203 protein-coding genes, 1 other RNA gene, 1 riboswitch and 3 other annotated features are annotated in these 179,374 nt (G+C 40.0%); of the genes, 154 read left to right on the plus strand and 50 right to left on the minus strand.

The window, feature by feature from the left end; genetic code table 11:
* Nucleotides 1–164: 164 nt before the first annotated feature.
* From ACIFOD_RS14025 to ACIFOD_RS14065, 9 genes are all read left to right on the plus strand, one after another.
* A complete protein-coding gene (locus ACIFOD_RS14025; RefSeq protein WP_148969429.1) occupies nt 165–503 on the plus strand; it encodes a CotD family spore coat protein in 339 nt (112 codons plus the stop codon).
* 258 nt (nt 504–761) lie between these two features.
* Nucleotides 762–1,319, plus strand: coding sequence for a DUF1273 domain-containing protein (locus ACIFOD_RS14030; protein ID WP_430315154.1), 558 nt, complete (start codon nt 762–764; stop codon nt 1,317–1,319).
* A 114-nt stretch (nt 1,320–1,433) separates the two neighbouring features.
* Nucleotides 1,434–1,742, plus strand: a complete 309-nt coding sequence (gene gpsB / locus ACIFOD_RS14035; protein WP_113970666.1) for a cell division regulator GpsB — start codon at nt 1,434–1,436, stop codon at nt 1,740–1,742.
* A gap of 60 nt (nt 1,743–1,802) precedes the next feature.
* An RNA gene (rnpB, locus tag ACIFOD_RS14040) (RNase P RNA component class B) lies at nt 1,803–2,187 on the plus strand.
* 152 nt (nt 2,188–2,339) lie between these two features.
* Complete coding sequence (locus tag ACIFOD_RS14045) at nt 2,340–3,479, plus strand: THUMP domain-containing class I SAM-dependent RNA methyltransferase (RefSeq protein ID WP_430315155.1); 1,140 nt, start codon at nt 2,340–2,342, stop codon at nt 3,477–3,479.
* A 96-nt stretch (nt 3,480–3,575) separates the two neighbouring features.
* A complete protein-coding gene (locus tag ACIFOD_RS14050) occupies nt 3,576–3,749 on the plus strand; it encodes a hypothetical protein (RefSeq protein WP_430315156.1) in 174 nt (57 codons plus the stop codon).
* An 835-nt stretch (nt 3,750–4,584) separates the two neighbouring features.
* A complete protein-coding gene (locus ACIFOD_RS14055) occupies nt 4,585–6,510 on the plus strand; it encodes an ATP-dependent DNA helicase (RefSeq protein WP_430315157.1) in 1,926 nt (641 codons plus the stop codon).
* A gap of 175 nt (nt 6,511–6,685) precedes the next feature.
* A complete protein-coding gene (locus tag ACIFOD_RS14060) occupies nt 6,686–8,200 on the plus strand; it encodes a carboxypeptidase M32 (protein ID WP_430315158.1) in 1,515 nt (504 codons plus the stop codon).
* 22 nt (nt 8,201–8,222) lie between these two features.
* Nucleotides 8,223–8,690, plus strand: a complete 468-nt coding sequence (locus ACIFOD_RS14065) for a GyrI-like domain-containing protein (protein WP_397553568.1) — start codon at nt 8,223–8,225, stop codon at nt 8,688–8,690.
* A gap of 32 nt (nt 8,691–8,722) precedes the next feature.
* On the opposite strand, the gene ACIFOD_RS14070 is transcribed toward ACIFOD_RS14065, so the two are convergent.
* Nucleotides 8,723–10,369 (minus strand): b(o/a)3-type cytochrome-c oxidase subunit 1, encoded by a 1,647-nt coding sequence (locus tag ACIFOD_RS14070; protein ID WP_430315159.1) that lies wholly within the window; start codon nt 10,367–10,369, stop codon nt 8,723–8,725.
* Between the two features lies 1 nt (nt 10,370).
* Nucleotides 10,371–10,847 (minus strand): cytochrome c oxidase subunit II, encoded by a 477-nt coding sequence (locus ACIFOD_RS14075; protein WP_397553570.1) that lies wholly within the window; start codon nt 10,845–10,847, stop codon nt 10,371–10,373.
* Nucleotides 10,848–11,227: 380 nt separating this feature from the next.
* Between ACIFOD_RS14075 and ACIFOD_RS14080 the strand changes: the two genes are divergently transcribed.
* Both ACIFOD_RS14080 and ACIFOD_RS14085 read left to right on the plus strand, forming a co-directional pair.
* Entirely contained in the window at nt 11,228–11,362 is a 135-nt protein-coding gene (locus ACIFOD_RS14080; RefSeq protein WP_397553571.1) for a hypothetical protein, read from the plus strand.
* A gap of 67 nt (nt 11,363–11,429) precedes the next feature.
* Nucleotides 11,430–12,200, plus strand: coding sequence for an SDR family NAD(P)-dependent oxidoreductase (locus tag ACIFOD_RS14085; protein WP_430315160.1), 771 nt, complete (start codon nt 11,430–11,432; stop codon nt 12,198–12,200).
* Between the two features lie 54 nt (nt 12,201–12,254).
* Here ACIFOD_RS14085 and ACIFOD_RS14090 read toward each other — a convergent pair whose 3' ends face one another.
* The gene (locus ACIFOD_RS14090) at nt 12,255–12,704 is read right to left on the minus strand and encodes a chemotaxis protein CheX (RefSeq protein ID WP_397553573.1); all 450 of its coding nucleotides are present in this window, start codon (nt 12,702–12,704) and stop codon (nt 12,255–12,257) included.
* Between the two features lie 199 nt (nt 12,705–12,903).
* Between ACIFOD_RS14090 and ACIFOD_RS14095 the strand changes: the two genes are divergently transcribed.
* Both ACIFOD_RS14095 and ACIFOD_RS14100 read left to right on the plus strand, forming a co-directional pair.
* Nucleotides 12,904–13,974, plus strand: a complete 1,071-nt coding sequence (locus ACIFOD_RS14095; protein ID WP_430315161.1) for a type III polyketide synthase — start codon at nt 12,904–12,906, stop codon at nt 13,972–13,974.
* The gene (locus ACIFOD_RS14100) at nt 13,974–14,540 is read left to right on the plus strand and encodes an isoprenylcysteine carboxyl methyltransferase family protein (protein WP_397553575.1); all 567 of its coding nucleotides are present in this window, start codon (nt 13,974–13,976) and stop codon (nt 14,538–14,540) included. The genes ACIFOD_RS14095 and ACIFOD_RS14100 overlap by 1 nt, the downstream gene beginning before the upstream one ends.
* 138 nt (nt 14,541–14,678) lie before the next feature.
* Here ACIFOD_RS14100 and ACIFOD_RS14105 read toward each other — a convergent pair whose 3' ends face one another.
* A complete protein-coding gene (locus tag ACIFOD_RS14105; protein ID WP_430315162.1) occupies nt 14,679–14,915 on the minus strand; it encodes a hypothetical protein in 237 nt (78 codons plus the stop codon).
* Between the two features lie 71 nt (nt 14,916–14,986).
* On the opposite strand from ACIFOD_RS14105, the gene ACIFOD_RS14110 reads away from it, so the two are divergent.
* The 3 genes from ACIFOD_RS14110 (at nt 14,987) to ACIFOD_RS14120 (ending at nt 20,648) form a co-directional block, all read left to right on the plus strand.
* Complete coding sequence (locus ACIFOD_RS14110; RefSeq protein ID WP_430315163.1) at nt 14,987–18,604, plus strand: dynamin family protein; 3,618 nt, start codon at nt 14,987–14,989, stop codon at nt 18,602–18,604.
* A 199-nt stretch (nt 18,605–18,803) separates the two neighbouring features.
* Nucleotides 18,804–19,634, plus strand: coding sequence for a sulfurtransferase (locus ACIFOD_RS14115; RefSeq protein WP_430315164.1), 831 nt, complete (start codon nt 18,804–18,806; stop codon nt 19,632–19,634).
* Between the two features lie 114 nt (nt 19,635–19,748).
* Nucleotides 19,749–20,648: a 5'-3' exonuclease gene (locus ACIFOD_RS14120; protein ID WP_430315165.1), complete on the plus strand. Its 900-nt coding sequence runs from the start codon at nt 19,749–19,751 to the stop codon at nt 20,646–20,648.
* A gap of 60 nt (nt 20,649–20,708) precedes the next feature.
* Here ACIFOD_RS14120 and sspL read toward each other — a convergent pair whose 3' ends face one another.
* Nucleotides 20,709–20,846 (minus strand): small, acid-soluble spore protein L, encoded by a 138-nt coding sequence (gene sspL, locus ACIFOD_RS14125; RefSeq protein WP_430315166.1) that lies wholly within the window; start codon nt 20,844–20,846, stop codon nt 20,709–20,711.
* Between the two features lie 107 nt (nt 20,847–20,953).
* Here sspL and ACIFOD_RS14130 point away from each other — a divergent pair, with 107 nt between their 5' ends.
* Nucleotides 20,954–21,442 (plus strand): divergent PAP2 family protein, encoded by a 489-nt coding sequence (locus ACIFOD_RS14130; protein WP_430315167.1) that lies wholly within the window; start codon nt 20,954–20,956, stop codon nt 21,440–21,442.
* A gap of 34 nt (nt 21,443–21,476) precedes the next feature.
* Nucleotides 21,477–21,743 (plus strand): DUF6123 family protein, encoded by a 267-nt coding sequence (locus tag ACIFOD_RS14135; RefSeq protein WP_113970776.1) that lies wholly within the window; start codon nt 21,477–21,479, stop codon nt 21,741–21,743.
* Nucleotides 21,744–21,823: 80 nt separating this feature from the next.
* Here ACIFOD_RS14135 and ACIFOD_RS14140 read toward each other — a convergent pair whose 3' ends face one another.
* The 3 genes from ACIFOD_RS14140 to ACIFOD_RS14150 all read right to left on the minus strand — a co-directional run bounded on the left by ACIFOD_RS14140 (nt 21,824) and on the right by ACIFOD_RS14150 (nt 23,251).
* A complete protein-coding gene (locus ACIFOD_RS14140) occupies nt 21,824–22,003 on the minus strand; it encodes a hypothetical protein (RefSeq protein ID WP_430315168.1) in 180 nt (59 codons plus the stop codon).
* Between the two features lie 46 nt (nt 22,004–22,049).
* A complete protein-coding gene (locus tag ACIFOD_RS14145) occupies nt 22,050–22,436 on the minus strand; it encodes a reverse transcriptase-like protein (RefSeq protein WP_430315169.1) in 387 nt (128 codons plus the stop codon).
* Nucleotides 22,437–22,573: 137 nt separating this feature from the next.
* Nucleotides 22,574–23,251: a queuosine precursor transporter gene (locus ACIFOD_RS14150; RefSeq protein ID WP_397553938.1), complete on the minus strand. Its 678-nt coding sequence runs from the start codon at nt 23,249–23,251 to the stop codon at nt 22,574–22,576.
* Nucleotides 23,252–23,351: 100 nt separating this feature from the next.
* On the opposite strand from ACIFOD_RS14150, the gene ACIFOD_RS14155 reads away from it, so the two are divergent.
* Complete coding sequence (locus tag ACIFOD_RS14155) at nt 23,352–24,008, plus strand: reverse transcriptase-like protein (RefSeq protein WP_430315170.1); 657 nt, start codon at nt 23,352–23,354, stop codon at nt 24,006–24,008.
* A gap of 72 nt (nt 24,009–24,080) precedes the next feature.
* The gene (locus ACIFOD_RS14160; RefSeq protein ID WP_430315171.1) at nt 24,081–24,257 is read left to right on the plus strand and encodes a zinc-finger domain-containing protein; all 177 of its coding nucleotides are present in this window, start codon (nt 24,081–24,083) and stop codon (nt 24,255–24,257) included.
* Between the two features lie 72 nt (nt 24,258–24,329).
* Here the strand turns inward: ACIFOD_RS14160 and cspD (ACIFOD_RS14165) are convergent, their stop codons facing one another.
* The gene (cspD, locus tag ACIFOD_RS14165; protein WP_113970771.1) at nt 24,330–24,530 is read right to left on the minus strand and encodes a cold-shock protein CspD; all 201 of its coding nucleotides are present in this window, start codon (nt 24,528–24,530) and stop codon (nt 24,330–24,332) included.
* A gap of 382 nt (nt 24,531–24,912) precedes the next feature.
* Between cspD (ACIFOD_RS14165) and ACIFOD_RS14170 the strand changes: the two genes are divergently transcribed.
* From ACIFOD_RS14170 to mntR, 5 genes are all read left to right on the plus strand, one after another.
* Entirely contained in the window at nt 24,913–25,848 is a 936-nt protein-coding gene (locus ACIFOD_RS14170) for a metal ABC transporter solute-binding protein, Zn/Mn family (RefSeq protein WP_397553941.1), read from the plus strand.
* A gap of 18 nt (nt 25,849–25,866) precedes the next feature.
* Entirely contained in the window at nt 25,867–26,613 is a 747-nt protein-coding gene (locus ACIFOD_RS14175) for a metal ABC transporter ATP-binding protein (protein WP_430315172.1), read from the plus strand.
* Nucleotides 26,614–26,628: 15 nt separating this feature from the next.
* Nucleotides 26,629–27,927: a metal ABC transporter permease gene (locus tag ACIFOD_RS14180; protein WP_430315173.1), complete on the plus strand. Its 1,299-nt coding sequence runs from the start codon at nt 26,629–26,631 to the stop codon at nt 27,925–27,927.
* Nucleotides 27,917–28,792, plus strand: coding sequence for a metal ABC transporter permease (locus ACIFOD_RS14185; protein ID WP_397553944.1), 876 nt, complete (start codon nt 27,917–27,919; stop codon nt 28,790–28,792). Before ACIFOD_RS14180 ends, ACIFOD_RS14185 begins: the two co-directional genes overlap by 11 nt.
* A gap of 79 nt (nt 28,793–28,871) precedes the next feature.
* Entirely contained in the window at nt 28,872–29,288 is a 417-nt protein-coding gene (gene mntR / locus ACIFOD_RS14190) for a transcriptional regulator MntR (RefSeq protein ID WP_113970769.1), read from the plus strand.
* A 118-nt stretch (nt 29,289–29,406) separates the two neighbouring features.
* Here the strand turns inward: mntR and ACIFOD_RS14195 are convergent, their stop codons facing one another.
* Nucleotides 29,407–29,625 (minus strand): DUF3892 domain-containing protein, encoded by a 219-nt coding sequence (locus ACIFOD_RS14195; RefSeq protein WP_113970768.1) that lies wholly within the window; start codon nt 29,623–29,625, stop codon nt 29,407–29,409.
* 204 nt (nt 29,626–29,829) lie between these two features.
* On the opposite strand from ACIFOD_RS14195, the gene ACIFOD_RS14200 reads away from it, so the two are divergent.
* The 13 genes from ACIFOD_RS14200 to ACIFOD_RS14260 all read left to right on the plus strand — a co-directional run bounded on the left by ACIFOD_RS14200 (nt 29,830) and on the right by ACIFOD_RS14260 (nt 42,353).
* On the plus strand, nt 29,830–30,504 hold the full coding sequence (locus ACIFOD_RS14200) for a class I SAM-dependent methyltransferase (protein WP_430315174.1): 675 nt from the start codon (nt 29,830–29,832) through the stop codon (nt 30,502–30,504).
* A gap of 248 nt (nt 30,505–30,752) precedes the next feature.
* The gene (locus ACIFOD_RS14205) at nt 30,753–32,444 is read left to right on the plus strand and encodes a formate--tetrahydrofolate ligase (protein WP_430315175.1); all 1,692 of its coding nucleotides are present in this window, start codon (nt 30,753–30,755) and stop codon (nt 32,442–32,444) included.
* 28 nt (nt 32,445–32,472) lie between these two features.
* Entirely contained in the window at nt 32,473–32,970 is a 498-nt protein-coding gene (locus ACIFOD_RS14210; protein ID WP_430315176.1) for a hypothetical protein, read from the plus strand.
* Between the two features lie 44 nt (nt 32,971–33,014).
* The gene (locus ACIFOD_RS14215) at nt 33,015–33,878 is read left to right on the plus strand and encodes a DegV family protein (RefSeq protein WP_397553948.1); all 864 of its coding nucleotides are present in this window, start codon (nt 33,015–33,017) and stop codon (nt 33,876–33,878) included.
* 91 nt (nt 33,879–33,969) lie between these two features.
* A complete protein-coding gene (locus ACIFOD_RS14220) occupies nt 33,970–34,614 on the plus strand; it encodes an HD domain-containing protein (protein WP_430315177.1) in 645 nt (214 codons plus the stop codon).
* A complete protein-coding gene (locus tag ACIFOD_RS14225) occupies nt 34,611–36,497 on the plus strand; it encodes an ABC-F family ATP-binding cassette domain-containing protein (protein WP_430315178.1) in 1,887 nt (628 codons plus the stop codon). Before ACIFOD_RS14220 ends, ACIFOD_RS14225 begins: the two co-directional genes overlap by 4 nt.
* 78 nt (nt 36,498–36,575) lie before the next feature.
* Nucleotides 36,576–37,703, plus strand: coding sequence for a conserved virulence factor C family protein (locus ACIFOD_RS14230; protein ID WP_430315179.1), 1,128 nt, complete (start codon nt 36,576–36,578; stop codon nt 37,701–37,703).
* A gap of 23 nt (nt 37,704–37,726) precedes the next feature.
* Nucleotides 37,727–38,161 (plus strand): BrxA/BrxB family bacilliredoxin, encoded by a 435-nt coding sequence (locus ACIFOD_RS14235; RefSeq protein ID WP_397553952.1) that lies wholly within the window; start codon nt 37,727–37,729, stop codon nt 38,159–38,161.
* Nucleotides 38,162–38,268: 107 nt separating this feature from the next.
* Complete coding sequence (locus ACIFOD_RS14240; RefSeq protein ID WP_430315180.1) at nt 38,269–39,045, plus strand: class I SAM-dependent methyltransferase; 777 nt, start codon at nt 38,269–38,271, stop codon at nt 39,043–39,045.
* Between the two features lie 288 nt (nt 39,046–39,333).
* Nucleotides 39,334–39,924 (plus strand): YpjP family protein, encoded by a 591-nt coding sequence (locus ACIFOD_RS14245; protein WP_430315181.1) that lies wholly within the window; start codon nt 39,334–39,336, stop codon nt 39,922–39,924.
* Nucleotides 39,925–40,364: 440 nt separating this feature from the next.
* Complete coding sequence (locus ACIFOD_RS14250; protein WP_430315182.1) at nt 40,365–41,054, plus strand: anthrax toxin lethal factor-related metalloendopeptidase; 690 nt, start codon at nt 40,365–40,367, stop codon at nt 41,052–41,054.
* Between the two features lie 22 nt (nt 41,055–41,076).
* Nucleotides 41,077–41,871, plus strand: coding sequence for a thymidylate synthase (locus tag ACIFOD_RS14255; RefSeq protein WP_113970757.1), 795 nt, complete (start codon nt 41,077–41,079; stop codon nt 41,869–41,871).
* Entirely contained in the window at nt 41,868–42,353 is a 486-nt protein-coding gene (locus ACIFOD_RS14260; protein WP_428974540.1) for a dihydrofolate reductase, read from the plus strand. The genes ACIFOD_RS14255 and ACIFOD_RS14260 overlap by 4 nt, the downstream gene beginning before the upstream one ends.
* A 72-nt stretch (nt 42,354–42,425) precedes the next feature.
* Here ACIFOD_RS14260 and trhA read toward each other — a convergent pair whose 3' ends face one another.
* Nucleotides 42,426–43,064 carry a PAQR family membrane homeostasis protein TrhA gene (gene trhA, locus ACIFOD_RS14265; RefSeq protein WP_149156850.1) on the minus strand — a complete coding sequence of 213 codons (639 nt, stop codon included), beginning with the start codon at nt 43,062–43,064 and terminating at the stop codon, nt 42,426–42,428.
* Nucleotides 43,065–43,257: 193 nt separating this feature from the next.
* On the opposite strand from trhA, the gene ACIFOD_RS14270 reads away from it, so the two are divergent.
* From ACIFOD_RS14270 to ACIFOD_RS14280, 3 genes are all read left to right on the plus strand, one after another.
* The gene (locus ACIFOD_RS14270; protein WP_430315183.1) at nt 43,258–43,911 is read left to right on the plus strand and encodes an SOS response-associated peptidase; all 654 of its coding nucleotides are present in this window, start codon (nt 43,258–43,260) and stop codon (nt 43,909–43,911) included.
* 85 nt (nt 43,912–43,996) lie between these two features.
* On the plus strand, nt 43,997–44,269 hold the full coding sequence (locus tag ACIFOD_RS14275; RefSeq protein WP_397553957.1) for a DUF2535 family protein: 273 nt from the start codon (nt 43,997–43,999) through the stop codon (nt 44,267–44,269).
* 211 nt (nt 44,270–44,480) lie between these two features.
* The gene (locus ACIFOD_RS14280) at nt 44,481–45,323 is read left to right on the plus strand and encodes a DegV family protein (protein WP_430315184.1); all 843 of its coding nucleotides are present in this window, start codon (nt 44,481–44,483) and stop codon (nt 45,321–45,323) included.
* Between the two features lie 81 nt (nt 45,324–45,404).
* On the opposite strand, the gene ACIFOD_RS14285 is transcribed toward ACIFOD_RS14280, so the two are convergent.
* Complete coding sequence (locus ACIFOD_RS14285; protein WP_397553959.1) at nt 45,405–45,890, minus strand: PCYCGC motif-containing (lipo)protein; 486 nt, start codon at nt 45,888–45,890, stop codon at nt 45,405–45,407.
* Between the two features lie 220 nt (nt 45,891–46,110).
* Between ACIFOD_RS14285 and ACIFOD_RS14290 the strand changes: the two genes are divergently transcribed.
* From ACIFOD_RS14290 to ACIFOD_RS14300, 3 genes are all read left to right on the plus strand, one after another.
* Nucleotides 46,111–47,088, plus strand: coding sequence for a nucleoside hydrolase (locus ACIFOD_RS14290; RefSeq protein WP_397553960.1), 978 nt, complete (start codon nt 46,111–46,113; stop codon nt 47,086–47,088).
* Nucleotides 47,089–47,196: 108 nt separating this feature from the next.
* Complete coding sequence (locus tag ACIFOD_RS14295; RefSeq protein ID WP_430315185.1) at nt 47,197–48,027, plus strand: SGNH/GDSL hydrolase family protein; 831 nt, start codon at nt 47,197–47,199, stop codon at nt 48,025–48,027.
* Entirely contained in the window at nt 48,024–48,611 is a 588-nt protein-coding gene (locus tag ACIFOD_RS14300) for a YpmS family protein (protein WP_397553962.1), read from the plus strand. The genes ACIFOD_RS14295 and ACIFOD_RS14300 overlap by 4 nt, the downstream gene beginning before the upstream one ends.
* Before the next feature lie 81 nt (nt 48,612–48,692).
* Here the strand turns inward: ACIFOD_RS14300 and ACIFOD_RS14305 are convergent, their stop codons facing one another.
* Entirely contained in the window at nt 48,693–49,433 is a 741-nt protein-coding gene (locus ACIFOD_RS14305; protein ID WP_430315186.1) for a DUF4397 domain-containing protein, read from the minus strand.
* A 327-nt stretch (nt 49,434–49,760) separates the two neighbouring features.
* Here ACIFOD_RS14305 and rsgA point away from each other — a divergent pair, with 327 nt between their 5' ends.
* The 4 genes from rsgA (at nt 49,761) to ACIFOD_RS14325 (ending at nt 52,516) form a co-directional block, all read left to right on the plus strand.
* The gene (gene rsgA, locus ACIFOD_RS14310) at nt 49,761–50,789 is read left to right on the plus strand and encodes a ribosome small subunit-dependent GTPase A (protein WP_430315187.1); all 1,029 of its coding nucleotides are present in this window, start codon (nt 49,761–49,763) and stop codon (nt 50,787–50,789) included.
* A 156-nt stretch (nt 50,790–50,945) separates the two neighbouring features.
* Nucleotides 50,946–51,488, plus strand: coding sequence for a peptide-methionine (S)-S-oxide reductase MsrA (gene msrA, locus ACIFOD_RS14315; RefSeq protein ID WP_397553965.1), 543 nt, complete (start codon nt 50,946–50,948; stop codon nt 51,486–51,488).
* Nucleotides 51,485–51,907, plus strand: a complete 423-nt coding sequence (gene msrB / locus ACIFOD_RS14320; RefSeq protein ID WP_428974531.1) for a peptide-methionine (R)-S-oxide reductase MsrB — start codon at nt 51,485–51,487, stop codon at nt 51,905–51,907. Before msrA ends, msrB begins: the two co-directional genes overlap by 4 nt.
* A gap of 108 nt (nt 51,908–52,015) precedes the next feature.
* Nucleotides 52,016–52,516, plus strand: a complete 501-nt coding sequence (locus tag ACIFOD_RS14325; RefSeq protein ID WP_113970793.1) for a PTS sugar transporter subunit IIA — start codon at nt 52,016–52,018, stop codon at nt 52,514–52,516.
* A gap of 100 nt (nt 52,517–52,616) precedes the next feature.
* Here the strand turns inward: ACIFOD_RS14325 and ACIFOD_RS14330 are convergent, their stop codons facing one another.
* Nucleotides 52,617–53,198 (minus strand): DUF502 domain-containing protein, encoded by a 582-nt coding sequence (locus tag ACIFOD_RS14330; protein ID WP_430315188.1) that lies wholly within the window; start codon nt 53,196–53,198, stop codon nt 52,617–52,619.
* A 164-nt stretch (nt 53,199–53,362) separates the two neighbouring features.
* Between ACIFOD_RS14330 and ACIFOD_RS14335 the strand changes: the two genes are divergently transcribed.
* Nucleotides 53,363–53,503: a YjcZ family sporulation protein gene (locus ACIFOD_RS14335; RefSeq protein WP_113970745.1), complete on the plus strand. Its 141-nt coding sequence runs from the start codon at nt 53,363–53,365 to the stop codon at nt 53,501–53,503.
* 64 nt (nt 53,504–53,567) lie between these two features.
* On the opposite strand, the gene ACIFOD_RS14340 is transcribed toward ACIFOD_RS14335, so the two are convergent.
* Complete coding sequence (locus tag ACIFOD_RS14340) at nt 53,568–55,361, minus strand: methyl-accepting chemotaxis protein (RefSeq protein WP_430315189.1); 1,794 nt, start codon at nt 55,359–55,361, stop codon at nt 53,568–53,570.
* An 879-nt stretch (nt 55,362–56,240) separates the two neighbouring features.
* Here ACIFOD_RS14340 and ACIFOD_RS14345 point away from each other — a divergent pair.
* The 9 genes from ACIFOD_RS14345 (at nt 56,241) to ACIFOD_RS14385 (ending at nt 64,140) form a co-directional block, all read left to right on the plus strand.
* Nucleotides 56,241–57,548, plus strand: a complete 1,308-nt coding sequence (locus ACIFOD_RS14345; protein WP_397553970.1) for an aspartate aminotransferase family protein — start codon at nt 56,241–56,243, stop codon at nt 57,546–57,548.
* Nucleotides 57,549–57,550: 2 nt separating this feature from the next.
* Nucleotides 57,551–58,249 (plus strand): CoA transferase subunit A, encoded by a 699-nt coding sequence (locus tag ACIFOD_RS14350; RefSeq protein WP_430315190.1) that lies wholly within the window; start codon nt 57,551–57,553, stop codon nt 58,247–58,249.
* On the plus strand, nt 58,228–58,890 hold the full coding sequence (locus ACIFOD_RS14355) for a 3-oxoacid CoA-transferase subunit B (protein WP_430315191.1): 663 nt from the start codon (nt 58,228–58,230) through the stop codon (nt 58,888–58,890). The genes ACIFOD_RS14350 and ACIFOD_RS14355 overlap by 22 nt, the downstream gene beginning before the upstream one ends.
* Before the next feature lie 11 nt (nt 58,891–58,901).
* Nucleotides 58,902–60,167 (plus strand): peptidase, encoded by a 1,266-nt coding sequence (locus tag ACIFOD_RS14360; protein ID WP_397553973.1) that lies wholly within the window; start codon nt 58,902–58,904, stop codon nt 60,165–60,167.
* 201 nt (nt 60,168–60,368) lie between these two features.
* On the plus strand, nt 60,369–61,202 hold the full coding sequence (gene ablB / locus ACIFOD_RS14365; protein WP_397553974.1) for a putative beta-lysine N-acetyltransferase: 834 nt from the start codon (nt 60,369–60,371) through the stop codon (nt 61,200–61,202).
* Nucleotides 61,203–61,293: 91 nt separating this feature from the next.
* On the plus strand, nt 61,294–62,721 hold the full coding sequence (gene ablA, locus ACIFOD_RS14370) for a lysine 2,3-aminomutase (RefSeq protein WP_397553975.1): 1,428 nt from the start codon (nt 61,294–61,296) through the stop codon (nt 62,719–62,721).
* Entirely contained in the window at nt 62,714–63,004 is a 291-nt protein-coding gene (locus ACIFOD_RS14375) for a YokU family protein (RefSeq protein ID WP_397553976.1), read from the plus strand. The genes ablA and ACIFOD_RS14375 overlap by 8 nt, the downstream gene beginning before the upstream one ends.
* A 106-nt stretch (nt 63,005–63,110) precedes the next feature.
* Nucleotides 63,111–63,335, plus strand: a complete 225-nt coding sequence (locus ACIFOD_RS14380; protein ID WP_113970954.1) for a YozE family protein — start codon at nt 63,111–63,113, stop codon at nt 63,333–63,335.
* Nucleotides 63,336–63,480: 145 nt separating this feature from the next.
* Nucleotides 63,481–64,140 carry a hypothetical protein gene (locus tag ACIFOD_RS14385; RefSeq protein WP_113970955.1) on the plus strand — a complete coding sequence of 220 codons (660 nt, stop codon included), beginning with the start codon at nt 63,481–63,483 and terminating at the stop codon, nt 64,138–64,140.
* Here the strand turns inward: ACIFOD_RS14385 and ACIFOD_RS14390 are convergent.
* The gene (locus ACIFOD_RS14390; protein ID WP_397553977.1) at nt 64,124–64,294 is read right to left on the minus strand and encodes a hypothetical protein; all 171 of its coding nucleotides are present in this window, start codon (nt 64,292–64,294) and stop codon (nt 64,124–64,126) included. The two genes, ACIFOD_RS14385 and ACIFOD_RS14390, sit on opposite strands and share 17 nt — an antisense overlap.
* Before the next feature lie 123 nt (nt 64,295–64,417).
* On the opposite strand from ACIFOD_RS14390, the gene ACIFOD_RS14395 reads away from it, so the two are divergent.
* Complete coding sequence (locus ACIFOD_RS14395; RefSeq protein WP_148969368.1) at nt 64,418–64,594, plus strand: YozD family protein; 177 nt, start codon at nt 64,418–64,420, stop codon at nt 64,592–64,594.
* Nucleotides 64,595–64,721: 127 nt separating this feature from the next.
* Here ACIFOD_RS14395 and ACIFOD_RS14400 read toward each other — a convergent pair whose 3' ends face one another.
* Nucleotides 64,722–65,813: a DUF2515 family protein gene (locus ACIFOD_RS14400; protein ID WP_430315192.1), complete on the minus strand. Its 1,092-nt coding sequence runs from the start codon at nt 65,811–65,813 to the stop codon at nt 64,722–64,724.
* 105 nt (nt 65,814–65,918) lie between these two features.
* On the opposite strand from ACIFOD_RS14400, the gene ACIFOD_RS14405 reads away from it, so the two are divergent.
* The 4 genes from ACIFOD_RS14405 to ACIFOD_RS14420 all read left to right on the plus strand — a co-directional run bounded on the left by ACIFOD_RS14405 (nt 65,919) and on the right by ACIFOD_RS14420 (nt 68,113).
* Nucleotides 65,919–66,083 carry a hypothetical protein gene (locus tag ACIFOD_RS14405; RefSeq protein ID WP_397553979.1) on the plus strand — a complete coding sequence of 55 codons (165 nt, stop codon included), beginning with the start codon at nt 65,919–65,921 and terminating at the stop codon, nt 66,081–66,083.
* Between the two features lie 21 nt (nt 66,084–66,104).
* Nucleotides 66,105–66,908: a serine/threonine protein kinase gene (locus ACIFOD_RS14410; protein ID WP_430315193.1), complete on the plus strand. Its 804-nt coding sequence runs from the start codon at nt 66,105–66,107 to the stop codon at nt 66,906–66,908.
* Between the two features lie 17 nt (nt 66,909–66,925).
* Complete coding sequence (locus tag ACIFOD_RS14415; protein WP_430315194.1) at nt 66,926–67,699, plus strand: sporulation protein; 774 nt, start codon at nt 66,926–66,928, stop codon at nt 67,697–67,699.
* 93 nt (nt 67,700–67,792) lie between these two features.
* On the plus strand, nt 67,793–68,113 hold the full coding sequence (locus ACIFOD_RS14420; RefSeq protein WP_113970960.1) for a YodL domain-containing protein: 321 nt from the start codon (nt 67,793–67,795) through the stop codon (nt 68,111–68,113).
* A 75-nt stretch (nt 68,114–68,188) separates the two neighbouring features.
* Here the strand turns inward: ACIFOD_RS14420 and ACIFOD_RS14425 are convergent, their stop codons facing one another.
* A complete protein-coding gene (locus ACIFOD_RS14425; RefSeq protein ID WP_181778227.1) occupies nt 68,189–68,332 on the minus strand; it encodes a hypothetical protein in 144 nt (47 codons plus the stop codon).
* 17 nt (nt 68,333–68,349) lie between these two features.
* Nucleotides 68,350–68,472 (minus strand): hypothetical protein, encoded by a 123-nt coding sequence (locus tag ACIFOD_RS14430; protein WP_258549720.1) that lies wholly within the window; start codon nt 68,470–68,472, stop codon nt 68,350–68,352.
* Between the two features lie 130 nt (nt 68,473–68,602).
* On the opposite strand from ACIFOD_RS14430, the gene deoD reads away from it, so the two are divergent.
* From deoD to ACIFOD_RS14455, 5 genes are all read left to right on the plus strand, one after another.
* Nucleotides 68,603–69,307, plus strand: coding sequence for a purine-nucleoside phosphorylase (deoD, locus tag ACIFOD_RS14435; protein ID WP_113970961.1), 705 nt, complete (start codon nt 68,603–68,605; stop codon nt 69,305–69,307).
* Nucleotides 69,308–69,455: 148 nt separating this feature from the next.
* Nucleotides 69,456–70,313 carry a D-alanyl-D-alanine carboxypeptidase family protein gene (locus ACIFOD_RS14440; RefSeq protein ID WP_430315195.1) on the plus strand — a complete coding sequence of 286 codons (858 nt, stop codon included), beginning with the start codon at nt 69,456–69,458 and terminating at the stop codon, nt 70,311–70,313.
* 176 nt (nt 70,314–70,489) lie between these two features.
* Nucleotides 70,490–71,074, plus strand: a complete 585-nt coding sequence (locus ACIFOD_RS14445) for a YitT family protein (protein ID WP_430315196.1) — start codon at nt 70,490–70,492, stop codon at nt 71,072–71,074.
* 119 nt (nt 71,075–71,193) lie between these two features.
* Nucleotides 71,194–72,654 carry a S41 family peptidase gene (locus tag ACIFOD_RS14450; RefSeq protein WP_430315197.1) on the plus strand — a complete coding sequence of 487 codons (1,461 nt, stop codon included), beginning with the start codon at nt 71,194–71,196 and terminating at the stop codon, nt 72,652–72,654.
* Nucleotides 72,655–72,770: 116 nt separating this feature from the next.
* Nucleotides 72,771–73,706, plus strand: a complete 936-nt coding sequence (locus ACIFOD_RS14455) for an LCP family protein (RefSeq protein ID WP_430315198.1) — start codon at nt 72,771–72,773, stop codon at nt 73,704–73,706.
* 1 nt (nt 73,707) lies between these two features.
* Here ACIFOD_RS14455 and ACIFOD_RS14460 read toward each other — a convergent pair whose 3' ends face one another.
* Entirely contained in the window at nt 73,708–74,433 is a 726-nt protein-coding gene (locus ACIFOD_RS14460) for a helix-turn-helix domain-containing protein (protein ID WP_397553986.1), read from the minus strand.
* A 929-nt stretch (nt 74,434–75,362) separates the two neighbouring features.
* Between ACIFOD_RS14460 and ACIFOD_RS14465 the strand changes: the two genes are divergently transcribed.
* The 5 genes from ACIFOD_RS14465 (at nt 75,363) to ACIFOD_RS14485 (ending at nt 79,224) form a co-directional block, all read left to right on the plus strand.
* Complete coding sequence (locus ACIFOD_RS14465) at nt 75,363–76,283, plus strand: CobW family GTP-binding protein (protein WP_430315199.1); 921 nt, start codon at nt 75,363–75,365, stop codon at nt 76,281–76,283.
* 23 nt (nt 76,284–76,306) lie between these two features.
* Entirely contained in the window at nt 76,307–76,600 is a 294-nt protein-coding gene (locus tag ACIFOD_RS14470; RefSeq protein ID WP_430315200.1) for a hypothetical protein, read from the plus strand.
* A 39-nt stretch (nt 76,601–76,639) separates the two neighbouring features.
* Nucleotides 76,640–76,975 (plus strand): DUF2085 domain-containing protein, encoded by a 336-nt coding sequence (locus tag ACIFOD_RS14475; RefSeq protein ID WP_430315295.1) that lies wholly within the window; start codon nt 76,640–76,642, stop codon nt 76,973–76,975.
* A gap of 47 nt (nt 76,976–77,022) precedes the next feature.
* Nucleotides 77,023–77,490: a MarR family winged helix-turn-helix transcriptional regulator gene (locus ACIFOD_RS14480; RefSeq protein ID WP_430315201.1), complete on the plus strand. Its 468-nt coding sequence runs from the start codon at nt 77,023–77,025 to the stop codon at nt 77,488–77,490.
* A gap of 114 nt (nt 77,491–77,604) precedes the next feature.
* Nucleotides 77,605–79,224, plus strand: coding sequence for an MDR family MFS transporter (locus ACIFOD_RS14485; RefSeq protein ID WP_430315202.1), 1,620 nt, complete (start codon nt 77,605–77,607; stop codon nt 79,222–79,224).
* 89 nt (nt 79,225–79,313) lie between these two features.
* On the opposite strand, the gene ACIFOD_RS14490 is transcribed toward ACIFOD_RS14485, so the two are convergent.
* A complete protein-coding gene (locus ACIFOD_RS14490; RefSeq protein ID WP_397553992.1) occupies nt 79,314–79,559 on the minus strand; it encodes a DNA alkylation repair protein in 246 nt (81 codons plus the stop codon).
* Nucleotides 79,560–79,630: 71 nt separating this feature from the next.
* Between ACIFOD_RS14490 and ACIFOD_RS14495 the strand changes: the two genes are divergently transcribed.
* The 4 genes from ACIFOD_RS14495 (at nt 79,631) to ACIFOD_RS14510 (ending at nt 82,588) form a co-directional block, all read left to right on the plus strand.
* Nucleotides 79,631–79,912, plus strand: coding sequence for a hypothetical protein (locus ACIFOD_RS14495; protein WP_430315203.1), 282 nt, complete (start codon nt 79,631–79,633; stop codon nt 79,910–79,912).
* Between the two features lie 164 nt (nt 79,913–80,076).
* Nucleotides 80,077–80,436, plus strand: a complete 360-nt coding sequence (locus tag ACIFOD_RS14500; RefSeq protein ID WP_397553994.1) for a hypothetical protein — start codon at nt 80,077–80,079, stop codon at nt 80,434–80,436.
* Nucleotides 80,437–80,756: 320 nt separating this feature from the next.
* Nucleotides 80,757–81,563 carry a CAP domain-containing protein gene (locus ACIFOD_RS14505; protein WP_430315204.1) on the plus strand — a complete coding sequence of 269 codons (807 nt, stop codon included), beginning with the start codon at nt 80,757–80,759 and terminating at the stop codon, nt 81,561–81,563.
* A gap of 251 nt (nt 81,564–81,814) precedes the next feature.
* On the plus strand, nt 81,815–82,588 hold the full coding sequence (locus tag ACIFOD_RS14510; protein ID WP_430315205.1) for an SDR family oxidoreductase: 774 nt from the start codon (nt 81,815–81,817) through the stop codon (nt 82,586–82,588).
* A gap of 61 nt (nt 82,589–82,649) precedes the next feature.
* Here the strand turns inward: ACIFOD_RS14510 and ACIFOD_RS14515 are convergent, their stop codons facing one another.
* Nucleotides 82,650–84,017, minus strand: coding sequence for an MATE family efflux transporter (locus ACIFOD_RS14515; protein WP_430315206.1), 1,368 nt, complete (start codon nt 84,015–84,017; stop codon nt 82,650–82,652).
* Between the two features lie 158 nt (nt 84,018–84,175).
* Between ACIFOD_RS14515 and ACIFOD_RS14520 the strand changes: the two genes are divergently transcribed.
* The 6 genes from ACIFOD_RS14520 to ACIFOD_RS14545 all read left to right on the plus strand — a co-directional run bounded on the left by ACIFOD_RS14520 (nt 84,176) and on the right by ACIFOD_RS14545 (nt 89,697).
* Nucleotides 84,176–84,943 (plus strand): carotenoid biosynthesis protein, encoded by a 768-nt coding sequence (locus tag ACIFOD_RS14520; RefSeq protein WP_430315207.1) that lies wholly within the window; start codon nt 84,176–84,178, stop codon nt 84,941–84,943.
* Nucleotides 84,940–85,659 carry a lysophospholipid acyltransferase family protein gene (locus ACIFOD_RS14525; protein ID WP_430315208.1) on the plus strand — a complete coding sequence of 240 codons (720 nt, stop codon included), beginning with the start codon at nt 84,940–84,942 and terminating at the stop codon, nt 85,657–85,659. The genes ACIFOD_RS14520 and ACIFOD_RS14525 overlap by 4 nt, the downstream gene beginning before the upstream one ends.
* A 7-nt stretch (nt 85,660–85,666) precedes the next feature.
* Nucleotides 85,667–86,761, plus strand: a complete 1,095-nt coding sequence (locus ACIFOD_RS14530; protein ID WP_430315209.1) for a glycosyltransferase — start codon at nt 85,667–85,669, stop codon at nt 86,759–86,761.
* Nucleotides 86,758–88,233 carry a phytoene desaturase family protein gene (locus tag ACIFOD_RS14535; RefSeq protein WP_430315210.1) on the plus strand — a complete coding sequence of 492 codons (1,476 nt, stop codon included), beginning with the start codon at nt 86,758–86,760 and terminating at the stop codon, nt 88,231–88,233. Before ACIFOD_RS14530 ends, ACIFOD_RS14535 begins: the two co-directional genes overlap by 4 nt.
* A 183-nt stretch (nt 88,234–88,416) precedes the next feature.
* The gene (locus ACIFOD_RS14540; protein ID WP_430315211.1) at nt 88,417–89,487 is read left to right on the plus strand and encodes an undecaprenyldiphospho-muramoylpentapeptide beta-N-acetylglucosaminyltransferase; all 1,071 of its coding nucleotides are present in this window, start codon (nt 88,417–88,419) and stop codon (nt 89,485–89,487) included.
* A gap of 60 nt (nt 89,488–89,547) precedes the next feature.
* The gene (locus tag ACIFOD_RS14545; protein ID WP_113970979.1) at nt 89,548–89,697 is read left to right on the plus strand and encodes a DUF2639 domain-containing protein; all 150 of its coding nucleotides are present in this window, start codon (nt 89,548–89,550) and stop codon (nt 89,695–89,697) included.
* A gap of 80 nt (nt 89,698–89,777) precedes the next feature.
* Here the strand turns inward: ACIFOD_RS14545 and ACIFOD_RS14550 are convergent, their stop codons facing one another.
* The 5 genes from ACIFOD_RS14550 to ACIFOD_RS14570 form a co-directional block, all read right to left on the minus strand.
* A complete protein-coding gene (locus ACIFOD_RS14550; RefSeq protein WP_430315212.1) occupies nt 89,778–90,293 on the minus strand; it encodes a hypothetical protein in 516 nt (171 codons plus the stop codon).
* Between the two features lie 145 nt (nt 90,294–90,438).
* The gene (locus ACIFOD_RS14555) at nt 90,439–90,996 is read right to left on the minus strand and encodes a GNAT family N-acetyltransferase (RefSeq protein ID WP_430315213.1); all 558 of its coding nucleotides are present in this window, start codon (nt 90,994–90,996) and stop codon (nt 90,439–90,441) included.
* Nucleotides 90,997–91,272: 276 nt separating this feature from the next.
* A complete protein-coding gene (locus ACIFOD_RS14560; RefSeq protein ID WP_430315214.1) occupies nt 91,273–92,403 on the minus strand; it encodes an amidohydrolase in 1,131 nt (376 codons plus the stop codon).
* Nucleotides 92,404–92,465: 62 nt separating this feature from the next.
* The gene (locus ACIFOD_RS14565; protein ID WP_430315215.1) at nt 92,466–93,065 is read right to left on the minus strand and encodes a DedA family protein; all 600 of its coding nucleotides are present in this window, start codon (nt 93,063–93,065) and stop codon (nt 92,466–92,468) included.
* 10 nt (nt 93,066–93,075) lie between these two features.
* Nucleotides 93,076–93,855: an undecaprenyl-diphosphate phosphatase gene (locus ACIFOD_RS14570; protein ID WP_324744179.1), complete on the minus strand. Its 780-nt coding sequence runs from the start codon at nt 93,853–93,855 to the stop codon at nt 93,076–93,078.
* Between the two features lie 240 nt (nt 93,856–94,095).
* Here ACIFOD_RS14570 and ACIFOD_RS14575 point away from each other — a divergent pair, with 240 nt between their 5' ends.
* The 15 genes from ACIFOD_RS14575 to ACIFOD_RS14645 all read left to right on the plus strand — a co-directional run bounded on the left by ACIFOD_RS14575 (nt 94,096) and on the right by ACIFOD_RS14645 (nt 108,656).
* Nucleotides 94,096–94,419: a DUF4870 domain-containing protein gene (locus tag ACIFOD_RS14575; protein ID WP_148969340.1), complete on the plus strand. Its 324-nt coding sequence runs from the start codon at nt 94,096–94,098 to the stop codon at nt 94,417–94,419.
* A 914-nt stretch (nt 94,420–95,333) separates the two neighbouring features.
* Nucleotides 95,334–96,326, plus strand: a complete 993-nt coding sequence (locus tag ACIFOD_RS14580) for a helix-turn-helix transcriptional regulator (RefSeq protein ID WP_430315216.1) — start codon at nt 95,334–95,336, stop codon at nt 96,324–96,326.
* Between the two features lie 126 nt (nt 96,327–96,452).
* Nucleotides 96,453–96,668, plus strand: a complete 216-nt coding sequence (locus tag ACIFOD_RS14585) for a PLD nuclease N-terminal domain-containing protein (protein WP_430315217.1) — start codon at nt 96,453–96,455, stop codon at nt 96,666–96,668.
* Complete coding sequence (locus ACIFOD_RS14590; RefSeq protein WP_430315218.1) at nt 96,665–97,567, plus strand: ATP-binding cassette domain-containing protein; 903 nt, start codon at nt 96,665–96,667, stop codon at nt 97,565–97,567. Before ACIFOD_RS14585 ends, ACIFOD_RS14590 begins: the two co-directional genes overlap by 4 nt.
* Nucleotides 97,564–98,340 carry an ABC transporter permease gene (locus ACIFOD_RS14595; RefSeq protein ID WP_430315219.1) on the plus strand — a complete coding sequence of 259 codons (777 nt, stop codon included), beginning with the start codon at nt 97,564–97,566 and terminating at the stop codon, nt 98,338–98,340. Before ACIFOD_RS14590 ends, ACIFOD_RS14595 begins: the two co-directional genes overlap by 4 nt.
* A gap of 97 nt (nt 98,341–98,437) precedes the next feature.
* The gene (locus ACIFOD_RS14600) at nt 98,438–99,316 is read left to right on the plus strand and encodes a GNAT family N-acetyltransferase (protein ID WP_430315220.1); all 879 of its coding nucleotides are present in this window, start codon (nt 98,438–98,440) and stop codon (nt 99,314–99,316) included.
* A 156-nt stretch (nt 99,317–99,472) separates the two neighbouring features.
* The gene (locus ACIFOD_RS14605) at nt 99,473–100,345 is read left to right on the plus strand and encodes a patatin-like phospholipase family protein (protein ID WP_430315296.1); all 873 of its coding nucleotides are present in this window, start codon (nt 99,473–99,475) and stop codon (nt 100,343–100,345) included.
* 140 nt (nt 100,346–100,485) lie between these two features.
* A complete protein-coding gene (locus ACIFOD_RS14610) occupies nt 100,486–101,181 on the plus strand; it encodes a hypothetical protein (RefSeq protein WP_430315221.1) in 696 nt (231 codons plus the stop codon).
* Between the two features lie 56 nt (nt 101,182–101,237).
* Entirely contained in the window at nt 101,238–101,558 is a 321-nt protein-coding gene (locus ACIFOD_RS14615) for a four-helix bundle copper-binding protein (RefSeq protein WP_430315222.1), read from the plus strand.
* A 198-nt stretch (nt 101,559–101,756) separates the two neighbouring features.
* Nucleotides 101,757–101,900, plus strand: a riboswitch (FMN riboswitch).
* Nucleotides 101,901–102,092: 192 nt separating this feature from the next.
* On the plus strand, nt 102,093–103,160 hold the full coding sequence (ribD, locus tag ACIFOD_RS14620) for a bifunctional diaminohydroxyphosphoribosylaminopyrimidine deaminase/5-amino-6-(5-phosphoribosylamino)uracil reductase RibD (RefSeq protein ID WP_430315297.1): 1,068 nt from the start codon (nt 102,093–102,095) through the stop codon (nt 103,158–103,160).
* 30 nt (nt 103,161–103,190) lie between these two features.
* Nucleotides 103,191–103,847 (plus strand): riboflavin synthase, encoded by a 657-nt coding sequence (gene ribE, locus ACIFOD_RS14625; protein ID WP_430315223.1) that lies wholly within the window; start codon nt 103,191–103,193, stop codon nt 103,845–103,847.
* 17 nt (nt 103,848–103,864) lie between these two features.
* Complete coding sequence (locus tag ACIFOD_RS14630; RefSeq protein WP_430315224.1) at nt 103,865–105,058, plus strand: bifunctional 3,4-dihydroxy-2-butanone-4-phosphate synthase/GTP cyclohydrolase II; 1,194 nt, start codon at nt 103,865–103,867, stop codon at nt 105,056–105,058.
* A 12-nt stretch (nt 105,059–105,070) separates the two neighbouring features.
* Nucleotides 105,071–105,541 (plus strand): 6,7-dimethyl-8-ribityllumazine synthase, encoded by a 471-nt coding sequence (ribH, locus tag ACIFOD_RS14635; RefSeq protein WP_397554017.1) that lies wholly within the window; start codon nt 105,071–105,073, stop codon nt 105,539–105,541.
* A 374-nt stretch (nt 105,542–105,915) separates the two neighbouring features.
* A complete protein-coding gene (locus ACIFOD_RS14640) occupies nt 105,916–107,205 on the plus strand; it encodes an NCS2 family permease (RefSeq protein WP_430315225.1) in 1,290 nt (429 codons plus the stop codon).
* Nucleotides 107,206–107,408: 203 nt separating this feature from the next.
* Entirely contained in the window at nt 107,409–108,656 is a 1,248-nt protein-coding gene (locus tag ACIFOD_RS14645) for an EAL and HDOD domain-containing protein (RefSeq protein WP_430315226.1), read from the plus strand.
* Here ACIFOD_RS14645 and ACIFOD_RS14650 read toward each other — a convergent pair whose 3' ends face one another.
* A complete protein-coding gene (locus tag ACIFOD_RS14650) occupies nt 108,657–108,953 on the minus strand; it encodes a hypothetical protein (protein WP_430315227.1) in 297 nt (98 codons plus the stop codon).
* A gap of 184 nt (nt 108,954–109,137) precedes the next feature.
* Here ACIFOD_RS14650 and dapF point away from each other — a divergent pair, with 184 nt between their 5' ends.
* Nucleotides 109,138–110,133, plus strand: coding sequence for a diaminopimelate epimerase (gene dapF, locus ACIFOD_RS14655; RefSeq protein WP_430315228.1), 996 nt, complete (start codon nt 109,138–109,140; stop codon nt 110,131–110,133).
* Between the two features lie 51 nt (nt 110,134–110,184).
* Here the strand turns inward: dapF and ACIFOD_RS14660 are convergent, their stop codons facing one another.
* Nucleotides 110,185–112,047, minus strand: a complete 1,863-nt coding sequence (locus tag ACIFOD_RS14660) for a DNA ligase D (RefSeq protein ID WP_430315229.1) — start codon at nt 112,045–112,047, stop codon at nt 110,185–110,187.
* Between the two features lie 137 nt (nt 112,048–112,184).
* Here ACIFOD_RS14660 and ACIFOD_RS14665 point away from each other — a divergent pair, with 137 nt between their 5' ends.
* Nucleotides 112,185–113,015 (plus strand): Ku protein, encoded by an 831-nt coding sequence (locus tag ACIFOD_RS14665; RefSeq protein WP_430315230.1) that lies wholly within the window; start codon nt 112,185–112,187, stop codon nt 113,013–113,015.
* A 33-nt stretch (nt 113,016–113,048) separates the two neighbouring features.
* Nucleotides 113,049–113,717: a phosphatase PAP2 family protein gene (locus tag ACIFOD_RS14670; RefSeq protein ID WP_430315231.1), complete on the plus strand. Its 669-nt coding sequence runs from the start codon at nt 113,049–113,051 to the stop codon at nt 113,715–113,717.
* Between the two features lie 50 nt (nt 113,718–113,767).
* On the opposite strand, the gene ACIFOD_RS14675 is transcribed toward ACIFOD_RS14670, so the two are convergent.
* Nucleotides 113,768–115,318 carry a hypothetical protein gene (locus tag ACIFOD_RS14675; RefSeq protein WP_430315232.1) on the minus strand — a complete coding sequence of 517 codons (1,551 nt, stop codon included), beginning with the start codon at nt 115,316–115,318 and terminating at the stop codon, nt 113,768–113,770.
* A 340-nt stretch (nt 115,319–115,658) separates the two neighbouring features.
* On the opposite strand from ACIFOD_RS14675, the gene ACIFOD_RS14680 reads away from it, so the two are divergent.
* The 14 genes from ACIFOD_RS14680 to ACIFOD_RS14745 all read left to right on the plus strand — a co-directional run bounded on the left by ACIFOD_RS14680 (nt 115,659) and on the right by ACIFOD_RS14745 (nt 128,793).
* A complete protein-coding gene (locus tag ACIFOD_RS14680) occupies nt 115,659–115,934 on the plus strand; it encodes a YhdT family protein (protein WP_430315233.1) in 276 nt (91 codons plus the stop codon).
* Entirely contained in the window at nt 115,927–117,369 is a 1,443-nt protein-coding gene (gene panF, locus ACIFOD_RS14685; RefSeq protein ID WP_430315234.1) for a sodium/pantothenate symporter, read from the plus strand. Before ACIFOD_RS14680 ends, panF begins: the two co-directional genes overlap by 8 nt.
* Nucleotides 117,370–117,442: 73 nt before the next feature.
* A complete protein-coding gene (locus ACIFOD_RS14690) occupies nt 117,443–118,939 on the plus strand; it encodes an FAD-dependent oxidoreductase (protein WP_430315235.1) in 1,497 nt (498 codons plus the stop codon).
* A gap of 48 nt (nt 118,940–118,987) precedes the next feature.
* Nucleotides 118,988–119,845, plus strand: a complete 858-nt coding sequence (locus ACIFOD_RS14695) for a GNAT family N-acetyltransferase (protein ID WP_430315236.1) — start codon at nt 118,988–118,990, stop codon at nt 119,843–119,845.
* A gap of 91 nt (nt 119,846–119,936) precedes the next feature.
* Nucleotides 119,937–120,183, plus strand: a binding site (T-box leader).
* Nucleotides 120,184–120,228: 45 nt separating this feature from the next.
* Nucleotides 120,229–120,478 (plus strand) — a binding site (T-box leader).
* Nucleotides 120,479–120,551: 73 nt separating this feature from the next.
* Nucleotides 120,552–121,949: an anthranilate synthase component I gene (gene trpE / locus ACIFOD_RS14700; protein ID WP_430315237.1), complete on the plus strand. Its 1,398-nt coding sequence runs from the start codon at nt 120,552–120,554 to the stop codon at nt 121,947–121,949.
* On the plus strand, nt 121,946–122,557 hold the full coding sequence (locus ACIFOD_RS14705) for an anthranilate synthase component II (RefSeq protein ID WP_430315238.1): 612 nt from the start codon (nt 121,946–121,948) through the stop codon (nt 122,555–122,557). The genes trpE and ACIFOD_RS14705 overlap by 4 nt, the downstream gene beginning before the upstream one ends.
* Complete coding sequence (gene trpD, locus ACIFOD_RS14710) at nt 122,529–123,554, plus strand: anthranilate phosphoribosyltransferase (RefSeq protein ID WP_430315239.1); 1,026 nt, start codon at nt 122,529–122,531, stop codon at nt 123,552–123,554. The genes ACIFOD_RS14705 and trpD overlap by 29 nt, the downstream gene beginning before the upstream one ends.
* Complete coding sequence (gene trpC / locus ACIFOD_RS14715; protein ID WP_430315240.1) at nt 123,555–124,343, plus strand: indole-3-glycerol phosphate synthase TrpC; 789 nt, start codon at nt 123,555–123,557, stop codon at nt 124,341–124,343.
* A complete protein-coding gene (locus tag ACIFOD_RS14720; protein WP_430315241.1) occupies nt 124,340–124,945 on the plus strand; it encodes a phosphoribosylanthranilate isomerase in 606 nt (201 codons plus the stop codon). The genes trpC and ACIFOD_RS14720 overlap by 4 nt, the downstream gene beginning before the upstream one ends.
* Before the next feature lie 33 nt (nt 124,946–124,978).
* Nucleotides 124,979–126,181, plus strand: a complete 1,203-nt coding sequence (gene trpB / locus ACIFOD_RS14725; protein ID WP_430315242.1) for a tryptophan synthase subunit beta — start codon at nt 124,979–124,981, stop codon at nt 126,179–126,181.
* Nucleotides 126,174–126,965 (plus strand): tryptophan synthase subunit alpha, encoded by a 792-nt coding sequence (trpA, locus tag ACIFOD_RS14730; RefSeq protein WP_430315243.1) that lies wholly within the window; start codon nt 126,174–126,176, stop codon nt 126,963–126,965. The genes trpB and trpA overlap by 8 nt, the downstream gene beginning before the upstream one ends.
* 150 nt (nt 126,966–127,115) lie before the next feature.
* Entirely contained in the window at nt 127,116–127,277 is a 162-nt protein-coding gene (locus ACIFOD_RS14735; protein ID WP_397554036.1) for a hypothetical protein, read from the plus strand.
* A 133-nt stretch (nt 127,278–127,410) separates the two neighbouring features.
* Complete coding sequence (locus tag ACIFOD_RS14740) at nt 127,411–128,415, plus strand: S66 family peptidase (RefSeq protein ID WP_430315244.1); 1,005 nt, start codon at nt 127,411–127,413, stop codon at nt 128,413–128,415.
* A 12-nt stretch (nt 128,416–128,427) separates the two neighbouring features.
* Complete coding sequence (locus ACIFOD_RS14745; RefSeq protein WP_430315245.1) at nt 128,428–128,793, plus strand: VOC family protein; 366 nt, start codon at nt 128,428–128,430, stop codon at nt 128,791–128,793.
* Nucleotides 128,794–128,877: 84 nt separating this feature from the next.
* On the opposite strand, the gene ACIFOD_RS14750 is transcribed toward ACIFOD_RS14745, so the two are convergent.
* Nucleotides 128,878–129,474: a class I SAM-dependent methyltransferase gene (locus tag ACIFOD_RS14750; RefSeq protein WP_430315246.1), complete on the minus strand. Its 597-nt coding sequence runs from the start codon at nt 129,472–129,474 to the stop codon at nt 128,878–128,880.
* A 136-nt stretch (nt 129,475–129,610) separates the two neighbouring features.
* Nucleotides 129,611–129,875 (plus strand) — a binding site (T-box leader).
* 58 nt (nt 129,876–129,933) lie between these two features.
* On the opposite strand from ACIFOD_RS14750, the gene metG reads away from it, so the two are divergent.
* Both metG and ACIFOD_RS14760 read left to right on the plus strand, forming a co-directional pair.
* Nucleotides 129,934–131,568 (plus strand): methionine--tRNA ligase, encoded by a 1,635-nt coding sequence (gene metG / locus ACIFOD_RS14755; RefSeq protein ID WP_430315247.1) that lies wholly within the window; start codon nt 129,934–129,936, stop codon nt 131,566–131,568.
* An 18-nt stretch (nt 131,569–131,586) separates the two neighbouring features.
* Nucleotides 131,587–132,075, plus strand: coding sequence for a metallophosphoesterase family protein (locus ACIFOD_RS14760; protein ID WP_430315248.1), 489 nt, complete (start codon nt 131,587–131,589; stop codon nt 132,073–132,075).
* 53 nt (nt 132,076–132,128) lie between these two features.
* Here the strand turns inward: ACIFOD_RS14760 and ACIFOD_RS14765 are convergent, their stop codons facing one another.
* On the minus strand, nt 132,129–132,953 hold the full coding sequence (locus tag ACIFOD_RS14765) for a GNAT family N-acetyltransferase (RefSeq protein WP_430315249.1): 825 nt from the start codon (nt 132,951–132,953) through the stop codon (nt 132,129–132,131).
* Nucleotides 132,954–133,070: 117 nt separating this feature from the next.
* A complete protein-coding gene (locus ACIFOD_RS14770) occupies nt 133,071–134,132 on the minus strand; it encodes a DUF3900 domain-containing protein (protein WP_430315250.1) in 1,062 nt (353 codons plus the stop codon).
* Between the two features lie 159 nt (nt 134,133–134,291).
* Between ACIFOD_RS14770 and ACIFOD_RS14775 the strand changes: the two genes are divergently transcribed.
* The 3 genes from ACIFOD_RS14775 (at nt 134,292) to ACIFOD_RS14785 (ending at nt 137,388) form a co-directional block, all read left to right on the plus strand.
* The gene (locus ACIFOD_RS14775; protein ID WP_430315251.1) at nt 134,292–135,272 is read left to right on the plus strand and encodes a cation diffusion facilitator family transporter; all 981 of its coding nucleotides are present in this window, start codon (nt 134,292–134,294) and stop codon (nt 135,270–135,272) included.
* Between the two features lie 193 nt (nt 135,273–135,465).
* Nucleotides 135,466–136,083, plus strand: coding sequence for an NUDIX hydrolase (locus tag ACIFOD_RS14780; protein ID WP_430315252.1), 618 nt, complete (start codon nt 135,466–135,468; stop codon nt 136,081–136,083).
* Between the two features lie 855 nt (nt 136,084–136,938).
* Nucleotides 136,939–137,388 (plus strand): hypothetical protein, encoded by a 450-nt coding sequence (locus tag ACIFOD_RS14785; protein WP_430315253.1) that lies wholly within the window; start codon nt 136,939–136,941, stop codon nt 137,386–137,388.
* Between the two features lie 33 nt (nt 137,389–137,421).
* On the opposite strand, the gene ACIFOD_RS14790 is transcribed toward ACIFOD_RS14785, so the two are convergent.
* Nucleotides 137,422–137,670, minus strand: coding sequence for a DUF2164 domain-containing protein (locus ACIFOD_RS14790; RefSeq protein WP_428974452.1), 249 nt, complete (start codon nt 137,668–137,670; stop codon nt 137,422–137,424).
* A 248-nt stretch (nt 137,671–137,918) separates the two neighbouring features.
* Here ACIFOD_RS14790 and mscL point away from each other — a divergent pair, with 248 nt between their 5' ends.
* From mscL to ACIFOD_RS14810, 4 genes are all read left to right on the plus strand, one after another.
* Nucleotides 137,919–138,302, plus strand: a complete 384-nt coding sequence (gene mscL, locus ACIFOD_RS14795; RefSeq protein ID WP_430315254.1) for a large conductance mechanosensitive channel protein MscL — start codon at nt 137,919–137,921, stop codon at nt 138,300–138,302.
* Nucleotides 138,303–138,383: 81 nt separating this feature from the next.
* Entirely contained in the window at nt 138,384–138,938 is a 555-nt protein-coding gene (locus ACIFOD_RS14800; protein WP_430315255.1) for a DinB family protein, read from the plus strand.
* A gap of 183 nt (nt 138,939–139,121) precedes the next feature.
* Nucleotides 139,122–139,319, plus strand: coding sequence for a cold-shock protein CspD (cspD, locus tag ACIFOD_RS14805; RefSeq protein WP_032088076.1), 198 nt, complete (start codon nt 139,122–139,124; stop codon nt 139,317–139,319).
* Nucleotides 139,320–139,483: 164 nt separating this feature from the next.
* Complete coding sequence (locus ACIFOD_RS14810; protein WP_430315256.1) at nt 139,484–139,699, plus strand: hypothetical protein; 216 nt, start codon at nt 139,484–139,486, stop codon at nt 139,697–139,699.
* Between the two features lie 236 nt (nt 139,700–139,935).
* On the opposite strand, the gene ACIFOD_RS14815 is transcribed toward ACIFOD_RS14810, so the two are convergent.
* On the minus strand, nt 139,936–140,073 hold the full coding sequence (locus ACIFOD_RS14815) for a hypothetical protein (protein ID WP_315633791.1): 138 nt from the start codon (nt 140,071–140,073) through the stop codon (nt 139,936–139,938).
* 256 nt (nt 140,074–140,329) lie between these two features.
* Here ACIFOD_RS14815 and ACIFOD_RS14820 point away from each other — a divergent pair, with 256 nt between their 5' ends.
* From ACIFOD_RS14820 to ACIFOD_RS14835, 4 genes are all read left to right on the plus strand, one after another.
* Nucleotides 140,330–141,817: a glycine betaine uptake BCCT transporter gene (locus tag ACIFOD_RS14820; RefSeq protein ID WP_430315257.1), complete on the plus strand. Its 1,488-nt coding sequence runs from the start codon at nt 140,330–140,332 to the stop codon at nt 141,815–141,817.
* Between the two features lie 195 nt (nt 141,818–142,012).
* Nucleotides 142,013–142,714 carry a Type 1 glutamine amidotransferase-like domain-containing protein gene (locus tag ACIFOD_RS14825; protein ID WP_430315258.1) on the plus strand — a complete coding sequence of 234 codons (702 nt, stop codon included), beginning with the start codon at nt 142,013–142,015 and terminating at the stop codon, nt 142,712–142,714.
* Between the two features lie 82 nt (nt 142,715–142,796).
* Nucleotides 142,797–143,066 (plus strand): hypothetical protein, encoded by a 270-nt coding sequence (locus ACIFOD_RS14830; RefSeq protein WP_148971082.1) that lies wholly within the window; start codon nt 142,797–142,799, stop codon nt 143,064–143,066.
* Between the two features lie 121 nt (nt 143,067–143,187).
* Nucleotides 143,188–143,625 carry a GNAT family N-acetyltransferase gene (locus ACIFOD_RS14835; protein ID WP_430315259.1) on the plus strand — a complete coding sequence of 146 codons (438 nt, stop codon included), beginning with the start codon at nt 143,188–143,190 and terminating at the stop codon, nt 143,623–143,625.
* A gap of 123 nt (nt 143,626–143,748) precedes the next feature.
* Here the strand turns inward: ACIFOD_RS14835 and ACIFOD_RS14840 are convergent, their stop codons facing one another.
* Entirely contained in the window at nt 143,749–144,840 is a 1,092-nt protein-coding gene (locus tag ACIFOD_RS14840; protein WP_113971003.1) for an AI-2E family transporter, read from the minus strand.
* A gap of 99 nt (nt 144,841–144,939) precedes the next feature.
* Here ACIFOD_RS14840 and ACIFOD_RS14845 point away from each other — a divergent pair, with 99 nt between their 5' ends.
* From ACIFOD_RS14845 to ACIFOD_RS14860, 4 genes are all read left to right on the plus strand, one after another.
* Nucleotides 144,940–145,728, plus strand: a complete 789-nt coding sequence (locus ACIFOD_RS14845) for a nucleotidyltransferase domain-containing protein (RefSeq protein ID WP_430315260.1) — start codon at nt 144,940–144,942, stop codon at nt 145,726–145,728.
* Nucleotides 145,729–145,803: 75 nt separating this feature from the next.
* Nucleotides 145,804–147,327 carry a spore germination protein gene (locus ACIFOD_RS14850; RefSeq protein ID WP_430315261.1) on the plus strand — a complete coding sequence of 508 codons (1,524 nt, stop codon included), beginning with the start codon at nt 145,804–145,806 and terminating at the stop codon, nt 147,325–147,327.
* On the plus strand, nt 147,311–148,414 hold the full coding sequence (locus tag ACIFOD_RS14855) for a GerAB/ArcD/ProY family transporter (protein WP_430315262.1): 1,104 nt from the start codon (nt 147,311–147,313) through the stop codon (nt 148,412–148,414). Before ACIFOD_RS14850 ends, ACIFOD_RS14855 begins: the two co-directional genes overlap by 17 nt.
* The gene (locus ACIFOD_RS14860) at nt 148,411–149,517 is read left to right on the plus strand and encodes a Ger(x)C family spore germination protein (protein ID WP_430315263.1); all 1,107 of its coding nucleotides are present in this window, start codon (nt 148,411–148,413) and stop codon (nt 149,515–149,517) included. Before ACIFOD_RS14855 ends, ACIFOD_RS14860 begins: the two co-directional genes overlap by 4 nt.
* Nucleotides 149,518–149,676: 159 nt before the next feature.
* Here the strand turns inward: ACIFOD_RS14860 and ACIFOD_RS14865 are convergent, their stop codons facing one another.
* Genes ACIFOD_RS14865 through ACIFOD_RS14875 form a run of 3 tightly spaced genes read right to left on the minus strand, consistent with a single transcriptional unit; the run spans nt 149,677 to nt 150,936 of the window.
* The gene (locus ACIFOD_RS14865) at nt 149,677–149,991 is read right to left on the minus strand and encodes a DMT family transporter (RefSeq protein ID WP_430315264.1); all 315 of its coding nucleotides are present in this window, start codon (nt 149,989–149,991) and stop codon (nt 149,677–149,679) included.
* Nucleotides 149,991–150,335 carry a DMT family transporter gene (locus tag ACIFOD_RS14870; protein WP_113970997.1) on the minus strand — a complete coding sequence of 115 codons (345 nt, stop codon included), beginning with the start codon at nt 150,333–150,335 and terminating at the stop codon, nt 149,991–149,993. The genes ACIFOD_RS14865 and ACIFOD_RS14870 overlap by 1 nt, the downstream gene beginning before the upstream one ends.
* A gap of 4 nt (nt 150,336–150,339) precedes the next feature.
* Nucleotides 150,340–150,936, minus strand: coding sequence for a TetR/AcrR family transcriptional regulator (locus ACIFOD_RS14875; protein WP_430315265.1), 597 nt, complete (start codon nt 150,934–150,936; stop codon nt 150,340–150,342).
* A gap of 176 nt (nt 150,937–151,112) precedes the next feature.
* Here ACIFOD_RS14875 and ACIFOD_RS14880 point away from each other — a divergent pair, with 176 nt between their 5' ends.
* From ACIFOD_RS14880 to ACIFOD_RS14890, 3 genes are all read left to right on the plus strand, one after another.
* Nucleotides 151,113–151,439: a hypothetical protein gene (locus tag ACIFOD_RS14880; protein WP_430315266.1), complete on the plus strand. Its 327-nt coding sequence runs from the start codon at nt 151,113–151,115 to the stop codon at nt 151,437–151,439.
* 73 nt (nt 151,440–151,512) lie between these two features.
* Nucleotides 151,513–151,878, plus strand: a complete 366-nt coding sequence (locus tag ACIFOD_RS14885; RefSeq protein WP_430315267.1) for an aminoacyl-tRNA hydrolase — start codon at nt 151,513–151,515, stop codon at nt 151,876–151,878.
* A gap of 22 nt (nt 151,879–151,900) precedes the next feature.
* Entirely contained in the window at nt 151,901–152,245 is a 345-nt protein-coding gene (locus ACIFOD_RS14890) for a VOC family protein (protein ID WP_430315268.1), read from the plus strand.
* Nucleotides 152,246–152,407: 162 nt separating this feature from the next.
* On the opposite strand, the gene ACIFOD_RS14895 is transcribed toward ACIFOD_RS14890, so the two are convergent.
* Both ACIFOD_RS14895 and ACIFOD_RS14900 read right to left on the minus strand, forming a co-directional pair.
* A complete protein-coding gene (locus ACIFOD_RS14895) occupies nt 152,408–152,599 on the minus strand; it encodes a hypothetical protein (protein WP_113970993.1) in 192 nt (63 codons plus the stop codon).
* A gap of 426 nt (nt 152,600–153,025) precedes the next feature.
* Nucleotides 153,026–153,223 carry a hypothetical protein gene (locus ACIFOD_RS14900; RefSeq protein ID WP_430315269.1) on the minus strand — a complete coding sequence of 66 codons (198 nt, stop codon included), beginning with the start codon at nt 153,221–153,223 and terminating at the stop codon, nt 153,026–153,028.
* Between the two features lie 138 nt (nt 153,224–153,361).
* Between ACIFOD_RS14900 and ACIFOD_RS14905 the strand changes: the two genes are divergently transcribed.
* Together ACIFOD_RS14905 and ACIFOD_RS14910 are read left to right on the plus strand one after the other, a co-directional pair.
* On the plus strand, nt 153,362–153,847 hold the full coding sequence (locus ACIFOD_RS14905; protein ID WP_430315270.1) for a hypothetical protein: 486 nt from the start codon (nt 153,362–153,364) through the stop codon (nt 153,845–153,847).
* Nucleotides 153,831–154,319, plus strand: coding sequence for a hypothetical protein (locus ACIFOD_RS14910; RefSeq protein ID WP_430315271.1), 489 nt, complete (start codon nt 153,831–153,833; stop codon nt 154,317–154,319). Before ACIFOD_RS14905 ends, ACIFOD_RS14910 begins: the two co-directional genes overlap by 17 nt.
* A gap of 340 nt (nt 154,320–154,659) precedes the next feature.
* Here the strand turns inward: ACIFOD_RS14910 and ACIFOD_RS14915 are convergent, their stop codons facing one another.
* Entirely contained in the window at nt 154,660–155,511 is an 852-nt protein-coding gene (locus tag ACIFOD_RS14915; RefSeq protein ID WP_430315272.1) for an STAS domain-containing protein, read from the minus strand.
* Between the two features lie 167 nt (nt 155,512–155,678).
* Here ACIFOD_RS14915 and ACIFOD_RS14920 point away from each other — a divergent pair, with 167 nt between their 5' ends.
* Nucleotides 155,679–156,254, plus strand: a complete 576-nt coding sequence (locus ACIFOD_RS14920) for a histidine phosphatase family protein (RefSeq protein WP_430315273.1) — start codon at nt 155,679–155,681, stop codon at nt 156,252–156,254.
* 93 nt (nt 156,255–156,347) lie between these two features.
* Nucleotides 156,348–156,737, plus strand: a complete 390-nt coding sequence (locus ACIFOD_RS14925; RefSeq protein WP_397554069.1) for a thiol-disulfide oxidoreductase DCC family protein — start codon at nt 156,348–156,350, stop codon at nt 156,735–156,737.
* A 38-nt stretch (nt 156,738–156,775) separates the two neighbouring features.
* Here the strand turns inward: ACIFOD_RS14925 and ACIFOD_RS14930 are convergent, their stop codons facing one another.
* The 3 genes from ACIFOD_RS14930 to ACIFOD_RS14940 form a co-directional block, all read right to left on the minus strand.
* A complete protein-coding gene (locus ACIFOD_RS14930) occupies nt 156,776–157,183 on the minus strand; it encodes a secondary thiamine-phosphate synthase enzyme YjbQ (protein WP_430315274.1) in 408 nt (135 codons plus the stop codon).
* A gap of 244 nt (nt 157,184–157,427) precedes the next feature.
* On the minus strand, nt 157,428–157,721 hold the full coding sequence (locus ACIFOD_RS14935) for a hypothetical protein (RefSeq protein ID WP_430315275.1): 294 nt from the start codon (nt 157,719–157,721) through the stop codon (nt 157,428–157,430).
* Nucleotides 157,722–157,787: 66 nt separating this feature from the next.
* Entirely contained in the window at nt 157,788–158,513 is a 726-nt protein-coding gene (locus ACIFOD_RS14940; protein ID WP_430315276.1) for a LamB/YcsF family protein, read from the minus strand.
* 385 nt (nt 158,514–158,898) lie between these two features.
* On the opposite strand from ACIFOD_RS14940, the gene ACIFOD_RS14945 reads away from it, so the two are divergent.
* Complete coding sequence (locus tag ACIFOD_RS14945; RefSeq protein WP_430315277.1) at nt 158,899–159,363, plus strand: NUDIX hydrolase; 465 nt, start codon at nt 158,899–158,901, stop codon at nt 159,361–159,363.
* Nucleotides 159,364–159,417: 54 nt separating this feature from the next.
* On the opposite strand, the gene ACIFOD_RS14950 is transcribed toward ACIFOD_RS14945, so the two are convergent.
* Both ACIFOD_RS14950 and ACIFOD_RS14955 read right to left on the minus strand, forming a co-directional pair.
* Complete coding sequence (locus tag ACIFOD_RS14950; protein ID WP_430315278.1) at nt 159,418–159,594, minus strand: hypothetical protein; 177 nt, start codon at nt 159,592–159,594, stop codon at nt 159,418–159,420.
* Nucleotides 159,595–159,775: 181 nt separating this feature from the next.
* Entirely contained in the window at nt 159,776–160,996 is a 1,221-nt protein-coding gene (locus ACIFOD_RS14955) for an MFS transporter (protein WP_430315279.1), read from the minus strand.
* A 356-nt stretch (nt 160,997–161,352) separates the two neighbouring features.
* Between ACIFOD_RS14955 and ACIFOD_RS14960 the strand changes: the two genes are divergently transcribed.
* Both ACIFOD_RS14960 and ACIFOD_RS14965 read left to right on the plus strand, forming a co-directional pair.
* Entirely contained in the window at nt 161,353–162,033 is a 681-nt protein-coding gene (locus ACIFOD_RS14960; RefSeq protein ID WP_428974425.1) for a response regulator transcription factor, read from the plus strand.
* A complete protein-coding gene (locus tag ACIFOD_RS14965; RefSeq protein WP_430315280.1) occupies nt 162,030–163,439 on the plus strand; it encodes a HAMP domain-containing sensor histidine kinase in 1,410 nt (469 codons plus the stop codon). The genes ACIFOD_RS14960 and ACIFOD_RS14965 overlap by 4 nt, the downstream gene beginning before the upstream one ends.
* A 24-nt stretch (nt 163,440–163,463) precedes the next feature.
* On the opposite strand, the gene ACIFOD_RS14970 is transcribed toward ACIFOD_RS14965, so the two are convergent.
* Entirely contained in the window at nt 163,464–163,976 is a 513-nt protein-coding gene (locus ACIFOD_RS14970; protein WP_397551192.1) for an Hsp20/alpha crystallin family protein, read from the minus strand.
* 570 nt (nt 163,977–164,546) lie between these two features.
* Here ACIFOD_RS14970 and ACIFOD_RS14975 point away from each other — a divergent pair.
* From ACIFOD_RS14975 to ACIFOD_RS14985, 3 genes are all read left to right on the plus strand, one after another.
* The gene (locus ACIFOD_RS14975; RefSeq protein ID WP_430315281.1) at nt 164,547–167,393 is read left to right on the plus strand and encodes a 2-oxoglutarate dehydrogenase E1 component; all 2,847 of its coding nucleotides are present in this window, start codon (nt 164,547–164,549) and stop codon (nt 167,391–167,393) included.
* A 19-nt stretch (nt 167,394–167,412) separates the two neighbouring features.
* The gene (gene odhB / locus ACIFOD_RS14980; RefSeq protein WP_397551194.1) at nt 167,413–168,648 is read left to right on the plus strand and encodes a 2-oxoglutarate dehydrogenase complex dihydrolipoyllysine-residue succinyltransferase; all 1,236 of its coding nucleotides are present in this window, start codon (nt 167,413–167,415) and stop codon (nt 168,646–168,648) included.
* Nucleotides 168,649–168,822: 174 nt separating this feature from the next.
* Nucleotides 168,823–168,951: a hypothetical protein gene (locus ACIFOD_RS14985; RefSeq protein ID WP_430315282.1), complete on the plus strand. Its 129-nt coding sequence runs from the start codon at nt 168,823–168,825 to the stop codon at nt 168,949–168,951.
* 111 nt (nt 168,952–169,062) lie between these two features.
* Here the strand turns inward: ACIFOD_RS14985 and sda are convergent, their stop codons facing one another.
* Complete coding sequence (sda, locus tag ACIFOD_RS14990; RefSeq protein WP_044336757.1) at nt 169,063–169,197, minus strand: sporulation histidine kinase inhibitor Sda; 135 nt, start codon at nt 169,195–169,197, stop codon at nt 169,063–169,065.
* Nucleotides 169,198–169,600: 403 nt separating this feature from the next.
* On the opposite strand from sda, the gene ACIFOD_RS14995 reads away from it, so the two are divergent.
* From ACIFOD_RS14995 to ACIFOD_RS15010, 4 genes are all read left to right on the plus strand, one after another.
* Nucleotides 169,601–171,238 carry an AMP-binding protein gene (locus tag ACIFOD_RS14995; RefSeq protein ID WP_430315298.1) on the plus strand — a complete coding sequence of 546 codons (1,638 nt, stop codon included), beginning with the start codon at nt 169,601–169,603 and terminating at the stop codon, nt 171,236–171,238.
* 190 nt (nt 171,239–171,428) lie between these two features.
* A complete protein-coding gene (locus ACIFOD_RS15000) occupies nt 171,429–172,307 on the plus strand; it encodes a gamma-glutamylcyclotransferase (RefSeq protein ID WP_430315283.1) in 879 nt (292 codons plus the stop codon).
* A gap of 30 nt (nt 172,308–172,337) precedes the next feature.
* Complete coding sequence (locus ACIFOD_RS15005; RefSeq protein ID WP_430315284.1) at nt 172,338–173,144, plus strand: GNAT family N-acetyltransferase; 807 nt, start codon at nt 172,338–172,340, stop codon at nt 173,142–173,144.
* A 41-nt stretch (nt 173,145–173,185) separates the two neighbouring features.
* Nucleotides 173,186–173,812, plus strand: a complete 627-nt coding sequence (locus ACIFOD_RS15010) for a DedA family protein (protein ID WP_430315285.1) — start codon at nt 173,186–173,188, stop codon at nt 173,810–173,812.
* Between the two features lie 38 nt (nt 173,813–173,850).
* Here ACIFOD_RS15010 and ACIFOD_RS15015 read toward each other — a convergent pair whose 3' ends face one another.
* Nucleotides 173,851–174,186, minus strand: a complete 336-nt coding sequence (locus tag ACIFOD_RS15015) for a hypothetical protein (protein WP_430315286.1) — start codon at nt 174,184–174,186, stop codon at nt 173,851–173,853.
* Nucleotides 174,187–174,343: 157 nt separating this feature from the next.
* On the opposite strand from ACIFOD_RS15015, the gene ACIFOD_RS15020 reads away from it, so the two are divergent.
* From ACIFOD_RS15020 to ACIFOD_RS15040, 5 genes are all read left to right on the plus strand, one after another.
* On the plus strand, nt 174,344–174,547 hold the full coding sequence (locus tag ACIFOD_RS15020) for a DUF6501 family protein (RefSeq protein ID WP_149156741.1): 204 nt from the start codon (nt 174,344–174,346) through the stop codon (nt 174,545–174,547).
* Between the two features lie 89 nt (nt 174,548–174,636).
* Nucleotides 174,637–175,542 carry a GNAT family N-acetyltransferase gene (locus ACIFOD_RS15025; RefSeq protein ID WP_430315287.1) on the plus strand — a complete coding sequence of 302 codons (906 nt, stop codon included), beginning with the start codon at nt 174,637–174,639 and terminating at the stop codon, nt 175,540–175,542.
* 169 nt (nt 175,543–175,711) lie between these two features.
* Nucleotides 175,712–176,593 carry an AAA family ATPase gene (locus ACIFOD_RS15030; protein WP_397551201.1) on the plus strand — a complete coding sequence of 294 codons (882 nt, stop codon included), beginning with the start codon at nt 175,712–175,714 and terminating at the stop codon, nt 176,591–176,593.
* A 10-nt stretch (nt 176,594–176,603) separates the two neighbouring features.
* The gene (locus ACIFOD_RS15035; RefSeq protein ID WP_430315288.1) at nt 176,604–178,523 is read left to right on the plus strand and encodes a vWA domain-containing protein; all 1,920 of its coding nucleotides are present in this window, start codon (nt 176,604–176,606) and stop codon (nt 178,521–178,523) included.
* A 164-nt stretch (nt 178,524–178,687) separates the two neighbouring features.
* Nucleotides 178,688–178,825, plus strand: a complete 138-nt coding sequence (locus ACIFOD_RS15040) for a hypothetical protein (RefSeq protein ID WP_430315289.1) — start codon at nt 178,688–178,690, stop codon at nt 178,823–178,825.
* The last annotated feature ends 549 nt before the right edge of the window (nt 178,826–179,374 follow it).

The raw sequence follows: 179,374 nt of genomic DNA on the forward strand, positions 1-179,374 counted from the left end.
GGTTTAACAGCTTTTGTTTTTACCAATTATCCGGAAAGTTTATATAGCTTTATGTAAGCCTGCAAAATGTTTTCCTAAAAATAGGTATTTGCATTAGTACATGTACCCTCTTCGTTTCATAGGCTATTAGTGTAACAACTAAGAGATGAAAGGAGAGCGTTTCTATGTATAAAAGACCAAGACCTAATCAAGTACTTCCTGCAGTCATGCACCCAACTAAATGTTGTGTGAATCAGTCATGCAACACTTATGAGGTGCCACACATCCACCCTACTCACACGACAAATGTAAATAATGTTATGTATCAACATAAACATTATTTCCCACAGACACAATCACAAGTAGACAGTGTTTCACACCAACATTTTAATTGTGGCGGTGGACCGGGTGGACCAGGAGGACCTCAAGGCCCTGGAGGCCCAGGAGGACCGGGGTTTGGCCCAGGATTCGGACCCGGACCGCGTCCAAGACCACCATTCGGACCATACGGTATGGGACGATGATTTTCTGAGTGAAGACTTCCGAGGGATGCCTCTAAGAGGTTAGTTTCAATTGCAGAGCGATACACTGTGTCGCTCTGCAAAAGTGACTAATGCCTATTAGAGTCATCTCTTCTTTATGATGGTAAATATTATATGATATATCGGGATATTGACCTCGTAATTCGTAAAATATGTTACAATAGAGTGTAAAGGATTGGGACACACTAAGCTTTAAAGAGAACTTGTCTGTCCTGAAAGTTTAATGAAGGAGTTTTGCATTTGAGTAATGTTGCGTGCATAACCGGATATAAATCCTTTGAACTGGGAGTTTTTAAGCAAGATGACAAAGCAATTCACTACATAAAGCAGGCTCTAAAGAAAGAATTAGTTTCCCTTTTGGATGAAGAATTAGAATGGGTACTCATTAGTGGGCAACTTGGGGTTGAGCTTTGGGGAGCAGAAGTGGTGTTTGAGCTTCAGGAAGATTACCCTGATCTTAAACTGGCTATATTAACTCCTTTTCTTTCTCAGGAAGAAAATTGGAACGATCCAAATAAAGAGTACTATGAACTCATTCTTTCTCAAGCTGATTTTGTCGAGTCAATCTCAAAAGAACCTTACAAGAGTCCACAGCAATTTCGAAACAAAAATCAGTTATTCTTGCAAAAAAGCCAAGCGTTAGTGATACTGTACGATGAAGAAAAAGAAGGCTCACCCAGGTACTTCTATCAAGAAGCGAAGAAGAAGAAAGAAACTGACCCTTCCTTTGAAATAAGGGCGATCACCTTCCATGATCTGCAATGGGTCGTAGAAGAAGAGCAGTGGAAGAATGAGTAGAGGATGTTTATTACTCATTAACACTTCGGGAATTGTATAGCCCGAAAACAATTATAATTGACAAACTGATGGTTATTTGAAAAAATGATAGTCATAAATATAGAGGTGAATATAATGATCTCAGATAAAGTGAAATTAACCGCCAAGGATATCCTGGAAAAAGAATTCAAAAGTGGTATGCGTGGATATAAACCAGAAGACGTGGATAAATTTTTAGATTTGATTATTAAAGATTATGAAACCTTCCATCAAGAAATAGAAGATCTGCAACAAGAGAACCTGCGATTGAAGAAACAAGTTGAGGGAGCAAGTAAACAACGCTCCGCTGCTCCGGCTCAACAAACAGGCACAACGAATTTCGATATTCTTAAACGCTTGTCTAATTTAGAGAAACATGTATTTGGAAACAAATTGTATGACTGATATTTCCAGTTGAATACTTGGAAGAACTACAGTATAATTAGTTATTGCTGATCCTTAATGGTGTTCGGGTAATCGCTGCAACGTTAAGTTGTAGAGGAAAGTCCATGCTCGCACGGTGCTGAGATGCACGTAGTGATCGTGCCTAGCCAATTCATAAGCTAGGGCATCTCAAGTTTTGAGTTGACGGCAGGGAAAACACCTAAGTCCTTTGGATATGGTGTGACTACCTTGAAAGTGCCACAGTGACGAAGTCCTGTTAGAAATGGCAGGAGTGGAACGAGGTAAACCCCACGAGCGAGAAACCCAAATTAGGTAGGGGAATCCTCTCAGAGGAAACGAACGAAGAGAGGGACAAAGGAGCTTCCTTTGTAGATAGATGATTACCACCCGAGTACGAGACGAAGAGTCGTTTGTAGTACAACGGAACAAAACATGGCTTACAGAACACTATTACGGGATAAGAGCAATAAGGATTAAATAATGCAAGTGACTGATACATGCAGGTAATACACTGCTCTTTTGTATCAGTCCTTTTTATATTTAAGGAAACAAGACTATACTATTGAAATAAAGATACTTAACGACGGGGTGACAATTATGAGTACATATACATTAATTGCAACGGCAGCGATGGGCTTAGAAGCAATTGTTGCAAAAGAAGTGAAAGAATTGGGATACGAATGTCGGGTGGATAACGGAAAAGTCATCTTCAAAGGGGATGAAACGGCTATTGCGCGAGCCAATATGTGGCTAAGAACCGCTGACAGGATTAAGATACTCGTTGGAGACTTTAAAGCGTACTCCTTTGATGAACTTTTTGAAAATACAAAGAAGCTGCCTTGGGAAAACTTCCTTCCAGTAGACGCAGAATTTCCCGTTCAGGGGAAATCCGTCAAATCAAAGCTATACAGTGTACCTGATTGCCAGGCGATTGTAAAAAAAGCAATCGTTGAACGTTTACGTACAGCATACAAACGTACATCGTGGCTTGACGAAACGGGTCCTTTGTTTAAAATCGAGGTGGCGATCCATAAAGACGTAGCAAGCATCACCCTGGATACCAGTGGACAAGGTCTTCATAAGAGGGGATATCGAATCGGACAAGGTGAGGCCCCTTTAAAGGAAACCCTGGCAGCGGCCCTGATCCAATTAACCACATGGAACCCTGACCGACCTTTTGTAGATCCATTTTGCGGGTCTGGAACCATTCCGATTGAAGCGGCTTTAATCGGGCAAAATATTGCTCCAGGATTCAATCGTGAGTTTTTGTCAGAAAACTGGCCACTGATGCCTACTGAGGTCTGGGAGAAAACACGTATGGAAGCAGAGGATTTGGCTAACTACGATCAGCCTCTTGAAATACTCGGTACGGACATCGATCACCGAATGATCGAAGTTTCCAAAGAGAATGCAATGGAAGCGGGACTTGGAGACTTGGTGAAATTTAAACAAATGCAAGTAAGAGACTTCACTTCAGAATTGGAATACGGCATCATCGTCGGAAATCCTCCTTATGGTGAACGTTTAGGAGAAAGAAAAGATGTGGAGAGAATGTACCAGGAAATGGGGAAAGCTTTCGAGAAGCTGGATACTTGGTCTGTTTACATGATGACTTCCCATGAAAACTTTGAACAAGTATACGGTAAACAAGCTACGAAAAAACGTAAATTGTTTAACGGATTTATTCGAACAGATTTCTATCAATACTTTGGCCCGCGTCCGCCGAGAAAAGGGTAATCATTTCAAGTTCACGAAAAAAAGAATAGAAGTTCAGAATATCCCTTTCACTTCCTGCGTATAATAGTTCTATCATTTTTAGAGGAGTGAAAGAGGATGGACCATTCCTACATCGATTACCACAAAATCTATCAGGCGTTGCAAAGCTCTATTTCTTCCCTTTCAGGAGAAGAAGGAGGAGCCATCCAAGCAGGCTTGGAAGAAGCAACGAAAAACCTTGATCAGGCTTTTCAATATGAATGGTTAAGGAAAAAGAGAATATACGACTGAGTGTATTCTGAAGGAGACTAGGGACATCCATACAAGTGGTAGATCTACCCCTGTATGGAGCGTCTCTTTTCTTTTGTTTAGGCTCTTTTCGTATAGTTTGTTGCTATTGAAGAGGAGAAAGTAATAGTTGATTTCCGCTCCAGGATGCTCGCTTTCCGCGGGGCTGGCGGTGAGCCTCCTCGGCTGCGCCTCCGGGGTCTCACCTGTCCAGCTACGGGGCTTAGGGGCTCGAGGTCATAAGCCAAGTCTGCCAAAAAGGCAAAGAGCGCCTTTCCGGCAGACTTGGCTTATGCTTGTCGCCCCTGAGCAAAGCCCCTCCGCTTTTCGGACTGTCCAGCTATTCCCGCAGGAGTCGAGCATCCTTCCGCTCCAATCAACTTTCTGAGCATGTATCCTCAATGGAATACAATAAAAACAAGAATTTTATCAAACAATCTCATTTAAGGTAAGTAGAAATTGATTTTCCTTTTAAGAAAGAGGAATTATTTTTTTCTAGTTACATTGTGTTCTTGCACACCTTGAAGCTCTGTCATGAAAATTCTGTTAAAGATGGTGAGGGGAACTGCGCAGACTCCTGCGGAAGTACGGGCGTGCCGAGACCCCGTTCGGCTAAGCTGAGGAGGCTTGGCCGAACGTCCGCGGAAAGCGGAGCAGTTCCCCTCACCATCAAGCATAAACCGGTTGACAGAGCCCTGGCAGATTCTATTCTTGAAAACAACAATTATTGCGAAAAGAGCCATTGTTAAAGCCTTCAATTAAATAAATTACGGTTATCCCTTTTCAATAAGAAAGAATTCTAGTAAATTAGAAATATTGTGTAACGCAGGAGGTCCTCATGAGAAGAAAATTACCATTTGAATTAACCAAGGAGCAATCATTTTATGAAGCATTATCCGACTGGGTCGGTGACGTGTTTTATGATCTATTGCCTGAAAAGGGATTTGATTTACGGGATGAACAGGTATTTATGGCCTTTCAGCTTAATCAAGCCTATAAAAATAAGCAGGTTATGTTTGCAGAAGCAGGTGTCGGTACTGGGAAAACCCTTGTTTACCTTTTGTATGCTTTATCGTATGCCAGATATACTGGCAAACCGGCAATCATTGCGTGTGCGGATGAAACGCTCATTGAGCAGATTGTGAAAAAGGAAGGGGACATCCAGAAGCTTGAGAAGGCACTCGATCTTGATATAGATGTTCGATTGGCAAAGTCCAGAGAACAATATCTCTGTATAAAAAAACTTGAAGAAAATATTCCCCAAAACGAGGGTTACCAGCATATGTGGGAGGAATTACCAGGTTTTGTACACGACAATTCTTCCATGAGAAGCTTTAGTCATTATGGGGATAGAAAAGAATATGCTCATCTATCTGATGAAGAATGGAATCAAGTTGGCTGGGATTCTCTTCAGGACTGTATGTCTTGTTCTTATCGCCATCGTTGCGGTCTTACACTTCATCGTGAACATTACCGGGGGGCAGAAGACTTAATCATCTGTTCCCATGACTTTTATATGGAACATATTTGGACGAAAGACTCCCGCAAACGGGAAGGGCAGCTGCCACTTCTGCCGGAAGCGAGCTCTGTTGTATTTGATGAAGGTCACTTATTGGAATTTGCTTCTCAAAAAGCGATGACTTACCGCATGAGAATGGAGACCCTTGAAGGATTACTGGAGAAGCTTTCAGCGTCTGATATGAGGGAAGAAACCTTGTATGTCATTGAAGATATTATGCTGGATAATGAAAAGTGGTTCGAGCTTCTGGAGAAAGAATCCAAAGGAGAGACTGGTTCTGAGAGACAATACATTTCCCGTTCTGAAGCTATATTACAGCAAGGAAGAGCCCTAACGGAGAAAATTGAAAATCTATTAAATGAGCTTGTCTTTGAATCTGAAATGTATGTCATGGATGATTATTTGCTAAAGGTAGTGGAAGAGTATCTTGAGCAGATTCAGTTTTCCTTGAAACTATTCATAGATGATGAAAAAGGAATCTATTGGTTGGAAACGTCAGAAGAAGAGCACACCTTTGTTGTGATGCCAAGATTGGTGGAAGAAATTTTGAGAGATCAAGTATTTTCTCAAAATATCCCATTTATCTTTTCTTCTGCCACTCTTTCCTATAATGGAGACTTCTCTTATGTTTCTCAATCGCTGGGGATTGAAAAATATGAAAAGTTCTCGGTAGAGTCTCCTTATGAATACGAAGATATGATGAAAGCTTTTCTTCCTTCATTAGAAGAAGGTAGGGATTCTAAAAATCAGTATGCCTTTGACATGTTGAAGAAAAATCAAGGGAAGTCGTTGATTCTCTTCTCCACTAAGGAAGAAATGAATGTTTTTAGACAATATCAAAAGCAACAGGGAAATCAGGACTGGAATGTGATTTATGAAGGGGACAGAGAAATTAGTGAAACGGTACAGCAGTTCCAGCAGGAAACCTTTACAGTTCTTTGCTCCTATCATTTATGGGAAGGATTGGACGTGCCTGGAGAGTCACTTTCTCAAGTCATTATCTACTCACTCCCATTCCCTCCTAAGGATCCTGTGTTTGATGCGAAACGAAATCATGCTGAAAACTCAGTGGAAGAAGTGGATATTCCCTACATGCTCCTTCGACTGAGACAGGGAATCGGGCGTTTGATTCGGACGAGCGAGGACAAAGGAAGTGTTCATGTGTTGGTGACTGGTCATGAATCAGCTTATATACAGTTGGTAGAATCCGTATTACCAGTTGGAATTGAAGTGTTGAATTCATAAAGTGTTGAAAGAGCCGCCTGAAATTGGGCGGTTTTTTTGTGGCTTTTAAATCTGAGACATCTCCACTTCGACTAATATGAAGTCTCTAAGCGCCTCTCTATCAATCATTCTAACCCAAGTTGCCAGAAAAATATGATAAAATAGATTGAATGTTAAAAAAGGGGGCTTTTTTAGAATGAAAGAATCAGTAATAGAAACAAAAGATCGTTTCCATGATTATGTGAAAAAAATGTCTGCGTACAACGAAGCGCTTGGTTTGATGTTCTGGGATTTACGGACAGGTGCTCCGAAAAATGGCGTTGAACAACGATCTGAAGTCATTGGAATGCTTTCATCTGAGCTTTTTGAAATGTCGACCTCCAATGAAATGGCTGCATACCTGGCAAAACTGTCTCCAGAAATGGACAAATTGGATATCATGACACAAAAACTATTAGAAGAGTGTCAAAAAGAGTATGATCGGAATAAAAAAATTCCCGCTTCTGAATATAGGGAATACGTGGTTTTACAATCAAAAGCTGAAGGTGTATGGGAAGAAGCTAAAGAAAAAGCGGATTTCACTATGTTTCAGCCCTATTTAGAAAAACTGGTGGCATTTACAAAACGCTTTATTGATTATTGGGGCTACGAAGATAACAAATATAATACGTTACTGGATATGTATGAGCCAGGTGTAACGGTTGAAGTGTTAGATAAGGTATTTGGCGATCTTCGAGATCAAATTGTCCCGCTTGTACATAAGATTTCCGAATCGGAACATAAGCCACATACAGATTTCCTCTTTGAACACTTTCCAAAGGATAAGCAAAAGGATTTCAGCTTAAAGATCCTTGAGCAAATGGGGTATGATTTTAACTCTGGCAGATTGGATGAGACGGTCCATCCATTTGCTATTGGTTTAAACCCTGGTGATGTAAGGGTAACAACTAAATATGACGAGAAGGATTGGAGAACAGCGGTGTTCGGGACAATCCATGAAGGTGGACATGCTCTGTATGAGCAGAACATTTCCAAGGATTTGATTGGTACGCCACTATGTACGGGAACGTCGATGGGGATTCATGAATCTCAATCTCTGTTCTATGAAAATTTTGTAGGAAGAGATCATTCTTTCTGGAAGAAGAATTTTTCATTACTGAAGGATTACTCTTCAGGACAGTTTGATTCCATTGAACAGGACGATTTCTACCGGGCAATCAATGAATCGAAGCCATCGTTAATCCGAATCGAAGCAGATGAATTAACGTACGCGTTACACATTATCATTCGGTATGAAATTGAAAAGGGATTATTTAATGATGAGATAGAGGTGAAGGATCTTCCTGAAATCTGGAATCAGAAATATGAAGAGTACTTGGGAATCCGCCCTTCTCATAACGGTGAAGGTGTCCTTCAAGATGTTCATTGGGCTGGTGGGAGCTTCGGTTACTTTCCGTCATATGCATTAGGATATATGTACGCTGCGCAGTTTAAGCGTGCCATGTTAAAAGATCTTCCTCATTATGAAGAGCTGTTGGAAGAGGGGAATCTTGCTCCCATCAGAGAATGGCTGACCACGAACGTCCATCAGTGGGGCAAGATGAAGAAACCGCTGGAAATCATCAGGGAAGTTACTGGAGAAGGGCTTAATGCCCAATATTTGGCCGAGTATTTAACGGAGAAGTATTCAAAGGTATATTCCTTGAATTAACGAATACATTGGAGGCAAAATCATGGAAATTAACGTTGCATCACTAGATGATAAATTGCTTGTTGGAATAGGCTGGACAGGCCCTTATGGAAGAGGGGCTGAGATCCCGAGACTCTTCACTAAGTTTCTACAGATGATTCCATCCATTCACCACATCAATGGAGATGAATGCATATACGCCCCTTTCCATGACAGAGCGACTGATTTTACGTATTATTGTACCGTAGAGGTTGATCGTGTGGAAAAGCTTCCACCGGGGTTAGTGGAACTGTCTCTCCCTGCCGGTGATTATGCTCACGCTCTTTATGAAGGGCTGTCAACGGAAGTGGAACAAGCCTACTTTTCGATCTTTAATTGGATTAAGGAAAACGGCTATGAAAAAGACTACTCCAGACTGAGTGTCGAGAAATTTTTATCTCAGGACAGGGAAATCAACGAAACGGATGACAAGCGGAAATTAGAGTTGTTTGTTCCAATTAAAGAGAAATAGAAAAGAGGCTGCCCGAGGCAGCCTCTTTTCGTTTACCATAAACGATATCCCTTAGACGCAGGCGGTGCGTTTTGAATCATGTCTATGAACGGAACGGTATAGGCAACAAGAATGAGAGCTGCTAAGATGGTTAACCAAATCCTCCAGTTTTCAAGAGCCATTGGGGTTTTCTCAGCTGCTTCGGCTTTTTCACCGACTGGGAACTCTTCGTCTCCTTTAGGTGCGAAGAATGCCAGATTGATAAAGATGTATAGAACCAGAATGATCCCGATAAAGAGGATCGTTCCCCCGATGGCTTGTGCGACTTGATATGGAATCCATTCAAGGGCTTGCGGTGCATCCCCATAAGTTGAAAAAGAGGATCTTCTTGGAGCGCCGAGTAAGCCGACAGCATGCATGGCACCTGACATGATGCCCATTCCTACAGACCACACTATGGCTTGCACGATCGCCAGTTTGTTCATTGCTTTCGTTAAGACGCGTCCTGTTAAATGAGGCACGAGCCAATAGGAGATACCGAAGAACGTCAATACAACAGAAGTGGCCAAGGTTAAGTGAAAGTGACCGGTAACCCAGATGGTATTATGAACAACCTGGTTCATCTGGTTCGAGGCATTGATTAACCCACCTGCCCCTGCCGGGATAAAGGCAACCATGCCGATAAACGGCACTGTAAAGCGTGCATCTCCCCATGGTAACTTCTTAAACCATCCAAACAAACCGGTAGCTCCTTTGGATCTGCCGTACATTTCAAAGGTAGCGAACAGAGAAAATGCAGTCATCAAGGAAGGTATGACAACCATAAAGGTTAGGACTACCTGTAAAAATTTCCAATACGCGTCAATTCCCGGCTCCACTAATTGGTGATGAAAACCTACAGGAATAGAGAATAGGAGAAACAATATAAAGGAAAGTCTGGCTAACGAATCTGAAAATATTTTTCCGCCGATGATTTTTGGAATAATGACATACCATGCCATATAGGCAGGCAGCAGCCAAAAATATACAAGGGGATGACCGAAATACCAGAATAATGTTCTGCTAACGAGTACATCTACCCGATCAACGAGACCAAGAGACCAAGGAAGGAGCTGGAATAAAACCGTTCCAGCCACACCAATTGTGGCGACAATCCATAAGACGGTATTGATGATGGCCATGAATGTTAACAGAGGGCTTGGTTGTCCAGGGTTTTCTTTTCGCCAGCTTACATATTTGATGATCATGCCGGCCCCGCCGAACCAGCTTCCAACAACGACGAAGGTCAACCCTAAGTAGAATATCCAGTGTGCCTGCAAAGGAGCATAGAAAGTATAAAGTACAGTTGCTTCATTTAATAGAATCATAATAGCGGCCATGATTGTGCCGATCAGCATGACCCAGAATCCTAACCAGCCAAACAAGCGGGATTTCCCGGAATAGGTGCCGGAAGTTCGCGAAATGGCAGCATGCTGGAACCCTAAGATGAAGAAAGTGGTCAATACCAATCCCAGTAATACACCGTGAACCGTTAACACTTGATAATAGCCGATCCCTGCAGGTAATGTGAACTTCCCTGACCTTACCAACACTTGTAATAATCCGGCTAATCCACCTAGGGCCAAGGCAATAAAGCCTACATAAATATGTGCCATCGCCAATGTAGCATCTTTTTTATCAATCCTTACAAATCGGTTCATTTTAGTCCACCACCTTAATCATAGATTTCATTGTGTGATGACCTACACCACAATATTCATTACAGACAACGAGAAATTCCCCTGTCTTATCAAGGGTTGTTGTATATTCACTAACAAACCCGGGTTCAAGCATCATATTGATATTTGTCCCTGCGACTTCAAATCCGTGGACAACGTCTTTTGTTGTGGCTATGATTTTCAGTGTAGATCCTTTAGGTACTTCAATTTCCCCGGGCGTGTAGAGAAACGCAGATGCAACAAACACTAGCTCGTAATCCCAAGCTTTTCCTTCCACTTTTTTTAATCCCGGTTCGTTAAAAGGCGAGGTTTTATCCACTTGTTCGGGATTGACGTATGCCTTCGCGCTTGGGGGTTGATGTCCTTGGTGAAAAGCACTGATGCCTAAAATAATTAAAAATAAAATAAGAGACCCTGTTCCTAACGTTAACCACCATTTTTCATAACGATGCATGTGCATGTAAACCACTCCTTCAAAATTAAAAACGATTTAAAAATAGTATGAATACCCCTAGCCATGTAAGCACTAAAAACCCGCCTAAAAACAGAACCGAAGTAAATGTACCTTTTAATGAAGTAGACTCTTCGACCTTAACCTCTGTTTTTTGATGCAATTCCGGTTTCGGCATATATCTCATTCCTTTCATCTATTGGATGATTGATTTTGTTATCACTATCATAACGGTGCAAACCGCTTTGAATCTGTGATAAATGTCACAGGTTACTTGAAATATTGTGAAATAAATGTGAAGTCAGGAAGAGATAGGTCTTTTAATTGGTTCACATGTGTCAAGAATGTGCATAAAGTGTATTATTGGGCAATTCATGGGGGGCTATCTGATGGAAAAATATTATTGTAAACAGTGCTGCCAGATCTATTCTGAGAAAACGGTTTGTCCTCAATGTGAGATCGTTGTCGAGGGGAAAATCAATATTCATGTTCAAAATGGACAAGGAAATAAGAAAAACGGTTAAAGTTTTCTCGATAAAGCGACTGTGTTAATATATAGAAGATTCAAATATTTGATAGGGTGGTGTGAGGATGTATTTACCTTCATTTTCATTAAATGATAAATTGGCTGCCGTCACCGGGGCAGGCCGTGGAATTGGACGGGCTCTCAGTATTGGTTTAGCGGAAGCAGGTGCGGATGTAGTCCTGCTATCTAGAACGCTGAATGATTTAGAAGATACGGCAAGTGAAATAGAAAAGCTCGGTAGAAGGGCGTATATCATCCCGACAGATGTAACATCTCGGGAGGAAATTCGAAAAGCGATTTCTTACATAGAAGATCAAAATCGTTCCATTGATATTTTGATTAATAACGCAGGAATGAATATCCGTTCTACTGCCCTTGAGGTTACGGATCAAGAATGGCAAACCATCATGGATACAAATCTAAAATCTGCTTTTATGATGAGTCAGGAAGCGGGTAAACATATGATGGAGAAGAATCAGGGGAAAATCATTAACATAGCGTCTGTCGCTGGTCATGTTGCCTTACGTACGGGGGTTGTGTACGCTTCAACGAAAGCAGCCATGATTCAAATGACGAAGGTTCTAGCCATGGAATGGGGAAAATACAATATCAATGTGAATAGTATAGGACCTTGGTATTTTAAAACACCATTAACGGCAGAATTATTGCAAAATGAAGAATATGTAAACGATATTCTTGCTGTTACACCTTTAAAAAGAATCGGTGAACTGGAAGAACTTGTGGGACCGGCTGTTTTCCTCTCCTCTGATGCTTCGAATTATGTTACCGGTCAAACCATTTTCGTAGATGGCGGAATGACGATTCAAGGTTTCTAATCACTAAAAGGCTAACCAATTAATTGAGGTTAGCCTTTTATCTATTTCAGGCAATTATTCAATCATAAGAATCACTAAGAAATCTCCTGCATTTTCAATGACTATGGGCAGCTTTAGGGCTTTTTCGAATCCGTACATTTTTGATTGACCAACAATGACCGTAGGGGGAGTGATGTCCAGGGTGTGACCAGCTTGGGCTAATAGAGTAGCGAGGTTGCCTGCAATCATATTTCCTAATTCACCTGCAAAAGATTCAAGCATTTCTCCTTCTAATGGCATGCCGAACATTGATGCCCCCAGGGATTGAAAGCTCTCTTCTTCACCATCTATAATCATTCTGCCCCTTACATCTCCGGTAATCCCAATGAGTACACCGATTTTATGCTGACTAAAGGGCTCCGTCAGTAACGAGGGCTGTAAAACGTCAATGTATAGGGGAATCACCCCTTTAATCGCTTCAATAGAACTATTTAGTATATCTGTGACACTTCTCGTTAAAATCATGTCGTTTCCTCCACTATTCTGTCGCTGTAATCATACCATAATACCTGGTTCAAAAGACGTATTATTTAGCATTATTTTCATTAAAATGAACTTTATGGATGAAAAAAACTCTGTTGGTAAGGGATTTGGGATCCCATACATGATTTATGAATGAATGGAAAAGCTATCCTTACATGGAAGTGTAAGGAGTGATTAATTTATGCCTAAAATTGTCTCAGTCGAAACCGAGGTTCCCCCTGTGAAAATTACGCAAAAAGAAGCGGCGGAATTTGCGAAACAGTTGTTTTCCAAAAGTTTTAAAGATATCGGACGTCTTCTCACCGTGTTTGAAAATGGAGAAATAGACAGTCGTTATTTCGTAAAAGATATCGACTGGTTCTCAAAGGAGCATACCTTTCAAGAAAAGAATGATGAATTCATTCATCATGCTGTTGAATTAGGCAGCAAAGTTGTTATGAAGAGCTTATCCCGACATCAACTTACATTAGAAGATATTGATGCAATCATTACGATATCAACCTCAGGGATAGCGACACCAAGTCTCGAAGCGAGAATTATGAATCATCTGCCATTCTCATCTCATGTAAAACGAATCCCGATTTGGGGATTGGGGTGTGCAGGTGGAGCGAGTGGATTGTCACGTGCCTATGAATACTGTTTAGCTTTTCCTAAAGCGAATGTTCTCGTCCTTTCCATTGAACTTTGTTCTCTGACCTTTCAGCATGGAGATCGGTCAAAGAGCAATCTGATTGGTACCTCATTATTTGCGGATGGAGTGGCTTGTGCCGTTGTATGTGGTGATGATAGTCCGGTGCTCAAAGACATTTCACATCCTCTGCCAACCATCTTTGCCACTCAGTCGACACTGCTCCGGGATTCCCTTGATGTGATGGGATGGGAAGTAAAGAGTAATGGCCTGTATGTGGTGTTTTCAAAGGATATTCCAACACTTGTAAAGAACTGGCTTCGTCCGAATGTGGAGGGATTCATCCACGATAATGATCTCAGGCTTGAAGACATTAAACATTTCGTAGCTCATCCCGGCGGCAGGAAAGTCATTGAAGCCTACCAGGAAGCTTTAGGGATGGATGAAAGTATGACATCTGAATCTATGAAGGTGTTGAAGGAATATGGAAACATGTCATCTGTAACCATCTTGTATGTCCTGAAGGAATTCATGAATAAAGGCTGTGAACGGGGAGATATAGGGTTAGGTACAGCCTTAGGCCCGGGATTCAGTTCAGAACTGCTTTTGATGAGGTGGGAATGATGCTTTATTTTATCCTGTTTTTTTCTGTACTCTTGATTCAGAGACTTGTGGAGTTGTACATCGCCAGATCAAATGAAAAGTGGATGAAGGAGCAGGGAGCGAAAGAATATGGACAGTCCCATTATAAAATGATGGTCGCTATCCATATAGCGTTTTTTGTTTCCCTATTAATAGAAGGAGGGATCTTTCATAGTGGGGTTAATACCTATTGGCCTCTTCTGTTGATTGGTTTTATCCTGACTCAGCTGGGAAGAATATGGGTGATTTCTTCCCTCGGGAAGTATTGGAATACAAAAATCATCGTGCTTCCGAGCGCTGAAGTGGTGGCGAGAGGTCCTTATAAATATTTGAAACATCCTAATTATTTTATCGTTACATTGGAATTCTTGATTGTGCCGTTGCTCTTTCATGCGTATTGGACACTTTTTATCTTTGCACTATTGAATCAATTCATTCTCTCTATCCGTATCCCATTGGAGGAAGATGCCCTCCGAATTGAAACCGATTACGAAAGGGTTCACCTCCATACAAAAGGCTGGATGCCCCTAATCAAAAAAGAAAAGTAATTTTCTTATTGAAAATGATTATCGTTTTTGATAAGATTCTAATTGAAGATGAAAATTATTCTCATTTATACATTAACAAAAGGGTGGGGACGAATATGGTACCGTTTCTGATCGTGTTTACTGTAATAGTGTATGGCTTCATGATGAAGTATGTTTTATCAAATGTGATGAAGGATTCAGCACAAGAAAAGAAAATATCTTCATACCAGAAAAACTCAAAAACTTTTGTTCATTCAAACCTGATTGCAACCGAATCAACTCGATAGATACATAGCCTTCTTCTTCGGAAGAGGGCTTTTTTGTTTTTTCACTCAATAAACCATCTGCATATACTGATACCGTTATCATTATTTCCTTTGCTTGATATGATTTCATAGAGAAATTCAGATAAATACGATAAAATAAAACCGTTATCATTTTTCTGAGTACAGAAAGGAACTAGTACAATGAGTCAGATAGAGCATAAAAGTACAAAATTACATGATACATTGCAAAAACTTACAGCCTACCACGATCGGTTCCTTCAAAACGGAGACGACGAGCGGGCAACAAAGGTAGAAAGATTAGCAGAGAAATTACACAACCATGAATTGATTTTAGCCTTTTGCGGCCATTTCTCTGCAGGGAAGTCAACGATGATCAATCACTTAATGGGAGAAGAAATTCTCCCGTCGAGTCCAATCCCTACCAGTGCAAATTTAGTAAAGGTGCACCATGCACCAACGGATTTCGCAAAAATTCATTATCATCATTCCCAACCCCTATACTTTCAGGCACCGTATGAGTTCTCCACCATTAAGGACTTCTGCAAAAACGGAGAGGAAGTATATTCTGTAGAAATAGGTCGAAGCAAAAGTGAGATGCCAGATGGTGTATCGATTTTAGATACCCCGGGTGTAGACAGTACGGATGATGCCCACAGGCTGTCAACGGAATCGGCCATTCATCTTGCTGACGCCGTCTTTTATGTGATGGATTATAACCATGTTCAATCTCAGGTGAATTTCGAGTTCACAAAGGAAATGATCCGTCATGGAGTCAAGCTGTATCTCATAGTAAATCAGATTGATAAGCACCAGGAAGAAGAATTGGCATTCAGCGACTTTATAAAAAGTGTAGAGAATTCGTTTGCATCTTGGGGTGTTGTACCCAATGGGATGTTTTTTACAAGTTTAAAAGCTCCTCATCATCCTCATAATGATCTTGAAAAATTAGAGTCATTGATTGAAGAACAGGTGAAGAAGAAAAGCGAACTGATAGAAGCTTCTGCAGAATCAGCCATCTCACAATTGCGGTCTGAGCATGAGAAGTGGTATGAAGAAGCCCTTGAGAAAATTGAAGAAAAAGGAAGGGATATCCTGACACCTGATGAATGGAATGACAAAGACTCCCTTCTGCAAACTGAAAGAAGAATGATTGATACTTTAGCAAAAAATAACGTAAAAGCGATAAAAGACCATTTTGAGGAAGAAAGAAGGGAAATCCTTAAAAATGCGTATTTAATGCCGTTTGAAACAAGAGAATTAGCGAAAGATTTTCTCGAAAGCAGGCAATCAGACTTTAAAGTAGGGTTTTTATTTTCGAAACAAAAAACAGAAGACGAAAAAGCGGTAAGAATCCGGAAGTTCAAAGAAGATATAAATACCCGGATCGAATCTCAATTAGAATGGCATTTGAAGACACTGGGGAAAAACATGGACAAAGAATACAGTCCTTCATCAGGTCAACCCATCAAGTGGGATCAATTATCTCTTGAAGTGGATGAACCATTCCTTATCGATCTGATCAAACCTGGTGCAGGAATTACGAGTGATTACGTTCTCCAATACTGTGATGATCTTTCTGAGGAATTAAAGAGGAAAGCCAGGAATATTACAAATGATTTGATTGAAGCAACTTTGAATGAAGTGGAAAGCGCGTCTGCAGTAGAGAATTCAGCTTTAGAAACTGAGCTAAATGAACTCCAAAAGAAAACAGGAATCATCTATCAATGGAACACATTACATGAAGAAAAGACTACCCAACTTCGAAAATTAATGAACATTGAGGTCGATCAGAGACAAGCAGATTCTGTTCTCCAACAGTGGATTGTGAATTGGAAGGCAAGGGCGGAAGATTATATTCCTGCAACTGACATGGAGTTGGATAAAAAAGAGATAACCACACGAACCAGGGAAAAAATTGAGTCGGAGCCACGGCAACAACAGCAAACTTCTATTGAAGAGGTTATCGAACGTTTAGAAACGATGACCAGTGTATTCAGGAGATACAAAGGGTTCAGAAAGACTGCAGATTTATTAGAAGGAAAGAAAGAGCGACTGTCCAATCAATCCTTTACAATCGCATTATTCGGTGCGTTTAGTGCGGGGAAATCATCATTTGCCAATGCATTATTAGGGAAGAAAATACTCCCGGTGAGTCCGAATCCGACAACGGCCTCCATCAATCGAATCAATCCGATATCAGAAGTCGGTGAGCATGAAACCGCTCATGTCCAAATCAAGACGTACGACCAGTTATTTCAAGATATTGAGCATTCTCTTTCCTATTTCAATCGCAGTGTTTCAACACTTGATGAAGCAATGGAGGTTGTCCCTGCTTTAACGAGTGAAGGCAGCGGTAAGGAGAATGTACACCTTTCATTCCTGCAGGCTTTTTCTAATGGCTATCCCGCCTTTAAAGATAGTCTTGGAATGACAAAGAAGGCCAATCTTGAAGAGTATAGAGGATTTGTAGCAGATGAAGCTCAAGCTTGTTTTGTGGAGTCCATCGATCTCTATTACGATTGTGATATTACAAGGCAGGGAATCACACTCGTCGATACACCAGGAGCAGATTCGATTAACGCACGTCATACGGGAGTGGCATTTGAATATATTAAAAATGCCGATGCGATACTATTTGTGACCTATTACAACCATGCATTTGCCAAGGCAGACCGTGAATTCCTCATTCAATTAGGCCGGGTGAAGGACACGTTTGAACTAGATAAAATGTTCTTTGTCGTCAATGCCATCGACCTTGCAAGCGACGAAGAAGAAAAAAATGAAGTGATCGACTATGTAGAGACGCAGCTGGTTCAATATGGAATCCGTTTTCCGAGGATCTTTGGGGTATCTTCTCTCCAAGCTCTTAGAGAAGCAGATTCTCAAAAATCAGGAATGGATCTATTTAAGAAGGAATTCCAAACATTTATACAGAATGAATTAGTGAGCATGAGTATCGAGTCCGCTCTCAGTGAGTGGGATAGAGGCCTGCAGCGATTTAATCAATACATTCATACGGCTTCAAGTGATAAAGCGTATAAGGAAGTACGTAAACAGGAGCTGAACGATGCGAAGGTTGAGGTTCGCTCACTTATCGATACGAAATCCGTCCACCCACTTGAAATCGAAATGCAGCAAGAATCGAAGGAACTTGTCTATTATGTGAAGCAAAGAGTATTTTTTCGGGTATCCGATTTTTATAAGGAAGCCTTTCATTCAGGATTATTTCTGCAATACTCCAACCAATCCCAAGCGATAAAGGAAGGATTAAAGGAATTTCTTGCAAGTGTCGGATTTGATCTGGCACAGGAAATGAGAGCCACTTCTCTTCGTATTCAGCAGTTCATTCAGAAACTACTGAGTGAGCATTGGTTGGTACTTGAAGAAATGATTCAACAGGTGGAGAAAGAACTGGTATTATCTCCTCAGGACTACAAAAACGAAAGCACCATTGAATTTGAGAACGCATTTAAACAAACAGAGCTGCGACTATTCGAAGAAGCCTTTTCTTCATATAAGAATCCAAAGCATTTCTTTGAACAAGGCGGAAAAAAGATTGTTCAGGAAAAATTGGAAGCATTACTTCATGAGCCTGCAGATAGCTATTTAGAACAGGAGCAGGAACGGCTGGAAGGTTGGGGTACTTCGTATTTAAGTAGAGAGTTTGACAAGCTTAAAGAAGAAATGTTGATTCAGGTGATGGAGCAGATCCATTCAAATATAGATGCATTAGAGAGTGTTCAGGACCTCAACAAGCTAAAGTATGATTTGGAGCAACTCGAACAGATTCAATCTTAAAGAAAAGAAGGAGGAAAGTCGTGGCGAATCCTTATCATTGCTGTGCTACATGTATTCATATTCAAGGAGTCAAGACCGAACAGAAGACCTCCTATTTCTGTTCCCGACTGGGCTATGAAACCAAAACCACTTATCAATTTTCTTGCTGGGAACCTAAGGAGGAAGTACTGACATTAATGAAGAAGAGGGGGATAATATCATGAAGACAATTATCGATACGGATTGGCTAAGTGAGCATGTTCATGATGAAAATCTAAGAATCATTGATTGTCGTTTTTCTCTGGGGAACCCGGCAGAGGGGCGGGAGCGGTACAAAGAGAGTCATATTCAGGGAGCCGTCTTTTTCGATTTGGAAAAGGATTTATCAGGATATGTGAAAAAGCATGGGGGGCGCCATCCCCTTCCGAATATGAAGAACTTTTTGCGCAAGGTGGAGGACGTCGGTATTGATAATGATACAACGGTCGTCATTTATGATGAAAAGGAAGGTGCATTCGCTGGCCGATGCTGGTGGTTGTTCCAATACATCGGACATGAGAAGGTATATATCTTAAATGGTGGGTTTGCAGCTTGGAAAAAGGCTGGAGGGAAAACAGAATCGACCGTTCCTGTGTTTCCTCTAAAAAGCTATCGTCCAAGCTTTAACGAAACGATCGCAGCTTCTCTGGATGAGGTGAGGAGCATTGCAAATGGGGATCGAGACATCCCATTAATCGATTCCCGTAGCAGAGAAAGATACTTAGGCCATGAAGAACCGATAGACCGCACTCCGGGTCATATTCCAGGGGCGATCAACCTTCCATGGACAGATGGTGTGACGGAAGGGTATTTTATTCAAGGAGAACAGCGGAATGATCGCTTCGCTCATCTTAATAAAGATGAGCCGGTAATTGTCTATTGCGGATCCGGTGTAACAGCGACACCGAATTTCATTGCACTTAAGGAAGCAGGATTCAATACTGTGAAACTTTATGTTGGAAGCTACAGTGATTGGGTGTCGTATGAGAATCACAAGGTGGAGAAGGAATAATGGCGAATAGCTAATTGGAAAAGGTTCATCACTTTTCCAATTAGCTATTTATTCGTATATGTTATACTTTATAAAGTGAACAAAAACGAGAATGAGCGATGAGGAGTGTATGAATTGAATAATAAAAATGAGCATTTATTACTTATAGATGGTATGGCGCTATTATTTCGATCTTTTTTTGCAACAGCCGTAACGGGTCAATTCATGATGAACTCAAAAGGACTTCCCACCAATGGAGTTCAGGGGTTTATGAAGCATTTACTGATGGCAGCGGACCATGTGAAGCCGACACATATCATAGTATGCTGGGATATGGGGAGTCAGACATTCCGTAATGAAGTATTCAATGACTATAAATCGAATCGAAATGCACCACCTGTTGAACTGATCCCTCAATTTGATCTTGCAAAAGAGGTGGCAGAAGGATTCAATCTTTCGAATGTGGGTGTAGTTGGTTACGAAGCAGATGATTGTATCGGGACACTTGCCAAAATTCATCAAACCGATCGCAAAGTATCCGTTCTGAGCGGTGACCAGGATCTCCTGCAGCTTTTGGACGACAATATTGATATTATGCTCCTGAAAAAAGGCTTTGGTAACTATCAAACCTATACGAAAGAGATTTTTGTGGAAGAGAGAGGAATTACTCCTCAGCAATTCATTGATGTGAAAGCATTAATGGGTGATACAAGTGATGGATATCCCGGGGTAAAAGGAATCGGAGAGAAAACGGCACTAAAGCTGATTCAACAATATAACGATATCTCAGGTATTCTCGATCATCTGCACGAGTTAACCCCATCTCAACGGAAGAAGATTGAAGCCGACTTGGACATGCTTCATGTTTCAAGAAAGTTAGCTGAGATTCACTGCGGTGTGCCTCTATCCGTTTCGGTAGAGGAAGCACGTTGGAATAACGTTGCCCATGAAACGCTATCCTTTGTGGATGACTTAGAGTTGAAGGTGCTAAGAAGATATTTAGTAGGTTCTAATGTAATGGTTGCCACAAGCTAGCCATTTATAGGAGTGTCAGGGATCCGTTTTGGCCCCTGACACTTTTTTATGTGGAAATGCTTACTTTGTATTCGATTTCTTAGCGGCATTTTCCAATTGGCCCTTTGGCTCCATGGCAAATTCTGCATCCTGGGATATCCCTTGTGGATTCACGCTTTTGGCATTTTTACCTTTGTTTTTGTTATTTCCTTTTGTCATACCTAAATTCCTCCTTTACTGTAATCACTATTATTTTGGCTATGTTCATAATAAATATCCTATGGGCAGAGAATTTTAGGACAAACTAAAGACAGGGAGGTGTAAGGGTGAATAAAGGGATTGTTACAGCACTTATTAGTATAGCTCTCGCACAGGGCCTGAAGATTCCACTGCACTTTTTAAAAAAGAAGGAATGGAAGCCTGATCTGCTTTTCCAAACGGGGGGAATGCCAAGTTCTCATAGTGCAGGAGTTGCTTCTTTAACGACATTTATAGCTTTAAAGAGGGGTGTCAGAACGATTGACTTTGCTCTTTCATTTATCTTTGGTCTAATCGTCATGTACGATGCACAAGGAATTCGAAGGCAAACAGGTGAGCTGACCCTTAAAGTGAATAGTTTAGATGAGCTCGTTCGCAAAGCTCATGATAAAGAAGCGGTAGAATTCGAAGAGAAAAAACCAAAGCGCCTGAAAGAAATGCTGGGGCATCAACCTCAAGAAGTAGTCGGAGGAGCATTACTCGGTTCGTTTATGGGCTACATTGCCTTCCTGTTTTCGAAAAAGGATAGGCAAAAGAAAAAATTTTCTGTAAGATAAGAGAAGACAAAGTGGCGATAAGGTGAGGAGAAACGTGAAAAAGACAACTGAAGAATTTCTCATAGATCTTGAAAACAAAGGCTTCAAATTTCAAGAAGACGCAATTGGCTTCATCTATTTTGGCAAAAAATACACAGATGCCCCGGATGAACTGGTCAATAGCGCCATTGAAATCACATTAAAAGCTCAAAAACAATTCGATAGCAGTTTTTACATGTCCATATTAGAAAGACTTCATTCCCAAAACATCGCATCCCGAAAAGAAGCGCTGAGATGGATGGAGAAACAGGGCTTGGCATAGAAAAGCGTAGGCGCCGAAGCTGGACATTAGAAAAGCGTAGGCGGCTTGGTCAGACCCGACAAGCATAAGACATGAGACCATCAGAAAGGGATTGCTTCCTTTTTGATGGTCTTTGTTTTGTTGGTGTGGGTCTGTGGATCTGTCGATTTTTGTAGAACGGTCGGTATATTGAAAATACGGTTGATAAAATGAAAGAACGGTTGATAAATTTGAATAACGGTCGATAAATCAAAGCAATTCCATTCGATTTCAAACTTCACACCATAAAAAATGGGAGAGCCACCAATCGGCCTCCTATTTCACACTTTAGTTCAGATGAATGGCTTTTCTGGCCAGCTCATCTGCCCCTTTATTTTCCTTACTGGGTATCCACTTTATGAAGAAAAGGTCCATTTGCTTCGTCATGTCCAATATATCATGGAGTAACTGCTTATATAGAGCATTCCGTACAAACTCTTTCTCAATCGCATGAACGACAGCTTGAGAATCACTCTTCAGCCACACGGTATCAGCATGTTTATCTAAACAGATCTCCAGAGCTTTCTTGCATGCCATGAATTCAGCTTCATGATTATCCATGACTCCTAAAGGAATAGAATATTTTTCCACTTCCCCGTTATGTTTAATCAATATTCCGGCTCCACTTGGCCCTGGGTTACCAGCACTTGCTCCATCAATATTCACTTCGATCATATGCGTTCACCTCAAAGTACATCTTTAGAATAATATTATAGTAGCACATTAAATAGAAGGTAGGGAGAAGGAATCCTTAATCCCTCCCTTCAATAAAATAGCCGGGGATAACCAGTGTCCCTGCCTACAACCAACGATCATACATCTTTAGGAAATCGTTTTGCCACATAACCAAATGGGGTATCAATAATGGATATGACCCATTTGAGGAGATAGGTAGTAATGAAAATTTCAAACCAGACATCCATCGGATATTCTCCCAGGAAAGCGATGCTTGTGAAGACAAGAGTATCCAAAAGCTGACTCACCATCGTACTTCCGTTATTACGAATCCAAAACTGTGAATCAGAAGGGAATTTCCTCTTTAAATACGTGAAGATATACACGTCCATTAATTGACTCACGAGGTAAGCGACTAAGCTTCCAAGAGCAATTCTAGGGATGATCCCAAAGATTGTAGTCAGAGATTCTTGGGCGAAATCTTCAGGATGTGGTTGAAATACTAACACGAGCTGCATAATAATAGTCATAACGATTAAAGTGAAGAACCCCATCCACACCGCTTTCTGGGCTTCTTTTTTTCCATATTTTTCGTTAAGGATGTCCGTTACTAAAAAAGCGGTCCCGTACATGGCATTCCCTAAAGTAGCGGTCAACCCGAAAATTTCAATCGTTTTAACGACCTGTAAGTTAGCAAGTATCGTGGATACCCCTATCCATACAAACAGTCCGGTTCGTCCAAACATTCGATACATAATCAGTAGTAAAGAGAATGTAATGAGAACGAAGACCAATCCAAACCATATATTAAACATATAAAGTCCTCCTAATGAAGATGTTAATGAAACAATAGTCCTCATTATACAAATAAAAGCAAAAATGAACAATCGTATGAAGGAAAAGGAGCGAATGATTATGGAAATGAAACTAAAATTTAAATATGTAAGTAAAACAGCGTCGAGTATATGGTTTGAATCCAACTACTTCCCAAGAAAAGAAACAATGATTCATATCGATGATCTGATGAAAACCGGAAAAGTCCATGATCTTGAAATCATAGATGAAATGGGGAATTCGTGGTCAAGAAAGGAATTTATCAAACTGAATCAGGAATTGGATAAGGAACCAGAAAACATCGTTGTGTATTTCGACGGAGGGTTTGATAAGGAATCACTCATTGCCGGTGCAGGGATTGTCATCTATTACGATAAAGGTGGAGAATCTTTTAGAATCAGAAAAAATGAACTTCTCGAGGAAATTGAAAATAATAATGAAGCAGAATACGCAGCTTTACATATTGCCCTCGGATTACTTGATGAAATCGGTGTGAAAAATGTGCCTTGTACGATTAATGGAGATTCCCAGGTGGTAATAAAACAGTTGGAAGGGGAATGGCCTTGTTATGAAGAGGGCTTGAATCGTTGGCTCGATCGTATTGAAGCACTGATCAAAAAGCTTCGATTGAAAATCCATTGGGCCGTGCTGAACAGAAAAGATAATAAGGAAGCAGATAAGTTGGCCAATCAAGCCTTACAAGGGACAAAAGTCCACAGCAATAAACGACTAGAATAATTTCGTTCCCAATTATATACTCTATAAATAACCATACACAGTATGCCTTCGAACAAGCTTAGGAGTGATCACATGAATCGAAAAAAAGTGGTGGATAAAGTGGATGAGCTCATAGACACCTACTGCAACGACTGCTTACTTAAAGCACACTTTCGCAAAGAGTATGGAAAAACCTATGCTCACCGCTTTTGTATAGAAAAATGCACCATAGGAGAACAAATTCGGAATTTCGGACAAAAATTGAATTGAAAAATAAAGGGCAGCGATTCTTAGGTGAACCTAAGAATCGCTGCCCTTTGGTATGCTATATTGTTCGAACGATTATAATTTAACTACGTTTGCTGCTTGAGGTCCACGATTTCCTTCAACAACGTCGAAAGAAACTTCTTGCCCTTCTTCTAATGCTTTGAACCCTTCGCCTTGAATCGCTGAGAAATGTACGAATACATCTTCTCCACCTTCAACTTCGATGAATCCAAACCCTTTTTCATTGTTGAACCATTTTACTTTACCATTTTGCATTTTCGAATCCTCCTAAATCGTTCAAGCACGTTTGTGCCTCTGGAAAATAGTTTTCACGAAATGATTGACTCTCATACGTTAGAAAGAGGCATGAAAATCGTTCACTTCAATGATGTCTTTACTATACAATATGAAGATTTTTGAGTCAACATTCCCACTTGTTTTTGCGGAAATGTTTAAACAATTTGGTTAATATGTATTGACAAATATTGAGTAAGGAAATAAAATTTGCACTAAGGAAACTTTTATTGCACTAAGGAAACTTTTGTAGTCTTATAAAAAAGAAATTACTTGTGTAAAAAAAAGTGAACATATATAAGTTTCATGAATAAGGTAGATGTAGTAGATATCAAAATCATATAAGTTGGAGAGGAGATCAAACATGAAAATAAGATTAATGGCTCTTGTCGGGATTATCCTTATTTTAGCGGCAGGACTTATCCTATCAGGCTGTGGAGCAACTACCACTGGTACTAAAAACGATAAAATAGTCGTTACGACAACAATAGGGCAAATAGGGGATGCGGTTAAAAATATTGGAGGAGAGCATGTAGAGGTTCAAAGTTTAATGGGACCTGGAGTGGATCCTCACCTTTACAAAGCTAAACAGTCGGATATTGGCAAACTTCAGGAAGCAGATATTATTTTCTACAGCGGTCTCCATTTAGAAGGGAAAATGCTTGAGATCTTCGAAAAAATGAACAAGGAAAAACCGACTTATGCAATCGCTGATAGTATACCTAAAGATAAGCTGCGTAAAGATCAGGCAGATAATACGGCAACAGACCCACATGTGTGGTTCGATATTGATTTATGGAAAATTGCATTGGAGCAAGTGCGGGACGGATTAATCGAGAAAGATCCTGAAAACAAAGAAGATTACATCCGAAATACTGAAAAGTACTTTGCGGAATTAGATGAACTGAAAGCATATGCTACGGAAGAAATGTCAAAGGTTCCAGAAGAACAAAGAGTTCTTGTAACAGCTCACGATGCATTTAATTACTTCGGAGCAAAATACGATCTTCAAGTTATGGGATTACAAGGTCTGAGTACAGATGCTGAATATGGATTAGCAGATGTACAGTCCCTTGTAAATACATTGGTAGACAGAAACATCAAAGCGGTGTTTGTAGAATCAAGTATCTCTGAAAAATCGATCAACGCGGTTATAGCAGGGGCACAAGATAAAGGCCATGAAATCGAAAAAGGCGGGGAGCTATTCTCAGATGCCATGGGGAAAGAAGGAACGGAAGAAGGAACGTACATCGGTATGTATAAGCATAACGTCGATACGATTGTAGAGGGACTAAAGTAAGTCTTAGGAGGCGATACCATGAATTCAGTAGATATTAAGGGTTTAACCGTTGCGTATCATAGAAAACCGGTTTTGATGGACGTAGAGTTTTCTGTTCCAAAAGGGAGATTAATCGGAATTGTCGGCCCTAACGGTGCAGGGAAATCCACATTAATTAAAGCCATTCTGGGTTTGATTCCCCGTTCGTCCGGTGATATCAAAATCTTCGGAAAAGCGTATTCCCCTAAAAGCAAATTAGTTGGGTACGTCCCTCAGCGAGGATCTGTAGATTGGGATTTCCCTACAAATGCATTGGATGTTGTATTAATGGGGAGATATGGTCATTTAGGATGGTTTAAGAGACCATCAAAGAAAGATGTACAATTTGCCATGGAGTGTCTCGATAAAGTAGGGATGACTCAATTTGCTTCAAGACAAATAAGTCAGCTATCAGGGGGTCAACAGCAAAGGGTTTTCCTTGCAAGGGCACTGGCTCAGGAAGCGGAAGTTTATTTCATGGATGAACCATTTGTTGGTGTGGACGCTGCAACGGAAAAAGCGATCATATCCTTATTGAACGAATTAAAGGAACAAGGCAAGACCGTGTTGGTTGTTCATCATGACCTGCAAACTGTTACAGAGTATTTTGATTGGACGCTGTTACTGAATAGAAAAACGATCGCTTATGGTCCAACGAAAGATGTGTTTAGCGTAGAGAATTTACAACTAACCTATGGAGGGAAATTATCTTTCCTGGAAAAGGATAAAATGTTACTTCATCCATAGAAAGAGGTGAATAAGATGAATCATTTATGGCAATCGATTTTAACGGACGGAAATACACAATGGGTATTATTGAGTACCTTATTACTGGGGATTGCGAGCGGAGTTTTAGGAAGCTTTGCTTTACTAAGGAAACAAAGCTTAATAGGGGATGCGGTCGCCCATGCAGCATTGCCGGGGATCTGTTTTGCATTTATGTTCATGGGTGAGAAAAATTTCTTTGTACTATTGATTGGTGCTGCCGCTACGGGGCTCCTTGCTGCATACACGATACAACTCATTACGAACACAACGAGAATAAAAGAAGACACGGCCATTTGTTTAGTATTGTCTGTATTCTTTGGTTTAGGCATTGTCCTTTTAACAAAAGTCGCTCAAATGCCTACTGGTAACCAAAGCGGTTTGGATGATTTCATCTTTGGGCAGGCAGCCTCCCTGGTGGGCAGAGATGTTCAGCTTATGGGTTTAACGGCAGCGGCATTAATAATTATTACGTCACTTTTATTCAAAGAATTTAAGGTGAGTACCTTTGATCCTCAATTCGCGAGGGGAATCGGGCTTCCTGTAGGATTTTTGAATTTTCTTTTTGTTTCCTTGTTAGTCATTACGGTTGTCATCGGTATTCAAGCAGTAGGTGTCATCCTGATGGCGGCTATGCTGATCACTCCTGCCATATCAGCAAGATACTGGACGGACTCATTGCGGACTATGGTCTTTATTTCAGGAATTGTCGGAGGCTTATCAGGAGTAGTGGGAACGCTGATCAGTACCCTTGGTAAAGGATTATCTACCGGCCCCTTCATTGTATTGACGGCCACAGTTATTTTTATCGTATCCATGCTGTTCTCTCCGAAGCGCGGATTAATCTCGGTTACATTGAAAAGATTGAAAAATGATGATCGACTGGCAATGCGCTTTATTTTGAAAAAGATGTATGAATCAGGTAAAGAAACGATACGTTTAGATCAATTATTTCAACAAAGCAATATTTCTAAATTAAGATTTAACCGGGTTTTGAAGCATCTAATGAAAAAAGGTTATCTGGGTCAAGAGGATGGAATATTGACGATTACTAAATCAGGGCTAATGAAAGCGGAGCAATTCAGCTTTGTTGATGAAATAATGGAACTGAAAGAAATGTACCCGAGTGAGTTGGGGTCACTCGACATTCATTGGATTGAAAAGGAAGAAAAAGAGACGTTATCTAAAGAGCAACTCACAAAGCTGCAAATGAAAATGTCCGATATATATATGCAATATCCTTTCTTAAACGTAAAAATGTCAAGTAGAAGAGGGGGGCAAGGGTATGAGTTATGAATTATGGATTCTTCTGACTGGTAGTTTAGTAGGTTTATCCTGTGGCATCGTAGGATGTTTCTTAATTCTGAGAAAGATGTCGATGTTAGCAGATGCAATCAGTCATACCGTGCTCCTCGGATTGGTTATGGCATTCATTGTCAGCCAAAGCATGAATGGATTTTATATGTTGATCGGTGCAGCAGTGGCTGGATTGTTGACTACCTTTATGGTTCAGTTATTGAATTCCAGCGGGATCCAGGAAGATGCTGCAATAGGTGTAGTGTTTACTTCCCTGTTTGCTGTAGGGGTCATCCTCATTTCATTGTTTGCTAAGAATGTTCATTTGGATGTGGAGCATGCCTTAATGGGCGAAATTGCATTCGTCCCTTGGAATACCTTGTCATTGCCGATACTTGGGGACATTCCTAAATCAGTTGTGATGCTGGGATCTGTATTGATATTGGATATCCTTATCATCTTCCTTCTGTTCAAAGAGTTTAAATTAACCTCTTTTGATCCAAGTATGGCAGCGGCAATCGGTATCCCGGTACTCGCGGTTCATTATATCTTAATGGGTCTGGTATCCGTTACGACTGTATCCGCATTTGATAGCGTTGGTGCGATTCTCGTGGTAGCGATGCTCATTGCCCCTGGTGCTACAGCATATTTACTTACGGACCGATATAAAGTGATGCTTCTATTAAGCGGGGTCATTGGCGTCTTTGACAGCATCATCGGATATTACGGGGCAAAGATGTTCGATGTGTCCATTTCCGGTGCAATGGCAGTGGCCGCAGGACTTGTGTTCTTCATCGTATGGATGTTATCACCGAAATACGGGTTGATATCCAGGTTCTTAAATCAGCGATTGACAGAGGAGTAATTTAAAGTGCTTGGGTTGTATTCATTCTGTAGTTATAGTAAACTTTTAATGATATTTATGGAAATTTGGAGGGTACAGAATGCCTACACCAAGTATGGAAGATTATATAGAACAGATTTATATGTTAATTGAGAACAAAGGTTATGCCAGAGTATCAGATATAGCAGAAGCTTTATCTGTTCACCCCTCCTCAGTTACCAAAATGGTGCAGAAGTTAGATAAGGACGATTATCTCATTTACGAGAAATATCGCGGGCTTGTTCTGACTCCAAAAGGAAACAAAGTAGGAAAGCGTTTAGTATATAGACATGAACTGTTAGAACAATTCCTTCGTGTAATTGGAGTGAAAGAAGAGCATATTTATGAAGACGTGGAAGGAATCGAACACCACCTAAGCTGGGATTCCATTGATCGTATTGGAGATCTCGTCCAATTTTTCGATGAAGAGAAGGACCGGGTAGAAGAACTTCGAACCATTCAAAATCGTAGTGAATAAAAAATCATGATTACTGGAACAAAGACAAGAGGACTTCATGCACATGGCATGAAAGTCCTTTTTGTTGTATTTACGTACTGTTTTATTCTCAGTGCACGTGTAAGGAAAAGGTTCCCGATCAAAAAATGGAAGGATAGTCATTGAAGCTTCCGTCATCAACGGACATACTTGATATTTCTGTTTCTCCCCATTCATTCTCATTCAAGGTCACTCCTTGAAGTAATCCCTCAGAAGCTTCCAATACAGCTTTTCGATAGGAGATTATACGGCCAGAAGAAGTTTGGAAACTGATAATGTCTCCATGGTAGTTCCGTTGAACTTTAGAAATCTCTTCCATACAACATCACCTTTCTTGTTCTGATTATAGAAATAGTATGGACAAAAAGGTTGGAAAACATAATCGACTTGGCAATCCGCCTTATAAGTTTACATAATATTATTATTTATTCAACGTTCTCCAAGTCTTCACTCTTGGAAAGAAGGATTTTTGCTGATGGAATGAGAATATAGAACTAAAGAGAAAAATTATTGAGGTGTACATATGAAGAATTCAGAATGGCATACAAGTGCGAAAACCCGCTGGGAAGACAATGCAGATCACTGGCACGAACGAAGTGTTGAAATGTGGACGAGTGGAAGCAGGAAAGCGATCATCCCATTCTTTACTAAATATATTGATAATGGGAACCGTGTAGCTGATTTAGGATGTGGTGACGGGTATGGTTCCTACTTGTTGTATAAGAAGGGGTATGCAGTCACAGGGATGGACTTCTCTGAGAAAATGGTTGAAATAGCAAAGAAGCAAGAGAAGGACCAACTATCATTTCTCCAGGGTGATTTGCGATCCCTTCCATTTCAAGATGAACAATTTCATGCCGTCATGGCGATAAATTCAGTTGAATGGACTGAAAATCCCTTACATACTCTAAACGAAATCGAACGGGTTGTGACTCCGAATGGGTACATATGTATTGGTTTATTAGGTCCCACTGCTCACCCCAGAGATAATGCCTTTCCACGTCTTCATGGAAAGGAAGTTATATGTAATACGATGATGCCCTGGGAATTAGAGAAACTGGCTAGTGAAAAAGGGTGGAAGAAGGTCGATGAAGACTGGGTCTACAAAAAGGGTGTGAAGCCGTCCTTAACAGAGAATCTCACAAATGAATTAAAACAGGCTTTAACCTTTATGACCCTGTTTATGTTCCAAAAATAAAAAAACATGATCGATTCTCTAATGTGAGGACCGATCATGTTTTTATTAGGAAAGACAATAATGATCGAGATATAAATTCAAAAGGGATAAGGTTGATTTATAGTGTAAAATAAAGAAATACTATAGTTACAGTGTACAAATTGTTTGAAAGTAAAGTTTAGGGAAATGCATGCTATTTTGTAAAAGATTAAATGAAATAAAAGTACATGCTGCTTAACTGTAAATATGAAACTAGAAGGTGAGTTCAAGTGACGACAACGAAGAAAAAAGTGAAATCAGATATTGAAATTGCTCAACAATCTACTATGCAACCGATCCTGGACATTGCGAAAAAAATCGGTCTCACAGAAAATGATTTAGAGCTTTATGGTAAATACAAAGGGAAATTATCCTATGAAGCGATACATAAACTCAAGGACCATGCCAATGGGAAATTAATCCTTGTAACCTCGATTAACCCGACTCCGGCAGGCGAGGGGAAATCAACGGTTACGGTTGGACTCGGGGATGCGTTAAATCAGTTAGATAAAAACACCATCATTGCCATGAGGGAACCATCACTTGGTCCAACGATGGGAATAAAAGGCGGAGCAACAGGAGGAGGGTATTCACAAGTCCTGCCCATGGAGGATATCAACCTTCATTTCACAGGTGATATCCACGCGATCTCGACTGCCAACAACGCTTTAGCCGCATTGGTAGATAATCATATCCATCAGGGAAATGAATTGAATATTGATCAAAGAAGGATTGTATGGAAACGGGCTCTGGACATGAATGACCGTGCCCTTAGACAAATCATCGTTGGTTTAGGTGGACCCCTACAAGGTGTTCCCCGTGAAGACGGATTTGATATTACAGTGGCGTCTGAGATTATGGCGGTTCTTTGTTTATCTCAAAATCTTGAGGAATTAAGAAGAAGGCTTGGAAGAATGGTTGTCGCATACAATTTTTCAAAACAACCGGTGACCGTCGAAGATTTAGGAGCTGAAGGTGCACTAACATTATTGTTAAAGGATGCCTTAAAACCTAATCTTGTTCAAACGATCGAACATTCTCCCGCCCTTATTCATGGCGGTCCATTCGCAAACATCGCCCATGGGTGTAATAGTGTCATGGCGACCAAAACAGCCCTTAAGCTGGCTGATTATGTTGTGACGGAATCTGGATTTGGTGCTGATTTAGGAGCCGAGAAGTTTCTGAATATCAAATCTCGAGCTGCAGACTTAGCCCCGGATGCCATCGTGCTTGTAGCCACCATCCGTGCTCTGAAAATGCATGGAGGTCAAGAAAAAAGTGATCTGCAAGCTGAAAACCTTCAGTCTCTGCAAAAAGGATTATCTAATCTGAAGAAGCACATGGAAACATTAGATCATTTCAACGTACCTTATGTGATTGCCGTTAATCGATTTGTGACGGATAGTGATGACGAAATCCAGACCCTTATCAAGTGGTGCGAAAATTTGGGAGTGCAAGTTTCACTAACCGATGTATGGGCTAAAGGTGGAGAGGGTGGAAGAGACTTAGCTGAAAAGGTGTTGCATGAGATCGAAGGGAACACGAAAGAATTTTCTCGCCTATATGAACTTTCTGATTCACTCCAATCTAAAATTGAAACGATTGCGAAAAAGGTTTACGGCGCGAAAGAAGTAGATTACACGGTGAAAGCACGGAAGCAGCTCCAGCAATTTGAAGATCAAGGATGGGGGATCCTGCCGGTTTGTATGGCTAAGACCCAATATTCCTTATCCGATGATCCATCTAAACTCGGGCGGCCTGAAGGTTTTACGATTACAATCCGAGAGCTTAAGCCGAAGATCGGAGCAGGATTTATTGTTGCATTAACAGGAGAAGTCATGACCATGCCTGGCCTGCCAAAAAATCCGGCAGCATTCGGAATGAATGTGGATGATGACGGCAGGGCTGTAGGGTTATTTTAGTCATTGAGGTTTGAAAGGAGAGGAGAAAATGTTTGATCCAACAGCCTTTGATAACTTAAAGGTAGTCTTTGAAGGAGCTGTCTATGATCTTGATTTGACAGGGGAAATCCAAATCCTTGACCGGAAGGATTTATTTGACTTTGCCCACTATGAACGTTGTTATCAAATTCACTATTCTTTACCTTACAAGAAATCCATTTCGATTGAATTTCATTTAAAAGCTGATATGGGTCATTTTCTGGCAGAGAGAAAGATGATGACAGAAAAGAATACGGCAGGAGCTGATATCCTCATCGTCTATAAGGGAGATGAGAAGTTGCACCATTGCCGGTCGTTTCTTGAAGAAACATGGAATAAGGATAAAAATTGGGAATGGAAAGAAGTTATATCTTCTCTTCAACCGACTGCTTACGAGGGGGTACTGACTTTTAATAGAGTCATTACAGAAGAAATGGTGGATGATGTTCTTCAAATGATTTCATTTTCGGTTGATACTTTACAACAGCTTGATCGAATAGACTTCTAGTACTAAAAAGAGTTCATCACTATATAGAAAAAGGGGATTTTACAATGAGAATAGCCTGGGTAACAGATAGCACAGCATTTGTACCAATTCATTCAAGTAGTAAAGAAAATCACATCTATATCGTTCCAATGAATATACTTTTTGGGGAACGGGAGTATCAAGACGGTGTAGACTTATCTCCGGAAGAATTGTTCTTGAAATTAAAGGTGGAAAAAGTAGAGGTGAAAACCTCACAACCTTCAATCGGGACGTTTAAAGCGTTGTATGAAGAATTATCCAAGGACTATGATTATATCTTTTCGATTCATGTTTCTTCTCATTTTAGCGGCACATATTCATCTGCCCATCAAGCTGCAGAGCTGTTAAAGGATACACTACCGAACATTATCTGTATAGATTCGAAGGTCATTTCCAATCCGTTGACAGAATTGATCCTGTTCGGTCAACGATTGTTGCATGAAGGGAAAGACCCACTTCAAATTAAAGTAGCCATTGAAGAAAGAATCGCTTCTTGTGAAACCTATGTAATGGTGGGCAGCTTAGAGCAACTACATAAAAGTGGACGAATGAGCGGGCTTTCGTTCTTCCTTGGAAGTGTTCTTAATGTAAAACCTATGCTTGCAATAGAGAATGGAAAACTTGAAGTGAAGGACAAGGTAAGAAGTATTAAAAAAGGATTGACGAGCATGAGCGATCGCTTAGATCAAGCTCTATCTGTGAAAAAAATAAAGAAAGTATCCGTATTACACGGGTTAAACCGGGAAGATGCCTTAGAATGGATTGAACAATTGAAAAAAACGTACCCGGAGATAGAATTCGGGGCCTATCCTTTGGGGGCTGTAATTGGAGTGCATGCCGGCGCTAATACGATCGGAATAAGCTGGTTTGGAGATAACGAAGAGAATTAGTAAAGAAAGGAGGGATGTGTAGAATCATACATCCACTCCTTTTTATTCTGATTAGAGGATTTTATTTGGTACAATAGAGGAGAAGATGACCATGGAGCGGAAAAAGCTGGACGGTATAATCGACTATTTAAAACGTGAGTACCTGGGTGAGTCTACAGGACATGATTGGTATCATTTAGATCGTGTACGAAAACAGGCACTTATCATTGCCAGGGAAGAAAATGTACCCCATACATATATCATCGAGCTGGCTGCATTGCTTCATGATGTACCGGATGATAAGTTCGTGGAAGAAAAAGAGGGGAAGAGAAGGCTGGATCACATCCTATCCACCATCTCACTTACGGAAACTGAAACGAAGTTACTAAAATCGATTATTTATTCCATATCTTATAAGGGTGGTCACGAAGCAGTGTTAACATCGTTAGAAGCGAAAATCGTGCGCGATGCCGATCGTCTTGACGCCATTGGTGCCATCGGGATCGCAAGAACGTTTGCATATGGAGGAAAGAAAGGTCGACCGCTGTATAACCCTGAATTTCAAGTAAGGACGGAGATGACCCTTGAGGAGTACAGAAATGGGGATAGTTCCAGTATCCATCATTTTCATGAAAAGTTATTGAAGCTGAAAGACTTAATGTGTACGGAAACGGGAAGAAAACTGGCAGAGCAACGTCATGCTTTCATGCTGCGGTTTTTAGAGCAATTTAATAAAGAATGGACTGGTCAAGAATGAGAATGTTAACAGCTGAGAATCTTTCTAAAACGTATGGAGAGAAAACTCTGTTTAAAGATATATCGTTTTCGATAACTGAGAAAGAAAGAGTCGGACTGATCGGGGTGAATGGAACGGGTAAATCAAGCCTGTTGAAACTCATTGCCGGAATGGAAGAATACGATACCGGAGAGCTTTCGAAGCCTGGCGATTATCATATTGCCTACCTTCAACAAGAGCCTGCTTTTGATAAGAATTTAACCGTAATACAACAAGTGTTTCGTGGTGAAGCAAAAATCATTCAGGCTATGCGGAATTATGAAATGGCCCTTATGGAAATGGAGAACAACTCAGAAAATCCTCGAATTCAAGAAGATTTATTTGAAGCTCAAAAGCAAATGGATATCCTTCACGCCTGGGACGCAAGTGCAAATGCGAAATCCATTTTAACAAAACTGGGAATTCACGACTTTTCCAAGAAAATGAGCGAGCTGTCAGGTGGGCAAAAAAAGAGAGTCGCGCTGGCAGGCGTCCTTATTGAAACACCGGACTTGTTAATCCTGGACGAACCGACCAACCATTTAGACTACCAATCCATTAAATGGTTGGAAGATTATTTGGGAAAGTATAATGGATCTGTGTTACTCGTAACCCATGACCGTTACTTCCTCGATAGGGTAACGAACAGAATCTTCGAATTGGATGGAGGAAACCTTCACTCCTACAAAGGAAATTATGCTTCATTCATTGAGGCGAAGGCTTCCAGGGAAGAAGTGGAACGCCAATTATCCGAAAAGCAGCAAAATCTTTATAGAAGAGAGCTTGCCTGGATGAGAAGGGGAGCAAAAGCCAGAACCACTAAACAAAAGGCTCGAATTCAACGATTCGATCATTTAGAGGATACGATGTCTTCAGGTCCCTCAGGCGGCCAGGTTGACATAGCAATAGGAGGAAACCGTCTGGGTAAACAAGTATTTGAGTTCAAGGATGCGTCAAAAATGTTTGAAGACACGCGAATTTTAGATGAGTTTTCTTTCCTCATTAAGCCTAAAGACCGAATCGGAATCGTAGGTAAAAACGGGAGCGGAAAATCAACATTTCTTAACCTCCTTGCCGGAACCGATGAGCTTACAAGTGGTGAATTACTCAAAGGCCAAACCGTAAAGGTCGCTTACTATACCCAGGGTCATGAAGAACTTGATGAGAATATGCGTATGATCGAATATATAAGAGAAGCAGGAGAATATATAACGACGGATAAAGGAGAGCAAATTTCTGTTACTTCCATGTTGGAAAGATTCCTATTTCCCATGAGTACGCATGGGACATTGATCCGAAAGCTTTCCGGTGGAGAAAAACGAAGACTCTTCTTGCTTAAGTTATTGATGTCAAAACCGAATGTCCTTTTGCTTGACGAGCCGACGAATGATTTAGACACTGAAACCCTCACCGTTCTGGAAGATTATATAAATGAATTTTCAGGTGTCGTCATAACCGTTTCCCATGACCGCTACTTTTTAGATAAAACAGCTGAGCAATTACTGGTCTTTAATGGAGGTGGACAAATCCACTTTTACTATGGGGAATATACTGAGTACCTGGAAAAGAACGAAGCTAAAAGTAAGAAGCAGGATCTGGTCAAGAAGCAAGAGTCTGCTCCCGTGAAAGAAGAGAAGGAAAAAAAGAAAAAGAGGCTTTCTTACATGGAAAAGAGGGAATGGGACGAAATTGAAGAAAAGATGGCCGACATCGAGAAGAGGATAGAAGAAGCAGATGCTGAGCTGCAAAAGGTCGGCAGTGATTTTGATAAAGCACAACTGTTAATGAACGAAAGTGAAAAACTCAACGAGCAATTGGAAGCCCTCATTGAGAGATGGACATACCTTTCCGAATTTGCTGAATAAGTCTCTTCATTTAAGGGATCATGGATACTGTGTTAGAATGAATGGTATAGGAACTGTTTATAGAAAGGGGAAATAAGCTTGAGGATAGTATCGATTGAACCTACTCCAAGTCCTAATACGATGAAAGTTCTTCTTGATCAAGAAATGAAAGCCGGGAAGAGCAATAATTATAAAAAAGATGAAGCGGATGGGGCTCCTCCCGTCATTAAAGATATCCTTGCCATTGACGGCATTAAAGGGGTCTATCATGTTGCCGACTTCTTAGCCGTTGAACGAAATGCGAAATTTGATTGGCAAGAGCTTTTGCCACAGGTTAGAAAAGCATTCGGTGAAGATACTCTGGACCAGGAAAGTGAATCTCCCATGGAAGAACATTTTGGTGAAGTGAATGTTAGCGTGCAGATGTTCAAGGGAATTCCGATGCAAGTAAAGGTGACAGACGGGGACCAAGAGAAGCGATTTTCCCTTCCTTCCCCATTCCTGGAAGCGATCGGTCAGGCTCAAAAAGATGGGGATAATGTCGTCCTTCTCAGAAAGTGGAAAGATTACGGTATCCGCTACGGTGACTTAGATGAGATTGGGAACAATGTGACGGAAGAACTAGTTGCAGCCTATCCTTCTGAGAGGCTGGAAGCACTTGTCGAAGAAGCACAGGAAACAACCGATTCCAAGGGACCTCTCATTTACAAGAAAAAGCAAAAGGTGAGTGTCGCGGACTTTGAAGCCCCGGACTGGCAAACAAGGTATCAGAAGCTGGATGCGATGGAGGATCCGACGTTAAATGATTTACCTCTCTTGGAGAAAGCCCTGGAGGACGAGAAAGTATCCATTCGCCGATTGGCTGTTGTCTATTTGGGAATGATTGAAGATGAAAAAGTCCTTCCTTTGCTGTACAAGGGTTTACGTGATAAGTCAGTCACAGTAAGGAGAACGGCGGGCGATTGCCTTTCGGACTTAGGTTTTGCAAAAGCCACTCCGGAAATGATTCAAGCCTTAAAGGATAAGAGTAAGCTTGTCAGATGGCGTGCTGCCATGTTCCTTTATGAAGTAGGGGATGAATCTGCATTGCCTGGCTTGCGGGAAGCGGAAAATGATCCTGAATTCGAAGTGAAGCTTCAAGTGAAAATGGCCATCGAACGAATAGAGGGTGGCGAAGAAGCAAAAGGATCTGTTTGGAAACAGATGACCGAAGCACGTCACCAATAAAAGTGGGAAAGGGTTGATGATAGATGTCAATGGCATACGAAGAGTATATGAGACAGTTAGTGACGCCGATGAGACAAGAACTTACACAAGCAGGCTTCAAAGAGTTGGATACAGAAGAAGAAGTAGTGAATTATATGGAACATGCAGATGGAACAACTCTGGTCGTTATTAACTCTGTATGTGGGTGTGCAGCGGGACTTGCAAGACCTGCAGCAACGCAATCCGTCATGAATAATGAAAAAACACCGGATCACCTCGTTACAGTCTTTGCTGGACAAGATAAAGAGGCTACAGCCAAAATGAGGGAGTACTTCGAAGGGTACGAACCTTCCTCCCCATCAATGGCTTTACTTAAAGGAAAAAAAGTCGTTCACTTCATCCCAAGGGAAGAAATTGAAGATCATGACATTTCATCGATTATTTCCAATTTATCCACAGCTTTTAACGAAAATTGCTAAAGACCAAAAAGAAACGGGTGACTCTGTCATCCGTTTCTTTTTATGGTAGGATAAATGTTAGAAAAAACGTACAAGCAAAATGGTACCATTAAAGGAGAATGTTCATCGTGTTTGTCACAACATGCGGGAGAGCGAACCAGGAAGTCATAGAAAAAGCATATAAAACAGCAGAGGTACTCGATATTCCCTATATCCCCAGAAAAAAGAGATCGATTTTACACCATATGAATCTGCACGAACAAGACTGTTTAGTGATTGGAAAAGAGAGATTAGAACTTCATACTAGGGAAGACAATAGCGAACCGTTCTTTTTCCACCCTAATTCCGCTTCCTTCCGAATCAAAAGAATCATTCGCGGAGAGACCGATCCACTCATAGAAGCTGCTGACCTTAAACAAGGCATGAGTTTCCTGGACTGTACGCTGGGTCTTGCTTCAGATAGTATTATCGCCAGCCATATCGTCGGCGAAAAGGGGAAAGTAGTCGGAATCGAAGCGAATAAGTATATCTCGCATATCCTTCATCACGGACTTCAGGACTGGGTATCTCCACTCCATGAACTGAATACCGCCATGAATCGAATAAGCGTCATCAACGGACATTTTCAGGAAGTATTAAAGAATATACCTGATGATGCATTTGATGTCGTTTACCTTGATCCCATGTTTGAAGAAGCCTTAACAGATTCTCATGGAATTAACCCGATCCGCCAATGGGCAAGCTATACAGGCTTAACAAAAGAAGGAATAGAAGAAGCAATAAGGGTGGCCAAAAAGCGGGTAGTATTAAAAGAACACTATCAATCCCCATTATTCGAAGAACTCGGATTTGACGTCATGAAAAGACCTTCAGCCAAATTTCACTTTGGAATCCTGCTTGTTTAAAAGTCCTCATAAATTAAACAAATAAAATAGACAGGCATCTTAAGCCTGTCTAATCATCTAAGTATTAATCAGTAAATCCTAGTACAACGAAATAACCTAATAGAAGTAAGTATCCGATATTGATCATAAGTCCTGTATCCATCTAGTTATCCTCCTTACAAAGTATCCTCTTTAATATACTACCACATAAATATTTTTATATCCTACAAAAAAATGAAACCTTTTTCACTTTTTATCCGTAAGAAATAGTATAATAATAGACGTAATACATAGGAAAGGACGTTATCTATGTCAATCTGGCTCAAAAAGTCGTTTTTTATCCTGCTATCCATTCTAACATTTGGACTTGTTTCCCCTTCACAAGCCTTTCTCAATGAACAAAATCACACTATGGCAAAAGGCAATGGAAAGCTTTCGTCGGTTGAATCTGTTCCAGAGGAAGTACTGGAAGAGGAGTCTTCCATTTCCCATGAGGATTTCATAGGGAATATGATGGTACAAGCAGAGAAAAACGCTTATGAAAAGTTCGGGACTAAGATCAAGCCTGTCATTGAAGACGAATTCAAGTCTTTGATCCTTCCTAAGATCGAAAAGGCGATAGCTGATACAGCTGTTCAATTTCCAGAAGAAGACTTAACGTCACTTACTATTTCAGAAGTGCCTCAATATGCAAAAACAGAAAAGATTTTTCATATTTATGACCAACGCTCTGGTGAAGATGTCATACGATTTCATGTAAGAAAAGATCATCCGCCGAAAGATGGATATTACTTCAACTTTCACTATCATACAGTGCATGATCAATTTCAAGCTCACCATGATTTAGGAAGCATATATTGGGATAAAAACACTCCACCACAATGGAGAAGTGTTTCGTAATCTCTATGATTATATAGAAATGAATGAAAGCAAGTACGTGGACAAGCGTGCTTGTTTTTTTTGGTTTCTAATAGGCAAGCCGCCTCCGCTTTAGTATCATCCAGCTCCGGCGGCTTGCCCCTCGAGGTCATAAGGCAAGCTTGCCCTAAAGGCAAAAACCGCCTTTTGTGCAAGCTTGCCTTATGCTTGTCGGGGCAGAACGAGCCGCCTCCGCTTTAGTGTCATCCAGCTCCGGCGGCTAGAGGCTCGAGGTCATAAGACAAAGATGCCATGAAGGCAAAAACCGCCTTCACAGCATCTTCGTCTTATGCTTGTCGCCTCTGACCAAGCCGCCTCCGCTTTAGTTATTGGAAACAATCTTTCCTAAAAACAACTCTATCATTATGTTAAAATAGTAATAACATCATGATACTTTCCTTAGAAGAAAGGAGGGACAATAATTGAAGCGTATATTCATCATCCTCACTATTTCGGTTACTCTGGTCATTCTGTGGACCAACTCAAAAGCCAACTACAGCGGAACCCTCTTAAAGCATTCTCCTCTTAAAGCACAATTGCAACTTCAATCCAGTAAACAGTTAGAAAATATGGTCCTGTTGCCACAAGCTGCTTATGATAAAACAGCTGCTATGGAAATGATTGAAAGATTAGATCATATTCCCACCTCACTCTTAGAGTCTACGAATTCACAGGAAATCAAAATAAGGCTGTTTGAAAAAAAATTAACCGATTTTTCTACGACAAGTCACTTGAAAGGAGTGACCCCAAGAGGGTACACTAATAAAAGTATTACATGGGATGACGTTCCTGGAATCGGTGGGTCGAAGCTTGTATTAGTGAAAATCGGTCATAGTGAGAAAGGAAAGGGTCATAATTCGTCAAATCTGGAATTACATGAACTCGCTCACAGTATTGATCGTTACGTCTTAACGGACCTTTATTACGAGCTGGAATTTTTGCCTCTTTGGAAGAGGGAAGCTCCACGGGTATTCCCGAATGAACCTTATTTTCTTCAATACAAAGAAGAATATTTTGCTGAAACATTTGCTATGTATTATTTAAACTCTGAAACTAGAAATCTTCTGAAGAAGAGAGCACCAGCAACATATCAATTCTTTAAAGAACTATAAACTTATAAAAGGTGTGGTCGTTGTGAAGCAATATCTAGACTTGTGCAAACATGTCCTTGAAAAAGGCACCAAGAAAGAAGATCGAACGGGTACAGGCACGATAAGTACGTTTGGTTATCAAATGCGTTTTGATCTAAAAGAAGGGTTTCCTCTACTTACAACGAAAAAGCTGCATGTGAAATCCATTGTCCATGAACTCCTTTGGTTTCTAAAAGGAGATACAAACGTTGAATATCTTCAAGAAAACGGTGTCCGGATTTGGAATGAATGGGCCGATGAAAATGGAGAGTTAGGCCCTGTATACGGTCACCAATGGAGATCATGGTCTGGGGCAAACGGGGAAACGATTGACCAAATAACGAACCTCATTGATACAATTAAAAACAATCCCGATTCCAGAAGAATGATTGTAAGTGCTTGGAATGTTGCGGATGTAGATCATATGGCTTTACCTCCTTGCCACTGCTTATTCCAGTTCTATGTAGCCGATGGCAAATTATCCTGTCAGCTGTACCAACGTTCCGCTGATGTATTCCTGGGTGTTCCTTTTAATATTGCATCATACGCTCTATTAACGATGATGGTAGCCCAGGTATGTGATCTGGAAGTAGGGGAGTTTGTCCATACTTTTGGTGACGTGCATATCTATCAGAATCACCTTGACCAAGTGAACTTACAGCTTTCCAGGGAGCCAAGATCATTACCAACATTATCTATCAATCCTGAAGTGAAGGATATTTTCGGATTTAAGTTTGAAGATTTCAACCTTGAAGAATATGATCCGCATCCACATATTAAAGGAGCTGTGAGTGTATGATCTCTTTTATATGGGCAATGGATCAGAATCGTTTGATCGGGAAAGACAATGGATTGCCATGGAGGCTTCCTGAAGACCTGAAATTTTTCAAGAAAACGACGGATGGACATGGAATCGTCATGGGAAGAAAAACGTTTGATTCCATCGGTAAGCCGTTACCTAAACGGGAAAATGTCATTCTTACAAGAAATACAAGCTTTCAACCGGAAGGCTGTCTTGTCCTGCATTCTGTGGAGGATATCCTGGAATGGGCGGATGGAAGAGACTCAGAAACCTTTATTATGGGCGGAAGAGAAGTGTACAAGCAGTTTATCCCTCATGTAGATAAGTTGTATGTAACAGAGATTCATCATGAATTTGAAGGCGACACGACCATGCCTTCCATCCCATGGGAGGATTTCACCTGTATCTCCTCCGTTAAAGGATTGAAGGATGAGAAAAACCCTTACGACTATGAATTTAAGGTTTATGTCCGTAAATAGATGAGAAGATAATAAAAGGGTACTGCCGGGATATTCCGTCAGTACCCTTTGTTTGGGGAAACATAATCTTACTTAAACGTAAAACAAAATACAGAAATACATAAAGCTGCTTCCTGCAAGGACGAAAAGATGCCAGATTGCGTGATTGTAAGGCAGTTTGTTCCACACATAGAAAATGGCTCCTATGGAATACATGATTCCACCTGCCAGCAATAGTCCGAATCCGGCACCGGTAAGACTTGCGTACAATGGTTTAATGGCAATGATCACGAGCCAGCCCATCACCAGGTAAAAGAGGGTGGAAACAACTTGAAAACGTTGAACAAAATAACATTTAAATACAATCCCTACAATGGCGAGTCCCCAGACAATTCCAAACAATGTCCAGCCGAGTGTGCCTCTCACACTGACTAGCATAAACGGTGTATACGTTCCCGCGATCAGGATATATATCGCCGAATGATCTAAAATGGCAAACAAATTCTTTACCTTCGAAGGCTTAAAGCTGTGTAGCAGGGTTGAAAATAAGTATAGAAGTATCATTGAAGCACCGAAGATAGAGAAGCTGACAACGTGCCAGGCAGAGCCTTCGTGAACGGCGAAAATGATTAACATCACTAAAGCGGGTATGCTCAAAATCAATCCGATTCCATGGGTAATGGCGTTCGCAACTTCTTCTTTCCAATTGGAAAAATCGAAATCATATGTCAAAAAAGTCTCATCCTTTCTATTATCCCCTCATTGAACGCTCAATGAGTCAATATTGTATATATTTATGATAATCCTCTTATCGTCATTGTGCAATCATTAACATAGTAAAGGGTTAAAGTGCGCCTTTTGGATTAGAAATTCTCCACATAATGATGTATATTCCTAAGTAAAGATAACAAATGAGGTGACAGCGGTGTGCGGTAGATTTTCCTTAACAACCCCTATAGAAGAATTAGTGAGACAATACTTAATTGATGAATTCCTTGAAGAGTGGCAGCCAAGATATAATATTGCTCCAACACAAAAAGTTTTGTCCCTTATTTCACATAAGGGCAAGCGCAGAGCGGGAGAGATAACGTGGGGCCTTGTTCCTCATTGGGCCAATGGGAAGAAGTGGAAACCTTTGATCAATGCCCGCAGTGAAACCTTATTGGAGAAACCGAGCTTCAATTCCCTTGTCCATTCGAAAAGAATCGTGATTTTTGCCGATGGATTTTATGAATGGAAGAAGGAGAAAGACCAAAAGGTACCTGTAAGATTTCAATTAAAAGAAGAAGAGCCATTTGTGTTTGCCGGATTGTGGGATCGCAATGGAGAGTTCACAACCTCCACGATCCTTACGACAGACGCCAATTCCATTGTACAACCAGTACATGAACGAATGCCTGTTATGCTCACGAGTCAGGAAGCGATTGAGAAATGGTTAAACACAGACGATTACTCTTTTGAAGAAGCTTCTTCCGTTTTAACGCCGCTTCAAAAAGACCAAATGAAAGGGTACCAGGTATCCGATATCGTCAATTCACCCAAACACGATTCCCCCGAATGTATTGTGCCTGTTTCATAACCGATTTAGAGAAAAAATATTCGTATTTTTGCACGATTAGACATTTTATGCGCTTTAATATGGGGTATAATAAGAGTATAAACGGGTGAAAAAGAGGATTGATACTTTGCTGACAAAAACCATTGAGTTCAAATCAAAGGATGGACGGAAGATCAAAATCTTAGAAGTTCCTGTCATGAAGGAAGATAGCCCGCTCTATCTAAGGGTAAACCTCAGGCTTCATCAATTCATTTCAAAGGTTGTCAAACAGAATGGGCCAAAGACCATGTACAGCTTTAGAGAACATTTAAAGAGAACGACAAAATGGTCAGAGTATGAAGAAATTTATCAATCAGAAGAGTTAAAGAATAATGCATAATTCTCTTGGGATCTGGTCTTTGAGCGTATCTTTACGTGGGACCAGTCCTTTTTATATGAATATTTCTACATGTATGAAACAATTATGGACGTTACACGTTCAAAATGTATATCAATTTAGACAATCGATTGTGGAAATCCTTCGTATCTATTTAATTCCTTGGCATTTAACGATATAATACTAATGATATGGGAGATAGGATGTGGCAAAATTGACCAAAATTAAGATTGTAACAGACTCAACAGTAGATTTATCAGATGATGTCGTAAAGGAACTGGATATTCATGTAGTTCCTCTATCCATTTCAATCGATGGAGAGACATACTTAGATAGAGTAGATCTTTCACCGCTTAGCTTTCTGGAAAAAATGAAAGCTTCTAAGGAATTACCAAAAAGTTCCCAGCCACCGGCAGGAACATTTGTTGAACTTTATGATGAATTAGGAAAAGATGGTTCGAAAGTTTTATCCATACATATGACAGGTGGAATGAGTGGTACAGTACGCTCAGCCGAGTCTGCTGCAGAAATGTCTTCTTCCGATGTGGCGGTTGTAGATTCACGCTTTATTTCTAAAGGACTGGCCTTTCAGGTAATGGAAGCTGCCAAGCTTGCCAAAGAAGGAAAACCATTGGAAGAAATTCTGAAAGCAGTTGAAACGATCCGTCAAAATACCAACTTGTTCGTCGTGGTAGATACACTTGAGAACCTTGCAAAAGGCGGCAGAATCGGAAAGGGACGTGCAATGATCGGTTCCTTACTAAATATTAAACCAATCGCTTCATTAGAAGGAGGCGAATACACTCCAGTTGCAAAGGTTCGAAGCCATTCACAGGTTGTAAAATACTTAACAACGCAATTTTTAGAAGATGTAAAAGGGAAGACAATTCGTGGTGTAGGGCTTGTTCATGCAGATGGTATGGAGCTCGCACAAAATCTTAAGGCTAAGATTATCGAGAAAACAGGTTACGACCAAATCGATATAGTTCCGACAACACCAATCATCAGTACGCACACTGGAATTGGTGCGATAGGATTTATGTATTACACGGATTGATCTAACCAAAGGCGAAAGGGAAATTTCCTTTCGCTTTTTTCTATTTTAAAAAACAGCAGAATCATCTGCTGTTTTTTAAAATTATGAAGGCATAGGCGTCGGGGTAGGCTTAGCGTAACCTTCATTATATTGTTCATCAATAAAGTTTCTAATTTGCTTGATGGATTCACCATTCTTGTACTTCACTATGGATTCCGCCGCAATCTCCAAACACACCTGACATCTGGTACCGTGATCATCCCATACCACTTTTTCCCCTTTTATTTCGTAAACAAAGCAATTAAGATTGCTCTCGTGCCCGGCAGAATCACCGCACCCGCAATAACAAGGGATATATTGTAACAGTTCAGGGTTTTTAGCAGCTGAAGAATAGATAAGCTTCATATTGTCGTCCTTATCATCGAGAAAAGAGGGAAGTGTATCAACGGAAGCCGTTTCCTCCCGAAGATCCCCATTGGCGGCTGTATGATCATGATGGGCTTCCTCCTCCTGATTGCTTGAACAACCCGCAAGAATACCTAATAAACTAAATACAACAGTGAAATATAATAAGAGATTTTTCTTCATACGTGCCCCTTTCCTATACGATTATATATGTATTGTACCACTTTTAAAAAAGCAGGTTCGTACCTTTTCTTGATGATTTTATGAATCTTATTGCGTCCTCATAACCATTGCCATCATATCATAGAAGTATAATAGGTAAGAAGTATGGTCTGACCTCTCCAATCGATATAAAAGATTCTTTCTTATTACATTGAAAACAAAAGAAAGGAAGTGACCGGACTTGGCTGATAAGAAAAAAGTATTGGTGATTTCAGACTTTGGGATCGATGATATTGTCGCAGTATTATATGCTTACTATAGTGATACGATTGAAATTGTAGGGATTGTTTCTGATTATGGAAATGTCTCTAAAGCGAGTGCATTGAAAAACGTCAAATATCTTCAAAGTATTACCGGAATCACCGATATACCTGTTATCGGGGGAGCGGTCTCTGCTTTAACGGGCATTCAACCAAAATTCTATCCAGATGTACACGGTATCGAAGGATTGGGACCGATAACCCTTGATGATATAGAACTCGACAACTCAGAAATAACCGAAAACTTTTATGAAATCAATGCGCTAATTGATAAGTATGCCGGTGAGTTATATATATACTCTGCTGGCCGATTGACTTCCTTGGCAACTGCCTTTGTGCTATACCCGGAAACAATGAAAAAGGTGAAAGAATTTTATGTGATGGGAGGTGCATTTCATGTACCGGGGAATGTGACCCCGACGGCAGAAGCAAATTTCTATGGCGATCCTTATGCTGCCAATATCTTGATTCAACTCGCCCCCAAACAAATTCATCTCATCCCCTTGGATGTTACCATGTATGCTCTTGTAACACCTGCTATGATTGATTCTCTCCATGAATTTTATGTAAATTCAAATGACAAAGTCGGGCAGATCATCAAACCGATGGTGGATTATTATTATGAGTTCTATAAGAAAACGTACCCAGATATTTCGGGAAGTCCCCTGCACGACTTATTGGCAATGTGGACTCTTGCGGATGGCGATAAGATGATGTTTGAAGAAGTTCCTATCCGGGTTGCCACCAATACAGGCTGGACTTTTGGTCAGAGCATAGGAGATTTCAGGCAATCAAAGGAAAAAGAAAATTGGAAGGTCCACAAGATCGCAAAGCAGTTCAACTATGGGCAGTTTATCACAGAGGTATTCCAGACATTGAAATCTGGTCCCAGCCGGTAGATTGACAAAGTCATATAAATTTACATGTTCTTAATGATTTGTTTACAAAGGTTTCATGACGAAACAAGCGTGATATAATAATATTAAAGTGCAAGCGAGGTGACGCATATGAAAAAAATACCGATTATCATGCTCGCTTTTGTTTTTTTTCTGTCAGGTTGTTCGTTAGAAGATGCTGCTGAGCATATTACAAGAGAAGTATCCATGTGGGATAAAGATAATCCGAACGAAACCTTCATACCGAAGAACTTAAAGGTTGTTTCAGTGGGTGATTCATTAACTCAAGGTGTGGGTGACAGTACGAAAAAGGGTGGATATGTCCCTTACTTAGAAAAACATCTGGAATCGTTGGATGGAGTAAAAGACGCCCAATTCCATAACTACGGGGTAAGAGGGAACCGTACCGACCAATTACTAAAAAGATTGAAAAAAGAAGATGTGAAAACATCGATCGAACAATCAGATTTAGTCATGATCACGATCGGCGGAAACGACGTAATGAAAATTTTTCGTGAAAATCTGTCACACTTGAAATTAGAAGTGTTTCAAGAAGAGAAACGAAAATACCAATTACGGTTACAAGAAATCATCGAGACGATCAGGAGCTATAACCCAAACGCAGGAATCGTTCTTGTAGGGTTATATAATCCATTCAATACATGGTTTTCTGATATTGAAGAAGTCAACCAGGTCATTCATGATTGGAATGATGCCAGCCGGGAGATTCTTTCAGATTATGATAAAACCTTATTCGTAAAGATAGACGACTTATTTATTGATGCCGGGGATAATTTATTATTTGAGGACTACTTTCACCCAAATGATGAAGGCTATAAGATGATTGCAGACCGCATGTTTACAAACCTGACAAAAGGGGAAACATTAGCTACATTGACAGATAGAACGAAACCTGTTGAGGAAGAGGAGCAGCCGTCATGAAGAACAAATGGAAGGTCGGTTTTTTTGTTCTTTTAGGAGTGGTATTAATTGGATTAGCCATCATTGTTTCAATGATTTTTATGCCGATTAAGGATGATCCGCTGCCTGAAAACAGCAAAAACACCAATCAAGAAGTAGGATTTAACGTACAAACAAATAAAAAGGACTTAAATCTGATTATTGAACATTATATTGAAGAAGAAGGAATGAAGGGACCTGTTGATTATGAGGTTCAGTTAAAAGACGACGTGGAATTAATGGGGTCTGTTCCGGTATTTACATCAAACTTAGATTTTAAGTTGGATTTTGAACCTAAAGCTCTGGAGAATGGAGACATTCTCCTGAAACAGAAATCCATATCCGTAGGACAATTGAATCTGCCGGTTTCATACGTATTGAAGGTAATGAGAGATTCATATAACTTTCCTGAATGGGTGAAGATACAACCTACCGATGAATTAATCTACGTTTCATTACAGGACATGAAATTGAAGAGTGATATTAAAGTAAGAGCGAAGGAATTTAACTTAAAGGAAGATAATATTTCTTTCCGTTTATTAGTACCAGTAGATCGTGCTCAATAGGAAAAAAGGTGGCCTCCTGATGGAAGCCACCTTTTTCGTATACGCGCGTAATGTAGATACTATCTTAGGACAGATTCGAGTTTACCCTTTTAATAGAATGGCTTCTAATTCAGGGGTTCCGTTGGCTAACCCGACAGCTACGATGGTGTAAGCTTGATTGGGGCTAAATTTAACATTCGGAACACTCAGGACCGTATTTTCACTTCCTGCCACTCTTGCCTCCAGGTTGACTGTCATTGGAGTTAACCCAAGATAGTCGGTAGCTTGCTTGAAGGATACATTCGGAAATATGACGTCTCCACCTTTTACTGCGATATCCACTGCAGGGGCGTCAGGGGAAAGATGAATGAATTTAACCTTTGTTTCTCCGCTAGGAACCGTCGGATCATCAATGAACGGAAGGAGTTGTAATTTATTTAGAGTACCTACAGCGGCGAGAGTATAAATTTTGCCTGGGTCAATTTTTACTTTTTTGCTTATAACTGTCGTCACACTTGTACCAGCAGGATAAACGTCAATATGATATTTCCCAGCAGGTAAAGTTAAATAATCACTGACATCCTTAAAGGCCACATCCCTTAAAACACGGTTTCCATTCACATAAACATCCACATTCGGTGCATCGGGTACAGCATGTAAAACGCGAACATAAGAAGGCTGGGTGGATGTAGTCAAATCAGCGCGCTGAGCTTGCATTGCAAGCCTCATGTATTTTAAATGTTTTTGATAGTAATGAATATGCATGGATGGATCTGTGTATTTATAATAACCGGATAATAAGTCATACATCGCTGCTTTATTCAAATAATCGTGTTGGCTCATCCGTATCTCTCCCTTTTGTTTATTAACACAATAGATTATGCGGAGGAGAAAAAATGGTGAAAGAACCTATTTTTTGAATAAATCAGAAATATTTCTTGCGTTATTGAAGAAAATAATGGATAATAAAAATACTAATTGAGAAAGTGGGTGATGACATATGAACGTATTATTGATTTGTTATACAAGTAAACTAAATATGCTTCATAATGGTTCTGCACGTCAACTCACTTTTAACGGGATAATCTGATTTTTTATTCTTTCAAACTTGAAAATCCGTTGACGTGTCGAATCACACAACGGATTTTTTTATTTTTGGGAGGAACTGAATTGGATAACAGAGAAAACGTATTTGAACTAATGGGACACCTTGAAGAAGAAGGATACACGTTAGGAAGAGTTGTGACTGAACAAAAGGGAGCCTTCATGGTCATGACTAAAACAGGAGATCGATTAAGTAAAATCTCCGGGAAACTCAGGTTCGAAACGGTAAAGCGTGAAGACCTTCCTGCAGTAGGGGATTGGATTCTCCTAAGCGAAGAAGGCGCAATCATAGAAAAGGTGTTGCCCCGAACGAGTAAGTTTTCAAGAAAGAAAGCAGGGGAAGAAGCAGAAGAGCAAATCATTGCTACGAATATAGACACCGTATTTATTCTATCTTCTTTAAATGATGACTTAAACAGTAAACGGATGGAGCGGTATGTACTTCTTTGCTGGGAAAGTGGGGCAAATCCCGTTGTCATTCTTACAAAATCCGATACATGTGAGGACATTGAGGAGAAAAAGAAAGAAGTTGAAAACGCATTGCTTGGGGTTAAAGTGTTAGCCATAAGCGCTGTAAATCATGAGGGAATTGAGGAACTGCATCCCTATCTGGATAAGGGCAAAACGGTTGCTCTTGTCGGTTCTTCTGGTGTTGGAAAATCGACCCTAGTCAATCTTCTTGTAGGAAATGACGTTCAGAAGACTAAAGAAATTAGGGAATCTGATGATAAAGGGCGCCATACCACAACACACAGAGAGTTATTCTTATTGGATAGTGGTGCATCCATCATTGATACGCCCGGTATGAGGGAGATTCAACTATGGCAGGGACAAGAAGGACTATCGACACAGTATAACGATATTGAAGAGCTGGCACTTCAATGCAGATTCGCTGATTGCCGTCATGAGGATGAACCTGGTTGTATGGTTAGAGCAGCAATACAAGAGGGAACTCTATCAGAGGAACGATTCGGGCATTATCAGAAATTGCAAAGAGAAATTGCCTACATGGAGAGAAAAGGGAATAAGCGACTGGAGTCGTTAGAACGAAAAAAATGGAAGAGTATCGGTAAGCAGAGAAAGCTTAAATATTAGATGTAAGATGGACCCTGGATGACTCCAGGGTCTATTTTTACATTGTTATCTGTAAGCCAATTCGACAAGCTTAATATTTTCCCTTTTAACGTGAATGCGTTAAAATCTCTTACAAAGGGAATAGTGAGAGAGAATGAAATGGAAAGGATGATGAGCATGTCGGAAGCTTCGCAGTATGAAAAAGCTACATTTGCCGGAGGATGCTTTTGGTGCATGGTGAAACCGTTTGATGAACAGCCGGGGATTGGCAGTGTGATTTCAGGTTACACGGGAGGAACCGTTCCGAATCCAACCTATAAAGAAGTATGCTCAGAAACGACTGGTCATTATGAGGCCGTTCAAATTGAATACGATCCATCAGTGTTTCCTTACGAGAAATTACTGGAAGTATACTGGCAACAAATTGACCCAACCGATCCAGGAGGGCAATTCTTTGACCGTGGACATTCGTATAAAACAGTTATTTTCTACCATAATGAAAAGCAAAAGGTGCTTGCCGAACAATCTAAAAAGAAACTTGGGCAGTCAGGCAAGTTTCAAAAGCCGATTGCTACTCAAATTCTGCCTGCGAAAGAATTTTATCCTGCAGAGGAGTATCATCAGGGTTATTACAAAAAGAACCCTGGTCATTATAATCGATACAGCCAAGGGTCTGGAAGAATGGCATTTATTGAAAATCATTGGGGGGAAGAGAAATGAGTAAAGAAGATTTAAAGAAAACGTTAACTCCTGAACAATATGATGTCACACAAAAGAATGGCACTGAACCTCCTTTTAGTAATGAGTATTGGAATACGTTTGAAGAGGGAATCTATGTAGATATCGTATCAGGTAAACCTCTCTTTAGCTCTAAAGATAAATATGATGCCGGCTGTGGTTGGCCAAGTTTTACAAAGCCGATCGACGAAGAGGAAGTCACTGAAAAGGAAGACCGCAGTCATTTTATGGTCAGAACGGAAGTAAGGAGTAAAGAAGCTGATTCTCACCTGGGTCACGTATTTAATGATGGTCCGGGACCAACGAAGCTTCGATACTGTATTAATTCAGCCGCTCTGCGATTTATCCCGGCAGAGAAGCTTGACGAAGAAGGATATGGGAAATATACAAAGTTATTTTAATATAATGAAGTGTTGTGAAACTCTTCACATATGTGCTAGAATAGATTTCTGATGTTTACATTGCGCTACATATGTGTATATAAAATATATATAGGAAGGTGAATGATCATGTTAAAAAAACTTTTCGGTAAAAAAGAAGAGGCACCTAAAACCGTTCATGCAGTTGCGCCTTTAACGGGTACATTAAAATCACTTGAAGAGGTTCCGGATCCAGTATTTTCTCAAAAGATGATGGGAGACGGGATTGCGATTGATCCTACAGTAGGTAAAGTCGTTTCACCTGTAGACGGCGAAATCATGCAGCTTTTCCCAACAAAGCATGCAGTTGGGATCAAAGCGAAAAACGGTGCTGAAATTCTTATCCACATCGGTCTCGAAACAGTATCAATGAACGGTGAAGGCTTTGAAGCACATGTTTCAGAAGGATCCAAAGTGAATATCGGTGATCCATTAATTACGTATGACTTAGACCTTGTGAAAGAAAAAGCAAAAAGTACCATCACACCAATCATCTTAACGAACGGTGATGACATGGCTGAACTAGTGAAAAAAGAATTGACGTCTGTGACAGCAGGACAAGATGAGGTATTGGAAATTTCATCTAAATAATATAGTAGGGAGGGACCGGCTTGATTGCCGGTCTCTTTTTTTAGGGTGTACATCGGGTTCGGAGCAAATCACCGCAATGTTACTCTAATCAGCTTATCAACTATTTCTCCTTCTTCGTCGTCATCCCACCAGACAATATAAACTTCATCGCTTCTTCAGATTTAATATCCAGTATTTCAATATCGCTTTTGGGAATCAAAAAGGTGACTCCTGCTACTTGAAACGTTTGAGGTACGTATACTGCTACGTGATCTTGCAGGTCATTATGCAAATCTGTAAGGTTTTCTGTCGTAATAAAGCCCAGGCATTTCATTGTTGTACCAGGCATTTTGACGAGTGCCACTTTGGAAAAGGACTTCTTTTCTCCTAAGAAAGAGTGAATGGTATCCTTGATGACCGAGTAAATCGTTTTGACAAAGGGGATTTTTTGTAAAAGGATGTCAACTATACGAATGATCGTACCCGTAAAAAACTTTGTAGATAGCCAACCGAGCATGGTCAATAGAACGATGGTTGCTAGAAGTCCAATACCGGGAATATAATTTTCATCAAGATAGGGTTTTAAAACATTACCTAATAAGCCATCGAGGAATAGAAACATCTTATATACTACATAAGCGACCAACCCAATCGGAACAATTGTTAGAACACCGTTAATAAACGATTTTATAAACCATTTCATCCTGTCATTTCTCCTGTCTTCTCTTAAAACCTATTCCTATTATATAGAAAGCCTACGGTACAGAAAAGGAGTAGCCCTAAATAAATTAGGCAAATACACAAACCATTTATAGGTGAATGACATACAGTGTAATGTAAATAAATATTTTTTGAGGAGTGATAGGTATGAACTATGGTTATGGTTGTGATCCATGTTATCAAGGTGGATATGCTTATCCAGTTGCCGGTGTCAATAATTTTGCGTTGATTGTTGTGTTATTCATCCTGTTAATTATTATTGGAGCCGTTTGCTACTGCGGGAAGTGATTCCAGATTTAGTTGTTAAATGAGAAATGAAAAAGAGCCGTCACTCGACGGCTCTTTTTCAGTCTTAAATTTTAAAACTTGAAATAAGTTCTTTCAATTTTTCCGCTTGTTGTGAAAGCTCTGAAGCGCTTGCTGTTACTTGTTCCATCGCAGCAGATCCTTCCTCAGATGCAGCAGCAGTGGTTTCTGTGTTAGAAGCAGTAGATTCAGCAATTTCATTGACCAGGGCAAATGAAGCGGCTACATCTTGACTGAGACTAAGGGTTTCCTGAATATGACCAACCATTTCATCCACTACCACCGTTGTTTTAGTGGTTTGGCTTAGAATATCTTCAAGGGAGGCGTTTGTTTCATTGGTGATTTCGACCCCTGCGATAACCTCTTTTACTCCATCCGAGTTTTGCTTAATAATGACATTCACTTCTTCTTGAATACTGTGTACGATTTCGGTTACACCTTTTGCCGCTTGTCGGGATTGTTCCGCCAGTTTTCTGACTTCATCTGCCACAACGGCAAATCCTCTACCATGCTCCCCGGCACGTGCCGCTTCAATGGCAGCATTCAAAGCAAGTAGATTGGTTTGTTCTGCAATGTCAGTAATGGTACCGATAATCGTCGTAATTTGTGATGAACGCTGTCCTAACGCTTCGACAGTTTCACTTGTATTGGACATGGTTTCTTCAATGTTCAACATTTTAGAAGAAGAGGCTTGAACAGTTTTGCCGCCTCGTTCAGCGACTACTCTCATATCACGAGCGGTTTCTTTAACTTGTTCTGCTTGATTGAATAAGAAACGGGCGGCTTCTTCCAAGCTATTCATTTTTTCTAATGAAGTAGACATCCGACTTGTTGTTTGATCGCTTCCAGCTGCAATTTCAGTAGATGTTTCTGCAATGGAAGTAATCGTCCTTGACGTTTCTTCGGCTGAAGCAAGAAGCTCCTGACTGCTAGCTGAAACGTTTTCTGCCATTTCCGAAACCTGCTTTACCAGGATGGCAATTCCGGCGATAAGCTGATTTGTATCAGATGCCAGGTCAGCTAGCTCATCCTTGGATTTCACATGAATTCGTTTTGTTAAATCTCCGCCTGCGTTGGCTATTTCTAAAATAGAGCGACTGATTTTCCTTGTATTCGTTTTAATTGTATGAGATAAAATGATTCCGAAGAAGATAGCCAATAAAACCGCAAATGCTGATAAGCCAATGGTAACGACTTTGGACAGGAAAACCTGTTGATTTAGAGAATCAATCCGATTATTCAGATCCTTTTGTTGGTCGACCACAATCATATCTACATATGAGCGGATTCCGTCCAGATACTTCTTCCCCGTACCCGATTCAACGAGGGTTGCTGCTTGCTCAAGACCCTTATCTTTCCTTGTCTCGATTACCCGATCAACGAATTGAATCCAGAATCCATACTGAGCCTCTATCTTATCTAATTTATCCAGCTGCTCCTGATCGTCCTGTAATAGAGTATTCAAGTCTTCGATGTGACTTTCTACCTGACCTTTACCATTTTGATAGGGTGCCAGAAATCCCGTTGCCCCTGTAATGACAAATCCTTGTTCTCCTATTTCAATCTCATTTAATACCTTTGATAAATCCTTCACCTTCGTATCAACCTGCATATCGTATGTAATCAACGTGTTGATTTCTTTTCCCAGCTTCAGCATATTGAAGTAAGAAGTAGAGGCAAGGACTAAAAGGACAATGGTCAATAAACCGAAAGACAGAACCACTTTTCCCCGGATTGTCCGGAAATATGAGAAGGCTCCCAAGGTCTTTTTCTGTTTTTCTTTCTTATTTTTCTTCGTTTTTGGTGCTTTTTTTAGATGTTTTTCTCTTTTCTTTTTCACCATTTCCCCCTCCTGAAGATAAGCAAAAAGTAGCATCATAGGATGAACTTACCATTATTTTATACATATCGACCTAATTTATCTAGTCACTTTGTAAACTTTTTGTCGAATTTTTAAGAATCTTAGTACATTTCACTCAATAAACCCTTATTGAAAGGCTCTTTTCGCAAAGATTGTTGTTTTCTAGCATAGAATCTGCCAGGGCTCTGTCAACCAGGTTTATGCTGGATGGTGAGGGGAACTGCTCCGCTTTCCGCGGACGTTCGGCCGAGCCTCCTCAGCTTCGCTTCCGGGGTCTCGGCACGTCCGTACTTCCGCAGGAGTCTGCGCAGTTCCCCTCACCATCTTTAACAGTATTTTCATGACAGAGCTTCAAGGTGTGCAAGAAAAATAATGTAAATAGAAAAAATAATTCTTCTTCCTTAAAAGGAAATTCAATCTTTACTTACCTTTAATAAGATTGTTTGCTAAAAAGCTTGTTTAAATTGTTTTCAATTTAGGATTCATGCTCAGAAAGTTGATTGGAGCGGAAGGAGGCTCGACTCCTGGGGGAATAGCTGGACAGGTGAGACCCCGGAGGCGCAGCCGAGGAGGCTCACCGCCAGCCCCGCGGAAAGCGAGCATCCTGGAGCGGAAATCAACTATTACTTTCTCCTCTACAATAGCAACAAACTTTACGAGAAGAGCCTAATGAAAAAAATTGTGATTTTTGATGAGGCTTTGAGCTTTAATAAAAATTCATTTGTATTATTCTTTTTTCTTAAAGAAAAGAAAGATTCTGTTTTTCATACATATGAATAATGGTAGGGAAATCTTTTTATGCAACCAGATGAGCGAATCGAAAGAGAGTACGAATCTGATTCTTTCAGGAGGGGGATTATGCCTCATTCGCATTTAATAAAGCCGTTGATTGGTGAACACTATCCGACAATTGATTACGGAAAAGGTGTGTATTTGTACGATACTGATGGCCGGGAGTATATAGATGCTTGTTCTGGAGCAGTTACGGCAAATGTAGGACATGGCATGGAAGAAATTCTTCAATCCATTGTGAATCAAGGGAATAAAGTGGCATTTGTGTATCGCTCTCAATTCAGTAATCAGCCTGCTGAGGATTTAGCTGCCTTTCTTCACGATAAGACAGGCTATCCATGGAGTTTCTTCGTGAATAGTGGTTCTGAGGCGGTTGAGACGGCCATCAAAATTGCCATTCAGCATTGGCAGGAACAAGGGAAACCGATGAAAAGAAAGATTTTATCCCGATGGCTGAGTTACCATGGTATCACTTTCGGTGCATTATCCGCATCAGGACATCCATCCAGAAGAGAACGATTCGACTCCTTTTTAGGTGACTGGCCGACCATTGAGCCGCCTTATTGTGCTCACTGTCCTTTTGGAAAAACGCATCCATCATGTGACCTTGCCTGCGCTTCTCAATTGGAAACGATGATCAGCAGAATAGGAGCCGATAATATTGCTGCATTTATGGCAGAACCGATCATCGGTGCGGCAGGTGGGGCGATTACTCCTCCAAAAGGTTACTATAAACGGATAAAATCAATCTGTGAGAAACATGATATTTTGTTTATTTCAGATGAAGTGATGACAGGCTGTGGTCGGACTGGAACCTTTTTAGCTTTAGAGCAGTGGCAAGTAAAAGCCGATATTGTAGCGATAGGGAAAGGGCTGAGTGCCGGGTATGCCCCTATTGCTGCAACGCTCATTTCCGATAACATTATGGAGCCGATATTGAATGGGTCGAGAGTCATTATGAGCGGGCATACCTATAGTGGAAATCCAATGTCTGCAACAGCAGCACTTGCTGTTCTAAAACTGATTGATTCAGAAAAGATGATTGAAGGTGTCGATCATAAAGGAACCTATTTGAAAAATCTTTTAAATAAATTAAAAACTGAATTTTCCTTTGTGCAAGATGTGAGAGGAAAAGGACTGATGCTGGGAATTGAGCTGAATTCCTTTGGAGCTCCATTTACTTCTTATATTGTTCAAGCCGGGGTAGAATGTGGGATTTTATTATATCCCGCAGCGGCAGGGATAGATGGGAGGAAGGGATCCGCCATTATGATTGCTCCTCCATTGAACAGTTCGAAAAGGGAGCTCGAGGAAATGGTTAAAAGACTCAGAAGAACCTTTCAACTAGTAGATGAGAATTGGAAGGAGACCTAAATATGTCCCGTCTTCATAATAAAAGAAGCAGCTATGAAAATGTAAAGCATTTTTTTAATGATGGAATGACCTTAATGTTTGGCGGATTTGGAGGGGTGGGTTCTCCTCCTACTATATGTAAGCACTTATTGGATTGGGGAACAAAGGATATCACGATTATTGGAAATGATACAGGATTTCCTCATATCGGAATCGGACAACTGGTTGCACAATACAGAGTCAAGAAGGTGATTGCCTCCCATATCGGGTCTAACCCGGTAGCAGGTCGATTAATGAGTGAAGGGAAGCTGGAAGTTGAATTCTCTCCTCAAGGGATATTGGCCGAAAGAATCCGGGCTGGTGGAGTGGGGTTGAAGGGTATCGTAACCGAAATAGGTGTGGATGATCCTTTTTTAAATAAAGGAAAAGAGATACTGGAGATAGATGGGGACCGTTACTTATATGAAACAGCCCTGGTTGCAGAAGTTGGGATAGTATATGCCCAAAAAGCCGACACATATGGGAACCTTATTTATGATAAAAGTGCTAGAAACACGAATCCACTTGTGGCTATGGCAGCAGATATCACGATTGTTGAGGCAGAAGAAATTGTGGATGTCGGCGAGTTGGATCCTGAGGAAATTGTCACGTCGGGTGTTTTTGTAGATCATATTGTGTTATCTAAAGGAGTCGACTGGAAATGGGCATGGGAAACGAATTGAAGGATAAGTTAGCTAAGCGTGCGGCTTTGGAAGTGAAAGAGCATATGATCGTAAATTTAGGGATCGGAATACCATCTCTCGTACCCAATCATCTCCCCCCGGGGTTTCCCGTTGTTTTTCAATCGGAGAATGGAATAATTGGAATCGGACCGGCGCCAGGGGAAGGTCAGGAGGACGAAAACTTGTGTAATGCGGGAGGATACCCTGTTTCAATAATGAATGGAGGCTGTTATACAGATAGCTCCATTGCATTTGCCATGATTCGCCGGGGCAAAGTCGATTTAACGATTCTGGGTTCCCTGCAAGTTAGTGAAAAAGGCGATCTTGCCAATTGGATCATACCAGGCAAAAAAGTACCGGGTATGGGAGGTGCGACCGAACTTGCCTCGAAGGCAAAGAGAGTCATCGTGCTCATGACCCATTTAGATAAAAAAGGTGGAAGCAAAATCGTTCGGGAATGCACGCTTCCATTAACGACGAGATCGTGTGTTTCAATGATCATAACAGACAGGGCCGTATTTACCATTGAGGATGGTCGATTGATATTAAAAGAACTATTTAATCCATACACACTTCAGGATATTGAAGAGACAACAGATGCTCAATATACCGTGAGTCCCGCTATCAAGTATATAGATTAGGAGGAACCGATTTGGAAACTCACCGTCTCATCAAGGAAATAATAGAAGAAAAAAAGAAAAGTACAATCAAACTCCTGCAAAGGTTGGTGCAGGAAGATAGTGTAAGGGGCAATGAATCTAAGGCGCAGGCGATTGTCATCGAGAAATGCAGGAAGCTTGGCTTGGAGTTGGACATTTGGGAAGTGAAAGAATCGGATGTGTTGGATCATCCTTTTTATCGTTGTGATCGTGAGAACTTCGAAGGCAACCCAAATGTAGTGGGTGTGTTAAAAGGAACAGGTGGAGGAAGGAGTCTCCTGTTAAATGGACACATCGATGTCGTACCGGAAGGGGACAGGGAGAATTGGACATATGACCCTTACGGTGGTGTGATTGAAGATGGAAAGCTTTACGGAAGAGGGTCAACCGATATGAAAGGGGGATCTGTTGCTTTACTCCTTGCATTGGAAATTGTGAAGGAGTTAAACATCCCACTGAAGGGTGATATCCTTTTTCAAAGTGTGATAGAGGAGGAAAGTGGCGGGACCGGGACGCTTGCCGCCTTAGTGAGGGGGTACAAAGCAGATGCTGCCATTATTCCTGAACCCACCAACATGAAAATCTTTCCGAAGCAACAGGGATCCATGTGGTTCCGCCTGAAAATAAAAGGGAAATCGGCACATGGGGGCACCAGGTATGAAGGGGTAAACGCCATTGATAAAGCCTATACCGTCATTCATACTCTTCAAGAATTGGAATCATCCAGAAACAAGAGGGTGGACGATCCTTTATATAGAAATATTCCCATACCATTACCCATTAATATTGGGAGAATTGAGAGCGGGAAGTGGCCATCCTCCGTTCCTGATCTTGCTATCATTGAGGGAAGGGTAGGGGTTGGCCCCTGGGAGTCATTACAACAAGTAGAAAAAGAGGTAGAAGATGCCCTCTCGAAGATGAATAAGGTCGATTCATGGTTTGATCATCATCCTGTAGAAATCGAATGGTTTGGTGGAAGGTGGCAGCCGGGTGACCTTTCCTGTGAACATGAATTAGTGGAAAAGCTTTGCTATCATGCCAATGAAGTATTGCAAACCACTCCAATCATTGAAGCTTCTCCCTGGGGAACGGATGGAGGAATCCTATCTAAGGGAGGGAATATTCCGGTCGTCGTATTTGGTCCTGGAACAACTGAAGTGGCTCATGACGCAAACGAATACATCGAATTGAATAAAATCTATCAGACTGCTGAAATACTTTCCTTATTTATTTTGGATTGGTGTAATAAAGAGTCATAATTTTCCTGTTTACGGGTATAGAGTAATAAATGATATTTACCCTTTCACATACCGTTGGTCAGCTTCAATGTTTATTAACTTCATATCATCCACAGAAGGAACAACTCTCATGATTTAAGCATAGGTTGTTCCTTTTTATAATGGTTTGTTTCATAACTTACCTTATCACTTCATATGTTGGTAAAAAAGGGGCTTATGAGAATGCAGACATACGAATATATTAAAAAACCGAAGATAGAAGCTGTCATTTATAAAGATGGCTATAACAGAAGGCTGCGGGTGGATGAGTTTAGAGGGAACCCGGTATTACTGTGGGAGTATGTGAAGAAAGAAACTCAGTCCAATCTTTATGAAAAGGTAATTGTGAAAGCAAGACGGGATCAATCTCTCTTTTTTTTCGAAAAAGGGTTCATCCTGGAGGGGGGAGTAAACGCTTACTTTAATGGGGATAAAGCATTTTTTATGAGTAAGTTTTTAACGGATGAAAGAAGAAATAGCTCGTACTGGAGGGATGAGGATGCCATTCTTCAATCCGTCCAGGAGCTCGGCAGACACGAAAACGGAGGTCCTAAACCGATTTCCGTCGCGACCCAAGACCATGCAGGGCAGCTGGCCGACCTTTATCAGGAAGTATTTAAGCTATATCCTGTACCATTACACAATCCCGACTATGTGAGAGAGTCAATGAAAAGTGGGACAATCTTTGTTTATATCGAGGAGGAAGGAAGAATCATCAGTGCTGCTTCTGCCGATGTATCTTCAACCTGTAAGAACGCTGAATTGACGGATTGTGCTACACGCTCCTCCTATCGTAAAGGCGGGTATATGAAGCATCTGATCCAAAAATTGGAATGTGAACTGCTTAACCGCGACATTTTCTGTGCCTATACGATTGCCAGGGCACTTTCATTTGGTATGAATGCGGTATTCCACCAGCTCGGATATCGATACGGTGGAAGACTGGCGAACAATTGCATCATCTTCGACAAAATGGAAGATATGAACATTTGGGAAAAAGACTTGAGTGTAATGTAAAAGGATGAAAACCGATTGGGATTCTATTTCATAGGCTAATGTATAGTTTTGTTCCTGGTGGAAAGATACTTTTGGAAAGTTGGTGGAGTAGATGAAAATGAATCTCTATAAACCGAAAAGGGATTGGAAAGATATTGAGCTTTGGAAAGACGTAACGGATGAACAATGGAATAATTGGTTATGGCAGCTGACAAACACCATCAGGACCCTTGATGACTTAAAGAAAGTGGTAAATCTGACACCGGATGAAGAGGAAGGTGTAAGGATTTCGACTAAAACGATCCCCCTTAATATTACTCCTTATTATGCATGGTTAATGAATGAGGATGACGCGCGCTGTCCTATCCGGATGCAATCCGTTCCGATCGGTCAGGAAATTCATAAAACGAAGTATGACCTGGAGGATCCTTTACATGAAGATGAAGATTCTCCTGTTCCCGGATTGACGCACAGATATCCTGACAGAGTGTTATTTCTCGTAACCAATCAATGCTCCATGTACTGCCGTTACTGTACGAGAAGAAGGTTTTCGGGACAAATTGGAATGGGCGTACCAAAGAAGCAACTTGATGCGGCCATTGAATATATACGGGAGACTCCCACTGTAAGAGACGTACTGCTATCGGGTGGGGATGGTCTACTGATTAATGACCAGATTCTTGAATACATCTTAAAGAACTTAAGAGATATTCCACATGTTGAGATCATCCGGATTGGAACGAGGGCGCCCGTCGTGTTTCCACAGCGGATTACCGAGAACCTGTGTAATATCTTGAAGAAATATCATCCAGTGTGGTTGAATACTCACTTTAATACATCGATCGAAATTACGGAAGAGTCCAAGAAAGCGTGTGAGATGCTCGTAAATGCAGGGGTTCCTGTAGGGAATCAAGCGGTTATTCTCGCCGGTATAAACGACAGTGTGCCTATTATGAAAAAGCTAATGCACGATCTTGTTAAGATCCGGGTACGTCCATACTATATTTATCAATGCGATTTATCAGAAGGAATCGGCCACTTCCGCGCACCTGTTTCCAAAGGACTGGAGATTATCGAAGGCTTAAGGGGGCATACATCCGGCTATGCCGTACCGACCTTTGTATTGGATGCCCCAGGTGGTGGAGGGAAAATTTCCCTGCAACCGAATTACCTTATTTCTCAAAGTGCTTCTAAAGTGGTCGTCCGTAATTTTGAAGGAGTCATCTCCACCTATCCGGAACCGGAAGAATACGTAGCAGGCAGGGCAGATGATTACTTTAAAGAAGTGTATCATGATGAAGAGATTAAAGAGCCTACCATTGGAATTGCCGGCTTGATGAATCAAACCCATTCTTCCCTCACCCCGAGTGGACTAAAGCGTTTGGAACGGCGAAAGGAATACCAGGAAAATCCGGATCACAATTCCCTTAAGGACTTTAGAGGAAAGAGAGATCAGCTTAAAGAAAAGAAGCATAAAGCGATGCTATCAAAAATGGAAAAAGATAAAAATGATGATAAGGAAAAAACCATCAATGGATAAAAATAATACAAAAGTGTGCGAATGGTGTGAAGAAGAGACAGCTCATGAGGGAAAATCGAACGTGTATTGGGAGCTCCCTGATGGTTCAAGAGCGATTCAAATCTCGAATGTCCCCAGTATGAGCTGCAGTCATTGTGGAATGGAGTATCAGGAAGAAGAGGTCATCAATGAAATAGAAGACCAGCTTATGTTAATCGATACCAAATTAATCGATAAAGTGATCACGTACACAGATTTAATGGAACTTCCCCGGTTACTAAAGAAGAATTACTTTCGGTATTAACCGTGAGTCATACAGGGGAAAAGCACTCAACTAGAGCAAAAACTTTACGAATTCACCTTCTTCGGCTATCCTTTTAGAAAAGAAACAACAAGGGTAGGTGGAACAGGTGAGAAAATCCTTTTATCATTATTTAATGAAATACAGGCAGCCTACTGCCAAGGATGAATTAACTCATTTCGCAAATTCGGCTTATGATGATCATAGCTTTCCTAAACAATCAAAGCAATACCATGAGATTAGTTCTTACCTTGAAATGAATGGTCATTATCTTGAAAGTATGTCCATTTTCGATATGGCATGGGACGCCTATTTATTAGAAGAAAAAGTGTAACTAAATAACCTTAAAGCCAATGAAGCCAATGGACCGACATTTGTTCTAAACAAATGTCGGTCCATTTTTAAAAAGGCTTTTCGTGTATACCGATATGCTTGTTGTTGCATATCATATAAAAAAGGCGATTAAGGGTGAGGGGAGAATGAAGAAACGAAAAGAGCCTAGATTCAGAGTTGGAGAAACGGTAGTCGTAACAATTTATGGTACTGTCGGGAAAATCACCGATATTAAGAAACTCGATGGAGAGTTTCTATATGAGGTAAACGAAAGTGAAGGGCTTTTCAAGGAGAAATCATTAGAATTGCTTGATTCTTATGATGGATACATTTTTGAACAGGAACAGATCGATATTGAATATAAATTTTTATTCGGAGATCTTGTTATTGTCAAGGGGTATGAAGAAGATCTCTTTAAGGTGGTAGGATTCAGGACGGAAATATGGCGTTATAAGGACGATGCCTGGGAAGATGTTATTTATGAGTTAATGAGAATTACAGATGGAGAGTGGTTGGAAGCAGACGAAGATGAAATCACCTTAGTTGCAGATGAAGAGCAAGCAGAGGCCTTTATTAAGAAATACGGATTCGTATTTCCGCAGAAAAAAGAAGGCAAAATAAAATCCCTTCGTTCACCTGCTCACCCAAAGCCAAGTTGGATTGATCAGCTTCTGGACCATTATAATGATTACAAAGCACTGTATCTTCTCTTTGAAGATACTAAATATAAGAATAAGATGGACTATGTGTTAGAACAATTGAAAACTCATACAAACTCACAATCTATTGTTAAAGAGAAGGAATAAGCCACATGATATACAAAAAAACGGGAACGCTTATGATTAAAAATGATAGCAATACAACGCGAAGAATCCACTGCATTCCTGAAACAATCATTCCCTCACCATTTTCTAAATCTTTTAACATCGTTTTCGTTTTTTGAGTAAATGTGTTTAGCATCGAATCGCTCCTTATCTTTGATGATAAAGTCTATGCTTGTCTTTTAAGTCTTATGAAAACTTTTTTCTCATAGCATAACTGGAAGCATTCTGTCATAAATTGAGAATCAAAGGGGGCGATCACATGCGGGAGATAGAAGTCTTTATCGACACCGAGGAAATTGCCGAGTTCTTCATGAAAGAACTCGTTCAAAGAGGATATGTACCGTCAGAAGATGAGCTGGAAGAAATAGCGGATATCACATTCGAGTATCTGATTGCCAAATGTATCATTGATGAAGAATGGGAAGAAGATGTATAGGATCTTTTCAACCATCGAAATGGAAGTCACATCGTAAGGAATGTCCTTTCACATAATGGGGATTAACTCTTAAGTGTCTGTCATGTTTTTCGGGTTCTAGAAAAACATGGAGGCACTTTATTTTGAGTTAATCCCTCTTTAGATTCACAAGAAATGAGGTCAGTTCTTTCCATTTTTTGGTCATAGAAAAACGATCAGGTATCTTCACCGTCATAAGAGGTGCCATCACTTCGATATTCTGGTCAGTAAACCAGTCAGACGAAGAGAGTGTGAAAGAAGGCATGTTATCCCAAACAGAACATAAAGTGGGACTATATAAACGGTTTTTTTTATTTTCCTTCGAATAAATGTGAGGCCAGTAATCCGATCTCGATCCGCTGTGGCAATGGTGAATCGCAAATGAGTATGCAGTAGGAAAGACAGAGTGATGAAATAAAATTCCGTATAACCTCTTGCCTAACAGAATTCTGCGCTTAACCTGCTCAAAGTGAGAGACAGAAAGCCCGGCTAGAGAGAAGGGGGATTGTTTTCCATATGGGAAGAGAATAGAAGTGAATTCTAAACGATCCTGCAACAGGAAAAGCCATTCATCCACTCCAATTGGTTTCTTCATACCTGTTAATATTCTCTTTTGAATCATATGCTGTTCATTCATGATGAGCCCTATGGTTAAAACTTGTTTATTACCCGTTGTAAGAAAGTCATTCCATATACTTTTCATGAACATGGAAACGTTGAATTTTTTTAGAAGATGAAAAGAAGGATGCCCCGTTCTTTTCCAATGTTCATATAGTAATAGTTGAGGATACGCATCTTGAAAAATGGCTGCGTTACACAACTCGAGAAATGAGAAAAACGCATTTTGCTCTTTTTTGGACAAGACGTGTGAAATCAGGTTATTTCGAATGTCGGTCATATGATAGCCAGCATTCCTGGATACCATATGAGCAAGAAACGACCAGTGGATTTCAGGGTGTTTATTGAAAAAATCAATGTAACTTGCAGTTCTTGTTACGTTATTGAGATTAGCATCCCTTACTTTCATGACAATCCGTTCATACAGTTCAAGATCCTGATGGAAATAAACAATCGGAGCAGGATCTTGGATTGCTTGATTATAAAGTTCACAAATAGATTCCTCTTTAAGAAGCGGCCTCGTATGGTCATTGTTCCCAGTCTTGATAAGGTTTAAAAACTTCTGAAACGGTGAATAAATCAAGGGACCACGCTCCCACAAGATATTTTTTTATGTTTGAAACTAATTTCAAAATGAAACGTATATAGTAATACAAGTGGAATAGAAACATTTTGGGGAGGTTTGCTTATGTTAAAGAAAATAATCAAAAGCCTGTTAGGTTCGAAACATCATCGATACAGCTCCAGTGATGCGTGGAGAAAGCATAAATCACCTAAACATAAACATTTTGGACATCAGCATTATAAGAAGCATAAGAGTAAAAGCTTTTTTTCCAGCTTTTATAGCAGCTAATGGAATGAGAGGAATTGGGATATGCCACTCACGCTTTTTCGAAGACTGATCGATGGCTTTGAACAGACGTGGAAACCTGGGGAAAACATCCATGGCTACCATATCATCCGATTAGTTGGAAAAGGAAGCTATGGTACAACTTACTCGGTCATCGACCACTCGAGTGGAAAAGAAGCCATATTAAAAAGAATTCGCCCTTACAAAAAGTTATTTTCTAATTACGTCCAATATGTTCAAAATGAAATGAATGCACTACAAACTTTATCTCATCCTCAGTTTCCATCCGTTTATACAGCAGGTGAGTATAGGAAGACTCCTTATTTCGTTATGGAAAAAATGGACGGTCAAACATTTGAGGAGTTAATTTTTCAGGAAGGAAAAAAATACTCAGAGGGAGAATCACTAAAGTTAGGTGTACAATTGGTTATCCTCGTTCAATGGATCCATGAAAATGGATTCGTTCACAGAGACTTAAGAATCCCTAATATTCTACTGGATCATGGAACGCTTCAAATAATAGACTTTGGCCTTGCTTGTGAAATGAATGCAACACCAGAGACTATCCCAGGGAAACAGAAGGATTATATGAGGGATAAATCGAAGCTGAGTGATTTCTACGCAATCGGGCATTTTCTGTTGTTTTTATTGTATTCTTCTTATGAACCGACGATGAAAAAGGAGAGAAGCTGGGAAGAAGAACTTGCCATTCATCATGATACCAGGATGGTGATCAGAAGACTTCTGCAGATTGATTCAGGGTTTAGGGACGCTGAAGAGATTCTGGAGGAATTATACCGAGTGATTGACACATTACAAGAACGATAATCGAGGAGGAAAATCATATGTCTTTTTTTAACAAAGTGTTTGCTTCAATAGGAATCGGAGCGGCTACAGTAGATACAAAATTAGAAAAATCAAGCTATCAAGCAGGGGAAACAGCAAAGGGTATAGTAGAAATTACAGGAGGAAGCGCAGATCAAAACATCGATTCTATCTATTTAACTCTCTTTACTACATATATTCGTGAATCAGATGACAAAAAGTATACTGATTATGCTCCCATTCAAAAAGTGCAAATATCCGAGCCGTTTACCATCGGTGAAAATGAAAAGAAAGAGTTTCCTTTTACCTTTACCTTACCATTTGAAACTCCAATCACGTATGGAAATACAAGGGTGTGGGTAGCCACTGGTTTGGATATTAAAAATGCAGTTGATCCTAAAGACAAAGATTATATTGAAATCGTTCCGAATGGATTGACGAATGCGGTGCTCAAATCTGTTCAGGAACTGGGCTTCAGGATTCGTAAGGTTGAATGTGAGCAGGCACCACGCCGCTACAGAGGTCGCTATCCATTCATACAGGAATTCGAATTCGTGCCGGTCGATGGTCCATATCAACGAAAATTAGATGAACTTGAAGTGATGTTCCTGAATCAATCTGAAGAACAAGTAGATCTGCTTCTGGAAGTGGATCGACGGGCAAGAGGGTTAGGTGGATTTTTAGCAGAAGCTCTTGAAATGGACGAATCCATGGTTAGACTAACCATTAGAACGTCAGATATCCCTCATCTTTCATCAAAACTGCAAGATGTGATTAATAAATTCACTCAATGAAGCAATTCGACAAAGATTCCTATGTTTCCTTGAAGGATTCGACAAGGTCTATGTGTAATAGTATGAGTACAACATAATGACGGAGGGGTACTCATGCCTTTACTTGAAAAAATCATTCGTCCTAAGCTTTTGAGATCGACCTATGACATGACCATTTTCCAAACTCCAAAGTATGGAGAGGATAAAGGCTATGAAGAGGTATATCGAATCTCGGTTGAAGCAAATAATCATGAAGAAGCCCTGTATAAAACGTTCAGAACATTTAACGTACCAGATTTGGTTCCTAAAGATTATCAGGGCAGATACATTGCTACACGTGATATTATCTTTATTGACGAGGGGCGGAGAGGTCATTATTATTACCGTCTTCAGCCTAATGGATGGAAAAGAGTGAACCGGATCTTGATTCATTAAATAGGGAACAACGAAAAGTAAAAGGAAAGAATCTTCCTCAAGGGAAGATTCTTTCCTTTATTTAATTGGAATTCCTTATATGTGATTACCCGGACCGTTTTTTCGGTTCTGAGCTGAATTTTCCTTCGCATGTGCATTGTGCTCTGCTTCCAGGGCTTCTTTTGGAATATGGTTATTTTTCTTAGGAGCATTGATTCTGTTTCTGTGTTTTTTACCCATAGCAATCTCCCTCCCCGTTATGATTTAAGTCTTTCAGTTCTTGAAGAGTTAGGTTGTGTCCCGGATCGGGTAGAAGGGTTTGTTTCATTTGCATGTTGTACTGCTTGCTTCAATTTCTTACTCATTTTTTCTTTTGCCATGTGAATCCCTCCTTCTGTCGTTAGTTTGACCCCATGCACTGCTTTCTATCCTTCCATTTTCAAGCGTTGCATAAGAAATAAAAAAGGATTACAATGGTGTTTCAACAGACTTGTTAGGAGGAAAAGTAAATTGAGTATACATATTAATGCAAAAGAAAATGAAATAGCAGAAACGGTTTTATTACCAGGAGACCCACTAAGAGCAAAGTACATTGCAGAAACATTTCTAGAAAACCCAACATGTTATAATGAGGTTCGTAATATGTTTGGGTACACAGGGACATATAAAGGAAAAAGAATTTCGGTTCAAGGAACAGGCATGGGCGTACCTTCCATTTCCATTTATATCAACGAATTGATGCAAAGCTATAACGTACAAAACCTGATCCGTGTCGGTACTTGTGGAGCTATCCAAAAGGATGTTAAAGTTCGTGACGTCATTCTGGCTATGACCTCATCAACTGATTCTCAAATGAATCGATTAACGTTTAACGGGATTGACTATGCTCCGACAGCTAACTTTGATCTGCTTAAACGTGCTTATGATGCCGGTGTGGAAAAAGGCCTTAACTTAAAGGTCGGAAATGTATTTACTGCCGACATGTTCTACAATGACAATGCAGAGCACGAAAAATGGGCTCAATACGGTATTCTGGCCATTGAAATGGAAACGTCAGCTCTATATACATTAGCTTCAAAATATGGACGCAATGCATTATCTGTACTTACAGTGAGTGACCATATCTTAACAGGTGAAGAAACGACAGCAGATGAGCGTCAAACAACATTCAATGAAATGATCGAAGTTGCATTGGAAGCTGCTATTCAAGAGTAGATTCAACTATTATTAAAAGAAACTGCTTACATTCCCACTTCCGGGTTTATAGGCAGTTTTTCATTTTGTGAAGTTTGTCCTGCTTACAGAAATCTGATTACATGATAAGATGAAGGATGGAACCATTTTAGAGAAACTAGGTGAAAGTATGAAAAAGATCATCTTCGTAACGACTGCTTCCTTGATTATGTTATCGGGATGTTCGCAAGTACAAGATTGGTCAGAGAATTTATTTGGCCAGAAACAACAAGAAACAAAAGAAGAGAAACCTAAGCAGCAATCCCCAGGAGAACAACCGGAGCAGGATGAACAACCGGAACAAGAACAACCTTCGACTTCAGAGGAAGAAGCGGTTCCGCCAGAACTACAATTAGAGTCTCACTACTTTAACGATGTGAAAGTAGTGGATGGAAAACAAGTGATTCAAAATCCATCCAACCTTTTAGCTCTTGTGAATAAGGAATATGCATTAGATGAATACAAACCAAATGATTTGGTTCGCCCAAATGTTCCGTTTGTATTTGGTAATCAAGAACTTGAAAAGGCATATCTTCGTCAAGAAGCGGCATTGCAGCTTGAGAAAATGTTCGCTGACGCCAAATCACAAGGGATTTTACTAACGGCTATTTCAGGTTATCGTTCATATGAATATCAAAAAATGCTGCTGGAAAGAGAAATTGCTCAATTCGGAGAAGAAAAAGCCGTAATGGCAGTGGCTCCTCCGGGACAAAGTGAGCATCAATCCGGTTTAGCCATGGATATTTCAAGTCAAAGTAATAACTTCCAGGTAAACATTGAATTTGCCGATACGAAGGAAGGGAAATGGCTTGCTGAAAACGCCTATAAATATGGGTTCATCCTTCGTTACCCTAAAGATAAGGTTTCCATTACACAATATCAATATGAGCCTTGGCATTATAGGTATGTTGGTAAGGATGCTGCCAAAGTCATTCATGAAAATGATTGGTCTTTAGAGGAATATTTCAATAATGTGAAAAAGATATAATGATTTTTCAAGGGTTAGGGGCTTTAGGCTTCTGACCCTTTTCTGTGTCACTTGTGATTCATATTGGAGTCTCTGATGAAATCTATTCCGCCCTGGGGTTGTTCTGTTTTCTCACGAGTTCACATACAACAATAATAGGGGCTGTCCCAGTTTGAGGTGAGCGGGTGAGACGCATGATGAGGACTTTTAGCATTATTATCATAGGAAGTGTGTTTGTAGGGATCGGTATCAATCTCTTTTTCGTGCCACATCATTTCCTGGATGGGGGTATGATTGGGATTGGCCTGATTGCCCATTATTGGTTTGGTTTTAAGCCGGGGCTCACGATTATCTTACTGAGTGTCCCGTTATATATTCTGGCTTTTTATGTGGACAGAAAACTTTTCTATAATAGTATTCACGGTCTCTGGTTATCCTCGTTAATGATAGACTTTTTTCATCAGTGGAAGAATATTCTCACTCTTCCCCCGCTTATGAGCGCCTTCTTAGGCGGGACATGTGTTGGGATTGGAATCGGCCTTATGTTAAAAGGAAACTCCGCCACGGGAGGATCTGATTTATTGGCTCAACTGATTGGAAAAAGTTTTCAAATGAATGTGGGGAAATTAATCTTTGCTTTTGATAGCATCGTGCTGGTGGTTGGCTGGCCGATCATCGGTACGGAGTCTTTCTTATATTCTTTATTTGCTGTCAGTACAGTAGGGTTTTTTACAACGATTTTGACACATCATAATCATGACAATGGATTTTCCTTTCGTTAATATTGAAAAGCTGATAGAATAAAGAAGCTATGAGATGGAAGATTGCTCATATAGCTGTTTCGTGATAGTGTAGTCGGTAAATTCACACAAGATACATAGCAACGAAAGTGGTGGAAGCTTTGGAACAAGATAAGACAGATCAGTCACAACAAGAAACCCATTCAAGTTTTATAAAAATGAAGAAGTTTAAATTTGTTATGCTCTTGTTTTTCCTTGTATTTGCAACTGCAGGAATTACAACATTTGCACTTGCCTTTGGAGACGAGAAGGCAGTAAATGTAGGGGTAACCGAACGTTCTGAATTTCAAAAACTTTATGAAGCGTATGATAAGTTAAATGAAAATTACTTTAAAGACCTTGATCAGGACACCTTAGTAAACGGTGCTATTAATGGGATGATTGATAGTGTGGGAGATCCTTATTCTGATTATATGAATGTAGAAGAAGCTGAAAAGTTCCAGGAAAGCATCTCTTCTTCTTTCGAAGGGATCGGTGCAGAAATTCAGGAGAAAGAAGGATATATATCCATCGTATCTCCCATAAAAGGTTCTCCGGCAGAGAAAGCCGGATTACAGCCGAACGATACAATCACGAAAGTGGATGACAAAAGTATTCAAGGAATGTCTGTCACCGATGCGGTTCTCCTCATTCGTGGTGAAAAAGGGACAAAGGTTACACTGACCATTCAACGACCAGGTCAGGATAAGCCAATGCAAGTAACCATTACAAGGGATGAAATTCCAATTGAAACGGTTTATGCAGAAATGAAAGAAAATGGTGTAGCTGAAATCCAAATTACGAGCTTTTCGGAGAATACGTATAAAGAATTAACGGAAGCTTTAAATGAAATGAACGATAAAGGCATGAAAAAACTTGTTCTTGATTTAAGACAAAATCCAGGTGGATTACTGGATCAAGCTGTGAAAATCTCTAACTTGTTTGTTCCTGAAGGTGAAGTTTTATTCCAAGTGGAAGACAGCAACGGTAAAGTGGAAAAGTACGTTTCTGAATCAGGGCAGAAGGTAGATGTGCCTACAGCTGTGCTAGTGGATGGTGGAAGCGCAAGTGCTGCCGAAATCTTAGCAGCAGCTGTAAGTGAGTCAAATGATATTCCCCTTGTTGGAACGAAAACCTTTGGTAAGGGAACAGTCCAAACAGCGGAAACCTTCCAAGATGGATCAAACATGAAGTTTACAACGGCTAAATGGTTGACGCCAGATGGCAATTGGATTCATGAAAAGGGGATCACCCCCGATATTGAAGTGAAGATGCCGGAATATGCACAACTTCCATACATCAATCCTGAAAAGGAACTGAAGGAATCAGACTTATCCGATCAGGTGAAAACAGCAGAGCAGATGCTCAATGCACTGGACTTGAATCCAGGAAACGTTGATGGATATTATGATGAAGATACGACAAAAGCGGTTAAGCAGTTCCAGGAAAAGAATGAACTAGAGGTAACTGGAACGTTAAATGCTGAGACGACGGTTAAGCTTATGTCCAATCTTCGAGAAAAACTAAAAGAAAACGATCCGCAAGTGAAAAAAGCGATCGAAGAGTTAACCAAAAATAATTAAGTGGAAGATCTCAGGTGAAAGCACCTGAGATCTTTTTTTTTTGGCTATTGGGTTCTTCTTACTCGTATAGAATATATGAGATGTACCAACAATGAGAGTATATATGAGGTGATCTTATGAAAAAAACAGCGTTACTGCTGACTTTATTATTTTCTGTATTCATTGCTGTAAGTTGTTCACCTTTCTGGGGTGGGAGAGAACAACCTGCACCAAAAGAAGAAGTTCAATCGCAAAAGCATTTCTTAGATGAAAAAGATGAATCGATTTTTCCTTTAGTGCTTCAAGATAAAAAATCTCCTGTTCATGTACTTCTAATCGGTTCAGATCAACGAAATGACGAACCTGCCCGTGCAGATGTTTTAATGGTTGCTCAATATACTCCGCAATCAACATCCATGAAGATCGTTTCCATCATGAGGGATACATTTGTAAACATCCCTGGATATGAAAAGAGCAAAATCAATCATGCGTATACGTGGGGTGGAGAAGAGCTCCTGGCTGAAACGATAAAAAGTAATTTCAACATAGAGGTTCACCATACCGTGAAAGTAGATTTTAATGATTTCATAAACGTAATGGATCTCGTTTTTCCAGAAGGGGTCGGGGTTACAGTGTCAGAACCGATGATCAAGTATTGGAAATGGTCAAAGGATCCCGGGAAACAAGTGTTAAAAGGAGAAGAAATCTTACAATTTGTAAGGTTTAGGGGAGACATAAATAGTGATTTTGGACGAGTGGAGAGACAGCAGGAAATCATTTCGTTAGCAGAAAAAAGTCTAATGGAGCAAATGCAGTCTGGAGAAGGAATTACAACCGTCGTTTCCATTATGAGAGAAGGCTTAAAAAACGTAGAAACCTCTACACCAATGAGTGAAGTGATTAAGTATGGAATGTCATTAATGCTAAATCCCGTAAACTCTGTGGACACACTTCGAGTACCGATAGAAGGAAGCTTTACGGATCTTTCTACAGTGAATGCAGGACAGGTTTTAGACATGGATGAACAGAAGAATCAAGAAGCCATCCGTGAGTTTCTGAAAACGGTTGAGTGATTTACCAAGAATGAAACTCGGAAGAATCCAGGTCCAGGAAAGTTTCTATCTTCTTCATCTTTCTTACAATCAAATCATGTAAATATTTCTTGTACTTCGGATCTTCCGCTTGATCATGTTCCACATGCAGAATTTTAAGGTGTTCCAGATGTTCTTTTAATGTACGCTCATCACTGTCCGATCCACCTGACTGGACTTTGCGGAGAATGACGTCCACCAATTTTTCGTGGCTGGCTTCGATTGTCTTCGTCCCTTGCCTGGCATAAATGGCCCCATACCTTAATTCACCTCTTGTCACAATAGAGGTGTAGGGAACGTATCGTGGATCATAATCAATGATGAGAACCTGGAATCGTTTTAAGTTCAACAAAGGGTGAATCCCTTTAGGGAAAATGAAGTCCTCGGTGCGATAACGTAAATATTTAGGGAGCAGATGCTGTAGTTTATTATCAACATCTGCTTTATCTAAAAATTCCTCATCTGACAACCCCTTTAAATCTAACGATCCATCATCAAATTGCATCACTCCTATAATGATGCATCCGCCTCCTGTATTGGAGATAGCCAGAATATGCTTCGCCATCTTTGTGAATTCAATCCAATCTGATTTGAAATCCACGTAATCCGTTTCACCCGTATTATGAAGCAACAGATCCTTCAATGTTTCATGAGAAGGATTCTTCAAAAAGTCCCTTAACTTAAGCGGAACGATCTTCTCATAGTACAATGACAACCCCACCTTTTATAGTACTCACAAGTGTATTGATTCTGCCGAAACGGAACGGTCAATAATGATAAATTAAAGAAACAAATAACATCCATAAACGATCATAGATGACCCAATTCCTCTTTAATTCATTCTATGCGTGTAAAGATAATAAAACGCTTTTTATAATCGCTCTTTTCCAAAAGTTTGTTTTTTAACATAAGGTCTGCTTTGACTCTGTCCATTAGTGAGTGCTTGCAGCTTGCGTTCGGCCGAGCCTCCTCAGCTTATGAGCTGCACCCCTATTATTGGACACACCATCTTTAAGAGAATTTTCGTGACAGATCTAAAAGGTGTCAAAATACAATCTAATTAGAAAGCATAGTTCTTTTTCTTCAATATGACATTAACCCCTACTCACCTAAAAAGAGGTATTCAATTGATCCGTCACAAAACCTTGACTAAAAAATGATTTTTAAGCAAGCGTTATGAGGTTGATATTGTACACAATTGTTTAGATAATTTTTTTTTGGAACAAACGCTTAAAATATCTATAATTGGAGCTTTTTTTGTTTGTTTATACTCCATTAGCCAGTCAGAATATAGAAGCACAGAGTGGATTGTAGCGGAAGGCATTTGACTCCTGCGGGAAATAGAGGAAAGGGCGAGACCCCACAGGGCTTAGCCCGAGGAGGCTCGACTTCCTCCCCGCGGAAAGCAAGTGCCTGGAGCGGAAAGGAACGGTCTGTGTTTTCACACTAACACTCATGATATATTCATTTTTTCTTGGAAGTTATGCAAATCCAGCATCCTGTAGTGGACATCCACTACTACTTTCATCTCTAAAATAGCTATAAACTTTGTGAAAAGAGATTTACGAGAATACCTTCATTGTGTTCATAAGCGCTTTCTAATAGAATATGTATAGGATCTATAGAGAGGAAGATTAAATGAAGAAAGATGTTTATATACTATCCGGATTCCTTGGAAGTGGAAAAACGACGTTATTAAAAGATTTGCTTCAAGCCTTAAAGGACCAGAATAAAAAACCGGCTGTATTAATGAATGAATTAGGAAGTGTATCCATCGATAGTGATGAAGTTGAAAAAGATACAGCTTTACGGGAGTTGCTAGACGGATGTATATGCTGCACCATATCGGAAAAGCTGGAGTCACAGCTTCAGGAGTTACTGCTTAATGAAAATTTCGATGTACTGGTCATTGAAACAACAGGAGCAGCCCATCCCGTTGAGGTTGTCGATTCCATCTTATCCCCACTGTTTGCAAATCAGTTCGAATTTAGAGGGATTGTTACTGTTGTGGATGGACTACAATGGCGAAATAGGGGTGAATTCAGTCCGGCTGTCATACATTTGATGAGAGAACAAATTCGCCATGCAGAGTATATTGTGGCGAATAAAATGGATTTGCTTTCAGAGATGGAGCAGGGAACATTCTCGTATGAGCTTCAGCAAATCAACCCAAATGCTAAAGTGTACTTAACGAACTATTCAAAGGTCTCAATGACAGATCTATTTTCTTTAAAAACGGATAACCGAAACGGTTCCTATGAGAAAGCATCGATCGGCGAGCATTTAACCTTACAGGCAATCGTGTATACATTCAATGGAACAGTAAATGGAGAAGCGTTTGAAGATTGGGTGAAAAATCAACCTGACAGCATTTATAGAATGAAGGGGTATGTTCCTTTACAGGGTCGGAAAAATCCAACCTTGTTTCAATATTCATATGGTATGCCTTTATTTATGCCTGGAGATATGAAATATCCTACCAATTTCGTCATAATTGGAGAAAAATTACATAAATCAGAAATAATACGATCATTGCAGGAGATAGATATAACAGAATAACCTAAGGGGTGGAGAAACAATTCATGGTGTTTCTATTGTTTAGTGTAGAACTGATCATATTTATCGGTGGAATCTACGGGGTGAGTATATATGAGACAACACTGCAGTTCGTTATCTTTACCGGCTTAATCGTACTTAGTGTCATCATGTTTATATCAACGATCGCGTATTATCAGCGAAAAAAACATAAAAGGGAAAGGACCAATGATTGTTGGGACTGTGCAATTTATTCACCTGACTGCCTTCCTTTACCACGGGGAAAGAAATTTGACTGTGATTCACCGAACTGTGATTGTACACCGGACTGCAGTCCATAGGGGGGGGATAGAGTGAAAGGAATCCTTACATTATCCTTCATGCCCTGTCATAGAATACGAGAACGTTCACTCGTCGTCAGAGGAAAACAATTTCCCTTATGTTTCCGCTGTATGGGTATTCTCGTGGGAATCCTAATCGGGATCCCGTTCATATGGTTGTATTTCCCTTTGGTAACATTCGTTCATTTGCTATATGTGGGGATGCTCATCATCCCTCTACTGGCAGATGGATACACCCAGAAGTGGAAGTGGAGAACGAGTACTAATTCGTTACGGTTGGTGACCGGTCTTCTATGTGGGATCGGATTATCGATCAGTATCATTTTATTCTCCAAGGTGGGAGTCAGAACCATCATGGTCATGACCGGTTCATAACCATTGACAGATCAGAAGAAAATGTTTAAACTATAATAGTTAACTTAGTGAACTATTTATTTAGTGTAAGAAGTGAGAAAGGTCGATTATTAGTGGGAAAAGAAATGTTCGAGTTAGAGGGTTTATTTAGATCCGTTTTTAGAATGATGAAATCAGATATTCGAACCATCTTTGGTGAGTTCATTTCCAATGGAGAATTTCGGGTACTTCAGCTCATAAGAGAGAATGGGGCATTGAAATCCTCTGAAATATCCAAACGTATGGAAGTATCGGCAAGTCACATTACTTCCATTACAGATACATTAGTAGAAAAAAGCTATATCACAAGAATGCGATCTCACGAAGATCGTAGGGTAGTAGAGTTAGCTTTGACCCCTCAGGGCGAAGAAATGCTTTCTCAATGTGAAGAAAAAAAGACTCAATACTTTCAGGAATTATTTGTGAAATTTGATAAAGAAGAGATAAATCACCTGATTGGACTTTTTGAAAAACTATTAGCATCAAATCGCAAGTAATAAGTGTAAGCATGAAAGAGCAAGGGTTGACCGGATTGGGTCATCCCTTCTATTATGCTGAATTACTTAAGTAAGTGAATTATTCTTATTATAAATATTAAGGGAGACTTAAAAATGGAACACTTAGAACATCGAAAAAAAGTAATGATCATGATAGCCATCATGTCAGCCATGTTATTCGCAGCATTGAATCAAACGATAGTGGGAACCGCTTTACCAAGGATCATTTCTGAAATCGGCGGGATTGACTACTATAGCTGGGTATTTACAATCTTTATGTTAACCAGTTCGGTAACAGCCATATTAGTAGGGAAATTATCGGATATGTATGGAAGAAAACCGTTCATCCTCCTTGGTATCGGTGTCTTTATGATCGGGTCATTCTTGAATGGACTTTCTTCTTCCATCCTTCAATTAATCATCTTCAGGGGGATTCAGGGCTTTGGAGCGGGGATGATCATGTCAACTGCGTTTACGGCTGTAGGAGACCTGTTTTCGCCTCGGGAAAGAGGGAAATGGCAAGGTTTGATGAGTAGTGTATTTGGTCTCGCTAGTGTGTTCGGCCCAACATTAGGAGGCTGGATCGTTGATAATGCAGACTGGCACTGGGTGTTCTGGGTATTCCTTCCAGTAGGTTTCGTCGCCTTTGGGATGATTTATAAAATGTTTCCTTCACAGAAACCAAATAGAGGATTGAAAGTGGACTACTTAGGTTCCATTATGCTCACTCTGACGATTATTCCTTTACTATTGGCCTTTACGTGGGGTGGGAATGATTATGAATGGGTTTCCTTTCCGATAATAGGGTTACTGTCAGCAACGGTGTTATTTTTTGTCTTATTTATCATTACGGAAAAGAAAGCAAGCAATCCCGTTCTTCCACTTCAATTGTTCAAGAATAAAATCTTCACGTTATCCAATATCATTGGATTTATCCTGGGTGCCGGGATGTTTGGAGCCATCATGTATATGCCGTTCTTTATTCAAGGGGTCATGGGGACATCTGCCACTAAGTCTGGCTTGGTGATGATGCCGATGACATTAAGTATGGTGATCGCAAGTACAGTTGGTGGACAGATCATCACTAAGACAGGCAGATATAAATTTCTAGCCCTAATCGGTTTGTTCGTAATGAGTGCAGGAATGATTCTATTATCCTTTATGGATACAAACACAACCAATACAACGGCTCTAATCAATATTATTATAGTAGGAACAGGTCTTGGGCTGAGCTTCCCTGTGTTCACTTTAACCGTTCAAAACGCTGTTCAGCATAAGTTCCTTGGTGTGGCTACCGCTGCGACTCAATTGTTCAGACAAATCGGCGGTACGATTGGTGTAGCCATCATGGGTACCGTGATGAATACTTCCATGTCCTCAGAGATGAAGGAGCAAATGTCAGAAGTGAAAGACTCACCACTACTTACGAATCCTGAAACATCAGGAGTGCTGAAGCAGCTTCAGGATCCTCAAAACATTATGAATGGGGAGAAATTAAAAGAATTACAATCAACATTACCTCAAGAATACCAAGGGATATACGCAACCATTCTCGAAGGAGTGAGAGAGTCGTTAAGTTTCGCTTTAACGAATGTCTTCTTTATTGGTGCTATCATTCTTCTTGTTGGTTTTGTATTAACGTTCTTTATGAATGAAATTCCTTTACGTATGTCGAATAAAGATGTAACTGAAGAAGAGAAAGAAACAAAGCTTAAAGAAGCTTCCAATCATTGATTGGATCCAGTTCTAAATAAGAAGAGGGGTAACCGGGTGGATCTGTACTCAAACACAGAGCCAACCAGTTACCCCTTTTTAAAAATGAATTACATCGTACTTTCTCCAAATTTCTTAAACGTCATCTCATCCTCTACCAAACCGCAAGCGGCACATTGTACTTTTAAATCCGGTCCATTGTATGCTAGATGAAAAGGCTCGATCTGCCCTTCTTCATAACTTTGAACAACTTCTCCAGAGGCAGGATCGAGTTTCACACTCTGAGATACTTGTTGTATAATATTAAACCGGGTTCGATTCGTCTTACAGCTGGGACAGCGATAGGGTGTAGTCATGTACATCACCTTTCCTTGTTTTTTTCTAGTATGCTTAATAAATAAACTTTTTATGTAAGGGTTGTGGGATCATGAGATTAGAATCATTCGAAGCATTATTAGAGGCCTACAGGCACATATGGAAAAACCGATTATTAATAAGTGAGGGTACTTCTTCAGAAGAGATCCTGAAGGAAACCATTAAACGTGAACTATTGGACGGAAATAGTCATCCAAGAGTGCGTAAATCAAAAGAAGAAAAATACCTATCAGCTACGAAGAGAATGATTGAATCGGACCTGACGAGTGAAGAGAAAGTTTCATTAATAAAGGTACATCTTGAAATGGTCTCACAATTGAACGGAGATACATAAAGACATTTAAACGTTTAGCATGTATAACCGAGGACAGACATTGCGTATCCATTCATGATGGTATCAGAAAATAAACAAATCATCTCATTCTGAGCATTTCACTTTCTTATATACCTGCATAGGTATATAATGATGATTAGATTATTAAAAAGGATGATGCCAGTATGCTAGTAATAAGCTTACTTCTATTTAGTGTACTTTCTTATATGATGTACTATCGATATTTTCCTGTTAGAACAAAACAATGGTCTTCTCTCGAGGTGACTTCACGGAATGTAGTGGTGGATGTTCGGGATTATCAAGATTCATCTAAAGAAGAGTGCGATAATATTGTAGCGATCCCATGCGGATATATAACAAGGCATTATCACGATATCCCTGAGGGTCCAATCGTGGTAATGGGGAGTAATCCTATTGAATGCAATGTAGGGGTTAGACAATTAAAACGTCTTGGCTTTCAAGTAGAAGGATATATTATCATTGAATCTGATAAAAAATGCAATGAATACCTATCTTTAGGATAAAAACGCATGTTGTGTGAAATGTTACTGTAACATCCGTTACAATGAAAGGACCTTATAAAAGCTGTCAATATTGATATACAGGTAATTATTAGTCTACAAGACTAAATAATACAACTATTGGAAATGTAAGTTAATCATTATGGAAATACATTTCTTCCTACTAGAATCAGTGATTACTATAGTACTATAGAGTAATTGTCTTTCAAAACAGAACAATTGATTCCTAGTTACCAAGTTCTCCCGTAAATGTAACAAAAACAGGGTGGTATGATGAATGTGCAGCAAAGAAAAACACATTCACTAAGGAGGAATTCATTTTTATGAACAAGAAAATGATGATTTCAACTGCAACAGCATTCACTTTATTAGCAGCACCATTCGCGGCAGGTAAAGCTGACGCTGCAGCACCGTGTCCAACAGATAAGGTTGCTCAACAAGTGAACGCATTTAAATATAGTGGTAATCAAGAAGATTTAAATAAATTTGTACAAGATACTCTAGCAAAATACCAAATCGATGGTAAGGATATTAATGTACAAGAGCTGTTAAAAGGACAAGCTCCTAAAGCTCAGGCAGCACCAGCGCCTGCTAAGGAAGCACCAAAGGCAGAAGCACCAGCTCCTAAAGAAGAAGCACCAAAAGCAGAGGCGCCAGCTCCAAAAGCAGAAGCACCAGCACCTGCACCAGCTCCTGCAGCAAACGAACAGCAACAGCAACCAGAACAACAGGCTAGTGAAGAAACAGGTCAATTAAGCCAATATGAGCAAAAAGTAGTGGAATTAACAAATCAAGAGCGTGCAAAACAAGGTCTTCCAGCACTTAAAGTAGATACTGAGCTAAGCAAAGTTGCACGTGAAAAGTCTCGTGATATGCAAGCGAATAACTACTTCTCTCACGATAGCCCGACGTACGGTTCACCATTCGACATGATGAAACAGTTCGGCATCCAATACAGCTCTGCCGGTGAAAACATCGCTATGGGTCAAGCTACTCCAGAAGAAGTAGTACAAGCATGGATGGACAGTGATGGTCACCGTAAAAATATCTTAAGCTCAAACTACACTCACATCGGTGTAGGACATGTAGAAAATGGTAACTACTGGACTCAACAGTTCATTGGTAAATAATATAACGCAACCATGAAAGCAGCCTCTCTTTTGGAGAGGTTGTTTTTTTGTGTGTTTTTCCACTTTGATGTTCACATTTGGCACAACAAAGCCTACAAAGAAGGTTTAAGATTAGGTTTTCACTCAACTAGGAAAGATATACAAAGAATAGTGCGTGTAAGTTCATGAACACATGAATTAAGACCTCACATTTGCAATTCAGCCTAATCATTCTTACTATTGAAGTATAACGAGTACGTGGAGTGAGCTTGATGAAAGAAAAAGTTGTGCTAATAACGGGAGGGTCGAAGGGGATCGGCCGGCGAACGGTAGAAGAATTCTCGAAACAAGGCTATACCGTTATCATTAACTACAGGAAAGACGATCAATTTGTTAAAGACCTTGTTTCCCACTTGAAGGAGAAATTTAACAATAAATTAATAACGGTCAAAGGTGATATTTCTGTACCGGAAGAATGTGAACGAATGGTAGCGGAAATATGGACTGAAGTCGATAGTATCGATATCTTAATTCATAATGCAGGTCCTTACGTAAAAGAGCGGAAGTCATTTGTGGATTATTCCCCGGAAGAATGGAATTACATAGTAAATGGAAATTTAAATAGCGTTTTTTATTTATCAAGGCTGATCATTCCTAAAATGCGTGAAAAGAACTGGGGAAGAATCATTACGTTTGGATATGATCGAGTTGAAACTGCACCAGGCTGGATCTATCGTTCCGCGTTTGCGGCAGCAAAAGCGGGACTCGCTTCCTTTACGAAAACGATATCAATAGAAGAAGCTCGTAATGGAATAACCGCCAATATGATCTGCCCTGGAGATATCGTAGGCAAATGGAAAGAAGAAAAGATCCATAAAGCAAAAGAATATCATGATCCGGGCACACCGGTCGGGCGACCAGGGACAGGGGAAGACCTTTCGAGGATCATTTCTTTTCTTTGTAAAGAAGAATCTGATTTCATTACCGGCTCCATCATTCCCGTTACAGGGGGCAAGGATGTGCTGGGAAAGGTATTTCGTCAGTGAATGAAAGAATAGACACGGCAGAAAATAGAATCTGCCGTGTCTATTGATTTCATTTATGGGTTTATTCACTTATCAGGCTATATTGTTTTCGATACTTTTTTTGTATGAATAACAGCCTGGCAGTCAATGTTATGGCTCCTGCCGTCAGTCCGGATGTCAGACCGAGCCAAAATCCATATGGACCGAAGTCAGTGTAGTTTGCCAGGACATAACCCAGCGGTAATCCAATGACCCAATAGGATATGAGTGCCATCATAAAGGTGATATTAACATCCTTGTATCCTCTGAGTGCCCCTTGTACCGGAGCCTGAATGGCATCTGATAGCTGAAAGAATACGGCATATAATAAGAAATGAGCCGTTAATTCCAATACATATGAATCATCTGAATAAAGGTACGAGATTTCTGAACGGAACACGAGCAAGATCACACCGTATATGACTGCCAATAGTAATGCAAAGCATACCCCCATCCAGCTGTAGATCTTTGCATCCCGAAGCCTTTTCGCTCCTACCTCAAACCCTACAACAATGGTTAATGCCATGGATATACTAAGAGGGATCATATAGAGAAAGGATGCAAAATTGATCGCTGCTTGATGAGCTGCGATAACAACGGTGTTATAGTTGCTCATTAACAAAGTAACGGCAGAGAAAATGCTTACTTCAAAGAAAATCGATAAACCGATGGGTACCCCGATTTGAAAGAGCTCTTTCCACTTAAGAAGGTTTGGCTTATGAAGGGTTTTAAAGATAAAGAAATGGTTAAAAGGACTTTTCGTATGCACGACCCAAAAGGCAATGAGAGTAATGACCCAATAGGTGATGGCTGATGCATAACCCGCACCTACTCCTCCTAATGCAGGGAAACCGAGTTTTCCGAAAATCAGTATATAATTAAATACTACATTGATCGGAAGGGAAAGCAATGTAATAAACATGGTGACCCTTGTCATTCCTAAAGCATCAATAAACGATCTCAGCACATTATAGATGAACAATGGAATCATTCCAAACGAAAGTCCAATAAGGTAATCCTTGGCCACAGTACGGACCTGTGTTTCAATATTCATTCCGTTCAGAATTGGGTTAAGAACGAATGCACCGACAATCATCACGAAAAGTGATAGAGCAATGGCAGCATAGACACCTTGAAGCACAGTGTGAGGAACATCTTTCTTATTTCCTCCTCCTATTAATTGAGCGACAATTGGGGTAACCGCGAGCAGGATGCCACTTAACCCTGTAAATACCGGAACCCAAAGGGAGGAACCTATGGCGACACCTGCCAGGTCGGTGGGAGAATACTTTCCTGACATGATGGTGTCAAAGAAATTCATCGCAAACATACCAAGCTGGGTGACCAGAATGGGAATGAGAATAAGGGAAAATTGTTTGATTTTATCTTTAATAGTGTGTGTTTCTCTCATAGAATGAGCTCCTTTACTAAACGCGTCCCTTGAACATATGATAAATTCACTATCATACTGTATCATATTTTCAAGTGATAGAGAGTCAAATATGCATTTTATGGGATCACTCTTATATAATGGGTGTTGAAAAGATTAAGTCGTCAGGGAGGCAGAGAATGATTAAACAATGGCAGGACTGGATTTGGATTGTGTTTTTAATATGGTACGGAGTGGGGATCATTCTCGTTTCTCTTGATTGGCTTCCACCGTCCCTTCAATGGGCAAATGCCGTTTTTTTATATTTGGCCGGTTTTTTGGCTATTCTTTATGCAATGAGGAAATTCGGAGGACAAAATGGGGCCATCATCGCGATGGTTATAATGCTGCTTACGGTTTTTGCAGAGTCTTTAGGTGTTCATTATGGTCTGATATTCGGTTCGTACCATTATGAAAAAGACTTTGGCATTCAACTGGTTGGCGTACCCATCACGATAGGCTTTGCCTGGGTCATGGTGATCTTCACGAGTATGGCACACTATGAATTTCTACTATACCAAAGAAGGACTGTAATGGGAGCGTTTATTTATAGCACGGTCACATCCCTTTTAGCGGTGACGATGGACTTGATTATTGATCCAGTAGCTTTTAAAGGCCGTGAGTACTGGATATGGGATGAGGGTGGGATGTATTATGATATTCCAACTCAAAATTTCTTAGGCTGGTTTTTTGTATCGTTCTTCATTCAATTTATCCTGTACTATTGGATAAAACACGAGGGTGTTTCTTCACATTGGAGCTTGCGGATGAGACGGTTGTATTTCCTCGTGATCTTTATGTTTATCGTGACAGCGATCGTAGAAGGCCTGTGGCTGGCTGTTTGGGTTACATTGGCACTTTACGGTGTGTCTCTCATACTTAGAAAACGATTGGAGAAGGTAGTATGATCGAACCGAAGAAAAGTCCGGGATTTCAACGCATCTTGGCCAGCTACCTTACTTATCAGCTGAAAAAACATTTCTATCGTGTATGGATCGATGATCAGAGGAAGGAAAGTACATCACCTTCCGGACACTTGATACTCGCGAATCACTCGAGCTGGTGGGACGGGTTGATGGTTTTTTACTTAAATCATTTTGTTGTAAAAGAAGACAGCTATGCGATGATGAGTCAGAAAGGAATGGAGGAATTCTCTTTTTTTCGCAAAATCGGGGCATTCTCTGTGAAGCCTGAGTCACCTAAAGACTTAGTCTCTTCTTTAAAGTTTGCTGAAAAATGCCTGCAACAGAAAAAAACTGTCTGGATCTTTCCCCAGGGGAAGGAAGAGCATCTTGAGAAGAGACCTCTTTCATTTATGAGTGGACCTGGCTTCTTAAGTGAACGTAATCCAGGGATAAAGCTTACGGTGGTCACGTTTTACTACACATTTCGTCATGATCAAAGACCTGAATTATTTATCCGGATCTGTGAAGAGAATGGTGATCATAGCCATCAATCAAGAAAAGAGCTTACAGACAGTTTAAGGACGATTATGGAAAAAAGGCTCGATTCCCTAAAAGTTGATATCATAAACGAAGACATTTCTAGCTTTCAATTATTACTCAAAGGATTCCCAACGAATAGTGAATGGTTGAGTTTCTGGAAAAGAAGGAAACGGAGGTGAATAGACATTGAGTCATTATATCCTCATCCCGCTCTTATTTGTTCTGGTCACATTCATCAATCTCCTCTTTTTGCCTAAGCTTTCCAGTAAATTATCTTCGAATGAACTTGTTTCAGTCCTGGTGCCAATGAGAAATGAAGAAAGGAATGTGAAAGGATTAATTGCAAATTTAAAGAAGATTACCTATTCACATGTAGAATTTATCATATTGGATGATGGATCGACGGATCGTACCGAAGAGCTCCTATCTCAACTGACGAAAGGGGATTCCCGTTTCAAGGTAGTCAATGGGAAGCCCCTTCCTAAAGGATGGGTAGGAAAGGTCCATGCATGCAAGGAGCTTAGCAGACATGCAGGGGGAACGTATTATTTATTCCTTGATGCAGATGTCAGGGTGTCCCCGTCGATCATTGAGAAAGTATTGTTCCAGATGAACCACTACAATGCAGGGCTTGTAACAGGATTCCCGCAATTTCCCATCCCTACTTTGCTCGGTAAGATGCTGGTTCCTTTTCAACACTTTCTGGTATATTTTCATTTACCCATTGCAATTGCCAATCATACGACTAAAAAAGCATTTACGGCTGCTCACGGAGCCTTTATGTTTTTTAGGAGGGAAGCGTATGAAGAGTGCGGTGGTCATGAAGCAGTGAAATCATCTTTATTAGAAGATGTGCATATTGCAAGGAAAGTGAAAGAGAAGGGTTGGAAGGTAACAATCGTCAACAATACGTATGACGTGACATGTCATATGTATGATACCAATAGGGAAGTATGGGCAGGTTTCTTGAAAAATATTTATATAGGATTAGGGAGAAGTCCATTTTCCGTTATTCTGCTTTCCCTTTTTTACTTCGTATTTTACATATTGCCTCTTCCCTTGTTCCTATATGGATTAATTGCGGGAGAATGGAGCTATTGTGTTCCGTTGGTGGCGATATGGGTACAAACCCTCATGATTGATATGGCATCCAATCAATCCAGGTGGCATTTTCTTATCATGCCGCTTGCTTCTATAAGCTTTATCATCATTATGTGGGCTTCGATGCTGAGAGGAATGAAGAAACAGGGATACGTTTGGAAGGGGAGGACCTATTCATGAAGGATATCGTCATTATTGGAGGTGGATTAGGGGGATTGTCTGCCGGTATTTCTCTCCAGAGTAAAGGCTACAACGTAGCGATCATAGAAGAGAACCTTCATCCTGGAGGGAAAATGATGCCTGTTGAAATGGATGGTTATACCTTTGATTTTGGTCCTAATACCATTACCATGCCTGAAGTGTTTCAATCGGTGATCAATGATGCGGGAGGAGACTCTTCTCATTATTTTCAGTTTAAAAGACTTGTAAAACATACGAAAAATGTCTTTCACAATGGGAGAATTCTATATCAATCAGCGGATCCGGAGGAAATGAGTACGGAACTTGAAAAACTGGATCCGTATGGGGCATCTCATTACAAAGAGTACTTAAGGGAAGTGGAAAAGCTGTATACATTAGCCGAGCGGGGTTTTTTCTACCGGGTTTTTGGTTCATGGCAGGATTATCTTTCCCCTCAGCTATCCTATAGCTTTATGAAGGTCCGTCCCTTTGAAAAGATGGATCATTTTCACCGAAGGTTCTTTCAGGATGAGGATGTGTTGAAGGTGTTTAATCGTTATGCAACGTATATTGGATCCTCACCGTATGCGTGCCCTGCGACCTTTTCGTTGATCGGCCACCTCGAGATGAAAGAAGGGGTGTATTATACGCATGGTGGAAACACTGAGATAGCTAAGGGCTTCTATCAATTCTTTAAAGAACTGGGGGGGACTGTCCACCTGGGAAAAAGAGTTAAAGAGATTGTGGTCAAGGACAAAAGAGCAGTGGGTGTTGTAACTGGAGACGGTGAAACAATATCTGCTTATGATGTGATAGTGAATGGAGATTTTATCACGGCTACTAAAAATCTTATTGAAGAGAAAGATCGACCAAGCCACCCTGATAGGAAACTGGATGCTTATGAACCTTCCATTTCCGCTTTTGTCATTCTGGCAGGGTTACGGACCTTTCAGGATTCCGTTCATCATCACCAAGTGTATTTTACAGAAGATTATCAAAAGGAGTTCTCGGAGATTTTCATGAAAAAAGAGCTGCCAAGTGATCCTACGATCTATATCAGTCATTCAGCTGCCACAGATTCCCGTATTACAAAGGGAAGTAATTTGTTCATCCTTGTGAATGCTCCAGCCGCTCCGTTATCCGACGAGCAAGCCGATGCTTATAAGGAGAAGATTTATCAGAAATTAGAGTCAAAAGGTCTACCTATACGTGAATCATTAGAGGTAGAGAGGGTATATACCCCGAATACGATCAAACAAAAATTCTCCGCCTATAAAGGCTCTCTATATGGTCTTGCTTCCCACCGGATGACAGAAGCGTTTCTTCGCCCTTCCAACGTCAGCAAGGACATTGAGCACCTCTTCTATGTCGGAGGTACGACTCATCCGGGTGGAGGCTCCCCGATGGTTACAATAAGCGGAAGAAATGTAGCGAATTACATACTGAAGCGAGATAAAGAAGCACTGCTTTAGGAAGTCTTCATTACATCCTTCTATAGGTTCTTCGCAAAGATTGAAAGGGTTCTTATTGAGCATAACAGGAGGAACCCTTTTCTTTTGTCAAATTTTCTTAGTTCTATCCTACCTGCATTTTTGGTAAAGTGTATAATGATGAATGAGAAAGATAGTAGAAAATCGAGTTAGGAGTTTATACATATGAGTAAACGTATTTTATTTACAGGTGGAGGATCAGCAGGTCACGTTACAGTAAACACGGCACTGATCCCACACTTTGAAAAAGAAGGCTGGGAGATAACGTATATTGGATCGGAAGACGGAATCGAAAAGGAAATCATAACAGAACAGTTTCCTCATATTCCGTACGAAAGTATTTCAAGCGGAAAGCTCAGACGATATTTTTCATGGAAAAACTTTTCGGATCCATTCCGGGTGATGAAGGGCGTGTTCGATGCATTAGCTGTCATTCGAAAGACGAAACCAGACATCATCTTTTCAAAAGGGGGATTTGTTTCCGTTCCCGTCGTCATGGCTGCCAAGATGGCAAAGGTTCCAGTAGCTATTCATGAATCAGATGTAACGCCGGGGCTCGCGAACAAATTAGCGGTTCCATTCGCGACCAAAATTTTCACCACTTTTCCTGAAACGGTTCAATCACTTCCAAGTGATAAATCTTTATGTGCAGGAGCGATAATACGTGAAGAGTTGTTTACAGGAGATGCACGGGAAGGAAAACGATTAACCGGGTATTATGAAGATAAGCCTGTATTGATGATTATGGGTGGGAGTCTCGGTGCCAGAAAAATTAACAAAGCGGTAAGAGGGAATCTGAATGAACTGATAGCCGATTTCCAAATCATACACATATGCGGTAAAGGGAATATCGATGAAACTTATACCCCCCAAGGCTATCGACAATATGAATTCATAAAAGGTGAGCTTCCACACTATTTAGCGATGACAGATTATGTGATTTCGCGCGCGGGATCTAATTCGATTTTTGAATTTCTTGCGTTGAAAAAACCAATGTTACTGATCCCCTTATCAAGGGAAGCCAGTCGGGGAGATCAGATCCTTAACGCTAACAGCTTCGTAAAGCATGGATATGCATTAAAACTGGAAGAAGAAGAGCTGACAGAAGCGAGCTTCCTCATGAAAGTCAAGGAGTTAAAGGAAAATCGAGATACCTATATCCACAACATGGAAAAAGGTCAAAAAGCTTATACCATACAAGACATGTATGAGGAACTTTCATCTATGTCAAGATAAAAAGTCATTGTACTCTCCTTTAAGCATATAGTGTATAAATGGTTGAAGGGGAGAGGCATAATGGCTTATCAATTTTCAAAAGGGTGGTACCTCCAAGAGCTAAAAAAGGCGGGAATCCATTATCATCCGCTGGAAAAAAGGAAATTGGAGAATTATAAAACCTATGTCGTAAGAAATTTGTATTTCGAGAAAGTAGCGAAAAAAAAATAAAAAGGGAGCTGCCTGTAGTTAGTGTTTATCTTTTAAAAGAGATAAGACGTCAACGATCAGCAGCTCCTTTTTTGTGTGAGCTATAATGATTTTTTTGCGATGATATCGTTCGTTTTCCCGCTGAATCTGTGGGAGGATAAGTCTTCATTCTTGTTCATGAATTTATTTTCGATAAGGGATTGATACCAATAAATAATAATGGAATAGCTGATCGTAAACATGTACATATAATGATTTTTCATCCGTTTTAATTTATATATGCCTTTTTTCTCAAAGAATGAGGTAAGGGGATAGGCAAATACATAATTAATGAAGACATTCAAGAGCATGTAGAGCGGGAAGGATCGAAAGGTTAATCTGAAAACCCAAAGTGTAGCACATAAGAACGGGCCAAGAATAAACATTAAATCACCAAGTAATTTTTCTTGTTTATTCCCGCGTATCTCCCATAACTTTAGAACAGAATTACATAATGTGATGGTTGTTAGAATGAAGCTCACTAAAATCGCAGCGGGAGAGAAGCGGAGGATGGTTTGTTTTTTGAGAAACAACAGGCTTCCCCAAGATAGTACAACTAAAATAATTCGAATAGGCATTGTGACAGCCCTCCTATAAACCTTTTTCTTCACTATAGCTTTCCCGGATGTAACTTGAATTTATGTATGAAGGAGGAGAGGGGATCGTATATGCATTGTTATTAAACAAAAAACCGATTTCCTCATAGGGAAATCGGTTTATATCCTAAGCTTCCAAAGCTTGCTCTTCTTCTTGGGATTGTTGATGCTGATATAGATAAAGTGTGTATAAGTCTTTAGGGATTTCATATAAATCATATACTTCTTCTTGAGCATTTAATTGTTCGTAAAGAGATTTTCTTGTTTCATTCGCACTAATTACATATGGAAGTTTTTCTGCTGCTTTTTGGGAGCGGGTATTCACTTTGCGGATTCTCATGAAGATGGTTTCCATACCCAGTTCAAAGAAAAGCTCAGCGAAGAATGCGTCTTTGGCTGGCTGGTTGTATCCTTTTCCGTGATATGGTTTGCCAATCCAGGTTCCCAGGAATCCAGCATTTTCTTGAATATCAAATAAATTTATCGTTCCGATCGGGTTGCCCCATTCGTCCAAAATGGTTCGTGAAATGAGTTCACCGCGTTCCTCAGCTTCAATCGTTTGTTTCGTTAAGAATAGGAGCTCCTCATAGGAATGAGCTTTTTGACGCACAAAAGGGAAGACATCCGGGTGCACCATCAGGTCATGGAGCTCATGACACTCATGTAATTCACGTTTCTTGATCATAGTAGACCCTCCTTGAGGGCAGTCTACTTGCGTACGATCCCACCCTCGAAATTTTTAAATGGTAACTAAAAAATTTCGGGGTGGGAATCGAACCCACTAAGACCAGTCAGAAACTGGTGGCGCACCTTTTGCCTTCCCTTCATTACAATCACTCTATAAAATAATAGAACGCGTTTTTGTAACCGGAAATATATTATCCATTTGTATCATATACGAAATATCTCAAAAAGGAAATAGGCAAAATGCTAAATTTTGATGAAAATTTTTAACAAATATCTACACATTTTGATAAGCGATTTCTCCATTCACAATCGTAATGATGGGCTTCGCCATAAAATGAAATGGATGGTGACTCCAAAGGACTAAATCGGCATCCTTGTTCATCTCGATACTACCGATCCGGTCAGATACACCGAGGTTTCTGGCGGGTAGGATGGTAATGCCTTCAAGAGCTTTATGTTCTTCCAATCCTTCACGTACAGCGATAGCCGCACACATATTTAAGTATTGAATGGGAGTGTAAGGGTGATCTGTCGTGATGGATACTTCGACACCAGCTTCCGTCAGTTTTTGATATGTGATCCAGCTTTTGTTTTTCAGCTCTACTTTCGATCTTCTTGTGAAGGTTGGACCTACTGAAACCATTAAATTCCTATCGTGAAATTCCTCGGAGATTAGATGTCCTTCTGTACAATGCTCGATTCGTAAATCCAAATTGAATTCGTCGGCAAACCGGACCGCAGACAGGATATCATCTGCACGGTGCGCATGTATCCGAACCGGAATTTCACGTTTTAAAGCGGATACTAAAGGTGCAACCCTCAGCTCTTCTGGTTGATCGCAATATTTAGCTGAGAAAAATGCTTCTCTAAGCATACCCATAATGCCCATTCTAGTAATGGAATCATTGTTGCCAGTGCTATGAATCCGCTTCGGGTTCTCCCCCAGGGCAATTTTCAATCCGGAGGTTTCTTTAATGATCATGGAACGAATCGTTGAGCCATGGGTTTTGATCACAGCAGTCGTACCACCGATGACATTTGCGCTCCCCGGCATGACATTAACCGTTGTGACACCGTACTTCAGGGCATCTTTAAAACCGGGATCCAATGGGTACACGCCATCAAAAGCCCGGATATGAGGCGTCATGGGCTCAATGGTTTCATTGGCATCATTACCTGCCCACCCTGTCCCTTCGTCGTATAATCCCAGGTGGGTATGGGAGTCGATGAAACCGGGGAAAAGAAATTTCCCCTGGCAATCATACACTGAAACTTCTCGGGATGATTCTACGCTATGTGAGTAAATCTGTTTGATTTTTCCGTCTTTTATGAGTACAGAGCCGTTTTGAATGGGCTTTGATGTGATGGGGTATATGGTTGCGTTCTTTAATAGTATGGAATTCATAGTTAATCCTTTCGTGGGTCTTGTTCCTTCTTATTTTAAACAATTTCATCGAAAAAAAGAAGTTATTCCTTCCTTTTGTTTCTCCATTTGGAAAAAATCAGATAGAGAAATGTCCCTAACACCGCAATGAAACTCAAAGGCTTAATATAACGTACTCCGATTACTTCTATGTGCTCCCAATGAGTACCCAGCTCCATACCGATGACTATAAACAATAAAGTCCAGGGAAGCATGGCTGCAAAGGTATAAAGACTAAAAGTAGAAAGAGGCATGCGGGTGATGCCCGCCGGAATACTGATGGCGTGACGGACAATCGGAATAAATCGAGCGGTGAAAATGACGATGGTACCATGTTGATCAAACCATTTTTCAGCAGCAGTCAAATGCTTTTGCTGAATAAGAAGATACTTTCCATATTTTTCGAAGAAGGGGCGGCCACCATAATAGCCAAGCCAATAGAGAAATAGTTGTGCAATTGTGCCTCCGATGACCCCGCTAAGGAAAGCTCCAATGAAGGTTATCTTACCGGCATTCACCATAAAGCCTGCATAGCTTAATACAAGCTCGCTTGGAATCACTTCTATCATGAGTGCAAGTGCGATTCCTGTGTAACCCCAATCAGTTAATTGTGTCAGGATGTGTACAATCGTTTCATGGTTCATCGAGTTCCTCCTACATGATTCCTGAATATTGGAGAAAGAGAATCAAGAGCCCTAACGCCCACACGTAGTAAGAGAAAATTTTCAGCGAGTGCTTTTTCAAGAAATTTACCATCGTAAGGATGGCGAAGTATCCGAACACTGCGGCACTTACTGTTCCGATGGCTAAACTTGAAAAAGAAATCGCTTCAACAGTTCCTCCTATCATTTCCTTTCCTTGAAGCACGATCCCTCCGAGTATGGCAGGGGTAGAGAGGAGAAAGGAAAAATAAGCCGCCGTTTCCCTGTCCAGTTTCCTGAACAAACCTGCCGCAATGGTTAGGCCTGACCTTGATAATGCCGGGAATATGGCTGCTGCCTGAAAGCTTCCGATCACCACTGCATCTGTGTAAGAAAGATCATCCAATTTTTTATAGCCATTTTTCACTCCATCTGCAACATACATAATACATCCCGTTGCAAGAAACTCCCATCCGATGGTGGTACCCGACTTTGAGATTGAGTCGAAGAAATCCTCGAACAAAAAACCAACGATTACAGCCGGGATCGTTCCAATGATGAGAATCCACGATAATTTACTAAAGGGGTGCCTCAGCATGTAGAGAAGTTCCTTTTGATATACAACGAGAACAGCGATCAATGTTCCGATATGAAGCATTGTATCCAAGAAAAGTCCAGCTTCCTCCAAGCCAAAGCTAAGCCTCCCCAGATAAAGGTGACCTGTGCTTGAGATTGGAAGGAACTCAGTTAAACCTTGGATGATTCCCAGAATAAAGGCTTCAAATTTATTCAAATCCACCACTACCTTTCTGCAAGTCCTCTAAGGACAAACTCCTCTTTTTAACATATATTCCATCCCATCACGTTTCATGAGGACTGTCCTGAAGTTTGATGAATTTCTCTTTAAGGGTTTAAAAAAATAAGTGATAAGATGAAACTTTCTGACTGAATGCACGTAAATATAGAGGAGGATAGAATCAAACTGACTGTTTACTCTAATTTAGGGTGAGCGGTGAAAAGGAGGAATTTTAATATGCCGACAAAAGATGAAAGAATGATGGCTGCTCTTATTTATATATTAAGCTTCTTCACAGCATTCATTGGACCATTGATCATCTGGCTTATCAAGAAGGATGAATCGGAGTTTGTGGACTTTCATGGAAAGGAATACTTCAACTTTCTCATTTCATATGCCGTTTATGGTTTGGTAAGCACCATTTTGATGGTGGTGCTGATCGGATTTGTTCTGGCTCCTGTCGTGGGGGTCCTGGCCTTGATCTTTACGATATTAGGAGCGATCAGAGCCTATGAGGGTGAGCATTATAGAATTCCGACAGTCTTTCGATTACTTAAATAGCAGCTGGGAACCCATGAGCATTCACGGGTTCTTTTTTTCTGTTTTATTAAGGTTCTTTCCTTTAACTTTGGTGGTCTTTACACTGAGAAAGTAAGGCAGGTGGGCATCCTCGTCGCCATTTCGTAATCTCTCCCACTGATATTGCACAGGTTTCAATAAAAGTAAATCCTTCCTTTAAAGGAGTGATAATGAGAAAACATGGTCCGTTCCTTTCCGCTCCAGGCACTTGCTTTCCGCGGGGAGGAAGTCGAGCCTCCTCGACGTTCCGTCTGTGGGGTCTCGACTTTTCCTCTATCTCCCGCAGGAGTCAAGTGCCTTCCGCTACAATCCACTCTGTGCTACTACATTCTTACTGCCTATAATTACATATAGACAAACTCAAAAAAGCTCCTATTGGAGATAGGTTGAGCATTTGATTTTCTAAAACAAACTATCCATAAAGGAGTAAAAGAAAATTTTATGTTAACTCATAAATCGGTGGATCATTGAACGATCTTTCAAATGAACCAAATAATGCTCCCACGTTAAATAACTTCTAAAGGAGAGAAGAGTAGTCCGTTTTCTATAGATTGATTTTGTCACTATTAAGCTCTGTCACGGAATTTTCTTGTAGATGGTGAGGGGAACTGCGTAGACTCCTGCGGAAGTACGGGCGTGCCGAGACCCCGGAAGCGAAGCTGAGGAGGCTTAGCCGAGCGTCCGCGGAAAGCGAAGCAGTTCCCCTCACCATCCAGCACTTACTAATGGACAGAGCCCAAGCAGACCTTATATAAAATATCAATCTTCTAAAAGTACCTTCATAAAAATGCATTTTAGAAATAAAGTATTGACAAAAATATCTCAATATTGATAGTTTTATAAAAATGTCTTTTCGTTTAGAAGAATAGGTTTGTCCCCGAAAGGAGCATATCAATATGACGAGGGTGGATAATAAAGAGAGAGTGCTTAGGTTGATGGGTATTTTGAGTGAAGAAACGGATGAGGATCATGAGTTGAGTTTGGATGATATTATTCTTCGTTTTAAGCAGATGTTTGGCCCGGACGTGAAATTAAACAAGAATTCATTAAAAGATGACCTTGAGCATCTTATCAGAAATAATTTCGATGTCACCATAAACCAGGAAAAAGAAGGGCTACCTAAATATTATAGTCATCAGTATCGCCTGTTCGAGCTATATGAACTTCGCATGCTCATCGATGCAGTCGTTTCGGCCAAATTTATATCAAAGAAGGAAACGAGACAGCTGACTGGAAAAATAAAGCGTCTCACAAGTCTTCATCAAGGCAAAAAACTGCATAATGAAATTCAAATCGATTCCTCCATTAAAAATGAAAGTCCCTATATTCGTCTCGCTATCCATGATATTCATGAAGCAATAGCAGAGCGTAAAATGATTACGTTCCAATATGGTCGATACGATGTGATGAAACAGTTTAACTTGAGCCATGACGGAAAGCTCTATAAAGTGAAGCCCTATGCCCTTGCATGGGCAAGTGATTTCTACTATCTCATTGCCTATAATTTTGAAGCAGACGAAATCCGCCACTACCGGGTTGATCGATTAAGGAATGTAGACTCCCTTTCTGAAACCTTTCCATACGAACCCTTTGATGTATCTATGTATGTGCAATCCACTTTTCATATGTTTGCAGGTGATGAAGAATGGATCAAAGTTTCGTTTCAAAACCATCTCATCAATGTGATCATCGATAAGTTCGGAAAGGATGTAGACATTCAAAGAGATGGTGAAGACCATTTTATTCTAACCACAAAAGCCCGTGTCAGTAGTGGCCTGGTGAACTGGATCTTAAATTTTGGAAGCCAGGCGAGAGTCATATCTCCTCCTTCTCTAGTGGACACCGTTAAAACGGAGGTGACTAAGCTGTATTCCTTATATCAGCATTAATGAAGCACTGAACCTCATTGAATGGGGCTCAGTGCTTTTTATTGTTTCAGAAACTTTTTAAAAAGAATAATGAACGATTTTCATTTTCCTCCGTCTTATATTTGAAAAACAAAAGGAGGATTCGAGATGAACGAATTACAAGAAGCATTTCAGTCAATAAATTGGGGGCTTGTTGCTCCTGTTATCCTTATTCAACTCATACTCATGGTGGTTGCAGTGATTGATTTGATCCGGATTAAAGCAACGAATGGGCCTAAATGGCTATGGGTTCTCATTATACTGTTTATCAATATCATTGGGCCGGTTGTGTATTTCATTTTTGGAAGGAGACATGATGGATGAACGTATTAGAAGTATCTTCTTTAGAAAAGAAGTATAGGGAAAAGCTTGCCGTAAAAAACCTTTCCTTTCAATTAAAACAAGGTCGTTGCACAGCTCTGCTGGGTCCGAATGGTGCAGGGAAAACCACTACCTTAAATATGCTTGCAGGGTTGATTACACCTACTAATGGATCAATTTCAACAAGCGATTCCTCTAAAGATATACGGCAATTGATAGGCTATCTGCCCCAATATCCTTCCTTTTTTGAATGGATGTCAGGAAAAGAATTTCTCACCTTTTCCGGTGAAATCGCAGGATTAACCAGGAAAACATCCCAAAATCGATGTGAAGAACTTTTAGAGTTAGTCGGTTTGCTGGAAGGAAAAAATCGAAGAATTGGTCAGTATTCGGGTGGAATGAAGCAGCGATTAGGGATAGCTCAGGCTCTTATTCATCAGCCGAAGCTATTAATCCTTGATGAACCTGTATCTGCCTTAGATCCTTTCGGGAGAAGAGAAGTGCTGGAGCTGTTAAAAAAGTTGAAAAAGGAAACGACGATCCTTTTTTCTACACATATTTTAAATGATGCAGAACAGGTTTGTGAGGACGTGTTGTTCTTGCACGGTGGAGTCCTGATTGAAGAAGGGCCTCTTTTAGAAGTAAAGGAAAGGCACCAGACACCGAGATTGAACCTGTACTTTAACGAAGATAGCGAAAAGTATAAACCGTATCTGCTGCAAAAAGATTGGGTTCATCATCTTGTAGCAGAAGGAAATCGACTCTCTTTCGAAGTAAGTGAACTGGAGAGGGATAGAGCGAGAATCTTTTCAATGATCTCAGAAAAGCATTGGGGAGTAACAAGATTGGAAACAAGTGAACAGAGCCTTGAAGAACTATTCATGGAGGTGATCAAAGTATGAAAATATGCTGGATTTTATTCAGAAAAGAAATGCTGGAACTAACACGAAATTATAAATTGATTTGGATGCCCATCGTATTCATTTTATTTGGGTTAACGGAACCATTGACGGCCTTTTATTTACCAGACATTATTCAATCAGTAGGAGATCTGCCGGAAGGAACGGTCATCAGCATTCCAACGCCCTCATCTGAAGAAGTATTATTGTCGACCATCAGTCAGTTTAATACCTTTGGCGTCCTCATCATTGTATTAGGATTCATGGGAATGATTGCGGGAGAGAGAAAGAGCGGAAATGCTGTAATGGTATTGGTGAAGCCCGTCTCATATGCAGCTTATATTTATTCCAAATGGATGGCTGCATTTGTTCTGTTGTGGGTCTCCTATGGCCTTGGGATGCTATCGGGTTGGTATTATATTCAGGTATTATTTAACGGAATTGATTTTACGGCATTCGTGCAGGGATTCCTCGTTTATGGCTTGTGGCTTACCTTTATCTTAACTATGGTCGTTTTCTTTAGTAGTTTAGTAAAAACGTCGGGACTGGCAGCATTCTTTGCGATCGGGATCACCATATTATTAACCTTTGTGTCAGGGTTCATGACCAGAACCTTAAAGTGGTCCCCAAGTCAGCTAACCAACTATGTAAATGAAGTCATCCTTCACAACACGTGGCCGGATCACCTCACAGGGACCATTATCCTTACTACCATCCTTTGCCTGGCCATCTTGCTCATAGCACCACCACTCTATAAGAAAAAAGATTTGATCTGACCAAGTCAGCTCTATATTTAGTGGGACGGACCTCAATTAAAGTAAAAGGATTACCTTACTTTATGTCGAATAATGGTAATAGAAGGGAGGAGGCTGCATGATAGAACTTCAATACACCCATAAAGTAAACAAATTGATTCAAAACGCTCATATGATTGCCGAAAGGAATCATCATGCAAGTATTCAAAGCATGGATCTATATTTAGGAGCCGCTCACGTAAAAGAAGGTACTCTAAGGGAGATGTATCACCTTTTGGAACCCTATATGGAACAGATAGAAAACATATTTAAAACCATTCCTTCGGAGCCTTCGTATACAGAACGAATGGATCGCTTTTCCATTCCATTATCAACCCACGCAAGAAAGGTATGGAACACATCGATTGAAGTCATGAAAAGATACAATCAAACGTTTTTAAACGAAGGTCATATTATTAAAGCGTTTTACGCCCATCTACCAGAACACCCTCGACTGCAAAAAGAACTTAATGCTATACCTCATGAAAAGATTATCCGATCTGTTACTACAGCCCGGGATTTGACGGTTTATTTATTGAACAAAGATTGGAGATATGAAGTGGACCCTGAATTCCAAATCAGACCTGTCCAGGCTGAAGATGAAAAAGAACTATTGGTATGGGTTGAGGAGCATTTTGGAGGATCATGGTCAAAAACGTTGTTACAGGCCTTTCAATCATCCGAGGAATTCATCCCGATTATCAAAGCGGAAGAAAAAGGTGAATTAATTGGATTTGCAGCCTTTGATGTGTATAAAAATAAAAAAGGGATTTACGGGCCGATGGGGGTGCTCCCAGTCACTCGTCATAAAGGAGTGGGAAAAGGACTCCTTTATCATGCATTACAGTGCATGGAAGAAAAAGGGTATATGTACGCTGTATTAAAAGAAGCTGGACCGATCGAATTCTATGAAAAAAAGTGTAACGCTAAGCTTATTCCTGTGGAGAATGATGAGTGAGATACCAAGACGGAATCATCAAGAATGAAATCAATCAGTGGCTTGATCAGTGAGCAAGTTAGTACACATTCATACTATTTTGTGGGAAAATTAAGTCGTTTATTCGATACCGGTGACGAATATTCTTGCATCATTAGGGAGGTAGACAAGAAGATGATGATTGAAAACACAGGACTCGTTCTCGAAGGTGGAGGAATGAGAGGGATATACACGGCGGGAGCATTGGAATACTTCCTGGAAAGAGGCATTGAATTTCCTTATGTTGTCGGAGTATCTGCGGGTGCATGTAATGCAGCATCCTATTTATCTAAGCAAAATGGACGCAATAAAAAGGTGAATGTAGACTTTATCCGTGATCCGAAATATTTATCTTGGCGAAACTATTGGAAGACAGGAGAGTTATTTGGAATGGATTATGTGTTTGATGAAATTCCAAATAAGCTTGTCCCTTTCGATTATGAAGCTTTTCACTCTAATTCAACGGAATTTATTGTCGGAACCACAGATTGTCATACAGGAAAACCGGCGTATTTCTCAAGAAGAGAATATGGGGAGGAGCTTCTTACGATTATCCGTGCGTCAAGTTCCCTGCCATTCGTCGCTCCGATCGTTGAATTTGAATCCCGTCATCTTCTCGATGGAGGAATAAGTGACCCTGTTCCCATCGAAAAAGCTGAGCAGGACGGGTTTAAGAAAAATGTAGTTATTCTAACTAGAAACAAGGGCTATTATAAAAAGCCCTCACGATTTTCTTTCTTTGTGAAAAGAAAGTATCCTCAATATCCTGAATTACATAAGACGATGTTTAACCGGTACTTGCGTTACAATCAAACAATTAAGGAATTAGAAACGCGAGAACAGAATGGGGATGTCCTGATCATTCAACCTCAACATCCATTAAAAGTAAGCCGTATTGAAAAAAATCCACAAAAGCTGGACGAATTGTACTGGCAAGGCTATCATGATGCAGAGGCTAAAGATAAAAAAATAATGGAATGGAATCCCTCAGCCACTCCAGTGCAGTCATAACATATAAGCCAACCTATGACAGAAAGTCTTCTCTTCTCTTTTAGAGGGTGCTGCAAGCGTTGGTTTTTTCTATTTGAATGGTCTATTTAAGGGGTTTCTACATACATATGATAGAGATTCCTTGAAAGGACGAGCATTTCATGAACCTCTACCAAATCTACAAAAATGAACAATATACGTTGCTTTATCGAAGTATCATGTATTTTCTCATAGGTGTAGGAATGCTGATTGTAACCCGACAGTTATATTATTTTCCCCTGTTAATCTTTATACCTGCGTGTTCAAATCTATATCTCAGTTTTAGTATGAAGAAGGAGCTAAAGAAAGCGACCCGATTATTTTATGAAACAATACCTGTATCCCGGCATTCATTAGTCGGAGTTCATACGAAAGAAGGTTCCTATTACTTAAAAACGAATGGATGGTCAGAATACTTCATTCAAAGAACGTCCTTGATCAATAACCCAAAACACTATATGCTTCACCGAAAACATAAGCACCCGCTGCCATTCTTAAAATGGAGCAGATCCATGAAAATCGATATGGGCGGAGCAGGAAGGGTTTTTCACTTGAAATACCAGAGCTCTACTGCTATTGAATGGCGCAGTGATGAAGGTGACACGATTGTCATTTATAAAGGAAACAAACGATGGATCTTGAATTATAATAAAAAAAATTATTTATCCTTACAAAAAGGATATCTTCCTCAAAGTGTTCAAAAGCTCTTTGACTATCACCATAGTTATGTTTCTTTTTATGAAACATATAGCGAGGAACTGGATTGGCTTCTTATTTTCCTTTGGTATGTAGACAGTGATTATTTTCTTACCGCATAGTAATCCTTTTTTTTTATTTGGGTACGCTAAAAAGGAACATTTGTGGAGGTGAGATGATGAATGCTGATTACAAACCATGTTTAACGGCTTTGCAACGATGTCTGGAAGCATGTAATGTATGTTATCATGCATCCCTTAAGGAAGAAAAAGCGATGATGATGTGCATTGAACTGGACCGGGAATGTGCTGATATTTGTTCCTATGCCATTAATGCCATGCAGCGAAGCAGTAAATTTGTTCAACAAATTCTGGTCCTTTGCGCAGAAATCTGTGATGCGTGTGGAACAGAATGTAATTCTCATGATCAACAGCATTGTAAGGACTGCGCTAAAGCCTGTTTTGAATGTGCGGAAGAATGCAGAAAGCAATTAGCATAGTATGTGAAGGATGCTTCTATTAAGTAGAGGCATTTTTTAATCCTTGTCACTCATCCTGTGCATCTGATTTATGGTTGCAGTCGGGATCAGAGAGGTGTTTGCGATATAGTATTCAAAAAATTAGTACAAAAATAAAATTTTAGAGCTCCTTACATGATTTCATTTATGAAACTATGATAGAATAATGATAATCGAATAGGTTTCCTTCGGGGCAGGGTGAAATTCCCTACCGGCGGTGATGAGCGCATGCTCTTAGTCCGTGACCCGGCTAATGAAAATTAGACGGTGGATTTGGTGAAATTCCAAAGCCGACAGTGAAAGTCTGGATGGGAGAAGGAACGGCAGTATTTACTTGATCTAGACGCGAGAAGTCTACCTTTTTTACGGGGATTTTGTTTCCCAAAAAAGAAATCATGTGAATACTTTATTCAGTCATGCCAACTTCCCCCAAGTAAAAACTTACTTGGGGTTTATTTATTTTAGAATAATAGTGATAAATGAAGGGAGGTAAAACGTTTGAAGGATTCACCATATATGAAGCTTGCCCTCTCAATGGCAAAGACCACCCAAGGTCAAACATCGCCCAATCCTGCCGTAGGAGCGGTCGTGGTGAAAAATGGAGAAGTCGTTGGGATGGGTGCGCACCTCAAAGCAGGAGAAGGTCACGCAGAGGTTCATGCCATAAAGATGGCAGGAGACAAAGCACAGGGGAGTGACGTCTATGTGACGCTGGAACCATGCTCTCATTACGGGAAAACACCTCCCTGTTCAAAGCTGCTGATTTCAAGCGGAGTGAGGCGGGTCCATATTGCCAGCACTGATCCAAATCCCCTTGTTGCGGGAAGAGGAATTCAACAGTTGAAGGATGCAGGCATAGAAGTAATGGTCGGGGAGCTTGAAGAAGAAGCACTCGAACTAAACAAGCATTTTTTCCATTTCATTCAATACGGCACACCTTTTGTAACCCTTAAGACAGCTGTCACATTAGACGGGAAAACAGCTTCAGCTTCAGGAGATAGCAAATGGATTACGTCAGAAGCTTCACGCACAGATGTCCACTATGATCGTCACCGGCATGACGCGATATTAGTAGGAGTCAATACCGTCATTCAGGATAACCCACACCTTACCACCCGTTTGCCCCAAGGTGGAAAAAACCCCATTCGAATCATATTAGATACCTATTTACGAACACCTCTCCACTCTCATGTAGTGAGAGACTCGGAAAGCAGGACGCTCATCTTCACGGGCAGTTCTGTCAATGAAGAACAGAAGCGGCCATATATGGAATCAGGCTGTGAAATCATCACCCTTTCAGAAGAAAGGATGGACATTCACACAGTATTAAAAGAACTGGGTGCCCGGAATATCGGATCCCTTTATGTAGAAGGTGGATCTACTATTCATTCTTCCTTTTTAAAGGAAAAAGCCTTTCAGGAATTGATTATGTACATGTCACCTAAGCTTGTAGGCGGAAGCTCTGCCTTCACAAGTTTTGGAGGGGAAGGTTTCCCGACCATTGCAGAAGGTCTGGAAATGGAGATTAAAAGTCTTGAACGAGTAGGAAAGGACATTAAGATGGTTGCTTTACCTATGAGTTAATCTTTTTTAATTTGAAAGGGGGAGAAATGGATGTTTACTGGAATCATTGAAGAAATAGGATCAATTGAACGCATGAAAAAATCCTCCTCATCCATGGAACTGACGATAACAGCGGGCCGCGTTCTGGAAGACGTTCATATTGGAGATAGCATCAGTGTGAATGGTGTCTGTTTAACCGTCACTTCATTCAGCTCCAGGCAATTTCAAGTGGACGTGATGCCTGAAACCTTCGAAGGCACAACGCTACGAAACCTATCCCATGGTTCTAAAGTGAACCTGGAGAGGGCGATGGCTGCAAACGGTCGTTTCGGCGGGCATTTCGTTAATGGGCACGTCGATGGAATAGGGACGATCGTTAGAATAGAGAAAGTTGAAAATGCCTGGTATATGGACATTTCCATACAGGAAAATCAGAGTCACCTGTTTATTATGAAGGGCTCTGTCGCAATAGACGGCACTTCCCTTACTGTTTTTGGTGTGAAAAGTAATACCATTACGATTTCCTTGATCCCACAAACGAGAGGGGACACGGTTCTTGGCGAGAAGAAAGTAGGGGACCGTGTCAACATTGAATGTGATGTAATGGCGAAATATTTTCATCGCTTCTATGAAGCAAAGGAACAGTCTAAGAATACTTCAAGCCGCATGAGCTATGAATTTTTAAGTCGAAATGGTTTTGCTGACTAATAGGGAGGGGTTGCCCCATGTTTAATAAAATCGAAGAAGCTCTGGAAGATTTGCAGGCAGGTAAAGTCGTCATCGTAGTCGATGATGAAAATCGTGAGAATGAGGGAGACTTTATTGCCCTTGCCGATAAAGCGACTCCAGAAGTCATTAATTTTATGGCTAAAGAAGGAAGAGGCTTAATTTGTGCCCCGATAACAGAGGAGATTGCACAAAAACTAAAGCTGGCACCCATGACGATGTCAAATACGGATCCTCATGGAACGGCCTTTACGATTTCTGTCGATCATAAATCCGCAACTACTGGGATTAGTGCATTTGAGAGGTCGACCACCATACAGGAATTATTGAACCCGGACTCATTCCCCGAGGACTTCAAAAGACCCGGTCACGTATTTCCCCTTGTCGCCAAAAAAGGGGGGGTACTAAAACGGGCAGGACATACAGAAGCTGCCATCGATTTGGCTGTTATGTCAGATGCCAAGCCATCAGGTGTCATTTGTGAAATCATGAATGAAGACGGCACGATGGCAAGGGTACCTGAGTTGATGAAACTGGCTGATAAATGGAATCTGAAGATCATCTCCATTGAGGACCTTATCAGGTACAGAAGGAAAAAAGAAAAGCTCGTAACGAGAGAAGTGGAAATTGAACTTCCAACCGAATTTGGAAACTTCAAGGCCGTTGCGTACACAGAAAACCTTACAGGAAAAGAGCATATCGCGCTTGTGAAAGGAGAGTGGTCCGAGGATGAAGATGTACTCGTTCGCGTTCACTCTGAATGTTTGACGGGAGATGTATTCGGTTCCAATCGCTGTGACTGTGGACCTCAGCTTGCCACAGCACTGACTCAAATTGAAGAGCATGGAAAAGGTGTACTACTTTATATGAGACAGGAAGGCCGTGGGATTGGTTTAATCAACAAATTGAAGGCCTATAAGCTCCAGGAAGAAGGCTATGACACCGTTGAAGCTAATCAAAAACTGGGCTTTGGTGATGATTTGAGGGAATATGGAATCGGAGCACAGATTCTGAGAGATTTAGGCATAACAAAGATGCGTCTACTGACCAATAATCCTAGAAAAATTGCCGGAATCAATGGGTACGGATTAGAAATCGCAGGTCGAGTGCCGATCCAAATGCCGGCGAAATTCGAAAATGAGAAGTATTTGAAAACAAAGCACGCAAAACTTGGACATATACTTAAATTTTAGGAGGAATATACAATGAAAACAATTTATGAAGGTCATTTAGTAGGTTCAGGATTAAAAGTTGCGATTGTCGTATCACGTTTCAACGAGTTCATCACATCAAAGCTTCTGGGTGGGGCGGAAGATGCATTAAAGCGCCACGGTGTGGAAGAAGGAAATGTTTCTGTCACTTGGGTTCCAGGAGCATTTGAAATTCCTATGATTGCCAAAAAACTTGCCCGTTCAGGGAAATATGATGCCGTTGTTACACTAGGAACGGTCATCCGCGGAGCAACCGCTCATTTTGAATACGTAAGTGGAGAAGTGGCAAAAGGAGTGGCCAATCTAAGCCTGCAGGAAGATGTACCCGTCATCTTTGGTGTTTTAACGACGGATACAATCGAGCAGGCAATCGAAAGAGCCGGCACCAAAGCAGGAAATAAAGGCTGGGAAGCAGCAGTATCAGCCATCGAAATGGCTAATCTGATTCGTGAGATTGATAAGTAAAATTTTTCAACCAAGCCAAGCCTCCATTTTGGGAAGCTTGGCTTTTTACGAGGGACGGATCCGAGGGGTGTGTGGATAAAATTGTAAAACGGCTGGATTATTCTCCAAAACGGCTGGATTCCTGGTGATTTCGGCTGGATTTTTCACAAAAGCCGCTGGATTCTGTTCCATTTCGGCTGGATTATTCCCAGAAACGGCCGGATTTTTCACAAAAGCCGCCGGATTCCTGATGGTGAACCAAAATCCCGCAGACCCCACCCACTAAAATACATATTGGCAAACGTCAGACCTTTTGCTAGAATAGTATTTTGTGGCTCCCCTTATTTATGGGAGGAGCGGGTAGGGAGAGGGCAGTTTTATAGGAAGATTATATTATGAAAGCACGTGGAGGTATTTTTCAGTTAAAGAATCACGGTACCACGATGAAGCAGGAGATGATGGCTGGAGCAATCGGTTATTTCACGATTGTGTACATTATCGCTGTGAATGCTTTAATTCTTTCTGAAGCTGGAATTCCATTTGAAGGAGCGGTTATGGCAACCATTCTTGCCTCCTTCGTTGGGTGTTTGGTGATGGCCTTTTGGGCAAATGCACCAATCCTTCTGGTTCCAGGTATGGGAATTAATGCGATGTTTACGTTTACTCTCGTAAAATCATCCGGCTTAACGTGGCAGGAAGCTTTAGCTGTCGTAGTGATTTCAGGAATACTCTTTATGATCATTGCATTTACAAAGCTTTCAAAAGTATTATCGGAAGCCATTCCCAAAACATTAAAAGAGGCCATCACTGTAGGATTAGGGATGTTTTTAATGTTTATCGGTCTTGAAAAAGGCGGTCTCATCCAAAGAGGAGAGAGTGCCATCATCATGATTGGTGATTTTGGGGAATTAAAGGTGTTGGCCACGGTGCTGACATTCCTGGTGACGATATTTTTGTTTGTTCGAAATGTGAAAGGTCAATTTTTATGGAGTATTGCTTTTGGAACCATACTGGGATTCATCTTTGGGATCGAACCATCGATTAAGTCCAGTTCATTCCAATTAAGTGAATACAGTCAGGTTTTCGGTCAAATATCCTTTAGTGCCATTTTGGAGATTCCGTTTTGGATTGCGGTTTTTTCTGTTACGATGGTGCTGGTATTTGAAAACATCGGTCTCGTTCATGGACATACGGATATGATCGATCAACCTCATAAATACTCTAAAGCCTTCCAGGCGAATGCATTTTCTGCCTTTACATCAGGATTCTTCGGAACGAGTCCGACGGTTTCTACTGTAGAAAGTGCTGCAGCCATGACAGCAGGTGGTCGTACGGGACTAACGAGTTTGACTACTGGAGTATTATTCTTGGGATCTGTGTTGTTTATTCCGTATTTAAAGTGGATTCCAGATCATGCTATCGCCCCAATCCTCATTATCATTGGCGGCTTAATGATTCAAAATATACGACATATGGATCTTCGTGATTTAACAGAGGCATTTCCAGCCATTTTTATCATTGCGATGATTCCATTTACGTACAGTATCGCAGATGGAATTGCCATCGGCTTTATTCTTTATCCAATCTTAAAATTGGCTACAGGTAAAGCGAGAGAAGTATCCATTCCTCTATATATCATTGCTGCATTGTTCCTTATGAACTTCTTTGTTCATTCGATTCATTAAAGCGGTAAAGAACTCAAGTGGATTTGTTCACCATTACGATTGTAATCGTAGTTGCTGACATGTCTGCTTGAGTTTTTTTGGTCCTTACAACTACTTCCAAATTCCGTGGACTTTCCACATATTTCTTGGTATTATTATAGTGATTAATGAAACTTTTGAACTATTTTTATACATATATCAGGAAATCAGCAGGGGTGAGTGTAGTGGAAGTGTTTGTAGCGAGACAGCCAATTTTTGATCGGAATGGAGAAACCGTAGCTTATGAGCTTCTGTACCGAAATAATGAAATGAATATGGTTCCGAATATAGATGGAGACCATGCCACAGCCGATGTCATTATTAATAGCTATTTAAATATTGGTCTTGAAAGCTTGTCCGCAGGTAAGCCATGCTTCATCAATTTCACAGAAAATCTTTTAAGGCATAGAGTCCCTACCTACTTCAATCCCAAGGAAATTGTCGTGGAGATTTTGGAAAATGTAGTTCCTAGTCCTGAAATCCTGAATATTTGCTTAGAGTTAAAGGAACTGGGTTATAAAATCGCTTTAGACGATTTTGTCTTTAATGAATCGGATCCTAACTACTTAAAATTAATGAAAATTGCGGATTATGTGAAGGTTGATTTTCTCCATACAACGGACACTGACCGGGGAACTATTGAAGTTTTCGCTAATTTACTGGGGTACAAGCTTCTGGCAGAAAAAGTGGAGACAGAGGAACAATATGAAGAAGCAAGGAGAAATGGATACCATTTCTTTCAAGGGTATTTCTTTAGTAAACCAAAAATCATTTCTACTCATGACGTACCTACATATTTTCATTCCTATTATTCGATTATTCAAAGCCTGGAAATGACGGAACCGAGCATTGATGTGATTAGTCGATTGATTGAACAGGATCTTTCTTTGTCCTATAAACTTTTAAAATTAATCAATTCACCATCTTACCGCCCTAAACATAAAATTCATTCTATTCGACAGGCTATTGTTCTATTGGGTCTCCTGGAAATTAAAAGATGGATTTATGTTTTAGCTGTCAGGGAACAGGTAGGTAAGAGGAAGCAATTAGAAAACGAAGTTATTACATTGTCATTAACGAGGGCAAAAATGTGTGAATTGCTGGCAGAGAAGCACAATCGCGGTTCAGTGAAGTCGAGCTATTTCCTAACGGGTATGTTTTCATTGATGGAAACTATATTATCTATGCCATTTGAAGTCATTTTGAATGAATTACCATTGAATGATGAAATCTGCAATGCACTAACGGGTGTCTCAAACGAGTTCAAAGACATTCTGGAGCTGGTTGTTTTGTTTGAAAAAGCTGACTGGACAGCAATCGAAACAAAAATGGCCGAACTGAAATTAAACAAAAAAGATGTGATGGAATGCTATCAAACATCATGTAAATGGACCCGAGACCTCTTACATCATGAAATAGCAGAGATCAGTTAGTTACCAAACAGGTTTATATTCCCCTGGAGTCAGATATTTTCTTTGGGGCTTTATATATCTCTTCAATTCAATTAGAAGTAATCGCTGTAGGTGCTTAGAAGATATTTGGCGGGCTACATCTTTAGGAAAAGGATAGATGCCGATTTGATTGAAACGTACACGAAAGAGACCTTCATGTAAAAGGTCTTTTTTGTCATTCAGAATATGGGCCAATACAGTCACATCCCGGGAATGGAATTCGTCACACGCTTCTTCTACCTCTTGAACTTGAAACCGAAAAGTATACTCATCCTTCATGATCATCACCCACCCCATTTTCTCTAAATGGACGCAGAAATTCAACTTTTAAGTTTTCTACAAGTCACTCCTTGAGGATTATCTTTAATAATATAGGGTGAGATGATTGCGAAAAGAGCTTGTTTGTGGCAAGCTAAGACTATTAAGAATAGTTTACTAGTAAATTACCGTGGAGGGATTCACGATGAACTTGAATCTAATTAAATGTCATGGCTCTGGAAATGACTTTCTACTGATTGATGAAATGACGAATGGATACGAATTCACTGAAGAAGCAAGGCAAAATCTTGCCCTTGCGCTATGTGATCGAAAGTCGGGTATTGGAGCGGATGGAATCCTATTTGTGCTGTCAAGTGAACATTGCGATGCACAAATGAGGGTATTCAATGCAGATGGATCTGAAGCATCCATGTGCGGGAATGGTCTTCGTTGTGTAGGTCGCTATGTCTGTGAGCTTCTTGACAAAACGACGATAGTTATTCAGACGATGAAAGCGAATCTGCGCGTTTCAGCTCAAGAAGCTATATATGAAAATATACCGACATATAATGTTGAAATTTCCCCTGTTTTATTTGAATTGGATAAATTGCCGATGAATATGGATCGTGAAAAGGTAGTGGACGAGAAAATTCCTGAAATTTCAGATCGATTATCGTTTACTGCACTGGCGGTGCCCAATCCTCATCTCATTAGTGTTGTAAGCACAGAACATATTCTTTCAAATGAACAGAAGACGATTGCTGAAACAGTAAATGGTCCCAATAATCTCTTTCCTGATGGAGTCAATGTCAGTTTTGTTCATCCATTAGAAAAAGGTGCGATTTATGTTCGTACCTTCGAAAGAGGAGTAGGCTTTACAAATGCTTGTGGAACGGCTATGTCTGCTTCCAGCCTTGTGACATGCTTACTCAATCAGAATGAGTTCGGCAAGGAAATAGATGTATTTAATAATGGTGGAAAAGTACGTGTCGTGGTGAACCAATTAGGTGAAGGGCAATACAATATGGAGTTGATCGGGAATGCAACGTATCTCTACCAGGCCCAATTCGAATTGTCTATCACACATCCTGAAGATTATCGTGAGATTTCCAGACAGGATTTTACTGAAGAAGGAACGTACGAACTGCTTCAAAATCACGCCAAATCAATTGTTGATAGTAAAGTATTTATGAGTGCCTAAACGAATAAAAAGCCTGAGCTTGTGTAAGTCAGGCGAGAGTGTCCCAAAAAGCTAAGCTTTTGGGGCACTCTTTTTTTTGTGATTGGATTGCTGTTTCAAAAATTGGATCACGTCATCAAATGGCTGGAGATCTTTTACCCATTCGAATTTAGTGAAGGGACACCCCATCTGCTGGAACCTTTGCAAAACAACATCTATTGTAAAGTGTTCTGGATGGAGGTCCTCATTTACTTCATACCACCAGAGGGGAGTGGCGACTAAAGCATCTTCATTCCCCCTTAGGGAATAAGGCGCAATGATGGTTTTTCCTTCTCCATGCTGAATGTAATCCACGTATAACCTGCCTTTTCGGTTCTTTTTTAAACGCTCGATCGTAAAATCCTCAGGATAATTGGTCACAAGGTAGTGTGCAATGAATTCAGTAAACAAGCCGGTGTCCTTCCATGTGTATCCCGGTGGTATGGGAATATACACTTGCAGTCCCTTATTTCCTGACGTTTTCACAAAACTATGCAGGTTGAGTCGGTCGAATAGTTCTTTCATAATGGAAGCCGCTTTTACCGCCAGGGAGAATTGATCCCTGCTGGGTGGATCTAAGTCAAAGACCACTTCGTTGACAGAGGTATCCTTCGTCCTTTGAAAAGGAATGTGAAATTCCAATGCAAGCTGATTTCCAAGCCAAATCAATGTCTCCAAGTTATTGCATATCGTATAGTCGATATTGTCTTCCTCGTACGTTTCAATAAATGAAGGGGCGTAATCAGGCGTATTTTTTTGATAAAAGGATTCACCAAAGAGCCCGTGTGGAAAACGAATACAAGTCAATGACCTATCCTTCAGGAAAGGCAAGATAGCGACGGACATCTTCCGAAGATACCGAACGTAATCAAGCTTAGTCATTGAGACTTTCTGAAACAATTCCTTATCTGGATGAGTAATTTCAACCCCACGCGGAAGGGAGGCTTCGTCCAGCTTGAATTGCTCCATGGTGCAGGATTCCGGGGTAATGGAAAATAGAAAACGATGAAAATGTGGTTCCCTCAGTTGATCCTCATACCAATTCAAATATAAAATTTCCACGGTTATAGCTGGGTCTATGTAATAAACGGAATTCTCATTCTTCGTACTATTCTTTTTGATCATTGCTTTTAATGATTTTTTCTCTTCAGGAGAAAGACCAAAGTGAAATAAGCCTATAGGCATAATCTTTTCGTTATCGAAAACGCCAATGTGATAGTAATCGTTCGTTTCATCCAGGGCAGTGATGAAACAGTGACAGTGTTTCCAATTCTTAGTTTTTACCCAGCTCGTACTTCGTTTTCCTGCTTCCCACTTACTATTCTTCCTTTTGGCGACAACGCCCTCACCTTCCTCTTTTTCTACAAGTTCCCATATTTCCTGCCGATCGTTGAAATAGGGAACCATTTGAAGGGAAGATGGGAGAGAGGGGGTAGGTTCTAACGGCAATTGAAGAAAGGTAAAAACCTCTTTCAATTTTTCTTTTCTTGTAAGGTAAGGTTTGGTGGCAAATGATTTCTTCCCATACTGGAGTAAATCGAATGCCAGAAATTTAACGGGTCTTCCGGCTGCAGCAAGATTGATTTTCTGCTTATTTCGCATTCTGCCTCTTACCTGCAGTTCAAAGAATTCACTGCTGCAGGAAGAGCGTAATAGGGCAATCTCGCCATCCAAAATGAAAGGTGTAGGTAAATCTCTTTCATTGAGTAATGTTTTAATCTCTTTTTCAATTTCCGGGAAGTGTGGAAGCAATTCCTTCCCGTTTCGACTTTGAAGACTTATCTGATTCTCAGAATAGACGTAGAGAATTCCGCGAAATCCATCATATTTCACTTCATAAAGCCATTCCTCATTTTCAGGGAGTTCATCATATAAGGTAGGAAGCATCGGTTTCATATCTATTCACCTGATTTTTAGTATTAGTGTGACCAATGAGAGTTTATTTATTTCCAGATGTTTAAGGGAATGAAGAGTATCGGACAACTAAATGATAAGGATAAGGGATTAGTTTATGTGAAGGAGGGTATTGATATATGCATACGATGTGGAAAGGCTCAATTAGTTTTGGACTGGTGAACATCCCCATTAAACTTCATTCTGCTACAGAAGATCGTGATATTAAGCTTCGTTCACTTCATAAAGAGTGTCATACACCGATTAAATATGAAAAAGTATGTCCAGCTTGTGAAAAAGAAATCGGACATGATGACATCGTTAAAGGCTATGAAGTGACGAAAGGGAAATTTGTCGTTCTTGAAGAAGAGGAATTGAAGGAATTGAAGGAAGCGAACGGGGATAAAGCCGTGGAAATAGTAGACTTTATCAAAATGGAGGAAATCGACCCGATATTCTTTGATCGGAGTTATTTCGTTTCACCGAATGATGGAGGGAAAAAAGCATATTCATTATTGCGAAAAGCTCTTCAGGAATCAGGAAAAGTAGGTATCGCCAAAATCACGATGAGATCGAAAGAACAACTCTCCATCGTTCGGGTATATGAAAATACACTCGTAATGGAAACCATTCATTATCCAGATGAAGTGAGGGGTACAGGGGATGTACCGAATGTTCCAGAAGAAGATGAAATAACGGACAAAGAGCTGAAAACAGCAACGATGTTGATAGATCAGCTCACAACTGAATTTCAACCGGAGAACTATAAAGATCAGTATCGTGAACGCTTGAGTCAGTTGATTGAATCGAAGCAAACCGGGGAAAAGGTAGTCACAACGAAAGAAAAAGAGCCAAGAGAAAATGTGACAGATTTAATGGCGGCGCTTCAAGCCTCCATTGATTCATCCAAACCGAAAAAGGCGAAGAAGCAGACGAAAAAGAAAACGACTTCAAAGAAAAAAGCTCAATAAAACATAAGTCGTTAGTAAAGAGAGGGACAAGTTTTGGAGGAGAAACATATAAAACAAGGAGTATTTGTTGCACTATCGGTCATTTGTTTGATTGCATTTACATGGGGATTCGTCACGATTGTCGAAGAGTGGAAAGAAAATGAAATCGCACAATTTGACAATGGTGTCTTTGAGGTAGTAAGAGGATTTATCTCACCGAAGTTAACGACCTTTATGACTTTCATCACTTTCTTAGGTGGAATAAAAGGAATCACTATCATTGCTTTCAGTGTGGTTGTCATCTTACTGTTTTTAAAAAAATATCCACTGGCTCTTTTTGTGGCGATTACGATCACATCAGGGGCAGGGTTTAACGGGCTGCTCAAATGGATTTTCAAACGTGAAAGACCTGATATTGAAGCACTGATCGAGCAAGGCGGTTATAGCTTTCCCAGTGGTCATTCCATGAGTTCCTTTATTTTCTACGGGACTCTTGCATTCATATTGTTTCGAGCATTAGATCATAAACGGTATAAGTGGGCAAGTGTCATTGCGATCAGCTTTCTGGTCCTATTGATTGGTCTAAGCAGAGTGTATTTAGGTGTGCATTATCCAAGTGACATTCTTGGAGGGTTCACTGCAGGAGGTGCCTGGTTGACGCTTTGTATCGTCATTTATGCATACTTCCATAAACGAAAACATTGGAAAGAAAGTGAGAATTAAATGGAAACAAAGCGCTCAGAAATTCTTCTGAGCGCTTTGTTCCATTATCATTAAAATAAATTAAAAATATACGGTCCAATGGAAGTGGCATAAAGAAGAATATAAATACCCATGAAATAAAATACTCCACCAAAAGTACCCCAGTCAGGATCTCTCCCTAATTTCCATAGTATTGAAGTAATGGCGCTGATAACGAGTAATACTATATACTCACTTCCTGAAAACATCAGGTATTCCGGAGCGGCAAAGTAGAAGTAATCGCCCATCGCTTTAGTGATGAAGGTTATCGGCATGACTAAAAACATAATGATAGAGGCATATTCAACCCAGTTGATCTCTTCCTTCTCAAATATATTTGGTTTAAAAATATAAAGCAGAATTAAAAGAAATAGAGAAGGCAATACCCAATAAAATGAAACCATAATCGTGATTAAGCTACTGAATATCATTAGTACGGAATTGTTAACGGCTTCTTTGACACTTCGTTTCGACCATTCTGTGCTATTGGCGATAACTTGTGCATCCTGTGAAGCGCCAAATAATTCATACGTATCTCCATCATATTCCAACCAGGCAATGCTCTTATTAGTAAGCTGAAGTGGAGAATACGTAAAATGTTTAGTTGTACTGACTGGAGCCGCCGTTAATTGGTTAGAGTCACTGAAAGGTGCTACATATAGACTAATCGCATTATCATCCCCAACCCGATGACCTTCTGATGTGAAGAGAATGGACTTTTCTCCATTAATGGAAAGAAGTTGTGCGGTTCTTGGACTTTGAAGTTTGCCCCCTGACATTTCGTTCGTAAAATCAATTTTCGTCGGTTTCAAAATAGAAGATCCTATTTCATCTTTCGGTGTTTGCAACTTGAAAATCTTATATGACAATGTTCCCTGTGCTCGCATCTCTTCATTATAAAGAAGAGTCAATTGATTGTTTTCTGTGGTAAAGGTTAATCCATTCATATGATGATTCGTTGCTGTGTTTACAATTGCAAATGGATCTTTCACTACTTGTAACGTATCATCCATGTAGTACAGGTGAGAATGACCGTCATCTTGTCTAACCTGTATTACGGAACTGCCATTATTTCCAATATAGACGTCCAGGATTTCATTAGAAAAGCTGAAAACCTCTTTCACTGATAAATCAGCAGGGTTAAGAGAAAAAAGGTTCTCTTTATTCCAGAAATACACAGAATTCATTGCCGTGCTGATCCCTGTTGCTTCCTCAGCAATCGTCGTTACTTCATTACTCTCTGTAGAGATAAATTTGTCATCCTTGATCTGAATGACTTTCGTACCGTCTGTCCAAAAAGGATGGCCCCGGGTAACGCTGGTGTCTAGCGTTGTTTCTCTGGTTGAATCCAATGCTTCCTCGAAAGTAAACCCTGTAATTTTCCCGTTACTTGCCAAGAAGAGTTCATCATCTCCATTAAAGATAACAGGGCGTTCTTCAGAAGTGTAGTCTAATGGGATGGATCTACTCCAATCAGGCTGTGGTTGTTGTTTGACTTGTAACAGCTGGTGGAGAAATAGTGCCCCTATAAACAGAACGATTAACACTAAAGGTATTCCAAATGATTTGAATTTCTCTTTCAAACATATCCCCCTCGATTCTCTATTTCTATAATATGAGCTCAATTTAGAATTTTACCATAATTCATATTTCGAGGCACCAAATATTTCCTTCGGTAAATAAAAGTTTTATGTTGACATTTATTAATAGAGGGATTACAATGATATTGAAAATCATTCTCATTTGAATAAAAGAGTTTCCCCCTCTTTCAATAGAGAGAATGGTTCATGAAAAACCCCCTTTATTAAATATAAAAAGACAGACCCGAAGCATATGCTTCCGGTCTGTCTTTTTATATTGCATTTCATTTCTTCCTGTCGTAAATTGTTAAAGGATGTGTATTTCAAGGAGGGATAATAGTAAGTGGATCATAAAGAAGATAAACGGTTCAGGGTTGCTGGCCACGAGGCACTGATAGGAATAGCACTTGTTCTTATAAATTTCATATGGTGGTATGGTTTTGCATTCGGTTTAGGTGGTCAACCGGTTTCAGATTACGATTGGATCCTCGGGATGCCTGAATGGTTTTTTTACAGCTGCATCGTTGGCTTTTTTCTTATGGTATTGTTAGTGATTATCGTCGTAAAGTACATGCTTACCGATATTCCTTTTGACGATGAGGGGGATGATCATGAATAGTATGGCATTGATTCCCTTATTCGCTTTTTTAATCTTGATTTTTGTTGTGGGAATTTATACTGCCAGAAATGTGAGTAGAGCAGATTCCTTTGTCCAGGAATACTTCTTGGGAAGCCGTCAGCTTGGCGGATTTATCTTGGCGATGACCATGATTGCGACCTATGGAAGTGCCAGTAGTTTCATCGGAGGGCCGGGCGCAGCATATACATATGGTTTATCGTGGGTTCTTCTGGCCATGTCACAGGTTGTGACAGGTTACTTTGTTCTCCTTATACTTGGGAAAAAGTTCGCGATTATGGCCCGGAAATACAAGGCCGTTACTTTGATCGACTATCTACAAGGTAGATATGGCAGCAATAAGATCACAATTCTATCGGCCATCAGTATCATCATCTTTTTATTCTCAGCCATGATTGCTCAATGGGTAGGGGGAGCAAGGCTCATTGAATCTTTAACCGGTTTATCTTACGAGAGTGCTCTTTTTCTGTTTGCCGTATCGGTACTTGTTTATGTCATTATCGGCGGCTTTCGTGCGGTTGCCATCACGGATGCGATTCAAGGTGTGGTCATGCTTGGTGGGACCATTATTCTGTTGATTGCCACCATCATAGCCGGAGGTGGCATGGAGAACATCATGATGGGATTGAATGCGGAAAACCCTGACTTATTAAGTCCTCATGGTCCTGATGGAGAATTAAGTGCCCGCTATATTTCTTCTTTCTGGATATTAGTGGGTGTGGGTGTTGTCGGATTACCTCAAGTGGCAGTTAGAGCCATGAGCTATAAGAATTCCAGATCCTTGCACAGAGCGCTCATAATCGGAACCATTGTGGTCGGGTCCATTATGCTCGGTATGCACTTGATTGGTGTGCTTGCAAGGGTCGTAGTCCCGGGAATTGAAGTGGCTGATAAAGTCATGCCCCTTCTCGCTTTAGAAGTTCTTCCGCCATGGCTTGCCGGGATTGTCCTGGCTGCTCCGATGGCCGCGATCATGTCGACAGTGGATTCGTTATTATTGATTGTATCCTCGGCTATTGTGAAAGATGTGTATATGAATTTCATCAATAAGGATGCAAAGGAAAAACAAGTCAAAAAAATCAGCTTTTGGGTGACTAGTCTAACGGGAATACTCGTTTTTCTTATGGCGCTGAGTCCGCCTGAATTAATTATCTGGCTCAATTTATTTTCATTTGGAGGACTTGAAGCTGTATTTATCTGGCCAATCGTTTTAGGTTTATATTGGAAAAAAGGAAATGCTCATGGTGCCTTTGCTTCAATGATTTCAGGACTGGTAGCGTACATCTTATTTCACAGTTTCGCACCTAATTATCTGGATATGCACACAGTCATTTTCCCTATTGTCATTTCGTTTTTCATGTATGTGGTCGTTTCCCTGTTTACTCAAGCACAATATCGGCAGAATGGATGGGTTTAACCCATCCATTTTTGTATTTATCAAGGGAAAAGCGTACATTTTAGAAAAGAATCAATGAATTGGGTGAAGTATCTTGAAAAATTCTGTTGTCATAATAGGTGGAGGAATCGGCGGTCTGACCGCAGCTTCACTCCTTGGAAGTGCTGATTACAACGTACAGATTCTTGAGGCTTCCAGGGAATGGGGAGGATGCGCTGGTAAATTCCAGAGAGGAAAAGCCTTATTTCCTGTAGGGGCGACTCTTGGAATGGGTTTTGAAAAAGGAGGGATCCATCAGCGTATTTTTCACTATTTAGGGATAGAACCCCCTGCGTCTTTCATGCTTGATCAGGTTATGGACATTCATCTTCCTGGCAAAACTCTGATATTCTACCGTAATAGAGAAACACATGTGAATGAGTTGAAGAAAGCATATCCCGAAATATCAGCGAAGCTCAGCGCTTTTTATGAAGAAGTGTACAAGATAGCCGGCGAAATTAGAAGGCTGATGGTCGCGCTCCCGATACTTCCTCCTAAAACGCTAAAAGATTGGGTGGAGCTAACGATAAGTTTACACCCCAGATCTCTGACACTGATTCCTTCCTTTCAGAAAACAATGCTCGATTTATTAGAAAAACACGGAATCCACCAACATTCTTCTTTTAAGCATTTTATCGATGGACAACTGATCGATAGCATGCAGGTTACCAGCGATCAATGCTCTTTATTGCTGGGATGCCTCGGTTTGGATATTTATCATGAAGGAGCATTTTATCTGGATGGTGGATTATTCGAAATAGCCCATAGTCTTGTCGGATTTTCAGAATCCAAAGGGGTTAAAGCGACTTTAGGGAGAAGAGTGGTTCGCATCGACCGTGATCATTCTGGTCAAGAATGGAAAATCCTTGATCATAGAGGCAATGAATATCGTGCAAATCATGTTGTATGCAACGTTCCGGTTCAATCCTTAAAAAATCTTCTTCCCCCACAATATACACACAAACTTGATAACTATCTAAAAGCAAAAGAGAATGAAGCTATTTGGGGCACCATGTCCCTATACATGTTATTGAAAGAAGAATCACTACCGGAATCGTATCCTTTGTTTTCCCAAATTTGTGCAAGCCCAAATGGAAATATGACAGAAGGAGACCATCTTTTCTTATCGCTATCCCATCCAAATGACCGTAAGCGTGCCCCGAAAGGATTCCGTACCTTAACGGTATCAACACATACTAAATTAGAAAAATGGAAAACCAAAGAAAGATATGATTCTTACAAGGAGAATCTTAAGGAGAAAATGATCAATTCCATAGAGTCGGTTATTCCAACTTTAAGAGATAGCATTGTAGATATTTACCCAGGGGCACCTAAAGCCTGGGAACGATTTACCGGGCGGCCTGGGGGCATAGTCGGTGGATTTCCTCAATCCAATGACCATGCTCTCTTCAATAGTCTCTCTCACAGGACTCCATTGAAAAATATATGGGTATGCGGTGACTCAGTCTTTCCTGGTGCTGGGACCATCGGTGTATCTGTAAGTGCTTACCATGTATATCACTCCATTACAGGCAGAAAACTTCAGAAGTAAGGAGGAACCTCGACTACTTATGTCGAATTCTGGGAATGGGGTGATAATATGTATAAGCTGATACAGTATAAAGACCCGACAGTCTTCCACGAAAAGGTCCATTCCCTTTTAATGGAGGATGAAGCGGCGAATAACCTGCCTTTGGGTTTGTTGAACACGATGAAAACGAGTGACAAATATAAAGATCCGCTTCTTCTTTTAGTGGAAAATGAGGTCGGGACGGTGATGGGATCTTTCATCATGACCCCTCCTCATTACCTTGTCAGTACACTTAAGGTGGAGAAAGAAGGCGTACATGAGATAGTCAAAGAGCTACATTCGTTTTGTGAAAATACGGGTATCAACTTCCCGGGTTTTTTAGCAGAGAAGGAGCTCGCACTTCAATTGGCACACGCTTGGTGTCATTTAACGGGAGATAGATACAATGTGAAAATGAATCAGCGTGTATATCAACTGGGTAAAGTGAATGATATCCCGTTAAGCGGTGGGAAGATGATAGCTGTGCGTAAAGAACATGAAGAGCTCCTTGCCCAATGGTTGATAGGTTTTGTAGAAGATACCGGGGAACTGCCTCTTACTGAGGAAGAGGCATTGAATCGGTCAAGGGATATGATTGAAAATGAACCATATGTGTTCTTGTGGGAAGTGGATGGAAAGCCTGTTTCCATGGCACGGGGGGCAAGAAAAACGGAAAACGGCATTACCGTAAATTTTGTATACACCCCTTCAGAATACAGGAAAAAAGGGTACGCATCTTCTGTTGTAGCAGAACTGAGTCGTCTTTTGTTGAAGGACCACTCCTTTTGTTCGCTCTATACGGACCTGGATAATCCCACCTCCAACAAGATTTATATGGAAATCGGCTATAAGCCCGTTTGCGATTCGATGATGATTTCCATTGTGTGAACCTTTTGATACATATCGGAATATTATTTTATATAAATAGTTGACATTGTGAAGGAATGCTATTAGTATAATAAACAATTAATTAAATGAGCGAATGGCTTTGACGAAGAGGAGTACCTCTGATCGACACTTAAGAGAGCTGGTGGTTGGTGAGAACCAGTGTGAACGATCTTTGGGAATGGACTTCTGAGCCTCCAGACCGAAACTTTTAGGGAGTAGGCTTTGGCGAATGTCTTATCGTTACAAAAGACGCGTATTCAAGCAAACCGCTTCGATACGATTGAGTGGACTGTTCAGGCAGTCAACAAAGGTGGCACCACGGGTATCTCGTCCTTTACATGATGTAAATGGATAGGGATGCCCTTTTTTTATAACTGAATAATGATAAATCGTTGAGTAAGAGGAGTACATTCAAGTGATGCATGACAGAGAGCTAAGGATGGTGAGACCTTGGCATGATAGCTTGTTTGGAATGGACTTATGAGAGATGATCTGAATGGAAGTAGGATCGTACGGAATTCCACCGTTAAAAGGATAGAGTATCGGGTTATTCATTCCCTGTACTTGAAGCAAGAGGGGATACGTCAAAGTATCTCAATCAGAGGTGGCACCGCGGTCAGCATCGTCCTCTATGAACAGAGCTTTCTGTTCATAGGGGACTTTTTTATTTTATTTTAAGTGCGGAACATTGAATTGGAGGCATGAAATGATGAAACATCAAGCATTGGATTATGTGGTGAAAGAATTAAATGGAGACATATTTACACCCATCTCACTTTTTCAATCGTTAAAAGGTAAGAAAAAATTTTTATTGGAGAGCTCTTTGAAGCATGAACAATCCGGTCGGTATTCATTTGTAGGGAGTGATCCATTTTTAGAATGTAAAGCATACGGAAATGCCGTACAGTTAAAAAAATCATCTGTAAATGAAATTGATGAAATAGAGGGAAATCCCATTGAAATCATTCAAAATCTTATTCCTACCCACAATCTAAAAGATGCGCCTTTTCCTTTTACAGGTGGGGGGATTGGATATCTGGGATATGACGTTATTCGACACTACGAAGACATCGGTATAACTCCCCAAGATGAATTGGAAATGCCGGATATTCATCTCATGTTTTATGAAAAAGTCATTGTGTTTGATCATCTGGAGCACAAAGTATTTATTGTCGTTATGAATGAGTGGACAGAGGATCAAATAGGAGATTTGGATAAAAAGGTGAAGGAAGTAGAGGCTGAGCTGAACAATGTGTATTTGGAAACTCATAAAAAGAAACTGGATCGACTGTCCTTCCATGCTCAAACCTCGAAAGATGAATTCATGGAAAAGGTGGAAAGGGCAAAGCGATCCATAGGAGAAGGTGAGATATTTCAAGTCGTGCTCTCTCAAAGACTTAAGGCGTCCTTTTCTGGAGATCCCTTTTCATTCTATAGAAGCTTGAGGAAATCCAATCCGTCCCCTTACATGTTCTTCATTGATTTCGAGGATTATGTCGTAATGGGTGCATCACCAGAAAGCTTGCTGAAAGTTCAAGGGAGGGAAATCACCACGAATCCAATCGCAGGAACGCGAAGAAGGGGAGAAACACATGATCTGGACAGGGAGCTCGAGAAAGAATTACTGACAGATGAAAAAGAAATCGCTGAACATCGAATGCTGGTTGACTTAGGCAGGAATGATTTAGGCAGAGTCTGTGAAATCGGCTCCATTTACCTTTCAAAGTATTTAACAATTGAGAGATATAAATATGTCATGCACATCGTTTCGGAAGTAAAGGGTGAATTAAAAGAAGAAGTAACACCACTGAAAGCATTATCAAACTGCTTACCGGCAGGTACCGTCAGTGGAGCACCGAAAATCAGGGCGATGCAAATCATCAATGAACTTGAAACCACAAAGCGCGGCGTGTACTCAGGTGCCGTCGGGTATATCGGGGTGAACGGGAATTTGGATTTTGCCCTTGCCATCAGGACGATGGTTCTTAAAGATAAAACGGCATATGTTCAAGCCGGTGCCGGGATTGTGTATGATTCAGACCCAGCCAGTGAATATGAAGAAACCATGAATAAAGCTAAATCATTATTGGAGGTGACAGGATGATCCTTCTTATTGATAACTATGATTCCTTTACGTATAACCTGTATCAATATATAGAAGAGCTCGGTGAAGAAGTAATCGTGAAACGGAATGATGCTATTTCATTAGAAGAAATCAAGGAATTGAATCCTGCGGGAATCATTCTATCCCCTGGTCCAGGGAAACCGGAAAATGCGGGCATTTGCATCTCGATTATACAGAATCTTCACACTAGTGTGCCGATTTTTGGGGTTTGTTTAGGGCATCAGGCTATCGGGGCAGCATTCGGGGCAACCATCGAAGTGGCTGACAAAGTCATGCACGGAAAAACATCCCTCATTAAACACAGTGGCAGCGGAGTATTCGAGTATCTTCCGCAACCATTAGAAGTGATGAGATACCATTCCCTGGTGATTAAGGAGGGGACCCTGCCGACACAATTAGAGACTGTCGCATTGTCCATGGATGATAGAGAAATCATGGCGATAAAGCATATGAAGTATCCAATGTACGGGGTTCAATTTCATCCGGAATCCATCGGTACGAAAACAGGAAAGAAAATCATTCAAAACTTTTTAGTTCAGATGAGAAAGGAGAATAACCGTGAAACCCTATCTACAGAAGCTATCTAGCGGTCATTCATTAGAGAGAGAAGAGATGAGAAGAGCAGTAGAAGAATTGTTCATTGAAGAAACAACGGATAGTCAAATCGCCTGTTTCCTGACCTTATTAAAAATGAAGGGGGAAACAGTGGAGGAAATTACAGCTCTTGTTGAAGTTTTAAGAGAAAAAGCGATGCCGATTAAAAGCACATTACCAGGAATATTGGATAACTGCGGAACAGGTGGAGACGGATCCCAGAGCTTTAATATTAGTACAACGAGTGCATTTGTTCTTGCGGGGGCCGGGGTGAAGGTTGCGAAGCACGGTAACAGAAGTATTTCCAGTAAAACAGGAAGTGCAGATGTGTTAGAACATTTAGGGATAGCACTCGATTTTCAATCTCATGAGGTGGAAAGTCTACTGGATGAAACCAATATTGCTTTTCTATTTGCACCCCATATTCATTCAGGTTTAAAGAAGGTAATGAAGGTCCGGAAAGAATTAAGGATTCCTACCATCTTTAATCTCATTGGGCCATTAACGAATCCGGTTCATCTGGAAACTCAACTCCTAGGGGTATATAGAAGAGATAAATTAGAAACGATGGCCCATGTTTTACATGAATTAGGCAGAAAACGAGCGATTGTGCTGAATGGAGCTGATTACATGGATGAAGCCTCATTAGCAGGAGAAAATCATCTCGTTCTGCTGGATCAAGGGGAAATTACTTCACTCACATTAAAGGGAGAAGATGTCGGCCTCCCATGTTATACACTCGAAGAGATACGAGGAGGGGACGCGGGAGACAATGCCATTATTTTAGAAGAAGTATTAAATGGGAAGGAAGGAGCTTACACTGATACGGTCTTATTCAATGCAGGAATCGGGCTTTACGCTCATGGCAAAGCGGCCAGCTTTGCAGAAGGTGTAGAGCTTGCCAGGGAAAGTATAGAAAGCGGCCGTGCAAAAGAAAAGCTCCACTCCTTGGTCCGTTATAGTCAACAACGTCGAAAGCAGGTGATTTAAGTGTCTACCATTCTACAAACCATTCTTGAAAAAAAGAAAGAGGAAGTGAAAGAGTTAAAGAGTGCAGGGTATGAATCCTATTATTACAAGGGGACTCCCAGGAATTCCTTAAATGAAGCATTAAAATCAGCATCCAGATTACAGGTGATTGCTGAAATTAAGAGGGCATCTCCATCAAAAGGAGATATCCGCACAGAAGTGAATCCTGTGATTCAAGCAAAGAAGTATGAAGAAGCGGGAGCCTGTGCCATATCGGTATTAACCGATGCTCCTTTTTTTAAAGGAAGTATGGAGGATCTCGCGAATGTTCGAAAAGCAGTCTCCCTCCCTATTCTGTGTAAAGACTTTATTATCGATGAAATCCAGATAGATCGTGCCAAAGACGCCGGGGCAAATGTCATCCTTCTTATCGTGGCTGCCCTGGATGTAAACAGACTACAAGAATTATATTCTTATGCAACGAAGCTTGGCCTGGAAGTTCTGGTGGAAGTTCATAATGAAGAAGAAATGAATGTCGCAATGGAATTAGGGGCAACCATAATTGGCGTGAATAATCGAAACCTGAAAACCTTTGAAGTAAATCTTCTGATCACAGAAACTCTCGGCTCCATGGTAAATGGAACAGATATCGTGTTCATCAGTGAAAGTGGAATAAGAAATGAAGAAGACTGTCACCGAGTTGTAAACGCAGGTGCGGATGGGGTCCTTGTAGGAGAGACGTTAATGAGAAGTGATGACCCTGTAACGAAGCTTGCCTCCTTACAAGTGAGAAAAGACGTGGTGAAATGACCAAAGTAAAGGTGTGTGGAATAAGAAGGCAAGAAGAGGCTCTGTGGGCCCTTGAAGCAGGAGCAGATGCGATAGGATTCGTTTTCGCTGATAGTAAAAGAAAAATTGACGTGGAATCAGCAGCAATTATAAGTGCTTCACTACCTTCGCATGTATTAAAAGTTGGCGTGTTTGTAAATGAGGCTAAAGAGAAGTTGGAAGAAATATTCAGAACCGTAAATCTCGATTACGTTCAGCTTCATGGAGATGAATCAGTCCAATTTTGTGATGGTCTCAATCTTCCTTGTATCAAGGCGATTTCAATAAAAGAAAAAGAAGATTTAGATGGGATCGAACACTTTGGCGGAGAGATGATTTTGGTGGACAGTGGAAATGGGCCACATCGTGGAGGGAATGGGACAACGTTTAATTGGGATTATGTCCATTCACAAAACATCTCTCAACATTTAATCCTTGCCGGTGGATTGAATCAGGAAAATGTTCGGGAGGCAATCACCAAGGTCCGTCCCTATATGGTGGATGTATCAAGTGGTGTGGAGACGGATGGGAAAAAGGATAGAAGAAAGATAGAATCATTTATTCGAGAGGCGAAGTCGGTATAACGATTTTTTAAACCAATGAATGGAGGAATTGAGATGATATACGCACAACCAGATCAAAAAGGGTTATTCGGGCAATTCGGGGGAAGGTTCGTTCCGGAATCATTGATGAAGGCTGTTCAAGAATTGGAAAGGGCTTATGATGAAGCCTCTAAGGACGAAGAATTCCAAGAGAAACTTCAAAACTACTTAAAGGATTATGTAGGAAGAGAAAACCCACTCTACTTTGCTGAAAATCTAAGCAAACAGGTAGGGGGAGCGAAAATCTACTTGAAACGTGAGGATCTCAATCATACGGGTGCTCACAAAATCAATAATACAATCGGTCAGGCCCTGCTCGCTGTACGGATGGGCAAAAGAAAAATCGTGGCGGAAACAGGAGCAGGGCAGCACGGTGTAGCAACGGCTACCGTATGCGCTCTATTAAACCTGGATTGCGTCATTTTTATGGGAGAGGAAGATATTCGCAGACAGAAGCTCAACGTGTTCAGAATGGAGTTACTGGGAGCGAAAGTGGTGAGTGTCACCCAGGGCAGTGCCACATTAAAAGATGCAGTCAATGAAGCCTTGCGCTACTGGGTCGCTAATGTAGAGGACACACACTATATCATCGGTTCCGTGTTAGGGCCACACCCATTTCCTAAAATGGTACGGGATTTTCAAAGTGTGATTGGGAAAGAAACAAAGCGACAATTCTTCGAAAAGGAAAAATGCCTGCCGAACGCCATCGTCGCTTGTGTTGGAGGCGGCAGCAATGCCATCGGAATATTCCATCCGTTCATTGATGATCGGGAAGTTGACTTATACGGTGTGGAAGCGGCTGGGAGCGGGGTTGAAACCGACAAACATGCTGCCACATTAACAAAGGGGTCCGTCGGGATCCTTCATGGCAGCATGATGTACCTGCTGCAAAATGATGAAGGACAGATTCAAGAAGCCCACTCTGTTTCAGCAGGCCTTGATTACCCTGGTGTCGGGCCGGAGCATAGTTTCTTGAAAGACATTGACAGAGTAGAATATACCTCCATTTCAGACGTGGAAGCATTAGATGCATTTAAGCAGTTGTCCCAGACAGAAGGAATCATACCGGCACTGGAAAGCTCCCATGCAGTCGCCTATGCGGTGAAGTTAGCTGAAAAAATGAGGAAAGATGAGTCAGTAGTGATTTGTTTATCCGGCAGAGGGGATAAAGATGTGGAACAAGTGAAAGAGTTACTGGGAGGTAGTCAGCATGGGTAAATCATTTCTTGAAATTACGTTTAAAGCTGAACTGGATAAAGGAAACAAACTATTCATTCCTTACGTGATGGCAGGGGATGGGGGTATAGAGACTTTGATATCGACCTTGAAAATGCTCGAAGAAAGAGGGGCGACGGCCATAGAAATCGGGATCCCGTTCTCGGATCCCGTAGCCGACGGCCCGACCATACAAGAGGCAGGGAAGCGGGCACTGGAGAATGGGACGACACTGCAAAAGGTGTTTGAAGAGTTAGAGGAAAGCAGAAAGGAAATTGGCATTCCGTTAGTCTTTATGACGTATATAAATCCCATTTACAAATATGGAGTAGAGCGTTTCTTTCGGGATTGTAAGAATGCAGGGGTGGACGGTGTAATCATTCCTGATCTGCCACTTGAACATCATGACATGGTCCGGGCACCAGCTCAAGAAAGTGGAATCGCCATTATTCAATTAGCAACGCTTACGAGTCCGTTAGAAAGAATTCAGGAATTGGCTTCCGTTACTGAAGGGTTCCTTTATGCCGTTACAATCAATGGTATTACTGGAAGTAGAGAAGGGTTTGGCAATAATATCTCAAATCACCTGAATAAATTGAAAGAAAACAGTCCGGTCCCAGTACTTGCCGGGTTTGGAATATCCACTCCTGAACATGTGCGTACCATGAGTAAGTACTGTGATGGAGTAGTCGTTGGAAGCAAAGTGATCGATCTGATTCGGCATGAATCGTTTGATGAAATAAAAGAGTTAATCAGTGCTTCAAAAGCTAAAGCATTAAATTTGTAAAGATTACTGAATTCTTCGTAAATAAATGAATGCCTAGATTAACAGATTCTAAATGTGTGTTAAATAAAGGTAAATAGCCTTCTTTTTCCTCCTGAAATCAGTATGATAGAGATGTAGTTGAACAAAGCATCATAACAGGAGGCTATTAAAATGAAAAGTATGAAAAAGTGGTTATTCATGTTAATGACAGCTCTATCAGTAGTAACATTTGCAGCCGGATGCAGTGGCGACACAGAAGAAGACACAGGAACTGAAACGGAAGAGAACATGGAAGAAGAAAGCAACACTGAAGAGAGCAATACAGAAGAGTAAAATGGTAACAGTCAGTCCTTTACGGGCTGACTGTTTTATATTTGAATAAGAAAACACAAGATTCAGGTTGTATTCAACGACTTTTTCTATTAATCTGACAATACAAGACATATTTGTTAGAGAGGTCAAACGAATGATGATTCCAAATCGATTAAAAATAGGAGATACGATCGGGATTTGTTCCCCATCTTCTCCAGTCGCTGCTCATTGCCCTAAGAGATTGAAAAGGGGAATTGAAGAGCTTAAGAATTTAGGCTTTAACGTGAAAGTAGCGCCAAACACGTTGAAAATTGAAGAGTATATGGCTGGTACCATCGAGGAAAGAGTGGAGGACCTGCATAATCTCTTCGGGGATAAGGATGTAAAAGCCATCATCACCACCATAGGAGGCACCTGTTCTCATCAACTTCTGAATCATCTTGATTTCTCTTTAATCCAAAAAAATCCAAAGATATTCCTCGGCTACAGTGACATAACGGCTCTCCACATGGCGATTTATCAAAAGACCGGTCTCACAACATATCTAGGACCTGCCGTTCTGCCTCAGTTTGGGGAATATGGAGGAGTGCAAACATACACAAAGGAACACTTCTTCCAATCACTTGTACAAGGCGAAAGAGTGGATTACTCCGCCTCTCCTTCCTATGTAATGGAACATCTGTGGTGGGACGAAGAAGACAATCGATTAAGAGAACAAGTTGAAAATAAGGGACCTTCTGTAGTCAAAGAAGGGAGAGCAGAAGGGAAAATCATTGCAGCCAATATGGGAACCATGCTCCTTCTCGCGGGTACAGAATACTTTCCAGATCTCGATGGTGCCATCTTATGTATTGAAGATGATCCAGAGGAAACCCCGTCGTCAATTGATCGATACTTAACTCAACTCAGACACATGGGTATATATTCTAAAATTAATGGTCTTGTCGTTGGACGCTTTCATGATCACGTTGGCTTTAAAGAAAATCAACTGGCTGGCATTTTATCCCGTGTCACAGAAGGGTATGAAATCCCGGTCGTTACGGATCTGGATTTCGGTCATACCGACCCTATGTTCATCCTTCCAAACGGAATCCGGGCCCGGCTTAAAGTTCACGGAAATCAAATTGATTTTCACCTGGTTGAAATGCCGGCTACATAAGGAGGAGTTCACATGATTCATAGAAAACTGAATACAGTATTCATTCCCGTGGCTAATCTAAAAGAGTCTGTGGATTGGTACGAAAAAGTGCTAGGTTTTGAAATCGATCCCTTGCAGTATAATGAGATTGAGAAGCTTCCCGTTTATACTTTTCAGATGGGGGAAACATCACTGACTCTAGAAGAGGAAAAAGGATTCACTCCACCTGCTTCAAATGTTCCAATATGCAATTTCCATACCACTCAAATTGAAAAAGTAAGAGAAGACTTTCGCGAAAAGAAAGTCACATTTGAATCCGGGATCATCACGTTTCCCGACTTTTCTTATTTTAACTTTAGAGATGTCAACGGGAATTTATTAATGATTTGTACGGGTTAAAGAGGATTAAAAACATTTAAACGGTAAAGCAAAAACCTCCTCTAAGAATTGATTTTCTTAAGGAGGTTCTTTTTTTTTGCAAATCTACTTCACACACTTCACACATACCGTTAAAGCGGGTTTAACATTTTTATAAGAAAGAGTGATTTCTTTAAAGCCAGCTTCATGCAAAGCTTCAGAAATACTTTCACCATAGTGTTTCGCCCGGTCATCCCTTTCTTCATCCCCGCGTGGCTGGACGGTGATGAGAAGGGTGCCGCCTTTTTTTAGCATATTATATAAGTGTGAAAGGGATTTTTCCTGGTCCTTCCATAGGGGATAGTTATTGACGGAAAAGATCCGATCGTATTCAACAGTGTTCAATTCAAATTGACTAATATCATGTACAAATAAGCGTACTCTTCCGTTCTCAATCGCTTTTTCATTTTTATTTTGTGCAACATTCTTCATGGTCTCAGAGATATCAACCCCATCCACAAGCGATTTAGGAAAACGACTGGAAATTCGATGTATGCAATATCCGGGCCCAAAGCCTACTTCCAGAATATGATCGCCATCTTTAATGGACAATTGCTTAATGGACCAATTATTTATTTTTCGATTATCGAATTCCATTACTTTTCCGACAAACCAGCCGAGTAATCCATTCGGACGCTTGAATTGCTTTTGTAATGAAAACAACAGGGCATCACCTCTTTTGTTAAAATATGTTTTTATAAAATAGTATCGTCTATTCACCTTTCCACTAATACACACAAACAAAACCTTGAAAGAGATGTTGCAATTTTTTGAAAAAGTGGCATAATATAAACAAATCTATTTTGCGTTAATGAGAAAAGTACATAGATGGGTCCCTTATCAGAGAGCTTCGGCAGCTGAAAAGAAGCAGGGTAACTCGTTATGGAAAATGGTCTCGGAGCATTCTATTCGAACCGCTTTGGTGTAGGGTAGAACGGGAATGGGCATCCGTTATCAATGTCACGGTATAAGAGCTTTTTTATGCTCCGTACTTGCTGAGACAGTCTTGTGTAAGCAAGCTGTAAACTAAGGTGGTACCACGAGTTCAACCCCTCGTCCTTAGATGTCGATTGATATCTAAGGACGAGGGGTTTTTTATATTATTCAGGAGGAGGAAAAGGCATGACCATATTTATAGGTGGCGCCTGGCCATATGCGAATGGGTCGTTACATTTAGGGCATATCGCAGCCCTATTGCCAGGGGACATAATTTCACGATATTACCGTTTAAAAGGGGAGGATGTTCTCTACGTGTCAGGAAGTGACTGTAATGGAACCCCGATTGGTATTAGGGCCAGACAGGAAGGAACAAGTATTGAAGAGGTCGTGAATCGATATCACAACGAATTCCTCGGGTGCTTCCACGCTTTAGGATTTAGTTATGATGAGTACACAAGAACTGACCACTCGCATCATCATAAAGAAGTTCAAAACATCTTTACCACCCTTTATCAGAGGGGCTGGCTTTATGAAAAAGAAGTGGAGCAAACGTATTGTGAGCATGATCATCAATTTTTGCCGGATCGGTTTGTAGAAGGAACCTGTCCCGTTTGTGGTTCGAGGGCAAGAGGTGATCAGTGTGATCAATGCTCTACAGTGTTGGATCCGACAGATCTAATCGATAAATCCTGCAAGCTCTGTGGCCATGAGCCGGTACTTAAAGCGACAAAGCATTTATATTTCTCTCTTTCTAAATTGCAGGAGCCTCTTCAACAATTACTGAAGGATAACGGCACCAGGTGGAGAGATAATGCTCTTCAGCTCACAAGTCGCTATTTAAAAGAGGGCTTGCATGACCGCCCGGTGACAAGGGATTTAGAAAATGGTGTGAAGGTTCCGGTTCAAGGTTTTCATGATAAGAAAATTTATGTATGGATAGAAGCAGTGAGCGGATATTTGAGTGCTTCAAAAAAGTGGGCGAGGGAGCATCAGCGTGATTGGAAAGACTTTTGGCAGGAGGCAACCACGTCCTACTATGTTCATGGAAAAGATAATATCCCTTTTCATAGTATTATTTGGCCGGCCATACTTATAGGAATCGGCGAAAAGAATCTTCCTGACTATATAGTTTCAAATGAATACTTGACGCTTGAGAAAAGGAAAATCTCAACGAGCGGAAATTGGGCTGTTTGGGTGAAGGATCTTCTCAACGACTATCATCCAGATTCCATTCGGTATTTTCTCACCATTAATGCACCGGAAAAGAGAGATGCAGATTTCTCCTGGAGAGAATTTATTTATAGTCATAACAGTGAACTGCTGGGAGCTCTAGGGAATCTGGTTCAACGCACGTTAAAATTTTATGGGAAAGAATTTGGTCATGATCTCACACTTTCTGTCGTCCCAAATGATATTAAGAATAAAATAGGAGAAACGTTTCTTTCTGTCGGTCAATCGATTGAAGAAGGGAACACTCGACAGGGAATTGAAAAAGCATTCGAATTCATACGATGGTCGAATAAGCGTTTTGATGAAATGAAACCGTGGAATGTTATAAAAGAGGATAGGGAGGAAGGAAGAAAGGTATTAGAGGAATTCCTGTACGTAATATGTAACTTGAGGAATCTCATACAGCCGTTTTTACCCTTTACTTCTTCAAAATTGACTGATCAGCTGGGGATGAGCGGACAGTCCGTATGGGCGCCGGTATCTTTGCCGTTAGAGATCAGCATTGAAGCGACAACACCATTGTTTAATCGAATTGACATTGATCAAATTGAGATAGAACGGAAACAATTGAAAGAGAAAGCACAGTGAAACCAAAAGGAGTATGAGATGAAGATCATAGTTGTGTCCGATACCCACATGCCTAAAAAAAGGAGAGGGCTTCCGGAAATTCTGAAGGAAGATTTCAGGAAAAGTGATTTAATCATCCATGCCGGAGACTTTCAAACCCTTGATGTTTATAAAGAGATTACGGGGTATGGAGAACTGATTGCCGTTGTCGGAAATGTGGATGATCCGGATCTTAAGGAGGTTCTCCCCCAAAAAAGAATCATCATGAAAAAAGGACTGAAAATCGGTGTGGTGCACGGAGACGGGAAGGGAAAAACAACGGAAAAAAGAGCTCTTGAAGCGTTCGAATCTGATGAAGTAGATTTGATCGTCTTTGGTCACTCACATATCCCATATTCCCGCTATATGAAAGGGAGACTACTGTTTAATCCCGGATCTCCCACTGATAAACGGAAGCTCCCTTACTTCTCACATGGTGTTTTGACCATTGAAGACACGTGGAAATTAGAACATAAATTTTACCGTTAAAAAAGCACAGGGGGCTGAGCCTCTGTGCTTTAATCCTTAATATGGCTTAAATCTTATAAAGTAAACTGGTAGTAATCCTGACTATAGAAGGTTTGAAAACCACTTGATTCATAAAGCTTAAGTGCATTTCTGTTTGTAGCAGCTACATCCAGGTAAATATCGCTGGTCCACTCGGATTCCTTCATCACGACTTGAGACAGGGCATTTCTACCGATGCCTTTTCCCTGATTGGAGGGATGGATAGCAAATCCATAAATAAAGCTTCGATTGTCCACTCGTTGGATTCTAATCTTCCCTACGGTCGCTCCATTATATACAATCATTAAGTTGCCTTCCCTTGATTCTTCTAGCAGTCTCTTGGTATAGGATTCAGCATCAGACCTTACAACGTGAAAGCATTTTTCATCAAGGTCAATAATGGTTTCAATATCCTTTTCAGTAGTAGTTCTTATTTGGACATCAGCGGCGTTTACAGATAAGCTTTTTTTATTCCACTTCATTTCATATTCAGTAAAATCATAAGAGGCATTTATTTTCTCAATAAATTCCTTTCCGGAAGCTGATGAGCCGGGAGAATTAAGTAAGAGCTTTCGAACAGATCGTGATCTTAGTGACTGGATGGCTTCCTGGAATAGTTCACGAAATAGTTGCTGTTTACGGTAATCCGGGTGAATCATCCCACATAATTCATAAGTTTCACCAAAGCCGTACAATCCTAAAAATCCAATCAGTTGATCCTCTTTATAAAGAAGAAAATCATCCAGGCTGTTTGTACGATTTTTAAGCATATCCCAGTTCAGTTTTACTTTTATATCTTCGTGTTTTTCGCAGACGATCTGCAGGTTTTTAATGTCTTGAAGCTGTTTTGAAGTAAGCATGTTTCATCCCCATTTAATCAAAATATAAAGAATATTCTCACTAAATTTTATGGGAAATCCTTCATATAGACAAGAGTTTTTTGGGAAAAGCCATGTATTTTATAACATGGCTCCAGCTTATTCTTTTTCTTGTATTCGCTGAATCACTTCATGCAGTTCATCAGGTTTTAAAAATTCGAGAGGGGAGAAGCCTTTTTCAAACATGACGGATTCGCTTTCAATCATCAGTACATATCGACCGTTCACTTTCGCCAGATGAATGCTGTCACCAAAGTCGGAGAGAAGGGCTTTCACGGAAACATGATCAAGTTTTACTTTCAGTTCGACTTCAGGTGATTGTTCGACGATTTGGGAGGTGGCTTCTACCACTTGTTCAGTCGTGAACCTTTCCTGAAGCTCACGCTTTGGACTGATTGCCCACTCTTCCACCGCTTCTTCAAATTCAACACGTTCATCGCTCTCTTCAGCATAGGTTTCTGAAATATGTTCCTTCACCATCCCGTAAACTTGGGATTTTACGATTTCGGGCATGGACTTTTCATATTCCACCCATTTCAAGAAATCTTCAAAGTATCTGGCGTGTGAAGCTTGATGGATTTTGATTTCGGCAGAGTCCATCATTCCTTCTTCAGGCATGTAGGGATATTGGATGGATTTCATGTTTTTCGTGGTAATCGCCATTTCGACATTGTGAATCAGAGTCGCTTCATCGGTTATGGTGGCAACCTTTGGTTCAAAATCACATTTCATAATGAACACAAACGGATCATCAAAGAATTTCGTCAGCTTTGCAGTCGCAACGAGGAATGCACCACCTCGGATAGCACTCGCTTCTATGTACATTTGAACAATTTGATCACAGGCTTCGCGAAAGTCCTCTTTGTTTTCGGCAAACCGGGTACGGTGAAATAAATTATAATTTGGATTGGAAGTCAGTTCATGACCCGGTTCTACTACAAAGCGTCCAATTTTTGTGGGGGCAGACTCGGACTTTGAATGTCGGTCTACCTTCCGCTTCACAATTTTGGTTAGTTCGCCATCTAAAAAGCTTTTTAAGGGACTATCTTCATACTCGGTTCCCGTTAACGTCTGAAAATGCTTATGCCGTTTATCGGCTTCTTCGCCTTTGCCCTCTACTTGTATTAAATAGAAGGAGAGGTTCTGAATAGTAAAATCCATGTTTTGTTCTCCTGACCTAAATAGATTCGTTTTACATGTAATTATCTATACATTCATTGTTACAGTATAGAAAAGCTGAAAAGGTTCGTCAATTGACTTATGAAAGTTCATTCTGGTGAGATACTACTTGTTAAGAATTAAGTATAGGTGGTGTGCTATGTGGGGAATCAATCTTTTTTTTCGTTGGTGAAGAAAGGAAACAAGTCATCGTTTTTCGCCATGGTGGGGAACGGGATTCTGGCGATTGCAAAAGGGATAGCCTACTTCATCAGTGGAAGTGGAGCAATGTTTGCCTCGGCGATGCATTCGTTAGCTGATGCAGTGAATCAGGGTTTTGTGTTTATCGGAAGTGTTCTTTCTGAGAAGCAACCAACGGAGAAATTTCCGACGGGCTTCGGAAGAGTCATCAATCTTTTTTGTATGATTGCGGTTATCGTTGTATCCATTATGGCCTATGAAACCATACGGGAAGGGATTCATTTACTAAAACATCCCGCTCTTGTGAAGGGCATTTGGCTGAATGTGTCAGTATTACTACTGAATATCCTTATCGATGGCGCCATCCTCTATAAAGTGATGAAGGAAATCGGACAGGAAGCAAGAGCTGAAAGAACAGGCATGGGAATTTTCTCAGGAGCATTTAAAAACGTAAAGCGTGCGTCACCACCGACAAGGCTCGTATTTTATGAGGATTTGGTCGCTGTTTCAGGGGCTATCTTGGCCTTGATTGCTGTATTGGTGTCATATTTCTCCGCCTATCAGCTAATGGATGGAATCGTCACTATAGTCATTGGATTCCTCATGGTAGGCGTCGCCTTCAGGGTTGGTTATGACAACATGGTCGGTCTAATAGGAGTTGCTGCCCCGAAGGAAGTCGAGGACCGAATCGCAAGTACGATCTTTGAGCACGAAGCAGTAATCGATATCTTCAAACTAAGAATAACTCAGGAAGGTCGATACTATCATGTTGAATCGTATCTTGAACTGAAAAGAGGATTACCACTTTCTGAAGCAGATGATATTAAATTTGCCATTCAGGACAATTTAATGAGTGACCCGGATATTGCAGACGTAACGTTGGGGATCATCGAGGATGATGGTATTCAGGAATGGAAAGGAAGTAAACCGGAACCTCAATAAGAAACAGAGCATCCTGCCGAGAAGTTCAGCAGGATGTTTATTCGTTCAGGATTAAAATAAGTCTTCTAAGCTTCCTTCAGTACACGAAAGAATGGAATAGGAAGGCTGCGAAAACGTATAGTTTGGTCTTGCTTCATGTTCATACTATAATAAAGAAAATCATAGAATAGATTATGTGAGGAGGGGAGATAGAATGGATGTGAATGAGATACTGCAGCTATTCAAAGAGAGAACACCCAGAATACTTGGAAGTGAAACATTTTCTGAATATGCTATTCTACTTCCTTTGATTGAGGTCAACGGCCAAACGCATGTTTTATTTGAAGTTCGTTCCTTAAACATGAGAAGACAACCAGGGGAAATTTGTTTTCCTGGAGGGCGGATAGATCGAAGTGATTCGGATGAGAAAGCAGCAGCTATTCGTGAGACATCAGAAGAACTGGGAATTCATACGGACACCATTACAGATGTGTATCCACTCGATTATATCGTGTCTCCTTTTGGGACCATCATTTATCCATACGTAGGCAAAATAAATGTATCCATAAAAGAGTTAAAACCGAATCAAGCTGAGGTGGAGGAAATCTTTACTACACCATTGACCTATCTACAGGAAAGGGAACCTGACTTGTATAACATCAAGTTCAAGATGGAGCCCGAAGAGAGCTTTCCGTTCAAACAAATTCCAGGCGGAGAAAATTACAACTGGCAGGCTAGAAATATGAAAGAACATTTTTACTACTATGAAGACAAAGTCATATGGGGATTAACCGCCAGAGTTCTTCATCATTTTGTGAAACTTCTTTCGTAATACGTCCATTAAACATAATTTCAAATAAAAACGAAATCTTTCTAAAAAGAAATTCTACAATTACCCATACGTATTGACATTCGTTTTCAATTAATACTTTTTTCGATAGGGCAACATGTCGGAGAAAGTATTTTTGTTTGTAAATATGTAGCAAATTGAAGTGTTTGTAATGGTTTAATAGGAGGTAAAGACAAGTAAGCAAAAGATGATGAAAATAAGGAGAGGGGAAATAACTATGATTATTCGCGCTAAATGCTGGAGAATGTTAAGTGTACAGGAAAAAATGTTTATCCTTAAAGCTGTATGTAATAAGCATCTCAAAAAGTAATGAACAGGAATTTTCTATATGCTCCTTAGAAAAACGTACAATTTCATCATGTTCATGAAGTCATTAAGCCGATATATATAACGGAGATTCCTATGCCGTTCATCTAAGACTCCTTTGCTTCTCTATTGGAAATGATTAATCTATCGATATCTTAAAAATCATCCGGTTGATTTATTGGATGTTATCGATTGGTGGTAAGATCAAACCGAAAAAATGAAGAATCAAAAAAGCTAAATAGGAAATCGTTACACACTCTGTGTACTATAGCCAGGAGTATACATGGCTACTTTGATCCAGCCACCAAGTGATTTTTCGTATTGTTATGCAAAGATAAAATAGGATGGCTAAGTCCTTTCACCCCAGGACTTCTGTTTGTATTTATCAAAAAATACATACCTCAACTCAATAAGTCCCCTGAAATCTATCTCAATTAATAATTTCTTATAAAAACCCCTATCATCAATTTCCACTTTTCATTTAACATTTGGTAAAATAATATAGTACATACATATAAGGGGGACACCTTAGTGAAAGGATCAAAAGTAGTAATCATAGCCGTAATGCTTATGGCCATTCTATTAAGTGCCTGTAACCGGAATGCTGCTGAAATGGTCATGAGTGGTGGAGTGACAATAAATGAAAAGGCCAATACGATTACATTCAGAGGAGTGCTCTCAGACAAAGCACTTGAACCGGATACTCCGTTTCAAACCCGTTTCTACCTGCAGGGAACCACAATTAAAAACGCACTGGGAACGGATCTGATTTATACAGATGAGGAGTTAAAGAGCCGTAAACAGGGAGAATCACCACAAGAGTTTGAGGTTAAGAAAACAGTGGATATTAAAAAACCGGAAGAGATTGATAAGTTAATGAGTGAAATAAAGAATAAAGATAAAGAAGCCGTCACGATTGAACTTGTTAATGATAACGGTCGAATTGATGATCAAGTTCTTCATAATGTAACAAAGGAGTAGGACCGCAATGTCCTGCTCCTTTGTCTGTTCTGATTACTTGGTATTGACCGGTCTTTTTAAGGCATACAAATCATCCTCGAGAAGAAGCATCTTATCCATCAATACATCTTTAGAATCCATCACTCCCTGATTATAGAGGTATGGACCAATCTCTTTCATAAAGAAATCAAACCAATTACCAGCACCTAAATCTCCAATTTCGTTACCGGTCTGCTCATAATAAAATGTCTGAATTCGCTCAATCATAGTATCTTTCTGTTCTTTTGGTATCTTCGTAAACATGATAGATAACCCTCCCATCGACTTTCTTCCATCGTAACATAACTGGCCGATTACAGGTATGAATCCCAGCCTTGGGTATTTTTAATCAAACAATATGTATGTCAAATAAGAACAAAGAAAACAATGAAATTCAGAAAGACTAGTGTAGCAGAAAGAAAGTCATCCAACATATAAATTTGTATAATTGTGGCAAACTAAATCCTGACAGGCAAAGTGCCTGTACATATATAAACAAAAGGAGAATGCGAATGTGGCAGGAGTTTAAAAAGTTTGCCGTGAAAGGTAATGTCATAGATCTTGCAGTGGCGGTCATTATAGGTGCTGCTTTTGGTAAAATCGTCAAATCCCTGGTCGATGATATCATTATGCCCCTTCTAGGTATATTGCTTGGTGGCATTAGCTTTACGAACTTAAAAGTTACGGTAGGAGAAGCTGTCATTACCTATGGAGTATTCCTGCAAAACGTAGTGGATTTCTTCCTCATAGCCCTCGTCATATTCTTTATTATACGCATATATAAGAAAATGGAACGCAAAGAAGAGATCAAAGCGGAAGTGAAGGTCGATCAGAAGGAAGAACTTCTTAGAGAGATACGTGATTTATTAAAAGATCCCAGGCACAGTCCTGAATAATTGATTAATCGACAAAAAAACAAGGAGATTTCCTTTATTTATCCAATATATAGTAAGAGAAGAACAAGAGGGGGAGAAACAATGGAAATCAACTCAATATATTTAATTAAAGAAAAAAATGGAATGAAGAAAGACTTTTCTTTACTCCTTTCAATGATGGACTATGCAAGGTTCACTTCTATCAGCGAAGTTGAGAACTTACCGGTTGAAATGCTAGACTACCGATGTCATGATGAAGCAAATTCAATCGGTATGCTTCTTGCCCATTTTGATGCAGTTGAAAAAATTTATCAGGTACTTACCTTCGGAAACCTAAGTGATGATGAAATAGAGGAATACGCAATGACCTTGGAACCTGCCTTAAGCTTAGGCAGTAAGGCAGCCGAAGGAATTAAAGGAAATAAAGTCGAATTTTACCTTGAGAACTTGCAGATGACCAGGGACAAAACGGTGGAGCAGTTCAAACAACTGGATGAGGATTGGCTATATGAAGAAACGGACTGGTGGTATGGTGAAAAAGGAAATAACTTCTTTAAATGGTTTCATGTATTTGAAGATGAAATCAATCATAGGGGACAAATACGTATGATCAAAAAACTCTATGCAAAAGAACACAATATTTCAATCGTGGACTAAATCCTACATCGTATTTTACAAAAAGACCCATTCATATTCTTGAATTTTGCATGAGATTCTGTTATAGTAAAGATAGTTATTTTTGTTCGGTTAATATGCACGATTGAAGAATATTCGTCTTGAATTTTAATCAGAGCAGGAATATAATTTTTATGTGCAACTGCACTAGGAGGTACTTGTTTTATGTTACAAGGTAAAGTTAAATGGTTTAACGCTGAAAAAGGTTTCGGTTTCATCGAAGTTGAAGGTCAAGACGATGTTTTTGTTCACTTCTCTGCTATCCAAGGTGAAGGATACAAATCATTAGAAGAAGGTCAAGACGTTACATTTGAAATCGTTGAAGGTGCTCGTGGACCACAAGCAGCTAACGTTCAAAAGTAATTCAATCTTAAAACTCCAAACAGAGTACGTCGGCCGACGTACTCTGTTTTTTTTGTGTCTTCCCACGTCCAGTGGATACTCGACTTCAGTATCTATACTGGTTTTTCCTGAAAAATTCTGTTACTGTACTGTTAACGATACTTTATTTACTGGAGTGCTGAATTTTGTGGAAAAAGGCTAAGAAATTTTTTATTTTTATTGGAGTTTTCATAGGAAGTAACATCATATTAAGTATTATTGCTGGTCTGATTTTAACAAATTTGTATCATAGTAATGGATTTAAAGGATCTCCCGTTATCGGGACCTTAATCAATGTCGCAGCAGCTGTACTTGCGGTTTTTGTTGCGTACAAACCGTTAAAGAAGAAAGATCAGGCTTAACCTGGCTGAATTTACCTTATTTCTGTCCATGTGCACACTTCATAACAATAAGAATAAGCTAATCTCACTAACCTTTCCGGAACAATCCTGGGAGGTTTTTCTATGTTAAATATGTATGAGGGAGATGTTCATCGGAGTTGTTTAAAGAATTCCTTCGCTGATAGGGACGGGCTTCATAGAAAGAGACTAGTCAGTTGACTAGTCTCTTGTTAAGTATTCAATTGTGTCACTATGTTTTATTTATTTTGTTGGTTTTGTTGATTTTGCTGATTTTGTTGTTTAGCAGCTTTTCTAGCTCTTTCAGCAGCGTTTTGCTCTTGAGCAAATTCTGCTTCATTTTTTTGTTGCTGTGGTTTGTTGTTGTTGTTAGTCATGGTTATCACCTCCGTCTACTATAATTTGCCCCGAAAAGAAAAAAAGATACATGAAAAATCAAATTAAACTTGTGAAGTTTACATATTCAAATTTTGAGTGAGGGACGGACCTTGAAGAGGTCCGTCCCTCACTTTCCAGTTACTTACTAGTTTAGCCCTTAGAAAAGGGGGGTACTAATAAGTTCGTGCATTTATTTTCTTTACATACCTATTTCTACATGATAGAGCTACATCAACGAATTAAGGGGGAAGTCATTTGAAAAATTTTACACCAATGTTTTGGATTGCGATTACAATCGGCATCATTTTTGTGGCTTGGGGGGTTATTTTTCCTCAGGCATTGATCGATATCATGTCCAATACCCAAGGAGTTCTTCTAGACAAATTTGGCTGGTTTTATCAATTTTCAGCTTCATTCTTTTTCATCATCGCCATCTTCTTTGCATTTAGTAAATATGGGAAGATCCGATTAGGGAAAGACACTGATAGACCTGAATATTCCACATTGACATGGTTTGCCATGCTCTTTAGTGCAGGAATGGGAATCGGACTCCTATTCTATGGAGTATCGGAACCTGTTTCTCATTATTCCACTCCACCATTTGGAAAAGGCGGGACCATAGAATCAGCTAAAATCGGATTACGCTATACATATCTTCATTGGGGATTCCATGCCTGGGCCATTTATGCAGTCGTAGCATTGGCCCTTGCCTATTATAAATTCAGGAAGGGCATGCCAGGGTTGATGAGTGCCACATTATATCCAGTCATTGGGGATAGAGTGAAAGGTCCAATAGGGTATATTGTTGATATTGTCGCTGTGTTTGCCACGATTTTCGGTGTGGCGATTTCACTTGGAATTGGTGCACAACAAATTAACAGTGGACTTAATTACCTGATGGGAACCCCGATTGACTTTAAAGTTCAGCTGATCATCATGGGAGTTGCAACGGTTCTATTTATTACTTCTGCTGCTACTGGTTTATCAAAAGGAATTAAATATTTGAGCAATGCCAATATGATATTGGCGGTCTTGTTATTCATTGTCTTTCTCATCGCAGGTCCTACGCAATTTGTTCTGGAATTGTTTTTGACCACTTTTGGGAGCTATGTTCAGAACCTTCCTAGTATGGGATTACGCTTTTCCCCATTTAATGTGGAGAATAATCAATGGGTGAAGGATTGGACGATTTTTTATTGGGCATGGTGGATCTCATGGACACCGTTTGTGGGAACCTTTATTGCGAGGGTATCAAAAGGAAGGACTGTTCGTGAGTTTATCATCGCCGTCATCATTGTGCCTACAATCGTATGCGCCCTGTGGTTTGGAGTATTCGGAGGAACAGGATTGTATTACGACTTTGTTCAAGGTGTAGATGTAGCGGGTCAAAGTTTGGAGACGGCACTATTTTATGTGTATGATCAAATGCCACTAAGTGGGGTGCTGTCGATTATTTCCCTCATCTTGATTATCACATTTTTTGTGACGTCGGCCGACTCTGCAACATTTGTACTGGGGATGCAAACGTCCAATGGAAGCTTGAACCCTCCATTCTTCGTGAAGTTCAGCTGGGGGATCGTACTGGCTGCCATTGCGGCGATCCTGATGGGGACTGGCGGCATCAGTGGATTGCAAGCAGCCACCATCATCACAGCCTTACCATTGGGGATTATCTTATTTGTCATGACATATGGATTAATTCTTTCATTCCAAAAAGAAATGAAAATGAAAAAGAAAGAATAGAACGTCTGCTGCTGGTAAGTGAGTTACTTAACAGAAGATGAAATAAAATAAGTGAAGAACCCTCTATTTCGTATAGAGGGTTCTTCTATTGGATTTTTTTGCTTCAATGAAAAAAATGATACGCCAACGACAACGACTTTGTTAGGATTAAGATACTTATCGAAAAGTTTTGAATAGAGGGAGAGTGTGGATTCAATGAAACAGATTATCGCAATGGGTGGGGGAGGCTTTTCCATGGAGCCTGAGAATCTGCTTTTAGATCAATATATATTAAAACAGGCTGGGCAATCAAATCCAAAGGTTTGTTTTTTGCCTACGGCCAGTGGAGATGCAGAAGGGTATATAGAGCGATTTTACAATGCTTTTCACTCGCTTTCGTGTGAGCCTTCACATTTGTCTCTATTCAAATTACCAACCATAGATTTAGAGGGATTCCTTCTTGAGAAGGATATTATCTATGTGGGTGGGGGCAATACAAAGAGTATGCTTGCCCTATGGAGGGAGTGGAAGATTGATTCCATACTAAAGAAAGCTTGGGAATCAGGGACGATTCTTGCAGGTTTGAGCGCAGGCTCGATCTGTTGGTTTGAAGAAGGAATTACTGATTCGTATGGTGAAGAATTAGAAACGATTAAAGGTTTGGGATTCTTGAAGGGAAGCCACTCCCCTCATTATGACGGCGAAGAAGAGCGGCGCCCCCTTTTTCATTCATTCATCCGTAAAGGGATACTTCAAGCAGGCTATGGAGCGGATGATGGTGCAGCTTTACATTTTATTGATGAAAGTCTTTATAGAGTAGTGAGTTCAAGAGTTCATGCTTCTGCCTATTGGGTCGAGAAGAGAGATGACGATATGCACGAAACGATTTTATCCACAGAATTTCTAAAAAAGAGGTAAAAAGATAGTCCCAGAATCAGCATACTTTTATATTTGATGACATAGGGATAGTGATGAGTCTTTTTCTAAGGAGGAGAACATCATGGCTGAAGATAAACGAAATACTCCAAGTGACTTTGTAAAGAACACGTCAAAGCAAGCCAGCGGGCTAGTGAATAAAACGGCAGACACAGCTAATGAAATAATCAAAAGTGTAAGCGGTAAAGGCGGACTTGTAGGGAAAGTGTCAGATACATCGGCAGATTTTGTGAAAAATGTAAGCAATACAGGGAACAAAATGGTCGGGAAAACAGTAGACACCGCAAGCAAGGCAGTCAAAGGTGCATCAAATAAGTTATTTAAAAAGAAATAAGGATACAAGAGGAGCTATCTCCTATGGAGGGATGGCTCCTTTTCTTATTCACCTCAAATATGACGATGATGCTATGATAAAATAGGGATGAAAAACTAGAGATCAAAAATGGAGGGTGAAAATGATTGATATTCGTTTTATTTCAGCTACCGATACATATGCCATTAGACAACAAATCTTAAGGCCGACGCAATCAATAGAAGAGTGTCATTATGAAGGAGATTCAGACGACAGTTCCTTTCACATTGGCGTTTTTGAAGGAAAGGTGCTGATCAGTATCGGTTCCTTTTATCAGGAGGCACAACCGGGTTTAAATGGATATCTGCCTTACCGGCTAAGGGGAATGGCCACTCTAAAGGATTACAGGGGGAATGGCATTGGAAAGCAGCTCATCGAATACAGCGAAAAGGTTCTAAAAGAAAAAGGGTGTGAAATGTGGTGGTGCAATGCCAGAATATCGGCTGGGCCATATTATGAGAAATTGGGTTTAACTCAGTTGGGGGACGTATTTGAAATAGAACCAATCGGGCCTCATGTGATTATGTATAAGCAGATATGATTGTCGGGATCGAGGCAATATGAAAGTGACATATCTGCACCTTAGCCTTCTTCCTATATAACTACCACGTTTTTGTCACGCCATAAATAAACAACCGGGAAAAGCCCGGTTGTTTCTCCATCATCATTCTTGAATAGCAGATCTTCTCAGTTTAATAAACTTCACTAAATTTAACACAATGGTTTTTGTTACCGCGTAAAAAGGAACGGCCAGGATCATCCCAAGAATACCTGCCAGGTTTCCAGCCACCAGTAATAAAATGATTATCGTCGCTGGATGAGTATCGAGGCGCTTGCCTAAAATCAGGGGTGAAAGGAGGTTCCCCTCTATTTGTTGTGCAATCGTGACAACCACGATGACGAGAATGGCTTTCGTCGGTGAATCAAACAGGGCCACGATGATGGCAGGTGCAGCACCGATAAAAGGACCGATAAACGGAATGATGTTTGTTACGGCCCCTATTAACGCCATCACCAATGCGTAGGGAAGTCCAATGATCAAATACCCGATAAACGTCAGGGTCCCCACAAAGGAAGCTACCGTCAATTGTCCCTGTATGTATGCGGCAAGTGTATCACTCGTATCCTTTAAAGTGTTGATCCCTTCTTCCCGGTAGGCAGGAGGAAGAAATTTTGAAATGGCCTTAGGAAATTTATGGCCGTCTTTAAACATAAAGAATAATAGAAAAGGGACGGTGACAATCAGTATCGTTATACTGGTCAGAACACTCACTAATCCTTTGAGAGCAGTTGTAATATTATCTGGTAAAGTATTGGCAAAGTCCATTAACTGTTTTTCTACATCTTTAAGTGACACATAATCCTGACTCATCATCCATTTGAATTGTTGAGTCTCAGATAGGTATTCGATAAAATTCCTCGTTTGTCTTGCATACTCCGGAAGCTCATTGAACAATCCTGTGATCTGCTTCGAGAGAATCGGCGCGATATTCCCTATAATTAACACCATCACTCCAATAATAGCAGCATAAAGCACGATGATGGCAATGGTTCTCGGCAATCTTGCTTTTTCCAGGAGATTGACTAATGGATTTAATAAAAAATACAGAAATCCTGAAATGATGATCGGGAAAAATAATGTTGAAGCGAATACGACAATCGGTTCAAATAAAAATGAAATCTTTGTTGAAACATAAATAATGGTAAGAATAATGAGAATCTGAAGGCTCCATGAGTACATCTTTTTCTTGGTCAAGCTATTCACCTCTACCTATCGACTTGTTTGTGTGATTAAGTATATCAAATACTGAAAGGAAAACCCTACTAATATATAGAGGATAAGGAGAATTATTTTGTGAGAAAAATCATTCTGGATAAGTTGAAAAGTATCGAAAGAGAAGAGAGAGTCAGGATTCTGTATGCCGTCGAAGCCGGGAGTCGGGCATGGGGGTATCATACAGATGAGAGCGATTATGATGTAAGGTTTATATATATACGGGAGGTTACCGCATATTTAAATCTTCAAGGGACCAAGGACGTTATTGTAAAGCCTGCAAAGTATTCCTTTGAATTCAGCGGATGGGACCTTAGTAAAGCACTCAAACTTCTTCGTAAATCAAACCCTTCTCTAATGGAGTGGTTAACAAATGAAAATGTGTATATTGAGCACCCGGACATAGAGAAAGTCAGAAAGCTAAGAGACCAGACTTTTTCTCCAGCCCGCTGTTTGATTCATTATTATCACATGGGTAGACGCAATATGGAAAAGTATTCGAAAGAGGAGATCAAAGGTTTGAAGAAAATGATGACGATTATCAGACCGTGGCTTGCTTATAAGTGGATTAAAGAGTATCAAACGATTCCACCAAATGGGGTGAACGAAATGGTTGACTCTATTACTATGAATGAAGAAATGAAGGCTACCATCTCTTCTATGCTCCTATCAAGAGTTAATGGGAAGGAGGTTCCGTTTCCCAATTTAATGTTTATGGAAAAGTACATAAGAGAAGATTTACTTAAAATGGAGGGGACTCTGGAGGATCTGCCCAGCGATGACTCTTTTCAATGGGGAGTAATAAACGAAACGTTCTTAAACATTTTAGAAAATGTGTGGGGTGTACATTTAGTCAGAGAGAAGCGTTAACAGGATCCTTGGACATGTATAATAGCACCTTCTTTGGGAAGCATAGAAAAAAAGATTCTTACTGAAGGTGCTAATATGAGTTCGTTTAATAAAAGGAATAGAAGAATACCAAAGCAGCTGCTTTCAGAAAAAGAAGAAGTTCTGCCTGAATTTCTCACTCTTGAAGAGAAAATCTCTTATTTTCGTAATGGTTTATTTAATACTGATGATTTAAAACTAAGAGAATTAACTTTTAATAGTAAAAAATTGACCATAATGTTTATTGATTCTGTCATTGATAATAGGAGCTTACAGACGTATATTATCAAACCTATATTAGAGAAAGGTTCCGGCGATATACGTGATGTGGTAAGCAGTAATAGCATCAAAGAAACATTGTATTTAGACGAGGCACTCAGCGCAATGGTGGATGGACACTGCCTTTTACTAACGGAAGACAGTGAAATCATGATATTTATCAGTATGCCTAAAATTCCTACTAATCGTTTTGAACCAATAAATGAAAAAGTGATTAGAGGGTCACATCAAGGCTTCAGTGAAAATATCACAGAAAATGTGCATCTTATAAGAGAGAGAGTTTCAAGTCCGAAACTGACTGTGAAATATTCCAGTATAGGAGAAACAACAAGAACAAAATACGCTTTAGTTTATTTATCACACTTAACAAATCCAGAATTGTTAAGAACGATTGAGGACCGGATCAATTATGTTCAAGCAGATGCAGTTCAGTCACCTGGATATTTTGAAGAATTTTTAGAAGATAATTCGTTTTCTCCATTTCCACAGTTTTTAAATACGGAAAGACCGGACCGGGTAGCCGGAAATCTAATGGAAGGCAGAATTGCTCTGGTAATGGAAGGAAGCCCTACGGTATTACTCTTGCCAGTGAATTTCTTCTCTTTCTTTCAAACATCAGAGGACTATAATAACCGGGCATTTATCGGTTCATTTGTACGATTCATCAGATTAATCAGTTTTATTGCAACACTCTGTTTACCCGCTTTTTATATAGCTGTCATCTCCTATAATTATGAAATCATACCGGTAGAAATCATATTTTCGATTAAAAGCTCCCTGGAGTATGTTCCATTTCCTCCATTGATTGAAGCGGCCATTATGCAGTTAACATTGGAATTACTTCGTGAAGCGGCTATCCGATTACCGAACCCTATCGCACAAACCATTGGGGTGGTGGGGGGACTTGTTATCGGGACGGCTGTTGTAGAAGCGAATTTGGTTTCAAATACCATGGTTATCGTAGTGGCGATTACAGCTATATCTTCTTTCGTTATTCCATCTAATGAAATGAGTACTTCCGTTAGGATACTAGGTTTTCCCCTCATGATATTTGCTGCTTTATTTGGGGTTCTCGGAATAGTAATCGGGTTGATGTTGCTGTTGATCCATATGTCGACGCTTAAATCATTAGGTCAATACTATTTATACCCTGTTGCTCCTTTGGATTTTAAGTCACTGAAAGACACCTTTATTCGCGTTCCCATGTGGCTGATGAAAGAAAGACCAAAGGATTTGAAACCACAGTATAAGTGGAAAACGACAGATCCTCGAGGATGGAAAAAAAATGAAGAATCAGACTAATCTTACTTCCATACAGTTGATGTTATTCATTGTCCAAACACAAATTGGAGTAGGGGTTCTTGGCCTTCCATTCAGCGTATTTTCCATTTCCAAAGGTGATGCTTGGATTTCAATATTGCTGGCTGGTATTGTTGTTCAATTATTTATCACGATATTTTGGGTCTTGGGCAGAAGGTTCCCTGCTAAATCCCTTTTCCAATATTCAATGCAATTGGTTGGAAAAGCAGGGGGAACATTCATAAATATTTCCTATGTTGTGTATGGATTGCTAGTTACCAGCCTTATTATGATGTATTCAACTGCCATCATCAAAACGTGGGTGCTGACACTTACACCAAAATGGATCATTATGCTTCTATTGATGGGAACCGCAGTCTATTTAGGAAGGGAATTATTATCTGACATCTGCAATGTTTATGTTGTTGTTTCGGGATTGATATTCTTTCTGATCTTGATATCTATCGTTGTATTGATTATTTATCCTGTTGATTGGAGGTATTTGCTTCCGATTGGTCACTCAGGAGGAACCAATATTCTAAAAGGGATAAAAGAAGCATATTTTTCAATGCTTGGATTTGAATTGATTTTGTTTCTTTTTCCTTATTTTCAGCATAATGGGGAACGGTCCGTCTTATTCTCAGCTTCGATGGCCAATCTCTTTGTGACATTGCTCTATGCATTTCTCACCATAGTCAGTCTTGTGACGTTCAGTCCTGAAGAAATAGTCATTATTCCTCAGCCGGTACTATATTATGTGAAATCCCTGTATTTGCAAATTGTTGAGAGAATTGATTTGGTATTTGTTTCCCTTTGGGTGGTAAGTGTCATAACTTCGTTAACCAGCTACCTTTTTCTATCAACGGAGGGAGTCGCTCATACGTTTAAACGAATCAATCGTTCTATCATAACAATTTTCTTTGGCAGTTTATCTTTTATCATTGCTTTAATTCCCAATAAAGAAGCAGAAATGGAGTTGTACAACAAATGGGTGATTAATTCATCCTATTTATTCATACTTGTCATTCCATTTCTCTTTTTAGGAATCTCTTTTATTTTCAAGAAAAAGGAAAGAGGGAAGAACGTATGAAGAAAAGAATCATCTTAGTCACGGTTCTATTTCTCATTCAGTTGACTTTAACGGGTTGTTGGGATCAACGATTGTTGAAAGACGGAAGGTTGGTTTTTTCCTCTGCCTTTGATTTAGTTGATGATGAAACCATAAGAGCTACAGCCATTATCCGTGATTTTAAAGATCGGACACCGACCAATGTAGTGGTACAAGGGGAAGGGAAAACCATACGTGAGACAAGAATGCATATGGACCGTAAAATTTCCGGAGTATTTGAGCCATCAAAAAATCGGGTGTTTTTATTAGGGGAAGAATTAGCAAAAAAAGATATCTATAAGTTTTTAGATATTTTTTACCGGGACCCCAATAGTTCCATTTCTGCCAAATTAGCAATAGTTGAAGGAGAAAGTGGGGAAATACTTACAAAATTAAGTGAAAAAAACGTATTGATTTCAGAATTTATCATTGAACTACTCAAAAGTGCAGAAATTTCTACTGGAATTCCTAAGCAAAATTTACAAACCGTCTGTACGTTTATGTTCGATGAAGGAAAAGATTTTGCTCTTCCTCTTATCAAAATGGAGAATGGTGAAGTGGTGTTAAGTGGTACGGGTATTTTCCATAAGAATTCAATGTCAGGTACTCTGACTTTTGAGGAAACAACATTATTTCTATTGATGAGCAACCAAGTGGCTAAGCAGACTCGATTTGTATCCAAAATTGAAGAGAATAAGAAGATGAATATCGAAAATTATATTACGTACAATATGTCTGAATCTAAATCAAAGCTTAAAATTGTTTCGGACTCACCAAATAATATACAAGTCGAAATAAATGTAAAGGCAGAAGTATCTGTTGTAGAATATCCTGAAGATAAATTAACCGATAAGAAAAAACTTAAGAAACTAAATAAACAAATTTCAAAACGCTTAACAGAAGATGCAGAAAAAATGATTGAAAAAATTCAGCTGGCTAATTCAGATTTATTTGGTATTGGCAGAGAGTTAATTGCATATCACCCAAAAACATGGGAAAAGCTTGATTGGGAAGAAAAATACCCCACCATTACGATCACTCCTACGATTGAAGTTGATATTGTTGGTCATGGAATAATCAATTGATAGACTCCTTTTCAATAATATATTAATAAATTTTATGGTAGAGGAGTTCACCGTTTGTAATTAAATCCAGTAAGTAAGTGAAAATCAATGTGTAAGTAAACAAAAAAGTGTCCAGCCGCTGAGAACTGCAACACTCAAAGGCTGGACATTGTTATGGGGTCATGAAACCATCTTTAAACCAATAATACTCCCTATAATGCAACTAATAAAAAATAATCTCTTTAGATCCTTCGTTTCCCTGAAAAAGATCATCCCGATGAGGACAGCTCCTGCAGAACCTATCCCTGTCCAGATTCCATACCCCGTACTTACCGGGATATCCAGTAGAGATAGGGATAATAAATAAAAGCTTATCCCTCCTGCTGCGAAGCTAACGATGGATGGGGCAAGCTTCTTGTATCCTTCAGAAAGCTTCATAAATGTTACCATCACAACCTCAGAGAACCCGGCAAAAATGAGAAATATCCACGCCATTAATAGGACCTCCCTGTATCTTGTTCTTCTTTATCACTCATTTTGAGGCCGATCACCCCGAAAATGAGAAGTGTGATAAAAGCGACTTTTAACACGCTAATCCCTTCATGTAGAAATACCATTCCCACTACAGCAGTGCCTGCTGCTCCAATACCGGTGAAGACCGCATAAGCAGTCCCGATAGGCAATAATCTCATGGAATTGGAGAAAAAATAAAAACTTACCAAGATGAGGAGAGCAGTGACAATACTTGGGACAGGTTTTGTAAACCCCTCTGAAAGGGATAACCCAGTTGCCCAGCCAATCTCCAAAATACCACCAATAATAACGTATATCCAACCCATGATGCTACTCTCCTTTGCGACTTGATATACCTAATTCATAAACCTTCCAAGCCGATTCAATTCGTTGTCTGAAAATTTCTTCCGTGTAATAGTGATGTTCTAAAAAGACACCATCAACTAAACATAAAAAGGAGGCAATAAATTCATCCTCCTCAATTTCACTAAACAGTTTGTGTTTTAGGCCTTCTTGGTAAATGGATACTAAAATCGCTGATGTAACCATTTCAAACTGAATGAATTGTTTTTGAATAAGATCTCTAAAAGCTTCTGGAGGAAAGAATGTCACTCTCTTCCATAGCAGAGCTTCTTTTGTTGTCATCAATCGATGACAAAATAAGTCAAAGAGCATTCGAATATTTCTTAGTGGTTCACTATGATTCATTTTTTCCTCTGCACTCTTATACGCCGTCACTTCAGACACACTTAAATCCTCAATTACTTCCATAAATAAATCCTCTTTGCTACGGAAATGGTTGTAAATGGATGGCTTTTTAATACCCACGGCGGTTGCAATTTCCGTTAATGAAGTATCCTCGTACCCTTTTTGGCCGAATAAATCCAATGCGACATCTTTTATGAGTTGTTTGTTGTCATTTTTCATGTTTATTCACCTTCTCTATTAACTAACTAACGGTCGTTAGTTTTATTGTAAATCCATTTTTGAATTTATGCAAGAGGGGAAAAAATAATCCACAATTCAAAATAATCGAATGTATTTCATTTTTCTTTCATATAATCATCTGTTGATTTTAATATGGAAGGAAAGGGATATACATGATGGGCTTACGGGCGAAATTTGTGATTCTTGGTATGTTGCTTGTTCTTCTGGTGGGGCTCTTTATTCTGAAGCTGGTGGTTATCAGCCATGAAGATTGGGTAATGATTGAGGAAAAGTATTTTCCGGCGAATGATAGAAAAGGTGCGGAAGGAATTAAATCAGGTGAGGTTATAGATGAAAACAGCAGAGATCCGTCATGCTCTATGAAATTTGATAACGGTCATACCTATAAGCTGGATTGTGACCAATATTTAGATTTTAAAATAGGAGAGAAGGTTAAAATAGTTTCACTTGAAAATAATTATGTGAAATTAAGAAGGAAGTAAATAATACTGAGGTACATACCCTTCGCATGGTAAAATAACAGGTACTAAATGATAAAAAGGGCTGATTAGACGAATGAATAAGCGTGATCTCGTTCAATATTTTATTGTTAATAAGGAACTGAATATGTCAAAGGGGAAAACGGCAGCGCAAGTGGCACATGCTGCTACTCTTAGCACGCTGGCAATGATGTCATCTGATTCACCTTTTCAAAATCGACAAGCAGACTTTGTAGAATGGGTGCAAACAGGAATGAAAAAAATTGTTCTAAAGGGAAAAGCCGGTGAGCTGGAGAAATTAGAGGGTGATGGATATTTCAGTATTCATGATAGCGGGTTAACTGAAATTAAAGAGGGGTCTTTAACAGTAGTGGCACTTCCCCCAATGGAAAAGTTTGAAGCGAAAGATATTGTAGGGCACTTAACACTATTAAAAAACTAGAGAAGAAGAAGGAGGTATTTCATTGTTTTCTAAAATGGATACAGTACATATATGTGTAACAGATTTAAAAAAGTCTACTCAATGGTATGTAGAGGTGTTGGAGTTTGAGCAGGTTTTTGATTCAGGAAAGTATGTTGTGTTTCAAATAGGTCAAGGAGACTGTACTCTAACGGTTCAAGAGGGGGAGGTCCGTCCCTCATCCATTATGCCGATTCTCTTTTCTGATGCGCTGGAAGAGAGCCGGTTAAAGCTTGTGGAGAAGGACGTAAAGGTTGGAGAGATAAAAGAGGATGGGGGGGTTACATCTTTTGAGTTCTGGGATTTAGATGGAAATGGTTTTGAGGCTTGTCAATATATAACGTTCTAATTCGGTCTGTGTTTCAGGTACCGTGTAATGATCTCTCACCCTTGTGAAATTTAACTGGATAACTTATCCCCTGTCTGTACACTTTGAGAGTGATTACAAAAAAGCTGATCAGATTAGGTTCTGATCAGCTTTTTTAGTAAATTATTCTATAGAGAGAAGCGTTTATTTTAAAGTATCTAGATACGCATAATATGCGGCTAGTTTTTCATTGTTGTTTGCAGCCCGACCGTTACCTTTTAATGATTTACCTATCGCGAAATATTCTTTATGAACAGGCAGAACGTGAACGGTAATAGCTGGACGCCCTCTATGCCTATAATCCTGAGGAACGTGAAGCATGGAAAATCGTTTCATAGAAATGCCTCCTTTAAGGAGAAAGCTATTCTACCCATTTATTATTATTTAAGTAGAATCAATAGTTGTTAATATTAACATAATGATCGATTTGATTCAAATTTCAGATTATTAACTACAATTCATCGTGATAAAATATTTTAAAAGTACCCCCATGAATGGTATCCATCTTTCGTATTCTTTGATAAGAAGGCAAAAGGCTTGTAGCCATGCAGAGTAGACACACAACTTGGGAGGTATTTAAAGTATGAACATTGATGATGTACTAGAAGATACCGTAGAACTTGGACAAGAGGATATAAATCGCCCAATCTATCGCATTGATATTGATAAACTTCTAGATTTGACAAGTGATATGTAAGAGGGACATTACTATATAAGAGAAAAGGCCAGCCTTAATCCAGGCTGGCCTTTTCTCTTTTTGGTTTAGTCATGTCGTTTATGCTTGTTTAGTAGTTCTTTAAGAAGATTGATGATGGTTGCACGTTCGTCTTTGTTAAAGGTTTGAGTCCATCCTGAGATAAGTCTTTCTTCTTCAGGTGATAAGTCACGCTGCAAACCATCAACAAAGACTTCTGTTATTTCATCTCTTGCATATTTGGGGTTAATAGATTCATGTTTCATCAAATTACCTCCTTCATTCTCCTTTACTCTTTTCCCTTTGCTAAATTAATACAAACTTCCGAACTCTCTTGTCCCAATTTTGGTTATGTAACGAGTCGATTAAGGCAAGGATAGTAAGAAAAATCTAAGGAGAAATCAATGTCTCTGCCTTTCTTCATTTCCATATTGATCATACTGATTTATATTGTCATTTTTATGCAAAAAAAACTTTCATTCACTTCAAACTCCATACAGTTCATGGCGTTATCGATCATTTCAACGAATTACATTACGATTATGACCAATAAGCTGGAGTGGTTGAGGGCATCAGAGGATGTCACTCAATTTATCAGCTTATTGATAAACCGGGAATTCATTTTGCCATTGGTCGGGATTGTCATGGTGAATGGTTACTTGAATGACGGAAATAGAACTCATCGATTCTTATTATTTGTAAGCTTGTTATTCTTTATCAGTGTATTAGATATCCTTCACATACACTTTAAAACCCTTGAGTATCCTCAATGGAGCCTGTTAAATACAATTATCATGAATGGTACATATTTATTGATTTGTATTTGGATAGGACTAGGGCTTTATTATTTGCAGAAAAAGGAGGAGAGAGATAGTGGACAGAATCTATGAGAGGTCATTTGACTTAAACGAGTGGTTTATCATCATTAGTCTCATCGCTCTCCTTTTATTGATCTGGATCACTCCCAAAATTTTTTCATTTCTAGAAGGGTTAAGTTATTATCTTTATGGCATATCAATAGGAATGTTCTATGATCATACCATTAGCATTCCTCCATGGGATTTTTATGATGTCAATGACAGTTCCGCTTACCAGGCAATTGACTTTTTAAGTTACATCATGTATGGACCTTATAGTTATTTCTTCATATACTTATATAAAAAGCTAAAGATAAGAGGGATCATGAATCTTGCTTATTTATTGATTTGGACAGCTTTTTCTCTCTTGATGGAATGGTTCACGCTCAAAATCGGTATATTCCATTTTGATAAAGGGTATGAAATGTATTGGTCGATCCCCATATATATGGCAGTTCAAAGTATTCAACTTTTATTTCATCATAAAATAAATAGGAGTGCCTAGTGTTAAGAAATAACCAAAAAAAGAGACTGGGACAAAACTAAAAAACCACGATATAAAGACGAAAATTAGTAGTGTAGGTTCTTAATACCGCTAATGATTTCCGTGCAAGACTACGCTTTCCGCGGGTAGCGCGTGAGCCTCCTCGGCAAGCCTGCGGGGTCTCACATAAGCTACTTTTCCCGCAGGAGTCTTCGTCTTGCACTCCAATCAACCGCTGGAAAGAGCTAAAATCATATGTACCGTAAATAAATAAAAAAACCCGAACAAATCTGCCTACTAAAAAGCAGAATAGTTCGGGTTTTACTTAGACTAAAACACTTTTGTCCCAACCTCTTTTACATTATAGGGGAAGGACAACATCATATTGATTGAATCCGATGTCTTCGAGAGCTTTTTTTAAGCTTGAGCTTGTTTTTAAATCGTCGAAGGTTATACCGAGATTCCCTAAAGTATGGGCAACTTCAGGACGGATACCTGTCAATACCGACTGGACACCCATCATTTTTAAAGCATTTACAATTTGATAGATATTATGTGAAATCATCGTATCCATGATTGCTACACCGGAAATATCAATAAATAAATAGTCTAATTGTAATTCAGAGCTTTTTTTAAGTGCCGTATCCATAACTGAGCTGGATCTATGAGTATTAATTTCCCCGACAAGAGGAAGAATCGCAATTTTGTCAGCTATCGGCACGATCGGTGCTGAAAGTTCATCCATAGCAGTATGAACAAGGGCTAACTGATCATTTTGCTGCTTTATAAATAACTCATTGAAAAGATAAGCAATTTCATCGAGTAAGGGATTTATCTTTTTATTTGACTGCAGCATAATGGAGGCTGAAATTTGTTTGTCGATTTGCTCATTGAAAAAATCCCAAATGGCCGTACGGAATGTGGAAAGAGTTTTTAGAGAGTCGTTTAGGGAGATACCTCTTTCTATGGCTATTTCCCCAACTTTCTGAGACCACTCTTTTATTTTAATGAGAGAATCCTTTTGATCTTCATATAAAGATTCACCCAGTATTTGTATTAATTCAATTCTCCACTCTGTGATCTTCTCCATTTGTAAACCTGAAAACTTAAGTTGTTCAGAGTAACGTTGTTCCTGATAGTCAATTACACATTTAGCAATTTCCGATTTATGTGATACGATTTCTTGACCCAGATATAATAATTCATCTCTCATTCTTTTCAGTCAACTCCTTATACTGCTCATTTATTTAAAACTTTCAAAATAATCTCTTTTAATGGTAATATAGTATATCATAAAATCTAGTAGATTTATACTTTCTTAAAGCATGAGATAATGTACGGACATTACAAACAGCAACTTTAACAGAAGGAGTAAATGAAATGACTCATATATGTTTAGTAAGGCATGGTCAAACAGAATGGAATCTCTTGGGTAAATTACAAGGTCAAACAGATATACCATTAAATAAAACTGGAAAGCTTCAAGCAGAAGAATGCAGAGAATTTTTGAAGAAATCACAATGGGATGTTCTCATAACCACTTCTTTGATGAGAGCTAGAAAAACAACGGATATTATCAATGAATCACTGGAACTGCCAATAGTTGAAATGGATCATTTCAAGGAACGCCATTTTGGTGAGGGGGAGGGACTGTCCCGAGAAGAAAGAGAAGAGCGATATCCTGACTTTATTTTTCCTAATATGGAATCGTACGAAGAGTTGGTCGAGAGGGTGCAGGAAGGGCTGGACGATATTCATGCTCAGTTTCCCGGCAAGAAGGTACTGTTAGTTGCTCACGGTGCTGTCATCAGTGCAGTATTACGGGAGTTTCATGAGGAGGCAATACTGGGGCATGTGAAGCTATTTAACGGTTGCCTGACCAATCTCCATATGAAAAATAAACGATGGGCAGTTCATTCCTATAACGAAGTAGGTCACCTATCAGACCATTCATAAAGTTTGAGAGCAGGTAACTTTCTGGAAAGACGTTATGAATTCTATTATAATGAGAAGTGCATAAATGGATATTCATGAAACGGTGTGATTTCATTGGCAATAATTTTGTTTGATGGCATATGTAATTTTTGCAATAGTAGTGTGCGATTTATTATCGAACGTGATCCTGAAGGAATCTACCAGTTTGCTTCCTTACAAAGCGATATTGGTCAGCAATTATTGAAGAAGCACAACATTCCTTATACAACAGATAGCTTTGTATTAATTGAAGATCATAAAGCGTATGTGGAATCAACCGCTGCTTTAAAGGTGTGCTCTCATTTGACATGGCCATGGAAGTTTTTCACTACATGCATAATCGTTCCTAAGCCCTTAAGAGATAGGGTTTACAGATGGATTGCCATGAATAGATACAAATGGTTTGGAAAACAAGAGAGTTGTAAGCTGCCTTCGCAAAACATAAGAGAACGTTTTATAGAATAGAAAGACTCGAGGAAATGCCCCTCGAGTCTTTTCGTTCCTTATTCAGTTTTAATCGTTTTAACCGAAACCCTTCTTCCAGAACGTGGACCATCAAACTCACAGAGGTAGATGCCTTGCCAAGTTCCCAATAGAAGTTCCCCATTACTGACGATGATTGTTTGAGAGTGTCCGACTGTACTTGTCTTTAAATGAGCAGCCGTGTTTCCTTCTCCATGAAGGTCGAGAGTATGTTCCCAAGGGTATACCTCGTCTAATCGACGTAGAAAATCTGTTTTCACATCGGGATCCGCATTTTCATTCACCGTGATTCCGGCTGTTGTGTGTAAGGATTGAACCACGACAACGCCTTCCTTCATTTTTTCACGGTTGACGACTTCTTGGACATACGTGGTGATATCAATTATTTCATCGCGCTTTTTTGTATCGATTGTAAGAGTTTTTATCATAACAATGACCCTTTCTATGTAAGTCTCATTCCTCTACATTCCACTAAAAGGCTTTCTTAAAACCAGCCGTACTCTTTAACATATTTCACAAGTTGGTATGTTCGCAGTAAACGGGAAAACGAGTGGAATGTGGGGAGGGGTTTTACCCCATAGTGGATCAAGAATTTTTCTGAGTCTACAAATTTCTTCTGCTGATTCCATTTGAGGAAAGATATGAATGGCTCGTTTCATCGGTCTTCTCCTTTTATTCACATGATGCATTTTGATTTCCTATGAATGTGTGCCCATTACGTTCGAATGAAGCTCTGTAACACTTTCCGTCTTTTGTCCTGTATAGGGCTTCATACACTTTTTCTTTATTATCAGTGGTATGAGTTTGAATGATTCCAATGATGGTTGAGTCGGGAGATACGGTTTGTAGAGATGTTTCAATGCTAGAGTGCAAAAGGAACCGCTGATAGCCATATATTATAATAACGCAAGCAACAAGTAAGATGAACATCCAGCGGAAGCCTTCCAGTAGTAAAGTCTTATTCATTAGAGACTGCTCCTATCTTCTATACATTCTCCATAGAATAAGGGCTAATTATAGCCCTTATATGATTCAACTTAACTTTTCATATAATCTTTTAGCAAGGTTTAAAGCAGCCATGTTATCTCCATGAAGACAAATGGTATCCGCTTTAATTGATAAAACCTCACCATCTGTTGAAACTACTTCTTGTTTCTCCACCATTCGTAAGACTTGCTTTTCGACTTCATTTTCATCATGAAGTACGGCATTGGGAAGGGAACGGGGAGTTAGTGAACCATCAGATTGATAGGTTCGATCGGCAAATACTTCATGAGCAACACGCAACCCGATTTCCTCTCCTGCTTTTGTCAGCTCACTTTGAGAAAGGCCGAACAATGTTAATTTAGGGTCAAGGGCGTATACTGCTTCAGCAATCGATGCAGCCAGTTCGGAATCCTTCGCAGCCATATTATAGAGGGCACCATGAGGCTTAACATGTGACAACTTGCCTCCCTGAGCCTTGACGAAAGCGAGAAGGGCGCCAGTTTGATATTGTACAAGGGCATATGCTTCTTCAGGAGTGATATGTATCATTCTTCTTCCGAACCCTTGAAGGTCAGGTAATCCGGGGTGAGCACCAATCTTTAGATTGTGACTTAATGCATTTGTGACTGTTTGTTTCATTACGAGGGGATCTCCTGCATGGAATCCGCAAGCGATATTGACGGAGGAAACGAATTTCATCATTTCTTCATCTTGTCCAATTGTATATGTACCAAAACTTTCTCCTAAATCACAGTTTAAATCGATTATCATTTTTCCATCCTTTCATCCACTGGAATGAATTGTAACATTCTGAATTCTTATTTATCATATCATACATTTAATCAGGATGCTTTTCTGATAGAGTAGTGGAGAATTAAGGGGGAAAATGATTTTCTCATCAAATTTTAATCTTGCTCTAATGGGGTTCACCTTTTCACCCGTTACAATGAATCTTGCTTATGAATAAGGATTTATCACTCCTAAACAAAAAGAAAGTGGGGTAGCTTTCTTTTTGTTTAAATCTTTATTATGTAAGACCCATTCTAATTTCTTTTCTTTGGAGACAAAAGTTTTGCTGAAGCTTTTGTCTTCTTTTTGTCTATTTTTAAACAAAATTGGTTTTTTATTGGTTAGAATGAAGAGAAGGAGGGGTCGAATGGATCTTGTGTTTAAACAAAACCAAAACGTTTTTAATTACAGGGTAGTCGCCGTCTGGATAGAACAGGACCATATTTTATTACATAAACAAGTGGAAGACAGCTACTGGTCGTTGCCCGGTGGAAGAGTCGTCATGGGTGAAGCATCACAGGAAAGCTTAAAGAGAGAAATGAGAGAAGAACTGGGGATTGAAATACATGTAGAACAATTGATGATGGTGAACGAAAATTTCTTTCCATATAAAGAATGGGATTTCCATGAAATTGGATTTTACTATAAAGTGAAAGCTGCAGATCGGGCAATTTTTCAAAAGGACGCCTTTCATGGGCTGGAAGGGGATCTTTTATTATACAAGTGGATTCCCATTGAAGAACTTTCAGAAGTACAATTATATCCTCAAGAGGTTAAAGATATGTTATCACATCAATCAAATGAAACACTGCATATTGTGTCAAAGAAGTGATTTAAGTGGAAGGCAGAGAAGAACTTCTCCACCTTTTAGTCTATGTAGTACTACTTACTGTGTATGAGTCAGTTTCAGCTTTACTTTATGAAACAAAGATTTCAACTTTCCTTCGCTTCTTTTCGCCTTGGGGTGAGGTTCAATTACTTTTGTACGTAGAAAATAATTAATGACTTCTTCAGCCAGAATGAGAAGTGCAAAAAGAGAAGCAATCACGATTATCCAGGTCATATATATTCCTCCCTTACGATCCCTATCATGTTTATGGATATATCTACCACATTATGTATCGAAATAAACATGTCGGGATTGTAAAGGAGGATCTTTCTTTATTCTACTCAGCAGATGTGGGTGTGCAATTGAAAAAACGGAGCCTGCATTCAGCTCCGTTTTTTCATCATGGATTGAATCCTTAAGCCTTTTTAGTTGAGACAGCTTGCTGGGGAGTTTCCGGAACCTTAATGAAAAGCATTCCGACCAGGCTGGAAAATAGGCATAGAAGGATGAAAATGATAAAGGTACTCAAAGGTTCAATCAACGCTACTATAGGAGGACCTAAAGCGACACCTGTAAACCTCATTGAACTGTAAATGGAGGTAATGGTTCCACGGTGTTCCTTCTCGATTCCTTCTGTTATCAATGCATCCAAACAGGGAAGGGCTGCACCCATTCCGATACCAGCAATGGAAAATATGCTCAAGATGATCCCTAATCCTTCAGTCAAAATTAATGGAATGAAAGCGACCGAACTCAGTAGGGATCCAAATACGATGACCCACTTCATCTTGTCTTTGCTCTTTCCGATCACTTTTCCGGTTATATAGGAGGTAAGGCATAAAAAAAGGAGTGGGACTGCTAAATATAGTCCCTTCATTACTCCGTTAATTCCATAAGCCTGCTCTAAACGGGTTGATAAATAATATAAAAATCCAAATAAAGTAAACATGGAAATGATTCCGATCACAAAGATTCCGAAGATCCATCTCTTTTCCTTCCTAAGGACGATTCCCACCTCATGAACAAATTCCTTAATGGTTTGTTTCGCTACTTCTCCTTTTTTAGCAGGGGCTTTTACAAATACCATGATCAGTAGAATGGATAAAAGTGAAAATACTGGAATGGAAAAGAAGGGAATAAACCAAATCCATGCAGCAAATAATGCACCAAGTATCGGGCTTAGAACTTTGCCGAATGTATTAGATGTCTCGATTAAGCCCAATCCTTTGGTGATTTGATTATCATCCTCATACAGATCACCGACGGTAGGGATGACGACCGGGAAGGCACCGGCTGCTCCAATTCCTTGAACAACCCTTCCTACAATGACAAAATTATAGGCGTTCGAACCGTATAAGGAAGCAAATCCACAAATGAGGCCACCGATTCCTGCAATGACTAAACTGGGTATTAAAATGTTTTTCCTGCCGAAACGATCGGATAAGTAACCGGCAATCGGAATGCAGAGTATGGCTATGATGGAGTAAACGGTGATGATCAAGCTTGATTGAAATCCCGTAATGTTAAGCTCCTTTTCTAATTGAGGAAGAACAGGGATCAACATCGAATTCCCAAGTGTCATAACTAAAGGAATAGAGGATAACGCAAGTAAATCCAATTTTTTCTTACTTTCCATTTCGTGCACCTCATTCTTATTTATACAACTCTTATTTTCTTCAACAGGAGCAATTTCATACTATCTATTTATTTGATTATAATATCATTATGTAAACTTATAATTTCTTTCTTCTCTAAGTGAAAACTTACCCTTTTCTCATTCAATTTTAATGAATGTGGAGGAAAATGACGGTAATGATAAAAGGGAGGTAAGAACCATGTGGATTCGAATAATTCCTATATTATTTTTCAGTTTTACTGCCATTACATTAATGACGTATCAAGGTATTGAAATCTTTCAAGCGCTTAATGATTTTATTTTCAGCAAAAGTAAAATAAAATAAGACGTATTAGCATTCAGAGCAGGTGATTTATGTGAAAAGAATTTTAGTCATAGAAGACGAAAAAAATCTCTCCCGGTTCATTGAACTGGAACTTAAATATGAAGGATATGAAGTGGGTCTTGCCCATGATGGAAGAGGAGGGTTAGAGAAAGGTTTAAACGAGGATTGGGACATTATCTTATTGGATCTTATGCTGCCGAATTTAAACGGACTTGAGGTTTGCAGAAGAATACGTCAAGTGAAAGCTATTCCGATCCTCATGATAACGGCAAGGGATAGTGTAATGGATCGTGTATCAGGATTGGACAGCGGTGCAGATGATTATATCGTAAAGCCTTTTGCTATTGAAGAACTGTTAGCGAGATTGAGGGCCGTATTCAGACGAGCCGGAAATGAAGAAGCAGCTTCGACTCAAACAACTTATCATTACCGTGATATCACCGTTCAAAAGGAATCAAGGCAAGTATTTAAACTTGAACATGAAATCGAGGTTACGAAAAGGGAGTATGACCTTTTACTCGCATTTTTGGAAAATAAAAATATTGTTTTGACCCGTGAAGTCCTTCTCAATAAAGTGTGGGGGTATGATACCGAGGTTGAAACGAACGTAGTGGATGTTTATGTAAGATATTTACGCAATAAAATTGATTCGCCCGACGAAGATAGCTACATCCAAACTGTACGCGGTACTGGGTATGTGATGAGGACATGAATACATTCCTGAATCGTTTTAAGCCCACTTCCCTTAAAGTGAAGTGGGCATTAGCCGCTGGTTCAGCCATATTTCTTGCCTTTTTCTTATTTAGTTTTTTTCAATATCATGCAATCAGTAAGTGGATGGTGGATGAAGAAGAAAGTAATTTTGGTCGTGTGTTGGATGAAATTACGGTGTTTTTCAAACAAAGAGGACCAAATATACAGCTCCAGGACATTTATGATAGCCGGGATTTGATGAAACAAATAGCTGAAAAGGACCAGACTATACGTATTTTAGATCATCAGGGGAATCAAGTATTGGAAATACGGGGTGAAAATGAATCAGCTTTTTACGTACCATTTCATCCCGTTAGAGAGAAGTCAGTTACACTCATAGAATCTGAGGAAAATCAAATGCTCATTGGGAGATCTCCGATACGATCGAATCAATTCAATGGATATATTGAAATTATCCAGCCTTTAAATCGATATGAAAAGATCATGAAGAACCTGTTCTGGATGATGACCATCACGGGGGTATTAGCGCTCTTGATCAGTGCAATTATCGGCTATTTCATGGCTAAAAGTTTTGTACGTCCATTAAATAAGCTTTCTGAAACAATGAGATCCATTGAAAGGAAAGGATTTCACGAGAGAGTAGAGATTGTGAAGGCCCATGATGAAATAAGTGACCTATCACAAATTTTCAATAAGATGATGAGCGAAATTGAGAAATCTTTTCAGCAACAGCAACAATTTGTTGAAGATGCATCACATGAATTAAGAACGCCCATACAGGTATTAGAAGGACACCTGGCTCTTTTGAACAGGTGGGGAAAAAAAGATCCGACGATTCTGGAGGAATCTTTACAAGTGTCATTGGAAGAACTTGAAAGAGTGAAAAGGCTTATAGGGGAATTATTAGAACTTTCCAGAGCGGATCGTGAGAAATTTGACCTTCAAACCGTTCGTGCCAATCCACAAAAAGTGGTTGATAAGGTTATTAGAGACTTTAAGTTTCTACATCAAGAACACACTTTTCTGTGCTTGGATGAGTTGGATCATGAAACAATGGTGACTATTATGCCAAGGCATCTGGAACAAATTATGATCATCCTGTTAGATAATGCCGTTAAATACTCTGATACGCATTCAAACATTGAAATAAAGCTAGTGAATCGTGAAGAAGATGTGATGATCGAAGTGAAAGACGAAGGGATCGGAATCCCAGAAGAGGATCTTCCAAAGATCTTTGACCGGTTCTACCGCGTGGATAAGGCCAGAAGTCGTGAAAAAGGCGGTTATGGTTTGGGGTTAGCCATTGCATCAAAGCTCATTCAAAACTACAACGGTGAAATCTTAGCCTTAAGAAATGAACCCGCAGGTACCATTATTCGCATCTCTCTTAAGTATGCTCATTAAATGTATTCTACGAGAAAAGACGTCTCAATATTTATCAGAGACGTCTATTTCTGTATATTGCATGTCGATGCTTTTAGGTATTTTTAGCTCTAATATCCCGTCCTTGTATTGAGCCACTGCGCCTTTTTTTTTCACTAGACAAGGGAGTGTGATGACCTGTCTTTCCTCATGTCCCGGGATGTTCTCGATAATTGCCTGATTTGACGTGTGGAAAATTTTCAATTGCTTCATCCACTCCTCACTTGGAACCTGAAACCGGATGTAAATATCCTCAAAAGATTCAAAGACATTTGCAGGTATTGAATTAGAAGAAGGAGAAGCCTGGCCCCGCTGAGATTTCTCTCCTTGATTGCCCAACGGATTCATAAAGGATTGCGCCCCGCTCATCATATCATTAGGATTCATCATACCGTCCCATCCGCCCGGGAACATTTTTTTCATCATACCTTGTATATAGGAATCCATTTCTTTCGGATTCATCTGATTCATTTGCTCTTTCATGTCTTTATTGAAAGGGAATAAACTCCATGGGAACATGTGAACCACCTCGCTTTAATCTATATAGGCCATCTGCCATGATTGTTATATTGTATGCAATGCATGGGCGATGAGTTCATAGGTAGGAGAAGAATCAAAAAGTAATATAGGGTCAGCGCTGAAAATTTAAACACATAAGGCATATCTAACATTCTGAAAATCTAATAATCTATAAAAAATTATGAAAAATAACAAAAAATATTTGGTTTTTTTTAGTAACAGTAGTAAGATGGTTTATGAAAAAAGTACCCTCATATAAGGGATACAAGAAGGTGAAAGAGAAAGCGCTTAATAAAATATTATTTCAGAATAGTCGATATAGAAAAAGGTTTTCTTGTAATTTATTATGGGAATATAAGTAATAACCATATTCAAAATACGGAAAACAAAATTTTGAGAAATTTGTCATAAAGACTTTATCTTACTACTGCACAGTGATAAAATGTCCTTGTAAGCGTTTTTATGTGTTTAAAATTACTATTCTTGCATAATGAAATATGGCTTTGAAATTGTAAGAATACATGATACCCAAATTATACTAACTGGCAAAATAGTTGGAGGTTTTTCACAATGAAAAAGCAATCGGCAAAAGGGGAACCGTGGCAATCGTTTTACGGACCTAACCTAGGCTATGTAATGGAGGTTTATGAACAATTCCTGGAGGATCCGACAGACGTAGATCCTGAATTGAAAGAATTATTCGAACAATGGGGCCCTCCTACAGCTGAAGACGTACAAGTAATCGCAAGTGCCCAGCATGGGGATACATCATTCACGCTGCCGGCACAACCGACTGCGTTAAGTAAAATGGTAGCTGCAGTCAAGTTAGCAGATAATATTCGTACATATGGTCATTTAGCTGCGGATATTAATCCCCTTAATGACCGAAATAGAGACACAAGAAGAATTGAACTATCTGAGTTTAATTTATCTGAAGAAGATTTAAAGCAGATTCCTGTTGATTTCTTATGCCCGAATGCACCTTCACACATAAAGGATGGCATGCAGGCAATTAATCATTTAAGACAGGTCTACACTAAGAAACTGGCATTTGAATATGCTCATGTTCATGAGCTTGAAGAAAAGAATTGGTTAAGAGAAAAGATTGAATCAGAATCCTATTTCACTCCTCTTTCTAAGGAAAAGAAACTGGCGTTATTAAAACGGCTTGCCGAAGTGGATGGATTTGAAAAATATATTCACCGTACATTTGTTGGTCAGAAGCGTTTCTCCATAGAAGGACTGGATTCTATGGTGCCTTTACTGGACGAAATGGTCCGTTATTCAGTCGAATCAGGTGCTAAAACAGTCAATATCGGCATGGCACACCGAGGGCGCTTAAACGTGTTGGCCCATGTTATTGGTAAACCTTATGAAATGATCTTTGCTGAATTCCAACATGCCCCAAGCAAGGATCTGATTCCTTCAGAAGGATCAATTGGGATTACATACGGATGGACAGGTGATGTTAAGTATCATTTAGGTGCTGATCGCGAAATCTCACCTCTACAGTCGTCAACAGCGAGAGCACGTGTAACCCTGGCGAATAACCCAAGCCACCTAGAGGTTGTGAGCCCGATTGTGGCTGGTTACACACGTGCTGCACAAGAAGTTCGTGAAGATAAGGGTTATCCAGAGCAGTCACCGGAATCTTCCTATGCCATCATGATTCACGGAGATGCTGCCTTCCCTGGACAAGGTGTTGTCGCTGAAACATTAAATATGAGTCAATTACGTGGATATAACACGGGTGGATCCATTCACCTGATTGCGAACAATATGATCGGTTTCACGACTGAAAGCCGTGATTCCCGCTCAACGAAATATGCATCTGATACTGCAAAAGGCTTTGAAGTTCCGATTGTCCATGTCAATGCAGATGATCCGGAAGCTTGTCTTGCTGCAGCGGTGCTCGCCTATGAATATCGTAAAACATTTGGAAAAGACTTTGTCATTGATTTGATCGGCTACCGCCGTTTTGGTCATAACGAAATGGATGAACCGATGGTGACGAATCCATTAATGTACTCAGTCATTCAAAACCATCCAAATGTTAAGAAACTATATGCTGAAAAATTGATATCAGAAGGAATCGTCACAGAAGCAGATGTAGAGAAAATGGATACCGACATCGAAGAAGAATTAAAAACGGCATACGATAAGGTACCGGCTAAAGACGATGATCCCGATACCGTTCTTGCTCCACCTGAGTACGTAGCAAATGGCTTACCGGAAATTAATACGAGTGTTGATTTTAATAAGCTTGAAGGTTTAAACGATGAACTGCTTCAATGGCCGGATGGCTTTAATGTGTTCAAGAAATTGGATCGCATTTTAAAACGACGCAGCCAGGTTTTTGAAGGAAAAGGAAAAATTGACTGGGCCCATGCCGAGACGTTGGCGTTTGCTTCTATCTTGAAGGATGGTACGCCGATTCGATTAACGGGACAGGATTCCGAGCGTGGTACTTTTGCTCAACGCCACCTGGTTCTTCATGATGAAAAATCCGGAGAAGAATACATTCCTTTACACAATATAAAGGACAGTCATGCTTCGTTTGTTGTTCTTAATAGTCCTCTTACTGAAACAGCTGTTGTTGGATATGAGTATGGGTACAATGTGTTTGCACCAGAGACGTTGGTTCTTTGGGAGGCACAATTTGGTGATTTCTCCAATATGGCACAGGTGATGTTCGATCAATTCATTTCAGCTGGCCGTGCAAAATGGGGTCAAAAAACCGGCCTGGTTATGCTGTTACCGCATGGATACGAAGGTCAAGGTCCAGAACATTCAAGTGCCCGCTTAGAACGATTCCTGCAACTGGGTGGAGAATATAACTGGACGGTTGCCAACTGTTCTACAGCTGGTCAATACTTCCATATTCTTAGACGTCAAGCTGCCATTTTACAAAAAGAAGAAGTAAGACCACTTGTAATCATGACACCGAAAAGCTTGCTCCGAAATCAATTTGCAGCTGTCACAGCTGAGGAATTAGCCCATGGAGAATTCCATTCAGTCCTTGAGCAAAAGGGTCTTGGTGAGAACCTTGAGGCTGTTGAACGGGTTGTATTATGCAGCGGGAAAATTGCGATTGATTTAGAAGAGAAGCTTCAAAATATCGATGATAAAGATTGGTTACACATTCTTAGAGTAGAAGAAATTTATCCTTTCCCTAAAGGTGATATATCAGCCATTCTGGAAAGATATTCAAACCTTAAAGAAATTGTATGGATTCAAGAAGAACCTAAGAATATGGGAGCATGGACATTTGCAGAATCACGACTCCGTGACATTGCTCCTGAGGGTGTTGAGGTGCATTATGTCGGTCGTCGCAGACGTTCCAGTCCATCAGAAGGTGAACCAACAGTACACAAAAAAGAACAATCACGAATTATTAACGAAGCGTTAACTCGATAAGAAAGAGGAGGACATCACAGTGGCAGAAATTAAAGTTCCAGAATTAGCAGAATCAATTACAGAAGGTACAATCGCCCAATGGTTGAAACAGCCAGGGGATTATGTGGAAAAGGGCGAATACATCGTTGAGCTGGAAACAGATAAAGTGAATGTTGAAGTCATTTCTGAAGAAGCAGGTACGATTCAAGAACTTAAAGCTGATGAAGGCGATACAGTTGAAGTCGGTCAGGTTATTGCCATTGTTGGTGCAGGTGGAGAAGCTCCAGCCACTTCTGATACAAAAGAAGAAGCACCTGCTCCTAAACAGGAAGAGAAGAAAGAAGAGGCAACGGAAGAAGCACCAGTGAAAGAGGACAAAAAGAATCGTCCAATCGCTTCTCCTGCGGCTCGTAAGTTGGCACGTGAAAAAGGTATCGATCTTTCCGATGTGCCAACAGATCCTCTAGGCCGTGTTCGTAAGCAGGACATTGAAGCCTATAGCAGTAAGCCGGCTGAAGCACCATCTAAACCTTCTGTTCAAGAGAAGAAGGCACCTGCGAAAAAAGATGATGGAAAGCCGGTTGTTCGTGAGAAGATGTCACGCCGTCGTCAAACGATTGCGAAACGCTTAGTAGAGGTTCAGCAAACAGCTGCCATGCTTACAACGTTTAATGAGATTGATATGAGTAAAGTAATGGAGCTACGTAAACGTAAAAAGGATAAATTCTTTGATGACCACGATGTAAGACTTGGTTTCATGAGTTTCTTTACAAAAGCAGTTGTAGCAGCTCTTAAAAAGTTCCCATACGTGAACGCAGAAATCGATGGGGATGAAGTTGTCCTTAAGAAATTTTATGACGTTGGGGTAGCCGTATCTACGGATGATGGATTGGTAGTACCTGTTGTACGCGATTGTGAACGCAAAAACTTTGCAGAAATCGAAGGGGAAATTATGGAACTGGCTACTAAGGCCAGAAACAACAAATTATCTCTTGGGGATCTGCAAGGTGGTTCATTCACGATTACAAATGGTGGGGTATTCGGTTCATTACTATCAACTCCAATCTTAAACGGACCGCAAGTTGGGATTTTAGGAATGCATAAAATTCAGCTTCGCCCAGTGGCCATTGATAAAGATACAATGGAAAATCGCCCTATGATGTATATTGCTTTATCGTATGATCATAGAATTATTGATGGGAAAGAAGCAGTTGGATTCCTGGCAATGGTGAAAGATTTACTTGAGAATCCAGAAGACTTACTACTTGAAGGCTAAGTAGTCCTGATTGAATAAGAATAGATGAATGTTTGGCTGATTCATACATCCATTAGTGGATGATGGATCAGCTTTTTTTTCACGTTTTTTTACTAAGAGAATAAAATATGGATAACTAAAATAAAGTTTACCGAAGGAAACTCTCGGACATGAATAAGGTGGGAGGATGTAATGATGAAGAACTTCAATTCAAAAAAAGTGATTCAGTATTCATATCTATTTCATAAGATGGGGCTATTGGATAGTAAGCAATTCAAACAAATTGAGGAATACCATGGATCCAAGTGTAAGAAGCATAGTTAACGTCTGTTTCAAAAATTGAAAAAAGACAGACTCAAGTGAAGATGAGTCTGTCGTAAAAATTGCATCTCAGGGGGTGAGATATAAGCTAGTATTCTTTTTTAATTTTCATTGTTAAGATTTCCTAAAAGGCTTCAATCCTCGGTTACGAATTTCTTTCTTAAGAAGCAAAATCCAGTCTTGATCATTCCCTTGTTTCTCAGCATCACGATAAGCTGCCACCAACTGTTCATTACTTAAGATTTTCATGACCAACCTCCCAGGAATGTATAAAATATAGAATTTTCTATATTTTCTATTTATTCTACATAGAAAACACTCATTTGAAAAGGTTTTTTTATAAATTACGTCTAAAGTAGTATTTTTAGTTATTATGTAGAAAAAGGTTTAGAGAAGACGTTTTTTGTCTATATAAAAAAGTTGGACTCATCGAGGTAATGTAGAAACTTGTCATCTAACTCCTATCGATAGCTATTCACCTTAGTTTCATAAAAGACAAAAGAAAATCACGATTAATTAGTTTGAAAATTTTAATTTTTGTGATAATATTACACGCATAAGGAACTGAAATTTTAACCTCTTTGACTACCTATACTGTAAGGTTCCAGGCTTAACATGAACACACATAAAGGGGGATATCCATTTGTCGGAGATAATACAAGCAACTGTAGGTGAATTACTCGAAGAAAAAGCTCGTATACAGCCTGAGGTTGAAGCGGTCGTTTACGCAGACAGAGGATTAAGATGGTCTTATCATGAATTTAATCAACAGTGCAGGCAAGCTGCAAAAGGGTTTATGAATCTTGGGATCGATAAAGGAGATCATATCGCGATATGGGCTTCTAACACTCCTGAGTGGTTAGTAAGTCAGTTCTCGACGGGCAAAATGGGAGCTGTACTGGTAACCGTAAATACTAATTATCGTACTGCTGAATTAGAATATTTATTAAAGCAATCTGACAGTAAAACGATTATTTTGATGGAAGAGTTCAGAGGGGCTTCCTATATAGACATGTTGTACGAAATATGTCCTGAATTGAAAACGTCTAAACCCGGAGAATTGGAGAGTTCAAAACTTCCTTATTTAAAGAATGTAATTGTCTTAGGGGAGAAAGCATATCCAGGTACATATAGCTGGCAGGATATTATGGATAGAGGAAATGATGTTGAGGAAGGTAAGTTGGATGAAAGACTTTCGAGCCTGTCCCCCAATGATGCCATCAACATGCAATACACGTCAGGCACGACAGGATTTCCTAAAGGAGTCATGCTTACTCACTCTAATATCGTAAATAATGGATATAATATTGCCGGGTGCATGAGATTGACGAACGAAGACCGTTTATGTATTCCTGTTCCATTCTTCCATTGTTTCGGATGTGTATTGGGTACACTTGCATGTGTATCGGTTGGGGCTACTATGGTTCCATTACAGGAATTCGATCCGAAACAGGTTCTCCAAACGGTGCAGGATGAAAAATGTACTGGCCTTCACGGGGTGCCAACCATGTTTATTTCCGAGTTAAACCTTCCAGACTTTGATCAATACGATCTTTCCCATTTGCGTACTGGAATTATGGCCGGAAGTAACTGTCCGATCGAAGTAATGAAGGGCGTCATGGATAAAATGGGGGCAGATGAGATAACCATTGCCTACGGTCAGACAGAATCTTCACCTGTCATTACTCAGACACGTACCCATGACCCGATTGAATTAAAGGTAGAAACGGTTGGAAAAGCCTTGCCAAATGTAGAGGTGAAGATTGTGGAGCCTGGATCGAATCGGGAACTCCCCCATGGGGTACAGGGAGAGCTGTGTACTCGTGGGTATCACGTCATGAAGGGGTACTACAAGAATGAAGAGGCTACCAGGTTAGCCATAGATTCTGAGGGTTGGCTGCATACTGGAGACTTAGCGGTCATGGATGAACACGGCTACTGTAGAATTACAGGAAGATTAAAAGACATGATCATTCGAGGCGGTGAGAATATTTATCCGAGAGAAATTGAAGAATTTCTTTATTCCCATCCAAAGGTATTAGATGTTCAAGTCATTGGAATCCCTGATGAAGTCTATGGTGAAGAAGTTATGGCCTGGATTATTTTGAAGGAAGGTCTAACCGCAACACCAGAAGAGATTAGAGAATATTGTACAGGGAAGATATCCCGTCATAAAATTCCAAGGTATATCGAGTTTACTGATTCCTACCCAATGACAGCTTCAGGGAAAATTCAGAAGTTTCGTTTAAGAGAGCAGGCGAAAGAAGTAGCCCTGCCTAAAAGTAATTAACAATTTGAAAACGCTTCCTTAAAAAAGGGCATTCCCAATTCATCGGGAATGTCCTTTTCATACGGATATAAAAGTATAATAGGAGTAGTAGATAACTGAAACTTCAGAGACTATTTGCTAAAATAAAGGAAAGCCTTATGAAATGATTAACGATAATATAATTATGTAAACAACAGGAAGGGGATTATCTGTGTACGTTTTTGTTTATGGGACATTAAGAAAACACGAAAGCAATCATTTTTTATTAAAGGAAGCCATATTGATGAGGGAACAAGCTTGGGTGGAAGGTGTTCTTTACGATACAAAAAGAGGATACCCCGCACTAAAAGAAGGCAATGGGACCACTTATGGCGAATTATATAAAATCGACTCCAGTATATTATCACCGTTGGATGAGTTGGAGGATTTCATCGAAGAACGTGAAGACAACCTTTATATACGAAAGCTTAAACTGGTTCACACAGATAATGGACCGCAGGAAGCTTTTGTGTATTATTCTGAAAACGAAGAATTGTTCCAGGAAGAAATTCATTCAGGAGATTGGAAAGTACATCAGTTTCTAAATGACAAGCCTGATAGAATACTTTATTTTGCGTATGGTTCGTGCATGGATGATGAGCGTTTTAAATTAGCGCATGTAGATCACCATTTCAAAAACTGTCTTGGTGGAGGAGTTCTGGAAGGATATTCTATGAAGTATCTCTTTAAAGTACATGATGGTGGCCGGGGCGACATCATTGAGGATGGAGGTACAATGGAAGGGGTAGTATATGATCTCCCTCAACAAGCAGTAGAATACTTGTTCACGAGAGAAGGGGTTGCCCCTGGATGGTATAGAGCAGCTTTCATCGACGTACGGATTGGCAGGAAGCTTTACAAGGACGTATTGACCTTTATTGTGAAAGGTAAGTGTCAGGAAACCTGCCCCCCAGATCATTATGCTAAAGAGATTCTACGTGGCAGTCGGCCACATGTAAGCAAGTCCTATCATGAGAAGTTACAGCAACAATTAGTTGGAATAGGGATGACAGAAGATCAGGTGCAGAATCTGCTTAACAATGAGGAATAGATATACGAATGAGTTCGGGGAGGTTAAGTCTTGAAGGTAAGTGATGATCTATTATTCACTGCAATAGAATCACATCACTGGGACTATCCAGATCGATTGATACCGAGTGAAGTGGATAGTTTACACAGTGAAGGAATCGTTGCAATCAAAAATAAACAGTTGAAAAATGTCTTTGCTAATAAGGTACCTAAATTCATTGTGAATAATATGGATGAACTTCATGAAAAGTGGAAGGTGATTGAAGGATTTTATGGAAAAGAATCCTTTAGTATGTGGATCAGGGAGCCACTTATCGATCAGGAAGAGCAATTCCTCCAATCACATGATGGTATGATGGAAGAGCGTTATGAGGGGCTGGTATTTGATCTGAATCAGAGTCATTTCATCCCTTCACCTTCTCATAGAGTCATTACAGTTGAAAGTGACCTTCACATCCATGATCTTGTTGAAATCAGTTCCTCCATATGGGGATATCGTGAAGAAGACAAGCCGGTCATATTTAAACAAAGAAAAGAGTTTATGAGCAAATGGGGAACGGATGGTGGGTTCACATTAGCTTACAATAAGGAGGGGCATCCCGTTGGATACGGAAATTATCGGTTCAGCCGTGATGATGAATTCCTTTACCTCAATGGAGGAGGGGTGCTCCAAGAAGCAAGGCATGAAGGAGTATATTCTTCATTAGTGGCCCATCGATTGGAAATGGCAAAACGTGCGCAATGTCGGTTTGTTACCTGTCAGGCCAGAGTCGGCCACTCTGCTCCCATTCTCAAGAGGTTAGGGTTCCAAGCGTTTTCAACCTATCAATATTGGGTAGTAAATAGAAAGGCGCGATAAGCACGAAAAAATAGCCGCTTTGTGTGAAATGGGGTAGTACGATGGATGTTTTACTACAATTGGTCGATCAATTTGGATATATCGCCATGTTTCTTTTTAGCTGGATTGTTTTTTTAGGATTACCGGTACCTAACGAACTCGCTGCTGCACTATCGGGATATTTATCTGAATGGAGAAATTTCAACCCGTATACCTCCTTTTTCTTTATGTATAGTGGATTAATCTCCTATGGAATCTTCGCCTTTTTAAATGGCCGATATTTCGGAACAAGATTAATATCTCGATTTATGAAGGGAGATAAATCAAGGAAACTCATTGACAATGGTGAAAAATGGATAAATAAGTATGGTCCATTTGCCATTTCGTTCAGCTATTTTATACCAGGCATCCGATTATTCATGCCTTATATTGCAGGAACGTCAAAAGGGATTTCTTTCATGAAGTTTCTCTTATATGCTCTTCCGTCTGCTTTCATTTGGGGATTTGTGTATTTTCAGATTGGGAGGTATTTTCCAAAAAGTTTTCAGGGATTACTGGAAGAAGTGAGCGTGAAGGCAGGAATCATTTTCTCCATTTTTTTCATCGGGGTTATCGTGTACAGTGTTGTAATTACCTTGAAAAAAACCTCTAATACCTCGAAATGGAAAAAGGTACGCTATAGAAAATAAGAAAAGACTGATCAAAGATGCCTTCTCCTTTAATCAGTCTATCTACCTTGTTCATCTTTTATTATAGTAAAATACTTCCCGAATACACCCAACGCTTTAATTGTGGTCCTTGAGCCATTTTCATCCTCATATATTTTACCGATTGTGTTAAATAGCAAGTAGCCATTTTTAACATTTGAGCCTGTTTCAATCAGGGTTGAATAAGAATTTCCTTCAAGTTTCTTCGTACAGGTTATAGATTCATGACATTCAATATTGTATTCATCCAAAAGCCATGAATAAAATTGTTCTTCATTAGGTCGGTGGGTGCTCATGAAAAAAACCATCAAAATCAAAGTGAACATACCAATTCTTTTTAATCCATCTCTCACCATAATCGAACCTCTCCTACAAATTCCTCCTATAATATACCATATTTTCTTATTGAAAGTGGTAATTTCACAAAAAAATGACAAATCAGATAGTAGTTGAACTTATAGCTCTGTAAGAATATACTATTAGCATAGTACATTCATAAAGGAGGTTATTGAATTGATTCATAAAACTTGGACGGAAAACAATACCGGGAAAAAGGTAAAATGTGTACATACGGACGCAAAGAAATATACAGTTGAAAATGTTTTAACCATTGGAAAAGAATACGAAGTGAAAAACGAATCTGAAGAGTATTACTTCGTCATCGATGAAAGTGGGAAAATGGGAGGCTTCTACAAAGAGTACTTTGAAGAGGTGTAAGCCACCCCTTTCTGGCTGGTTTCTTCTAATGTGAAGAAACCGGCTTTTTTTGATGGCTACTAAAATATGGTGCAAACGGGGAGAAGAGAATGAAACACTCATTTAGTAAGCGAATCATTTCTATGGAGGACCATGCATCTCTCATTAACCTGTTCAAGGGTTATGAAACGGAAGTATATGGAGAGGTTCAAACGAGTGAGGCTGATATTCAAGAAATGATTGAATCTATTCCTGAAGCTGACCGAAGAGGGCTTTGGCATGATGGGGATTTAGTAGCTATCTCCATTCTTACTGAAAAAGACCACCGTTTACCTTCATTACTCCTTGCCCTTCCAAACGATTATATGGATCTCTATATAGGTGAGTTGGCAGAAGAGCTTTTTATATCAGCCAGGAGAAAGAAAGAAACGAATTCTGACTCAAAAACCATTATCCTATCTGCTAATCTTGAGGAAGAGAAAAAGGCTTTTGAGAAATATGGCTTTACACCAACCCGTTATTGGTTCCAGATGAAAAAAGACCTAAAAGATCTATCTGTTGCATCCGTCTCTTCATCTTATTGTATATCTAGTTTCAATCCCGATACCAACGCTGAGAGTCTTCATCTGGTGTTTGAAGAGGTGTTCTCAGACCACTTTGATTATCATCCATCCAGCCTCGATGAATTTAAGAAGCGTTTTCTTCGTCCTTCATTTGACCCTGATCTCTGGTTTGTATTAAGAGAAGGGAATGACCTTGTAGGTTTTGTCTTTTGCACGGTTAACGATGAAACAAAATTAGGGGAAATCACTCATTTGGGGATTCGCAAAAAGTGGCGTCGGAAAGGGCTCGCCCACTATTTGCTCTATTATGTTTTTTTGAAATTGAAAGACGAAGGAATGACTACAGCAGCTCTATCAGTCGACAGTGACAGCTATACAGACGCAACCATCGTTTATCAAAAAGCTGGTATGTACGTATCTCGAGGGTTCACTCGATATGATTTAAAAGTATAGAAGCTGAAAATCACCCGATAATGGGTGTTTTTTATCATTTTGATATTTCAATTGGTTGCTAGTCCAGGACTAAATATATTCTTTGTAACAAAATTAGGCAGAGCCTTTGCAGTGTAAGCGTTATTACATGTAGAATGTCTAGTATGTGAAATGGAAAGGATGTCTTTAAATGAATGTTGAACGATTATTACCAGAATCGGTTACTTATATCATAAACGAGAGAAAACAATTATTCTCTTCTCCTGAGCATTCTTCATTAATTGGAGAAGGAGGGTATACCGCTAGTGAAGACTATATTATTGAAGATAGTATCATCTCTCTGTCTTTAGGGAAAAATCTTCTTCTTAAGGGACCCACTGGTTCAGGGAAAACGAAGCTATCTGATACCTTATCATCCATCTTCTCTCAACCGATGCACAGTATAAATTGCTCGGTTGACTTAGATGCAGAAGCATTACTGGGTTATAAAACAATCAGCGAAAGAGACGGAAAAAACACCATTGAATTCATTGAGGGACCTGTTATTCAAGCGATGAAAAATGGGCATCTCCTTTATATTGATGAAATTAATATGGCTAAGCCTGAAACGCTGCCCATCTTAAATGGTGTGTTGGATTACCGCAGAAGTATAACGAATCCATTTACAGGTGAAATAGTCAAAGCCGCCCCTACATTCGGTGTAATAGCGGCCATCAATGAAGGATATGTAGGCACGGTACCGTTAAATGAAGCGTTAAAAAATCGTTTTGTTGTAATCGATGTGCCATATATCGAAGGGGAAACGTTAAAGAGTGTGATTGAAAGTCAAAGCAAGCTGTCCGATTCTAAGCTTATCACTCAATTTGTAGACTTATCTTCGGATTTATTGGTTCAAGTAAAAAATGGCCAAATTTCAGAGGAAGCGGCTTCCATACGTGCCCTATTGGATGCCTGTGATTTAGCAGTGTACTTGCCGGCAAAAAGGGCTATACAACGTGGAATCGTTGATAAACTGGAAGATGAACGAGAAAAAGCGGCTATTCAAAATATAGCTGAAACCTTATTTGAATGAGGGACTTGTAATGCATCGATTTATTCAATTTAATGATGAAACCATAGACTCTTTTTTAGTGATGGAAATGGCTGATTTGACGAAAACACTTTCCAAAAATGCCGATATGAACTTGAAATACGGACCGTTTTCTTATCTGGATTATAAAGAAGGAACGGTTTATGTCAGTCATTTTTGGGATCACCGAAAAAAAGAAGAAGAAGTACATGGATTGAAAAGTGATATTTATTTAAGGACGATCGGTAATCTTCATGAAACCACGAACGATGATGTTATCGATTATATTGAGAAGGTGAAAGCAACTTCTGTTCCCCGATTTGCCAAGCATCTATTTGTCATTGGTGAAGAAGCTCGCTTAGAGGAAATTTGTAAATCCCAGCGTCCGGGAACAAAGAAGTCGTTTGAAACGAGAAGAAAATTATATCGCCAGCACTTCGAGGCACAGCTTAAGGTAAATATAACGAAAAGTGTTTTCACAGATGCTCTATTTAATTCATTATTCCTTCTTCTCCATGCACAATCTCCTTTAGAAGAACCTGTTCGGATAAATGAGGATATTGACTTAGCAATGCCCTTTTTACATCGGCAAATCACCCGCTTCTTTGAAACCCGTAACACAAAAGATGTCGTGAGAATTTGCTTAGAAATGGTAGACGTAATCGATGAGATTGTTAGAAAAGATATGTTAAATGAATACTTCCATTTACCTGAAAATGTGTATAACACGGAGGAAATGTTTACTGAAACATTTGACGATTTAAAGAGAAAAGATCCCCTTGCTAATCAGGATGTGTTGGAAGAAGAGAGTACAGGGGAGGAAGAAGTGATAGATGAAGAATTCCGTACCTGGCACCGGGAAACGAGTGACAAAGGGGAGTCATTCCTTCAGTTTGACTTAGATCAAGGAAGTCAATCCGATCTTATGGGCGAAGGTGTCCGTGAAGGGGATGATGGGGACCAGGCCATGGCTATGGTACAGGGCTCAGCCAAAGAAACGGAGCAGGAGCAGTACCAAAATGTGAGGGCACAGGAGCAGGAAAGGGATGAACTTGGTGGAGGGGAAGGTGAGTATGGAAAGGACAATCGCTTTGCTGTACCTCACTTTATTTCGCCAACCATTCCTACTTCAGAAGACAAGCACTTGTATAACCTTAACAAAGGGTTAATCGCTCCTTATCAAAAGAAGCTTCAGAAAATGATCGAGAAAACATTGGAGCATAAGCGAATCCAGCCTAGAAGTGATTTGCACTTCGGTAGGCTGAACAAAAAGTTATTGCGGTTTATTACTGACGATAATCCAAGACTTTTCTATAAAAAACTGAATCCATCTTCTGAAATAGATGCCGTGTTTTCACTATTGGTAGACTGTTCCGGTTCTATGTATGACAAAATGGATCAAACCAAGCTGGGAATCACGTTATTTCATGAATCGTTAAAGTCCGTTCGCGTGCCGCATGAGGTTATCGGCTTCTGGGAAGATACCAACAGGGCCACAAAGACCAGTCAACCAAATTACATGAATCCTGTACTGGACTTCTATTCTTCCTTAAAACCTAACAGTGGATCAGAAATCATGCAGCTCCAGCCTGAAGAAGATAATCGGGACGGCTTTGCCATTCGGTTAATGACAGAACGGATCCTCAGACGGAACGAAAAACAAAAATTCCTTCTTGTCTTTTCAGATGGTGAGCCAGCAGCCATGGATTATGAGCAAAACGGGATCGTTGATACTCATGAGGCTGTATTAGACGCAAGAAAACAAGGAATTGAAGTCATCAACGTCTTTTTAGCGAGCGGCGAGATAGATGAGGGGCAAAGAAAAACCATTCAGAACATTTATGGAAATTACAGTATTCTTGTTTCAGATGTAGAAGAACTCCCTGAAGTGTTGTTTCCTTTATTACGGAAGCTTCTGTACAAAAGTATATAGATGAACAACCAAGACGATTACATGGGAACCATGTAGTCGTCTTTTTTGGGAGAGGAGGAATTCAAATCAGTCCTTAGGCTGAAATAAAATCAATCATCCATCTCATTCGGACTCCCTTTACCTGTAATATACTGAAAGTAATAAAATGAAAGGGGACGGATAAGATGAACAATATTTCTGATATGAATGCCGCGATTCATGAATATCACAGGGTGAATCACATTTTGAATCAAAAAGGGTGGAGGCAAGAAAAAACCACTAAGAAAAAAGTTTTCTCTCCATGGTTTGGTAAGAATCTGTAAGTGGAAAATCCGTCAAGTTCGAAAAAAGAGGAAAAAAATGTATAATAAAAGAATGACTATTCTCACTTTATCGTAGAAGGTCATTCTTTTTTGTATGCTCTTTTCGCAAGGCTCTTTTCGTAAAGTTTGTTGCTATTGTAGAGGAGAAAGTAATAGTTGATTTCCGCTCCAGGATGCTCGCTTTCCGCGGGGCTGGCGGTGAGCCTCCTCGGCTGCGCCTCCGGGGTCTCACCTGTCCAGCTATTCCCGCAGGAGTCGAGCATCCTTCCGCTCCAATCAACTTTCTAAGCATGTATCCTTATTGGAAATCAATAATAACAAGAATTTTAGCAAACAATCTCATTTAAGGTAAGTAGAGATTGAATTCCTTTTAAGGAAGAAGGATGATTTTTTTCTAGTTCCATTGTTTTCATGCACACCTTGTAGCTCTGTCATTGAAAATACTGTTAAAGATGGTGAGGGGAACTGCGCAGACTCCTGCGGAAGTACGGGCGTGCCGCGACCCCGGAAGCGAAGCTGAGGAGGCTCGGCCGAGCGTCCGCGGAAAGC

The organism is Rossellomorea sp. NRS-1567 (assembly GCF_050467885.1).
GTDB classification, from domain to species: Bacteria; Bacillota; Bacilli; order Bacillales; family Bacillaceae_B; genus Rossellomorea; species Rossellomorea aquimaris_C.

Excerpts from the sequence above, each read along its gene's own strand:
- ACIFOD_RS14025 (WP_148969429.1), top strand. The coding sequence starts at position 165 with ATGTATAAAAGACCAAGACCTAATCAAGTACTTCCTGCAGTCATGCAC.
- gpsB (WP_113970666.1), top strand. The coding sequence starts at position 1,434 with ATGATCTCAGATAAAGTGAAATTAACCGCCAAGGATATCCTGGAAAAA.
- ACIFOD_RS14045 (WP_430315155.1), top strand. The coding sequence starts at position 2,340 with ATGAGTACATATACATTAATTGCAACGGCAGCGATGGGCTTAGAAGCA.
- ACIFOD_RS14050 (WP_430315156.1), top strand. The coding sequence starts at position 3,576 with ATGGACCATTCCTACATCGATTACCACAAAATCTATCAGGCGTTGCAA.
- ACIFOD_RS14055 (WP_430315157.1), top strand. The coding sequence starts at position 4,585 with ATGAGAAGAAAATTACCATTTGAATTAACCAAGGAGCAATCATTTTAT.
- ACIFOD_RS14060 (WP_430315158.1), top strand. The coding sequence starts at position 6,686 with ATGAAAGAATCAGTAATAGAAACAAAAGATCGTTTCCATGATTATGTG.
- ACIFOD_RS14065 (WP_397553568.1), top strand. The coding sequence starts at position 8,223 with ATGGAAATTAACGTTGCATCACTAGATGATAAATTGCTTGTTGGAATA.
- ACIFOD_RS14070 (WP_430315159.1), bottom strand. The coding sequence starts at position 10,369 with ATGAACCGATTTGTAAGGATTGATAAAAAAGATGCTACATTGGCGATG.
- ACIFOD_RS14075 (WP_397553570.1), bottom strand. The coding sequence starts at position 10,847 with ATGCACATGCATCGTTATGAAAAATGGTGGTTAACGTTAGGAACAGGG.
- ACIFOD_RS14080 (WP_397553571.1), top strand. The coding sequence starts at position 11,228 with ATGGAAAAATATTATTGTAAACAGTGCTGCCAGATCTATTCTGAGAAA.
- ACIFOD_RS14085 (WP_430315160.1), top strand. The coding sequence starts at position 11,430 with ATGTATTTACCTTCATTTTCATTAAATGATAAATTGGCTGCCGTCACC.
- ACIFOD_RS14090 (WP_397553573.1), bottom strand. The coding sequence starts at position 12,704 with ATGATTTTAACGAGAAGTGTCACAGATATACTAAATAGTTCTATTGAA.
- ACIFOD_RS14095 (WP_430315161.1), top strand. The coding sequence starts at position 12,904 with ATGCCTAAAATTGTCTCAGTCGAAACCGAGGTTCCCCCTGTGAAAATT.
- ACIFOD_RS14100 (WP_397553575.1), top strand. The coding sequence starts at position 13,974 with ATGCTTTATTTTATCCTGTTTTTTTCTGTACTCTTGATTCAGAGACTT.
- ACIFOD_RS14105 (WP_430315162.1), bottom strand. The coding sequence starts at position 14,915 with ATGAAATCATATCAAGCAAAGGAAATAATGATAACGGTATCAGTATAT.
- ACIFOD_RS14110 (WP_430315163.1), top strand. The coding sequence starts at position 14,987 with ATGAGTCAGATAGAGCATAAAAGTACAAAATTACATGATACATTGCAA.
- ACIFOD_RS14115 (WP_430315164.1), top strand. The coding sequence starts at position 18,804 with ATGAAGACAATTATCGATACGGATTGGCTAAGTGAGCATGTTCATGAT.
- sspL (WP_430315166.1), bottom strand. The coding sequence starts at position 20,846 with ATGACAAAAGGAAATAACAAAAACAAAGGTAAAAATGCCAAAAGCGTG.
- ACIFOD_RS14145 (WP_430315169.1), bottom strand. The coding sequence starts at position 22,436 with ATGATCGAAGTGAATATTGATGGAGCAAGTGCTGGTAACCCAGGGCCA.
- ACIFOD_RS14150 (WP_397553938.1), bottom strand. The coding sequence starts at position 23,251 with ATGTTTAATATATGGTTTGGATTGGTCTTCGTTCTCATTACATTCTCT.
- ACIFOD_RS14155 (WP_430315170.1), top strand. The coding sequence starts at position 23,352 with ATGGAAATGAAACTAAAATTTAAATATGTAAGTAAAACAGCGTCGAGT.
- ACIFOD_RS14160 (WP_430315171.1), top strand. The coding sequence starts at position 24,081 with ATGAATCGAAAAAAAGTGGTGGATAAAGTGGATGAGCTCATAGACACC.
- cspD (WP_113970771.1), bottom strand. The coding sequence starts at position 24,530 with ATGCAAAATGGTAAAGTAAAATGGTTCAACAATGAAAAAGGGTTTGGA.
- ACIFOD_RS14170 (WP_397553941.1), top strand. The coding sequence starts at position 24,913 with ATGAAAATAAGATTAATGGCTCTTGTCGGGATTATCCTTATTTTAGCG.
- ACIFOD_RS14175 (WP_430315172.1), top strand. The coding sequence starts at position 25,867 with ATGAATTCAGTAGATATTAAGGGTTTAACCGTTGCGTATCATAGAAAA.
- ACIFOD_RS14180 (WP_430315173.1), top strand. The coding sequence starts at position 26,629 with ATGAATCATTTATGGCAATCGATTTTAACGGACGGAAATACACAATGG.
- ACIFOD_RS14185 (WP_397553944.1), top strand. The coding sequence starts at position 27,917 with ATGAGTTATGAATTATGGATTCTTCTGACTGGTAGTTTAGTAGGTTTA.
- mntR (WP_113970769.1), top strand. The coding sequence starts at position 28,872 with ATGCCTACACCAAGTATGGAAGATTATATAGAACAGATTTATATGTTA.
- ACIFOD_RS14195 (WP_113970768.1), bottom strand. The coding sequence starts at position 29,625 with ATGGAAGAGATTTCTAAAGTTCAACGGAACTACCATGGAGACATTATC.
- ACIFOD_RS14200 (WP_430315174.1), top strand. The coding sequence starts at position 29,830 with ATGAAGAATTCAGAATGGCATACAAGTGCGAAAACCCGCTGGGAAGAC.
- ACIFOD_RS14210 (WP_430315176.1), top strand. The coding sequence starts at position 32,473 with ATGTTTGATCCAACAGCCTTTGATAACTTAAAGGTAGTCTTTGAAGGA.
- ACIFOD_RS14215 (WP_397553948.1), top strand. The coding sequence starts at position 33,015 with ATGAGAATAGCCTGGGTAACAGATAGCACAGCATTTGTACCAATTCAT.
- ACIFOD_RS14220 (WP_430315177.1), top strand. The coding sequence starts at position 33,970 with ATGGAGCGGAAAAAGCTGGACGGTATAATCGACTATTTAAAACGTGAG.
- ACIFOD_RS14225 (WP_430315178.1), top strand. The coding sequence starts at position 34,611 with ATGAGAATGTTAACAGCTGAGAATCTTTCTAAAACGTATGGAGAGAAA.
- ACIFOD_RS14235 (WP_397553952.1), top strand. The coding sequence starts at position 37,727 with ATGTCAATGGCATACGAAGAGTATATGAGACAGTTAGTGACGCCGATG.
- ACIFOD_RS14245 (WP_430315181.1), top strand. The coding sequence starts at position 39,334 with ATGTCAATCTGGCTCAAAAAGTCGTTTTTTATCCTGCTATCCATTCTA.
- ACIFOD_RS14260 (WP_428974540.1), top strand. The coding sequence starts at position 41,868 with ATGATCTCTTTTATATGGGCAATGGATCAGAATCGTTTGATCGGGAAA.
- ACIFOD_RS14285 (WP_397553959.1), bottom strand. The coding sequence starts at position 45,890 with ATGAAGAAAAATCTCTTATTATATTTCACTGTTGTATTTAGTTTATTA.
- ACIFOD_RS14295 (WP_430315185.1), top strand. The coding sequence starts at position 47,197 with ATGAAAAAAATACCGATTATCATGCTCGCTTTTGTTTTTTTTCTGTCA.
- ACIFOD_RS14300 (WP_397553962.1), top strand. The coding sequence starts at position 48,024 with ATGAAGAACAAATGGAAGGTCGGTTTTTTTGTTCTTTTAGGAGTGGTA.
- ACIFOD_RS14305 (WP_430315186.1), bottom strand. The coding sequence starts at position 49,433 with ATGAGCCAACACGATTATTTGAATAAAGCAGCGATGTATGACTTATTA.
- msrA (WP_397553965.1), top strand. The coding sequence starts at position 50,946 with ATGTCGGAAGCTTCGCAGTATGAAAAAGCTACATTTGCCGGAGGATGC.
- msrB (WP_428974531.1), top strand. The coding sequence starts at position 51,485 with ATGAGTAAAGAAGATTTAAAGAAAACGTTAACTCCTGAACAATATGAT.
- ACIFOD_RS14325 (WP_113970793.1), top strand. The coding sequence starts at position 52,016 with ATGTTAAAAAAACTTTTCGGTAAAAAAGAAGAGGCACCTAAAACCGTT.
- ACIFOD_RS14330 (WP_430315188.1), bottom strand. The coding sequence starts at position 53,198 with ATGAAATGGTTTATAAAATCGTTTATTAACGGTGTTCTAACAATTGTT.
- ACIFOD_RS14335 (WP_113970745.1), top strand. The coding sequence starts at position 53,363 with ATGAACTATGGTTATGGTTGTGATCCATGTTATCAAGGTGGATATGCT.
- ACIFOD_RS14345 (WP_397553970.1), top strand. The coding sequence starts at position 56,241 with ATGCCTCATTCGCATTTAATAAAGCCGTTGATTGGTGAACACTATCCG.
- ACIFOD_RS14350 (WP_430315190.1), top strand. The coding sequence starts at position 57,551 with ATGTCCCGTCTTCATAATAAAAGAAGCAGCTATGAAAATGTAAAGCAT.
- ACIFOD_RS14355 (WP_430315191.1), top strand. The coding sequence starts at position 58,228 with ATGGGCATGGGAAACGAATTGAAGGATAAGTTAGCTAAGCGTGCGGCT.
- ablB (WP_397553974.1), top strand. The coding sequence starts at position 60,369 with ATGCAGACATACGAATATATTAAAAAACCGAAGATAGAAGCTGTCATT.
- ablA (WP_397553975.1), top strand. The coding sequence starts at position 61,294 with ATGAAAATGAATCTCTATAAACCGAAAAGGGATTGGAAAGATATTGAG.
- ACIFOD_RS14375 (WP_397553976.1), top strand. The coding sequence starts at position 62,714 with ATGGATAAAAATAATACAAAAGTGTGCGAATGGTGTGAAGAAGAGACA.
- ACIFOD_RS14385 (WP_113970955.1), top strand. The coding sequence starts at position 63,481 with ATGAAGAAACGAAAAGAGCCTAGATTCAGAGTTGGAGAAACGGTAGTC.
- ACIFOD_RS14390 (WP_397553977.1), bottom strand. The coding sequence starts at position 64,294 with ATGCTAAACACATTTACTCAAAAAACGAAAACGATGTTAAAAGATTTA.
- ACIFOD_RS14395 (WP_148969368.1), top strand. The coding sequence starts at position 64,418 with ATGCGGGAGATAGAAGTCTTTATCGACACCGAGGAAATTGCCGAGTTC.
- ACIFOD_RS14405 (WP_397553979.1), top strand. The coding sequence starts at position 65,919 with ATGTTAAAGAAAATAATCAAAAGCCTGTTAGGTTCGAAACATCATCGA.
- ACIFOD_RS14410 (WP_430315193.1), top strand. The coding sequence starts at position 66,105 with ATGCCACTCACGCTTTTTCGAAGACTGATCGATGGCTTTGAACAGACG.
- ACIFOD_RS14415 (WP_430315194.1), top strand. The coding sequence starts at position 66,926 with ATGTCTTTTTTTAACAAAGTGTTTGCTTCAATAGGAATCGGAGCGGCT.
- ACIFOD_RS14420 (WP_113970960.1), top strand. The coding sequence starts at position 67,793 with ATGCCTTTACTTGAAAAAATCATTCGTCCTAAGCTTTTGAGATCGACC.
- ACIFOD_RS14425 (WP_181778227.1), bottom strand. The coding sequence starts at position 68,332 with ATGGGTAAAAAACACAGAAACAGAATCAATGCTCCTAAGAAAAATAAC.
- ACIFOD_RS14430 (WP_258549720.1), bottom strand. The coding sequence starts at position 68,472 with ATGGCAAAAGAAAAAATGAGTAAGAAATTGAAGCAAGCAGTACAACAT.
- ACIFOD_RS14440 (WP_430315195.1), top strand. The coding sequence starts at position 69,456 with ATGAAAAAGATCATCTTCGTAACGACTGCTTCCTTGATTATGTTATCG.
- ACIFOD_RS14445 (WP_430315196.1), top strand. The coding sequence starts at position 70,490 with ATGAGGACTTTTAGCATTATTATCATAGGAAGTGTGTTTGTAGGGATC.
- ACIFOD_RS14455 (WP_430315198.1), top strand. The coding sequence starts at position 72,771 with ATGAAAAAAACAGCGTTACTGCTGACTTTATTATTTTCTGTATTCATT.
- ACIFOD_RS14465 (WP_430315199.1), top strand. The coding sequence starts at position 75,363 with ATGAAGAAAGATGTTTATATACTATCCGGATTCCTTGGAAGTGGAAAA.
- ACIFOD_RS14470 (WP_430315200.1), top strand. The coding sequence starts at position 76,307 with ATGGTGTTTCTATTGTTTAGTGTAGAACTGATCATATTTATCGGTGGA.
- ACIFOD_RS14475 (WP_430315295.1), top strand. The coding sequence starts at position 76,640 with ATGCCCTGTCATAGAATACGAGAACGTTCACTCGTCGTCAGAGGAAAA.
- ACIFOD_RS14485 (WP_430315202.1), top strand. The coding sequence starts at position 77,605 with ATGGAACACTTAGAACATCGAAAAAAAGTAATGATCATGATAGCCATC.
- ACIFOD_RS14490 (WP_397553992.1), bottom strand. The coding sequence starts at position 79,559 with ATGACTACACCCTATCGCTGTCCCAGCTGTAAGACGAATCGAACCCGG.
- ACIFOD_RS14495 (WP_430315203.1), top strand. The coding sequence starts at position 79,631 with ATGAGATTAGAATCATTCGAAGCATTATTAGAGGCCTACAGGCACATA.
- ACIFOD_RS14500 (WP_397553994.1), top strand. The coding sequence starts at position 80,077 with ATGCTAGTAATAAGCTTACTTCTATTTAGTGTACTTTCTTATATGATG.
- ACIFOD_RS14505 (WP_430315204.1), top strand. The coding sequence starts at position 80,757 with ATGAACAAGAAAATGATGATTTCAACTGCAACAGCATTCACTTTATTA.
- ACIFOD_RS14510 (WP_430315205.1), top strand. The coding sequence starts at position 81,815 with ATGAAAGAAAAAGTTGTGCTAATAACGGGAGGGTCGAAGGGGATCGGC.
- ACIFOD_RS14515 (WP_430315206.1), bottom strand. The coding sequence starts at position 84,017 with ATGAGAGAAACACACACTATTAAAGATAAAATCAAACAATTTTCCCTT.
- ACIFOD_RS14520 (WP_430315207.1), top strand. The coding sequence starts at position 84,176 with ATGATTAAACAATGGCAGGACTGGATTTGGATTGTGTTTTTAATATGG.
- ACIFOD_RS14525 (WP_430315208.1), top strand. The coding sequence starts at position 84,940 with ATGATCGAACCGAAGAAAAGTCCGGGATTTCAACGCATCTTGGCCAGC.
- ACIFOD_RS14535 (WP_430315210.1), top strand. The coding sequence starts at position 86,758 with ATGAAGGATATCGTCATTATTGGAGGTGGATTAGGGGGATTGTCTGCC.
- ACIFOD_RS14540 (WP_430315211.1), top strand. The coding sequence starts at position 88,417 with ATGAGTAAACGTATTTTATTTACAGGTGGAGGATCAGCAGGTCACGTT.
- ACIFOD_RS14545 (WP_113970979.1), top strand. The coding sequence starts at position 89,548 with ATGGCTTATCAATTTTCAAAAGGGTGGTACCTCCAAGAGCTAAAAAAG.
- ACIFOD_RS14550 (WP_430315212.1), bottom strand. The coding sequence starts at position 90,293 with ATGCCTATTCGAATTATTTTAGTTGTACTATCTTGGGGAAGCCTGTTG.
- ACIFOD_RS14555 (WP_430315213.1), bottom strand. The coding sequence starts at position 90,996 with ATGATCAAGAAACGTGAATTACATGAGTGTCATGAGCTCCATGACCTG.
- ACIFOD_RS14560 (WP_430315214.1), bottom strand. The coding sequence starts at position 92,403 with ATGAATTCCATACTATTAAAGAACGCAACCATATACCCCATCACATCA.
- ACIFOD_RS14565 (WP_430315215.1), bottom strand. The coding sequence starts at position 93,065 with ATGAACCATGAAACGATTGTACACATCCTGACACAATTAACTGATTGG.
- ACIFOD_RS14575 (WP_148969340.1), top strand. The coding sequence starts at position 94,096 with ATGCCGACAAAAGATGAAAGAATGATGGCTGCTCTTATTTATATATTA.
- ACIFOD_RS14580 (WP_430315216.1), top strand. The coding sequence starts at position 95,334 with ATGACGAGGGTGGATAATAAAGAGAGAGTGCTTAGGTTGATGGGTATT.
- ACIFOD_RS14585 (WP_430315217.1), top strand. The coding sequence starts at position 96,453 with ATGAACGAATTACAAGAAGCATTTCAGTCAATAAATTGGGGGCTTGTT.
- ACIFOD_RS14590 (WP_430315218.1), top strand. The coding sequence starts at position 96,665 with ATGAACGTATTAGAAGTATCTTCTTTAGAAAAGAAGTATAGGGAAAAG.
- ACIFOD_RS14595 (WP_430315219.1), top strand. The coding sequence starts at position 97,564 with ATGAAAATATGCTGGATTTTATTCAGAAAAGAAATGCTGGAACTAACA.
- ACIFOD_RS14600 (WP_430315220.1), top strand. The coding sequence starts at position 98,438 with ATGATAGAACTTCAATACACCCATAAAGTAAACAAATTGATTCAAAAC.
- ACIFOD_RS14605 (WP_430315296.1), top strand. The coding sequence starts at position 99,473 with ATGATTGAAAACACAGGACTCGTTCTCGAAGGTGGAGGAATGAGAGGG.
- ACIFOD_RS14610 (WP_430315221.1), top strand. The coding sequence starts at position 100,486 with ATGAACCTCTACCAAATCTACAAAAATGAACAATATACGTTGCTTTAT.
- ACIFOD_RS14615 (WP_430315222.1), top strand. The coding sequence starts at position 101,238 with ATGAATGCTGATTACAAACCATGTTTAACGGCTTTGCAACGATGTCTG.
- ribD (WP_430315297.1), top strand. The coding sequence starts at position 102,093 with ATGAAGCTTGCCCTCTCAATGGCAAAGACCACCCAAGGTCAAACATCG.
- ribE (WP_430315223.1), top strand. The coding sequence starts at position 103,191 with ATGTTTACTGGAATCATTGAAGAAATAGGATCAATTGAACGCATGAAA.
- ACIFOD_RS14630 (WP_430315224.1), top strand. The coding sequence starts at position 103,865 with ATGTTTAATAAAATCGAAGAAGCTCTGGAAGATTTGCAGGCAGGTAAA.
- ribH (WP_397554017.1), top strand. The coding sequence starts at position 105,071 with ATGAAAACAATTTATGAAGGTCATTTAGTAGGTTCAGGATTAAAAGTT.
- ACIFOD_RS14640 (WP_430315225.1), top strand. The coding sequence starts at position 105,916 with ATGAAAGCACGTGGAGGTATTTTTCAGTTAAAGAATCACGGTACCACG.
- ACIFOD_RS14650 (WP_430315227.1), bottom strand. The coding sequence starts at position 108,953 with ATGAAGGATGAGTATACTTTTCGGTTTCAAGTTCAAGAGGTAGAAGAA.
- dapF (WP_430315228.1), top strand. The coding sequence starts at position 109,138 with ATGAACTTGAATCTAATTAAATGTCATGGCTCTGGAAATGACTTTCTA.
- ACIFOD_RS14660 (WP_430315229.1), bottom strand. The coding sequence starts at position 112,047 with ATGAAACCGATGCTTCCTACCTTATATGATGAACTCCCTGAAAATGAG.
- ACIFOD_RS14665 (WP_430315230.1), top strand. The coding sequence starts at position 112,185 with ATGCATACGATGTGGAAAGGCTCAATTAGTTTTGGACTGGTGAACATC.
- panF (WP_430315234.1), top strand. The coding sequence starts at position 115,927 with ATGAATAGTATGGCATTGATTCCCTTATTCGCTTTTTTAATCTTGATT.
- ACIFOD_RS14695 (WP_430315236.1), top strand. The coding sequence starts at position 118,988 with ATGTATAAGCTGATACAGTATAAAGACCCGACAGTCTTCCACGAAAAG.
- trpE (WP_430315237.1), top strand. The coding sequence starts at position 120,552 with ATGATGAAACATCAAGCATTGGATTATGTGGTGAAAGAATTAAATGGA.
- ACIFOD_RS14705 (WP_430315238.1), top strand. The coding sequence starts at position 121,946 with ATGATCCTTCTTATTGATAACTATGATTCCTTTACGTATAACCTGTAT.
- ACIFOD_RS14720 (WP_430315241.1), top strand. The coding sequence starts at position 124,340 with ATGACCAAAGTAAAGGTGTGTGGAATAAGAAGGCAAGAAGAGGCTCTG.
- trpB (WP_430315242.1), top strand. The coding sequence starts at position 124,979 with ATGATATACGCACAACCAGATCAAAAAGGGTTATTCGGGCAATTCGGG.
- trpA (WP_430315243.1), top strand. The coding sequence starts at position 126,174 with ATGGGTAAATCATTTCTTGAAATTACGTTTAAAGCTGAACTGGATAAA.
- ACIFOD_RS14735 (WP_397554036.1), top strand. The coding sequence starts at position 127,116 with ATGAAAAGTATGAAAAAGTGGTTATTCATGTTAATGACAGCTCTATCA.
- ACIFOD_RS14740 (WP_430315244.1), top strand. The coding sequence starts at position 127,411 with ATGATGATTCCAAATCGATTAAAAATAGGAGATACGATCGGGATTTGT.
- ACIFOD_RS14745 (WP_430315245.1), top strand. The coding sequence starts at position 128,428 with ATGATTCATAGAAAACTGAATACAGTATTCATTCCCGTGGCTAATCTA.
- metG (WP_430315247.1), top strand. The coding sequence starts at position 129,934 with ATGACCATATTTATAGGTGGCGCCTGGCCATATGCGAATGGGTCGTTA.
- ACIFOD_RS14760 (WP_430315248.1), top strand. The coding sequence starts at position 131,587 with ATGAAGATCATAGTTGTGTCCGATACCCACATGCCTAAAAAAAGGAGA.
- ACIFOD_RS14765 (WP_430315249.1), bottom strand. The coding sequence starts at position 132,953 with ATGCTTACTTCAAAACAGCTTCAAGACATTAAAAACCTGCAGATCGTC.
- ACIFOD_RS14770 (WP_430315250.1), bottom strand. The coding sequence starts at position 134,132 with ATGGATTTTACTATTCAGAACCTCTCCTTCTATTTAATACAAGTAGAG.
- ACIFOD_RS14780 (WP_430315252.1), top strand. The coding sequence starts at position 135,466 with ATGGATGTGAATGAGATACTGCAGCTATTCAAAGAGAGAACACCCAGA.
- ACIFOD_RS14790 (WP_428974452.1), bottom strand. The coding sequence starts at position 137,670 with ATGTTTACGAAGATACCAAAAGAACAGAAAGATACTATGATTGAGCGA.
- mscL (WP_430315254.1), top strand. The coding sequence starts at position 137,919 with ATGTGGCAGGAGTTTAAAAAGTTTGCCGTGAAAGGTAATGTCATAGAT.
- ACIFOD_RS14800 (WP_430315255.1), top strand. The coding sequence starts at position 138,384 with ATGGAAATCAACTCAATATATTTAATTAAAGAAAAAAATGGAATGAAG.
- cspD (WP_032088076.1), top strand. The coding sequence starts at position 139,122 with ATGTTACAAGGTAAAGTTAAATGGTTTAACGCTGAAAAAGGTTTCGGT.
- ACIFOD_RS14815 (WP_315633791.1), bottom strand. The coding sequence starts at position 140,073 with ATGACTAACAACAACAACAAACCACAGCAACAAAAAAATGAAGCAGAA.
- ACIFOD_RS14825 (WP_430315258.1), top strand. The coding sequence starts at position 142,013 with ATGAAACAGATTATCGCAATGGGTGGGGGAGGCTTTTCCATGGAGCCT.
- ACIFOD_RS14830 (WP_148971082.1), top strand. The coding sequence starts at position 142,797 with ATGGCTGAAGATAAACGAAATACTCCAAGTGACTTTGTAAAGAACACG.
- ACIFOD_RS14835 (WP_430315259.1), top strand. The coding sequence starts at position 143,188 with ATGATTGATATTCGTTTTATTTCAGCTACCGATACATATGCCATTAGA.
- ACIFOD_RS14850 (WP_430315261.1), top strand. The coding sequence starts at position 145,804 with ATGAGTTCGTTTAATAAAAGGAATAGAAGAATACCAAAGCAGCTGCTT.
- ACIFOD_RS14855 (WP_430315262.1), top strand. The coding sequence starts at position 147,311 with ATGAAGAATCAGACTAATCTTACTTCCATACAGTTGATGTTATTCATT.
- ACIFOD_RS14860 (WP_430315263.1), top strand. The coding sequence starts at position 148,411 with ATGAAGAAAAGAATCATCTTAGTCACGGTTCTATTTCTCATTCAGTTG.
- ACIFOD_RS14865 (WP_430315264.1), bottom strand. The coding sequence starts at position 149,991 with ATGGCGTGGATATTTCTCATTTTTGCCGGGTTCTCTGAGGTTGTGATG.
- ACIFOD_RS14870 (WP_113970997.1), bottom strand. The coding sequence starts at position 150,335 with ATGGGTTGGATATACGTTATTATTGGTGGTATTTTGGAGATTGGCTGG.
- ACIFOD_RS14875 (WP_430315265.1), bottom strand. The coding sequence starts at position 150,936 with ATGAAAAATGACAACAAACAACTCATAAAAGATGTCGCATTGGATTTA.
- ACIFOD_RS14880 (WP_430315266.1), top strand. The coding sequence starts at position 151,113 with ATGGGCTTACGGGCGAAATTTGTGATTCTTGGTATGTTGCTTGTTCTT.
- ACIFOD_RS14885 (WP_430315267.1), top strand. The coding sequence starts at position 151,513 with ATGAATAAGCGTGATCTCGTTCAATATTTTATTGTTAATAAGGAACTG.
- ACIFOD_RS14895 (WP_113970993.1), bottom strand. The coding sequence starts at position 152,599 with ATGAAACGATTTTCCATGCTTCACGTTCCTCAGGATTATAGGCATAGA.
- ACIFOD_RS14900 (WP_430315269.1), bottom strand. The coding sequence starts at position 153,223 with ATGAAACATGAATCTATTAACCCCAAATATGCAAGAGATGAAATAACA.
- ACIFOD_RS14905 (WP_430315270.1), top strand. The coding sequence starts at position 153,362 with ATGTCTCTGCCTTTCTTCATTTCCATATTGATCATACTGATTTATATT.
- ACIFOD_RS14915 (WP_430315272.1), bottom strand. The coding sequence starts at position 155,511 with ATGAGAGATGAATTATTATATCTGGGTCAAGAAATCGTATCACATAAA.
- ACIFOD_RS14920 (WP_430315273.1), top strand. The coding sequence starts at position 155,679 with ATGACTCATATATGTTTAGTAAGGCATGGTCAAACAGAATGGAATCTC.
- ACIFOD_RS14930 (WP_430315274.1), bottom strand. The coding sequence starts at position 157,183 with ATGATAAAAACTCTTACAATCGATACAAAAAAGCGCGATGAAATAATT.
- ACIFOD_RS14935 (WP_430315275.1), bottom strand. The coding sequence starts at position 157,721 with ATGAATAAGACTTTACTACTGGAAGGCTTCCGCTGGATGTTCATCTTA.
- ACIFOD_RS14940 (WP_430315276.1), bottom strand. The coding sequence starts at position 158,513 with ATGATAATCGATTTAAACTGTGATTTAGGAGAAAGTTTTGGTACATAT.
- ACIFOD_RS14945 (WP_430315277.1), top strand. The coding sequence starts at position 158,899 with ATGGATCTTGTGTTTAAACAAAACCAAAACGTTTTTAATTACAGGGTA.
- ACIFOD_RS14950 (WP_430315278.1), bottom strand. The coding sequence starts at position 159,594 with ATGACCTGGATAATCGTGATTGCTTCTCTTTTTGCACTTCTCATTCTG.
- ACIFOD_RS14955 (WP_430315279.1), bottom strand. The coding sequence starts at position 160,996 with ATGGAAAGTAAGAAAAAATTGGATTTACTTGCGTTATCCTCTATTCCT.
- ACIFOD_RS14965 (WP_430315280.1), top strand. The coding sequence starts at position 162,030 with ATGAATACATTCCTGAATCGTTTTAAGCCCACTTCCCTTAAAGTGAAG.
- ACIFOD_RS14970 (WP_397551192.1), bottom strand. The coding sequence starts at position 163,976 with ATGTTCCCATGGAGTTTATTCCCTTTCAATAAAGACATGAAAGAGCAA.
- ACIFOD_RS14975 (WP_430315281.1), top strand. The coding sequence starts at position 164,547 with ATGAAAAAGCAATCGGCAAAAGGGGAACCGTGGCAATCGTTTTACGGA.
- ACIFOD_RS14985 (WP_430315282.1), top strand. The coding sequence starts at position 168,823 with ATGAAGAACTTCAATTCAAAAAAAGTGATTCAGTATTCATATCTATTT.
- sda (WP_044336757.1), bottom strand. The coding sequence starts at position 169,197 with ATGAAAATCTTAAGTAATGAACAGTTGGTGGCAGCTTATCGTGATGCT.
- ACIFOD_RS15010 (WP_430315285.1), top strand. The coding sequence starts at position 173,186 with ATGGATGTTTTACTACAATTGGTCGATCAATTTGGATATATCGCCATG.
- ACIFOD_RS15015 (WP_430315286.1), bottom strand. The coding sequence starts at position 174,186 with ATGGTGAGAGATGGATTAAAAAGAATTGGTATGTTCACTTTGATTTTG.
- ACIFOD_RS15025 (WP_430315287.1), top strand. The coding sequence starts at position 174,637 with ATGAAACACTCATTTAGTAAGCGAATCATTTCTATGGAGGACCATGCA.
- ACIFOD_RS15030 (WP_397551201.1), top strand. The coding sequence starts at position 175,712 with ATGAATGTTGAACGATTATTACCAGAATCGGTTACTTATATCATAAAC.
- ACIFOD_RS15035 (WP_430315288.1), top strand. The coding sequence starts at position 176,604 with ATGCATCGATTTATTCAATTTAATGATGAAACCATAGACTCTTTTTTA.
- ACIFOD_RS15040 (WP_430315289.1), top strand. The coding sequence starts at position 178,688 with ATGAACAATATTTCTGATATGAATGCCGCGATTCATGAATATCACAGG.